This is a genomic window from Kitasatospora sp. NBC_00315 (assembly GCF_041435095.1).
Taxonomy (GTDB): Bacteria; Actinomycetota; Actinomycetes; order Streptomycetales; family Streptomycetaceae; genus Kitasatospora.
On record NZ_CP108025.1, the window covers coordinates 400426 to 628483 of the forward strand.

General features: G+C 72.6%; 207 protein-coding genes and 8 pseudogenes (1 of these 215 cut by a window edge). 87 read left to right on the top strand and 128 right to left on the bottom strand.

Features of this window, described 5'->3' with window-relative positions; translation table 11 throughout:
- Positions 1-97: the 3' portion of a hypothetical protein gene (locus OG823_RS01590; RefSeq protein WP_371476763.1), read on the top strand. It extends 428 nt beyond the left edge of the window; only the last 97 of its 525 coding nucleotides appear in the window; its start codon lies beyond the left edge, outside the window; its stop codon occupies positions 95-97.
- A gap of 391 nt (positions 98-488) precedes the next feature.
- Here OG823_RS01590 and OG823_RS01595 read toward each other — a convergent pair whose 3' ends face one another.
- The 7 genes from OG823_RS01595 to OG823_RS01625 form a co-directional block, all read right to left on the bottom strand.
- Positions 489-1118 (bottom strand): methyltransferase domain-containing protein, encoded by a 630-nt coding sequence (locus tag OG823_RS01595; protein WP_371476765.1) that lies wholly within the window; start codon positions 1116-1118, stop codon positions 489-491.
- A gap of 172 nt (positions 1119-1290) precedes the next feature.
- A complete protein-coding gene (locus OG823_RS01600) occupies positions 1291-2556 on the bottom strand; it encodes a hypothetical protein (RefSeq protein ID WP_371476766.1) in 1266 nt (421 codons plus the stop codon).
- A gap of 315 nt (positions 2557-2871) precedes the next feature.
- Positions 2872-3837: an anti-sigma factor RsbA family regulatory protein gene (locus OG823_RS01605; protein ID WP_371476768.1), complete on the bottom strand. Its 966-nt coding sequence runs from the start codon at positions 3835-3837 to the stop codon at positions 2872-2874.
- Positions 3834-4634, bottom strand: a complete 801-nt coding sequence (locus tag OG823_RS01610) for an MEDS domain-containing protein (RefSeq protein WP_371476770.1) — start codon at positions 4632-4634, stop codon at positions 3834-3836. Before OG823_RS01610 ends, OG823_RS01605 begins: the two co-directional genes overlap by 4 nt.
- A 262-nt stretch (positions 4635-4896) precedes the next feature.
- Positions 4897-5106 carry a hypothetical protein gene (locus OG823_RS01615; RefSeq protein ID WP_371476771.1) on the bottom strand — a complete coding sequence of 70 codons (210 nt, stop codon included), beginning with the start codon at positions 5104-5106 and terminating at the stop codon, positions 4897-4899.
- Between the two features lie 195 nt (positions 5107-5301).
- Positions 5302-6195 (bottom strand): RNA polymerase sigma factor SigJ, encoded by an 894-nt coding sequence (gene sigJ / locus OG823_RS01620; RefSeq protein ID WP_371476772.1) that lies wholly within the window; start codon positions 6193-6195, stop codon positions 5302-5304.
- On the bottom strand, positions 6192-7394 hold the full coding sequence (locus OG823_RS01625; protein ID WP_371476773.1) for an NAD(P)/FAD-dependent oxidoreductase: 1203 nt from the start codon (positions 7392-7394) through the stop codon (positions 6192-6194). The genes sigJ and OG823_RS01625 overlap by 4 nt, the downstream gene beginning before the upstream one ends.
- Positions 7395-7639: 245 nt before the next feature.
- On the opposite strand from OG823_RS01625, the gene gcvH reads away from it, so the two are divergent.
- Entirely contained in the window at positions 7640-8035 is a 396-nt protein-coding gene (gene gcvH / locus OG823_RS01630; RefSeq protein ID WP_371476774.1) for a glycine cleavage system protein GcvH, read from the top strand.
- Between the two features lie 157 nt (positions 8036-8192).
- Here gcvH and OG823_RS01635 read toward each other — a convergent pair whose 3' ends face one another.
- The 3 genes from OG823_RS01635 to OG823_RS01645 form a co-directional block, all read right to left on the bottom strand.
- The gene (locus OG823_RS01635) at positions 8193-8627 is read right to left on the bottom strand and encodes a VOC family protein (RefSeq protein ID WP_371476776.1); all 435 of its coding nucleotides are present in this window, start codon (positions 8625-8627) and stop codon (positions 8193-8195) included.
- Between the two features lie 168 nt (positions 8628-8795).
- The gene (locus OG823_RS01640) at positions 8796-10343 is read right to left on the bottom strand and encodes a ricin-type beta-trefoil lectin domain protein (protein WP_371476778.1); all 1548 of its coding nucleotides are present in this window, start codon (positions 10341-10343) and stop codon (positions 8796-8798) included.
- Positions 10344-10778: 435 nt separating this feature from the next.
- Positions 10779-13178 (bottom strand): ricin-type beta-trefoil lectin domain protein, encoded by a 2400-nt coding sequence (locus OG823_RS01645; RefSeq protein ID WP_371476780.1) that lies wholly within the window; start codon positions 13176-13178, stop codon positions 10779-10781.
- Between the two features lie 743 nt (positions 13179-13921).
- On the opposite strand from OG823_RS01645, the gene OG823_RS01650 reads away from it, so the two are divergent.
- Positions 13922-16534 carry a lectin gene (locus OG823_RS01650; protein WP_371476781.1) on the top strand — a complete coding sequence of 871 codons (2613 nt, stop codon included), beginning with the start codon at positions 13922-13924 and terminating at the stop codon, positions 16532-16534.
- 106 nt (positions 16535-16640) lie between these two features.
- The gene (locus tag OG823_RS01655; protein WP_371476782.1) at positions 16641-18101 is read left to right on the top strand and encodes a glycoside hydrolase family 76 protein; all 1461 of its coding nucleotides are present in this window, start codon (positions 16641-16643) and stop codon (positions 18099-18101) included.
- A gap of 311 nt (positions 18102-18412) precedes the next feature.
- Here the strand turns inward: OG823_RS01655 and OG823_RS01660 are convergent.
- Positions 18413-18595 (bottom strand): annotated as a pseudogene (locus OG823_RS01660) (transposase domain-containing protein); the annotation flags it as partial.
- Between the two features lie 124 nt (positions 18596-18719).
- Entirely contained in the window at positions 18720-19244 is a 525-nt protein-coding gene (locus OG823_RS01665; protein WP_371476783.1) for a PadR family transcriptional regulator, read from the bottom strand.
- A 96-nt stretch (positions 19245-19340) separates the two neighbouring features.
- Between OG823_RS01665 and OG823_RS01670 the strand changes: the two genes are divergently transcribed.
- Positions 19341-19895 carry a hypothetical protein gene (locus OG823_RS01670; RefSeq protein WP_371476785.1) on the top strand — a complete coding sequence of 185 codons (555 nt, stop codon included), beginning with the start codon at positions 19341-19343 and terminating at the stop codon, positions 19893-19895.
- Between the two features lie 418 nt (positions 19896-20313).
- Here the strand turns inward: OG823_RS01670 and OG823_RS01675 are convergent, their stop codons facing one another.
- Together OG823_RS01675 and OG823_RS01680 are read right to left on the bottom strand one after the other, a co-directional pair.
- Positions 20314-21687 (bottom strand): helix-turn-helix domain-containing protein, encoded by a 1374-nt coding sequence (locus tag OG823_RS01675; protein ID WP_371476787.1) that lies wholly within the window; start codon positions 21685-21687, stop codon positions 20314-20316.
- Between the two features lie 404 nt (positions 21688-22091).
- Positions 22092-22463 carry a VOC family protein gene (locus OG823_RS01680; protein WP_371476789.1) on the bottom strand — a complete coding sequence of 124 codons (372 nt, stop codon included), beginning with the start codon at positions 22461-22463 and terminating at the stop codon, positions 22092-22094.
- 414 nt (positions 22464-22877) lie between these two features.
- On the opposite strand from OG823_RS01680, the gene OG823_RS01685 reads away from it, so the two are divergent.
- The gene (locus OG823_RS01685) at positions 22878-23486 is read left to right on the top strand and encodes a hypothetical protein (protein WP_371476790.1); all 609 of its coding nucleotides are present in this window, start codon (positions 22878-22880) and stop codon (positions 23484-23486) included.
- Positions 23487-23688: 202 nt separating this feature from the next.
- Positions 23689-23820 (top strand): hypothetical protein, encoded by a 132-nt coding sequence (locus OG823_RS01690; RefSeq protein ID WP_371476792.1) that lies wholly within the window; start codon positions 23689-23691, stop codon positions 23818-23820.
- Positions 23821-23965: 145 nt separating this feature from the next.
- Here the strand turns inward: OG823_RS01690 and OG823_RS01695 are convergent, their stop codons facing one another.
- The gene (locus tag OG823_RS01695; protein WP_371476793.1) at positions 23966-24328 is read right to left on the bottom strand and encodes a hypothetical protein; all 363 of its coding nucleotides are present in this window, start codon (positions 24326-24328) and stop codon (positions 23966-23968) included.
- A gap of 503 nt (positions 24329-24831) precedes the next feature.
- On the opposite strand from OG823_RS01695, the gene OG823_RS01700 reads away from it, so the two are divergent.
- Entirely contained in the window at positions 24832-25206 is a 375-nt protein-coding gene (locus tag OG823_RS01700) for a hypothetical protein (protein ID WP_371476794.1), read from the top strand.
- A gap of 276 nt (positions 25207-25482) precedes the next feature.
- Here OG823_RS01700 and OG823_RS01705 read toward each other — a convergent pair whose 3' ends face one another.
- On the bottom strand, positions 25483-25881 hold the full coding sequence (locus OG823_RS01705) for a VOC family protein (RefSeq protein ID WP_371476796.1): 399 nt from the start codon (positions 25879-25881) through the stop codon (positions 25483-25485).
- Positions 25882-26224: 343 nt separating this feature from the next.
- Positions 26225-26749: a DUF4328 domain-containing protein gene (locus tag OG823_RS01710; protein ID WP_371476798.1), complete on the bottom strand. Its 525-nt coding sequence runs from the start codon at positions 26747-26749 to the stop codon at positions 26225-26227.
- A gap of 541 nt (positions 26750-27290) precedes the next feature.
- Here OG823_RS01710 and OG823_RS01715 point away from each other — a divergent pair.
- From OG823_RS01715 to OG823_RS01730, 4 genes are all read left to right on the top strand, one after another.
- Complete coding sequence (locus OG823_RS01715; RefSeq protein ID WP_371476799.1) at positions 27291-28505, top strand: IS110 family transposase; 1215 nt, start codon at positions 27291-27293, stop codon at positions 28503-28505.
- A gap of 407 nt (positions 28506-28912) precedes the next feature.
- Entirely contained in the window at positions 28913-30112 is a 1200-nt protein-coding gene (locus OG823_RS01720; protein ID WP_371476801.1) for a 4-hydroxybenzoate 3-monooxygenase, read from the top strand.
- 69 nt (positions 30113-30181) lie between these two features.
- On the top strand, positions 30182-31867 hold the full coding sequence (locus OG823_RS01725) for a methyltransferase (protein WP_371476802.1): 1686 nt from the start codon (positions 30182-30184) through the stop codon (positions 31865-31867).
- Positions 31868-32087: 220 nt separating this feature from the next.
- Positions 32088-32411, top strand: a complete 324-nt coding sequence (locus tag OG823_RS01730; protein WP_371476803.1) for a hypothetical protein — start codon at positions 32088-32090, stop codon at positions 32409-32411.
- 187 nt (positions 32412-32598) lie between these two features.
- On the opposite strand, the gene OG823_RS01735 is transcribed toward OG823_RS01730, so the two are convergent.
- From OG823_RS01735 to OG823_RS01745, 3 genes and pseudogenes are all read right to left on the bottom strand, one after another.
- Entirely contained in the window at positions 32599-33111 is a 513-nt protein-coding gene (locus OG823_RS01735; RefSeq protein WP_371476804.1) for a DinB family protein, read from the bottom strand.
- A gap of 186 nt (positions 33112-33297) precedes the next feature.
- On the bottom strand, positions 33298-34032 hold the full coding sequence (locus OG823_RS01740; RefSeq protein ID WP_371476806.1) for a hypothetical protein: 735 nt from the start codon (positions 34030-34032) through the stop codon (positions 33298-33300).
- A 507-nt stretch (positions 34033-34539) separates the two neighbouring features.
- A pseudogene (locus OG823_RS01745) lies at positions 34540-35096 on the bottom strand (transposase); the annotation flags it as partial.
- Between the two features lie 98 nt (positions 35097-35194).
- Between OG823_RS01745 and OG823_RS01750 the strand changes: the two are divergent.
- The 3 genes from OG823_RS01750 (at position 35195) to OG823_RS01760 (ending at position 36758) form a co-directional block, all read left to right on the top strand.
- Positions 35195-35734, top strand: a complete 540-nt coding sequence (locus OG823_RS01750; RefSeq protein ID WP_371476807.1) for a DUF6368 family protein — start codon at positions 35195-35197, stop codon at positions 35732-35734.
- Positions 35735-35946: 212 nt separating this feature from the next.
- The gene (locus OG823_RS01755; RefSeq protein WP_371476809.1) at positions 35947-36417 is read left to right on the top strand and encodes a hypothetical protein; all 471 of its coding nucleotides are present in this window, start codon (positions 35947-35949) and stop codon (positions 36415-36417) included.
- A 14-nt stretch (positions 36418-36431) separates the two neighbouring features.
- A complete protein-coding gene (locus OG823_RS01760) occupies positions 36432-36758 on the top strand; it encodes a hypothetical protein (protein ID WP_371476811.1) in 327 nt (108 codons plus the stop codon).
- A gap of 8 nt (positions 36759-36766) precedes the next feature.
- On the opposite strand, the gene OG823_RS01765 is transcribed toward OG823_RS01760, so the two are convergent.
- Together OG823_RS01765 and OG823_RS01770 are read right to left on the bottom strand one after the other, a co-directional pair.
- Positions 36767-37192: a DUF6188 family protein gene (locus OG823_RS01765; RefSeq protein WP_371476812.1), complete on the bottom strand. Its 426-nt coding sequence runs from the start codon at positions 37190-37192 to the stop codon at positions 36767-36769.
- A 305-nt stretch (positions 37193-37497) separates the two neighbouring features.
- A pseudogene (locus OG823_RS01770) lies at positions 37498-38018 on the bottom strand (GNAT family N-acetyltransferase).
- Positions 38019-38133: 115 nt separating this feature from the next.
- Between OG823_RS01770 and OG823_RS01775 the strand changes: the two are divergent.
- From OG823_RS01775 to OG823_RS01790, 4 genes are all read left to right on the top strand, one after another.
- Positions 38134-38829, top strand: a complete 696-nt coding sequence (locus tag OG823_RS01775; RefSeq protein ID WP_371476813.1) for an alpha/beta hydrolase — start codon at positions 38134-38136, stop codon at positions 38827-38829.
- A 269-nt stretch (positions 38830-39098) separates the two neighbouring features.
- Positions 39099-39695 (top strand): TetR/AcrR family transcriptional regulator, encoded by a 597-nt coding sequence (locus tag OG823_RS01780; protein WP_371476815.1) that lies wholly within the window; start codon positions 39099-39101, stop codon positions 39693-39695.
- Positions 39692-40039, top strand: a complete 348-nt coding sequence (locus OG823_RS01785; protein WP_371476817.1) for a nuclear transport factor 2 family protein — start codon at positions 39692-39694, stop codon at positions 40037-40039. Before OG823_RS01780 ends, OG823_RS01785 begins: the two co-directional genes overlap by 4 nt.
- Positions 40036-40347 (top strand): TfoX/Sxy family protein, encoded by a 312-nt coding sequence (locus OG823_RS01790; RefSeq protein ID WP_371476818.1) that lies wholly within the window; start codon positions 40036-40038, stop codon positions 40345-40347. The genes OG823_RS01785 and OG823_RS01790 overlap by 4 nt, the downstream gene beginning before the upstream one ends.
- A 223-nt stretch (positions 40348-40570) precedes the next feature.
- Here OG823_RS01790 and OG823_RS01795 read toward each other — a convergent pair.
- A pseudogene (locus OG823_RS01795) lies at positions 40571-41208 on the bottom strand (IS701 family transposase); the annotation flags it as partial.
- A 15-nt stretch (positions 41209-41223) separates the two neighbouring features.
- Positions 41224-41784 carry a TetR/AcrR family transcriptional regulator gene (locus tag OG823_RS01800; protein ID WP_371476819.1) on the bottom strand — a complete coding sequence of 187 codons (561 nt, stop codon included), beginning with the start codon at positions 41782-41784 and terminating at the stop codon, positions 41224-41226.
- 83 nt (positions 41785-41867) lie between these two features.
- On the opposite strand from OG823_RS01800, the gene OG823_RS01805 reads away from it, so the two are divergent.
- Entirely contained in the window at positions 41868-42722 is an 855-nt protein-coding gene (locus OG823_RS01805) for a patatin-like phospholipase family protein (RefSeq protein ID WP_371476822.1), read from the top strand.
- A 125-nt stretch (positions 42723-42847) separates the two neighbouring features.
- Positions 42848-43168, top strand: coding sequence for a hypothetical protein (locus OG823_RS01810; RefSeq protein ID WP_371476824.1), 321 nt, complete (start codon positions 42848-42850; stop codon positions 43166-43168).
- Between the two features lie 23 nt (positions 43169-43191).
- Here the strand turns inward: OG823_RS01810 and OG823_RS01815 are convergent, their stop codons facing one another.
- Complete coding sequence (locus tag OG823_RS01815; protein ID WP_371476826.1) at positions 43192-43548, bottom strand: hypothetical protein; 357 nt, start codon at positions 43546-43548, stop codon at positions 43192-43194.
- Between the two features lie 415 nt (positions 43549-43963).
- Here OG823_RS01815 and OG823_RS01820 point away from each other — a divergent pair, with 415 nt between their 5' ends.
- Positions 43964-44167, top strand: a complete 204-nt coding sequence (locus OG823_RS01820) for a cold-shock protein (protein WP_371476827.1) — start codon at positions 43964-43966, stop codon at positions 44165-44167.
- Positions 44168-44262: 95 nt separating this feature from the next.
- Here the strand turns inward: OG823_RS01820 and OG823_RS01825 are convergent, their stop codons facing one another.
- The 3 genes and pseudogenes from OG823_RS01825 to OG823_RS01835 form a co-directional block, all read right to left on the bottom strand.
- Positions 44263-45378 (bottom strand): WD40/YVTN/BNR-like repeat-containing protein, encoded by a 1116-nt coding sequence (locus tag OG823_RS01825; protein WP_371476829.1) that lies wholly within the window; start codon positions 45376-45378, stop codon positions 44263-44265.
- A gap of 322 nt (positions 45379-45700) precedes the next feature.
- On the bottom strand, positions 45701-46090 hold the full coding sequence (locus tag OG823_RS01830; RefSeq protein WP_371476830.1) for an STAS domain-containing protein: 390 nt from the start codon (positions 46088-46090) through the stop codon (positions 45701-45703).
- Positions 46091-46233: 143 nt separating this feature from the next.
- Positions 46234-46532: pseudogene (locus tag OG823_RS01835) on the bottom strand (MerR family transcriptional regulator).
- A 924-nt stretch (positions 46533-47456) separates the two neighbouring features.
- Here OG823_RS01835 and OG823_RS01840 point away from each other — a divergent pair.
- The gene (locus OG823_RS01840) at positions 47457-47696 is read left to right on the top strand and encodes a hypothetical protein (protein ID WP_371476831.1); all 240 of its coding nucleotides are present in this window, start codon (positions 47457-47459) and stop codon (positions 47694-47696) included.
- A gap of 97 nt (positions 47697-47793) precedes the next feature.
- On the opposite strand, the gene OG823_RS01845 is transcribed toward OG823_RS01840, so the two are convergent.
- From OG823_RS01845 to OG823_RS01865, 5 genes are all read right to left on the bottom strand, one after another.
- A complete protein-coding gene (locus OG823_RS01845) occupies positions 47794-48144 on the bottom strand; it encodes a VOC family protein (RefSeq protein ID WP_371476832.1) in 351 nt (116 codons plus the stop codon).
- A 300-nt stretch (positions 48145-48444) separates the two neighbouring features.
- A complete protein-coding gene (locus OG823_RS01850) occupies positions 48445-48990 on the bottom strand; it encodes a DinB family protein (RefSeq protein WP_371476833.1) in 546 nt (181 codons plus the stop codon).
- Between the two features lie 226 nt (positions 48991-49216).
- Complete coding sequence (locus OG823_RS01855; RefSeq protein ID WP_371476835.1) at positions 49217-49588, bottom strand: ClpX C4-type zinc finger protein; 372 nt, start codon at positions 49586-49588, stop codon at positions 49217-49219.
- A gap of 179 nt (positions 49589-49767) precedes the next feature.
- Positions 49768-50001: a hypothetical protein gene (locus OG823_RS01860; RefSeq protein ID WP_371476836.1), complete on the bottom strand. Its 234-nt coding sequence runs from the start codon at positions 49999-50001 to the stop codon at positions 49768-49770.
- A gap of 13 nt (positions 50002-50014) precedes the next feature.
- The gene (locus OG823_RS01865; RefSeq protein ID WP_371476838.1) at positions 50015-51160 is read right to left on the bottom strand and encodes an anion permease; all 1146 of its coding nucleotides are present in this window, start codon (positions 51158-51160) and stop codon (positions 50015-50017) included.
- Positions 51161-51450: 290 nt separating this feature from the next.
- Here OG823_RS01865 and OG823_RS01870 point away from each other — a divergent pair, with 290 nt between their 5' ends.
- The 4 genes from OG823_RS01870 (at position 51451) to OG823_RS01885 (ending at position 58608) form a co-directional block, all read left to right on the top strand.
- A complete protein-coding gene (locus OG823_RS01870; RefSeq protein ID WP_371476839.1) occupies positions 51451-53184 on the top strand; it encodes a SulP family inorganic anion transporter in 1734 nt (577 codons plus the stop codon).
- 166 nt (positions 53185-53350) lie between these two features.
- A complete protein-coding gene (locus OG823_RS01875; protein WP_371476840.1) occupies positions 53351-54295 on the top strand; it encodes a polyphosphate kinase 2 family protein in 945 nt (314 codons plus the stop codon).
- Positions 54296-54447: 152 nt separating this feature from the next.
- Positions 54448-57171, top strand: coding sequence for a cation-translocating P-type ATPase (locus OG823_RS01880; protein WP_371476841.1), 2724 nt, complete (start codon positions 54448-54450; stop codon positions 57169-57171).
- A gap of 210 nt (positions 57172-57381) precedes the next feature.
- Positions 57382-58608: a serine/threonine-protein kinase gene (locus tag OG823_RS01885; RefSeq protein ID WP_371476844.1), complete on the top strand. Its 1227-nt coding sequence runs from the start codon at positions 57382-57384 to the stop codon at positions 58606-58608.
- A gap of 225 nt (positions 58609-58833) precedes the next feature.
- Here the strand turns inward: OG823_RS01885 and OG823_RS01890 are convergent, their stop codons facing one another.
- Positions 58834-59274 carry an RICIN domain-containing protein gene (locus OG823_RS01890; RefSeq protein ID WP_371484267.1) on the bottom strand — a complete coding sequence of 147 codons (441 nt, stop codon included), beginning with the start codon at positions 59272-59274 and terminating at the stop codon, positions 58834-58836.
- 27 nt (positions 59275-59301) lie between these two features.
- A pseudogene (locus tag OG823_RS01895) lies at positions 59302-60486 on the bottom strand (glycoside hydrolase family 64 protein); the annotation flags it as partial.
- A gap of 1212 nt (positions 60487-61698) precedes the next feature.
- Between OG823_RS01895 and OG823_RS01900 the strand changes: the two are divergent.
- The 5 genes from OG823_RS01900 to OG823_RS01920 all read left to right on the top strand — a co-directional run bounded on the left by OG823_RS01900 (position 61699) and on the right by OG823_RS01920 (position 69153).
- Positions 61699-63267 carry a ricin-type beta-trefoil lectin domain protein gene (locus OG823_RS01900; RefSeq protein ID WP_371476846.1) on the top strand — a complete coding sequence of 523 codons (1569 nt, stop codon included), beginning with the start codon at positions 61699-61701 and terminating at the stop codon, positions 63265-63267.
- Positions 63268-63438: 171 nt separating this feature from the next.
- The gene (locus tag OG823_RS01905) at positions 63439-64836 is read left to right on the top strand and encodes a ricin-type beta-trefoil lectin domain protein (protein WP_371476848.1); all 1398 of its coding nucleotides are present in this window, start codon (positions 63439-63441) and stop codon (positions 64834-64836) included.
- A gap of 295 nt (positions 64837-65131) precedes the next feature.
- Entirely contained in the window at positions 65132-67075 is a 1944-nt protein-coding gene (locus OG823_RS01910; RefSeq protein WP_371476850.1) for an RICIN domain-containing protein, read from the top strand.
- 486 nt (positions 67076-67561) lie between these two features.
- Entirely contained in the window at positions 67562-68122 is a 561-nt protein-coding gene (locus OG823_RS01915) for an RICIN domain-containing protein (protein ID WP_371476852.1), read from the top strand.
- 410 nt (positions 68123-68532) lie between these two features.
- Entirely contained in the window at positions 68533-69153 is a 621-nt protein-coding gene (locus tag OG823_RS01920) for an L-threonylcarbamoyladenylate synthase (RefSeq protein WP_371476853.1), read from the top strand.
- A 160-nt stretch (positions 69154-69313) separates the two neighbouring features.
- Here the strand turns inward: OG823_RS01920 and OG823_RS01925 are convergent, their stop codons facing one another.
- Together OG823_RS01925 and OG823_RS01930 are read right to left on the bottom strand one after the other, a co-directional pair.
- Positions 69314-70336 (bottom strand): YihY/virulence factor BrkB family protein, encoded by a 1023-nt coding sequence (locus tag OG823_RS01925; protein WP_371476855.1) that lies wholly within the window; start codon positions 70334-70336, stop codon positions 69314-69316.
- A gap of 71 nt (positions 70337-70407) precedes the next feature.
- Positions 70408-70848: an SsgA family sporulation/cell division regulator gene (locus tag OG823_RS01930; protein WP_371476857.1), complete on the bottom strand. Its 441-nt coding sequence runs from the start codon at positions 70846-70848 to the stop codon at positions 70408-70410.
- Between the two features lie 249 nt (positions 70849-71097).
- Between OG823_RS01930 and OG823_RS01935 the strand changes: the two genes are divergently transcribed.
- A complete protein-coding gene (locus OG823_RS01935; RefSeq protein WP_371476859.1) occupies positions 71098-71463 on the top strand; it encodes a PRC-barrel domain containing protein in 366 nt (121 codons plus the stop codon).
- 139 nt (positions 71464-71602) lie between these two features.
- Here OG823_RS01935 and OG823_RS01940 read toward each other — a convergent pair whose 3' ends face one another.
- Both OG823_RS01940 and OG823_RS01945 read right to left on the bottom strand, forming a co-directional pair.
- Positions 71603-71869 (bottom strand): DUF4235 domain-containing protein, encoded by a 267-nt coding sequence (locus OG823_RS01940; RefSeq protein WP_371476860.1) that lies wholly within the window; start codon positions 71867-71869, stop codon positions 71603-71605.
- On the bottom strand, positions 71866-72183 hold the full coding sequence (locus OG823_RS01945; protein ID WP_371476861.1) for a hypothetical protein: 318 nt from the start codon (positions 72181-72183) through the stop codon (positions 71866-71868). The genes OG823_RS01940 and OG823_RS01945 overlap by 4 nt, the downstream gene beginning before the upstream one ends.
- Positions 72184-72428: 245 nt before the next feature.
- Between OG823_RS01945 and OG823_RS01950 the strand changes: the two genes are divergently transcribed.
- A complete protein-coding gene (locus OG823_RS01950; protein ID WP_371476863.1) occupies positions 72429-73628 on the top strand; it encodes an aromatic acid exporter family protein in 1200 nt (399 codons plus the stop codon).
- Between the two features lie 52 nt (positions 73629-73680).
- Here the strand turns inward: OG823_RS01950 and OG823_RS01955 are convergent, their stop codons facing one another.
- The 3 genes from OG823_RS01955 to OG823_RS01965 all read right to left on the bottom strand — a co-directional run bounded on the left by OG823_RS01955 (position 73681) and on the right by OG823_RS01965 (position 75755).
- Positions 73681-73941 (bottom strand): DUF4235 domain-containing protein, encoded by a 261-nt coding sequence (locus OG823_RS01955; RefSeq protein WP_371484269.1) that lies wholly within the window; start codon positions 73939-73941, stop codon positions 73681-73683.
- Between the two features lie 194 nt (positions 73942-74135).
- Positions 74136-74612 (bottom strand): ferritin-like domain-containing protein, encoded by a 477-nt coding sequence (locus tag OG823_RS01960; protein WP_371484271.1) that lies wholly within the window; start codon positions 74610-74612, stop codon positions 74136-74138.
- Between the two features lie 288 nt (positions 74613-74900).
- Positions 74901-75755, bottom strand: coding sequence for an AraC family transcriptional regulator (locus OG823_RS01965; protein WP_371476864.1), 855 nt, complete (start codon positions 75753-75755; stop codon positions 74901-74903).
- Here OG823_RS01965 and OG823_RS01970 point away from each other — a divergent pair.
- Together OG823_RS01970 and OG823_RS01975 are read left to right on the top strand one after the other, a co-directional pair.
- Positions 75754-76239 (top strand): DUF2000 family protein, encoded by a 486-nt coding sequence (locus OG823_RS01970; protein ID WP_371476867.1) that lies wholly within the window; start codon positions 75754-75756, stop codon positions 76237-76239. The two genes, OG823_RS01965 and OG823_RS01970, sit on opposite strands and share 2 nt — an antisense overlap.
- Before the next feature lie 412 nt (positions 76240-76651).
- The gene (locus OG823_RS01975; RefSeq protein ID WP_371476869.1) at positions 76652-77197 is read left to right on the top strand and encodes a cysteine hydrolase family protein; all 546 of its coding nucleotides are present in this window, start codon (positions 76652-76654) and stop codon (positions 77195-77197) included.
- Positions 77198-77413: 216 nt separating this feature from the next.
- Here OG823_RS01975 and OG823_RS01980 read toward each other — a convergent pair whose 3' ends face one another.
- Positions 77414-78169, bottom strand: coding sequence for a helix-turn-helix domain-containing protein (locus OG823_RS01980; protein WP_371476871.1), 756 nt, complete (start codon positions 78167-78169; stop codon positions 77414-77416).
- Between the two features lie 265 nt (positions 78170-78434).
- Here OG823_RS01980 and OG823_RS01985 point away from each other — a divergent pair, with 265 nt between their 5' ends.
- Positions 78435-79106: a DUF4097 family beta strand repeat-containing protein gene (locus tag OG823_RS01985; RefSeq protein WP_371476873.1), complete on the top strand. Its 672-nt coding sequence runs from the start codon at positions 78435-78437 to the stop codon at positions 79104-79106.
- A 50-nt stretch (positions 79107-79156) separates the two neighbouring features.
- On the top strand, positions 79157-79990 hold the full coding sequence (locus tag OG823_RS01990) for an alpha/beta fold hydrolase (RefSeq protein ID WP_371476874.1): 834 nt from the start codon (positions 79157-79159) through the stop codon (positions 79988-79990).
- 354 nt (positions 79991-80344) lie between these two features.
- Here the strand turns inward: OG823_RS01990 and OG823_RS01995 are convergent, their stop codons facing one another.
- Complete coding sequence (locus tag OG823_RS01995) at positions 80345-81715, bottom strand: hypothetical protein (protein WP_371476876.1); 1371 nt, start codon at positions 81713-81715, stop codon at positions 80345-80347.
- Positions 81716-82050: 335 nt separating this feature from the next.
- Positions 82051-83103, bottom strand: a complete 1053-nt coding sequence (locus tag OG823_RS02000) for an Lrp/AsnC family transcriptional regulator (protein ID WP_371476878.1) — start codon at positions 83101-83103, stop codon at positions 82051-82053.
- Between the two features lie 227 nt (positions 83104-83330).
- On the opposite strand from OG823_RS02000, the gene OG823_RS02005 reads away from it, so the two are divergent.
- Both OG823_RS02005 and OG823_RS02010 read left to right on the top strand, forming a co-directional pair.
- Positions 83331-84182: an alpha/beta hydrolase gene (locus OG823_RS02005; RefSeq protein ID WP_371476880.1), complete on the top strand. Its 852-nt coding sequence runs from the start codon at positions 83331-83333 to the stop codon at positions 84180-84182.
- A 145-nt stretch (positions 84183-84327) separates the two neighbouring features.
- Positions 84328-84747, top strand: a complete 420-nt coding sequence (locus tag OG823_RS02010; RefSeq protein WP_371476882.1) for a PPOX class F420-dependent oxidoreductase — start codon at positions 84328-84330, stop codon at positions 84745-84747.
- Positions 84748-84887: 140 nt separating this feature from the next.
- Here OG823_RS02010 and cpt read toward each other — a convergent pair whose 3' ends face one another.
- The 3 genes from cpt to OG823_RS02025 all read right to left on the bottom strand — a co-directional run bounded on the left by cpt (position 84888) and on the right by OG823_RS02025 (position 88262).
- Positions 84888-85421: a chloramphenicol phosphotransferase CPT gene (gene cpt, locus OG823_RS02015; RefSeq protein WP_371476884.1), complete on the bottom strand. Its 534-nt coding sequence runs from the start codon at positions 85419-85421 to the stop codon at positions 84888-84890.
- A 730-nt stretch (positions 85422-86151) separates the two neighbouring features.
- The gene (locus OG823_RS02020; RefSeq protein WP_371476886.1) at positions 86152-87693 is read right to left on the bottom strand and encodes a DEAD/DEAH box helicase; all 1542 of its coding nucleotides are present in this window, start codon (positions 87691-87693) and stop codon (positions 86152-86154) included.
- Between the two features lie 365 nt (positions 87694-88058).
- Positions 88059-88262: a cold-shock protein gene (locus tag OG823_RS02025; RefSeq protein WP_030918248.1), complete on the bottom strand. Its 204-nt coding sequence runs from the start codon at positions 88260-88262 to the stop codon at positions 88059-88061.
- A 531-nt stretch (positions 88263-88793) separates the two neighbouring features.
- Here OG823_RS02025 and OG823_RS02030 point away from each other — a divergent pair.
- On the top strand, positions 88794-89021 hold the full coding sequence (locus OG823_RS02030; RefSeq protein WP_371476889.1) for a hypothetical protein: 228 nt from the start codon (positions 88794-88796) through the stop codon (positions 89019-89021).
- A gap of 237 nt (positions 89022-89258) precedes the next feature.
- Here OG823_RS02030 and OG823_RS02035 read toward each other — a convergent pair whose 3' ends face one another.
- From OG823_RS02035 to bla, 5 genes are all read right to left on the bottom strand, one after another.
- Positions 89259-89567 (bottom strand): SHOCT domain-containing protein, encoded by a 309-nt coding sequence (locus OG823_RS02035; protein ID WP_371476890.1) that lies wholly within the window; start codon positions 89565-89567, stop codon positions 89259-89261.
- Positions 89568-89615: 48 nt separating this feature from the next.
- Positions 89616-90041, bottom strand: a complete 426-nt coding sequence (locus OG823_RS02040; RefSeq protein ID WP_371484273.1) for a DUF6325 family protein — start codon at positions 90039-90041, stop codon at positions 89616-89618.
- Positions 90042-90619: 578 nt separating this feature from the next.
- A complete protein-coding gene (locus OG823_RS02045) occupies positions 90620-92323 on the bottom strand; it encodes a beta-1,3-glucanase family protein (protein WP_371476892.1) in 1704 nt (567 codons plus the stop codon).
- Between the two features lie 151 nt (positions 92324-92474).
- Positions 92475-93734 carry a family 16 glycosylhydrolase gene (locus OG823_RS02050; RefSeq protein ID WP_371476894.1) on the bottom strand — a complete coding sequence of 420 codons (1260 nt, stop codon included), beginning with the start codon at positions 93732-93734 and terminating at the stop codon, positions 92475-92477.
- 510 nt (positions 93735-94244) lie between these two features.
- Positions 94245-95153, bottom strand: a complete 909-nt coding sequence (bla, locus tag OG823_RS02055; RefSeq protein ID WP_371476896.1) for a class A beta-lactamase — start codon at positions 95151-95153, stop codon at positions 94245-94247.
- 334 nt (positions 95154-95487) lie between these two features.
- On the opposite strand from bla, the gene OG823_RS02060 reads away from it, so the two are divergent.
- Both OG823_RS02060 and OG823_RS02065 read left to right on the top strand, forming a co-directional pair.
- Positions 95488-95838 carry a PadR family transcriptional regulator gene (locus OG823_RS02060; RefSeq protein WP_371476898.1) on the top strand — a complete coding sequence of 117 codons (351 nt, stop codon included), beginning with the start codon at positions 95488-95490 and terminating at the stop codon, positions 95836-95838.
- Positions 95835-96773, top strand: a complete 939-nt coding sequence (locus tag OG823_RS02065; protein WP_371476900.1) for a hypothetical protein — start codon at positions 95835-95837, stop codon at positions 96771-96773. The genes OG823_RS02060 and OG823_RS02065 overlap by 4 nt, the downstream gene beginning before the upstream one ends.
- A 162-nt stretch (positions 96774-96935) precedes the next feature.
- On the opposite strand, the gene OG823_RS02070 is transcribed toward OG823_RS02065, so the two are convergent.
- The 5 genes from OG823_RS02070 to OG823_RS02090 all read right to left on the bottom strand — a co-directional run bounded on the left by OG823_RS02070 (position 96936) and on the right by OG823_RS02090 (position 99774).
- Positions 96936-97238: a hypothetical protein gene (locus OG823_RS02070; RefSeq protein WP_371476902.1), complete on the bottom strand. Its 303-nt coding sequence runs from the start codon at positions 97236-97238 to the stop codon at positions 96936-96938.
- Complete coding sequence (locus tag OG823_RS02075; RefSeq protein ID WP_371476904.1) at positions 97235-97402, bottom strand: hypothetical protein; 168 nt, start codon at positions 97400-97402, stop codon at positions 97235-97237. Before OG823_RS02075 ends, OG823_RS02070 begins: the two co-directional genes overlap by 4 nt.
- A gap of 138 nt (positions 97403-97540) precedes the next feature.
- Positions 97541-98062 (bottom strand): GNAT family N-acetyltransferase, encoded by a 522-nt coding sequence (locus tag OG823_RS02080; RefSeq protein WP_371476906.1) that lies wholly within the window; start codon positions 98060-98062, stop codon positions 97541-97543.
- Between the two features lie 179 nt (positions 98063-98241).
- A complete protein-coding gene (locus OG823_RS02085; RefSeq protein ID WP_371476908.1) occupies positions 98242-98781 on the bottom strand; it encodes a hypothetical protein in 540 nt (179 codons plus the stop codon).
- A gap of 63 nt (positions 98782-98844) precedes the next feature.
- Positions 98845-99774, bottom strand: coding sequence for a LysR family transcriptional regulator (locus OG823_RS02090; RefSeq protein WP_371476910.1), 930 nt, complete (start codon positions 99772-99774; stop codon positions 98845-98847).
- A 142-nt stretch (positions 99775-99916) separates the two neighbouring features.
- Between OG823_RS02090 and OG823_RS02095 the strand changes: the two genes are divergently transcribed.
- The 3 genes from OG823_RS02095 to OG823_RS02105 all read left to right on the top strand — a co-directional run bounded on the left by OG823_RS02095 (position 99917) and on the right by OG823_RS02105 (position 103551).
- Complete coding sequence (locus OG823_RS02095; protein ID WP_371476912.1) at positions 99917-100966, top strand: YncE family protein; 1050 nt, start codon at positions 99917-99919, stop codon at positions 100964-100966.
- 53 nt (positions 100967-101019) lie between these two features.
- Positions 101020-101904 (top strand): NAD(P)H-binding protein, encoded by an 885-nt coding sequence (locus tag OG823_RS02100; RefSeq protein ID WP_371476914.1) that lies wholly within the window; start codon positions 101020-101022, stop codon positions 101902-101904.
- A gap of 426 nt (positions 101905-102330) precedes the next feature.
- Positions 102331-103551: a glycosyltransferase gene (locus OG823_RS02105; RefSeq protein WP_371476916.1), complete on the top strand. Its 1221-nt coding sequence runs from the start codon at positions 102331-102333 to the stop codon at positions 103549-103551.
- Positions 103552-103860: 309 nt separating this feature from the next.
- On the opposite strand, the gene OG823_RS02110 is transcribed toward OG823_RS02105, so the two are convergent.
- Positions 103861-105213: an MFS transporter gene (locus OG823_RS02110; RefSeq protein ID WP_371476918.1), complete on the bottom strand. Its 1353-nt coding sequence runs from the start codon at positions 105211-105213 to the stop codon at positions 103861-103863.
- 134 nt (positions 105214-105347) lie between these two features.
- On the opposite strand from OG823_RS02110, the gene OG823_RS02115 reads away from it, so the two are divergent.
- A complete protein-coding gene (locus OG823_RS02115) occupies positions 105348-106283 on the top strand; it encodes a LysR family transcriptional regulator (protein WP_371476920.1) in 936 nt (311 codons plus the stop codon).
- An 18-nt stretch (positions 106284-106301) separates the two neighbouring features.
- On the opposite strand, the gene OG823_RS02120 is transcribed toward OG823_RS02115, so the two are convergent.
- Positions 106302-106451: a hypothetical protein gene (locus OG823_RS02120; protein ID WP_371476922.1), complete on the bottom strand. Its 150-nt coding sequence runs from the start codon at positions 106449-106451 to the stop codon at positions 106302-106304.
- Between the two features lie 160 nt (positions 106452-106611).
- Between OG823_RS02120 and OG823_RS02125 the strand changes: the two genes are divergently transcribed.
- Positions 106612-108897 (top strand): ATP-dependent RecD-like DNA helicase, encoded by a 2286-nt coding sequence (locus OG823_RS02125; RefSeq protein WP_371476924.1) that lies wholly within the window; start codon positions 106612-106614, stop codon positions 108895-108897.
- Positions 108898-109299: 402 nt separating this feature from the next.
- Here the strand turns inward: OG823_RS02125 and OG823_RS02130 are convergent, their stop codons facing one another.
- Positions 109300-110115: a hypothetical protein gene (locus tag OG823_RS02130; RefSeq protein WP_371476926.1), complete on the bottom strand. Its 816-nt coding sequence runs from the start codon at positions 110113-110115 to the stop codon at positions 109300-109302.
- A gap of 846 nt (positions 110116-110961) precedes the next feature.
- On the opposite strand from OG823_RS02130, the gene OG823_RS02135 reads away from it, so the two are divergent.
- Positions 110962-111333, top strand: coding sequence for a hypothetical protein (locus OG823_RS02135; RefSeq protein WP_371476928.1), 372 nt, complete (start codon positions 110962-110964; stop codon positions 111331-111333).
- 188 nt (positions 111334-111521) lie between these two features.
- On the opposite strand, the pseudogene OG823_RS02140 reads toward OG823_RS02135, so the two are convergent.
- Positions 111522-111722 (bottom strand): annotated as a pseudogene (locus tag OG823_RS02140) (DUF1990 family protein); the annotation flags it as partial.
- Between the two features lie 204 nt (positions 111723-111926).
- Between OG823_RS02140 and OG823_RS02145 the strand changes: the two are divergent.
- The gene (locus OG823_RS02145; protein ID WP_371476930.1) at positions 111927-113636 is read left to right on the top strand and encodes a PKD domain-containing protein; all 1710 of its coding nucleotides are present in this window, start codon (positions 111927-111929) and stop codon (positions 113634-113636) included.
- Between the two features lie 217 nt (positions 113637-113853).
- Here the strand turns inward: OG823_RS02145 and OG823_RS02150 are convergent, their stop codons facing one another.
- The 4 genes from OG823_RS02150 to OG823_RS02165 form a co-directional block, all read right to left on the bottom strand.
- On the bottom strand, positions 113854-114642 hold the full coding sequence (locus OG823_RS02150; protein ID WP_371476932.1) for an ABC transporter permease: 789 nt from the start codon (positions 114640-114642) through the stop codon (positions 113854-113856).
- Positions 114639-115625, bottom strand: coding sequence for an ATP-binding cassette domain-containing protein (locus tag OG823_RS02155; RefSeq protein WP_371476934.1), 987 nt, complete (start codon positions 115623-115625; stop codon positions 114639-114641). Before OG823_RS02155 ends, OG823_RS02150 begins: the two co-directional genes overlap by 4 nt.
- A gap of 79 nt (positions 115626-115704) precedes the next feature.
- On the bottom strand, positions 115705-116550 hold the full coding sequence (locus tag OG823_RS02160; RefSeq protein WP_371476936.1) for a DUF4097 domain-containing protein: 846 nt from the start codon (positions 116548-116550) through the stop codon (positions 115705-115707).
- Between the two features lie 81 nt (positions 116551-116631).
- Entirely contained in the window at positions 116632-117150 is a 519-nt protein-coding gene (locus tag OG823_RS02165) for a hypothetical protein (RefSeq protein ID WP_371476938.1), read from the bottom strand.
- Positions 117151-117508: 358 nt separating this feature from the next.
- Here OG823_RS02165 and OG823_RS02170 point away from each other — a divergent pair, with 358 nt between their 5' ends.
- Positions 117509-118081, top strand: coding sequence for a hypothetical protein (locus OG823_RS02170; protein ID WP_371476940.1), 573 nt, complete (start codon positions 117509-117511; stop codon positions 118079-118081).
- Positions 118082-118255: 174 nt separating this feature from the next.
- Here the strand turns inward: OG823_RS02170 and OG823_RS02175 are convergent, their stop codons facing one another.
- Positions 118256-118498, bottom strand: coding sequence for a hypothetical protein (locus OG823_RS02175; protein ID WP_371476943.1), 243 nt, complete (start codon positions 118496-118498; stop codon positions 118256-118258).
- Between the two features lie 363 nt (positions 118499-118861).
- The gene (locus OG823_RS02180; RefSeq protein ID WP_371476945.1) at positions 118862-119455 is read right to left on the bottom strand and encodes a TetR/AcrR family transcriptional regulator; all 594 of its coding nucleotides are present in this window, start codon (positions 119453-119455) and stop codon (positions 118862-118864) included.
- Between the two features lie 266 nt (positions 119456-119721).
- On the opposite strand from OG823_RS02180, the gene OG823_RS02185 reads away from it, so the two are divergent.
- On the top strand, positions 119722-120861 hold the full coding sequence (locus tag OG823_RS02185; RefSeq protein WP_371476947.1) for an FAD-dependent oxidoreductase: 1140 nt from the start codon (positions 119722-119724) through the stop codon (positions 120859-120861).
- A 296-nt stretch (positions 120862-121157) separates the two neighbouring features.
- Here OG823_RS02185 and OG823_RS02190 read toward each other — a convergent pair whose 3' ends face one another.
- Entirely contained in the window at positions 121158-121331 is a 174-nt protein-coding gene (locus OG823_RS02190; protein ID WP_371476949.1) for a CsbD family protein, read from the bottom strand.
- Positions 121332-121464: 133 nt separating this feature from the next.
- Here OG823_RS02190 and OG823_RS02195 point away from each other — a divergent pair, with 133 nt between their 5' ends.
- Positions 121465-121635 (top strand): hydrophobic protein, encoded by a 171-nt coding sequence (locus OG823_RS02195; protein WP_371476951.1) that lies wholly within the window; start codon positions 121465-121467, stop codon positions 121633-121635.
- Between the two features lie 165 nt (positions 121636-121800).
- Positions 121801-122784, top strand: coding sequence for a hypothetical protein (locus OG823_RS02200; protein ID WP_371476953.1), 984 nt, complete (start codon positions 121801-121803; stop codon positions 122782-122784).
- A 52-nt stretch (positions 122785-122836) separates the two neighbouring features.
- Here OG823_RS02200 and OG823_RS02205 read toward each other — a convergent pair whose 3' ends face one another.
- On the bottom strand, positions 122837-123553 hold the full coding sequence (locus OG823_RS02205; RefSeq protein WP_371476955.1) for a tetratricopeptide repeat protein: 717 nt from the start codon (positions 123551-123553) through the stop codon (positions 122837-122839).
- 41 nt (positions 123554-123594) lie between these two features.
- On the opposite strand from OG823_RS02205, the pseudogene OG823_RS02210 reads away from it, so the two are divergent.
- Positions 123595-123807, top strand: a pseudogene (locus OG823_RS02210) (hypothetical protein); the annotation flags it as partial.
- Between the two features lie 95 nt (positions 123808-123902).
- On the opposite strand, the gene OG823_RS02215 reads toward OG823_RS02210, so the two are convergent.
- Complete coding sequence (locus tag OG823_RS02215) at positions 123903-124823, bottom strand: RNA polymerase sigma-70 factor (RefSeq protein WP_371476957.1); 921 nt, start codon at positions 124821-124823, stop codon at positions 123903-123905.
- Positions 124820-126022 (bottom strand): NAD(P)/FAD-dependent oxidoreductase, encoded by a 1203-nt coding sequence (locus OG823_RS02220; RefSeq protein WP_371476959.1) that lies wholly within the window; start codon positions 126020-126022, stop codon positions 124820-124822. Before OG823_RS02220 ends, OG823_RS02215 begins: the two co-directional genes overlap by 4 nt.
- A gap of 313 nt (positions 126023-126335) precedes the next feature.
- Between OG823_RS02220 and OG823_RS02225 the strand changes: the two genes are divergently transcribed.
- On the top strand, positions 126336-127409 hold the full coding sequence (locus OG823_RS02225) for a restriction endonuclease (protein ID WP_371476960.1): 1074 nt from the start codon (positions 126336-126338) through the stop codon (positions 127407-127409).
- Between the two features lie 249 nt (positions 127410-127658).
- Positions 127659-128447 carry an SOS response-associated peptidase gene (locus OG823_RS02230; protein ID WP_371476961.1) on the top strand — a complete coding sequence of 263 codons (789 nt, stop codon included), beginning with the start codon at positions 127659-127661 and terminating at the stop codon, positions 128445-128447.
- 53 nt (positions 128448-128500) lie between these two features.
- Here the strand turns inward: OG823_RS02230 and rox are convergent, their stop codons facing one another.
- The 23 genes from rox to OG823_RS02345 all read right to left on the bottom strand — a co-directional run bounded on the left by rox (position 128501) and on the right by OG823_RS02345 (position 151107).
- Positions 128501-129928, bottom strand: a complete 1428-nt coding sequence (gene rox, locus OG823_RS02235) for a rifampin monooxygenase (RefSeq protein ID WP_371476962.1) — start codon at positions 129926-129928, stop codon at positions 128501-128503.
- Positions 129929-130286: 358 nt separating this feature from the next.
- The gene (locus OG823_RS02240) at positions 130287-130730 is read right to left on the bottom strand and encodes a 3-oxoacyl-[acyl-carrier-protein] synthase III C-terminal domain-containing protein (RefSeq protein WP_371484275.1); all 444 of its coding nucleotides are present in this window, start codon (positions 130728-130730) and stop codon (positions 130287-130289) included.
- Complete coding sequence (locus tag OG823_RS02245) at positions 130619-130918, bottom strand: SDR family NAD(P)-dependent oxidoreductase (protein ID WP_371476964.1); 300 nt, start codon at positions 130916-130918, stop codon at positions 130619-130621. Before OG823_RS02245 ends, OG823_RS02240 begins: the two co-directional genes overlap by 112 nt.
- 499 nt (positions 130919-131417) lie before the next feature.
- Positions 131418-131891, bottom strand: a complete 474-nt coding sequence (locus OG823_RS02250; protein WP_371476966.1) for a carboxymuconolactone decarboxylase family protein — start codon at positions 131889-131891, stop codon at positions 131418-131420.
- A 454-nt stretch (positions 131892-132345) separates the two neighbouring features.
- Entirely contained in the window at positions 132346-133200 is an 855-nt protein-coding gene (locus OG823_RS02255; RefSeq protein ID WP_371476968.1) for a hypothetical protein, read from the bottom strand.
- Positions 133200-133721, bottom strand: coding sequence for a SigE family RNA polymerase sigma factor (locus OG823_RS02260; RefSeq protein ID WP_371476969.1), 522 nt, complete (start codon positions 133719-133721; stop codon positions 133200-133202). Before OG823_RS02260 ends, OG823_RS02255 begins: the two co-directional genes overlap by 1 nt.
- 176 nt (positions 133722-133897) lie before the next feature.
- Positions 133898-135055 carry a hypothetical protein gene (locus OG823_RS02265; RefSeq protein WP_371476971.1) on the bottom strand — a complete coding sequence of 386 codons (1158 nt, stop codon included), beginning with the start codon at positions 135053-135055 and terminating at the stop codon, positions 133898-133900.
- Positions 135056-135345: 290 nt separating this feature from the next.
- Positions 135346-136416 (bottom strand): SDR family oxidoreductase, encoded by a 1071-nt coding sequence (locus OG823_RS02270; RefSeq protein WP_371476972.1) that lies wholly within the window; start codon positions 136414-136416, stop codon positions 135346-135348.
- A gap of 1 nt (position 136417) precedes the next feature.
- Complete coding sequence (locus tag OG823_RS02275) at positions 136418-138502, bottom strand: amino acid adenylation domain-containing protein (protein WP_371476973.1); 2085 nt, start codon at positions 138500-138502, stop codon at positions 136418-136420.
- 11 nt (positions 138503-138513) lie between these two features.
- Entirely contained in the window at positions 138514-139197 is a 684-nt protein-coding gene (locus OG823_RS02280; RefSeq protein WP_371476974.1) for a GNAT family N-acetyltransferase, read from the bottom strand.
- Positions 139181-140080 (bottom strand): VOC family protein, encoded by a 900-nt coding sequence (locus OG823_RS02285; RefSeq protein ID WP_371476976.1) that lies wholly within the window; start codon positions 140078-140080, stop codon positions 139181-139183. The genes OG823_RS02280 and OG823_RS02285 overlap by 17 nt, the downstream gene beginning before the upstream one ends.
- Positions 140081-140216: 136 nt before the next feature.
- Positions 140217-141722, bottom strand: coding sequence for a class I adenylate-forming enzyme family protein (locus OG823_RS02290; RefSeq protein ID WP_371476978.1), 1506 nt, complete (start codon positions 141720-141722; stop codon positions 140217-140219).
- Positions 141719-142156 (bottom strand): GNAT family N-acetyltransferase, encoded by a 438-nt coding sequence (locus tag OG823_RS02295; protein ID WP_371476979.1) that lies wholly within the window; start codon positions 142154-142156, stop codon positions 141719-141721. Before OG823_RS02295 ends, OG823_RS02290 begins: the two co-directional genes overlap by 4 nt.
- 103 nt (positions 142157-142259) lie before the next feature.
- On the bottom strand, positions 142260-143192 hold the full coding sequence (locus OG823_RS02300; protein ID WP_371476981.1) for an NAD(P)-dependent oxidoreductase: 933 nt from the start codon (positions 143190-143192) through the stop codon (positions 142260-142262).
- The gene (locus tag OG823_RS02305; protein WP_371476983.1) at positions 143183-144445 is read right to left on the bottom strand and encodes a cytochrome P450; all 1263 of its coding nucleotides are present in this window, start codon (positions 144443-144445) and stop codon (positions 143183-143185) included. The genes OG823_RS02300 and OG823_RS02305 overlap by 10 nt, the downstream gene beginning before the upstream one ends.
- A complete protein-coding gene (locus OG823_RS02310; RefSeq protein ID WP_371476985.1) occupies positions 144442-145536 on the bottom strand; it encodes a glycine cleavage T C-terminal barrel domain-containing protein in 1095 nt (364 codons plus the stop codon). Before OG823_RS02310 ends, OG823_RS02305 begins: the two co-directional genes overlap by 4 nt.
- 132 nt (positions 145537-145668) lie before the next feature.
- Complete coding sequence (locus OG823_RS02315; RefSeq protein ID WP_371476986.1) at positions 145669-145917, bottom strand: phosphopantetheine-binding protein; 249 nt, start codon at positions 145915-145917, stop codon at positions 145669-145671.
- Positions 145918-145976: 59 nt separating this feature from the next.
- Positions 145977-146951 (bottom strand): alpha/beta hydrolase, encoded by a 975-nt coding sequence (locus tag OG823_RS02320; protein WP_371476988.1) that lies wholly within the window; start codon positions 146949-146951, stop codon positions 145977-145979.
- Entirely contained in the window at positions 146944-147732 is a 789-nt protein-coding gene (locus OG823_RS02325; RefSeq protein WP_371476989.1) for a hypothetical protein, read from the bottom strand. Before OG823_RS02325 ends, OG823_RS02320 begins: the two co-directional genes overlap by 8 nt.
- A gap of 70 nt (positions 147733-147802) precedes the next feature.
- Complete coding sequence (locus OG823_RS02330; RefSeq protein ID WP_371476992.1) at positions 147803-148594, bottom strand: HpcH/HpaI aldolase/citrate lyase family protein; 792 nt, start codon at positions 148592-148594, stop codon at positions 147803-147805.
- 121 nt (positions 148595-148715) lie between these two features.
- Positions 148716-149474, bottom strand: coding sequence for an iron-containing redox enzyme family protein (locus OG823_RS02335; protein ID WP_371476993.1), 759 nt, complete (start codon positions 149472-149474; stop codon positions 148716-148718).
- A 63-nt stretch (positions 149475-149537) separates the two neighbouring features.
- Positions 149538-149771, bottom strand: a complete 234-nt coding sequence (locus OG823_RS02340; protein ID WP_371476995.1) for a ferredoxin — start codon at positions 149769-149771, stop codon at positions 149538-149540.
- 55 nt (positions 149772-149826) lie between these two features.
- On the bottom strand, positions 149827-151107 hold the full coding sequence (locus OG823_RS02345; protein WP_371476996.1) for a hypothetical protein: 1281 nt from the start codon (positions 151105-151107) through the stop codon (positions 149827-149829).
- Between the two features lie 784 nt (positions 151108-151891).
- On the opposite strand from OG823_RS02345, the gene OG823_RS02350 reads away from it, so the two are divergent.
- From OG823_RS02350 to OG823_RS02365, 4 genes are all read left to right on the top strand, one after another.
- A complete protein-coding gene (locus tag OG823_RS02350; RefSeq protein ID WP_371476997.1) occupies positions 151892-153385 on the top strand; it encodes a condensation domain-containing protein in 1494 nt (497 codons plus the stop codon).
- Between the two features lie 2 nt (positions 153386-153387).
- Positions 153388-154323, top strand: coding sequence for an ABC transporter ATP-binding protein (locus tag OG823_RS02355; RefSeq protein ID WP_371476998.1), 936 nt, complete (start codon positions 153388-153390; stop codon positions 154321-154323).
- Between the two features lie 105 nt (positions 154324-154428).
- The gene (locus tag OG823_RS02360) at positions 154429-155223 is read left to right on the top strand and encodes an ABC transporter permease (RefSeq protein WP_371477000.1); all 795 of its coding nucleotides are present in this window, start codon (positions 154429-154431) and stop codon (positions 155221-155223) included.
- A gap of 64 nt (positions 155224-155287) precedes the next feature.
- Positions 155288-156094, top strand: coding sequence for an ABC transporter permease (locus OG823_RS02365; RefSeq protein ID WP_371477001.1), 807 nt, complete (start codon positions 155288-155290; stop codon positions 156092-156094).
- A 206-nt stretch (positions 156095-156300) separates the two neighbouring features.
- On the opposite strand, the gene OG823_RS02370 is transcribed toward OG823_RS02365, so the two are convergent.
- The 10 genes from OG823_RS02370 to OG823_RS02415 all read right to left on the bottom strand — a co-directional run bounded on the left by OG823_RS02370 (position 156301) and on the right by OG823_RS02415 (position 166718).
- Positions 156301-157788, bottom strand: coding sequence for a condensation domain-containing protein (locus OG823_RS02370; protein ID WP_371477004.1), 1488 nt, complete (start codon positions 157786-157788; stop codon positions 156301-156303).
- Positions 157785-158978, bottom strand: a complete 1194-nt coding sequence (locus tag OG823_RS02375) for a hypothetical protein (RefSeq protein WP_371477005.1) — start codon at positions 158976-158978, stop codon at positions 157785-157787. Before OG823_RS02375 ends, OG823_RS02370 begins: the two co-directional genes overlap by 4 nt.
- Positions 158975-160192 (bottom strand): cytochrome P450, encoded by a 1218-nt coding sequence (locus OG823_RS02380; RefSeq protein ID WP_371477006.1) that lies wholly within the window; start codon positions 160190-160192, stop codon positions 158975-158977. The genes OG823_RS02375 and OG823_RS02380 overlap by 4 nt, the downstream gene beginning before the upstream one ends.
- 6 nt (positions 160193-160198) lie before the next feature.
- Positions 160199-160891 (bottom strand): RraA family protein, encoded by a 693-nt coding sequence (locus tag OG823_RS02385; protein ID WP_371477008.1) that lies wholly within the window; start codon positions 160889-160891, stop codon positions 160199-160201.
- On the bottom strand, positions 160888-161160 hold the full coding sequence (locus tag OG823_RS02390; RefSeq protein WP_371477009.1) for an acyl carrier protein: 273 nt from the start codon (positions 161158-161160) through the stop codon (positions 160888-160890). The genes OG823_RS02385 and OG823_RS02390 overlap by 4 nt, the downstream gene beginning before the upstream one ends.
- On the bottom strand, positions 161150-162400 hold the full coding sequence (locus OG823_RS02395; protein ID WP_371477010.1) for an aminotransferase class III-fold pyridoxal phosphate-dependent enzyme: 1251 nt from the start codon (positions 162398-162400) through the stop codon (positions 161150-161152). The genes OG823_RS02390 and OG823_RS02395 overlap by 11 nt, the downstream gene beginning before the upstream one ends.
- Positions 162397-163629: a pyridoxal phosphate-dependent aminotransferase gene (locus OG823_RS02400; protein ID WP_371477012.1), complete on the bottom strand. Its 1233-nt coding sequence runs from the start codon at positions 163627-163629 to the stop codon at positions 162397-162399. Before OG823_RS02400 ends, OG823_RS02395 begins: the two co-directional genes overlap by 4 nt.
- Entirely contained in the window at positions 163626-164579 is a 954-nt protein-coding gene (locus tag OG823_RS02405) for an alpha-ketoacid dehydrogenase subunit beta (protein WP_371477015.1), read from the bottom strand. Before OG823_RS02405 ends, OG823_RS02400 begins: the two co-directional genes overlap by 4 nt.
- Positions 164576-165592 (bottom strand): thiamine pyrophosphate-dependent dehydrogenase E1 component subunit alpha, encoded by a 1017-nt coding sequence (locus OG823_RS02410; protein WP_371477016.1) that lies wholly within the window; start codon positions 165590-165592, stop codon positions 164576-164578. The genes OG823_RS02405 and OG823_RS02410 overlap by 4 nt, the downstream gene beginning before the upstream one ends.
- A 220-nt stretch (positions 165593-165812) precedes the next feature.
- The gene (locus OG823_RS02415; RefSeq protein ID WP_371477018.1) at positions 165813-166718 is read right to left on the bottom strand and encodes an LLM class flavin-dependent oxidoreductase; all 906 of its coding nucleotides are present in this window, start codon (positions 166716-166718) and stop codon (positions 165813-165815) included.
- A 150-nt stretch (positions 166719-166868) separates the two neighbouring features.
- Between OG823_RS02415 and OG823_RS02420 the strand changes: the two genes are divergently transcribed.
- The 3 genes from OG823_RS02420 (at position 166869) to OG823_RS02430 (ending at position 169568) form a co-directional block, all read left to right on the top strand.
- Complete coding sequence (locus OG823_RS02420; RefSeq protein ID WP_371477021.1) at positions 166869-167447, top strand: O-methyltransferase; 579 nt, start codon at positions 166869-166871, stop codon at positions 167445-167447.
- The gene (locus OG823_RS02425; protein ID WP_371477024.1) at positions 167444-168682 is read left to right on the top strand and encodes a DUF1116 domain-containing protein; all 1239 of its coding nucleotides are present in this window, start codon (positions 167444-167446) and stop codon (positions 168680-168682) included. Before OG823_RS02420 ends, OG823_RS02425 begins: the two co-directional genes overlap by 4 nt.
- A 187-nt stretch (positions 168683-168869) precedes the next feature.
- Entirely contained in the window at positions 168870-169568 is a 699-nt protein-coding gene (locus OG823_RS02430; protein ID WP_371477025.1) for a phytanoyl-CoA dioxygenase family protein, read from the top strand.
- Positions 169569-169828: 260 nt separating this feature from the next.
- Here the strand turns inward: OG823_RS02430 and OG823_RS02435 are convergent, their stop codons facing one another.
- The 4 genes from OG823_RS02435 to OG823_RS02450 all read right to left on the bottom strand — a co-directional run bounded on the left by OG823_RS02435 (position 169829) and on the right by OG823_RS02450 (position 176101).
- Positions 169829-171598 (bottom strand): ABC transporter ATP-binding protein, encoded by a 1770-nt coding sequence (locus OG823_RS02435; protein WP_371477027.1) that lies wholly within the window; start codon positions 171596-171598, stop codon positions 169829-169831.
- Between the two features lie 201 nt (positions 171599-171799).
- The gene (locus tag OG823_RS02440) at positions 171800-171937 is read right to left on the bottom strand and encodes a SapB/AmfS family lanthipeptide (RefSeq protein ID WP_176189324.1); all 138 of its coding nucleotides are present in this window, start codon (positions 171935-171937) and stop codon (positions 171800-171802) included.
- Between the two features lie 140 nt (positions 171938-172077).
- Positions 172078-174687 carry a class III lanthionine synthetase LanKC gene (lanKC, locus tag OG823_RS02445; RefSeq protein WP_371477031.1) on the bottom strand — a complete coding sequence of 870 codons (2610 nt, stop codon included), beginning with the start codon at positions 174685-174687 and terminating at the stop codon, positions 172078-172080.
- Between the two features lie 901 nt (positions 174688-175588).
- Entirely contained in the window at positions 175589-176101 is a 513-nt protein-coding gene (locus OG823_RS02450) for a DinB family protein (RefSeq protein ID WP_371477033.1), read from the bottom strand.
- 227 nt (positions 176102-176328) lie between these two features.
- Here OG823_RS02450 and OG823_RS02455 point away from each other — a divergent pair, with 227 nt between their 5' ends.
- Positions 176329-177576, top strand: coding sequence for a cation:proton antiporter (locus OG823_RS02455; RefSeq protein ID WP_371477035.1), 1248 nt, complete (start codon positions 176329-176331; stop codon positions 177574-177576).
- Positions 177577-178070: 494 nt separating this feature from the next.
- Positions 178071-178466: a transglycosylase SLT domain-containing protein gene (locus OG823_RS02460; protein ID WP_371477037.1), complete on the top strand. Its 396-nt coding sequence runs from the start codon at positions 178071-178073 to the stop codon at positions 178464-178466.
- Between the two features lie 355 nt (positions 178467-178821).
- On the opposite strand, the gene OG823_RS02465 is transcribed toward OG823_RS02460, so the two are convergent.
- Positions 178822-179361, bottom strand: coding sequence for a hypothetical protein (locus tag OG823_RS02465; protein ID WP_371477040.1), 540 nt, complete (start codon positions 179359-179361; stop codon positions 178822-178824).
- A 937-nt stretch (positions 179362-180298) separates the two neighbouring features.
- Here OG823_RS02465 and OG823_RS02470 point away from each other — a divergent pair.
- The 5 genes from OG823_RS02470 to OG823_RS02490 all read left to right on the top strand — a co-directional run bounded on the left by OG823_RS02470 (position 180299) and on the right by OG823_RS02490 (position 185711).
- Complete coding sequence (locus OG823_RS02470; protein WP_371477042.1) at positions 180299-181279, top strand: ABC transporter substrate-binding protein; 981 nt, start codon at positions 180299-180301, stop codon at positions 181277-181279.
- An 87-nt stretch (positions 181280-181366) separates the two neighbouring features.
- On the top strand, positions 181367-182890 hold the full coding sequence (locus OG823_RS02475; RefSeq protein ID WP_371477044.1) for a sugar ABC transporter ATP-binding protein: 1524 nt from the start codon (positions 181367-181369) through the stop codon (positions 182888-182890).
- Complete coding sequence (locus tag OG823_RS02480; RefSeq protein ID WP_371477045.1) at positions 182887-183936, top strand: ABC transporter permease; 1050 nt, start codon at positions 182887-182889, stop codon at positions 183934-183936. The genes OG823_RS02475 and OG823_RS02480 overlap by 4 nt, the downstream gene beginning before the upstream one ends.
- Entirely contained in the window at positions 183933-184907 is a 975-nt protein-coding gene (yjfF, locus tag OG823_RS02485; protein ID WP_371477047.1) for a galactofuranose ABC transporter, permease protein YjfF, read from the top strand. Before OG823_RS02480 ends, yjfF begins: the two co-directional genes overlap by 4 nt.
- Before the next feature lie 264 nt (positions 184908-185171).
- Complete coding sequence (locus OG823_RS02490) at positions 185172-185711, top strand: GNAT family N-acetyltransferase (protein WP_371477050.1); 540 nt, start codon at positions 185172-185174, stop codon at positions 185709-185711.
- Positions 185712-185920: 209 nt separating this feature from the next.
- On the opposite strand, the gene OG823_RS02495 is transcribed toward OG823_RS02490, so the two are convergent.
- Positions 185921-187348 (bottom strand): arabinofuranosidase catalytic domain-containing protein, encoded by a 1428-nt coding sequence (locus tag OG823_RS02495; RefSeq protein ID WP_371484276.1) that lies wholly within the window; start codon positions 187346-187348, stop codon positions 185921-185923.
- A 450-nt stretch (positions 187349-187798) separates the two neighbouring features.
- Here OG823_RS02495 and OG823_RS02500 point away from each other — a divergent pair, with 450 nt between their 5' ends.
- On the top strand, positions 187799-188233 hold the full coding sequence (locus OG823_RS02500) for an SRPBCC family protein (RefSeq protein ID WP_371477052.1): 435 nt from the start codon (positions 187799-187801) through the stop codon (positions 188231-188233).
- On the opposite strand, the gene OG823_RS02505 is transcribed toward OG823_RS02500, so the two are convergent.
- Complete coding sequence (locus tag OG823_RS02505) at positions 188202-188906, bottom strand: S8 family serine peptidase (protein WP_371477054.1); 705 nt, start codon at positions 188904-188906, stop codon at positions 188202-188204. The genes OG823_RS02500 and OG823_RS02505 overlap by 32 nt on opposite strands.
- Positions 188907-189164: 258 nt before the next feature.
- Here OG823_RS02505 and OG823_RS02510 point away from each other — a divergent pair, with 258 nt between their 5' ends.
- Complete coding sequence (locus OG823_RS02510) at positions 189165-189569, top strand: cupin domain-containing protein (RefSeq protein ID WP_371477055.1); 405 nt, start codon at positions 189165-189167, stop codon at positions 189567-189569.
- Between the two features lie 544 nt (positions 189570-190113).
- Here the strand turns inward: OG823_RS02510 and OG823_RS02515 are convergent.
- Positions 190114-190986 carry a LysR family transcriptional regulator gene (locus tag OG823_RS02515; protein WP_371477057.1) on the bottom strand — a complete coding sequence of 291 codons (873 nt, stop codon included), beginning with the start codon at positions 190984-190986 and terminating at the stop codon, positions 190114-190116.
- A gap of 57 nt (positions 190987-191043) precedes the next feature.
- Here OG823_RS02515 and OG823_RS02520 point away from each other — a divergent pair, with 57 nt between their 5' ends.
- Positions 191044-192021 carry a DMT family transporter gene (locus OG823_RS02520; protein WP_371477059.1) on the top strand — a complete coding sequence of 326 codons (978 nt, stop codon included), beginning with the start codon at positions 191044-191046 and terminating at the stop codon, positions 192019-192021.
- Positions 192022-192122: 101 nt separating this feature from the next.
- Here the strand turns inward: OG823_RS02520 and OG823_RS02525 are convergent, their stop codons facing one another.
- Complete coding sequence (locus tag OG823_RS02525) at positions 192123-192863, bottom strand: helix-turn-helix domain-containing protein (protein WP_371477061.1); 741 nt, start codon at positions 192861-192863, stop codon at positions 192123-192125.
- A 389-nt stretch (positions 192864-193252) separates the two neighbouring features.
- Between OG823_RS02525 and OG823_RS02530 the strand changes: the two genes are divergently transcribed.
- Positions 193253-194050 (top strand): hypothetical protein, encoded by a 798-nt coding sequence (locus tag OG823_RS02530; protein ID WP_371477062.1) that lies wholly within the window; start codon positions 193253-193255, stop codon positions 194048-194050.
- Between the two features lie 125 nt (positions 194051-194175).
- Positions 194176-196086, top strand: coding sequence for an OmpL47-type beta-barrel domain-containing protein (locus OG823_RS02535; protein ID WP_371477064.1), 1911 nt, complete (start codon positions 194176-194178; stop codon positions 196084-196086).
- Positions 196087-196153: 67 nt separating this feature from the next.
- On the opposite strand, the gene OG823_RS02540 is transcribed toward OG823_RS02535, so the two are convergent.
- A complete protein-coding gene (locus tag OG823_RS02540) occupies positions 196154-196375 on the bottom strand; it encodes a hypothetical protein (RefSeq protein WP_371477066.1) in 222 nt (73 codons plus the stop codon).
- Positions 196376-196587: 212 nt separating this feature from the next.
- On the bottom strand, positions 196588-197310 hold the full coding sequence (locus OG823_RS02545; protein ID WP_371477067.1) for a TetR/AcrR family transcriptional regulator: 723 nt from the start codon (positions 197308-197310) through the stop codon (positions 196588-196590).
- 185 nt (positions 197311-197495) lie between these two features.
- On the opposite strand from OG823_RS02545, the gene OG823_RS02550 reads away from it, so the two are divergent.
- Entirely contained in the window at positions 197496-197954 is a 459-nt protein-coding gene (locus tag OG823_RS02550) for an anthrone oxygenase family protein (protein WP_371477069.1), read from the top strand.
- A 176-nt stretch (positions 197955-198130) separates the two neighbouring features.
- Here OG823_RS02550 and OG823_RS02555 read toward each other — a convergent pair whose 3' ends face one another.
- The 5 genes from OG823_RS02555 to OG823_RS02575 form a co-directional block, all read right to left on the bottom strand.
- Positions 198131-198559 (bottom strand): hypothetical protein, encoded by a 429-nt coding sequence (locus tag OG823_RS02555; RefSeq protein ID WP_371477071.1) that lies wholly within the window; start codon positions 198557-198559, stop codon positions 198131-198133.
- Positions 198560-198910: 351 nt separating this feature from the next.
- Positions 198911-199357 carry a nitroreductase family deazaflavin-dependent oxidoreductase gene (locus tag OG823_RS02560; RefSeq protein ID WP_371477073.1) on the bottom strand — a complete coding sequence of 149 codons (447 nt, stop codon included), beginning with the start codon at positions 199355-199357 and terminating at the stop codon, positions 198911-198913.
- 369 nt (positions 199358-199726) lie between these two features.
- Complete coding sequence (locus OG823_RS02565; RefSeq protein ID WP_371477075.1) at positions 199727-199939, bottom strand: hypothetical protein; 213 nt, start codon at positions 199937-199939, stop codon at positions 199727-199729.
- Between the two features lie 360 nt (positions 199940-200299).
- Positions 200300-200599, bottom strand: a complete 300-nt coding sequence (locus tag OG823_RS02570; protein WP_371477076.1) for a hypothetical protein — start codon at positions 200597-200599, stop codon at positions 200300-200302.
- A 338-nt stretch (positions 200600-200937) separates the two neighbouring features.
- The gene (locus OG823_RS02575; RefSeq protein WP_371477078.1) at positions 200938-202704 is read right to left on the bottom strand and encodes a putative Ig domain-containing protein; all 1767 of its coding nucleotides are present in this window, start codon (positions 202702-202704) and stop codon (positions 200938-200940) included.
- 598 nt (positions 202705-203302) lie between these two features.
- On the opposite strand from OG823_RS02575, the gene OG823_RS02580 reads away from it, so the two are divergent.
- Both OG823_RS02580 and OG823_RS02585 read left to right on the top strand, forming a co-directional pair.
- Positions 203303-204529 carry a SpoIIE family protein phosphatase gene (locus tag OG823_RS02580; RefSeq protein ID WP_371477079.1) on the top strand — a complete coding sequence of 409 codons (1227 nt, stop codon included), beginning with the start codon at positions 203303-203305 and terminating at the stop codon, positions 204527-204529.
- A gap of 226 nt (positions 204530-204755) precedes the next feature.
- Positions 204756-206567: an alkyl/aryl-sulfatase gene (locus OG823_RS02585; RefSeq protein ID WP_371477080.1), complete on the top strand. Its 1812-nt coding sequence runs from the start codon at positions 204756-204758 to the stop codon at positions 206565-206567.
- 145 nt (positions 206568-206712) lie between these two features.
- Here OG823_RS02585 and OG823_RS02590 read toward each other — a convergent pair whose 3' ends face one another.
- The 3 genes from OG823_RS02590 to pip form a co-directional block, all read right to left on the bottom strand.
- A complete protein-coding gene (locus OG823_RS02590) occupies positions 206713-206943 on the bottom strand; it encodes a transposase (RefSeq protein WP_371477082.1) in 231 nt (76 codons plus the stop codon).
- A gap of 18 nt (positions 206944-206961) precedes the next feature.
- Positions 206962-207297, bottom strand: a complete 336-nt coding sequence (locus tag OG823_RS02595; protein ID WP_371477083.1) for a transposase — start codon at positions 207295-207297, stop codon at positions 206962-206964.
- Positions 207298-208388: 1091 nt separating this feature from the next.
- On the bottom strand, positions 208389-209348 hold the full coding sequence (gene pip, locus OG823_RS02600; RefSeq protein ID WP_371477084.1) for a prolyl aminopeptidase: 960 nt from the start codon (positions 209346-209348) through the stop codon (positions 208389-208391).
- Positions 209349-209515: 167 nt separating this feature from the next.
- Here pip and OG823_RS02605 point away from each other — a divergent pair, with 167 nt between their 5' ends.
- Positions 209516-210475, top strand: coding sequence for a D-2-hydroxyacid dehydrogenase family protein (locus tag OG823_RS02605; protein ID WP_371477085.1), 960 nt, complete (start codon positions 209516-209518; stop codon positions 210473-210475).
- A gap of 190 nt (positions 210476-210665) precedes the next feature.
- Here OG823_RS02605 and OG823_RS02610 read toward each other — a convergent pair whose 3' ends face one another.
- Positions 210666-211670 (bottom strand): aldo/keto reductase family protein, encoded by a 1005-nt coding sequence (locus tag OG823_RS02610; protein WP_371477087.1) that lies wholly within the window; start codon positions 211668-211670, stop codon positions 210666-210668.
- A 404-nt stretch (positions 211671-212074) separates the two neighbouring features.
- Between OG823_RS02610 and OG823_RS02615 the strand changes: the two genes are divergently transcribed.
- The 7 genes from OG823_RS02615 to OG823_RS02645 all read left to right on the top strand — a co-directional run bounded on the left by OG823_RS02615 (position 212075) and on the right by OG823_RS02645 (position 225853).
- Positions 212075-214879: a PKD domain-containing protein gene (locus OG823_RS02615; protein ID WP_371477089.1), complete on the top strand. Its 2805-nt coding sequence runs from the start codon at positions 212075-212077 to the stop codon at positions 214877-214879.
- A gap of 480 nt (positions 214880-215359) precedes the next feature.
- Entirely contained in the window at positions 215360-215716 is a 357-nt protein-coding gene (locus OG823_RS02620) for a YciI family protein (protein ID WP_371477090.1), read from the top strand.
- A gap of 479 nt (positions 215717-216195) precedes the next feature.
- Complete coding sequence (locus tag OG823_RS02625) at positions 216196-217470, top strand: glycoside hydrolase family 3 N-terminal domain-containing protein (protein ID WP_371477093.1); 1275 nt, start codon at positions 216196-216198, stop codon at positions 217468-217470.
- Positions 217471-218080: 610 nt separating this feature from the next.
- Positions 218081-220879, top strand: coding sequence for a PKD domain-containing protein (locus tag OG823_RS02630; RefSeq protein WP_371477095.1), 2799 nt, complete (start codon positions 218081-218083; stop codon positions 220877-220879).
- 487 nt (positions 220880-221366) lie between these two features.
- A complete protein-coding gene (locus tag OG823_RS02635; RefSeq protein WP_371477098.1) occupies positions 221367-222776 on the top strand; it encodes a sulfatase in 1410 nt (469 codons plus the stop codon).
- Positions 222777-222878: 102 nt separating this feature from the next.
- Positions 222879-223880 carry a formylglycine-generating enzyme family protein gene (locus OG823_RS02640; RefSeq protein ID WP_371477099.1) on the top strand — a complete coding sequence of 334 codons (1002 nt, stop codon included), beginning with the start codon at positions 222879-222881 and terminating at the stop codon, positions 223878-223880.
- Between the two features lie 89 nt (positions 223881-223969).
- Positions 223970-225853, top strand: a complete 1884-nt coding sequence (locus tag OG823_RS02645) for a protein kinase (RefSeq protein WP_371477101.1) — start codon at positions 223970-223972, stop codon at positions 225851-225853.
- Positions 225854-226065: 212 nt separating this feature from the next.
- Here OG823_RS02645 and OG823_RS02650 read toward each other — a convergent pair whose 3' ends face one another.
- From OG823_RS02650 to OG823_RS02660, 3 genes are all read right to left on the bottom strand, one after another.
- The gene (locus tag OG823_RS02650) at positions 226066-226332 is read right to left on the bottom strand and encodes a hypothetical protein (RefSeq protein ID WP_371477103.1); all 267 of its coding nucleotides are present in this window, start codon (positions 226330-226332) and stop codon (positions 226066-226068) included.
- On the bottom strand, positions 226329-226907 hold the full coding sequence (locus OG823_RS02655) for a VanZ family protein (protein ID WP_371477106.1): 579 nt from the start codon (positions 226905-226907) through the stop codon (positions 226329-226331). The genes OG823_RS02650 and OG823_RS02655 overlap by 4 nt, the downstream gene beginning before the upstream one ends.
- A 319-nt stretch (positions 226908-227226) precedes the next feature.
- Positions 227227-227925 carry a DUF4232 domain-containing protein gene (locus tag OG823_RS02660; RefSeq protein WP_371477108.1) on the bottom strand — a complete coding sequence of 233 codons (699 nt, stop codon included), beginning with the start codon at positions 227923-227925 and terminating at the stop codon, positions 227227-227229.
- Positions 227926-228058: the final 133 nt, after the last annotated feature.

The following is a 228058-nucleotide window of genomic DNA, read 5'->3' on the forward strand; positions in this document are numbered from 1 at the left end:
CTACGGCAGCGGGGAGACGACGCAGAAGAGCAAGCTCTTCGTGCTGGTGGAGCGGTACAACCACATCGTCGACATCGGCACGACGAGCAACCGCTGACGGCGTGGCAACCCCACCCGGTCCGTCCCCGCGAAGATCCGGGCAGCCGCCCGCCGCCCGCACGAAGTACCTCCCGCGTGTGCGGACCGCACCGTGACGTGACCGGCATCCGGAGTACGGGGCCGGTACGGCATCGACACGGGACCGCACGGCACGGCACGGCACGGTCAACGGTGGCGCGAACGTGCGGGGCGCGGTCGGCGGACGCGACCCTGTGGTGAGGACGTGTCAGCCGGACGAGCGTGAGGGGGCCGACCGAAGCGCGGTCGGCCCCCTCACGGGGAGGCCAATCCGATCGAGGTACATCCGGACCCTTGCGGCAGGTCACCCCGGCGAACTCGAACCACCCGGACCACCGGGACCGGACCCGCGCGATGCCCGCCGACCGGCACTATCGGAGCCGGGCCAGCAAGTGGGCGTCGAGGAAGCCCCGCTCGGAGGCCGGGTCGTGGAGCAGTCGGGCGAAGGTGGCGAACCCGGCCCCGGCGAGCAGCTCGGCGAACCGGTCCGCCGGCCAGCTGTAGGCGGGCGTCACCTTGTGGGCGAAGCGGACCGGATCGGGCGCGTCCGTCGCGAAGAACGAGACCAGGAGCAGACCCCCCGGCGCCAGGACCCGCGCCTGCTCGGCGAGCAGCGCGGGTAGTTCCCCGGGAGGAGTGTGGATCATCGAGTAGTGGGCCAGCACTCCGCCGAGCGAGCCGTCCTCAACCGGGAGGGCCTCCATCCGCGCCTCGTCGAACCGCAGTGCGGGATGGGCCCGCCGGGCGTGGTCGACCATCGCCGGGGAGAGGTCGAGCCCGAAGGCGTCCAGTCCCAGGTCGTGCAGCATGGCGGTCAGATGTCCGGGCCCGCAGCCGACGTCGGCCGCCCGCGGATTCCCCGTCCCACGCACCAGCTCGGCGAAGGTGCCGATCATGTTCCGCGTGAACGGCTGCGTCTCCAGCCGATTGGCGAACATCGACGCGTACAGCTCGACGATCCCGCCGTAGGCCGCCTTGGTTTCTTCCTGGTGCTCCGCCACGGGAGAGAAGTTAACACCCCGGTTCGCAACTACTCACCGCCTCCGTACCGAATCCCGCGCCGTCGGGGAGCTGACAGCACCGGGAAGCCGGGCGGGGGACGTCGCCGCCCGGCCCCGGCCCCGGCCCCGGCGGATCGTCCCGTGGCCGGTCCGGGCAGGAGGTACGGCCGGGCTACGGCAGAGCGCCGAGGGCGTGGCCGATGGTGTCGAGTTCCTGCCGCAGGAAGCCCGGGCCGCTGTGGCCGGCGGGCGCGAAGGTCTTCAGAAAGACCTTCACTCGCAGGCTGCCGTCGGCCTCCTCCTTGACCTTGTCCACAGCGGCCCGGAAGTAGACGGTGTGCGGCCCGGCCGACTGGATGTCGAGTTCGATGTCCTGGCCGAACCAGTCCTCGGGATCCGAGTTGACCTGACGGGTCAGTTCGGCGAGGCAGCTCTCCGCGATTCCGGGCAGGACCTCCACGGCCAGTGCCGACACGGCGGCGAAGGTGGTGACGCCCGGCCAGATGGTGTTGATCGGGCGCGCGGTGGCACGGAAGTCGAAGAAGGCGAAGGTGTGCCGGGTGCAGACGTGGTGAGTGCTCGCCTCGTCGACGGAGACGGTCAGGACCACCGGGCAGGCGTTGAACGTGCCCCGCGCCTGCCCGCTCCCCACCACGGTGGCGGAGGCGTGGAACTGGGCGATGGCCTGCGCGTTGTGCCGGGCCGCGGCGAAGAGCTGCTGCCCGGCCTGCGCACCGGGATAGTTGGTCAGGCCCTTGCGGAGGTTCTCGTGGGTGACCGTGTCGTGGAGCCACTGCTCACGCAACGGCGGGTAGAGCAGCAGGTCGCCGCGGACACTGCCGTACGCCGTCTGGGCGGCCTCGTGCGCCTGACCGAGCAGCCGGGTCAGCTCCTTCCACAGGTCCGCGTCGAAGTCGCCCAGTCCGTTGTTGGCGCCGTCCGCGGTGGTCCAGGCGTCTTCCAGCTCCTTGAGGAGGGTGGAGACGGCGTCCATCCGCCGTCGGCCGTTCCCGGCCGGCTCCGCCTCGGTGTCCGCGTCGAACTCCTGGCCCGGATCGGTCGACGGGCTCATCGGTCCCAGTGACACCATGATCGGCAGGTTCCAGAGCAGTCGGTGCGGGCTGGTTTTGGGCCTCGCGTCCATCACGGCCCGGACCACCGGTTCGCCCGCCAGCCGCCAGCAAAGCCCCCAGAACGCCCGAACAGCGGCCTTCAGCTCCGGGTCGGGAGCGTTGTAGAGGATGGCGATCTGCTCCGCGATCGAACTGAGCTTCTCCTTGGAGATCTTGTGGTGGAGGGCGCCGGCACCCCACTCGGCCGGGAACGCGTACCGTGCCTTTCCTTTGGTGATCGGGACGACCGCCCAGTCGGCCTTGCCGGGGACCTGCTTGCCGGTGTTGGGCGCGTCGACGGGGGTGATCGGGACGGCAGTCGTCATGTAGTCCTCTTTCGCAGGGGGCCGTACCGCCGGACCGCGGCTCGACGGCCCGTCAGGTGGCCAGGTTCCCGTGCCTGGATGCACAACGACTAAACGCCCGGCCCGAGGGGGTGTCCGGGCTCCGGCGGCCGGCAGACCGCCCTGTTCGTCGCTGCTTCTCGGCGCTCGCCTCCGCGCTGCGCCGATCTCCCGCCCGGCCGCACCCCGCCGTCGTCGTCCTGGAGCGCGGTCGGATCCCCTGGACCGGAGTGGTGGACGCGGTCCGGCTCGGACCCGAGGACGTCGGCCTGCCCGAGAGCGGGATCCGGCGGGGCCCTACTGCTGCCGGGCGGCGTCCATGTGCAGGCGGATGGTGGTTCCCGTGTCGCAGGTGGAGCGTATCTCGACGAGGTCGCAGAGCTGGTGGGCGAGCCAGAGGCCGCGGCCGCCGATCTGATCCGCGGCGGGGCGGCTGCGGCCGGCCATCACGTCGGAGATGTAGCCGGAGTCGTGGAACTCGCAGAGGAACGTCGCGTCCTGGGCCCAGGTGCGCAGGGTGCCGTGGCCTCCGCCGTGGCGGATGCTGTTCGTCGCGATCTCCGTGACGGCGACGGCCAGTTTCGGCAGTCGGTTCGGCGGGACACCCGCGTCGGACGCGCACTGCGAGACCTTCGAGCGGATCGCGGCCAGGTCACCGTCCGTGTAGCTCAGCTCCTGGAACGGATCGCACGGGCCGGCCAGCTCGTCGAAGGGGTACACCTCGGCGGTCAGGTACTCCTCGTTGGCCACGTGCCGGTCGTGCCGGCGGATCAGCGGGTGACAGCGCGAGAGCGATCGCAGGGCGTCCTGGTCGTCGTCGGCGGCGTCGTAGGGGCACAGCATCGACCAGGTGGAGCTGCGCGCGAAGGCCCGGTTCAGGAGCCACTCGTGGTAGCGCAGCTCCGAGAGGTGCGCCGCGCTGCGCGCGTGGCGCCAGGCGGTCTCTCCGATGGCGCGTACGGGCCTGCCGCCCTCGCCGTGCTCGTTCATCCAGGCCGACCAGGCGGCGATGTGCCGGCCGGGGTTGGGGCCGGCCGTCGTGGTGTCGACGAAGGTGACGGCGGGTTCGTCCACGAGTTCGCCGCGCAGGAGCGAGGTCTTGTCCGAGGGCACGGCGACGACCACCGCCTCGTCGGCCTCCAGGGCCTCGTGGATGAAGCCCAAGGTCCCGGACAGGAACTGCGCGTCCCCGCGGTAGGGGTACAGCTCGTGGCGGAACGGGGTCTCGCTCCGGCCGGACGCCGGGGGCACGGTCGCGGTCATGTCGCCATCACCACCGGCAGGTCGGCGGCCGCGTAACCCGCCAGTTCCCAGCACAGGCGCACGGTGTCGTTGGCGCCCTCCACGACGATCCGGCGGCCGGGCAGGTGACGGGCCGCGTCGATCAGGGCGTGCATGCCGGCGGCGTCGATGATCTCGACGGCGTCGAACCGCAGCTTCACCGTGGGGGTACACCGGACGGCGGCGCGGACCGCGGCGTTGAACGTCGCCGCGCACTCCGAGTCGACCACTCCGTCCACACTCCACCGGTCGACGCCCGTGCTGAACATCCGAAAGGCCGGACGCGCAGCACGTGTGCCCACCTCGTGGGGATGCATACATGCCACGCCCTCCAGCGTAGACCGGTCCCACTGCGACGGCCGGAAGGCGCACACCACGATGGCACCGCTCTCCGAGGCGAACTCGTCGAGCTTGAGCTCCCGGGCCAGCAGCTCCTCGGCCCCGCCGGCCGCCGTCGGGGGCACCGGTTCGGTGAGGACCCGCACCGACCGGAAGCCCTCCCGGACTGCGGTTCGGACCTCCCTGCGCACCGCGGCCAGCATCACATCCGTGTCCGCCGCGTCCGGCAGACCGAGGATCCCCGGGGCCGAGGGGACTTTGTCGCGCTCCGACCCAACGGTGTCGAGAGCACCGATGACCACGACCTTGTCCCCGTACAGGGCTCCGTCGGCCACGTAGGCGCGAGCATCGGCCAGCGTGGCAGCCGGTTCCATCCGCCAGCAGACGTGGTCACCGAGGTCGACCTCGTCCAACGTCGCCAAAGCCCGCGCCGCTCTCACCCCGTCCCCTTCCGATGTCAACCCGACCCGCGGATACAGCAGAATACTGGGCCCGGGCAGGGGGCCGCGAAGCCGAGCCGTCGGCCGGCCCGCGAGCAGGCGCCCCGCGTACGCCTGCCCGCCGCGGGAACCGCCAATCGCCGACCGGAGCCGGACCGACGAGTCGGCGCGCGGGTGGAACGCCCCCGGCGTCACCCCCAGGACGGGCGTCGTCTCGTGGGCGTCGTCGGCATCGGCGGGTCGACCGCGGTGCGGGGGGCGGTCAGTGCGGCCGGTCGAGCTGGATCCGGATGGACGGGGAGAGTGCGGCGGCGATGTCGTCCAGGGGCACGGTCGCCAGGGGGCCGATCGCGAGCACGTAGCGTGCGACGGCCGCGCCGAGGAGTCGGCCGGCGGCGAGGTCACCGCGACCGCGAGCCCGCGCAGCGCCGAGCGTGTGCGCGCCCACGGCGCAGACCACGTCGTCGACCACACCGCCACCCCGGTCGACAAGGCCGCCGTGGGCGCGTTCGACGTCGTGGTCAAGCTCGTACCGACCTCCCCAAGGCACCGACACGCTGGCCGCCCTCACCGCCGACGGCGGCGTGTTCGTGACCGCCACCACCGCGCCCGCCACCGAGCCGGGCCGCGACACATGTCGCCGACGATCCCGTACTCACCGGGCTCCTCACCGGCTGATCCGACGCGGCACCGCCAGCGCGACGAGCTTGTCCGGGTTGCGGACGGCGTAGATGCTGGTGATCTTCCCGTCGAGGATCTCGGCCAGGAAGACGCCTTCCGGGCGGTCGCCACCGTGGACCACCATCGCGGGCATGTTGTTGCAGTTGACCACCTCGATCCGCGGGTTCACCAGCCGCCCCCTGCGGAAGATGCTCATGAGGACGGCGGCCACCTTCTCCGCCCCCACCACCGGCCGACGCGCCGCGGTGGTCCTTCCGCCGCTGTCCGCGGTCCAGCAGGCGTCCGGTGCGAGCAGCGAGAGCAGCCCTTCCAGGTCACCGGTTGCCGCCGCGGTCATGAACTGCCGGGTGATGCGCGCGGTCCTCGCCGCGTCGACGGGCTCGAAGCGCCTACGCCGCGCCCGCACGTGCTCGCGGGCGCGGTGCGCCACCTGGCGCACCGTCACCACGGACTTGCCCACCGCCAGGGCGACGTCGTCGTAGTCGAAGCCGAACACCTCGCGCAGCACGAACACCGCACGCTCGTCGGGGGTGAGTGTTTCGAGCAGCACGAGCATCGCCATCGACACGGACTCGGCGAGCACCATGTCGGCCGACGCGTCGTTGTCGTCGAGCAGCAGCGGTTCGGGCAGCCACGGGCCGACGTAGTCCTCGCGACGGCGCGCACTCGCCCGCAGTGCGTTGAGCGCCTGCCGGGTCACCAGCTGGGCCAGGTACGACTTGGTGTCCCGCACCGTCGCGAGGTCGACGTCGGCCCACCGTAGGTAGCTGTCCTGCAGCACGTCGTCGGATTCGGTCGCCGAGCCGAGCATCTCGTAGACGATCGTGAACAGCAGCGGCCGCAGCAGGGTGAACCGCTCGGCGTGCTCGTCGGTGCTCACGGGGAGGTGACCTCCTGCGAAGCGGGGGTCGGCCCCTCGGGACGCGGTCCGCCCTGGGGCCAGCTCATGGAACCCGGCTTGCGGGCCTCCCCGCGGATCCTCTTCGACACGACGAACCTACAGGTCAGCTCCTTGATCGCCGCACCCGTGCGGCCGCCGATGTAGACGCCCACCGCGGTGTCGTCCTTGCGGGCCGGCTGTCGGACGGCGGCGCGTCGGCCGAGGCTGACGCACGCCCCCGCGAAGGCCAGGTCGATCACCGCCGGTTCGGTTCCCGCGATGCGGCTCAGCACGGTGTCGGCCGCCAGGGCCCCGAGCGGCCCGGCTGCGTAGCTGCTCATCCGCAGCGGTCGGCCCGACGGTGCGGCGGCGTCGCCGGCTGCGAGGATGCGGTCGTCGTCGACGCTGGTCAGCGTCTCGTCGGTGAGCAGCCGGCCGAGCGTGTCGGTGCGCAGCCCGCTCGCCGCCGCCAGCTCCGGCACGCCGAAGCCCGCCGCCCAGACCGTCAGTGCGCTCGGAAGCACCGCACCCTCGGCGGAACCGTCGGCGAGGACGACCGAATCCGGCCGGACCTCGGTCACCACGCCGGCATCGAGCACGGCGACCCCGTGCCGGGCCAGCCACTTGGCGACATATCGGCGCCCCGGAGCGCTCAGGGAGGGTGCCAGCGTCCGGCCGCACAGCAGCGTGACGGAGCGTCCCTGCTCGGCCAGCTCGGCGGCCGTCTCGATGCCGGTCAAGCCGCCGCCGACCACGACGACCGGAGCACCGGCGGGCAACTCCTCCAGCCTGGCGCGCAGCCGCAGCGCGGACTCGAATTCAGCGATGGGAAGGGCGAACTCGACCGCGCCGGGCACCGAGGACGGTGTCGCCGCGGTGCTGCCGACCGCGTAGATGACGTAGTCGTAGTCCAGGGTGCGGCCAGACGCCAGCCGCACGGTGCGGGAGGCGGCGTCGATGCGCGTGGCGCTGTCGACGACCAGCCGGACGCCCTCGCCGAGCAGCGTGTCGTAGTCGATCGTGGCGTCGCCGGTACCGGCCACGAACTGGTGCAGCCGGATGCGTTCGACGAACTTCGAACGGGGATTGACCAGAGTGATGTCGACGTCGGCGTTCATCCGCAGACGGTTGGTCGCGAGCGTTCCGGCGTAGCCACCGCCGATGACCACGACCTTGCTGGGGTTGCTGTGTTGAGTCATGCCCTCAAGACACCGCCGGCCATGAAGACGTGACACCAGGTGACGTGACGCACGTCACTCCGGCCGGCCGGGCTAGGACGGCAGCACGGACGGCAGCACGATGGCGAGCAGCCGCACCCTGCCCGACACCGACCCGCCCCGTTCGAGTGAGCATCCACGCCGGGCCGCCCGGTTCGTAGCAGGCTTCTCGCCGGCGCCCTGTCTGTTGTCGGGCGCCGCAACGGCGATTCCCGTGGAGGGCCGGTATGACGAACATCCCGAGTGACCGCAGGTACAGCAAGGACCACGAGTGGGTTCTTTCCCTGGGCAGGAACGAGGCGCGGATCGGCATCACCGACCACGCACAGCGACAGCTCGGGGACATCGTGTTCGTCGAGCAGCCGAGGGTAGGGGATCGATTCGATGCCGCCGAGCCCTTCGGCAGCGTGGAGTCGGTCAAGGCGGTCTCCGAGATCTTCATGCCGGTCGGCGGCACCGTCTCGACGATCAACGACACCCTCGGCGACGATCCGGAGACCCTCAACACCGATCCCTACGGGGACGGCTGGATCGTGCAGGTCGGCCTCACCGACTCGAAGGAGCTCGACGAACTGCTGAGCGCGGAACAGTACGAGGACTACATCGGCGAGAAGGCCCGGTAGCACAGGCGCCCCTCGCCCCCCACAGACCGTCCGTACGGCGCCTGATCAGCGGACCGTCGGCCTCCGGCCCGACGAGCCGCGCCGCGCCGTCCTGACGCAAAGGGGCGCGTCCTCGCCCTCGCCCCCGGGGACGGGGCGAGGACGCCTTCGCCGGCCCTCAGTCGACACAGAACTCGTTGCCCTCGATGTCCTGCATCGGGATGCACGACTCGTTGACGTCATCGGCAAACAGCGTTCGCACGTGCACCGCGCCGAGCGAGACCAGTCGTGCGCACTCGGCCTCGAGTGTGGCGAGGCGCTCCTCGCCCACGAGTCCGGTGCCGACCCGCACGTCAAGATGCAGCCGGTTCTTGGCGGCCTTTCCTTCGGGGACGCGCTGGAAATACAGGCGCGGGCCCACACCTGACGGGTCGCCGCAGGCGAACCATGCGTCCTGCTGCTCCGGTGGCAGCGAGTGCTTGAAGTCGTCCCAGGTGGCAAACCCCTCCGGTGGCGGCGGCACGACGTACCCCAACACCTCGCACCAGAAACGGGCGAGGCGCTCAGGTTCTGCGCAGTCGAAGGTGACTTGGAACTTCTTGACAGACATCATCGGGCCACCCTATTGACGTGTGCTGCTCAGCGACAGCCCGGGGTGCCGTCGCCGCGCGGCCCGTGCCCACGCGTGCCATGAGTGGCCGCCTCACGCTCGCCGCACCACAACCGACGGGACGGGCCAGGCCCAGCCAACGGCACTGTGGCTGGGCCTGCGGGGCACCGCTCACGCGCCGGGCACCGTCCACCGCTGGTTGGTGCCGGCGTGGCAGTCCCAGATCTCCAACTGGATGCCGTTGGAGGCGCTGCTGTTGGGTACATCGAGGCAGCGCCCCGAGGCCGGGTTCACCAGGCTGTTGTCCGGGCCCACCTGCCAGACCTGGTTGGCGCCGCCGGTGCAGTCCCAGACCTCGACAGGAGTGCCGTTGGCGGTGCCGGCACCGGTGACGTCCAGGCACATGCCGACGCCCTGGACGACACCGTCACGGGTGACCCACTGCTGGGCCACCGAGCCGTTGCAGTCCCACAGCTGGGCCTTGGTGCCGTTGACGTTCGTGCCGCCGCTGACGTCCAGGCACTTGCCTGCCGCACCCGCGTTCACCGGGCCGACCCCGGGGTGTCCCCACTGCTGGGCCGCCGTGGCGTTGCAGGTCCACAACTGCGCCGGGGTGCCGTCCGTGGTGGAGCCGTTCGGGTCGTCCAGGCACTTGCCGGAGACCAGGTTGCGGTAGGAGCCCTGGTACGCCTGCCACACCTGCGCGCCCGTGCCGTTGCAGGTGGCGAGCTGCGCCTTGGTGCCGTCGGCCGTACCGCCGCCGGCCGCGTTCAGGCACTTGCCCAGCGCGCGCAATGAGCCGTCGGAGTACGCCGTCCACGTCTGCGCCGAGCCGTGGTTGCAGCCCCACAACTGCACGGCCGTGCCGTCGGTGGAACTGCTCCCGTTCACATCGAGGCACTTGCCGGCCGCACCGGCCAGCACCTCGCCGCTCGCGCCGGGCGTGGCCGCTCCCAGCGACGCGGCCGGGGTGATCCACCCTGCCGCGTCCGCCGCCTGGATGCCCTTGTTCCAGGCGGTGGCCATCTTCTGGTAGCCGACGTCGCCGGGGTGGATACCGTCGGGGCCGATGTCCGCGGCGGTGACGGCACTCATGTCGACGAACTCGACGTGCTTGCCCTGGGCCTGCTTGCTCTGGACCATGTCGGGAATCGCCGCGTTGTACGCGGGTGTCAGTGACACCAGCGAGGGGAGCGTGGCGCCCGGGAGGTTGGCGACCATCACCGACACGCCGGGGTCGGCGGTCAGGATCTGGTCGACCAGAGCGCTGAGCCGGGCCGGTGCGTTGGACACGTCGTGGTTCTGTATCAGGTCGCTCGTGCCGACGATCAACGTCACCACGTTCGGCCTGTACCTGGTGAGCGACGCGTTCGCCAGGCCGGCCACCGCGTCGATGCGGTATCCGGGATGGCCCTCGTTGTCCGGGTCGGCCATGGTGCCCTCCCGGACCGAGCCGACGAAGTCCAGTTGGTGGCCCTCTCCGGTCAACTCGTCCCACAGTGGACCCCGGTAGCCGTTCCCGGTGCTGCTGTGGGAGCCGTAGGTGAAGGAGGCGCCGACCGGCAGCAGCCGCACGGCGGCGGCGGACGCGGCCGAGGCCGCCGTGGCCCGGACGGTCGCCGGCCCGGCGGTGGCACCGGCAGCCTGCGACGCACTCGTCCAGGCGCCGCCGACCGCCGTCACCAGGGCCAGGACGGCAACCGCAACTGACTTCTTCATGAACGGACCTCACCTCTCGGGATCGGATCTGACATCAACTCGGCGCCCGATAGTGATCGGTGTCGCCGTACGGTGGCGCTTCCGGTGGGCCTGTCGCCTGTCGGTCAGGAGACACGCCGGACCTGGTTCGGTCCTCCGTTGCTGCTCACTGGTCCGCTGGCCGGCGCCGCCGTTCGCGGGCCACTGCACGATCTCGGGATCCGGACACACCGCCCGGCCCGGTTCCGCGAGCGCGTTGCGCCGCCCATCCGTTGCCGGTGGAGCTCCGTCGGCCCTCGGTGACGGAGGCGCCCGGAGGGATGAGGCGCACCTGGGTGTTGCTGCCGGCGGCCCGGCGGTCCACCCGCCCCCCCGGGGGGGGCGGGTGGACCGGCGGCCGGTACCGGCCGGCTGCCCGGCGACCGGCGACCGGCGACCCGCGACCCGCGGAGAGCGTCACGTGGTGGGCAGCGTCCACCTCTGGTTGTTGCCGGTGTTGCAGTCCCAGATCTCCAGCTGGGTGCCGTCGGTGGTGCTGGCGTTGGGGATGTCGAGGCAGCGGCCGGACTGCGGGTTGACCAGGGCTCCGGTCGACGCGGTGTAGGTCCACCTCTGGTTGTTGCCGCCGTTGCAGTACCACAGCTCGACGAGGGTGCCGTTGGCGGCGCCGCCGTTGCCGGTGACCTCCACGCACTTGCCGAGGAGCTGGAGGGTGCCGTCGGACGCGACGGTGACCTGCTGGGCGCTGGAGTTGTTGCAGGTCCAGATCTGGATCTTGTTGCCGTTGGTGGTGGAGCCGGTGTTGTCGTCCAGGCACTTGCCGCCGTTGGCCGACACGACCGGCCCGGTGCCGCCCGGGGTGCCGCCGGTGCCGCCACCGGTGCCGGGGGTGATGTTGAGGTTGTCGAACTGGTCGGTGCGGTAGCCCTGGATGCCCAGGCCGGCCTGCCCGCTGGAGAAGGAGCCGTCGGTGACGGAGCCGAACTGGTTGCCGTCGAGCTTAGCGCTGATCGTGGCGCCCTGGAAGGTGAAGGACAGGTTGTGCCAGCTGCCGGTGCCGAGCGCGGTGGTGGTGCCGGTGGCCAGGGTGTGGTTGGAGCCGTCGGTGTACATCTTCTCGATCCACCACTGGCCGGTGTCACGGATGCGCAGGTAGTACGCGTTCATGTGCGACTGCGGGCGCTGCTGGGCGTTGGCCCGGCCGATCAGCTCGGTGGTGCCCGCGCTCTGCAGGAGCACGTCCGCGCTGACGGTGTAGTTCGACCAGGTGGTGTCGCCGATCAGCGAGTAGCTGTCGGAGTCGTCCTGCCACTCGATCGGCTTGACCGGCGCCATCTGCTGCACGCACTGACCGGAGCGGCCGGTGCAGGGCTGGACCTCGAAGGATCCCTGCATGTCGGACAGGTACTTCGCCTCCGTGCCGTTGCCGTAGCTGTCGAAGGTGTCGGAGTACGGCAGCGCGAGAGCGTGCGCGGCCGGCGGTGTCGCGGTGCCCTTGCCGCCGCCGGCGACCGTGGTGACGGTGTAGACGTATCCGGGCTGCAGGGTCAGCGAGTACGCGCCGTTGCTCGGCGTGACGTCCTGGGTGTGGACGAAGGACGTCGACGCGCTCGGCGAGTTCACGTTGGTGGCCCAGACGTGCACGGTGCCGGTCGACAGGCCGCCCTTGACGGCGAAGTTCACCGTCTGCGACGAGCCGGACGTGGTGGTCTCCAGGATCGTCGAGTAGTCCGAGGACGTGTTCGACCTGACGGTGACGTACGTGCCGTTGGACTCGGCGCCGCCGAGGTAGCCGGAGGACGAGTCGATGAACTTCCATCCCGGCTTGGTGAACTGGGTGACCTGCGCGGTGGCCCAGGTGCTCGCGCCGATCGAGTAGTTGCCCGACCAGGGTGAGCCGGCGGTCGCCAGACCGACGGTGTTGTAGGGAAGGTTGGGGTAGATCGCGGCAATCAGCGGCCAGTTGAAGTAGCTGGTCATCTTCGCGTCGACGTAGCCCCGGGTGATGGCCCGGATCAGCGCCGGGGCGCCGGTGTTCATGTCCTGCGAACCGTTCTCGCTGTCCCAGAGCGGCTTGCCGTTGTTCTTCGCGGCGGTGCTGCTGGAGCAGGAGTTGGCGTTCCCGCCGTCACCGCCCTCGCAGGAGTAGTGCGCGCCGATGATCGCGACCGCGTCGTTGAACGCCTGGTTCTTCGCCATGTCGTCGGCGACGCCCCAGCCGCTGTCGTCGGCCACCAGCTTGACGCCGGAGTAGCCGGCGCTGTTCAGCGCCGAGCGCAGTTGCACGAACCAGTTGGCGTCGTGGCCGCGCTCGTTCCAGCCGCCGAGGTAGCTGATCGTCAGGCCGTGCTGCTTGGCACAGCCCAGCCAGGAGATGAGGTAGTTGATCGTGTCGGTGGACCAGAAGCCACCGTTGATCCAGCCGGGCGCGGCCCACGCCAGCCCGTACAGGCCGATGTCGGGGTTACGGGCCTTGGCCTGCTCGGCGAGCCAGAACTCGTAACCCGCGTTGCAGTTGACCACGCCGCGGGAGTGCTCGACGGAGGGCTCGGAGCCGTCGGTGGAGTTGGCGTCGCCACCGATCTCCAGCTTCAGCAGTTGCAGGTTCGCGCCGTACCCGGGCTTGAACAGGTAGTCCAGGATCTGCGTCTGCTGGGCCGCCGGATAGTCGGTCAGCAAGCGGGAGTTGCCGCCACCGCCGCTGATCGCGCCGATCCCGTCGAACGTCCGCCCGCCCTGCGTGCCGTCCACGGTGACGGACGTGGTGGCCGCCTGCGCGGGAACAGTGCTGACCGCGAGCACAGCCGCCAGGAGCGTGAGCACCCACAGTGGTGCGAGTCTCCATAGTCGTGACATGAGTGACATCCTTTACCGGAGGACTGCCGCACAGCGTTCAATCGTGTGCGACTACTGACCAAAAGCCACAGCAACAGGACGTGAACAAACACCCCGTGCTGATCCGCCTGCAGGGGACGGAAGGTGAGCCACGCCGCCGGGCCCCGGGGTGACTGCCCCAGGTGGAGCGGATCAGACAACGTTGTCATATCGGAGCGGCATGCGGGCAGCAGACACGGAACTCCCTCACTACCCGATCCATGCGTGAGGTGCACCGTCAACCGAGGAAAGCGCTCTCCGAAGCTAGCCCGCGATGACGGTCGCGTCAATGGCCTGTCCGGGGGAGAGTGGCCCCTGACGCTAGCCAGCAATCATGGTCGCGTCAATGGTCTGGACAACTGACCGGACCGCTCGTCGTTCCGCGCCGACCGCGGCTGCGCGCCCCCAGGGTCGGCAGGGGGGCGCGCCGGCGTCCTCCACCCCCGGCCCCCAGTGCCTCCAGCGTCCGTCAGAGCCTGCCTGACCTGCAGTCAAGAGGCTGACGGTCGGCGCACTGCGCGCGCCGCCCCGACGCCCGGAACTGAGAGGGTCACACCCCTCGCATGCACCACCACGTTCAAACACCCATCCTCCGAGGCCCGTTGGATTTTGTGCACTATTTCGGCCCAGAGTGTTGACAGGACTTCCGGAGCTGCCCTTTGCTGTGCGGGACTCACCCCCCACCGGCGCCGCAACAGCCGTGCCGTCCACATCGGGAGCCACATATGAAGCGATGGCATATCCCACTGGCGAGCTGCCTCCTCCTTCTCGGACTCGCCGCCCCCACCGCCGCCGCGCACGCCGCCGCGCCGGCCGTGGTGTCCGACCCCGCCTCCCTGGTCAATCCGCTGCTGGGAACGTCCAACGGCGGCAACACCTTCCCCGGCGCCGACGCCCCGTTCGGCATGGTGTCCTGGAGCCCTGACACATCGTCCCGTCCGCCCGGCGGTGACTATGCCTATTCTGACAACGTTGTCACCGGGTTCAGCCTCAACCACGTCTCCGGACCGGGCTGCGGGGCGATGGGTGACATCCCCGTCCTGCCGACGCTCGGGGGCGTCGACGGCGGCGCCACCCAGACGTTCAGCCACGGCAACGAGTCGGCGAGCGCGGGCTCGTACTCGGTGACCCTGGGCAACGGCGTGAAGACCGAACTCACCGCCACGGCCCGCTCCGGCATGGCGCGCTTCACCTTCCCCGCCAGCACACAGGCCAACCTGCTGTTCAAGCTGAGCGCGGACAAGGCCACCAACCTGCACTTCAACCGGGTCAGCAGCACCGAGGTCAGCGGGTCGGTCGACGCCGGCCTGTTCTGCGCCTCGGCGCCCTCCTACACCGCCTACTTCGACATGGTCTTCGACCAGCCGATGACCGGGAACGGGACCTTCAACGGCGGTGACTCGATCACCTTCAACACCACCGGCAACCAGGTGGTGCAGGCCAAGGTCGGCCTGTCCTACGTCTCGATCGCCGGCGCCGCCGCCAACCGCGCCGCCGAGAACGGCGGTTGGGACTTCAACGGCACCCGCACCGCCGCGCACAACGCGTGGAACTCCGTACTCGGCCGCATCGCGGTAGCCGGTGGCACGTCGGACCAGCAGAAGGTGTTCTACACCTCGCTCTACCACTCACTGCTGCACCCGAACCTGCTCAGTGACTCCGACGGCCGATACTGGGGCTTCGACCGCCAGGTGCACACCGTCTCGGGCGGCCAGAAGGCCCAGTACGGCACGTACTCCGGCTGGGACATCTACCGCACCCAGGCGCAGCTGGAAGCACTGGTCGCACCTCAACAGGCCAGTGACAGCGCGCAGTCGCTGGTCAACGACTACGCCCAGGCCGGCTTCTTCCCCAAGTGGTCGCTCAACTCGGCCGAGACGCAGGTGATGAACGGCGACCCGGGGCCGGCGATCGTCGCGGACTACTACGCCTTCGGTGCCCGGAACTTCGACACCGCCGCGGCCAAGGCCGACATGGTCCAGCAGGGCACCACGTCCAACCCGATCCGGATGGGCCTGGATCTGCAGACCAAGTACGGCTACCTGCCCTCCGACGGGTCCTACCCCAAGGATTTCTACGGTTCGGCCGCCACCCTGCTGGAATACAGCGCCCAGGACTTCGCCACCTCCGCGTTCGCCAAGTCGCTCGGTGACACCACGACTTCCTCGCAGTTCGCCAACCGGGCGCAGGACTGGAAGAACATCTTCAACCCCAGTAGCGGCTTCATCCAGCCCAAGCAGGCGAACGGCTCCTGGAAGGGCGGCTTCAACCCGACCAGCAGTGACCAGTTCGTGGAGGGCACGTCCTGGCAGTACACCGGCGCGGTGCCGCACAACATCCGCGGCCTGGCCGACGCCATGGGCGGCAACAGCAAGTACGTGGCCTACCTCGACAGTGTGCTGTCGGACTTCCACGGTTCCGGCGGCTCGCACGCCGACCTCGGCAACGAGCCCTCCATCGAGCTGCCCTGGGAGTACGACTACGTCGGGCAGCCCTGGAAGACCCAGAAGCTGGTCCGCCAGGTCCAGGACCAGCTGTGGCCGAACAACCCGGCCAACTGGGGTGTCGGCAACGACGACCTGGGCACGATGAGCGCCTGGTACGTCTTCTCGGCCATGGGCTTCTACCCCGAGACCCCCGGCACCGCCGACCTCGCCCTGGGGAGCCCGCTGTTCACCTCCGTCGACGTGACCCTCGGCGGCGGCGGTCACATCGTCGTCAACGCCCCGGCCGCCGCCGACAACGCCCCCTACGTCCAGAGCGCCACGCTCAACGGTGCCACCTGGAACAACGCCTACCTGCCGGCGTCCTTTGCCACCGGTGGCGGCACCCTCGACCTGGTCCTCGGCACCAGCGCCAACACCGGCTGGGCCACCGCCGCGTCGGCCGCCCCGCCGTCCTACAACGGCGACGGGGGCAGCAAGCCGCCGGGCCCGCCGGTGGGCTCCACCGGTCCTGTCACCTCCGACAACGGGGGGAAGTGCCTGGACGACAACACGGGTTCGACCACCAACGGCAACAAGGTCCAGATCTGGACGTGCAACAACTCCACCGCCCAGCAGGTCACCAAGGGCGCCGACAGCACGCTCCAGATGGTGGGCAAGTGCGTGGAGGTCACCGGCAACGGCGGCGCCGCCAACGGCACCCTCGTCGAGCTGTGGGACTGCAACGGCGGCAACAACCAGAAGTGGACCTACAACTCCGGCACCAAGGCCCTGGTCAACCCGCAGTCCGGCCGCTGCCTCGACATCCCCAACGCCAGCACCACCGACGGCACCCAACTGGAGATCTGGGACTGCAACGGCGGCAACAACCAGCGCTGGAACCTCCCCTCCTGACCGCTGCGTCACCCCGCCTGACCGCGGCTCCTCCCCGCCTCCGTACGGGGGCCTCCCCGACTCGGGAGGCCCCCGCGCGGACCCCCCACGAGAGGTGGAACCAACGATGAACACATCCACGCCGAAGAGCTGGGCGGCACGGGCGGTGGTCGCCCTGCTCGGCCTGTTACTGCTGGTCCCGAACACCGTCGGCGCGCAGGCCGCGTCGTCCCCGGCCGCCGACAGCGTCGCGGTCCTGATGAAGTCGTACGACGCGAACAACGGCCGGATCGACTCCAACGGCTGGTGGACCGCCGCGGTGTCGCTGAGCGCGGTGATGACGTACGAGCAGACCACCGGCGACCGGAGTTACGACTACGCGATCTCCGGCGCGTTCGCCAAGAACGGCAACTTCACCAACGAGTACATCGACGACACCGGCTGGTGGGCCCTGGTGTGGCTCCAGGCCTACGACATCACCGGCAACACCGACTACCTGAACATGGCCAAGACCACCACCAACTACATGCACAACTACTGGGACGGCACGTGCGGAGGCGGCGTCTACTGGAGCACCGCCAAGCAGTACAAGGCCTCCATCGCCAACGAACTCTTCCTCGCCGCCACGGCCGGGCTGCACAACCGCATCGCGGGCGACACCACCTACGGCGGCTGGGCCACCTCCGAGTGGAACTGGTTCAGGAACTCGGGCCTCATCAAGGGGAACCTGGTCCAGGACGGGCTCAACGTGCCCAACTGCACCTTCAGCACGGCGAACTACTCCTACAACCAGGGCGTGATCCTGCAGGGGCTCGCCGAGCAGTCCCGCGCCACCGGCGACACCTCGCTGCTCACCACGGCGAAGACCATCGCCACCGCGGCCGTCGCGCGCTTCAACCGCAACGGCGTGCTCTACGACGGCTGCGAGCCCAACTGCAGCGGCGACGGTTCGGCGTTCAAGGGCATCTTCGCCCGTTACCTCCGGGCCCTGGCCACCGCCACCGGGAGCACCGAGTACGACTCGTTCCTCACCACCACGGCCAACTCGATCGTGGCCAACGACACCAACAGCTCCGGCCAGCAGGGCAACTCGTTCGTCGGCCCGTTCGCCCTGTGGACCCCCACCACCCAGGCAAGCGCCGCCGAGGCCCTGGTCGCCGGACTCGGCGGGTCCGGCAGCACGCCGCCCCCGCCCAGCACCACGGGCGTCCTGCGAGGGCAGGAGTCCTCGCGGTGCGTGGACGTCCCCAATGCCACCCGGACCAACGGCACACAGGTCGCGCTGTGGGACTGCAACGGCGGCGGCAACCAGTCCTGGACGTCGGACGCCTCCGGGCGCCTGGCCGTCTACGGCGGCGGCAAGTGCCTGGACGTCCGCTCGGCCGGAACGGCCGACGGCACCCCGGTGCAGATCTACGACTGCAACGGCACCGGCGCCCAGCAGTGGAGCCTGCGCACGGACGGCACCGTCGTCAACACCGGTTCCGGGAAGTGCCTGGACGTCACCGGCCACGGCACCGCCGACAACACCCTCCTGGAGATCTGGACCTGCAACGGCGGCACCAACCAGAAGTGGAGCAGGACGTAAAAAAGGCGCCGCTGGGCCTCTGCGCCCAGCGCTGCGACCGAGGACACCCTCCGGCGAGCACTGCCCCGCTCGCCGGGGGGCCACACTGCTCCGACCAGCGCGGCACGGACCGCCGAGTCGACGACGGTACCTTCACTCCGCGTTCGCCGCCGTGTCGGGCAGGTCGAAGGTGGTGCCGTCGACGGTGACCAGCCGCAGGCCCGGTACCAGGCGCCGGCGGCCTCCTTGGTGGCCACCGGCCGCCGGACCCGGGCGAACACCGCCCTCAGCGGCTCCGGCCCCAGCCGTCGTCGGACCCGGCCGATCGCCGCCGTCGGCGCAACCCGCCGCGTCCCCCGGCCGCCGGCACCCCGGTCCAGGCCGTGCGCGAGCAACCGCACGAACTCCTCGTAGCCCCGCCCGCGGAACAGGAACATCGCCGGGGCGAAGTACACGACGCCCCTCGCCGGCAACAGCCTCTGACGCTTCTCGGCCCGACCGCGCTCCGCCACCACCTCATCGACCAACTCCGCGGGTCAGCACCCCGGGCGCGATCCGATCCGAGAACCGCTCACCCACCGACGACTTCACCTGTCCTGCTCTCGGCACGATCAACCCGACGACCGAAACTCACCGAAGTCACCGGTCTTGGTCCTCGATCTGCCCTGCCGCCCACTCGGCCCAGTCGCGGCGCATGGCGTTGAAGCGCAGTCCGTATTCCAGGGCGATCCGGCCGTACACGGACAGATCGTCCTCGTCCCAGCCGACGGACTCCTCGACGGTGCGCAGCCGGTCGTGGCCCTCGGCGGAGATGTCGGCCAGCCACTGCAGGTACTCCCGGGCCTGTTCCGGGGTGAGGACCCCGAGGAAGAAGACCCGTAGCAGGAGGTCGCTGCGGGTCTGCCGGACCGGTGTGGTCCCGGTGAGCCAGTGCCGCAGGTCGGCCAGCCCCGCGTCGGTGATCGTGTACTCCTTGCGGCCGCGCGGGCCTTGGGCCGCGACCGTGATCAGCCCGGCGTCGGCCAGCTTGGCCAGCTCGGTGTAGACCTGGCTCTGGGTCGCCGGCCAGGCGTTGGCGAGTGAGGTCTCGAACAGCTTCAGCAGGTCGTATCCGCTGGCGGGGCGGTCCGAGAGGAGTCCCAGCAGTGCGTGTCGAAGGCTCATGCCCCCACTCTACCTTCCTATATTGACATGTCATGTATGACCTTCTAGTTTTGACATGTCAGATCAGCGGAACCAGCACCATCGGGGGAACACCACATGACCTACGTCCTCACCTTCCTACCCTGGATCGTCTACGCCGTCCTGCCGTCGGCGCACTGGCAGTGGGCCGCGCTCGCGGGCCTGGTCGTGGCGGTCGGAGTGATCGTCAGGCAGCGAGCCGCCGGCTACCGCCCGGACGCGCTGATCATCGAGTGCGGCTCGGCCGTCTTCTTCGCCGCTCTGGCGGCCTTGGCCTTCGCCGACCCCGACTCCTCCCTGCACCCCTACTCCGGGGCGCTGTCCTCCGGTGTGCTCGCCCTGATCGCGGGAGTCTCACTGGCGATCAGGCGGCCGTTCACTCTCGGCATCGCCAAGCAGTCCACGCCGCCACAGATCTGGGACCATCCGGTGTTCGTCCGCACCAACACCGTCGTCACCGCGCTCTGGACGCTCGCCTTCGCCGTGACCGCCGCCGTCCTGGCCGTCCTGGCGCACGCCGGACAGGGCCACTCCACCGCTGCCACCCTCGTCCAGATCGCCGGCTTCGTCGCGCCGATGCTGTTCACCAAGCGCTACGTCGCCGCGGTCCAGGCACGAAGCGTCCCCCAGTAGCCGTCCGAACTCCCCGAGCATCCCACCGGGCCGGCACGGCCGGGGACGGTCGGCGCCGGGCGGAGCCGCAGCGGTGCGCAGCCGGGAGACGGGCGACGCCACCGGGAGGACGTGCGGGCCCTCACCCTCTCGGGCGGGCCCCGCACACGTGGCGCAGCACCTTCACGAAGTGCCCCGTCCGGGAGCCGTCCCGGACGGGGCACAGCGCTGTCCGGGGTGTCCGGTGGCAGGCTGGACCGGCTGTCTGACCGGCTGGTCCGGCTGGTCCGGCTGTCTGACCGCCTGGAGCTGGCGGTGGCCTCGGCCGGGCTCACGATGGTGACCTGATGGATCTCCAGCTCCACGTCGACCACGCGGGTGCTCCGCCGACCGGGCGGCCTCACCGGTTCACCATTCCGTCCAGCCCTCATCTCGGCTGCTACCGGCTCGGACTGCTGGTGAGAGGGGTCCAGCCGTGCTCCCCGTACCAGTAGTGCGGCAGACCCCCGATGCCGCTGGTGCGGAAGGGGAGGCCGTGGTCGTCGATGCGCTCGGTGCCGGTACGGCCCACCGAGGACCAGTCGAGTTCCAGATACCAGCGGCAGTCGCAGCCGGTGGTCCGGGCGTCGACCGTCAGCACCTCGGGATCCTGCGAGGACACCCGGTAGGGTATGTTCACCGCCGGGACACTCGTACCGTTCTCACTGCCCTGGACCGGGCGGGCGATCGGTCGGTCCATGTCCAGATCTACCGCGAACGAGCGAGGAGCCTCGTCACCACCGCAGCCCTGGCCCGTGGAATAGACGATGCCCGTCATCGGGGCGGCCCGTCCCACGACGCGGACCCGCAGCGCCTCCAGGACGACGGCCGCCTCCGTCCGCCCCTGCACGGAGATGCCCACGAGTGTCTGGCCGCCGTGCACCGCGCCCTGGGTGCGCGCCCACGGAGCGGCGATCAGCGGGACCGGGGGCGGCGGCACCTGCTGAGGCGACTTGTCGACGACGTAGTCGTGAAGGCACTGGAGCTCCCAGAGCTGGGAGTTCGCGGTCCAGGCTAGGGGTGGGAGGGCGGGGACGGCCTCGGCGGAGGAGCTCATGGACGGGCTCGACGGCCGGTCGCCCGCCGCGGGTGCGGAGGGTTCCGGCGAGCCCGTCCGTGAGCCCGCCGTCCTCGCGGCCGTCGTACCGGACGCGTGGTCGTCGCCGGTGTCCGAGGAGCGCCCGAACGGAATGGCGGACAGGCTGCCCAGGGCGGCGATCAGCGCGGTCACGACAGTCGCGGTGACCGCGACGCGGGGCCTGTAGCAGGGCTTTCGCGAGGCGGGGCGCGGGGCTGCGTCGCGGTCGCGCGACGAGCCGGAGAGACTTTCCGCAGCGACCCCCCGGGGAGCGGGCAAAGGAGCGGGGGCAGCCGCAGGCACGGAGTCGGCGGCCGTCGTGCGAACGGAGTCGGCGGACACCACGGAACCGAGCTCGGCCGCGCCGTCGGCGAGGGGAGCCTCGCTGCCGGCGGAGCGGGCTCCGGCGCCTTCCGGCACGGACTCGGTCGCCGCCCGGGAGCGTTGACGTACCGCCACCGCCAGGACCCACCGCCGGTGCAGCTCGATCCGTTCGGCCGGACCGGCCCCGCACATCGCGGCGAACCGTTCCACGGGTGCGAAGCCGAGCGGTACGGCGTCCCCTGCACAGTACCGGTGCAACGTCGAGGCGTTCATGTCCAGGCGGCGCGCGAGCGCCGCGTAACTACGGTCCGTGCGGCCCTTCAGACGCCGCAGCAGCGCCGCGAACTCCTCCACCTCGTCCTGGGACGACACCCATTCCCCCTGCCTCGCGTCCCAGGACGGCGTCCCGGGCACTCCCCCAATGCTGTTCCAGGCGGCGCCGCCTGGCCGGCTGGTGGTCCATCACCTCGATCAGCTCGGCCACGCTGACCCGGACGTGCAGCGGGGCAGAGTGCGACTCCAGGACGACCAGCCATGCGCCCCCGCCGAGCCGGTACACCCGCCTGCGGTACGGTGCGCGGCTCGACAGCAGGCTCGGCACGTGCGACCCCGCCAGGTTCTCCGCCAGTTCGCCCCCACCCCTACCCGGCGACCCGCGGTTCCAGGCGGGGAGGTCCGCGGGCGTCGCCCGCCGGGTGAGATCGCCGCGACCAGGTACCGAACCGCGCCCTGTTCGATCTCTGACCTGGGCCGGCGCCGTCAGGAGGCTCGAAACCTCAGCCTCGGCAGATGCAGAAGGGGTGACCAGCCGGATCGGTGAGAACCCGTGCCTTGGCAGCCTCATGAGGCTGGTGGCCCGGCTTGCCCGCTCCCAGCTCCAACAGCCGCGCCTCGGCCTCGTCCAGATCCACCACGTCGAAGCACAGGTGCAGCTGCTGGGGAACGGTCTGGTCGGGCCAGCGCGGAGCCCGGTAGTCATCGACCCGCTGGAACCCGATGAAGAGTCCGTCCTCACGGTTGAGGCCCGCGAAGTCGGCGTCCGACTTCGGGTGGGGCTCCAAGCCGGTGGCTTGCTGATAGAACGCAGCCAGCGCCGGCGGATCAGGGCAGTCGAGTGTTATCGCAACCAACTTCATCTGCAGGGACATCGCGCCTCCGGGACGGCCAGGGGACTTCCGCAATGAACACCCTAACCTCAAGGGCCGGCGCCTACTTCGTCCTTGTGATGGGCCCGTTCTGGGTCGGGGCCACGAAGAAGTCGCGCGGTTGCTCACCCGGCCCCGCCCGGGTTCCCGACGGGCGAGAACGCGGCGGGCGAAGACGTGAAGGGGAGGCCGTGAAGGGGAGGCCGTCCGCCGTGGGCGGTGCGCCGCCCACGCACGCCGGCCCCGGGGCTCGCCGGCCGGTGGCGGCCCCCACTCTCCCCGGCCGCCGCTGTCCCAGGGCAACCAAATTCCTGTTCGGCGCCGGGAGGGCCGTGTGATGCTGAGCCCGGAGGTGGAGCGATGGGCGACGGGGGAGAACGGGTTCGGCCGGTCGGCCGACTTCCGGCGTGGGGCGCCATGATGCTGGTACCGGCCGTGCTCATCTGCGAGGTCGGGTTCCAGCTCTGGCCGTGGGGCGGTGCCGGGGCGGGCTGGGGATGGTCGCTGGCGGATCTCGGAACTGCCGCTGCCGGAGCCGCTCTGGCCTGGGGCCTGGACCGTGGACCGCTTCGCGGCAGGACCGGCACCGAGGCACGCCGGGCGGCCGCCGCGACCGCCGCGACCGTCCTGTGTCTGACGGTCGCGCTGTCGGCCACGGGCGACGCGGTCCACGAGTGGCAGGCGGTACACATCCCGACGGTGCCGGTCACCGCGACCCTGGACGGGTGCTACGAGTTCACCCGGGGCGACACGGGAAACACCACCGTGGATCGCTGCCGGTACCACTGGTCGTACCAGGGCCTCCCCCGGCAGGAGGAACGTGACGCCGCGAAACCCTACCCGGACGGCCACGCCGTGACAGCCCGGATGGACCCGACCTCCGGAAACCTGGTCGCGACCGGCCTGGGAACCTTGGTCTTCCGCCTGGTGATCTCGGGCTTCCTGTCGTTGGCCTTCCTGGGCTCGGCGACCATGATGATCGTTTGTCTGCCGGAATGGCTGCGCCGCATACGATCCGGGCCGTGAGCAGCCTCGGGCCGCCTGGCCCGCTGGGCCCTGCCCGCACCCGGCTGCGGCCCCGCCACCCTCGATCGAGGGCGGCGCGCGCACAGCGGATGCCGGCGCCCGACGTGTTGCCGGAGAGTCGTGGACGCTCAGCGACCGCAGGTCACGGGCCCGCTGAGTCGTCGTCGGCTTCTACCGGCGGACGCCGGTCCCCGTCGTCCAGTTGGTCCGGCCCGACCGGGACCACCGCTGGCCCTCGGACGAGCAGGCCGGTCCGGGCTTCCGCGCCCAGCCCGACCTGCGGCTTCCGGTCGACGAGCACCCGAAGGGTGTCTGGACCGAGGAAGCCGCCTGACAGCGAAGCCGTGGCGCCGATGCCCTCCCGGGGTACCTCCTGGTCCGGGGTAGCTCCACGTTCCGGCGGTCACGGCCGTCCAGCTGTGTGTCGTAGGGGCAGGACACCCGGATCACCGGGCGCCGAGCCCAGACCGTCGACCCGGTCAGCGGTGCCGTCCGGCGAGCAGTTCGTCCAGCGGTACCAGGGCGCCGCCGTCGGTACGCCGCCACAGTTGGACGCCGTCGGACGGGCGCAGCTGGTTGGTGTTCTCCCAGCCGGTGATGATCAGTTCCGCGAGGCGCAGGGCGTTGACGCGGTTACGGCCGAGGGTGGCGCTGGCTGGGTCGGGGTGGGGCCGGCCGTGGCCGTCGTCGGCGTGGAGGTACCAGCGCTCGTAGGGGCTGTAGCGGCCCTTGTCGTCCGGCGGGCTGAGGTGTTTGGACAGGTGCCAGGTGCGGCCTTCATGGACGGTGGTGGCGTTCCCGGTGGTGTGGCCGGTCCAGGTGAGGCAGGACTTCCAGGGCACTGCAGGTCTCCTTCGGAGAGGCTGTCCCGCTGCCGGCCGGGACGGCACGCGAGCAGTGCACCGGGTGGGGAGCGGGGTGGAACGGGTAATGGTGTCAGATGCACGGGTGGCAGGTGCACCGGCGGACCGGCCCTGGCCGGCAGGGCGTCTTCGCCGTGGTGGGGTGGGCCGAAGGCCGGGCCGTGTCGGTCTTCGCGACCGGCGAGGCGGCGGCCGGGATCCAGGCTCGTGACGGCCGCGCGAACGCACCTGCCCGGCGCTCTCCCCGCACTTCGTACCCGCACCGGCCTGCCCACCGATGGCGACGGCCCGGACGCCCGTCTCCGCGAGCCGCTCCGGCACCCCGGAAGACGAAGCCCGGCGTCCCAGCGACCGACGCGACCGACGCGACCGACGCGACCGACGCGACCGACGCGACCGACGCGACCGACGCACCAGCGGATAATGGCCGGTGCCGCTGTCGGTTGCGCTGCGGCACCGATCGACGGAGAGGCTAGGAACGGATGCCCCTGAAGGAAGGCCAGCGCGTCAGTCTGGCGGAGGACCTGGGGATCGGCGAGGCGGTCGCCGGGGAGCCCGGGGCCGCCGTCGGGTTCCTGTCCCTGTGCGCCGGGATCGAGGGCACGGTCGAGCGAGTGGACGGGGAACTTCCGGAGAGCGGGGAGGTCCGTGAGTACCAGCGGCTCAAAGCGCTGTTCGAGGACTACGGGCACACCATGCCGGCGGAGAGCCGGAAGCGGCTGGAGGCGGAGATCGCCGTGCTGGAGCCGCAGTGGGCCGCGCATCGGGAGCGGGGGAACCGGCTGACGGTGCGGGTGCGATGGGACAACGGCTTCGTCCTCGACGGGGCGCACGAGGACGTCCTCATCCTCCTGTGAAGCGAGGGCGTCCTCCTGCGACAGCGGCGGATCTGCCCGCCGAGCGCCCGGCCGAGCGCTCGACATCGTGCGGCAGGTGAGCGAGCCGCTCACCTGACCGCGCCACCCAAGCGGCGAAGCACGGTGGAGATGTCGACCCGAAGGCACCACCGCGGGCACCCCTCGGCGGTCAGCGGGGCCTTGTGGTGTGCCCGTCTTCGAGCCCTCATGCTGCTCGGACGCCCTCCGCAGGAGCCGTGGGATCCACGGGCTCCCGCGCGGGCGACGGTGCCCGGGTCAACGGGCGAACTTCTCGATGGCGGCCGGGGTGACCGGGGTGAAGAAGTTGACGAGGTTGCCGTCAGGGTCACGGAGGAGCATCGACCGGTTGCCCCAGGGCATCGTGGTCGGCTCGGTGACGAAGTCGCCGACGAAGCCGGCGAGGTTCGCGTGGACGAGGTCGACGTCGTCGACGAGGAACTCGATGATCACGCTGTGGTTGTCCGCCGGGCGGCTGGAACCCGGGGCGAACAGAGCGACGGTGCGGGTGCTCGCGACGGCGAGGGTGGCGCTGGGGGTCCTGAGTTCGGCGAAGTCCTCGGTGGCCCGGATCGCCGAGACCCCGGTGGCCTTCTCGTAGAACTCGACGAGGCGCGCGACGTCGTCGGTGATGATGCGGATCGAAACGAAGTCCATGGTGTTCTCCCAGGTCGGTGGAGCCGTTGCACTCCGCAGACTAGGAGGGATAGAGGACAGAATCGGTCCGGTATTCGGGTGCGGTTCCGAACCTGCCCCGCCCCACCGCGCGCGTGCCGACCCTCCCGGCGCTGCCGCAGTCGGGCGGCATCACCGCGGGCACCGGCCGGGCGCCCGGGTACCGGCGCCGGCCCTCCGCCCGGGTACCGGCGCCGGCCCTCCGCCCGGGTACCGCCGGCAGCCTCCGCTCGCGCTCGGCGCCGACGGCGGCGCAGCGAGGAGAAGAACATCCCCTGCGGGCCCCTCGCGGGCCGCCCGATCACGCCCGGCCCGGAGTGGTGCGCTACGAGGGCCTCCAGGTCCTCGTAGCGCTCTCGCCGGTGGTCGCGTCGGCCGTGGCGTCCTGGGTGGCGGTGACCTGTCGGATCATCAGGATCGCCAGAGCCGATGCCACGATGTCGACCAGGACGATGGGGGGCGCGTTGATGTCGCCGCTCAGGTCGACCACCATGTAGGCCGTCACCCCGACGGATTTGGCGAGCCATGCGGCCCACCAGGCGTTGATCACCCAGTCACCGCCGGTCGCGCCGCCGGCGCGCCGGATGTCCAGCGCGATCCGCCGTGGCGCCCACCACATCACCACCGGTACGAACCACATGCCGACCGTGCTGTTCACCGCGTACCGGTGTTTGCCGGGCGCGAGCACCTCGGCGTTGAGCCGGCACCGACGGAACCAGCAGAGGAACATCACGACGATGCTCAGGAACAGCGGAATCGTGATCCGGGCGGTCGCGGCAAAGACCGCCGGACTGATCCCGTCAGCCGTTCCCAGGATCACGTGCACGATGATCAGCAGCTCCGTGGCCACGGCCAGTGGTCGGGGATCAGCGAGCCTTCCCCGGTGTGCGACGGGGAGTGGACTCGAACGTGTCGCCCCGCCGAGGGGTGCTGATGTCACGGGCGGACTCCCGCTTCGGTCATGCCTGCGGTGCTGGTCACCGCAGAGATCGCCTGGAGAATAGGGGGATCATGAAGGGCGTGTCCAAACACTGCCTATCCCCTGCTCCCGGCTCTCCGGCAGCGGGCCCGGCTCGTGACCGGCTCGTGACCGGATTCCGCGGAAGCCGATCCGTCCGACCACATTCCCCCCGTTATGTTTTTCGCGGTCCTGCAAGAGGGCCACTGGCCTCCGGGCCCGGCATGACTGTGTCCCCCTGTCGAACAGATGACCTGGGGGGTGGTGTCACCGGGCCCGGGAGGTGCCGTCGGAGACGCTGATGAGAGGTCCGGCCACCGTCCGGTCCGGCGCAACGCCGGACAGTCCGCGGGCGGCAGGTCTGCATAACGTGGATGCGCGCGCACGACACCCACGCCGAGGCCAGCTGGTTCAACTCGCCTGGAGGGGCGCGATGTTCGATACGGAAGACGTGGGCGTGTTCCTCGGCCTGGACGTCGGCAAGAGTACTCATCACGGTCATGGGCTCACCCCGGCCGGGAAGAAGGTCTTCGACAAGCAGCTGCCCAACAGCGAGCCGAAGCTGCGAGCCGTTTTCGACAAGCTGACCGCGAAGTTCGGCACCGTCCTGGTGATCGTGGACCAGCCCGCCTCGATCGGCGCCCTGCCACTGACCGTCGCGCGAGACGCGGGATGCAAAGTCGCCTACCTGCCCGGCCTCGCCATGCGCCGGATCGCCGACCTCTACCCCGGCGAGGCCAAGACCGACGCCAAGGACGCCGCCGTGATCGCGGACGCCGGCCGCACCCTGCCGCACACCCTGCGTTCGCTGGAACTCACCGACGAGATCACCGCCGAACTCACCGTCCTGACCGGCTTCGACCAGGACCTCGCCGCCGAGGCCACCCGCACCTCCAACCGGATACGCGGCCTGCTCACCCAGTTCCACCCCAGCCTGGAGCGCGTCCTTGGCCCCCGCCTCGACCACCAGGCCGTCACCTGGCTTCTTGAACGCCACGGCTCCCCGGCCGCCCTGCGCAGAGCCGGCCGCCGCAGACTCATCGAACTCATCCGGCCCAAGGCCCCGCGCATGGCCCAGCGGCTGATCAACGACGTCTTCGACGCGTTGGACGAGCAGACCGTCGTCGTCCCGGGCACCGGCACCCTCGACACCGTCGTGCCCTCCCTGGCCCGCTCACTCGCGGCCGTCCAGGAACAGCGCCGGGCCCTGGAAGCCCAGATCAACACCCTACTGGAGGCCCACCCTCTTCACCCGGTCCTGACCTCGATGCCCGGCGTCGGCGTCAGGACCGCCGCCGTCCTGCTGGTCACCGTCGGCGACGGCACCAGCTTCCCCACCGCCGCCCACCTCGCCTCCTACGCCGGCCTCGCCCCCACCACGAAGTCGTCAGGCACCTCGATCCACGGAGAACACGCACCCCGAGGAGGAAACCGGCAGCTCAAACGCGCCATGTTCCTCTCAGCCTTCGCCTGCATGAATGCCGACCCCGCCTCCCGCACCTACTACGACAAGCAACGAGCCCGCGGCAAAACCCACACCCAGGCCCTCCTCCGCCTCGCCCGCCAACGCATCAGCGTCCTGTTCGCCATGCTCCGCGACGGCACCCTCTACGAGTCCCGAACCCCAGCCGTCGCCCTCGCCGCATGACCACCCCAAACAACACCAAATCCGGCACCACGTCCTTGACGAAGGACATAGAGGCACCCCCCGGGCGGAGATCTCGACCGACCGGTCCGGACGCCGATCTCAACGGCGGACCGGGTTGGGCCGGCCCGGCCGCGAGACACGGCAGCAGAACGCCGGGTTCCCGCTTGTCTTCCACCGCTTCCCCGATGTCCTGACCCTCCCTCAACCCGACGGCCTGGCCTCGGCGCAGCAGCCCGATCCCGCACGCCCGCGGCGCACCGCGGGCCGGGACTCGGGCCCCGGCCGACACGCCGTGCCGCGCGACGACCGCTCCGGTTACTCTCCGGACGCATACACCTGATAGGAAGTCGGAGAAGAAGTCCGTACGGGGGTGCGGCTCGGTGACACCGGGCCGTGAGGGGGGGAACATGACGGACCGTCTGTCCGAGGAGACCAGGGGCGTTCTGATCGTCGGCGCGGGGCCGGCCGGCCTGGTGCTGGGCAACCTGCTGCTCGCCGCAGGCGTCGACTGCGTGATCGTGGAGCGGCAGAGCCGCGCCCACGTCGAGCAGCGTGCCCGCGCGGGCTTCCTGGCCGCCAACACCGTCCGGATCCTCACCGACGCCGGCCTGGCCGACGGCCTGCTCAAGGACGGTCGGCAGCACGACACCTGCGCCTTCCGCACCGAATCCGGTGAGTTCGAGCTGGCGTACGGCGACCGGGGTCGGGGCGAGGCGCACACCGTGTACCCGCAGCAGCACCTCGTCCGGGACCTGGTCGCCGAGTTCCTCGCACGCGGTGGAGACCTGCGCTTCGGGACGGCCGCCGTCGAGATCGCCGGCCTCGCCTCGGACCGGGCATCCGTCACGGTCCGCACGCCGGACGGCGGGTCGCACCGGCTGCACGGCGCTTTCGTCGCCGGCTGCGACGGCCGGCACGGCACCGCCCGGGCCACCGTCCCGGCCACGGCCGCCCGGCGCCACGTACGCGACCACGGCGTCTCCTGGCTCGCCCTGTTGGCCGCCGCGCCGCAGAGCATGGCCGCCGTCGCGTACGCCGTCCACCGGGACGGCTTCGCCGGGCACATGGCGCGCACGCCCGACGTCACCCGGTACTACCTCCAGGTCGATCCCGGTGACGACCCGGACGCGTGGACCGACCGGCGCGTCTGGGAGGCCCTGGACCGGCGGATGCGCACCGACGTGCACGGACCGCTGCACCGGGGCGAGATCCTGGAGCGGCGGGTCCTCGCCATGCGCTCGGACGTGCTGGACCCGATCCAGTACGGCCGGCTGTTCCTGGTCGGCGACGCCGCCAGCCTGATCAGCCCCTCCGCCGCCAAGGGCGCCAACCTGGCCGTCATGGAGGCCGAGACGCTCGCCCGGGCCCTCGCCGCCCGGCTGCACGGCGACGACGAGAGACTCCTCGCCCGCTACTCCGCCGACTGCCTGCCCCGGATCTGGCGCGCCCAGGAGTTCTCGCACTGGATGATCGGCCTGCTGCACGGGCCGACCGGGGACGGCGACGAGGCGGCCTTCCTGCGGGCGCTGCAGCACGCGCGGCTGGAGAGTCTGCGGACCTCCCGCCGCCACCAGGACCACTTCGCCGACAACTACGTCGGCATCTGATCGGGCCCGCCCCCGGCGACCGGTGCCGGGCGGCCCGCACACCGTACGACCACATCACGGGGGTTCGACATGACCGCACCGCAGCCCGCGCACCCGCACACCGACCCGGCCGACCTCGACCGGATCGACCGTGCCGTCCGGTTCATCGGCGCCAACGACTCGGCGGACGTCCTCGCCGGAATGCTGCCGGCCCTCACCGGCACCGAACGGGACGCCCTGGCCGCGCACGTCTCCTTCGCACACGCAGCCGTGCTGGTCTTCCCACCGGGACTGGACGAACTCCGCGCGGACCTGCACGACCGGGGCCTGGCCGTCGGGGCGTCCGTCCCGAGCGTCGTCGTCCGCGAGCGCCTGGCCGCCCGGCACGGACGCACCGCCGCATCGCTGGAGGTCGGCATCCTGCGAGCCCCCGTCCGGGGCGCCGACGGCGGACCGCGCGAGATCGAGATCTTCGCGCTGGCCGTGCCACCCGGATCGGGTCTCGAACCGGTCGCCACCGCGGAGCGCGTACACCAGCACGAGGCACACCTCGCCTTCGAGGTCACCACGCCGGACCCGGTGGTGCTCGCGGGCCTGCGCGGCATCCTGCTGGGCGCCGGCCGGGCCAGGAGCGACGGCGGCGGCCACAACGCCCGGGAGAACTCCACCGTGCTGTACTTCCGCACGGACGCGGCGACCGGCGGCGCCTACCACCGGCTGGAGTTGAACATCAGGGGGCACCACCCGGCGCTGCTCGCCGAGCACTGCCTCCCGACCGACGGGCCCGCGGAGCAGTTACTCCGTCTGATGACCGGCGCCTGGGCGACCCAGGCCATCGCGGTCGCCGCCGAACTGCGCCTCGCCGACCACCTGGAGCAGGTGCCCGCCCCGGACACCGCCCAGCTCGCCGAGCTCACCGGCACCCACCCCGACAGTCTCCGCCGGCTGCTGCGCTACCTGGCCTCCCTCGGTGTGCTGCGGCCGGACGGCGGGGAGTACCGGACCACCTCGCTCGGCCGGCTGCTGCGCACCGGAGCCGAACACTCGATGCACCCTCTCGCGCTGCTGTACGGCGGCCCGTTCTACCACTCGTTCGGCGAGCTGGGACGGGCCGTCCGCACCGGGCGGGAGGCCTTCGAGCACGTTTTCGGTGCCCACCACTTCCCGTACTTCGCCGGGCACCCGGAGCTGGCCGATCTGTTCGACCGCGCGATGGCGGCGAGCGCGCCGATGTTCCACCCGGTGGCCGACCTGGTGGACTTCTCGACCGCCAAGGTGGTGGTCGACGTGGCGGGTGGCAACGGCGAGTTGCTCAGCCACATTCTGCGGGCCGAACCCCACCTGGAGGGAGTGCTGCTGGAACGGCCCCACGCGCTGGAGGCCGCCCGCGGCGTCCTCACGGCAGCGGGCTGCGCCGACCGCTGCCGGCTGGAGGCGGGCGACTTCACCGAGGCCGTCCCGTCGGGCGGCGACGTCTACCTGCTCTCCCGGGTACTGCACGACTGGGACGACACCCAGTGCCTGGCCATCCTGCGGCGGCTGGCCGAGGCGATGCCCCGGCACGCCGAACTGCTCATCGTCGAGCGTCTGTTGCCAACGGACGGGGCACCCTCGCTGGCCGTGCCGTGGGACGTCCACATGCTCTGCAACGTGGGCGGCCGCGAGCGCACGGCCGCCCACTACGGCCGGCTGCTCGCCGACGCCGGGTTCGAACTGACCGGCCGGACGGGCCTGCCGCTGGACGGCGCGCTGCTCACGGCACGCCGTAGCCGCTGAGTCGTCGCCGAGGGCGGCCGTTGGACGCGGCCGGTGTGGGCGCGCGATCCCGGCGGCGCGGGCCGGGGCGGCGCGGTAGCGGGTTCACCGCCGTGCCCGACACCGGTCGGCACGCCCGAACCGGCGCACCCACGACCCAGCAGACCGTCACGGGGCTTCGAGGCCAATTGCTTTGCGGCACGGCGGGCAGCGGTGGCATCGGGACCCTGCGCACATCGAGATGTCGCTGAAGGACACGATCGGGCTGGGCCGGATGCAGCATCGCGACGACCAGGAGCGGATCCTCGAAGCGCTGCGGACGGCCGGCGGAGACGAGCTCCTCGCTTCGCTCCCCGAGGGCCTGGAGACACGGCTCGGGCGAAAATCATGGGACGGCAGGGGGCTGTCGGGCGGCCAGTGGCAGACGGTCGCCAACGCCCGGACGGCGATGCGGCAGGCGCCGCTGCTGCGCGTCCTGGAGGACCCTCCGCCGGCCTCGATGCACGGACCGAGGAATGGCTGTTCCAGCAGTACGCCGACCGGAGCCGCCTGGAGGGCGGCGTGACGGTCCTGTTCACATCGCTTGACGACCGCTCGGGCAGCCGATCTCATCGTGGTTCTGGACGGCGGCCGGGTCGTCGAGGTCGGCACCCACGACACGCTGAGTCAGGCCGACGGTCTCTATGCCGACCTGTTCCGCCTGCAGGCCCGGTACTTCGTCTGAAGGGGCGCCGTCGTCGACGTGGCCGCCGCTACACGCCGGTGACGCCGTCGATGCGTTCCCGGAGCAGGTCGGCGTGACCGTTGTGACGGGCGTACTCCTCGATCATGTGGACGTAGATCCAGCGGAGATTGACGTCCTGCTCCATGAAGCGACCGGTATCGGCCAGAGCGCGGTCCGCGCAGTGCGCGCGGGCATGGGCGATCTCCGTGTTCCAGGTGGCGAGGGCGGCGCTCAGGGTGGCGCCCGCAGCCAGTTCGAAGCCACCGTCGGGGCCGCGCGGATCGGCCTGCGGGTCATGGATGGGGGGCGCCTGTTCTCCGGCAAGCACTCGGCGGAACCAGTTCCGCTCCACCTCCGCCATGTGCTGGACGAGACCGGTCATAGTGAAGCCGGACGGAGGCACGGACGCGACGGCCGCCTGCTCGTCGTCCAAGCCCTCGCACTTCATGGCGAGTGTGGCGCGGTGGAAGTCGAGCCAGCTTTCGAGCGTGGTGCGCTCGTCGGCGTTCAGAGGCGGCACAGGGCGTTCGACGGTGCTCATCCGTCGATTATCGCCGTGCCGTCCGAGCCGTCGACCGGCACGGCGCCACCAACGGACGTGTCGGCGCTCGCCCGACTGCCTCCCGCCGAGCTCAGCGGCGATGTCCTCCAGGCTGCTCGACGCCGAACGCGATCACGACCACACCTGTCCCGGGAGACCGGCAAGCGCTCCGACCCGGCCGGACGGTCATGGGGCGACGTCTGTTGATGCCGGGCCCAGGATGTGCCCGGGGTTGAGGAGGACAGCCCACCAGGTGCTCATGTCGTCCTCAGCTTCATCGGGTGTCGGGTTCCTCCAACTCACGGCGGCATGCAGGACGCAGTGCTCGCCCTGTTCCATCGGCGGCAGGGCCCATCGCAGTCCCCGGTCGTCATCGAGGTAGTCCACACCCCATTTCATCCGCGGTGAGCGTTCGTAGACCTCGCCGAGAAGGGCGGCCCACCGCCGGGGGAGGTCGGCGTCATATTCCGCGCGGGAGCAGATGTCCTCCTCGTCGGGCCCGCCCAGCGTCAGCAGCGTCTCGGTGTTCCAGAGCGAGACGGCGGCAAGGGCCTGCGCCCCGTCGTAGCCACTCTGCACGCCCTCGGGTACGGCGTGGAAGGAAGCGGACAGTTCCACCCGGCTCAGCGGCCGGAGAGCCGTCACCCTCCAGACGGCACCCCAGCAATCGGCGAGCGGAAGCATTCCCTCGAACGAAGGCGGTTCGAGGCGGCGCAGCAGAAGTTCCAGTACGGCGATCTCGTGTTCCCAACGGAAGAGCAGGTCCCCGCCCGGCAGCCGACGGACCGTCCGGGGCAGCGTCGGCAGCCTCCAGTAGTCGACCGTCCCGTCGAAGCGCAGAACACCCAGCGGCGTGACCACGGACGGGTCAAACGCGACGGACTCAGCCGTCCCGGGGACGGCAGGCAGCAGACCGGACATCCCCGGAGGGTATCCGGCCCCGACGAAGGAACGACCTGGAATTTCTCGCTCCGAGACAACCCCGCCCCTCTTGGTCACCTTCCCCTGCCGTCCGGCTTCGCATTCATCATCTACTGCTCTGACCGCATACGTTCACCGGCTCTGGAACCGGTGCCGCGATTCGGCCTGAGTACCCTCGGCCTGTGGACGACCGCGAGCAGTACGTGAGGTATCAGCAGGACCGGGCGGTACTGGCCGCGGTCGGGGGCTCATCTCGATCGCCAGACAGGTCGGGTCAGTGTGCGGTTGCCTCGGTCCGTGGCTGAGCCAGCGGTCGCTGCCTGGGACCGCGAGGAGCTGGGCAGGGTCGGCGAGGAGAGCTGCGAAGAGTACGACTGCGTGATGCTGCCGCCGAGCTGTACTTCATCGGACTGGCGGTCACCTCGCGGGGCGTGTGGGACACCGAGGAGGTCGTCGTCGACTTGGCTGTTGTCCAGATCGCGGCAGCGTTGCGGGTTGCGCGCTAGGTCAGGCCGCAGCAACGAGAGGCCGCCCGCCCCAGCGGAGGCCTTTCTCACTGCGGAAGCGAACGCGTTCGCGGCGCTGTGCGGCCAGGCCGTCCGGGTGGCGGGCGTTGGCGTTGCGCCACCGGGGGTAGGCGTTCAGGGCCCGGGTCTGGACGGTGTGGTTGGGGGTGCTGGGAGTTGGCGCTGGTGAACTGCCGCAGCGGGCGAGAAGGCGGCGTAAGGTCTCGCGGCCGATCCGGATCACCCGGCCGTGGACTTCCGCAGGTAGGCGAGCAGTTCTCGGATGGACCAGCGGGTGAAGGGCTGGCCGAGCTTGGTCGGTCGGGTTGTGGCCGTCTGGATGACGAAGTCCTCGTCGTCAGGAGTGAGCAGGCGAGGACGGCCTCCCGCCCAGCGAGGGTCCAAGCAGGCCAGGCCGACCTCGTTGAAGCGGTGGATCACGTCGCGGACGGTGCCTCGTCGGCCTGCACCGGTTGGGCGATCACCGGGGACGCGGTTCCCGCCGGCCGAGGCCGGCAGCATCATCACGAGTCCTGGTGTCAGTTGTTCACGGCTTCCGGAGTCACCCCGAGCGTGGACCGGCGATGTTCACGAGCTTCGGTAACCGTCTGAGGGGAGACACTGCACTGGTTGGGCTCCGACCTATGGGTGGTCCGGTGTTGGTGATTGAGTTGGCAGAGACGGTTCCCGTTGCCGTGATCGAGCGGCTACGGGAGTTGTTGGGAACCTTGTCGGCGCGGTTCGAAGAGAAGCGCGTCGGTGAGTACGACCTCCTGATCCGGACCGAGAGCTTCGGCATTGCGGACGTCGATGAAGTCGATGGTCATCGGCCATTCTTGGTCTCGCTCATGGGGCCTGGGATCGGTGACGAGTCGATCTTCCGAGCCGAGCACCCCGACGAGGACGATCAGAAAGCTCTCATCGGCTTCGCGCCAACGCATGCGGTCGATGTCATCGCTCTCGCCAACGAGCCGATCGACCACATCACGACCGCCTTGTTGACCGTGGCAATCATGGAGGTGACCGGCGGTATCGCCAACGCCGAGTTGGCCCAGGGGCAGCGAGCCATCGTGGACGGCCTTCCAGGACTGATCGCCACGAAGAGAACTGACTGGCCGACGCTGCCGGCCGCGTACGGCTCCGCAGAATTCATCAAGGCATGGTCAAGACAATCCGGCTTCCGGCTCCTGACGTAATCCGCAGATGCACCGGCGCAGACGAACCGCCGGACGTACAGTCGCAACAGCATTCGCTGGCCTCCGCTAGGCACGTTTGCGGGAGAGCGCAGGTAGGAGCCGTGCACCCTTCTCGACCCCACTCCACCGCCGGGGCACGATGCTCCGACCGCGGCGTCGTGGGGCGAGTCAACTCGCACGACGGGTCGGGATGGGGCCGATAGCCTGCCTGCGTGGCTGAGATAGAGGACGAGCAACTACTGCTGGACGCTGGGTTCGAGCGCGTCTACATCGAGTTGGACAGGTATGACGGCCCCCGTGAGGGCCTCGCCGAGGTCTATGGTGCGGCACATTACTTCCGGGCCGCGTACGACTTCGCCCATCCTGATGCTTCCGACGACGAGTACTTCGTCTGGCCTGCGAGTGCGTCCCTCCTCGCGCAGGAGCAAGAGCAGTGGGCGATCTTCGTCGAGTGGAACACGCGCTTCGAAGCGGGAGCTGCCTTGCCGGACAGCCACCCAGGGCACGGGGCGATCAACTCGCGGTACGACGAGCTGACTGAACAGCTCGTGCCCCACAGGGAGGTACCGGCTCACGCGCGCCGCGTGACAGCGGAGTGGCGGCTCATTGCCGGGGCCCGCTACCGCCTCGACGGGACCGACTACCTGGTCAAGTGGCAGTCGGACGGAGACGGCCACCGTTGATCATCGGGTGTTGTGTGGACAGCGATGCCCGCCGACGGGCCGCTCGTCGCGGCTACTCGCGCGATGCCGCCGCCACCGACCACGGTGCGATTCGTGCTGCGATGTCGTTCACGCGGCGGCTCGACGACCAGCAGACGGATCTTGCCCGCCTCTCACAGCGCCAGCTCGACGTCTGGCTCACCGAGGCCAAGCCGACCCACCGGCGCTCGGCCCAGCCCTCATCAAGTGGACGAACAAGCGCCGCCCGACCCGGGACCTGGAACACCCCGGTCGTCACCGCCCTCTGCCCACCGTCTTCCTCGACGACGAGCAGCATCAAAAGCAACTGCGACGCTGTCTGACAGACGCCTCACTGCCTCCGGCGGTCCGCATCGCCGGCGCCCTGATCCGGCTCTACGGCTTGCACCTCAACCGCCGACCAGACCGCGAGCTTTCCGCCCGGCATCGAGATGATCCGCCAGCCTCCCGGTCCGTGCACTTCCCATGCCTCGAACGACGAGTCCGCCCGGCCGGTGAGATGACAGCCGTTGTCGAAGAGCAGCCGCAGCGAACCCGTCTTGAAGGCCACTGCAGACAAGACCTTCGCTCCGAACAGCCCGAGTGCCGCCGCCTCATCCTGTCGCCCGGGGTCGATGAAGACATCCTGACGGCCGTCGCCGACACCCTGGGTGAGCGTGAAGGGGCATCCAAGATCCACGCGGGCATCCGATTCGAGGTGCAGCAACACCTGGTAGCCAACGCTGATCTTGGTGACGGCCAGACCACGAAGATTCATGATCCAACGGTCTTCGTGCTCAGCCAACGATGTTTCACTCACCCCCGAAAGATGCACCCCGGAGCACCGACTGCGCCACCGAAAAACCCCACGGCCTCACAGCCCGTCTCACGGTGAGGTCGGCCGGCTCGGGAATAACTGATGCTGCCCCGGCACACGATCTGCTGCAGTTTGTGCCCTTCCTGGTCGGTCAGTCTGCACACACGAACAGGCTCGGCCACCGCGCCTCCAGCGGTCGGATCGGAAGGTCTCGGCACATCCAACCGCCCCAACCAGCAACCCGGCGAACCAATGTGGGCAGAGCACTATTCACCGAGGATGCGTTCCCACAGCAGTCCGTCCCGCCAGCGCCCGTCCAGAAGGATCGAGGAGTGCGCGACGCCGTACGGGCTGAACCCGTTGCGGCGCAGCACCGCTGCGACGGCAGATTCTCCAGGTTGGTGGACGCCTCGGCGCGGTGAAGACCGAGTTCGTCCGTCGTCACCCGGAGTACGAGCGCGACAGCGCGGCCGGCGTGCCCTTGATTCTGGGCGACACCAGCGATCCGGTATCCGAGGGAGGCGCGGCGCAGCTGCGGCAGGATGCCTCCGACGGTGACCTGCCCGATCACCTGGTCGTCAGCGAGTACCACGCCCGGCCAGACCGCGCCGGCCCGGTGTCCGGCCAGCAGTCCCTCGATCCGCTCCGCCTGGCCCTCCGGGGTGAAGAAGTCGGCCGGCTGGGCCGGTTCCCACGGCTGAAAGGCCTCGACGTCCCGCTCCCGGTGCGCGGCGATCGAGGCGGCGTCGGCGGGCGGGATCAGGCGGATCCCGGTGCTGCTGCTCATGCGCTGGTCCTCGTCGCGGTGCGTCGGACGAGACGGCCGTCCTGTGCAACGGCCCTCGCGCCGCCGCGCCCTAAGCTGGTCTCGGTAGCTGACGGTTCAGGACCAGGAGGCCGCGATGAGGGTTGTCTTCGTGCACGGGGCATGCGTCAGGGACGGATCGTGGTGGTGGCACCGCACCGCTGACCTGCTGGCCGAGCGGGGCGTCGCCAGCGCGGCGCCGGCCCTGCCGAGTTGCGGCGAGACGGGTGAGCCGACTAACGCGCGGGGCCCGGGACTGGCGGAGGACGTCGACGCGGTCCGGCAGGTGCTGACGGCGAGCGACGAGCCGACCGTCGTGGTCGCCCACAGCTACGGCGGCATCGTCACCGCGGAGGCGGCGACGGGCGTCGAAGCCGTACGCCATCTGTTGCTCGTGTCCAGTTACCTGCCCGAGGTCGGGCAGAGTCTCTCCTCGTTCGGCGGCCCCGAGCCCGCCCCGTTCCTCGACATCGATCCCGAGGGTGGCACGTTCACCGTCCGGTCGGACGCCCTGGCCGAGACGTTCCTCCAGGACTGCGGTCCGGAGATCCAGCGACAGGCGATGGACAAGAGGGCCCGGCAGAGCCTGGCGGTCCTCGAACAGCCGGTACGGTCCGCCGCCTGGCAGCACGCGGCCACGACCTACCTCGTCTGCACGCAGGACCGGGGCACCCCCGCCGAGCTGCAACGCGAGTTCGCCGCCAAGGCAGGCAGCGTCGTGGAGCTGGACGCCGGCCACCACCCGTTCCTGTCCCGGCCGGCCGACGTCCGCGACCTCGTGCTGAGTCTGTGACGACGACCGGGGGCATCACCGTGGAGGCACGCCGGGATCTCCTGCCGCAGGCCACGACCGGGCGGCCGGGCCGCCCCGCGTCGTGAGCGGCCTCGCACCACTGCTCCCCGGGGCGCGCAGAGCCCAACGGGCGCGACGACGTGACGGCGTGACGGCGTAACGGCGTAACGGCGTAACGGCGCGGCAGCGTGACGGCGCGGCAGCGACGGTAGGAGGAGGACTGTCGGCGTGCTATTTTTGTGAGCAATCGTTCAACTACGGGGGTTTCGATGGGCCGCAAGCAGCTCTGGGATCAGGCGGAAGTACTGGCCTCGGCCATGCGGCTGTTCCGTCGCCGCGGCTACCTCGGCTCCTCCCTGCGGGACATCGAGGAGGCGACCGGGCTGCATCCGGGCAGCCTGTACCGGGTCTTCCAGAGCAAGGACGGCCTGTTCTGCGCGGCACTGGACGCCTACAACGACCAGGTGGTGCAGGGCCGCGTCCGGGCCCATCTCCTGGAGCCGGCGGACCCCGTGGCGGGCATCCGGTCGTTCTTCACCTCGACGTTCGAGACCGGCCTCGATCCCGATCCGGGGTGTCTGCTCACCAACAGCGCCGTGGAGTCCTTCGCCGTTCCGCAGGCCGCCGAGGGGGTCCGCCGGGGGCTGGAGACGATCGAGTCCGGCTTCGCCGAAGCCCTGACGCGTGCCCGCGCCCTGGGCCTGCTGTCCGCGGATCTGGACGTCGAGGGCTCGGCGGCCCACCTGCTGGCGCTCTATCAGGGCCTGCTGGTGCTGGTCCGGGCCGGCACCCCCCTCACCAAACTGCACACGATCACCGATGGCGCGATGGCGTCGATCGGCCCCGAGAAAGAGGGACAGCGATGAATGACTCACAGCAGCTCTGGGAGAACTACGCGGCGTGCTGGTCGGCCGACCCGGAGGAGCGACTCGCCGCACTCGGCACGGTCGCGGTCGACGAGGTCGCCTACCGGGATCCAGGGACGGAGGTCAGCGGCGCGGCCGCGCTGGCCGCCTACATGGCCGGGTTCGCCGGGGCCTTCCCCGGTCACCGGTTCCGCATAGACGAGGTACTCGACCACCACGACCGGTCGCTGGCGCGGTGGACCCAACTCGGCGAACACGGCGAGCCCGCCATGACGGGCGTGAGCACCGCACTCCACCGCGATGGCCGGCTCGCCGACATCACGGGGTTCTTCCTCTCCGCGTGAGCGGTTCCCGCAGCCTCGCCGAGCACCCGGCCGCCCAGCCGGCGCCGCTCGGCGAGGTCACCGCCCACCGCTGCTCCGGCAGCCGGGCAGTGCGCAGCCACGGCAGCCGGTTCGCGACGGTGATGGACACCCTCCACCTCCGCGTCGACGGCGTGACCCGCTCCTCCTACGAGGAGGCCGGGTCCACACCGTTCACCTACCGTGCAGGCGGCCGCGAGGTGGTGGTGCACGCGTACTACGGCGCCGAGGCGGAAGTGATCGACGACCGGGCCGAGTTGTGCGCCCTGGCCCGCCCGGCAGTGGCCTGACGGGCCGGACCTCGACCGCCGGGTAGGGGCCACGCCACCGCTCGAACCCCGGAAGGGCGCGCCCCGGCCCGGAACACCCGGAGGTCGGGCTGGGTTGTCGGTTGACGGCAGTCGGCTCGGAGTACTCGCCGCCGCCGGCACACCGGCCGACCGGCAGTACACGCAGAAGTTCAGCGCCCGGGTCCTCGTCGAGACGGCCTATTACTCCAGCGGTAGATCGTGATCACGCCGGGGCTGCGCCTTGGCGGTGGTAGTGGCTCGCTTGGGACCGGGCCTGGTGGCGGCGTCTCCAGTGGGACCAGCGGAGCCAGTGGGCCGTGTCGTGGACGTGTTGGGCAACGAGGACGATGAACAAACGGGCGATCTCATTGCAGGTGAGCGGGATCAGCTTCTCCCGGGCGGGCCGGCGGGTGTGTTCGTCGGTGCGGATGAGGCGAGGAAGGCGTGGGCGAGCATGGCGAGGGTGACCCAGCGGGACCAGGGCGCGTAGCGGCGGACCTGGTGCTCGTCCAGTCCGGCCAGGCCCTTTCCGGACTGGAACGTCTCCTCCACTCGCCACCTTGATCCAGCGGCCCGAACCAGGGGCGCCAGTGGCACCGGCCGGGGCGTGTAGCAGTGGTAGTAGGCGAGTTCACCGGTGGTGCGGTTTCGGCGGATCAGCAGGTGGCGGTGGCCGGGGGCGGTGCTGGGTAGGTCGATGTGGGCCCAGTCGCAGAAGCGTTGCCCCTTTGCTCCGGCTCCGGCGGACAGCTTCTGCCAGGCCCGCTTGGGGAGCTTCTTCGCCAGGGCTTCCGCACGGGACTTGCCTGCTGCATCCTGCCAGCGGGCAGGGTCTGCGCTGCTGCCTGAGGTCACCGCGTGATCGTTTGTCCTCATTCAATGCCGGAGGAGTTCGCAGAAGCGGTCCAGGGCGCGGTCGGTGCGGTGGCGGTCGCCGGTGGTCGTGAGATCGAACAGTAGGCCCCGGATGACGGCCATGACCAGCGTGGGAGTGACGGTGTCGTCAGGGTCGGTGGTGATGTCGCGGATCGTGGCGCCGAGGGTGTCGAACCAGCCCGTGATCGCCTCGGCCTGGTCCGGGTAGTTCTCGGGATGAGCGAGGCCGTCGGCGTGCACCTCGAAGATCAGCCGGACGTACGGGGCGCGCTCGGGTGCGCTGATCCAGGCCCAGATGCCGCGCAGGTGTTCCTCCGCAGAGGCTGCCTGCGCCGGGAGGTTCTCGGCCAGCCGTGTCGCACCACGGCGGCGGGCCTCGGCAAGGACGGCAGATACCAACTCCTGCTTGCTGCCGAAGTCGTAGAGCAGCATCCGCGGGCTGGTATCGAGAGCTGTGGCCAGCGGCCTCAGGCTCAACCCGGCCAGGCCGTATGCCAGTACGTAGTCGGTCGCCCGCGCCAGCGTGGCCTCCCGTCGGGCGGGATCTGGGGGTCGCCCCACGGTGGATCATCCTCTCGGTACTGCGGATCTGAGCGTACGTCAGTATATGGTACGACTGTTTCAATAACGGGAAGGAGACAGTCATGCACACATTTGACCGGGCACTCGCACTGGGCGCCGGAGGCCCCGTTGGTGCGGCCTGGATGGCCGGACTGGCCTGCGGACTGGGCCGCGGCGGAGTGGATCTCAGCGAGGCCGATCTGATCATCGGCACGTCGACTGGCGCGATCATCGGCGCAGTACTGGCCACCGGTCAGGACCTCGACCGGCTCGCCACCCCAGTACGCCCCGCCGACACCAACAGCACCCCGCCCCAGGTGGACGGGCGCCGGCTGGGCGAGGCGTTCGCTGTGCTGGGCAGTGCCGCCTCGAACCCAGCCGAGGCCTGGCGCCGAGTGGGCCAGATCGCGCTCGCCGCCGAAACCGGCCCCGAGCAGGCACATGTCACCCGGATGCGCGCCATGGCCGGCGCAGACCAATGGCCGGACCGGAAGCTGCTCATCACCGCGATGGACGCCGAGACCGGCGAGCAGGAGGTCTTCGACCGCGCGAGTGGCGCACCGCTGCCCTGCGTCGTGGCGGCAAGCACGGCCTTCCCGGGCATCTACCCACCGATCACCATCAACGGCCGCCGATACATGGACGGCTCTCTGCGGTCGGCAACCAACGCCGCACTTGCGGCCGGAGCCCGCACGCTCGTCGTGATCGACCCGCAGGCGCATTTGTTTCCCCGGGAGTTGCTCCAGCAGGAGCTGGCGGTCGCCGCGGCGCACACAGTGGTGACCGTCGAGCCCGATTCGGCATCAATACGCGCATTCGGCTCGGACCTCAACGACCGCACGGCCTGGGAACCGGCCTACCAGGCGGGCCTTCGCCAGGCCACCGACGCCGCAGAGCAGCTCCGACTCGCGTGGCAGACCGGATCCGACACGGACTGAGCGTCCGCCCGATCTCCGGAGTGGCGCTGCCCCGCCCTCGGCCCTGGCCCTATCGACGGCTGATCCGCGACCACCCACCAACCGTCAGCAGGCCGTCCGGTCACGATCTACCGCTGGAGTACTGAGTGGCCAAGTGGTGCGCGGAGGCGATCGAGCTGCTCCGGAGGAACTCCGGCTCAACCGCGATCATGGAGAGCGAGCCCATCCAGCGGGGCTGGCGCGACGCGCGTGTCATCACCCTGCACGGCGCGCTCAATCTCGAAGCCCTCTCCGAGAACTACGGCAGGCTGATGGCCGGAGCCCAGCCGCACGAGTTCGAGGGGATCACGACCCTGAACCGCTTAGCCCCGGCCCCGCCGACCAGGAGCACCCGAGCACGTTCGGGGCGCGCAGGGCGGCCGGGCGGACTGCCCGACGAGCAGCCGCGGACCCGCCCCCGCGGGTAGGCGGCGTCCGCTCCGGCCGCGACTCAGGCGTGAGCGGCGGGGCGTCGGTCGGGAGTGCGGAGGTAGGCGATCGCCATGTCGCCGAGGTCCTCCGCGTACCGGCGCAGGGCGGCCTCGCCGGCGGGGGGATCGGGGTGTACGGAGGTGTGGAAGCAGGCGCCGAGGACGGCGCGGGCCACGGTGTCGAGCGCCGCCTGCGGATCGGAGCGCAGGATCTGGCCGGCGTAGGGGGCCGCGGCTTCGAACAGGAGGCGCTGGATCTCGGTGATGGTGCGGGCCCCCCGCTCCAGGGCACTCGTGCCCCGCGCCCGCAGCAGCTCCGGAAAGAGGTTGCTGCTGTCGGCGAAGGACTGCAGCAGCGCCCGCGCATAGGCGTCCACGCCCACACCTTCGAGGTCGGCGAGACCGTGATCGGTATGTCCGACTGGCCGGACGGGGCGTCGGACGGATCGCTCAGCCGGCCGGGCGACACCTCGCGCCACCGGTACCTCTCGCCACCGCACCGGCACCGGCCGCCTCACCATGGCGAGTGGTACGTGACCTGGACACCTGGCAGGTGCCGCGCGCCCTGCACATCCGACCCACCGGATATTTCCCGGGGCCGCCGCACGGCGTACCCGGCAGGAGCATCAGGCACACTGGCAACTGCTGTAACGTGAACATCACGCAGCGTGGTTTCGAAGCTCGTCCACGGTGATGGCGCCGTGGACGTTTTTGCTGTCCAGCATCCTCCGGACCAGGCGGTCGTCTCCAGGTTCCGCGCCGCGTGAACCTGTCCCCCAGAAGGAGAAAAGCATGGCTACCGGCACCGTGAAGTGGTTCAACGCCGAAAAGGGCTTCGGCTTCATCGAGCAGGACGGCGGCGGTCCGGACGTGTTCGCCCACTACTCGAACATCGCCAGCCAGGGATTCCGTGAGCTTCAGGAGGGCCAGAAGGTGTCCTTCGACATCACGCAGGGACCGAAGGGCCCCCAGGCCGAGAACATCGTCACGGCGTAGGCCGCTTTCGAGGGCCCGGCGGCACACCGCGTGCCGCCGGGCCCTCACCGCTCCGCGCCCCGCCGCTGTGCCCCACCCGCACGGACTGCGGTGGGTCACGGACATGAGGAGGTGACCGTGTTGCTCCAGAAGCGGTCGGTGAGGTCGTGCGGATCGCGACGGCCGTCATTGGCCGAGAAGCTGATGCTGATACCGGAAAGACACGGCACGGGAAGGTCGATGGCTATCGAGCCCTGCGGGAGCGCCCGAGTCGTCCAGTAGACGTTGAAGACCCCGTCCGCACCGACCCGAGTTCCGCGGATCGTGACCTCCGCACCGGCGATGAAGCCGGAGCCCGTCAGGTGGAAGACAGTGCTCTCCCCGGAACCGCTCGTCGACACGTCAACTCGGGGTCGGACCGCGCTCGGAGGCGGTTGCGCGGGCTGCGTGACCGGCGGCGGGGGTGTCGGGGGCGCCGGGGGCTGCGGGGTCGGGGGCTTCGGCAACCAGGCCCACAACGTGCCGTCCGTCTTGACTGCCCAAGGCAGGTCGAACCGAGCAGCCGAGATCCTGCTGAACCCGTCGCCCGAGACCTTGAGAAACCCTGTTCCATCCGTCGTGGTCCACACCGTCCCGTCCGTGGCGACCAGCCAGACCTTCCCTTCGACGCTCACGGAGATGTCGGCCCACGACTTGTCCTGGCCGCCTTCGGCGGGCCGCCAGACCCCGTCGGACGTCTGGCGGAACAGATTCGCACTGGGATGAAAGCTGATCCCCCACAGGTCGCCCGTGTTCCGGCCCGCAAGACGCTTGAACGGAATCAGCGAACTCATCTCCTGGAACGTCCGGCCGTCGGCCGTCCGCCAAATCGCCCCGTCGTCGCGCACGATCCATACGGCCGCCTTGTGTACCGTGACGTCCACCAGCGGTTCGATTCCGTTCGGTACCGGTATGTTGCTCCACATCCCCTCCGGCCCACGCCGCCAGAGCACCCTCTGGGCCGTCACCACCCACAATCCGTCGTCGAGCGCCACGGCCAGGCCGGTGACACCACCAGGGCTCGGTTCCTGGCCCGCAACCTGCGGGGGGAAGGGACCGCCGCCGTGACGCCAGAGCGTCCCGTCCTTGGCCGCCGACCAGACCTCGGGGAACGACGCGTCCTCCCGGATCGCCAGATCGAGAAACTGCGGGAACACCACCGGGGACCCGGCGGCTCCGGCGATGTCGACCACGTATCTCGGCGTCCATATTTTTTCCATGGCACCCACTCGTCAAGTGCTTCACCATCGCGCGACGGACCACTACGCGGAGAACCAGCCGTGCGAACGACCGGTCAGTTCGATGTCACGGACCACAGGGCGACCCCATCGGGCAAGAGCCGCCCGCCGGCGCAGAGGGAATCGGCCCTGTCGTCGTGACGGGCTGCACGAGGCCCTCTCCGACCGTACGCCGAAGCCACCCCCCACACATCCCGACTCGATCCCGGCCGCGCCGAGGCGTCCCTCCCGGTAGGTGCCGTTGGCGTCGGTGTTGCAGGTGCCCTGGAGCCCGTGGTCAACCGCGCCGATGCGCGGGCCCCTCCGCTACCGGCGTGCCGGCGTCCGGGCTCACCCGTAGCACCTGGTCCACCCCGGTGCGCCGGAACAGGGCCGCCACCCGCGCGGCCGGGGAGAGCACGTGCAGCACCGCTCCGGCATCCCGGGATCGCAGGTGGGCGCGGATGACGGCGTTGAGGCCGCCGGAGTCGCAGAACCTCACGCCGGACAGGTCCAGCACCAGCTCGCCCGCCGCGATGACCGCATCCATCACGTCGGCCACCGCCGCGTCCAGCACACTGCCCGTACGCTGCTCCAGCTCACCGACCACGGCCAGCACCGGGGCCCCGGCTCCCGGCCGCAACCGGACGCTGAACGAAGGCGGATCGACCTGCCTGGTCGCGGGCATCGCACTCCCCCGCCGCCCGGTGTCCGCCGCCGCCGGTGCGCCCGCGAATCGGGCGCACTCGCCGGCCGGCGTGTTCGGGGCGGAGCCCCCACCGTAGCGCGCCGCCGCACGCCGTGCTCCGCCGTGCGGGCGAGGACGCGGTGTCAGGTGTCGTCGGTCGGTTTGGTGTCGTGGCTGGGTTTGGTGTCTTCGGTGGGGCGGCGGAGTTCCTCGTCGAGGTGTAGGGCTTCTTCGAGTTGGTCGTCGAGGATGATGATGCGGCAGGCGGCGTCGACGGGGTGCCCTGGTCGACGAGGTCGCCCGCCCGCATCGCGATCCGCGGTCGGTAGCGGGAGAATCGGCGGTGGCCGCCCTCCGAGCGCAGGGGCGTGATCAAGCCCTGCTCGCCCTGAGCGCGCAGGAAGCCGGCGGTGGTACCGGTCATCGCGGCGGCCCGGCCCATGGTGTAGGCGGGATGGTCGTCGTCGAACGAGTCCGCACCGGAGGTGGAACCGGAGCCGGGATGCGGGGTCGGATGGTGGCCGTGGCCATTGCCTCTTCTCGAACGGTTCGGGCACGCGGCGAGGGGCCCCGGCACCGTGGCGGCTCCGGGGCCCCGAAGGGATACCTCACCATCTACCGGCCTGAGCCGGGTTCCTTATGTCCGCACCACCCCGGGGGAAGGGGCATGCGGGGATCGCGAATGCGTGACCGGAAACCACCGTCCTTCGTATCCGGGGGCTCTGCGGTGTCCGCCCGGACGAGAAACCTCACCGGCCGGGCGATCCTGATGGCGCTCCGTCCCCTCCGTTCGTCCTCCACGAGCACTGACCTGACAATGCGAGTACCGCTGGATCCTCCCAACACGGTTACCGCACAGCACTTCTGAACTGCCGAAACCTGGAACCGCAAGGCGACCCCATAGGTCACCCGGTCCGCCGGCCGGCTCCGTCGCCCGTCCTGTACCAACCCTGGCTTGGAACCACACCGGCCGAACCCACCGGCACGCGCGCCCGCAGCCCGACGCCTTCACCGGAACACCACGTCCTACCACTGCTGACAGCACCCGGCGGCCCCTGAAACCCGCGAGCCACCCGACCCGGCCACCGATCCCGTCACCGAACGACACCAACCCTGGCTCCGAAACCCCGCAACCGTGCCGACCTGCGAACTCACACACAAATCCCGCCAGTTCACGCCTGCCGGGCACCTCTCGAATGCATTCCTACGAGAGAAACACTAACCACGACACCACGCCATGTCTACTACCGCCAGCACAGATTTCTCCGCGCCCAGTGAGAAGGTAGTCTTCGCCCCCGTGAGGACGGGCCACAGCCCCGACCGCGGCTCCGAAGCGGTGGGCCGCACCCCAACGAGGAGGCGATCGGTGCACGAGCGAGGAACCCCGCCGGCGGTGCGCGCCCCCGCTCCCCATCCCCCGCGCACGAGGACGTCGCTGCTGAGCGCCCTCGCCGAAGCCGTCCGCGATCGCGACGAACACGTCCTGCGCCGACTGCTCGCGCGCTTCGCCGAACAGGCCGCCCTCACCGACCTGCCCGCCCTACGCCACGCTCTCGACCCTCAGCACCAGCACCCGGCATGGGAACAGCCACCGGAGCCCCCGTGAGCGGGAGGACGACCGGTCGCGCAGCGCGGTGGGGAGGCCGGACTCGGCGTACCGGACGGTCTGCACGGTGCCGGGACGGCTTGCGAACCGAGCGGTGTCACAGGTCGGTGGCCCGTTCGTGCCGAGGCTCGTACATGCCCACATCGCCGCCGCCGGGCAGACGGAGCCTGGTCAGTCGTCCCCAGCGCTCCTCTGTGACCGGTTGCGTGAACTCCACGCCCTTCGCGGTCAGAGCCTGCATCGTGGCTTTGACGTCGTCGCACATCAGAAAGAGCTCCTGGGTCTCCGGCCCGGTGGTGGGGTGCACCGCGACCTCGGCCGGCGGGAGCCTGAAGATCGGCCAACCGCCTCCCGCGTCGACATGGGGATACTCCAGTACGTCCCTGAAGAAGTCGCGGTCCGCCGCTGCGTCACGGCTGTGGATGACGATGTGAGCACCGTTGATCATGGGGCCAGAGTAGAAGCCGCCGCCCACGCCGGCCCGGGACACACGGGACGGCAGCAATGGCCGTGCTCCAGTCGGCGGGCGCCCGACCCGCTGCCGCCGGTGAGTACGAGGCGATGTCGGACGCCGACCCGCGGCGGGGCCCGTCCGCCGCGGCGGACCTGCCCACCTTTCACGCCCGGCTCCGGGACACCCCGGCGATCCTCGTCCTCCGGTGGCTGTGCCGGACATCAAGCCGGGCGCCCTCCTCCACCCTCCGTCAACCCGGGGAAGGCGCCACGTCAGGCGCTCACACGGGGAGTGTCAGCCCATGCTCTTGGCGCCGTCCAGGGCCTCGCGGATGATGTCGGCGTGGCCGGCGTGTTGGGCGGTCTCGGCGATGACGTGGAGCAGGACGCGACGGGCGGACCACTGGACGTCGCCGTCGAACCAGGGCGCCTTCGGCAGCGGGTGGGAGACGTCCAGGTCGGGCAGGGTGGCGACCAGATCGTCCGTACGGCGGGCGGCCTCGGCGTAGTCGGCGAGCACACCCGCCAGTGTCTCCCCGGGCAGCAGCCTGAAGCCGTCCTGGCGGTGGGCCCAGTCCTCCTCGGTCATGGCGGTGAAGTCCGGCATCGCGGACGGGCCTTCGAGGATGAACCCGATCCAGCTCTTCTCGACCGCGGTGACGTGCTTGACCAGGCCGCCCACGCAGAGCTCGCTCACGGTGGAGCACTCGGCGGCCTGAGCGTCGGTCAGTTCGTTGGCGGTGAGGCGCAGAAAGTGCCGCGCCTTGCCGAGTTGCTCCAGCAGATCCGCGCGCTCGCCGGTGAGCGCCGGGGCCAGGGGGTGGGTGGTGGGCTCGGTCATGATCTTCTCCGCCTTCGTGAGGTGTCGTCCCGTCGACGAGAGAAACGATAGGACGGATCTAGGCCAGGAAACGACCTAGATCGACAGCTGCCCGGGCCGGTCGTTGCGCGTCGGCCCGGGCCGAAGCGGATCGATGCCGGGCCGAAGCGGATCGGTGCCGGCCCGAAAGGCGACGGCGGCGGCCCGGGCACGAGGGTGGCGACGGCGGCGGCCCGGACGGCGAGCGTCACTCCTCCCCGGAGAACCGTCCCCAGGCGGACTGGCGGGTGATGCCGAGGGCCTCCCCGATCCGCGCCCAGGTCACCTCCCGTCGCCGCAGCTCCCGGACCCACGTGCGCAGGTTGGACTCGACCTGGTCGGCCACCGCCGCAACGCGGGGCAGGTGGTCGAGCATCTTCTCGTCGGCCATCGAGTCCCACAGCGGCATCTGCAGGTCGACCGGCCCGCCGCGGTGCTGCGCGACGATGGACGCCGCCAGATCCACGCACTCGTTGCAGATCTGGACCCCCGGCCCGGCCACCAGCTTGTCCACCTCGATGTCGCTCTTGCCGCAGAAGGAGCAGCGCGGGTTCTCGTGATCGGCCGTGTCCGTGGGCATGTCGTGCCATCCTCTCGTCAGGGTGATCCTGACAGCAGAGCAGACGAATGTCAGGCGCCGCCTGAGAAGCTCGGACCACCCCGCCCGTCCCGAATCCGGCCGCGAACAGTCCCGACCGGCACCCCGGAGCCTTCCGGGGCGCGGCCCCGGGCCGGGCCGAGGGCCTCGCCGAGGGCTTCTCAGTCGTGGAACTGCGGGATGATCAGATACAGCCCGTAGAGCACCACCGCGGCGCATGCCAGGAAGCACAGTGCGGCCCCGGTCAGGGCGGCGGCCGAGCTCCGGCCGGCGCTTCTGGCCTCCTGGTGGTTCAGCACCGCCCGCACACCCAGGGTGAAGACCACGGCGACCGCGACCGTCGTGCCGATGCTGACCACGGTCACCTCGGCGAGCGCGCTCCAGTGCAGTGCCACGGCGTTCTCCCTCTCAGCTGCCCGCGGCGGCGGGCTGCGGGTTGACCGTCACGGTGGGGGCGTCGTTGACGTTGTCCGCGGTGACCGGGCTGCGCCGGGACAGCACGTAGATCACGGCCGCGGCGGCCACGGCGGCCGCGGCCACCGCCACGGTCCCGGCCGTCCCGCCGTGGACCACGACGGCGGAGGCACCGCCGCCGATCAGCCCGGCCGCCGGGAGGGTGATCAGCCAGGCGACTGCCATCCGGCCGGCCGTGTTCCAGCGCACCTTCGCCCGGCGGCGCCCGAGCCCGGCGCCGATGATGCTGCCGCTGCAGACCTGGGTGGTGGAGAGCGCGAACCCGAGGTGGGCGGAGGTGAGGATCACCGTGGCGGAGGCGGTCTCGGCGGCGAAGCCCTGTGGCGAGCGGATGTCGGTCAGGCCCCGGCCGAGCGTCCTGATGATGCGCCAGCCGCCGAGGTAGGTCCCCAGGCCGATGGCCAGGCCCGCGGTGAGGACCACCCAGACCGGCGGCCCGGCACCGCTCGGCAGCGCGTCCACGGAGATCAGGCTGAGGGTGATCACGCCCATCGTCTTCTGCGCGTCGTTGGTGCCGTGGGCGAGTGAGACCAGCGAGGCCGACCCGATCTGCCCGAACCGGAAACCCCGGGTCACGGACTCCTCCGCGGCCCGCCCGCTGAGGCGGTAGACCAGCAGGGTGGCGAGCAGTGCGGCGGTCCCGGCCACCACCGGTGCGGCGAACCCCGGGATGACGATCCTTTCGAGCACCTCCTCGAAGTTCACGGCCTTCAGCCCCGCGCCGACGCAGACCGCGCCGACCAGTCCGCCGATCAGCGCGTGCGACGAGCTCGACGGGAGTCCGAGCAACCAGGTCAGCAGGTTCCACAGGATCGCGCCGACCAGCCCCGCGAAGATCATGCCCAGGGTGATCAGTCCGTCGTTCACGATGCCGCCGGAGATCGTTTTGGCCACTGCCGTGGACAGGAACGCGCCGACCACGTTGAGCACGGCGCTCAGCAGCACCGCCACTCTCGGGGGGAGCGCGCCGGTCGCGATCGAGGTCGCCATCGCGTTCGCGGTGTCGTGGAAACCGTTGGTGAAGTCGAACACCAGCGCCGTGACGATCACTACCACCAGGAGGAACGTGACGTGGGACATGCGGCCCAGTAGAACAGCGCCCGGCGCCAGGGGGACGGTACGACACTCGCCGCGGACGGTCGGTTCGCTCCTCGGCCGGGGCAGCGCGGGCGCAGCCGACCGCAGCTCCGGCCCCGCGGCCGGCGCTCGCCGCGGTCCACTCTTTCGGCCCTGTCCTCTGGCGGTGACCCGGGCGGGGCTCCGACGATGGGAGCCGATGCCCCCGCACCGCCCCAGGTCCCGCCGCCGGCCCGGTCCCGCCGCGGCGGGGTGCCGGCTGCGGCTGCCGTCGGCCCTGCGGAAGGAGACCGTTGACACCCTCCACCGACCCGGTCGGCGGATTGCGGCACCGCCTCGCCGCATTCGTCCCGGGCCTCGGTGTGCTCGGGTCGTACCGGCGCACGTGGTTGCGCGGGGACCTGCTGGCCGGCGTGACCGTCGCGGCCTATCTGGTGCCCCAGGTCATGGCGTACGCGAGCGTGGCGGGGCTGCAACCGGTCGCCGGGCTCTGGGCCATCCTGCCCGCGCTCGCCGTCTACGCCTTCCTCGGCTCGTCCCGTCTGCTGTCGGTCGGCCCGGAGTCGACGACCGCGCTGATGACGGCCGGTGTGGTGGGGCCGCTGGCGGCGGGGGACCCGGACCGCTACGCCGTCCTCACGGCGGCGCTCGCCGTCGTGGTCGGGATGATGTTCCTGCTGGCCCGGATCGCCCGGCTGGGGTTCGTCGCAGATCTGCTCTCCCAGCCCGTCCTGATCGGCTACCTCGCCGGGGTCGCGCTGATCATGGGGGTGGACCAGCTGACGAAGATCACCGGTGTCGAGACGGAGGGTTCGGGCTTCTTCCCGCAGCTGGTCTCCTTCTTCCGGAATCTCTCCGAGGCCCATGCCGCGACCGTGATCCTCAGCGCGGCGACGCTGGTCTTCCTCTTCGTGGCGGCCGCGTTCCTGCCGCGCGCGGTGCCGGTCACCCTGCTCGCACTGGTCCTGGGCACCGTGGTGGTCGCGGTGTTCGATCTGGAGTCGCTCGGCATCGCGGTGATCGGGCAGATCCCGACCGGGCTCCCGCGCCCCGCGATCCCGTCCCTCGGCGACTTCCGGGACTTGCTTCTGCCGGCCGTCGGCGTGCTCCTGGTGGGGTACACCGACGTGATCCTGACGGCCCGCGCCTTCGAGTCCCGGGGCAGCGGCGAGCGCCTGGACGCCAACCAGGAACTCCTGGCGCTGGGGGTGGTCAACCTCGGTGCCGGTGTACTGCACGGCTTCCCGGTGAGCAGCAGCGCCAGCCGGACCACGCTGGCGAAGTCGGCCGGCGGGCACACCCAGCTGTACGGGCTCACGGCGGACGTCCTGGTCGTCGCCGTGCTGCTGTTCCTCGGCCCGGCGCTCGCCCTGACGCCGTCAGCCGTCCTGGGGTGCCTGGTCGTCTTCGCCGCCGTCCGGATGATCGACGTCGCGGGGTTCCGTCGGCTCTCGTCGTTCCGGCGCCGGGAGCTGCTGCTGGCTGTCGGATGCCTGATCGGCGTCCTGGCGCTGGACATCCTGTACGGGGTGCTGGTGGCCGTGGGGCTGTCGGTGGCGGAGCTGCTCAGCCGGGTGGCCCGGCCGCACGACGCGGTGCTGGGTCTGGTGCCGGGGGTGGCGGGCATGCACGACGTCGACGACTACCCCGAGGCGCGGACCGTCCCCGGCCTGTTGATCTACCGCTACGACTCGCCGCTGTTCTTCGCCAACGCCGAGGACTTCCGCCGGCGGGCGCTGGCCGTGGCGGCCGAACAGTCGGAGCCGGTGCGCTGGTTCGTCCTCAACACCGAGGCCAACGTCGAGGTGGACATCACCGCGTTGGACTCCCTGGAGGCGCTGCGGGAGGAACTGGTCGGCAGCGGCTGCGTGTTCGCACTGGCCCGGGTGAAGCAGGACCTGCGGTCGGAGCTGGACGCGTACGGGCTGACCGGAGCCGTCGGCGAGGACCGGATCTTCCCCACCCTGCCCGCGGCCGTGGCCGCGTACCGCTCCTGGAGCCGGGCGGGCGACGATGCGCAGGGGTAGCGGCCCGCGGGCCGAGTTGCGGCCCCGCGCCCTGACCCCCAGGCTCGGATCCAGACCCGGGCACGCAGGCTCCGCCGGACGACGGGGCGGGCCGCGCAGGCCCTCGACCGCCCGACCGCGACGGCTGCGCCGGCTCGCCCGCGCGCGCCAGGAAGGCTGGTCCCGGATGGCACGCAAGCAGGCCCGGCGCATCGCGAAGTTCATCGAGCCGCTGCGGGTGGAGCCCGGCTCCCGGGTGGACCTGAGCGACTTCGACCCCCGTTACAAGGCGGGGATGAGGAAACGCGAGGGCGTCCGACTGCTGGAGAGCGGCGTCGCTCTGCTGGCCGAGTACCAGGCCCGGCTGGCCGCCCAGGACACCTACGGCGTCCTGTTCTGCCTGCAGGCGATGGACGCCGGCGGCAAGGACGGCACCATCCGGCACGTCATGAGCGGGGTGAACCCGCAGGGGGTGCACGTCAGCAGCTTCAAGGTGCCCTCCACCGAGGAGCTCGACCACGACTACCTCTGGCGGTACGCGCGCAGGCTCCCGGCCCGCGGGGACATCGCGATCTTCAACCGGTCCCACTACGAGGAGGTCCTCGTGGTGCGGGTGCACCCGGAGGTGCTGGAACACCAGCGGATCCCGGACGCCGCCCACGGGTCCGCCCTCTGGGACCGCCGCTACCGGGAGATCAACGACTGGGAGCGCCACCTCACCGACAACGGCTTCAAGGTGGTGAAGGTCTTCCTGAACCTCTCCAAGGAGGAGCAGCGCACCCGGTTCCTGAAGCGGATCGACCTCCCGGAGAAGAACTGGAAGTTCTCCGCCGCCGACGTCCGTGAGCGCAAGTACTGGGACGACTACCAGGAGGCCTTCGCCGAGATGCTCTCGGCCACCAGCACCCCGTGGGCGCCCTGGTACGTGGTGCCGGCGGACCGTAAGTGGTTCGCGCGCATCTGCGCCGCCGCCGTACTCGCCCACACGTTGATCGAGATCGACCCCCGGTACCCGGTCGTCGACGAGGAGGCCCACCAGGATCTGCTCGCCGCCAAGCGCCGGCTCAGGAAGGAAGCCCCGAAGGGCGCCCCCGCCGACCCGTACGCGGCCCGCCACGAGCCGCCCGGCTAGACCCGGGCCCGCCGTTCGCCGCCCCACCTCCTCGGGCGCGCAGGCAGCGGGCGCGGGCAGCGGGCACGGGCACGGACAGCGAACGGCCGCCGGCCGGTCGGGTCGGGCCGGGCCGGGGCGGGGACACACCGGGAACGGAGACAGCGAAGAAGATGACAGTCGAAGCAGGCCTGACGGGGCCGCAGCCGGCCGAGCGGCCGGAGTGGTACGCGTGCTCCCCCGAGGACGTCGCGCACCTGTTGGAGGTCGACCCGGAGGTCGGCCTCACGGACGCGCGGGTGGCCGAACAGCGGGCGGCCCACGGCCCCAACGCCCTGCCCGAGGAGCAGACCCGGCCGGCGCTGCTGCGCTTCCTGGACCAGTACCGCAGCTACATGCAGATCATCCTGGTGGCGGCGGCCGTGGTCTCGTTCGCGATCGCGCAGTGGAGCACCGCGATCCTGCTGGTCGCCCTCACCCTGCTCAACGCGGTGGTCGGCCTGCGGCAGGAGGGCAAGGCCGCCAGCGCGATGAACGCGCTGAGGTCGATGATGAAGAACACCGCCCGGGTCCGCCGCGCCGGTGCGGAGTCGGAGATCCCGGCCGAGGATCTCGTACCGGGCGACGTCGTGCTGGTCACAGCCGGGGACCAGGTACCGGCCGACGGGCGGATCGTCCGGGCCAGCGCGCTCCAGATCGACGAGTCCGCGCTCACCGGCGAGAGCACCCCCGCCGGGAAGGACACCGTCGTGCCGCCCGGTGAGAAGCTCGGGCCCGGGGACCAGACGGACATGGCGTTCATGAACACCCCGGTGACCCACGGCAGCGGGGTGCTGATCGTCACCGGCACCGGCTCGGAGACCGAGCTCGGCAGGATCTCCACCATGCTGTCCGCCACCGCGAAGGAGGAGTCGCCGCTCACCCGGGAGCTGAACAACCTCACCCTGTGGATCGCGGGCGCGGCCGGCCTGACGATGATCGTGATGTTCGCGCTGGGCCGCAGCCGCGGCCAGGCCTGGGACACGCTGTTCATCGCCGCGGTCTCGCTGGCCATCGCGGCCATCCCGGAGGCGCTGCCCACGGTGACCCAGGTGATCCTCTCCGTGGGAAGCCTCAACCTGGCCGGGCGCAACGCGATCGTCAAGGAACTGCCCTCGGTGGAGACCCTCGGTTTCACCTCGGCGATCAACTCCGACAAGACCGGCACCCTGACGATGAACCAGGTGACGGTCGTCGAGGTGATCAGCCCGACGGACCGGTACACGGTCTCGGGCACGGGGTACGGCCTCGACGGGCGGATCCACCACGCGGCGGGGTCCTCCGCGGGCGTCGAGGACGCGATCCTGCCCTTCCTGGTCGCCGGGGACGCCACCCTGGTCGACGGCACGGTGGTCGGCGATCCGACCGAGGGCGCGCTGCTCGTGCTGGGCCACAAGGCCGGGCTGGACGTGGAGGGCACCCGTGGGCGGATGCCCAGACTCGCCACCCTGCCGTTCGACCCGGGCTACAAGCTGATGGCCACCTTCCACGCCGCGAAGGACGGCTCCGGGCGGCCGGTCGTGCGCTGTTTCGTCAAGGGCGCGGCGCCCGCCGTCATGTCCCGCGCCGTCAGTGCGCTGGCGGCCGGCGAGACCGTCCCCTGGGAAGGCGAGCTGAGCCGTCGCGCCCAGGAGCAGGTCGAGCGGATGGGCGGCGAGGGCCGTCGGGTGATGGCGGCGGCCGCCCGGGATCTGGATCCCGCCGACTTCGACCCGGACGGCGACCTGCTCGCCCTCGTCACCGGGCTTCGGATGACCGGCCTGGTGGGCATGGTCGACCCGCCCCGGGCCGAGTCCAAGGCCGCCGTGGCGAGTGCCCAGGCGGCCCACATCAGGGTCCGCATGGTCACCGGTGACGACGTCACCACCGGCGCCGCCATCGCCCGGCAGCTGGGCATCCCCGGCGAGGCCGTGCTCGGCGCCGACTTCGCCGCCTGGACGGAGCAGGAGCAGCGGGCGCGGATCGAGCGCATCGGTGTGGTGGGGCGGGTCGCGCCGGAGCACAAGGTCCTGCTCGCCGACACGCTGAAGCGCAACGGCGAGGTCGTGGCGATGACCGGGGACGGCGTCAACGACGCGCCGGCCATCAAGGCCGCCGACATCGGCATCGCGATGGGCAGCGGTACCGACGTGGCGAAGAACGCCGCCCGGATGATCCTCTCGGACGACAACTTCGCGACGATCGTGTTCGCGGTGAAGGAGGGCCGCAAGCTCTACGACAACCTCACCAAGTACGTCCGGTTCGTCCTGCTGCTGCTCGTCACCTTCGTGCTGACCTTCCTCGGCGCGACGCTCTTCAACATCGCCGCCGGGGAGCCCTTCCCGCCGCCGCAGGTGCTGTGGATCCACTTCGTGGTGAACGCCCCGTTCGGCTTCGCGCTCGGCTTCGACCAGGAGAGCCCGGGGCTGATGCGCCGTACCCCGCGCCCGCGGGGCGAGTCGGTCCTGACCCGGCCGCTGCTGACCACGGTCGGCCTCGCCGGTCTGGCGCTGACCGTCATGCTGCTGGCGCTGATCAAGCTCGGCGAGAACCACTTCGGCAGCGTGCACGTGGGCAGTTCGATGGCCTTCACCGCCTTCTCGCTCTGCCTGATCGTGGCCGCGTTCGAATGCCGCAGCGAGACGGCGTCCGCGCTGCGGACGACCACGTTCGACAGCAGGCAGATGAACCTGGCGGCGCTGTCCGAGTTCGTCCTCGCCGTGCTGGTGACCCAGCTGGACGGGTTCCGGCGCATCCTCGGCACGGCGGAGATCGACCTCCGCCAGTTCGGGTGGGCCCTGCTGGCCGCCGTGGTCTTCCTCGCGCTGTGGGAGCTCGGGAAGGCGATGGCCCGCCGGGCCCGGACAGGCACGGGGTGAGCCGGCCCGCACCGGCAGGCGGCCTGCCCGGAGTCGGGCGGTCGTCCGGCGCGTACTGCGGCTGCCAGGGTCCCTGTTGGACGGCATCGTCCGTCCCGCGCGCGGCCACCGTCCTGGTGTGCGGATGGGCCGCCCGGAGCGGGGTAGGCGACGCGGAGCCACCGCTCCTCCGGCCGGAGCAGCGGTGGAACGTCCAGGAGCGGAGACACGATGGCCACCGCGCACGCCCTTCCCCTCCATGCCGGCCTGTTCGCAGGTCGGTACCGCGTCCAGGAGCACCTGGGCCGCGGTGGGGCGGCCGAGGTCGTACGCGCGGTCGACGAGCGGTTGCAGCGGTCGGTGGCGCTCAAGGTGTTCCGGCCCGAGGCCGGCGGGGACGCCGCCGAGCGCTTCGCGCAGGAGGGTCGAGCGCTGGCGCGACTGCGGCACCCGGGCCTGGTGGAGGTGTACGACTACGGCACGTGGGGCGAGCGCCCTTTCCTCGTGCTGGAGCTCATCGAGGGCCCCACGTTGCGGGAGGTGCTGGCTCGTGAGCCGCTGTCGCCGGTCGCGGCGGCACGGCTGGGGTCGCAGCTGGCGAGGGTGCTGTCCTTCGTTCACGGGCATGGTGTGGTCCATCGGGATGTGAAGCCTTCCAACATCCTGATCGGTGAGGGTGGGGCTCCGCGGCTCGCGGACTTCGGTGTCGCGCGGCTTCCCGGTGATGCCGCGATGACCCGGACGGGGTGTGTCGTCGGCACGCCGGCCTATCTCGCGCCGGAGCAGATCCGTGGTCGGTCGGCCCGGCCGGCCGCGGACGTGTACGCGTTGGGTCTCGTGCTCGTCGAATGTCTCACGGGGCGCCGCGAGTACGGCGGCGCGCCTCTCGAAGCCGCTGCGGCGCGCCTGCACCGCTCTCCTGCCGTACCCGGGCACCTGCCGAGGGGTCTCTCCCGGATCCTGCGACAGATGACGCTCTCCGACCCGCTGCAGCGACCGTCGGCGATCGAGTGCGCCGACGCGCTCGGGGAGGTCACGTCGCTCGCCGCGCCGGCGCTGACGCAGCCGCTGGCCCTGCGGGTGTCACGGATGCCGGTCCACCGAAGGCGCGGCGCGTCCCTGGCAGCTGCGGCCGTCCTCGCGCTGGCCGGCCTGGCGGCCGGCACCGCCTTCGACACGGACCCGCGCCCGGCGGCTCCGGCGCTGCCCGGGCCGAGCGGCCGGCCGACCTCGTCCGAGACCTCCTCGGCCTCCGGCCCGAGGGAAAGCGCCACGGCGTCCCCGGACGGCGCCGAGGCGACCGCGCCGACCGCAGGGGCTGCCCCCGCCGCCGCGGGGTCCGCGCCCGCACCGGCCTCGCCTCCTGTCACGGCTCCCGCTCCCGGCCGGGCATCGCCGGCGCCGTCCAGGGGCCCCGGCAACCCGGGCCGAGCGGGGAAGGTCAAGAAGCAGCACTGAGCCGCTGTTCGACCGGACCGGGCACGAGTCGGATCAGGTCCCCGGTTCCGGCGCTCCGGATCGGTGTTGATCCGGGCGGCGTTCCGCGGTTGACGACCGCACAGCTCCGCACGCGGTCCAGTGCGCGGTCCGGGCTGCCGACCGGGCTGCCGACCGGACCGGACCCACCGCGCCACGACGGCCGCTCGGTGGGTCCGGCCCGGTGACCCGGGCCGGGCCGGATGCTCAGCTGCTCGCGAGCTGGAAGGACTGGTTGGATCCCCCGTTGCAGGTCCACTGTTCGACGAGCGTGCCGTCAGCCGTGGCAGCCCCGGTGATGTCCAGGCACTTGCCGCTGGCGCGGGAGACGAAGTGGTAGCTGCCGTCGGACTGGCCAACCGGCAGCCACTGCTGGTTCGCGCCGCCGTCCTGGGTCCAGGTGTCGAGGGCGGTACCGTCCGCGCCCGAGGCGGCCGGGTCGTCGATGACCTGGCGGTTGGCGGCCGAGTTGCGGTTGGTGATCATGTAGTAGCCGCTGTCGGTGGCGCCGAACTGCCACTGCTGGTTGCTCTGACCGCCGCAGGACCACTGGAGCAGCGCGGTCCCGTTGGCGGTCCCGGCGCCGGAGGCGTCCACGCACTTGCCCGAGTTGGAGTTCACCAGCTTGTACCAGGCCGAGGTGTTCACCGGCCCGGAGGGGCCGCTGCCGCCGCCGCTGAACGAGTCGAGCGTGATGGACGCCGACGTCGGGTTGTCGTCGTGCACCAGCGACTCGTGGTTGCCGACGTCGTCGAACGCGAAGGCGTAGGCGTTGCCGTCGGCCATCTGTGCGTGCAGGAACCGGGCGTAGTGGTTGGTGTCCGCGTCCTGGTAGAAGTTCGCGGCGCTGGAGTCGGGCTGGTTGGGGTTGGTGAGCAGCGTGGTGCGGTTGAAGCCCGCGCACAGGGTCCGCGAGATCGGGCCGCGGACCAGGTCGTTGGGGGCGTCCAGCAGCTTGTAGCAGCCGAAGATGCTGTCGGCGTCGGGCTTCTGGAAGCTGGTGACCACCGCACCCGAGGCGTTGGTGAAGTTCAGGGTGTTGCCCGAGACCCGCCCGTAGTACTTGGTGTCGGGCTGGTCGGTGAAGGGCGTGACCGTCAGCGTCGAGCTGCTGTACTTCGACCACACGCGGTTGACGTAGTCGTCCATCTGACTGGCCGGCAGGGCGCCGGACTCGATGCCGTGGCCCGGGTTCAGGGCGCGGAGCACCGTGCCGTCCGAGCGGGTCTGGATGAGGTTGCCCCAGCCGCCGGACTGGGCCCGAAGGGAGTTGAAGAAGGCGCTGTAGCCGCCCGGCTTCAGCGTGCCGGTCGTCTTGGTGCCGCTCGAGCCCGAGACGCCGACGGTGTACGGGACGGAGAACATGTCGACCTGGGTGCTGTTGATCCACAGCCCGGCGTCGTTGAGGGTGTACTCGGTCCAGTCGAACAGGATGTTGTGGTTCGGGTCGGACGGGTTCTGCACCGCGGGCTGCACCAGGCCGCCGGTGGTCAGCTTGAAGTCCAGCTTCTGGCCGAAGGAGAAGTAGATCCGGCCGGAGAACTTCGGGATCCGGATCGTGGTCGACTGCCCGTTCGCCGGGCCGGTGATCGACGCGTCGGGGGCCGGGGTCGCCGGGTTTCCGCCGGCGGGCCAGGCGTGGAAGGTGCCGTTGCCGTCGGCCCAGCCCTGCTGGCCGGTGGAGAGCCGGGTTCCCAGGTCGTAGATGTAGATCTGCTCGCTGCGACCGGAGTTGTTCTTGAACGTCAGCGGGATCGTGTCGGGTACCGCGGCGTGGGCGGCGGGTGCGGCGGCAAGTGTCGTCAGCCCTGCTGCGGCGACTGCTGTGGCGAGGAACGACGCCAGTGGCTTCCGTGCCATGAGCACGTGCCTCCTCGTGGTGGGGGGGTGGGTTCCAGGTACGGGACATGCGGAGCCGACCGACTCGGGGCAGTGCCGGCCGTCGTCGGCGGAAAGCCCGTGCGCTTCCGGCACTGTGGGGGACCGGAAGATCTGGATGTCGGTGAGAGCGCTCTCAGAATCGCTGCGCATGTTCGGATCTGTCAACGCCTTCAGCGTGATCGACTTCCTCGGCCCTTCACGAGTCGTCAGGCGCGGACACCGTGCCATGGCGGGCCTTCGAGGCCGCCCGAGCTGTGATCAAGAGCGTGGAGAGCGCCGCCGCACCGGAGTTACGAGACCCCTCCGTGGACCTGGGGCGTCCGGGAGACGCGAATCCCGTTGCGAAGACCCGCAGTTGGCCCCCCTCGCGGATCGGCGTCGAGGCCGCTCGTCGAAAGACGGTCTCGCAGGGCTGCGCCGTACCGGTGGTCGAGCCCGCGTTCGACGGATCACCGTCGAGCCAGAAGTCCGCCCGGGAGAGCGGGAGTTGACCGGCGAAGGCACCCCGGACCGCCCCGGACCGGCTCGCCGCGAGGCGCCGCGAACGGGAGGCACGGCCGTCCCGCCGCCGATGCGTCCGCACTCCACAGAAGCCCGACGGGGGGCGGTCGACGCGAACCGCCGCGGAGACCTCCGGCGCCCTCGTCGAAGCCCCACGAGTGCGCGGTGGCACCGGAGTCCGGCCCTCGGCCATCCGCCCGACCGGCCACCGAACGGGTCGCGGGCAGGTAAAAGTTGCGGAAAGAACCGGCCGATCGAGCGCCGGGCAACGCCTCTGGTCTGGGCCTTTGAGAGCGCTCTCTCATTTGCAGTTATGTGTGAATTTGTTTCGTGCGTTTGACGCTTGACGCTTATTCGAACAGGACACCACACTGTCCGTCAGCTTCCCCGGATGGCACGTGCTGCCCGTTCGCCATGAGCGGGCACCCCTCGTGCCGCCCACCCCAGACGAAGGAGGCAGTGTCAACCTGCTTGCGCCCAGGCACCCTTGCCCGGGATTCACAGCAGCGACCTGTCGATCCACCCCGGGGCGCGACGCGTCCGAAGGCCCTGTCGGCCGGCGGACCACCCGCGGTCGCAAGGACTGCAGACAGCTGCCGTTGTCCCCACTCCCGGGCTCTTGTCATGCCCCTGCCATCCCCCACATGCAGAGGACGAACCATGAGAACACTTCATCGAAGGTGGCTGGCCGTGACTGCCGCGGCCGGCCTGATGCTCACCTTCCAGGCGGCGGCGCAGGCGGCGTCCGGCCCCCAGGGCGCCGCCCCGGCCCTGGAGACGACGAGCACACCGGCTTCCTGTGCCCAGCCGCTGCACCCGGGCAGCCCCGTCTGCTTCACGCTGATCCGCACGGACGTGCACGCCGTGCACGAGAACGCGCTCACCCCCATGGCGACCCCCTCCGGGTACGGCCCCTCGGACCTGCGCAGCGCGTACAACATCGCGTCCGCCGCCGCGTCGAACGGCGGCGGGGCGACGGTGGCCGTCACGGAGCTGGCCGACGACCCCAACCTCGAGGCGGATCTGGCCACCTACCGGTCGCAGTACGGCCTGCCCGCCTGCACGACCGCCAACGGCTGCTTCCGCAAGGTCAACGGCAGCGGCCAGCAGGGCAACTACCCCGGAGCGGACTCCGGTTGGGGGACCGAGGCGTCGCTGGACATCGACATGATCTCGGCGGTCTGCCCGCTGTGCCACATCCTGGTCGTGGAGTCCGGGGACCTGGACGCGGCACAGAACACCGCGGTCTCGCTCGGCGCGCACTTCATCTCCAACAGCTGGGGCACCGGCGACCGAGCGAGCAACGCGGACGCCTACTACAACCACGCGGGCGTGGTGGAGGTCGCCAGCTCCGGTGACGGCGGCTACGGGGTGAGCTTCCCGGCCACCTCCCGATACGTGATCGCGGCCGGCGGAACCTCGCTGAGGAAGAACTCCGGTACCGGGCGAGGCTGGTCGGAGACGGCATGGTCCGGCGCCGGCGCCGGCTGCTCGTCGTACGAACCCAAGCCTTCCTGGCAGAAGGACACCGGCTGCGGCGGACGCAGCGTCTCCGACGTCTCCGCGGTCGCCGACCCCGGCACCGGGGTCGCGGTCTACGACACCTACGGCGCGGGCGGCTGGTTCGTGGTCGGCGGCACCAGCGCCTCCTCCCCGATCATCGCCTCGATCTACGCCCTGGCCGGCGCACCCGCCGACCCGGCGGCCTCGGTCCTGTACGCCCACGCCGGAAGCCTCAACGACATCACGTCAGGCTCGGACGGCTCGTGCAGCCCGTCCTACCTCTGCACCTCTGGCCCGGGCTACGACGGCCCGACCGGTCTGGGAACGCCCAACGGCCTGGGCGGCTTCACCGGAGCCGGCAGCGGTTCGTCCGGCGGGACCGGTCCGGTGACGTCGGGCGTCGCGGGCAAGTGCCTGGACGACTTCGCCGGAGCGAGTGCGAACGGCACCAAGGCCGACCTGTGGGACTGCAACGGCACCCCGGCCCAGCAGTGGGCCCACAGCGGCAACACCCTGCGGACCAACGGCAAGTGCCTGGACATCACCAACAACGCCACCACGAACGGCTCCCTGGCCGAACTGTGGGACTGCAACGGCGGCGCCAACCAGACCTGGCAGACCGGCGCCAACGGCAGCCTCGTCAACCCCGCCTCCGGCCGCTGCCTCGACGACCCCGGCTTCGCCACCGCCAACGGCACCCAGCTCGACATCTGGGACTGCAACGGCGGCGCCAACCAACGCTGGAACCTGCCCTAACAGCTCCCACCGGCCGGGGAGCGCAGACCTCATCCCGCTCCCCGGCACCGCACCGCCTCACGACCCGCGGTGCCTCCGCGCGCCGCGACCTCCTGCCCGGGAGTGACGGCCGGCCGTTCGGCCTGGCCACCCCACCCCACCCCACCCCCGTTCCTCCCGAGGAGAACCCCCTTGTTCAACCGGTTGAAGTCTCTCTCCGGGCTGTCGGCGATCGCGACGCTCGCCGCCACCGGCGCTGTCGGCCTGATGGCAGCCACCCCCGCGTCCGCCTCCTCCCCCAACCCCTGGCCCGCGCACGTCTTCGCACCCTTCGCGGACACCTGGTCGGGAAACATCACGCTCAGCGGCGTGGCGAACGCCTACGGCACGAAGTTCTTCACGATCGCGTTCGCCGACGGCGCGAACTGCCGGTGGTCGATCGGACAGCAGGCGAGCCTCCAGTCGCAGATCGACAGCCTGCGCGCCCAGGGCGGCGACGTCTCGCTCTCCTTCGGCGGCTACGGCTCCGACAACGCGCTCACCGAACTGGGCGACTCCTGCTCGTCCCCGCAGGCCGCGGCGGCGCAGATCGAGTCGGCTGTCACCACGTTCAACCTCTCCCACATCGACTTCGACATCGAGGCCAACTCGCTGACCAACCAGGCCGGCATCGACCGCCGCAACAAGGCGCTGGCCCAGGTCCGCTCCTGGGCCGCCGGGGCGGGCCGGCAGCTCGCGGTCTCCGTCACGCTCCCGGCCACACCGGGCGGTCTCGGCAGCCCCGAGATGAACGTGCTGAACAACGGCCGGTCCAACGGCTTCACCCCGGACGTCGTCAACCTCATGACGATGGACTACGCCACAGCCGGCACCGAGATGGGCGACGCGTCGAACCGGGCCCTGGACGCGAGCGCCTCCCAGGTGGCACAGGCGTTCGGAATCTCCACGGCGGCCGCCTACGCCAGGCTCGGCAACACCCCGATGATCGGCCAGAACGACAGCGCCGGTGAGGTCTTCACCCTCGCCGACGCCGCGAAGGTCGAGTCCTACGCCGCGTCCAAGGGCATCGCCCTGCTGTCGTACTGGTCGCAGAACCGCGACAACGGTGGCTGCGCCGGCTCGACCGCGGCGTCGGGTACGTGCAGCGGAGTGAGCCAGAACACCGGAGACTTCGCCCGGACCTTCCAGCCCTTCACCTCGGGGACCGGCGGGACCGGTCCGGTGACCTCGGGCGTCGCGGGCAAGTGCCTGGACGACTTCGCCGGAGCGAGTGCGAACGGCACCAAGGCCGACCTGTGGGACTGCAACGGCACCCCGGCCCAGCAGTGGACCATCAGTGGCAACACCCTGCGGACCAACGGCAAGTGCCTGGACATCACCAACAACGCCACCACGAACGGCTCCCTGGCCGAACTGTGGGACTGCAACGGCGGCGCCAACCAGACCTGGCAGACCGGCGCCAACGGCAGCCTCGTCAACCCCGCCTCCGGCCGCTGCCTCGACGACCCCGGCTTCGCCACCGCCAACGGCACCCAGCTCGACATCTGGGACTGCAACGGCGGCGCCAACCAACGCTGGACGCACAGCTGACCGCGGACCGCGACGGGAGAGGGCAAGGTCGACCATGAGGACGACCTGATCGTCTCCACGAACACGGCGGCCGATCCGGCCTCCGGCAGGTGCCTCGACGCCCCCGGCTTCGGCTCCGCCGACGGCACCCGGCTCGACACCCGGGCTCGACATCCGGGCTCGACAGCCGGGATTGCGAGGCGGCGGCAACCAACAGTGGACGCCCTCGCCGGTCCAGGCGGGGCAGGCGCGCCTCCCGTGAGCGCCTACCCCGCACTGTCCACCTCCAACGGCACACCACCAGATCGGCTCCCCCATGAAACGACTGAGATCCCTCGCCGCGGGGTGCGCGACGCTCGCACTCGGCGCCACGGGCCTGCTCGGCGCCCCTGCCGCGCACGCCGCGACCCTGCCCGGTCCCGACGCCGTCTACCAGGCGTGGAACGACAACTTCCTGGTGCAGGCGAACGGTGACACCTACTACACCAACCAACTGAAGAGCAAGGGCACCACCCGGGCCGGCATGTGGATCGCCGCGCTGGACATCCAGGTCGCGCAGGACGTGTACGAGCGCACCCATGCCGCTGCGGACCGGCAGCGTGTCATCGACCTGGTCAACACCTACATCAAGTACGAGGGGACCACCTGGGAGTCCTGGGACGGCTGGAACGACGACATCGCCTGGGACATCACCACCGTCCTGCGCGGATACCAGCAGACCGGCAACACCACCTGGCTGAACGTGGCCATCGACCAGTTCGACAAGACCTACGACAAAGGCTGGACCGGCGACGGAGGCGGCGGGATCTGGGAGAACGACACCTACTACAGCAAGTGCTCACTCAGCAACAACCCGATGGTCAGCATCGCGGCGAACCTCTACCGGATCACCGGTGACGGCGCCTATCTGACGAAGGCCGAGCAGATCTACGACTGGGCTCGAAGCCACCTGGTCGACAGCTCCAGCGGCGTCGTCAACGAGTGCGTGGCGTTCCCCAACGGGAAGGGCGGTGCCACCGTCCTGCAGGCCTCGGACAATGCCTACAACGCCGGATCGTGGATCGAGGCCGCCGACAACCTCTACCGGGTCACCGGAAACACCTCCTACCGCGACGACGCGCAGCGCACCGCCGATCACTTCCTCAACACGGTGCCGATCGTGGCCAACAACCAGACGGCCGGCAGCTCCTACCAGTACTGGCTGTTCAAGGGCATCAGCGACTTCTGCACCGACGCCAACCTGTGCGGTCGTTACGACTCCTGGATGCGGAGCAACGCCGCGCAGGCGTGGAGCGTGCGCAACAGCGCCGATCTCACCTGGAACGACTGGTCCAGGCCCACCAACGACCCCAACCCGGACGCCTTCGAGATGAACGGCATGGTCGGCCTGTTCCAGGTGCTGCCGAACACCGCCGGCTCCCCCTTCTCCGGCGACTACCAGATCAAGAACGCCTCCAGTGGTCTGTCACTCGCCGTCCAGGGTGCCTCCACGGCCAACTCCGCGCCCGTCGTGCAGAACAACGACACCACCGACGGCAGCGCCTCCTGGTCGTTCGTCCCGCAGAGCAACGGCTACTACGAGATCAGGAACACCCACAGCGGCCAGTTGCTCAACGTCACCGCGGCCTCCGGCAAACCCGGCGCCCTGGTCGTGCAGTGGCCGGCCGGCGGCATCGCGAGCGGCAACGACCAGTGGAAGCCGGTCCACAACCCCGACGGCACCTGGTCCTTCTACAACCGCAGCAGCAAGCTCGCCCTCGACAACCCCGGCGCCGGAGCCGCCCGGGGAACCCAGTACGAGCAGTGGGCGCCCAACGACACCGGCGGGCAGCGCTTCACCCTCCTCTCGCGGACCGGGGGCGGTACCCCGTCGAGCGGTTCCGGCCCGGTGAGGTCCGGCCTCGCCGGCAAGTGCCTCGACCTCAACGCCGGCAACCCGGCCAACGGCACCAAGGTGGAGATCTGGTCCTGCAACGGCGGCGCGGCGCAGTCCTGGACCGCTCCGTCCAGCACGCTGCAGATCTCCGGCAAGTGCCTGGACGCCACCGGAACCGGCACCGCCAACGGCACCCTGGTCGGAATCTGGGAGTGCAACGGCGGCGGCAACCAGGTCTGGCAGCCCTACAACGGCGGCTACCGCAACCCCGCCTCCGGCCGCTGCCTGGACGACCCGGCCGCCTCGGGCACCGACGGCACGCAACTGGAGCTGTGGGACTGCAACGGAACCGCCGCACAGATCTGGTCGCTCCCCGGCGCCTGACAGCACCGGAGAGGCGCACGAGGGCGGCGTGCCGCCGGCCCGACCCGAGGGGGCGGGCCGGCGGCACGCCCCTGTACGAGGCTCCGGCGGCGGATCCGGGTGACCGGACGTCCTGCCGCATCACCGTCGGGCCGGTCCGGGCATCGGCGTACCCGACCCCGGCGGCGCCCCGACCGGGTCGCCCGTCGCCCGTCGCCGCATCGACTCATTCCCGTCAGAAGCTGCCAAATACCGCATGATTGCGCTGCCATATGCCGGACAGTGCAACACGACGCCTGAGATGGCGTCAATATCCGTGCAGTCATGTTGAAAACTGTTCAATTTCCGCCTCGCGCCGGCGCTCGCGACACAGCTCCATGGGGGGGTGGCGCCGCGTCGCCCGTGGCGGACGGCCACCACGCCCACGAAGACCCGCATGATGGCCCGAGGCCGGATCTGCGTCGCGCCCGGCCCTGGCCGGCCCCGTGGGTGCCGAAGGGAAACTCCATGGGCGGCACGGTGAACGACTCCCAGTACGTGTGGTCGTCCCTCACGTTCCCGACCACCACGACCATGACCATGGACTACTCCCCGCAGGTGGCGATCGACACCGCCGCCGGCACGGTCGCGCGCGTGGGCGGGCCGTGGGAGAGCCTCACCGCCCGCAACAGCGGCAGGTGCGCCGACGTCGCGAACTACGACTTCTCCCAGGCGTCGCCGCTCATCCAGTGGTCCTGCGGCGCGGGGGCCAACCAGAACTTCTGGTTCAAGGACCTCGGCACCGGCTACGTCCAGATCATGGCGCGGCACAGCGGCAAGTGCCTCGACGTGGCCGACGCGTCGACCGCCGACGGCGCGGCGGTCGTCCAGAACACCTGCACCACCGCGACCTCCCAGCAGTGGAAGGTCCAGAAGATCACCGGCACCACCACGTACATCGGTCTCGTCGCACGGCACAGCGGGAAGTGCCTCGACGTCACCAACCGGTCGACCGCCGACGGTACGACGCTGGAGCAGTGGACCTGCAACAACGGCACCAACCAGCAGTGGCAGCACACCACCGTCTGACGCCCCACCGGCCGGCACGCCCCTCTCCTCCAGCGAGGGCACGGGCGTGCCGGGCTCCGGCCGGTGGTGCCGTCCCCTTCCCCGCGCCCTCGCGGCACGTCCGGGACTCAGCGGATCCGGGCGCGGCGGAACAGCGGGCCGACGAGAGGGGCGGGTTCCCTCGGCGGGCAGCCCACTTCGGACCCGGCTCCGGCCGGTGGTGCCGTCCCCTTCCCCGCGCCCTCGCGGCACGTCCGGGACTCAGCGGATCCGGGCGCGGCGGAACAGCGGGCCGACGAGAGCGGCGGGTTCCCTCGGCGGGCAGCCCACTTCGGACGACGAACGGAGGGCAGCCCACTTCGGACGACGAAGACCGAGGCACGAGCCCGGGATGGTCCGAGAACGCGGGCTTCACCCCGTAAGGTCGACCAATGGCGAAGTACTTCGACGTGCACCCGCAGACCCCCCAGGCCCGCACCATCGGCACCGTGGTCGACAGCATCCGCTCCGGCGCCCTCATCGCGTATCCGACCGACTCCTGTTTCGCCCTGGGCTGCCGCATGGGCAACCACGAGGGCCTCGAACGGATCCGGTCGATCCGGCGTCTCGACGACCGCCACCACTTCACCCTGATGTGCGAGAACTTCGCCCAGCTGGGGCAGTTCGTCCGCATCGACAACGACGTCTTCCGCGCCGTCAAGGCGGCGACGCCGGGCAGCTACACCTTCATCCTCCCCGCCACCAAGGAGGTCCCCCGCCGTCTGATGCACCCGAAGAAGAAGACGGTGGGGGTCAGGATCCCCGACCACGCCGTCACCCGGGCCCTGCTCGCCGAACTCGGCGAGCCGCTGCTCTCCAGCACCCTGCTCCTCCCCGGCGAGGACGCGCCGATGACCCAGGGGTGGGAGATCAAGGAGCGGCTCGACCACGTGCTGGACGCCGTGGTGGACTCCGGCGACTGCGGCACGGAGCCGACGACGGTCGTCGATTTCTCCGACGGCGTGGCGGAGATCGTCCGGCGCGGAGCCGGCGACCCCGCGCGCTTCGAGTGACGGGCTCGTGGCCGGCCGGGTCGGCGCCGGTCGGCTGATCTCCCGGTAGGTCGGCCCGCGCGGGCCCGGCCCGGGCCAGGCCCGCCCGGGCCGCCGTGCGCCGCGCCCGCGCGCCGTCCGGGGCCGGGTGCCGGGGCCGGGTACCGGGTACCGGGTGGGCTCACGGCCGCTGCTCGTCGGGCCACGCTCGGGTGTCCCGCGGCCGGACGTACGGCTCCTCCCCCTCGGGCAGGCCGCCCTCGATGGCGCGCTCACGGGAGAGTTCGGCGTCGAACTCCAGGCCCAGCAGGATGGCGAGGTTGGAGATCCAGAGCCAGACGAGGAAGACGATGACACCGGCCAGGGTGCCGTAGGTCCTGTTGTAGGAGGAGAAGTTCGCGACGTACAGTCCGAACCCGGCGGAGGCCGCCACCCAGAGCGCGACCGCCAGCAGGCTGCCCGGCGAGATCCAGCGGAATCCGCGGCCGCGCACATTGGGTGCGGCCCAGTAGAGCACCGCGATCATCAGCACCACGAGCAGCAGCAGGACCGGCCACTTGGCGATCGACCACACCGTGAGCGCGGTCCGGCCCATCCCCAGGGCGCGGCCGGCCCGGTCCGCGATCGGTCCGGTGAACACCACGATCACCGCGCTCGCCGCCAGCAGCACCATCAGGAGCAGCGTCAGCCCCAGGCGCAGCGGCGTGGTCTTCCACACCGGGCGGCCCTCGCGGATGTCGTAGACCGCGTTGGAGGACCGGATGAAGGCGGCCACGTACCCGGAGGCCGACCAGAGCGCCCCCGCCAGTCCCGCGATCATGAGAACGGTGCCGGTGCCGCCGCTGTGCTGGAGTCGGCCGACGGCGTCGCGCAGGATGTCCCGGGCGGCGCCCGGAGCGAGGTCCCGCAGGTTGTCCAGGAGGGCGTCGGTCGCCGAGTGCCCGATGACGCCGAGCACCGAGACGAGGACGAGCAGCGCGGGGAAGATCGCCAGGACGCTGTAGTAGGTGAGGGCGGCGGCCCGGTCGGGCAGCTCGTCCTCCAGGAACTCCTTCCCGGTGCGGCGCAGCACCGCCCGCCAGGAACTCCGGGGCAGGTCGGTGGGCTCGTCCGGGGCCGCCTCCTCGACGCGTCGGCCCGGGCCGACGCCGTGGGCGCCCGGCCGGTCTCCGGTGGTGTTCCCGCGACTGAACTCTGATGCCATGCCGTCCGTCTGTCCGCGACTCCCGCGGTCAACCGCCCGCCGGAGGGCGAGGACGGCGGCGGGCCGCGCCGTCACCCGGGGTGCTGCTCCTCCGACGATTCGAAGAGGGCCGAGAGGTCGTCGGGGACGGTGAGCCGGGCCGTCTCCGATCCGGCGGCCACCAGCGTGTAGGTCGCCCGCAGGAACGTCCGCAACGCCTCTGTGCTCACCAGGAGCACCGCCACGCCGGGCACGCCCGAGAAGGCCAGCTCCGTCAGAGCGGCGGTCCCCGGGCGGACGAACACATCGCCGGTTCCGCAGGGCCGGTCCAGGCCCACCGTCAGCAGTTCCCGGCCGACGGCCCAGGTGACGCAGCCGTCCTGCGAGGTGCGGTCTTCGGGGGTGGCCGCGTCGAGGAAGTCGAGGCGTACGGCGTAGGGATCGTCGCTGTCGTAGCGCATGAGCATCGTCATGCCGCCGGCCGCCGGGCCGGTGAGGTGAACGGTCGACTCGTGCTCGACGACGGTGCGCATGGAACTCCTCTGTTCGGGCATGTCGGCGCGCGTCTGCCCGCTTCTCGTCACCTCATGCGGGATCTCGCCCGGAGGTGACCCACGAGACCGACCGGGTGGTGCTGCGAGGCGGTTGCGAGTAGGCGTCGGCCGGATGCGCTCCGGTTCCACGCCGCCCGCGCGTGCCCCGGCGAAAGGCGGGCAGCCGGGGGGCGGAGAGCGGGTCGCGCCGGGAGCGGCCCGCGCTCACCTCATCACACGGGAGGCACCATGAGCGGCATCGAGATCTGGGAGTTCCGCAGCACGTCCGGCCACGTCACCGGTACCGACCTGGTCGGCTACCACGTCGAGGCCGCCGACGGCCACATCGGGAGGGTCGACCGACTGTCCAAGGTGACCGGCTCGAAGTACCTGGTGGTGAACACCGGGCCGTGGATCTTCGGCAAGCACGTCCTGCTCCCTGCCGGCACCATCGTGAGGGTCGATCAGGACGGCAGGAAGGTCCACGTGGACCGGACCAAGGACGAGATCAAGGACAGCCCCGAGTACGACATCGACAAGCACGACCCTGCCGACAGCGTCTACCGGAACGCGTACGTCAGCTACTACGGCCCGTACTACGGCGGCCCCGTCTGACCGGACTTCCGCGCGATCGAGCGGGCCGCCACCCACGGGGTGGCGGCCCGTGGGCGCGTGGAGACCGGTGCCGTGGGGCAGGCCCGGGCGGTCGGGAGAGTGCGCGACTTCAGGCGGGCCGAGGTCAGGCGGGCTGAGGTCAGGCGGGCCAGGTGCCGGTGAGGCGGCGGGTGGTGACCGCGCCGCCCCGGGCCACGGCGGCCTTCACGGTGCCGAAGATCGCGCCCTGCAGCGCGGCCGCCACGAGGATCTCCACCCACGTCCGGTACTCGTCGGTGGCGTCCGGCGCGTCGTCGTCGTGGCCGAGCACCTTCCACGCCTGTTTGAAGAGCGCGCCCGCCAGGAACCCGGCGGACGCGCCCAGCACCAGCCCGACCGGCTTGTAGACGATCTTCGCGACCTTCACCGGCGCCCGCCGAGCAGCCCCCGGAGCAGCACCGCGGTGAGGACGGCCGCCACGGCGGCCACCAGCATCGGCGTGCGGTTGACGCGGGCGGCCCGTACGGCCCGGCCTGCCTGTGAGTGCAGCTGCGGCGGGGTGTGCTCGGCAGCGAGGTGCCCGAGGTGCGCCGCCGTCCCGCGGGCCTGCGCGCTCACCTGCCCGGCGCGTTCACGGACGTCCGTCGGGGTGTGGTCCCGGACGGTGTGGACGGCGTGGGCGACCGTGTCGCGCACCGCCTCGGCGGCGTGCACGGCCGCCTCCTGTGCCTCGTTCTTCACGGGTGTCACCTTTCGCTGTGCGGGGGCCGGAGCACAACTGCTCCCCCGGGTCGGGCTGTGACGCATCGCCTCCCCCCGGATCCCGTCGCTCATGCACCCTTCGTGCCCGGGGCACCGACCGGGGCACCGGCCGGGGCACCGGCCGCGCCGGCCCGGTCGATGGTGTTCTCGGCGCGCGTCGGACCGCGATCCGGGTGCTCGCCCCCGGGGACGTGTTCCTGGAGGGCCGGGGTAGGCGTGGGCCCATGGCCACCACCGACCAGCACCGGGACCGACCGCGCTCCTTGTCCGGATGCGTGGGCGAACTGCGGGAGCTCGGGTTGCGCCGGTTCGGCGTGGAGGTGTGGCGCCTCCTCGGCCAGGTGGTGCGGCCGGCGGCCGCCTGCGCGCTGGCCTGGCAGGCGGCGGTGGTACTGCTCCGCGACGGGCAGCAGCCGGTACTGGCGGCGCTCGCCGCCCTGTTGACGGTGCAGTTGACGGTCTACCGCACGCTGCGGCAGGCGGCTGAGCAGATCCTGGGAGTCGTGGCCGGGGTGGGCGTGGCGATGCTGTTCTTCCGCCAGTTCGGCACGCACTGGCTGACGCTGGGGCCCGCGGTGGGGGTCAGCCTGCTGCTGGGGCGGGGCCTACGGCTGGGGAGCCGGGCGGTCGAGGTGCCGACCACGCTGCTCCTGGTGGTCGGTTCGGGATCCTCCTACGGCGCCTCCCGGTTCCTCGACACGCTGATCGGTACCGGCGCGGGCGCCCTGGTGTGTCTGCTGGCCCCGCCCAGCCATCTGGACCGGGCCGCGCGCAGGATCCGGGCTGCGGGGGACGTCCTGGCCTCGGCCGCCGCCGACATCGCGCACGGCACCTCGCAGCAGTGGGACGCCGAGCAGGCCGGTGCCTGGCGCACGGCGACCCACCGGGCCGCCGCCGCGATCGCCCACGCGCGCGAGGCGGTGACGGACGCCAGGGAGGGCACCCGCCTCCACCCGCAGCGGGCCCGGCGCGCCGCACGGGCCCGGCGCCTGGAGGAGTCCCTGCTCTGCCTGGACCACGTGTGCGACCAGATGCAGGCCGTCGCCCGCGGCCTGGTCGACCGCTCCACCGCCGGCCGAGGACTGCCCGACCCCGACGATCTCGAAGACCGCCTCGACCTGAGCGCGTTCTCGGCGCTGACCGAGCACACGGCGGTCTGCCTGCGCCTGTTCGTCACGGTCTCGTGCGAGCGACGCGTCGACCCGGAGCGGACTGCGGAGCTGCGGCAACGGCTGGAGGACGCCGGCGCGCTCGCCGCGGAGGCGTCCCGGACGCTCGTCGGAGCAACACGCACGTCGGCACCGCTGTGGGCGCTGCACGGCTCGCTGTTGGACGAGACCTGCCGGATCCTCACCGAACTCGACCCGGACGGCGGGCCGCACGCCGATGCCTTCGGCGTGCCCGTCAAGGGCACCTCCACCTGACCGTGCCCGGCGGGCCGGCCGGCCGGGCACCGACTCGTGCGGGCGGTGCCCGTCAGTCGGGCCAGGTGCCGGTCAGGCGGCGGGCACCCGCGGCGCCACCGCGGTCGACCGCCGCCTTGACGAGGGCGAAGACCGCTCCTTGCAGGGCGGCGGCGGTGAGCACCTCTTTCCAGGTGCGGTCCCGGTCGGTGGGCTGCGGAGCCGCTTCCTCGTGTCCGAGAAGGGCCCACAGGCGCTTGAAGACGGCGCTCGCGACCAGACCGCCCAGCACGCCGAACAGCAGCCCGAGCGGCTTGTAGAGGATCTTGACCATCATGAGCTCCTCAGTGAACCGGGCCGGCCGCCGCGAATGGGACTTCGGTGTGCGCCTGCCCGCACCGTGCACGAACAACCATTCCCGGGCCGCCCTCTTGCCGGGACAGCCTCGTGCCGGACCGGCCGACCCCGGGCCGTCCCAGCCCGGTACGACCGAGCCCGGGCCGGCTCTGGGGCGGCCGCCGGAATCGGTCAGGCGGCGAGGAGGTCGGCGAGGTCGTCGGCGTGCTCCTCCTCCTCTTCGAGGATGGACTCGATGAGGCGGCGGGTGGTGGGGTCGTGCTCCCCGAGCCAGCGGGCGATCTCCTGGTAGGTCGAGATGACGATGCGCTCGGCCAGCAGGTTGTGCTCCAGCATGGCCTTGAGGTCCTTCTCGTCCGGCGTGGTGTAGTCGGTGTGAGCACGCTGGGCGAGAGTGGCGGGGTCGAAGTCGGGCTCGCCACCCAGCTGCGCGATGCGCTCCGCCGCACGCAGGCAGTGCTGCATCTCCTCGGCCGCATGCTCGGTGAACTCCGCCGCCACCTGGGCACGGTCGATGCCGGCGGCCGAGATCGCGTGCCGCGTGTACCGCAGCCAGCAGACCACCTCGGTCGCCACCACGTCGTTCAGGACCGCGATCACCTTCCGGACGTCGAGCCCGTAGGTACTCGTCACCGCACCCTCGGCCATCTTCTGCCGGGCCTCGTCCCGGATCCGGCTCACGTCGATGACGAAGTCGTCGCCTGTCACGCTGTACTCCCAGGGCTGGAAATGGACCGTCCGAGCACGTCTTCCCGAGGACGGCCACGACCTACCGCGAAGACCCCGGACTCCACCGGTTCGCAGTACCCCGACACCAGCGCGGCCGGCCGGGCTCGACCGGCGGCGGGCAGTGCGGCAGGCAGCCACGCCCGCAGGTTGCCGTCCGCCCCGTCCCGACCGGTGCCCCACTCGTGTGCCGGGCAGCAGTCGGCCGGTCTACGCGGGTGCGGCGGCCCTGCCGTAGCGGCCCGGCGTGGTGCCCACGATCCGCTTGAAATGCCGGGTGAGGTGGGACTGGTCGTAGAAGCCCGCGGCGGGCGCGGCCTCACGCGGGGGCTGTCCGTCGAGAAGCAGCCGACGGGCCAGGTCGATGCGACGGGACACCAGGTACTGGTGCGGAGCGATGCCGAAGACGGCGCTGAAAGCACGCACCAGGTGCGCCGGATGGACGTGGATCATCGACGCGGCCTCTTCCAGGGCGATGCCTTCGACCAGTCGTGCGTCGAGGAGGTCACGCAGGCTCTGGGCGATGCTGCGGTCGGGCACCGCACTGCCGAAGCCCGGCCCGGGCCGCAGCCGCTCGCGCAGGCGCTCGGCGATGAGGGCCAGACGCCCTTGCGCCTCGAACTCGTCGCCCCGGGTGGCGAGGGCGGTGTGCAGCTGCGCCACACGTCTGCGGAGAACGGGGTCGATGATGTCCGGCCCGTCCACCGCCGGACCGATGAAGCGCGCGTCGAGCTGCGTCATGTCGAGGTAGACCACACGCTTGCGGAAGCCGTTGGGGGTGGCGGGTGAGCCGTTGTGCGGGACGTGTGGCGGGAGCAGGCTCACGGTGTCGTTCGGCGTACCGCGCTCGTGACGGTCCAGGTCGTAGCGGACCGCGCCGTCGTCGACGATCAGGAGGGTCCAGGCGTCGTGCACGTGCATGGGGTACGCGTGCCGGGTGAAGTGGGCGTGGAACACCTCCACCACGCCCGCGACGGGCGGGCGCCAAGCGGAGATCTCCTGCCGGGGCTGCACGCAAAGAACGTACAAGACGGAGCGGGGACGCACCCGGCAGTCTCGAGGCATGAGAACCGAGAACGAAGCCGAGGCCGGACCCGCCGAGTGGATCGAGACCGGACCGGAGGATGCGACCGCCCCCGTCCGTTTCGACACCAAGATCGCCGTTCTGCTGCGCGACGACCTTGAGCCCTGGCAGCGGCTGAACGTCACCGCCTTCCTGGTCAGCGGGATCAGCACGGCGTCACCCGAGGTGATCGGCGAGCCGTACGAGGACGCTGACGGCACCGGGTATCTGCCGATGTTCCGCCAGCCCGTGCTGGTCTTCCAGGGGACGAAGGAGACCCTCACCGCCGCGCACGGTCGTGCGCAGGCCCGTTCGCTGCTGACCTCCGTGTTCACGTCGGATCTGTTCGGTACGGGCAATGACCGGGACAACCGGGCGGCGGTACGAGCCGTGGGCAAGGACCAGCTCGATCTGGTGGGGATCGCCCTCTACGGGACGCGCAACGCGGTGGACAAGGTCCTCAAGGGCGCACGGATGCACCCCTGAGAAACACCGCCGTGCTGGGGGCCCGCCCCCGGAGACGCCCGGACACGGCCGGGCGGTGGACGCCGCCCGAGCCGCGGCCGGCCGCCCGGGCCTGGGCGGCCGGGCCTGGGCGGCCGGGCCTGGGCGGCCGGCGCAGCCACCGCCCCCACCGACGAGCACGCCCGTGCCCGAGCACGCCGGGCGGCCGGGGTCGAACCGACGGCGACCGCCCGGCCGGACGGCCCGGCCGCGGGAGGTGTGCTGGACGCGGCCCGCAGGACACGGTGCTGGATCACTCCGGACGTTCCTTGATCGATTCTGAACTAGACTTCCGTCACCGGATGTTCAGAGGAATCGTCGTACGGCATGTCGCCTGCCGGGCCACCGCGGCCGTGGGCAGGAGGCAACCGTGCGTGGGGCTGGGAGAGACTTCATGACCACTCGCCGTACTGCTCTTGTCGTCGTCGACCTCCAGCAGTGGATCACCGCGATGCCCTGGGAACCGCGTGACGGTGCCGCGGTGATCGCAGCCTCGGCCCGGCTGCGGGCCGCTCTCACCGGAGCGGACGCCCCGCAGCCGAGGGCGCTCTACGTGGCCGTCCGACACCTGCGGGCCGACGGCGGCGACGGCGGATCGCACGCGCCCGCCAACGCGCTGCACCCGCAGGCCGCCCCCGGCCCCGACGACCTGCTGGTCACCAAGAACGAGCTCGACGCGTTCGAGGGCACCGCACTGCGCGAGAGCCTCGACCGCCTCGGCGTCACCGACCTGGTTCTGGCCGGTCTCTCCACCGCCCACGGAGTCGCCGCCACCGCGCGGACCGCGGTGGCGGCGGGCTACCGGGTCACCGTCGTCTCCGACGCCACCGCCAGTACTTCGCACACGGAGCATGACCGAACGCTGGCGGCGCTGGACACCCTCGGCGTGCGGATTCGCACGGTCGAGAGCGTACTGACCGACAAGACCACCGAACGCTGACGACCGCGGGTCGCCGTGCTCCGCCGTGCGGGCGAGGACGCGGTGTCAGGTGTCTTCGGTGGGTTTGGCGTCGTGGGTGGGTCACCGTCTACCGGCCTGAGCCGGGTTCCCTGTGTCCGCACCCCCCGGGGGAAGGGGCGTGCGGGGATCGCGAATGCGTGACCGGAAACCGAGGGGCCGGCGTGGGCAACCGGCTGTGGCCGTCAGGACGGCCGGCTATCCGTGATCAGCACCTGGTGCGGCGCCGCCACCCGGGTTCGCTTCGGGTTTCGTGTGGAGGATTTCGCGGACCTGCTCCGCGGCGCGGAGGATGCTCTCGCTGATGAAGTCGCTGAAGCGGGCGATGTTCTCCAGGCGGGTGGCCGCCGGACTGTCGCGGCCGAGGACGCTGACGCCTCGCCTCGCGGTCTCGGCCACCAGTGCGGTGCCGCGGGCGCTGGCGACCGTCGACTGGTACCAGACGTCGTCGTCGACGAAGTAGCGCTCGCGGCGGCGGTCGTCGCGCTCCCGGCGGATGAGGCCCTGCTCCTCGAGAAACGCGATCGCCTTGGAGACGGAAGCCGGGCTGACCTGTAGGTGCTGGACGAGTTCGGACGCGGTGACGCTGCCCGCGTCGGCGATCAGCAGGCAGGTCAGCACCCGGGCCGTCATCTTGGACAGGCCCTGGTGCATCAGGAGCGTGGTGAACGTCTCCTCGTACTCACGCACGGCTTCGTCGTCGGGCCCCTGGCCCTGCGCCGGCGCCCCCTGCTCTCGGGGCGCAGTGTGTTTGCGCCGGTGTGCGCGACGTTCAGTGGCCCGATGGGCAAGGTCGGCCCGGTAGGCGGTCGGACCCCCGTTGCGCATCACCTCGCGCGTGATCGTCGAGGTGGGGCGGTCAAGACGCCGGGCGACCTCCGCATAGGCGAGGCCGTCGGCCAGCCCCAGCGCGATCTGCTGACGTTCGTGCTCGGTGAGCCTGCCTCCCGGCATCGCGATCTCCTTCGTGGTGCTTCGTGGCCCCCAGTGTGGCCACCGACGCGACGAGCATAGCGTTCACTCTCAATTCATTGCAACACGCAATGCGGGAACTGTTGCATTAGCATCAGAACCATTGCAACGTTTTCCCGGCTTTTACCTGCGCTGATAGGGATTTTGCGCAACGACCCAGTTGCCACATCTATGAATGCAACGTAGCGTTTCCATCATCAGAAACAGCGGGCCGAAGGGGCACGCACCGCAGCACAAGGAGAGCATGATGCAGAAGTTCGACACCACCGCCGCGACCTCCGCCGTCCTGGACATCCCCGCCGGGCGCGTCCAGGTCATCGCCGCCGACCGGGCCGACACCACCGTCGAGGTCCTGCCTGCCGACGCCTCCAAGGGCCGCGACGTCAGGGCCGCCGCGCGGACCACGGTCGAATTCGGCGACGGCGTCCTGCGGATCACGGCCCCGGCCGAGAAGAACCAGCTGCTCGGCGCGTCCGGATCCATCGAGGTGACCGTCCAGCTGCCGACCGGCTCGAGCATCGAAATGAAGGCGGCCGGCGCCGAGTTCCGGGGCGTCGGACGGCTCGGCGACGTCACCGTCGAGGGCGCCCACGGCGCGGTCAAGATCGACGAGGCCGCGAGCGTGCGTGTGACCGCGCACGCCGGCGACATCACGGTCGGCCGTCTCACCGGCCCCGCGGAGATCAGCACCCAGAAGGGCGACATCCACATCGCCGAGGCCACCTCCGGCACGGTCGTGCTGCGCACCCGGACGGGCGATGTGACGGTCGGCTCCGCTCACGGGGTTTCCGCCTCCCTCGACGCCGGCACCGGATACGGCCGAATCGACAACGCGCTCAAGAACACCGACGGCGCCGCCGCCGGCCTGAGCATCCACGCGACCACCGACCACGGTGACATCACCGCCCGCAGCCTCTGACCCGCCGGCAGCCTCCGCCCCGCCCGCACCCCTCCGAAGGAGCACTCCCCATGGCCGACTCGAACGCGACCAACCCGACCAACCCGACGCACTCGGCCGCCTGGAGCGGCATGGTGCCGGTGGACGACACGGCCCTGGCCGTCACCGACACCGGCGGTCCCGGTGTTCCGGTGGTCTACCTCAACGGCCAGTTCGCCACTCAGGGCTACTGGCGGCGAGTCATCACCGAACTGGGGACGGGGTGGCGGCACATCACCTACGACGAGCGGGCTCGTGGCAGGAAGTCGAAGCGTTCCGCGGACTACTCCTTCGAGGCCGCCGTCCGGGATGTCGATGCCGTTCTCGCGGCCAGGGGTGTGGACCGGGCACTGGTGGTCGGCTGGTCCTACGGGGCGGTCGTCGCGGCACACTGGGCCGCCCGGAACCCGGAGCGCACCGTGGGCACGGTCCTCGTCGACGGCGCGTTCCCGCACGACTGGCTCGACGAGGCCATGGAACAGCGAATCCGGACGATGTTCCGACGGATGGGCTGGTTCACGCCGCTGCTGCGCCCGACGGGTCTGACCCCGCGGATGACCGCCGCACAGCAGGCCGACAGCAACATCGAACTCGGCAAGCTCTCCCGCGAGCGCGAACTGGGCCCCGTGCTGGACGACATCACCGTCCCGGTGCGGTACGTGGTCGCTTCGGGGACGTCCCTCGGAAGCCGTGGCGACGAGCAGGAACGGATACGCGCCGCCCTCGACGCGGTGATCGCCCGCAACGCGACCGTCGAGATCAGCGCGAAGGTGGCCAGCAACCACGGGGCCATCCTGCGCAAGGACTTCCACGCCGTCGCCGAGGCCGTACGCGAGGTCGCCGCCCTCGACGACGGCCCGCGCTGAGGATCCTGCCGTCGGATACTCCTGGAGCGGGATTCCTGCCCGCGAGTACCAGCAGGCCGTGCGCTGGAGCCCCGACGGGACCACCATCGTGCTGCCATCGGCCGGGGGGCGAGCCGTACGGCGCCCCGCTGTTCGTCGACAACGCCGGCCTCGTCGCCGGAGTCCAACTGCCCCACAGCGGCGGCGTGTACGCGACCCACCAGGTCGTGGCCCGGCAGCCGTAGCCGGCATCGCCTTGGCCCAGCCCTCCCCTCGCAGCGGGTGGGCCGGGCCGGTGCACGTCCGCCGGTACACGTCCGCCGGCACCACGTCGGCCGGAGCCGGGGCGCCGCCGACCGGTTGATCCCCGGCCGGTCAGCGCAGTGGGAGCCTGCGGAGGAACACGTCGGGGTGGCCGTCGGTGTCCTGGGGGACGAGGGTGCCGTCGTCGGAGTCGAAGAGGACGGACGTGCCCAGCGCGTCGATCGCCGGCGCGTAGGAGGATCCGCTGGACTGGGTGCCGTCCGCCGCGACGCTGACCCGCTCGACCGTGCCCGTCCAGAGGTCGCGGCGGAAGACGTCCTCGGCCTGATTGCTGTCTCCGGCGACCAGGTTGTCGGCGGCGGAGGAGAAGTACACCCGTCGGCCGTCGGCCGAGATGACCGCGTCGTAGGAGGGCCCGTTCGCCCCGCTGCCGTCGGCCGCCGCGCTGGCGGACCTGGTCCGGCCGGTCACCAGGTCGTGGACGAAGACGTCGATCTCGTCGTTGGTGTCGCCGGGCACCACGTCGGGCGAGTTGGAGGTGAAGACCGCGTACCGGCCGTCCGCGCTGAGCGACCCGGAGTTGGCCCAGGTCAGCGCGCCGTCCGTGCCGACACTGCCGCCCGTGGTGCGGCCGGCCCGCAGGTCGCGCACGTAGAAGGGGTAGACGCGGGGCTTGGCGATCTGCGGGTCGGCCGCCCCGGCGCGGGCCGCGGACCGCTGCTCGGGCGGTGTGGCCGCCGCCGCGACGCCCTCCGCGGGGTCCCCCTCCCCGGGGAGGGGGTTGCCCGCGCGGGAGATGAAGCCCACTCGGCTGCCGTCCGCCGAGATGACCGGCTGGGTGGAGGCGCGGTCGGCCTCGGTCCCGTCGGCGCCGACCGTGGCCCTGGTGGTGGTACCGGTCCACCGGTCGGCGACGAAGATGTCCGCCACGCCGTTGTCGTCCCCCGGCACCAGGTCGCTGCGGCCGGAGGCGAAGGCCACGTAGCGGCCGTTCCAGCTGATCGAGGGCGAGTCCGAGCCGCCGGGCTGCTGCTGGGCCGGGTCACCGGTGGTGAGCCGCTCGGTGCGACCGGTCAGGCGGTCCCGGACGAAGACGTCCGAGGTGCCGTTGGCGTCCCCGGGCACGAGGTTGTCGGAGTCCGAGCTGAAGGCGACATACCGGCCGTCCGCGCTGACGGAACCGCCGGAGGAGAACGCGTCGCCCTGGACACCGCCCGTTCCCACGCTGACCCGCTCGGTGTGCCCGTTGCGGACGTCCCGGACGAACACGTCGTAGAAGCCGTTGGTGTCCCCGGGCACCAGGTTGTCGGCCTCTGAGCTGAACACCGCGAAGTGCCCGTCCGCGCTGAGTGCTTCGCCGAACGCCTGGGCGTTCGCCCGGACCCCGCCCGCGCCGACGCTGACCTGCTCGGTGCGCGCGGCCCCGGCCGCCGCCTGTGCCCCCGGCACCACCGTCGCCGCCATGGCGACCGCCGCCAGCACGACCGCGTAGCGGGCGGCCGGCCGCCCGGCCCCCGTCCCGATCCGTTCATCGAGTCCTCCCCTGGTGGGGCTCCCCCGGTGGGCACCGGCCGGTGAGACGGTCGGTCCCCATCGATGACGAGCCGTCCCCTCGGCCGCCCGATCGGCCTCGACTCCCGCCCAGCTTCGCGGTAACTCCGGTGTTCTGTAAGGGTTTTCGATGGAGTAGCCGAAAGAGCGGCGGGATGACGCCAGGGCGGCCCGGCAGCCCCGGACGGCAGAGCGGGGCCCCCGGGATCGGCCGGGGCCCCGGCCCGAGCCTCCCGGCCCGGGCCGTCCTGCGCACGGCGGTGGCGTCATCTCGACGGAACCGACGGGACCGACGGGACCGACGGGACCGGCTGGACCGGCTGGACCGGCGCGGGAGTGCGCTTGGCGGCGTGACTGACGATGGCCGTCTCGACGTGGGTGATGCCCAGGCCGACCAGGTCGCGGGAGAGGAAGCCGTAGAGGGCCGTCAGGTCCGGGAAGTACGCGGCCGCGTGCAGGTTCGAGGGTCCCGATGTCGCGAACGCGCCGTGCACCGAGGGGTGGTCGGCCAGCGCCTGCCCGGCGGCGGCCAGATGGTCGGGGGCCACGTGCAGCAGGAGTTTGGCCTCGATGGGCAGCCCGAGGCGGCGTGGCTCGACCAGGACCTGGGTGATCAGGCGGCCCTGGGCGACAAGTTGGGCAAGACGTCGGCGCACCGTGCTCTCCGCGTGGCCGGTCCGCGCGGCCAGGGCCGCCGCGCTCAGCCGCGCGTCGACGGTGAGAGCGTCGATGAGGTCCTGTTCCAGGGCATCGGTCTCGACGCCGTACGGTCCGGGGGAACCGGACGCGGTCGCTTCGGGCACCGGTTCGGCCGGGCGCAGCGCCGCCCGTTCGGGAGCGGTCAGCACCTGGTGCCGCCACTCGGAGGTGAGCCGGAAGACGTGCAGGATCGTGGCGCTCTCCACGGACGTCACCGCCTGGGTGGAGGGCAGCTGCCGGAAGACCAGGGGGTCGCGTGAGCCCGGCTCGGTGCGGGCGACCGCGAAGATCTCGTCGCCCGAGGTCGTGACGTCGATGAACGGGATGTCCTCGCGCGCCGCGAGCGCGGCCACGATCGTGTCGAGCTTGCCTCGCAGGACCCGGATGCGCAGGAACAGGGCCCCGGCGGAGCCGCCGTTGCGCGGTCGGGCGACCGGTGAGACCACCACGCGCACGGTACCGTCGGCGCCGAGTGCCTGCAGGCGGCGGCGCACGGTGGCCGGGCCGAGCGCCAGCACGTCGGCCGCCCGCTCAGCGGTGAGGCGGCCGTCCCACTGCAGTGCGGCGACCAGCCGCTGGTCGAGGAGGCTCAGTACGGAATCCGCCGAGGTGCGCGCCATACAGGCAAGTTTCGCTCATTTCGCCGCACCGCGGAGCCCCTCCCGGGGGACACGGCCCAACCATGGATCTCATCCACCCCGAAACGACGGATCCACCCACGGAGGTCCAGGTGCCCACGTTCGAGCAACGGGAAAAAGTGCACTTCGCCAGCGGCGACACCTCATGCGCCGCTTGGTACTACCCCGGGTCCGGCGGCGGCTGCGTGATCATGGCCGGCGGAACCTCGGTGACGAAGGAACCGGCCTCGGACCGGTTCGCCGCACGGTTCAACGACGCCGGTTTCGCCGTCCTCGCCTTCGACCACCGAAGGTTCGGAGAGAGCGGGGGCGCACCGCGCCAGATCGTCGACTTCGACGAGCAGGTCGCCGACTGGCACTCCGCGATCGAGTACGCGTCCGGCCGACCCGACGTCGACCCGGAGAGGATCGCGGTCTGGGGCTTCTCGCTCGCGGGCGGCCACGTCTTCCGCGTCGCGGCCGACCACCCCCGACTGGCCTGCGCGATCGCACAGACCCCGCTGGTCGACGGCCGTGCGATCGCGCCCCACGCGCTGCGCTCCATGACGCCCGTCGCCCTGCTGCGCCTTCTCGGCCGGGGCGTCGCGGACGCGCTCGGTGGTCTCGTCGGGCGACCGCCCCTGCTGGTCCCCACCGCCGGACCGCGCGGCGCCGTCGCCTCGCTCACCACACCCGACGCGATGGACGGTGACCGGGCCCTGGACCCCGAGCGTCGGCACACGAACTGGGAGCAGACGGTCGCCGCGCGGATCGCCCTGCGGATCGGCTGGTACCGGCCCGGTCGACGTGCCTCCCAGGTCCGGTGCCCCCTGCTGGTGGTCGTCTGCGACCAGGACCAGAGCGTGCTCCCCGGCCCCGCCGTCCGGGCGGCCGGGAACGCGCCGGCGTCCGAGGTGGTTCACCTGTCCGGGCGCCACTACGCCCCCTTTCTCGAATCGCACGAACAGGCCGTCGAGGCGGAGATCGCCTTCCTGCACAGGCATCTCGATCCCCGCGATCCCGGCCACCTCCCGCCGGCGACCATGGCGGAGGTGCGACGGCCCGAACGCCTGGGACGATGACCTGACGGCCGGGACGGCGGGCCGGGGATCGGGCGCGGGACCGGGCTCGGGATCGGGCTCGGGACCGGCCTTGACTTCAAGTGCGCTTCACGTTCTACGGTCCAGGGACACGGCGGACGACACCCGAGAGCGGAGCAACGCAACCATGGTCTTCACCCCCGAGGAGCACGCCTACCTCGCCACCCAACAGCTGGGCCGACTGGGCACCACCGGCCCGGACGGAGCGCCGCAGGTGCGCCCGGTGGGCTTCCGGCTCAACGAGGACGGCACCATCGACGTCGGCGGCCCGAACATGGCCGCCAGCCAGAAGTACCGCAACGCCCGCCGCAATCCACAGGTCTCGTTCCTGGTCGACGACATGACGCCGGCCGACGACCCCGATGCCGTGGCACCCGGCTGGGGACGCGGTGTGGAGATCCGCGGCCGGGCCGAGCTGCTCACCGTCGACGTGCCGCCGGTCGCGCCGAGCTTCTTCGCCCACGAGATCATCAGGATTCACGCCGAACGGGTCGTCACCTGGAACCTGGCCGAGAAGGGCAGCTCCGCCCGCGACATCTCCCGGTGACCAGCACCCGGCACACCGCGCACGCAGCGGCCCGGTGAGCCTCCGCGCGCCGTAACGCGGCGGGCGGCGGCGCAGCGGCCGGCGGGACGGGGAGAGGTGAGACGGGGAGGGGCGCCACGACGGAGCGGGCGGGCCGTCGGTCACGTGACATGGACGGCGATGATCCGTGCACACTCCATCGACTCGGCGTTCGCGGTGTCCACCTCCAGGTCGTAGGCCACGCCTCGGTGGACCACCTCCGCCTGGGACACGGCCATCCCGATGGTCCGATCGCCTCGTGCGACCTCACGGCCCGCGGCGACCGCGCCGTCACACCTGACGCCGACCCACAGCACCCGCAGGTCACCCAGTGCCTCCTGCCATCGCTGCTGCGAGGCGGCGCCGCCGAGGAAGACCTCGTCGATGATCACACGGGCACCCGCACCGGCCATCGCCGCGATCCCCTTGATCCATGCCGCCTCCAGCGTTCGGAACTCCGGACCGACAGTCACCTCTCCGTCCGGAGCGAACTCGATCCCGCCGTCCGACGCCTGCATGGACGCCGGCATCGCCTCGACCAGCGTGTCCGTCCCGAGGGCCAGCCAGGGATCCGGCAGAACCGCCTGCAGACAGCGGATGATTCCCGACTTCCCCGAGCTGGAACCACCATTGAGAACGATCACCTGAGTCGTCATCGCGCCACTCTAGAGGTGCCGGGACGGCGCTCGAAACGGATTTCCGCGACCCTTGTCGACCGGGCGCTCGCAGGCGCTCCTCTCCCCCCGGGAGGTCTGCGTCGGGGCTGACGTCAGACGGACGTCCACGGTGGAGGAGATCACCGGCGCGCCGGCGCGCACGTTCCGCTCATGGGCGCAGGAGCACGCGGACGGTAGGTGACCGCGTTCGACCCGGGTCGCGTTTCAGCGCCGGCCAACAGGGCCTCGGCGAGAGCGGGTGACCTGCCGTCGGCGAGCATCTGCTGACGTGCGACCTCCGTCGGGACCTTCTCGAAGCGCGTCGGGCGGCCGCTGAGGCTGTTCCGAGACCACCCGGGACGCTCCACGACAGCGAGTGCCGAGGGGTGTCGTCCGGTCCTCCCCCGGCCCCTGGCCCCTGGCGCCGGTCCGACCCGGCCGCCTGTTCCGCTGCCGGTTCCGGAGGCGGCGGCGGTGGCGGTGGCGGTGGCGGTGGCGGTGGCGGAGCGTCCTGAAGCGGCTCGCGTGATCGGGGCCGCCGGGGCAACCGGGTCCGCCCAACGGGCCGGTGGCGCCGGACGGGGTGTCGGCGAGAGCCACGGCGTCGGCTCCGGTGTCCCTCGTGCGGTCGCCGTCGGAGCGCCGGGTTCACCCGTGGGAGCGCCGGGTTCACCCGTCGGTGAACGAAGCGTGCCCGGCCCGCACGGCGGACCGGGCACGCTTCGTGTGCTTACGCCGCGAGGGCGATGCGCCTCGGCGCGCTGCCACGGGAGCCGGCGGAGCCCTGCGCGGTGCGGCCGGCGTGGGACGGGCGGCTGCGGCGGTTGCGGCCGGCGGAGGCGCTGCGGCGGGGGCGCTCGACCACGGGGTCGGCCACCACGACGGGCACGCCGGTGGGGACGCGGGCGCCGGTGATGCGGGCCAGCTCCTCGTCGCTGGAGTGCACGTGGGTGGAGGTGGGGGTGATGCCGGCGGTGGCCATCATCCGGGCCATCTCGCGGCGCTGGTTGGGCAGGACCAGCGTGACGACCGTGCCGGACTCGCCGGCCCGGGCGGTGCGTCCGCCGCGGTGCAGGTAGTCCTTGTGGTCGGCCGGCGGGTCCAGGTTGACGACCAGGTCGAGTCCGTCGATGTGGATACCACGGGCGGCGACGTTGGTCGCGATCAGCGCGGTCACCTGGCCGGTGCGGAACTGCTCCAGCGTGCGGGTGCGCTGCGGCTGGGACTTGCCTCCGTGCAGTGCCGCCGCCTTGACGCCGTTCGCGAGCAGGTCGAGCACGAGGCGGTCGGCGCCGTGCTTGGTGTCGATGAACATGATCACGCCGCCGTCGCGGGAGGCGATGTGCGCGATCGTGGCGTCCTTGTCGCGGTTCTGCACGTTCAGGACGTGGTGCTCCATGGTGCTGACGGTCGCGGCGGACGGGTCCACGGAGTGGGTGACCGGGTCCTTCAGGAAGCGGCGGACCAGCCGGTCGACGTTGCGGTCCAGGGTGGCGGAGAACAGCATGGTCTGGCAGCCTTCGGCGACCTGGTCGAGGAGCTCGGTGACCTGCGGCAGAAAGCCCATGTCGGCCATCTGGTCGGCCTCGTCCAGCACCGTGATGCCCACCCCGTCGAGCTGGCAGTCGCCGCGCTGGATCAGGTCCTTGAGTCGACCGGGGGTGGCCACGACGACCTCCGCACCCCGGTTCAGCTGCTGGGCCTGACGCCCGATGGACATCCCGCCGACCACCGTCGCCAGGCGCAGCCGGACCGAGTGGGCGTAGGGGGTGAGGGCCTCGGTGACCTGCTGGGCCAGCTCGCGCGTCGGGACCAGCACCAGGGCCAGCGGACGGCGGGGCTCGGCCCGCTGTCCGGCGGTACGGGCCAGCACGGCGAGACCGAACGCGATGGTCTTCCCGGAGCCCGTGCGGCCACGCCCGAGGACGTCGCGGCCGGCCAGCGAGTTCGGCAGCGTGGCGGCCTGGATCGGGAACGGGGAGGTGACGCCCTGTCGGGTCAGCGTCGTCAGCAGCGCGTTCGGCATGTCCAGCTGGTCGAAGGACTCGACGGCCGGCAGCGCCGGGGTGGTGCTGACCGGCATCGCGAACTCGCCCTGGACGGAGGAGCCCTGACGACGCGTCGAGCCGGCGGAGCGCGACGTTCCGCCGAAGCGGGACCCGGACCCGGTGCCGCCTGCCGAGCGAGCGCCGTAGGAGCCGGCGCCGGAGCGGGAGCCTGCGGCGGAGCGGGAGTTGGAGCCCTGGTACGAGGAGCGACTGGAACGGTTCATGCGAAAACCTTCCTCATGATTGGCGCGTCGCGAGGAAGACTCCGCGGCGCGGGGCACCGGCGGAGATCGCAAGGAACGGGCCTGAAAGCGTGAAGTGCGGGGCGTGGACGGTAGAACCGTGCGGCACGTCACCTACGGTCGGCGCTCACCGAAGTGCGGGAGCGAAGAACCTCGAGCCGTGAGATGTCACGGCCGGGCGCCGATCCGGACGCGGCGCCGTGCGCCTCGCGTGGGGATGGTCGCCGGTGGCGGAGCCGGAGGGCCGCCTGAGCGGCCCGGGAAGGCGGTCTGCGCATGCGCGGGGGCCCGCACCGTGCGTGTACGCGGTGCGGGCCCCTGCTGCCAGGCGGGTGCCCTGGCGAAAACTACAGCGGACGAATGTTCTCGGCCTGCGGGCCCTTCTGGCCCTGCGTGACGTCGAACTCGACCTTCTGGCCCTCGAGCAGCTCGCGGAAGCCGTTGGCGTTGATGTTCGAGTAGTGGGCGAACACGTCCGGGCCGCCACCCTCCTGCTCGATGAAGCCGAAGCCCTTTTCCGCGTTGAACCACTTCACAGTGCCATTAGCCATAAAAAAATCTCCTTCAAGGGGCTGTCCGGGAACCGCACCGTGCGGATCCCGAGTGCCGCGATGATGACCCACCCGCGAAAGTACCGGGAAACAAAAATACGCCTGCGATACATCAGCAGGCGCACACAAAGTTCATGGGAACCACTACTGCAACTGGATCGACTCTAGCAGGTCCGGGCCCACCGCGGTGCCGTGTTCTCACCGCGGTACTGCCGGAGCACCCCGGGCGGGGAGCTCCGCCGCGACCACGCGGTCGGTGAGCAAGCACTCTGCTCCGGCAAGGTTGCCGGTACAGCGGCGGCTCCGGCCGAGCCGGGGCTCCGGCACAAAGCTCCGGCACAGGGTGGCCACCGGGGCGTGGGACCGTGGCGGTGGGCATCCGTCCCGGCGCTCCCGGGCGCCGCGGGTGCACCCGCGGCGCCCCCTTTCCATCGCCGGGAGCGGTGAACCGAACCCTCGGATTCCGGCCCCGGCGAATTCCGCTCCTCCGGAACGGCTCAATTTCGTGCTGTTCGGCGCATACTTGTCTGGATGACAGACTCAGCAGCATTCCGGCGCCCCCTGCCCACCAGCCCCTTCAAAGCGCGGGTCGAAGCACCCGTCAGGCGGTTCGCCGTCGGGGACAGGGTCTCCCATGACCGGTACGGCCTCGGCCGGGCCATCGGAGTCGAGGGCGACAGCGACATCGCGGTACTCGTCGACTTCGGCTCACGGCAGGAGCGGATCACCCAGCCGTACGCCATGATGTACAAACTCTGAGCCCAGGGGCTCGCACCCACCCGCCGACGGCGTCCGCCTCACTCACCGGGGGCGGGTCCGTCGAGCCAGGGGTGCGAGCGCGCCGAAGCCGGGCCCGGGTGCGCACGCCCCGGACCCGGCTTCGGCGTGTCCGCCGACACCCCCGACGTTCGGCGTGCCCGCCGACACTCCGACGGGCCTGCGGTTCGTCCCCGCCAGGGAGACGTCGGACACCGGTCGCGGCGCTCGGTTCGACCGTCAGCTGTTGAGGATGCGCTCCTTCTGCACCTGGAACTCGGCGTCGGTGAGGATGCCCTGTTCCTTGAGCCCCGCGAGTTCCTTGAGCTGGTCGATCTTGCTGCCCATACCGACCGGTGCGGGCGCCGGTGCCGCCGGCGGGGGCGGAGGCGGGGGCTCCTGGTAGTACTGCTGCTGCGCCGGCGGGGCCTGTTGGGGTTCCTGCTGGGCCCAACGGCCGGCCTGGCGCCGGGACACGCGGTTGGAAACGGCGGTCGCGGTGCCTGCGACCACTGCGGTACGGGCGACTCCTCGGAGCAGTCCGGGCATCGTCTTCTCCTTGTGCGGGATGTCTGCCGACCGGGCCGGACGGTACGGCTACTCCACCGCGGACTCGGTTGCGTCCAGGGCCGCGATGACGTCCTGGAGCGGGATCCGGCCGCCGGCGACCAGCTGGGCGCCGGCGCGGCGCAGGGCCGCGACGAACGGCGCGGCCCACAGGTTCTCGTACACGATGAGACCGGCGGAGTTGCCGGGTTCGAGGGCGGCGGCGGCCTCGACGAGGTCGTCCCCGCCGATCAGGCCGGAGGCCGCGCCCTCGAAGACCGCGAGGTCGAGTTCGCCGTCGCCGGTGATGTCGGCGATCTCCAGTCCCACGACGGAGCCGTCGAGCTCCTTCTTCATGAAGGTCAGATCGATGATCCGGATGATGCCGCGGTCGACCAGGTCGACGAGAAGCGGGAGTCCTTCGCCGGTCATCCGGCTGCCGGGGAACTCGATCACCGCGTAGTCGATCGGGCCCATCTCGTGGTGTTGGTCGGTCACAGTGGCTCCTTGGTGTGGTGCACAGCGGGAGGCGAGTACGGCAGGTCGGCCGGTCGGCGCCGGCCGCCTCCCACTCCTCCCGGCTGACGGAGTCGGAACGTCGGAGCCCGGCGAAGTCGAGCGGTACGTCGGCCTCGCCGGCGGGACCTGGTCCGGTCCGCCCCCGCCCGGAGCAGGCAGGTGCGAACGGGGCCCCGCGAGCGCCAGGTGGCACAGACCGCCTGTCGCCCCGGCATCCACTCTTGCCGAGGAAGCGAGCGGCCGCACCTTCGCAGGCGGGTCGCCCACCCGGTCGGCGCACGCGCGCCGCGCATCACCACGAGCCACGGAGCCACGGCGTCGATGATCATCTGGTGCCGCCGCCGCAGCCTGGACCGCTGCGCCGGGCCCTCCGGGGGCGCACACGCTGCGGGGGGCGGATGGGCAGCGGCCGCCGGGCGCTGTCCCGTCCCCGCCCATGGCGGAAGACGGGACAGCACCCCTCCGCTTCGGAGGGCTCACGACGACGGATCACGCACGCGTGATCGTCCACCGGCACATCCGGTTGTCCGCTTGCCTCATGCGAACGTGAACCAGTTGAGGTTGACGAAGTCGCCCGGCTGGCCGCTGGTGAAGGTCAGGTAGACGTCCTGGGTACCGGTGACCTTGGCGATGTCGGCGGGGACGGTACGCCAGGTCTGCCAACCGCCCGTGGAGGCGAGGGCGAAACTGCCGACAGGCGTGGCCGTGCGGCTTCCGATGCGCACCTCCACCAGGCCGCTGATCCCCGCTGCGGCGCCGGAGGCGACCCGTGCGCTGAAGCGCGTCGCCCCGCCGCTGCCGAAGTTGACGGCGCTGTACTTCAACCAGTCGCCGTTGGCCAGCCATCCGACGTCCTGACCGCCGCCGGTGTCGGAGCAGGATTCGACCGTCGTCCCCGACTGGGCGCCGAACGACTCGGCCTGGATGGTGCTGAAGGCGCTGACGCCGCCCGGCTGCGTCGCCGTCGGGGTCGGGCTGGGGCTGGGGGTGGTCGTGCCGCCTCCACCGCCCGCCGAGCCGCCGACGGTGATCGTGAAACGGCTGGGGGTGCCGGACTGCACCTTGCCCTCGAAGTCGACGCCTGCCGGGTGGACGTCGTCGTAGGGGAAGGCGTAGCCGAGGCCGTCCGGAGTGGTGCCGTGCAGGATGCGGGCGTAGTGGTTGGTCCGGGCAGCGGTGTAGAAGGCGGCGGGGTTCTCACCCGTGGGCTGGTTCGGGTTGTCCAGCAGGGTGGTGCGGTTGAGCGCGGCGGCGAGCCGGGCGCTGACGTTGCCCATCTGGTCGTTGCCGGTGGTGAACGGCGCGTCGCTGCAGGAGAAGATCGAGAGGGTGGACGGCTTGCTGAAACCGCCCACGCCGGGGAAGTCCAGCCGGTCGCCGGAGACCCGGCCGACCACGGTCCCCCAGGTGTACTGGGTGTCGATCCGAAGGTCGGTGGTGCGGTAACGGTCCCAGACCTTGTTGACGTAGTCGTCGAAGTAGCCCGCGAAGAGCGAGGTGTTGCCACGGATGGCGAGGTTGGGACTGAGTACCCGCAGGTCGGAGCCGCCGCTGTTGACGACCAGCCGGCTCCAGTCGCTGCCGTCCGCCGCCGACTGGGCGCGAAGGGCCGACGCGACCCGGCTCAGGCCGTCGGCGGGCAGACCGCGGACGGTCTGGGTGCCCTCGGCCGTATCCAGGCGGAAGGCGATCGGCAGGCACACCATGTCGACGAACGTGATGTTGGCGTAGAGCTGGTCACTGTTGTACGTGAACTCGCAGAAGTCGTGCCGCACACCGATGTTGGGGTCGGCGGGGTTGCTCACCGAGGGCAGGGCCAGGCCGCCGCCGCGGTTGAGCAGGAAGGTGAGCTTCGAGCCCACCGAGAAGTAGATGCGGCCGCTGTCCAGGTGCGGCATGGTGACCGAACGGGCGCCGGCGCCGGAGGCGTTGAGCGGGATGGCGCAGTCCACACCCAGCGGGGTCTGGTCGTTGGCGGGGGACGGCGGGTGGTAGAGGGACGTGCCGTCGGCCTGGATGAAGGCCCAGTTGCCGCCGGCGGCGGGGTCCCGGCCCAGCACGTAGGCGTAGACGGTGTTGTTGCCGGTGGTGTTGAGCAGGTCCAGCGGGAGGGTCGCCGCGGTGGAGGCGTCGGCGCTGGACTGCAGCCACCAGGCCGCCGCAGGGACTGCCAGGGCCATACCCGCGGCGGCGGTGAGGAGTTTGCGGCGACTGATGGGGCGCTGATGACGTGCCGTCATGAGGGGGCACCTTCTTCCGTGTGGTGGGCCCGCGTCACGACGTCCGCGTCACGGTTCTCACTCGTGAGCGCGGGCGTCGGACGTGGGTGTGGGGGTGTGGGGGTGTGGGGGTGTGGGGGTGTGGGGGTGTGGGGGTGTGGGCCGGGTCGGCTCAGCCGATGGTCCACTTCTGGTTGGCGCCGCCGCCGCAGGTCCAGGTCTGCAGCCGGGTGCCGTCGGCGGAGGAGTTCCCGGTGGCGTCCAGGCACTTGTTCGCGCCGACGTTGGTCAGGTCGTGGGCCGCGGTGTACGTCCACTGCTGAGCCTTGGTGCCGTTGCAGGTGTAGAGCTGCACCTGTGCGCCGTCGGCGGTCGAACCGCCAGCCACGTCGAGGCACTTGCCCAGGGCCCGCACCGAGCCGTCGGCGCCGACCGTCCACTGCTGGGCCGGGCCGCCGGTGCAGTTGTGCAACTGGATCGGGGTGCGGTCGGCGCTGGAGGCGCCCGCCACGTCCACGCACATGCCGCCGATTCCCTTGATCGCGCCGCTACCGGGGGAGTTGTTCCACGCCGAGGCCCGCACGTAGTCCACCGTCATGGCCTGGGGGAAGGACGTGGAGGCGTCCGGGTTGCCCGGCCAGTCACCGCCGACCGCCAGGTTGAGGATGACGAAGAAGGGGTGGTCGAAGACCCACTTGTTGGCACCGGCGTCCGCCGGGGTGCGGGTCTCGTACGTGGCGCCGTCCACCGACCAGGTGATCGCGCTCGGGCTCCAGTCGACGGCGAAGACGTGGAAGGCGTCCGCGAACGCCGCACCACCGGGCAGGGAGTACCCGGCGCCCGGTCCGGCGGCGCCGGAGTACCCGGGGCCGTGGATCGTGCCGTGGACGGTACCCGGCTCCTTCCCGATGTTCTCCATGACGTCGATCTCGCCGCTGGTCGGCCAGCCGACCGTGCCGATGTCCGAACCGAGCATCCAGAAGGCCGGCCACGTGCCCTGGCCGCGCGGGATCTTGATCCGGGCCTCGAAGTGGCCGTAGGCCTGGGTGAAGCTCTGGGCGGTGTTCAGTCGCGCCGAGGTGTACTGGCACGAGCCGTACCAACAGCTCAGACCCGGGTCGGTGTTCTTGCGGGCGGTGATGACCAGGTTGCCCTGGCCGTCGAGCGCGGCGTTGTTCGCACTGTTGGTGTAGTACTCCAACTCGTGGTTCCCGAAGCCGGATCCGCCGGTCTCCAGGGTCCACTTCGCGCGGTCCGGTCCTTGCCCGGCCGCGCCGTTGAAGTCGTCCGACCACGTCTGGGCGGCGATGGCGGCGCTGGCGCGCGATGTGCCGGATCCGCTCACCGACACCAGGATCGCGGCCACCAGCGCCGCCGAGAGAACGAGGACGAATCCACCTAGGGACCATCGGCGGGCACGATGAGCAGCCATGAGCACACACCTTGTTGCAGAGGGACGGACGTTGCACAGGACGCGTTCGGTTCGGCGCCGAGAGCGCTCTCACGCCCGGCGGGGTCGTGATCCTACGGAAGGCGCGGTGGCTCGGGCAATGACGGTACGAATCCGAAAACCCGCCCTGACCTGCGATGACGCCGTGGACGCTCACGAGCTAAGGTGCTCTTAAGGCTGAGCTAAGGAGAAAGTGTCGAGTACATGGCCTACCCGGCCCCGAAGTGGTCTGCGAACAGCCTCGACTGACGGACCCTCGGCGGAGCCGATCGCGCCGCGCTCCCGCCCTGTACCGCGCGGCGGTGTCCCTGACGGGTCGCCACAGGAGAACCGATCGCCGCCACCCGCTCGCCGAGCCGACGGGCGAGTTCGGAGGGAGCCCGGAGCGGTCCGCGCCAGGATCCCCCGTGCGCCACTCCCGCAGGGTCCCGCACTTCCTCCGACGCCCGGTCGAGCAGGCGTCGCACAGCGGCTCGACCGGGCGGCCGGCGTTCAGACCAGTGCTGCCGCCAGCAGAGCGGCGGCCTCGGCGACCAGGGGTTCATCCGCCGGTGCGGCGGCCTCGTGCCCGGTGGACAGGACCGCCAGCACGATCGGCCCCCGGCCGGGCGGCCGGGTGATGCCCACGTCGTTGGTGGTGCCCCAGTCACCGGTACCGGTCTTGTCGGCCACGCTCCAGTCCCCCGGCAGTCCCGCTCGCAGGCGGTTGCCGCCGGTCGTGTTGGCCAGCAGCCAGCCGGTCAGCCGTTCGCGGTCCCGGGCTCCGAGAGCGTCCCCGAGAACAAGGCGGCCGTAGGTCCGGCCGATCGCCCGGGGGCTCGTGGTGTCGGTCACCCGCCCCGGCTCCGCCGAGTTCAGCTCGGGCTCCCGGCGGTCGAGCCGGGTCACCCCGTCGCCGATGCTGCGGCAGAACCGGGTGACCGCGTCCGGACCGCCGAGCTCCCGCAGCAGGAGGTTCGCCGCGGTGTTGTCGCTGTACTCGATGGCGGCCGCGCACAGGTCCGCGACGGTCATGCCGTGGGCGAGGTTCTCGGGCAGGCCCGTGACCGGCGCGTAGCCCGACCCCGTGACGTCCTGCTCCGTGTACCGGATGCGCCCGGCGAGGAACTCGCCGTCCCGGTCGAGGTCCCTCAGCACCGCGGCCACGGCGATCGTCTTGAACGTCGAGCACATCGGGAACAGCTCGTCCGCGCGGTACAGCACGGTGCCACCCGTGACCGTGTCGTACGCGAAGGCCCCCAGCCGCGCGGAATGCGCCTGTTCGAGAGCGCGCAACCGCCCGACGATCCCCTCGGCGTCCGTGCCCTGCGCGAACGCCCTTCCCCTGGCGGGCAGCACGACGGTGAGGGCTGTCGCGGCGGCCCCGGCCAGTACCCCACGCCGACTCGGACGAAGTTCCATGAGCGTCTTCCCCTGCTCGCGTGGCCACCGACCTTGGTGGCCGGCCGACCGATTCGAACCATTCAAACCCAGTCATCCGCACTGTGGACGCGGCTCCACCGGCCCGACGGCGGGCCACCACCGCCGATCAGCGGCGATGGCCGCAGCTCCGGCCGCACGGCCCACGGCGCGTCGGGGGCGGCCGGCGCCGCACGCCAACTCCGCCGGACCGCCGGACCGCCGGGCCCGCCCCGGCAGTTGGAAGGCCGAAAGCGGGCCGGTCGCAAGGTCGTTCAGACGGATCCCGGGCGCCGCAGCTTGTCCATAGGCCGATGATCTACCTATACTCCGGGTCATGACGCAGCGCGCACTGCAGGAACCGACCCTGCTCATGCTGACGGTCCTGGCCGACCAGCCGCGACACGGCTACGCCATCGTCCAGGAGATTCTGACGATCTCTCACGGACGGGTGCGGCTACGGACCGGCACCTTGTACAGCGCCCTGGAACGCCTCGTCCAGGAAGATCTCATCGAGGTGCACAGCGAGGAGACGGTGGCGGGCAGGCTCCGCCGCAGCTACCGACTGACCGCGCAGGGGCGAGTGGTGCTCGCCGCCGAGGCGGAGCGCATGCGCTCCGCCGCCGCGGAGGCCGAACGTCGCCTCGCCGACCCCGTGACGTCCCGTTGGAAGGAATCCTTCGCGTGAACCCGCCCCGCCCCACCGCGCCCCGGGAACAGCCCGACGACACGGCGACCGCGCCGGGCGAACCGGCGCCGCCGGCCGCCGGCCTTCTGCTGCGCATCTACCCCACCGAGTACCGCCGGCGCCATGGTGAGGAGATCGCGGCCCTCCACTGGGAGGCCCGCCAAGCGGCCGACGGGCGCGTCGCCCGCGCACGGGAGGATCTCGACCTGTTCGGACACGCGAGCCGGATCCGGCTGGGCATCTCGTCCACCACCGTGGCGGGTAGGGCGCTCGCCGCCGCTGCACCGTACGTGCTCGTCGGCGCCGGCGCCTCGGCGGTGATCGGTTTGGTCCCGACCATCTACACCCCCGAGTCCGCGACACTGCGGCCCCTCAGCACCGTGTTCGACGGGCTGCTGGCGCTCGCCGTGCTGTGTGCCGTCGCCGGGCGCTGGACCTGGGCGAGGCCGTTGGCACTCCTCGGCAGCACGGCGTACCTCCTGGCCGCCCTCGTCGTGGCGCCGCACATCGCGCCCGCACTGATCCCGTTCCTCGCACTGGTCATCGCGCTGCTGCTGAGCGCACCGCCCGACCTGCAGCCGATCTCGCTCCGCAGTCGGTGGACCATGCTGGGCACCGCGGCCGCGATCGTGCTGCCGCCGGTGGCGTGGAGTCTGGGCGTGCCGGGCCTCGTACCGTCCGGTCGCACGCCGTGGCCCCTCGTCGTGATGGCCGTGGTGATCCTCGCCGCCCTCGCGCGGTCCCGGTCGAACCCCGGTGCCGTGGCCGGTGCCTTCCTGGCCACGCTGCCCTGGTTCTGCAACGTCCTCGCCTACCACCCGACGCCGATGCTGGAGATCGAGATCGCTGCCTACGGGGCTCTGCTCCTGGTCGCGAACGGCGTGTACCTGGCGGGACGCGTCCGACGGTCCAGGGCCCGACAGCCGGTCGGTTAGCCGCCGGCAGGCAGCCCCTGCCGATCCGGCGTCCGGGCTCCCACCCGCCGCCCCCTTTGCCCGTGGGCGGGCCGGCGGGTGAGGCGTGGGCACCCCCGCCGGGCGTCCGGGCGCGCGCCCGCGACCGCCGGGCGGGCCCGTGGCGCGACGGAGCGCCGGTGGTCAGCCCAACCTGCTGCGCGAGCTGCCCGGACCGGAGCGGGCCCGGCGGGTGCGGGCCGGTCGGGACGGGCGGACGTCCGGCCGGGCCGGCTCCTCGTCCCCCGGCGCCCGGGCGGCGAGGCGGGCCTTCGCCGCGGCGAGCGCCACGGCCGCGGCCACGACCGGCTCCGGTACCCCGCGCTCGCGCATCACGCCCTGGCACAGGGAGCACCAGACCGGGCTCGCCGGGCCGTCCGAGTAGGCCATCCCCTCGGGCGGCAGGTAGTGGGCGTCGCACTCCAGGCACTCGAAGACGTACCTCATCCCACGATCACCGTGCCCAGGCCGCCGCAGGCGGAGCACGGCGACCAGAACCGGTCGACGCGGTGGACCTGGTTGCCGTTCACGTCCAGGTCGACCGTGTGCTGTTCCTTCTCCGTGCCCCGCGCCCCGGCGCACGAGGCGCAGGTGCGGATCTCCGTCCCCATAACTCCACCCTCCGTAGCCACCTGATGACGGTACCGCTCCACGGCGGGTCCTGGGGGCGCCCTGCCGGGATCGGGGCCCAGCCACCGCGACGGCTCGCACGGGCCCGGCGAAGTCCGCCGCCGTCCGGCGGCCGGGGCTCACGAGGAGAGGTCGTCACGGAGCACGCTGTAGCGCACGACGTCCCGCCACCGCCCGTCCCGGAACACGGTGCTGCGCAGGACGCCCTCACGGATGAAACCGGACTTCTCCAGCGCGCGTTGCTCGGCGATGTTCCCGGTCTCGGTGTCCGCCTCAAGCCTGACCACGGGGGTGTGCGCGAACAGATGACGCACCAGCAACCGCTGGGCCTGCGTCCCGACTCCACGGCCCCGGCCGCTCGGCAGCAGCTGGGCCCCGATGTTCCAGCAGTACGAGGTCCGCGAGGTCACCACCTTCCTCCACGCCACGAAGCCGTGCCGGTCGGCGCCGGTCACCACCATCAGCTGACCGCCGTCCTCGTTCAGCAAGCCGTCCTGAACCCAGCGGCGGCGCCAGCGCCCCGGATCCGACCAACCCAGCCACTGGAACGGCCCGGCCGCCTCCGGATCCGTCAGAAACCGCTCAAGCAGGGGCAGGTCGTCCTCGACCACTGGACGCAGCATCACGCGATCGTCGCTCACCCCGCCACCGTAGGCACTGCCGCCCGTCCGCGTGACGCCTTCGGGTGCCCCGGCACGACCTCGCCGGCAGCGTTGGTCGTCCTCCCGCTGTGAGCCCTGACCCACTCGGCGCCGGCGTGGCGCTCCCTGACGTGCCGTACCGCGCCGAGTCGTGCCGTGCCGTGCCGTGCCGCGTCGCGTCAGGGGAGGAACTCCACCTCCGGGAAGGCCGCGCTCGGGCCGTCGAGCAGGTGTCCGTTGCGATTCCGGAGGTGCAGGTCGAAGAAGGCGAGCGGGTAGGCCTGCTGGATCCGCACCGCCCGGGCCGGGTCGAGGGTGCCGGTCCACTCCCGGAGCTCCTCCTCGCTCATGCCCACCGCGCCCGCCGGCTGCGGAATCAGTACCTGGTAGTCGCCGTACGACCCGTGGACCGCGCCCTCGGCCCGGAGGTTGAGCCGCCAACCCCGCAGGTGTGACCAGAACTCGGCGACGCTCGGCTCCTCGGCCCTGCCGAACTCGGCGGTCACCAGCAGGAACGGCCGATCCAGCTCGGTGGTGACCGTCGGTTGCATCGGGGCGTCCAGGCTCAACCCGGCCCGGACCCGCCGGTCCTCGCTCATGACGAGGGCCGTCGCCGTCCCACCCTTCGAACAGCCGAACATGCCGATCCGATGCACGTCGAGCGCGCCGCCGAGAGGGCTGGTGCAACGGCCGCTGTGACGGCTCCCTGGATCTTCCATCAGCCTGCTCCCGCGACGTCCGGACACCGGACACACCCGTCACCGGGTGATCCCGCCCTCCCCTCACCTACCGGTCGGGCCCCGTGAGTCGTCGCCCTCTGTGCCCGGCGGCGCCAGGACAGCGCTCGCCAGGCGGTCACGGAACCAGCGGTGCCCCGGGTCGGCCGAGTTGCGGGGATGCCACGCCATCGCGAGCTCCAGGGGCGCGAGGTCGAGCGGGATCGGGAAGGTCCGCAGTCCCATGGCGGAGACCGTGCCGGGGAGCCAGTCGGCCAGGGTGAGCGCGACGAGGTCGGTGTCGCGGGCGATCATCATCGCGCTCGTGTGGCTGGGCACGATGACCGCCAGCCGGCGCCGCAGGCCGAGTTCCGCGAGCGCGCTGTCGATGGGCCCGAGACGCTTGCCGAGCCGGGAGATGCCGATGTGGTCGGCCGCGGCGAACCGGCGGGCGTCGATCCGGCCGCCGAAGAGGGGATGACCTGCGCGGGCGACGCCCACCAGCGTCGCCCGGGTGAGCCGTCGGGTGTGGATCTCCGGGTCCAGGTGTCCGAGGACGCCCAGTTCGACGTCCACCGTGCCCTGCCGCAGCGCGGGACCGCCCTCGACCGCCTCCGGCAGGAAGACCACGTCCACCTGCGGAGCCTCCCGGTGAATCCGGTCGGTCAAGGTCCCCGCCAGGCCCGCCAGGAGCAGTTCGGTGGTCTGCACGGTGAACGTGCGCTGGAGATGCACCGCCTCGAAACCGGCGCCCGGTCGTAGGACGTCGTCGCAGCCGCGCAGCAACGCGCCGACCTCGTCGCGGAGTTCCAGCGCCCTCGGGGTCGGGACCATCCCCTGACCGGCACGGACCAGCAGCGGGTCACCGACGGCACGGCGCAGGCGCGCCAGGGTACGGCTGGCCGCCGCCGGTGACGTACCGAGCCGCTCCGCGGCGCGGGTGACGCTGTTCTCCTGAAGCAGGGCGTCCAGGGCTCGCAGCAGATTGAGGTCCATTCAAGCTCCTGAACTGCATTTTTACGCTGGCGTCAATGATTCGGTGCTCATCCTTGCATTGTCGCGGGGCTCTACTCGCGCCGAGAGTGGAGGTGCCGGCGAGAACGCCCGGCAACCCGTCCGACGCACTTGAGGAACCCCCATGCAGCAGTCCCCGCGCGCCGGCCGAGAAGGCGACGTTCTGGCCGTGGTCGGCCAGGGCGGACCATCGGTCTCGTTCTTCGACGCCGTCTCCGACCGGCACCTGGGTTCGGTCGAAACCCTCGCCCAACCGCACGAACTCTGCTTCGACCCGTCCCAGCGCCTGCTGTGGTGCACGATGACCTACCACTCGGGCTACTACCACGCGAACGGCGGGCCGCGCACCGAGCTGACCGTCATCGACCCCGACACCCGCCGCATCGTCGAGGTCGTCGACCTCGCCCCGGAACACGCACCGCACGGGCTGGCGCTGGACCAGGCACGCGGCCGCCTCTACGTCAGCGTGGAGGGTTCGGCGGACCGGCCCGGCGGTGTCGTCGTGATCGACACCCGGACCGGTCGGCCGGTGGGCCGGATCGACACGGACGCACCCGGCTCGCACTGGGTCGCCATCGACGCGGCAGGGCGGACCGCCTACGTGGCCAACAAGGAGGCGCCGTTCGTGTCCGTCCTCGACCTCGACCGGGCGGCCCTGGTCGCGAAGGTCGAGGTGCCGGGCAGCGAGGGGCTGGCCGTCCGCGCCGACGGTACGCGCGCCTACGTCGCCGCGCCCTACGGCGGCGCCTTCGCCGCCGGGGACGGGCCGGCCCCCGGCATCGCGGTCATCGACACCCGGACCGCGACCGTCGTCGAGACCCTGGCCACGCGCAACCGCGTCCTGCCGCTGCACCTGACCTCCACCGGCAGGCTGCTCGCGGGCGAGGTACGGGTGGAACACGACGCGGCGGGACGGGTCGCCCGGATGGCACCGGGCCGGCTCACCGTGTTCTCCACCGACACCCACGAGCAGCTGGGCGCGGTGGAGGTGGGCCTGTGCCCACTGACCGTCAGCTCCTCCCCCGACGGCCGGATCGCCTACGTGGCCTGCTACGCCTCGTCCACCGTCGACGTCGTCGACCTGGAGACGCTCCGGCGCCTGGCCCGGCTGGACCTCACCGGGCTCGGCGGGTCCGGGGCCCACGGACTGGCCTACCTCCCGCGCCCGGCGTGACCTCGCCGGCAACCCCTCACCCACCCGACACCAAGGACAGGAAGACCACCCGAATGATCGTCATCACCGCACCCACCAGCGCCATCGGCCGACTGCTCGTCGCGGACCTGCTCGACCGGGGAGCCGAGCTGCGGCTGGTCACCCGCGACCCCTCGCGGCTGGCACCCGAGGTCCCTGCGCGGGCCGAGGTCGTCGAGGGCTCGCACGGCGACGCCGCCGTCATCGACCGCGCGTGTCACGGCGCCGAGGCCGTCTTCTGGCTCGCGCCCGACGACGGGAACGCCCCGAGCACCGAAGCCGCGTACGTCGACTTCACGCGCCCCGCGGCCGAGGCGTTCGCCCGCAACGCCGTCCGTCGCGTCGTCGCCATCACCGCGCTCGGCCGCGGCACTCCGTTGGCCGAGCACGCCGGGCCGGCCACCGCGTCCCTGGCGATGTGCGACCTGATCGCCGCCTCGGGCGTCGCCTTCCGGGCCGTGGCCTGCCCGTCCTTCATGCACAACCTGCTCCGCCAGGTCGGCGCGATCAAGGAACAGGGCACCTTCTCCATGATGATCGACCCGGATCTGAAGAGCCCCACCGTCGCCACCCGCGACATCGCCGCCACCGCCGCGCGGCTGCTCCTCGACGACTCGTGGGAGGGGTCCGGCCAGGTGGCCTGCCTCGGCCCCGAGGACCTGTCGCCCGACGAGATGGCACGGATCGTCTCCGAGGTCCTCGGAAAGGAGATCGGCTACCGCCGGATCCCCGGCGCGGCGCTCAAGGAGCGCTTCACCGGCTTCGGCATGACCGACGCGATGGCGCAGGGCATGATCGACATGTTCGACGCCAAGAACAGGGGCCTCGACAACGCGGAGCCCCGTACCGCGGAGTCGACGACTCCGACGACGTTCCGGCAGTGGTGCGAGGACGTCCTCAAGCCGGCCGTGACGGCCTGACCGCGCCGGGAGCACGCCCCCGAGGGGCCGGGGCACGGCCGCCCGGCCGCCGCCGGCCGCCACCGCCGATCCCGGGCCAGGCCGCGGTCGTCGACCTGAGCCCCTGTGGGGCCGGGCGGACCACACCGCTCTCGTTCCGCCGTGATCGAAGCGGTGCAGGACGGCGTACCGGCGTTCGTGGTCGACCCGGTCGGGACCGTGCCTGTAGCCGGGCGGGAAGCCGCCCGTGGTCCGGGCGAAGAACAGGCCACCGTCGAAGCGACCGACCGTGTCGGTGCGGTAGGCCGGCTCGTACCGGACCGGTGTGAGGTCCGGGATCGCCGCGGCCGGACGGTGGCCGATCACCGGAGGGCCAGTCGGCCCGAGGTCGAGGATCAGGTTCGGACCGCGTTCGAGCACTCTGTCTCCGTCCGGGAGAATCACCCCATGCGGATCCTGATCATCACCGCCGGTTCCCGCGGGGACGTCGCGCCGTTCACCGGCCTGGGACGACGCCTGCTGGACGCCGGGCACGAGGTCACCGTGGCTGCTCATCCGTCCTTCGCCACCCTCGTCGGCGGATGCGGCCTCGGCCACCATCCCGTGCCGGGAGACCCGCGGGAACTGATCAGATCCTGGTCCCGGGCGGCGTCCAGGGACGAGGCCCGGGCGCTGACGAGGGCGTACGTGGACGGGCTCGCCGACGGTGTGGCGACAGCCGTCGCGGACGGCACCGACCTGGTGCTCACGGCCCACGCTCCGGCCCTGCTCAGCCGTACGGGCGGCGAAGCCCTCGGCGTCCCGGTCATCGAGACCCACCTCGTACCGGCGTTCGCCACCGGGGAGTTCCCGCTGCCCGGCGCGCCGGGCGGCGAGGACCTGGGGCCGCAGGGCAACCTGGCCGCGGGCCGGGCGGTGCTGAGCCGCCGGGACCAGCTCTTCGCGGACGCCGTGATCCGACTGCGGGCCCGCCTCGGCCTGCCCGCGGGCGCACCGGCGACACCGGTGGGGGACGACCGGCCGGTCTTCGCCGGTTTCAGCCCGCTGGTGCTGCCGCGCCCGACGGACTGGCCGTCCCGGGTCGAGGTGACGGGCTACTGGTGGCCCCCTCGGCCGGACGGCTGGCGTCCCCCGGCCGAGTTGGTCGACTTCCTCCAGGCCGGCCCGCCGCCGGTGTTCATCGGCTTCGGCAGCATGGCACCGGGTCAGGGGGAACGACTCGGCGAGCTGGTGAGCGCGGCGGTGAAGCGGGCGGGGGTGCGCGCGGTGGTGCAGGCGGGATGGGCCGAGCTGAGCGGTGGCGGCGACGACGACGTCCTGACCATCGGGGACGTTCCGCACGACTGGCTCTTCCCCCGCACGGCCGCCGTCGTGCACCACGCAGGAGCGGGTACCACCGGGGCCGGGCTGCGGGCCGGGGTGCCCGCCGTACCGGTGCCCGTCCTGGCCGACCAGCCGTTCTGGGCGGCCCGGCTCCACCGGTTGGGAGTCGCGCCGCGGATCCTGCCGTTCCAGGACCTCGGCGCCGAAGCCCTCGGCGCCGCGATCACGATGTGCGTGACCGAGCCGGCCCACCGCCGCCGCGCGGCGGAACTCGCCCGCCGGATCGCGTCGGAGGACGGCGCGGCCGCAGTGCTCGCCCACGTCGCCTCGGAGGCCGACCGGTGAGACCGAGGCGCGGATCGGCACCGCGCGACAACCCTCGACGTAGCGTCAGGCCGTCGGGGCGGGCTGCCCCACCTGCCCCACCGGCCCGGCCGGGTCTGCGAACGGCGTCTCCACCGTCGGGCCGCTCCGAAGCCGTGACGACTCCCGCAGCAGCGGCCGGGCCGGACGGCCCCTTCCTCGCCACCGAATTCGTCCACACGCCGGATGGCGAGGCCATGTACGAGGACTTCTCCACCGACCGGTCCTCACGCTCTGACGCTCGGCGGCGTGCGACGGGTACACCGAGCGGACGGCAGCCGTCCCGGCCGGTCAGACGCGGCTCGGTGCCGAACCCGGCTCCGGCACCTGCTCCGGCCCCGGCTCGGGGACAGGCACCGCCGTGCGGCGGGGGAGCAGCAGCGGGGTCGCCAGCAGGAGGACGCCGGCCAGGGCGATGGCCGTACGCGGGCCGAGCACGGCGCCCAGCACGCCCCACGTGGCCGTCAGGAGCGCGGTCGACGCCTTGGTCGTCACGGCCCAGGCGGACAGCGTGCGGGCGACCCGGTCGGTCGGGGTGCGCTCCAGACGGTAGGTGGCGTGGACGGGGTTGAAGATGCCGCAGCAGAGGATGAGGCCCAGCTCGACGCCCATCACCAGGACCAGCCCTCCGGCCCCGGGGCCCAGGAAGGCCAGGCCGACGGGCCAGATCGCGCGCAGTGCCCCGACCGCGACCAACACCTGGTGCTGCCCGAACCGCGTGACGAGCGGTCGGGCCAGCCGTGAACCGATCAGCCCGCCGATCGAGGGCACGGCGAAGGCGAGGCCGTACTGCCATGGCGCGAAACCGAGCCGGCCGAGCATGAGGACCGCCAGCAGCGGTTCCGCGGCCATCACCAGGCCGTTGAACACGGCGGTGTTGAGGAGCAGCGCACGCAGCGTCGGGTCGGCGAGGATGAACCGCCAGCCGTCGAGCAGGTCGCCGGCGCGCATCCGCGCGGCTTCCCGGTGCCCGGGCGGCGGCTCGCGGTCGCCCCTCTCGTGGGCGCCCCTCGTGCGGTCATCCCTCTCGTGGTCGTCCCTCTCGTGCCCGCCCGTCGCGCGGATGCCCAGGGCCGAGAGCAGGTAGCTGACCGCGTCGGCCACCAGCGTCGCCACCGGACCGAGGAGACCGAACGCGGCGCCGCCCAGCGGCGGTCCGATGATCGTGGTCGTCCAGGCCGTGGACTCGAACCGGGCGTTGGCGGCGAGCAGGTCCTCGGCCGGCAGCAGCGTCTTCAGGTAGGCGCCGGAGGCGGCGCGGAAGGTGATGTCGGCCGCCGCGACCACGACCGAGACCAGCAGGAGCTGGAGGAGGGAGAGGACGCCGAGCGCGAACGCGACGGGGATCGTCAGCAGCGCCGCGAACCGCACCAGGTCCATCGCGACCAGCACCGGCCGCTTGCGGCGGAACTCCACCCACGGGCCGAGCGGTACCGCCACGACCGCGCCCACCGCAGCCCCCACGGAGGAAAGCGCGGCGACCTCGGCCGGGCCGGCGTGCAGCACCCGGATGGCGATCAGCGGGAACGCGCCGAAGGCGAGCCACGTGCCGAGCGCGCTGGTCGCGTACGCTCCCCAGAGCCAGCCGAACCGCCGCCCCAGCCCCGGTCCGAGCAGGTGCCCCAGCCGGTGCCCGTTCCTCATGCCCGACTCTCCTCGCCACTCACCCGCACAACCGATCCGCGATCGGAATCATCAAATCGAGGCCCATGGCCGGGGGTCAAACAACCATGGGGGCGCTCACCCACAACCAATGGTTGTACTCGTAGGGTGTCGACATGGACCTCGACACCGTCCGGACGTTCGTCGCCGCCGCCGACGCGGGGCAGTTCCAGCAGGCCGCCGCCGAGCTCGCGGTGACCCAGCAGGCCGTCTCCAAACGCGTCGCCGCGCTGGAGCGCGACCTCGGGGTGCGGCTGTTCACCCGCTCCGCTCGCGGCGCCGAGCTCACCATCGACGGGCAGGCGTTCCTGCCCCACGCGCGCGAGCTGCTGCGCGTCGCCGAGCGCGCGGCCGACTCCGTGCGCACCGGCCGCCGCCCGCTGCGCGTGGACGTGATCGCCTCGCGCGGAGCGGCCTCGGGCCTGATGCGCGGTTTCCATCAGGTGCACCCCGAGATCGACCTCGACGTGGTGATGCTGTTCGACATCGAGACGGCCGTCGCCGCCATCCGGTCCGGCGCGATCGACGCGTCCTTCCGCGCCGTCGCCGTGCCCGGCCGGCCCCTACCCGAGGACATCGAGTCCGTCCGGGTGCTCGACGAGCCGCTTCAGCTCCTCACCGGCCCCGCCCACGCGCTGGCGGGCGCCCGATCGGTCACCGTCGCGCAGCTCGCCGGGCACCGGATCTGGATGCCCGGCATCGTCCCCGGTACCGAGTGGGCCGCCTACTACGACGACCTCGTCGCCGAGTTCGGCCTCACCATCGAGGCGACCGGCCCGAACTTCGGCTCCGACGCGCTCCTCGACACCGTCGCCGACACCCCGGCCCTGGCCACCTTCATGGGCGGGCAGACCCGGCTCATCTGGCCCGCAGGCCACGGCCTGCGCCGCATCCCGGTGACCGACCCGACGCCCGTCTACCCGCACTCGCTCCTCTGGCACCGCGACAACCCCCACCCGGCGCTGGCCACCCTGCGCGCCCACCTCGCCGCCACGGCGACCGGCCACGACGCCGCCGGGACCTGGACGCCGAGCTGGGTGATCCCGCTGTGAACGCCCCCGCGCACGCGATCATCGCGGCGAGATCGACGGGCCGCGGCGACCGGCACCGGCTACCGGTACCGACACCGGCTCCAGGTGCAGGTACAGGTACAGGTGCAGGTACAGGTGCAGGTGCAGGTGCAGGTGCAGGTGCAGGTGCTGAGCGTCCCGGGGAAGCACGGTTCGGGTGAAGCCGGCCGGTCCTGGCCCGGCGCGGACAGGGTCGGCGCCCGCGGACACCGGGGCGGGAGTTGACGGTCCGGCGGACACGTGCCCGGCAGGAGCGGTAGCGTCCAAGATCAGGCCCGGGCCGCCCGGGCCGCACACCGGGAGCGTGCACGTGGCCGAGGAAGAGCAGACGGTCGAGGGGATCGTCGAGCGGATCGTGTTCGTCGGCCGGGCCGGCTTCACCGTGATCCGCCTCGGGCTGGAGGACGGGCGGAGCATCGCGGCGAAGGGCCCCGTCCTGCTGGGGGTGCGGCCCGGCGAGACCCTGCGGCTCACCGGCCGGCACGGCCTCGACGCCGTCCACGGTGCGGAGTTCACCGCCGACGCCTGCGCGTACGTCGAGCCGGCGACCCGTCACGCGATCCGCAGCTACCTCGCCTCCGGCCTGGTCCGGGGTATCGGCCCACGCCTCGCCGAGGCCATCGTGGACGAGTTCAAGGAGGACACCCTCACCGTCGTGGACACCACCCCCGAGCGGCTCCTCGAGGTGCACCTGATCGGGCCGGCGCGGTGCGCGGAGATCATCGCCTCCTGGCAGCAGCACCAGGAGATCCGGCAACTGATGGTCATGCTGCAGAGCGCCGGGGTCTCCCCCACCCACGCCCCGCGCATCGCGCACTACTTCCGCGTCGAGCGCGGCGAGGCGGAGGGGGTGACGGACGTCCTGGAGATCGTCCAGGACAACCCGTACCGCCTCACCGAGGTCTACCGGATCGGCTTCAAGCTCGCCGACAAGGTCGCGCTGTGGCTCGGCTGGCCCGAGCGCAGTCCCGAGCGGCTCCAGGCCGCCCTGCTGCACACCCTGGACGCCGCCGCCCTGGACGGCCACTGCTTCCTGTTCGAACGCCAACTCGTCAGGCAGACGATCAGCAGGGCGCTCGGTGACCCTGAGCTCGAAGTGCTCCTGTGGGATCAGCTCGACGCCCTGCGCGCAGCGCGCCAGGTCGTCGTCCAGCCCGTGCCGTACCAGGACGTTGACCACCCGGCCGTGTTCAGCCCGCGCCTGCACGCGGCCGAGACGTCCGTCGCCGCCCGCGTCGCCCGGCTGAACCAGGCCGGCAGCAGGCTGGCGCGGCTGGGCCGCTGGACGGACGCGCCGCTGCCGCTCACCGACAGCGCCCTCGAACTCGCCCCGGCCCAGGAGCAGGCCGTCCGGATGGCGCTCAGTCGGCCGCTGTCGGTGCTGACCGGAGGACCGGGCTGCGGGAAGTCCTTCACGGTCAGCGCGATCGTCGACATCGCGGAGGCCGCCGGAGGCCGCGTGAGCCTGGCCGCTCCCACCGGCCGCGCCGCCAAGCGGCTCGCCGAGCTCACCGGGCGCACCGCCACCACGGTCCACCGGCTCATCCGCAGACCCCGCGAGGACGACCACTCCCCCGCCACCCTCTTCGACCACCAGGACCCGCTGGACGCCGACCTCATCGTCATCGACGAGGCGTCCATGCTCGACCTCCCGCTCTTCGACCGCCTGCTGGAGAAGATCCGTCCCGGCACCCACCTTCTGCTGGTCGGCGACGTCCACCAACTGCCCAGCGTCGGACCGGGGAAGGTCCTCTACGACCTACTGCGCGTCCGGGCCGTCCCCCGGGTGTCCCTCACCGAGATCTTCCGCCGGGGCAGGGACAGCGCCATCACCGTCAACGCCCACCTCATCAACGCCGGCCGGCAACCCGGCAACGGCCGGGACTTCTGGTTCATCCCCGTCAGCAGGCCGCAGGACATCGCCGACCAGGTCGTCGACATCGTCACCCGCCGCCTCCCCGCCGGCTGCAACGCCCGGCCGGGCGACATCCAGGTGCTCGCCCCCGGCCGCACCGGCCCCACCGGAACCCACGAGCTCTCCCTCGCCCTACAGGCCGTCATCAACCCGGCGACCGAAACGACCGGCCAGCACTGGGGCGACGGCCGCCCCTTCCGCCCCGGTGACCGCGTCATCGCGGTGCGCAACGACCCCCGCAAGGGCCCGCGCGGCGTCCTCAACGGCTCCACCGCCACCGTCACCGCCCTCGACGACAAGGACCGCGAACTCCGTGTCCGCCTCGACGACGGCGACACCGCCGTCTACGGCTACGACGAACTCGACGTCCTCCTCCACGCCTACGCCATCACCGTCCACCGCGCCCAGGGCAGCGAATACCCCTACGTCGTCGTCCCCCTCACCACCACCGGCAGCGCCTACAAACTGCTGCGCCGCAACCTGCTCTACACCGCCGTCACCCGCGCCAAACAGATGCTGGTGCTCGTCGGCGACCCCGCCGCCCTCGAACTCGCCGTCCGGCGACCCGAACCGGCCCGCAACACCACCCTCGCCGCACGGCTCCACGCCGCGCTCGAAGGCACTCCCCCGCTCTCGAAGCCGCTGAGAGCGGCCGACGGCCAGACCGTACTGCCCTGCTGAAGCGCCGGAGTCGCCCTGCTCACGTGGCTCGGCCCCATCCCGGCGCACGGCACGGGCCGCACCCCGGCGCCCCGGGTGGGGCGACCGGGGCCGGGGTGACGATCTCGACGTGGCCCGCCCGGCCGGCGGCGGGTCGGGGGTCGGTGCCCCGGGCCTCGACGGGCTGGGCCTCGGCGGTGCTCGCTCGTGACGAGCAGCGGCGGTCCGGGCGGACCGCGGTCGCGGGCAGCTGCTGCGGACCTGCGTCACCGGACGGTCCCGCGGGTCCGCGACGATACGGGGGTCAGCCCCGGATCATGTTGTCGGCGATGGCCGCGTTGCCGTCCGTGGCCGGCGCCGAGACGGCGGTGGTCCGGTCCGCGGCGGTCGACCGAGTGGGCGCGTCGTTCCCCGGGCCGGCGGTCACATCCCCGGGAGCGGCGGCCAGTACGCCATCGCGTACGACTGGTAGGCGCGGTCGGTGGTGCACGGGGCCTCGAAGGGGGCGGCCCAGACGTTGACGGCGTGGGTGTCCACGGCGGCCAGGACGCAGTGATGGGCCGTACCCAGCGCGAGCAGGGCGACCCCGGAGTGTGTGGTGAGGGCGCGGGGCACGGCGGGGTCGATCTGCGCGGTGGTCAGCAGTCCGGTCAGCAGTGCTGTGTCGGGCTGGAGCAGGGCGGGGGCGGGCCGGGTGGCCTTCCGGATCCGATCGGCGAGATCTTCCGTGTGCCGCTGGGCCGACAGGACACCGTCCGGCACGGCGGTGGCAGCCGGGGAGGCGTCGCCGCCTGCCGCCCGCGCGCCGGGCTGCGGGGGCGGCGGCAGGTCCTTCGGGCAGCTGATCAGCCGGTGGCGCAGGGTGTACAGCATGTTGGTGAACGTGTAGCGGTAGCAGGACTGGACGCCCTTGCCCGGGCCCCAGTCGAGTACCGAACGGGGAACCGCCCCGCCGAAGAGGTAGTCCACCTCGACCGTACGGTCGGTGGCACTGTGCTGCTGGCGTACGTCGAGCAGCGCGACGCCCCCTGTCCCCGCACCGGCGAGCTCGAAGCGCCGGTCGTCGCCCGTGTTGTTGAACCGGTAGAGGTTCTGCTGCAGCACGTCGTCGAGGTGGTCCGCGTCGGCTCTCATCTGCGCGGTGGGCACCTGCGGGTCGCTGAGCGGGCTGAGCTCGTACCCCCCGAGGAGCACCCCCGCGATCACCGTGGTCACCGCCGCCTTCTGCAGTACGCCCATTTCCCCGCCCCGATCCGCGTTCCGATGGTCCGTCAGTACTGCCGCCTGTACGGTCCCGGGTGAGGCCCGCCGCGCAGGCGCCGTTCGAGACCGACACCGCACTCGGCCGGGCGGCCGCCGGGACGGACGCGGGCCCGGCACGGGCCCGGTACGGACCCGGCAGGCGCGCGTTCGGCCGGGAAGACCGGGAGGGCCAAGCCGTCCGCGAGCGCGCCGTCCGTGGAGCAGGTCGGTGCCGCGGCCGGCACCCGGGTGGATCGCGGGCAACCTGCCGTGGCGGCGTGGACCGACGCGTCGTACGGCTTCGCGCCGGGGGCACCGATGCATCGTGCGTTCCCCCCACACGCCCCGTCCACCGGCCGGTCGGCCGTTCTCCGGAGCCTACCCCGCGCCATCGACGGGCTCCTGAGATTTGTCTGCCCCGGTGACTCGGCGGCCGGCGCAGGCTGCGGGACGGGCCGAGGGGCCGCCCGGCCACCGACGCTCGGACGGTCGAGGTGGCCCGGTCATCGGTGCGCGCCACCGCTTCCCCTGACTTCCGCCTTCTCCACCGGCCGCTGCCGGCCCGCGCTCGGAGGGTGGGGTCGACGGAAGGACCGGATCGCCGGGCGGGCCGGGCGCCGGGCCGAACCCTGGCTCGTACAGCTGGCGGTGGAGTGGCGGACCGTCAGAGCCGTGGCCGCAACCGGCCTCGGCGGGCACGTCGGCGGATACGTCGGCACGTCGGCACGTCGGCACGTCGGCACGTCGGCACGTCGGCACGTCGGCACGTCGGCACGTCGGGCCGATCGTCGGCCGGACCGGGCTCGACGAAGCGAACTCGCCGCCGTCGCGGAAGCCACCCGTATGGACCCCACGGATCTGCCCGGCTACGCGGGCCGCATCCACGACTACTTCGCGGCCCAGCCCGAACACTTCCGACTGATGACCTGGGGCCAGCTGGAGCTGGCCGCCCCCGGGGTGCGCCCCGACGACGCCATCCAGCGGGCCGCCGCCCACAGGATCGAACAACTGCGCACCGCGCAGGAGACCGGCCACCTGGACCCGGCCTGGGACCCTCTCGACGTTCTCGTCTTCGTCAACCAGATCGCGATGTCCTGGGCCAACCGTCCCGATCTCGCCCGGACACTCTCCCCCGAGGACCACGCCCTGCACCTGGCGGCCCGCCGAGCGGCCATCGTCGCCGCCGTCCAGCGCCTGTTCCCCGCAACTCCGTAAGGGCCGGCGGCAGGGCCGAACAGGGACCTGGCCGCTCCCCGAAGTCCGGAACGGCGGAACGGGCGTAACAGGCGAGACGGACAGGGCGGACAGGACGACGTCGAATCGACTGGGCGGGGGTGGCCTGCAGGGCCCCGACGTTCGAAAAGCAGCGCCCGCGCCACCGAGCCCGCCCACCCGGAGCCGCGCGCGCTCAGCCTCCGCAGAACTCGCCCGCAGCGCCGGGCGTAGAGCCTCTGGAACACCGGGGCGAATGGGTACCCGACGCGGGTGTACCAACGGGCCGGAAGGCTGAGGGCCGTGACGGTGAGCCAGACACTCCCGTCCGGGGCCGACTCCACCACGAACGCCTCCTCTCCGCACTCCGGGTGGCCGGGAAGGGTTCCATGCTGAACTCGTCCGTCCCGGGCCTCCCTCCGTCCGGCAGCCCCCACCAGCGTCCCGCGCCGCAGGCCCGCAGGTTGCTCCGGGTGTGCCGGGCCTCGGATCTGTACCATGATCAGGTATTCGAAGGGTGCCGAACACCTTCTGACGCTTGAGGAAAAATGGGGGGATCGGTGCGCAATCGCCGACTCGTGGTTTCTGCTGCCTTCGTGGCAGCGGGTGTTGGTCTCACTCCGGGAATCGCCCGGGCGGCGGATCCCGTCGCTCCTGCGGCGCCCGCCACTCAGGGGGTCGCCGCGACCGGGATCGGCCCGGACGCGGTACGGGGACTCGACGGCAGGACGTTCAGCAGCCCGGCCGACCGTACGGTGGTCGCGCCGAGGTCCGCTGACCGGACCGGCGACGCCGCGCGGGCCCAGGGCACCCAGGGCACACAGGGCACCCAGGGCACCCAGGGCAGCTCGTATCTCGCGATAGCCCTGGACGCCACGGCGCCCAGCGCGCATTCGATCGATCTGCGGAGCATCGTCACCACCCTGGACGACGCCGCGTTCGACATCAGCATCTCCTGGGGCGACGGGACCACCGACAAGGTCACCGGCGGCGCCACCGCCGACAATCTGCACTCCGACCTCCGCCACACCACGCACACGTACGCCGCGGTCGGGTCGTACGACGTCAAGGTCACGGCGAAGGACACCACGCACGACGTCGAGGCCGTGAACGAGCTCAGGTTCGTCACCTCGGGAGCCGAGTTCACCTCGCACACGCCGACCCGGCTGCTGGACACCCGGGCGGGCATCGGCGCCGCGCAGGCGAAGGTGGCGGGGCGGAGCTCGGTGGCCCTGAAGGTCGGGGGGTCCGCCCAAGTCCCCGTCGGGGTCTCCGCGGTGGTCCTCAACGTCACCGTCACCGACACCACGGCGGCGGGTCACATCTCGGTGCAGCCGGCGAAGGACCTGGCCGAGGGCGCCGAGACGTCGAACCTGAACTTCGTCGCGGGCCAGAGCGTCTCGAACCTGGTGGTCGCGGCGGTCGGCGAGGACGGGTACGTACACCTGTTCAACGGGGGCTGGGAGTCGGTCGACCTGCTCGCGGACGTCACCGGCTACTTCACGCCGTCGCCCGCCAGCGGCTACACCACGCTCACCCCGGTCCGGGCCGTCGACACCCGTGAGGGCCTGGGGACGGCCAAGGGCCAGATCGCCGGGCAGGCGAGCTTCGGGGTCGACATCGCCGGGCGCAGGGGCGTACCGACGGGTGTCACCGCCGTCGCGATCAACCTGACGGTCACCAACCCGCAGGAGGCCGGTCACCTGACCGTCTATCCCAGCGGGCAGACGGCGCCCGCCACCTCCAGCGTGAACTTCGCGGCCGGCGGGACGGTCGCGAACTCGGTGATCGTGCCGGTCGGACCCGACGGTAGGATCACCGTCCGCAACGGCAGTTGGGCACCGGCGGACGTGGTGGTCGACGTCGTCGGCTACTACAGCCCCGACAGCCGGTCCGCCCTCGTGTCGGCCCGGGTGCCGTTGCGGATCATGGACAGCCGCACGGACAGCTGGGGCCGGAAGGCCGGCCCGCTGCCGGCCCGTTCGTACCTCGCCCTGCGACTCGAAGGCGACACGACCTCCCCCGACGTCGACGGCTGGGTGCTGAACACCACGGTCACCAACACGACCGGCGCCGGCTTCCTGTCGGTCGCCCCGGACCCGAACTTCTGGTCCGCATACCAGAACGGCACCGCGGTCACGCCGGAGCGGCCCGTCGCCTCGACCCTGAACTGGACGGCAGGCGCGAGCGTCCCGAACGTGGCGCAGACGCCCGGGGGCAAGGGGGGCATCGTCGACCTCTGGAACCAGGGCTGGGAGAACATCGACCTGGTCGTCGACCTGCTCGGGTTCTACCAGACGAACTGATCCACCGGTGGTTCCACGGGGCGGTGCACCCTACGACGCACCGCCCCGGTTCGGCCCCACGGCCGACGGCCGTCCCGCAGGGCGGGCACGGCTGAGCCGAGGGCGGCGGCCACCGACGCCGTGTCGATGCCCGCCGCCCTCGGCCGGAAGGTCGTGCGAGAGGTGGTAGGGGGCGGAGCGCCGGGCGGGTGCCGGCCGGTCCGCGACGTCGCGGTGGTTACCTGGGGTCGCGGTTGAACGTCGAGGTCGTCCAGAAGTAGCCGATCGTCGCGAGGGCGACGCACCAGGCGACCGTGAGCCAGCCGTTGATGCCGATCCCGCTGCCGAGTAGCAGCCCGCGCAGGGTCTCGATGGCGGGTGTGAACGGCTGGTACCGGGCGATCGGCTGGAACCAGCCGGGCATCGTGTGGACCGGGACGAAGGCGCTGGACAGCAGCGGCAGCAGGATCAGCGGCATCGCGTTGTTGCCGGCGGCCTCGGCGTTCGGACTGACCAGGCCCATGCCGACCGCGATCCAGGTGAGCGCCAGGGCGAACAGCGCGAGCACCCCGAACGCCGCCAGCCACTCCAGCACGGTGGCGTCCGTGGAGCGGAAACCGATGGCCACGGCGACGGCGCCTACCAGGACCACGCTCGCGACCGACTGGAGCACTCCGCTGACGACGTGCCCGACGAGCACGGAGGGACGGTGGATCGACATCGTACGGAAGCGGGCGATGATGCCCTCGGTCATGTCGTTGGAGACGGAGATCGCGCTCCCGACCACGGTGCTGCCGACGGTCATCAGCAGCAGGCCCGGGACGATGTAGGCGATGTAGGCGGAGCGGTCCGCACCGCCGCCGAGGCCCGCGCTCATCGTGTCGCCGAAGATGTAGACGAACAGCAGGAGCAGCATGATCGGGGTGAGCAGCAGGTTCAGGGTGAGGGAGGGGTAGCGGCGGGCGTGCAGGAGGTTGCGGCGCAGCATGGTGGAGCAGTCGCGCAGGGCCAGGGCGGGGGTGCTCATCGGGTGTTCTCCTTGGACTGGTGGGGCACTTCGGTGCCGCCGGTGAGGGCGAAGAACACGTCGTCGAGGTCGGGCGTGTGGACGGTGAGCCGGTCGGCCTCGATGCCGGCGGTGTCGAGGCGGTCGAGGGTGTCGCGCAGGTGGCGTTGGCTGCCGTCGCCGGCGATCCGCAGGGTGAGGGATTCGTCGTGGCGGGTGGCGTCGGTCAGGACGGTACCGGCGTTGCGGTAGGTGCCCGGGTCGCTGAAGTGCAGTCGGAGGTGACCGCCGGGGACCAGTTGCTTGAGCTCCTCGGCGGTGCCCTCGGCGACGATCCTGCTGTCGTGCAGGACGGCGATGCGGTCGGCGAGTTCGTCGGCCTCCTCCAGGTACTGGGTGGTGAGGAGGACGGTGGCACCGTCGGTGACCAGCTCGCGGATGATCTGCCACATGTTGTGGCGCGAGCGCGGGTCGAGGCCGGTGGTGGGTTCGTCGAGGAAGATGACCCTCGGGTTGCCGACCAGGGTCATGGCGAGGTCGAGTCGGCGCTTCATGCCGCCGGAGTAGGTGGAGGCGGGCTTCCCGGCGGCGTCGGTGAGGTCGAAGCGCTCCAGCAGTTCGGCGGCCACCCGCCGCCCCTCCCTGCGGGGGAGATGGTGCAGGTCCGTCATGAGGAGCATGTTCTCCTGACCCGTGATCAGAGCGTCGACCGCGGAGAACTGGCCGGTGACACCGATCGCGGCACGCACGCCGTCCGGGGAGGTGGCGACGTTGTGGCCCGCGACCTGGGCCTGTCCGCCGTCGGCGGGGACGAGGGTGGAGAGGATCTTGACGACGGTGGTCTTGCCGGCGCCGTTCGGGCCGAGCAGCGCGAACACCGACCCGGCCGGGATGTGCAGGTCGACGCCGTCGAGCACGACCTTGTCGCCGTAGGACTTGCGCAGCCCGGCGGTCGAGACGGCGGCGGGCGCCTGCGGGCCCTCGCCGCTTCTGGGCATGGGCATGGGCATGACAGGTGAAGGCATGGGACCCTCCCGTTTCGAAGGCTGATGTGGGTGAGGTGAGGCCGGCTCTACGCGCGGGTCAGGACCTGGCGCGCAGTACGTCGATGTTGCCGTGCCGGGTGCGGGCGCGGACCTTGACCGCGTCCTCGGTCTGCTCCGGGGCCTCGGAGGCGGAGAGCGTGTTGCGCACCTGCCCGGAGCCCGAGGTTACGTCGAGCCAGGCGGCCGTTCCCTCACGGATGCCGACCTCGATGGCACCGTAGGAGGTCTCCAGCTGGATCGTGCCGCGGGCGACCTCGGCGACACGCAGGGTGCCGTGCGCGGTGGTGGCCACGACCGAGCCCTCGGCGCGCGCGATGTCGATGTCGCCGTTGGCGCCGCTCACCCGAAGGTCACCGGTCGCGACGCCGACGGTCGTGGTGCCGTGCGAGTTCTTCAGTACGGCGGGCCCGTCGATCGTGCCGACCCGCAGGCTGCCGGAGCTGGTGGTGATCTCGGCCATGCCCTCGATCCGGTCGACGGTGATCGAGCCGTGGGAGGCGGTCAGCTGGAGCGGCCCGGTCGCGTCGAGGCGGACGTCGCCGGAGGAGGTCTTGACCCGGACCTCGCCGAGCCGGCCCTCGCCGAGCACCTGCGCCCAGGCGCCGGTCATGTCGATGCGCGAGCCCGTGGGCAGCTCGACCACGACATCGACGGTACCCGGGCGGCGGAGCGAGTTGCGCTGCTTGGGCGTCCTGACCGTCAGGGCGCCGCTCGCGTACGTGACCTCGGCCTGCTCGGCGGCCCGCACGTCCTGGTCCCGCTTCGGGTCGCGGGGCCGCACCTCGACGACGGTGTCGATGCGGTCCACCGCGGCGAAGTGGATGGATCCGGCCTCCACGTGGGCGGTGACGGAGATCGGTTCGGGAGTGTCGAAAGAAGGCATGGCTGTACCGTCCTCTTGGGTCTCGATGGCGTCCCTGCTGGTGGGACGTGATCCGAATGACGTGCGGCCGGCAGGGCGCGACTAGCGCACCCAGCCCGTGATGCTCTGTCCGATGGTCTGGGTCTTCCCCGTCGCCCGCGGCCGCGTTCCGCCGTCGACCGCGGCCGACACGGCCCGGACCAGCCACGCGTTGACCGACAGGCCCTCGCGGCTCGCCGCCTCCTCGGCGCGCACCTTGAGGTGGGCCGGCAGCCGCAGATTGACGCGCGCGGTGCCGCCCTCGTCGCCGTCGGCGGGCGCCTGCGCCCTGAACGGCTCGACGGGCGCGACGGGCGACTCACCGTGACCGCCGGCGGCGGGCGCCAACGTCACCACGAAGTCGGGATCCAGCCCGCGCAGCCGTACGTCCACCGAGCCCGGGGCGAGCTCGCGGGTGATCTCGTCCATCGCGGCGGAGAGGACGTTGAGCATGATCAGACGGGTCGCCGACTCCAGCGGAGCGGTGAGCCGGTCGGCCAGCTCCCGAGCTTCTTCCCCGCCTGCTTCGGCGGCCACCGCGAGTTCGCGACGCAGGTTTTCCACATACGGGGTGAGGTCCATGACGCCATCATGGCACCACTGTGGCGCCACGTGCAACCCCGAAGTGCACATCCCACCGGACCGAGCGCACGGCAGCTGCTCCGAACTGCGGGTATACAACCGGGCCACGGTGCGTCGGCATGGCACCACGGGCGCCCCCGATCCCCCGTGGACCACTCGATGGCACCGCATGGCGCCACGTGGTGCCACCCTGCGCCATGCGGATGCCACCGGGCGGACGGCGGGTGGGAGCGACGAGCCCGCCGACAAACGGACGGGGCCGAGCTGCGGCCGATGCTCCGCCAGGGCGCCCGCGGGCGTGGGGCCCCGCGCCGTCGGCTACGATCCTGCGGATCTTGTTCACCTCGGAAGGACGTCCATGAGCAGCAGTCCCCCACTGATGGGAGCCGTCGCAGCCATGCGCACCCAGGCCGCGCTGCTCCTCCTCGCGAGCCTGGTGAGCTGTGCGCCCGCCTACCTGGGGAAGCCCGCCGGAGCCGACCCGACCACGGCGATCACGGTAGGGGTGCTGCTGTTCGTGGTGTCCTTCGGGGCACTGTCGAAGGCTCGACCGCGTTCCTGGTACGAGGAGCGGCTGGCGGGCATGGCCGCGCCACCGCTCACCGCGACCGTGATACCCCGGGAGCAGACCTTCGAGATCATCTCCCGGACGCTGACCAAGCCACTGCTCCTGATCCTGGTCGTCGGGCTGGTCCTCTCCTACGCGACCGGCATGCCGGCGGGAATGCTGCTCGCGGGCATCGCCTGCTCCATGCTCCGGCAGTCGCGCTGGCCGGCGGGCCGGGAGAAGGAGCTGAACGGCCGGATCGTCTGCCCGCACGCACCGGCGCGCACCTCCGACGACGATCCCCACCTCGCCGCGTACCGCCAGGTCCCCTACTACATCGTCCACACGGAACCCGCTCCGGACGCCGGCACACCGCGGCCCTGACGCCAGGGGCGGCGGGGCGGCGGGGCACCACCGACGGCGAGCCACCGCTCACCCTCGCTCTCGGGACGGGCTTCGGCTCCGGCCGACCACGCGCGGCACCCTGGTGTCGCCGCCCCGCCCCGGCGGTGGCGACACCAGGGTGGCGACACCAGGGGTCGGCGTCGGGCGCCTCAGTCAGGCCGTGTACCCGTACCGCAGCGTCAGTTCGGTGGCCGAGTCGATCCGGGTGACCGGCCAGTCATGCCCGCCGACCTGCGCCGGGGTCAGGTCCAGTCCGGCACAGGCCGGGTTGTTCGCCGAGGCGATGACCGGGTCGAGGCGGGCGAAGAACTTCCGGTACGCGCAGCACCCGGCCGACCGGCCGGCTGACGCTGCCGTGCGCGGGGGTGACCTCCTCGGCGCGGGCGGCCGCGCCACTCTCGGAGTACGGGTTCACGTAGGCCACGGCGCCCTGCGGATCGACGGCGACCGGGTTCGTCCACGGGCTCCAGCCGTCCGCCGGCTTCGCCCGGACCTTCACCTGGTACCGCCCGTCCGGTTCGACCCCCAGGCTCACCCAGTGGGTACGCACCAGGTTCCCGTACGAACCCCACCCCGGGAGTGCCCCCAGACCGATGACGACCGTCTGCCTCAACGTGCCGTCGTTCAGGTCGACTTCGTACCGCGTCGGATAGCCGCCCGCCAGGCCGCTGTCCCAGTCCCCCGGCCTGCCGCCGCCGTCCTTCTCGCCGATCGTCCAGCCGGACCACGGCCGCGGCCGTGCCGACGGCGGCCCGGGCGCTACGGCGCGGGCGAGCCGCCGGGCGGCTGCCAGCCGTGCGTGAGAATGTCGAAGATCGCCTCGACGGCGGCCCCCGGATCCCGGCGGCCCCGGGCGAGGATCGGGATGTCGAGGACGAATCGAGCAAGGGCCACACAGGCGAGGTCCTCGTGGTCCACGCCGAACTCGTCGGCGATGGCCGCACCGAGGACGCCGGCGTGCCGGGTCCACATACGTTCGGCGTACGCGCTCAGCGCCGGCGTGGAGGCCACCAGGTCGGCGAACCCGGCCACCTGCGGGTGCGCCGCGATCGCCCGCCAGCTGTCGAGGGCGTGCTGGCGCAGGGCGTCGAGGACGCTCTGGCCGCGGGCGCGCTGCCGCACCGCGGCGATCAGCTCCGCCTCCCGGTCCTCGTCCCGGTCGAACACCAGCGCCTCCTTGCCGCTGAAGTGCTTGAACACCGTGGCGGTCGACACGTCGGCCGCGTCGGCAATGTCACGGATGCCCACCTGGTCGTAGCCGCGCTCCAGAAAGAGCTCCAGTGCGGCGTCGGCGATCGCCTGCCGGGTGGCCGCCTTCTTGCGTTCGCGACGGCCGATGGGGGGAACGGTCATGGCTTGAGCATATCCGACAGTCGAACTCGTGGAAAAGTTGACTCGTTGCACTTTTCGATCGGCTCTGCTCTTATGGACGTCGGGGGCACCGGGCGGCACGTCGTCCCCAGCATGGTGACCGTCTGCGTCGCGCCGTGCATCGCACGGCCGGCCGCCGCCCTGGTCATCGGGCGAGCCCCTCCGCTCGGCCGGCCCGCGACCGGGCTCGGCGCCGGAGCGGACCTGTGCTCCCGATGCCCCTCCTCGTCCTCGGAAAGGAAACACCCATGAGCTCCCCTGCACCCGCCCGCGCCGGCATCAGCATCATCGGCGCCGGACCCGGCGGCCTGACCTGCGCCCGCATCCTCCAGCAGCGCGGCATCGCGGTCACCGTCCACGACCGCGACGAAGGCCCCGACGCGCGCGACCAGGGCGGGACCCTCGACCTGCACGCGGACAACGGCCAGGTCGCCCTGCGCGAAGCCGGCCTGCTCGACGAGTTCCTCGAACTGGCGCGCGCCGAAGGGCAGGAGATGCGCCTCATGGAGCCGACCGGCAGGATCGCGTTCCACAAGGTGCCGCAGGACGGCGAACTCCTCAAGCCGGAGATCGACCGCGGCCGGCTGCGCAGCCTGCTGCTCGACTCCCTGCAGCCGGGAACCGTGCGCTGGGGCAGGGCCCTCGACACCATCAGCGGGCCCGCCGACGGTCCGCGCCGGCTGCACTTCGCCGACGGCACGACCGTCGAGACCGATCTGGTCATCGGCGCCGACGGCGCCTTCTCCCGGGTGCGCCCGGCGGTGTCCCCCGCCGTCCCCGCGTACACCGGGGTGAGCTTCCTGGAGGCGTGGTTCTCCGACGTCGAGAACCGGCACCCCGAAATCGCCGAGCTGGTCGGCCAGGGCTCCGCCGCCGCGGCCGACGGCGATCGCGGCCTGTTCGCCCAGCGCAACAGCGGGGACCACATCCGCGTCTACATCATCCGACGCGTCCCGGTCGACTGGATCAGCGCAAGCGCTCTGACCCCCGACGACACGGACGGTATCCGCGCCGCACTGCTCCACGAGTACGCCCACTGGTCGCCCCGGATGCGCCGGATGATCGCCGACAACGAGGGCCGCTACGTCGACCGCCCGCTGTTCGCCCTCCCGGTCCCGCACACCTGGGAGCACAACCCGACGGTGACCCTGCTCGGCGACGCGGCCCACCTCATGCCCCCGCTCGGCGTCGGCGTCAACCTCGCGATGCTCGACGCCTGCGAACTCGCCCTCGCGCTCGCGAACGCGGCCACCGTCGACGACGCCGTCCGCACCTACGAGAAGACCATGCTCCCCCGCTCCGTCGAGACGGCCACGATCCTCGAACACGGCGCCGAGCACCTGCTCTCCGCCGACCTGCCCGACTTCGACGACGACTCCCGGCCCTGAGAACCGGCCCCGGAGTGGGGTCACCGGCGGACGTCGGCAGCTGACGGCGCGGCCCGGGGCGACCGACGCCCGGGGGACGACGTCGCGGATCTCCCGGCGAACGCGCGACCACCGGACCCAGGACGGCCCGGTGAGCAGGACCGCCACGCGCCGGCCGCGCCGTGAACCCGGTGCTCGCCGTACGCCCGCCGTGGCGGTCCGCCGGGCCGGCGGGCGCCGACCGCCCGCATGGGGCCCGGCGGAACAGAGTTGTGGGTCCCGACCGCCTCGGTCGGGACCCACAGGTCGAACCCGCCTCAGTGCTCGAAGGCGTCCTTGACGTGCTCGCCGGCCTGCTTGAGGTCTCCCTTGGTCCGCTCGGCCCTGCCCTCGGCCTCCAGACGCTCGTTGCCGACCGCCCTGCCCACGTGCTCCTTCACCGCGCCCTTGAGCTTGTCGGCCGCGTTGTCGATCTTGTCGCCCGCACCCATCGCGTTTCTCCTCGCCGTCGCCGCGCCACTGTCCTGACGGCCGGCGCCTGCCCTCCCCCATCAGGAAGATTCCTACGAATATCTGGTCCGGCCCGGGGCAGCCGCCTTTCCGACACTGACTGTGGAGGTCACGATGGTTCCCCTTCTTCTCGTCCTGCTGCTGGCCCTGCTCCTCTTCGGAGCGGGCTTCGCACTGAAGATCCTCTGGTGGGTCGCCGTCATCGTCCTGGTGGTCTGGGTGGTCGGCTTCCTCGCCCGCGGCACCCACTCCTCCGGCCGCCGCCACCGCTGGTACCGCTGGTAGAAACCCACACCACACCGAACCCCGGGCGGGGTGCACGCGAGGGCGCGCACCCCGCCCGACCCATGCGGTGCGCCGCCCGGGCAGTCCCCGCCCCGGCCGCGCCCGGGGCCGGGGCCGGGGCCGGGGCCGGGGCCGGGGCGGGCTGCGCCCGGTACGGTTCGTCTCGTGGACGTGGACGGGTGGGAGTCGGGGCACTGGGGCGCGTACGGCTGCGGGGCGTGGGAGCGGGCCTGCCGTCAGGCGGGCCCACTGGTCGCCTGGCACCGGGAGCAGGGCCTCGGCCCGGGCGCCGGGGTCCCCGGGCGGCTCTCCACGGATCCCGCTCCGCGCGTCAAGTGGCCCTGGGGAAGCGGCCCGCACACCGTGGCCCTGGTGCTCTGGCGGGCTGCCCGCGATGCCGGGATCCTGGTCGACGAGGTCCTGCTGGCCGACACCCTGCGCTACTGCGACCCCGGGGCCGACCCGCTGGCGGACGGCCCCCTGCCCGAAGCCGCCCGCAACGGTGGGATCGCGGTCGGGAGCGCCGAAGCGGTGGCCCGGATCGGGCACGTCCTGCGGATCCACGCCGCGGCCGATCTCCCGCGGCCCCGCCCGGCCGGGGTGCGGCTGACGCTCGGCCACCGCGTCCGGGAGCTGAGGGCGACGTCCGACTGGACGCAGGGCGACTGGCCGGCGGCCGTCGCGCTGGCCCGTGAGGCCATGCGGCAGGCGGACGATCTCCGGGAGCGGGGGGCGTGGCTGCCCACCGCCGGGGAGCGGTCCGCCGGACGGCTGACGGGCCTGGACCGGGCGCTGGCCGGTGAGCCCGGTGCCTCGGGGGGCCGGACGCCGGTCTGGCCGGCGCGGGCGTCCCGCCTGGTCGGCCTCGCCGCCGCCCTGTCCGCCGCGGCCGACTCGCTGCCGCGCGACGACCACGGGGGTCCGGGCCCGCTGGCCAGGGTTCTCGACGGCACGGCCCTGGCGTGCGCCGGGCTGCGGACCAGCGCCGAGGAGCTCACGCGCCTGTGGGAGGCGGAGCCGCGCGAGCCCGCGGATCCGGCCGCCTGGGAGGAGTCCCACGTCCCCGGACCGCTGCGGACCCAGACCGAGGAGACGGAGGACCTGGTGCGGGCGGCCGACGTCTTCCTGTGGCTGCTCGCGTGCGGTTGACGGACGGTCCACCCGGGCCGGGCGGTCGAGCGACGCGCCCGGGTCGGGGATCTCAGTAGAAGTCGCCCCGGCCGTGCGCGGGGTTGACGGCGTCGCGTCGCTGCTGCCGCAGCCGGGTCGTCGTGTTCGCCGACATCTCCCGCAGGTGCGCCTGACTCTGCAGCATCATCATCGACCCCAGCGCGTGGCGCCCGGTCCTCGGGTTGTCCACGCAGGACCGGTACAGCGCGGCGGCCCGCCCGGCGTCCTGGTACAGCGTGCGGTAGAGCTCGGCGGCTCGGTACTGGGCGTACGGGTGGTCGCGCGCGGCGGCCGCCAGGAAGTGCTCCAGAGCGTGCTCGACGGGGGCGCGGTTCAGGGGCAGCAGCCCCTCCAGGTACAGGTCTCCCAGGGCCAGCATCGCTTCGGGCTCGCCGAGTTCGGCCGCGGCACGGTACCAACGGGCAGCCTCGTCGAACGACTGCCCGATGCCCGCCTGCGGGCAGCCCTGGTGGTGCAGCGAGCCGAGGTAGTAGGCCGCTCGGGGCGAGCCGGTGCTCCGCCGCAGCCACGGCGCCGCGCTCGCGTATCGCCCCTGGGTGTACTCGACGTGCCCCAGGAGCTCGACGGCGGCGCCGTGACCGGCGGCGGCCGCCGCCTCCAGGAAGAAGGCGGCAGCGCCACGGTGCTGACCGCCGTTCCAGCAGTTCAGGCCGATCCGGTAGTACTCCTCGGCGTTGGTCGGCTCGCGTCCGTCCACGGTGAAGTCGAACCCCTGCCACTGCACCACGTGACTGCCTCCCTCGTCCCCGCCCGCCCCGGCGGGCGCTCATGGGTCATTGTGCGGCACCCCCCGGGGCGGCGGGCGGCGAGGGCCGCGCGGTCGTGGGCGGTCCCGGGGTGCGGCACGTGGGCGGCTTCGGCTCGAGCATCCAGGGCTCCCTACGTATCCGCGTCTTCGGCGGCAATCCCGACACCGAGCTGCTGACCGAGATCACCCGCTGCGCGGAACGCGGCGACATCGTCCCCGTCGTCGACACCGTCCATCCGCTCGACCGCGTCGCCGACGCGCACCGCGCCCTGGAAGCAGGCGGCGTCCCGGGGCAAGCACATCGTCCGGATCGACTGAACGGGCGCTCCTACCGGGTCACCACGTGGTGGGTGGTGCCTTCGGCGACGGCCCGGAGCTTGTCGGGGTTGGCCACGTTGTGGATGGCGGTGATGCGGCCCTCGGCGTCGAAGTCGAAGGTGACGGTGGCGATCACACGGCCCGGTCCGCTGAACAGCATGCCGGGCCCGCCGTTGATCTCGACGAGTTCGGCGCGCATGTCGGCCGGCTCGACGCCCTGGTAGGAGACGGTGCCGACGGCCGCGAACCAGCCGGCCACCGTGGTCGCGCCCACGACCGGGCGCAGCGCCTGGCGGACCTTGCCGCCGCCGTCGGTCCACAGCGTGACGTCCGGGGACAGCAGCTCCATCAGGGCGTTGACGTCGCCACCGCTGGAGGCGGCGAAGAACCGCTCGGTGACCTCGCGCTGCCGTGCACGGTCCGCGGGGAAGCGCGGCCGGCGGGCCCGTACGTGCTCGCGGGCGCGGTGCGCGGCCTGCCGCACCGCGGCCTCGGAGCGCTCCACCGCCTCGCCGATCTCGGCATGGCTGAAGCCGAAGACCTCCTTGAGCACGAAGACCGCGCGTTCGAGCGGGCTCAGGGTCTCCAGCACCACCAGCATCGCCATCGACACCGACTCGGCGTCGGTGACGGCCTCGGCCGCGTCCCCGCCGGTGAGAATGGGCTCCGGAAGCCACGGCCCCACGTACGTCTCGCGCTTGTAGCGGGTCGAGCGCAGTCGTTCCAGCGCCAGGTTCGACACGATCCGCGCCAGGTACGCCTTGGGGTCGGCCACCTGCGAGCGGTCGGCGGCCGACCACTTGATCCAGGCGTCCTGCACCGCGTCCTCGGCGTCGGCCGCGGTGCCGAGTACGCGGTAGGCCACCGAGAACAACAGAGCCCGGTACTGGTGGAACAGCTGCTGGTCGAGATCCGAGGACGGCCCGGTCATCGTGGCACCGTCACCCGGGTGAAGCGGCCGCCTCGCGGCCAGAACGCGCCCGAGGCGGGCATCCTCTTCATCCGGCCGTAGGTCGGCCAGGGCGAGGCGGTCACCGTCTCCTTGTACCGCGCCGCCGTACGGCCGGTCAGGTACAACCGTCGGGGGCTGTCGTCCGGGTGGGTGAACTGCACGACCGCATCGTAGCGTCCGAGACTGACCGGCGTGTGGTAGTAGCCGAAGCGAAAGGGCTTGGGGCGGCGGCCCTTCAGCACCCGCAGGATCGACAGTGCGGCGTGCACCCCGGTCGGCATGCCGCCCTGGCAGGTGCCGTGCAGGACGCCGTAACCCTGGTGGACGGCGGCCGCGTCGCCCACGGCGTACACCTCCGGATGCGACACCGACCGCAGCGCGGCGTCCGTGGCGACGCGGCCGCGCTCGTCGACGCTCAGCCCGGCGGCGGCCGCCACCGGTGACACCCGGGTACCGCTCGTCCACAGGACCACGTCGGCGGGGACGACCTCCCCGCCCGCCAGCTCGACCGCCTCGGGCAGGACCCTCACCACCTCGGCCCCGCCGCGCGCCCGGACGCCCAGGCGGGCGAGCGCGGAGCGCAGGTACGTCCTGGCTCCAGGGTGCATGGCCGCACCGGGCTCGCCCCGGCCCAGCAGCACGACGTTCAGCTCCGGGTACTGCTCGGCGATCTCGGCGGCCGACTCGATGCCGGTGAGCCCGTTGCCCGCGACCACCACCGTGCCGCTGTCGAGCCGCGCCAGCCGGTCTGCCAGCAGCTCGGCGTCCTGCGCGCTGTTCAGGGTGTACGCGTGGTCCTCCACCCCCGGAGCGGCGGTGTCGGCCACGCCGCCCAGCCCGTACACGAGCGTGTCGTAGGGCAGGACGAGGTCGTCGTCGACCCGTACGACCCTCGCGCCCGTGTCCACGCCCGTCACCCAGCCGCGCACGAAGCGCGCACCCGTGCCGGCCAGCAGCTCCGGGATGCTCAGCTCGGCGAGCCGCTGCCCGCTCCCGGTCATGTGCAGCCGCATCCGCTCGGTGAACCGCTCCTGCGCGTTCACCAGGGTCACCTGCACGTCCTCGCGTCCCTTGACCCGGGCCGCGAGCTGGATCGCCGCGGCCGTGCCCGCGTACCCCGCCCCCAGGACCAGAACACGGTGCGGGGTCTCCGTACCTGCTTCGTGCCGCTCGTTCATCGCCGTTCCTTCCTCCGTCTGCTGCCGACAACCACCAGACGGAAGCTGCGTGCTCGTTCGTGACACGGACCCGATGTGACGCGCGACACGGCGGGGGCGGGGGCCGTGCGGGGGCCCGCGCGTCCTCGTCGACGGCCTCCCGGTGCGCACGGTGGACAGCCTCCGGGGCGCACGGGGAGCGGGGCCCGCCGTCCGCCCGCGGGGGCGGACCACGTTCGGAAACGATCAATTGTCGGACCCGACTGACACGGGCTCGGCGAACGCCCTACCCTGGCGCGTGCCACCAGACAGTCAACTCCCAAGGGGGCACCGTATGTCCCGGAGCCGTAAGCTCCACCGCCTCGGCAACCCCGACGCCGACGAGCGTCGCGAGCAGCGAATGCTGTTCCGTCACCTGCGTGACGACACCAACGCGAATCGCGGGCGGATGACCAGGCGGGTCCGCGAGCTGCAGCTGCTCCTGTCGATGGACCCGGTCGACTTCGAACGGCTCGTGGCCCGGCTGATGGAGGCCATGGGCATGAAGGTCGAGCTCACAGCCCGTTCGCGGGACGGCGGGGTGGACGTACGCGGGATCGACACGGACCCCTTCCGTGGTGGGAACGTGATCGTGCAGGTGAAGCGGTACCGGGACACCGTGACACCCTCGGCCGTGCGGGACCTCTACGGCACGCTGCAGCACGATCCGGCCGCGACCAAAGCCGTCCTCGTCGCCACCAGCAGGTTCGGCCCGAGCTCCCACCAGTTCGTCGCGGGCAAGCCGATCACGCTGATCAACGGTTCCGAGCTGGTCGGTCTCCTCAAGCACCACGGCCTCCACGAGGTGTTCGACGCGGCGCAGCACGATGCATCCGGCTTCGACGGCGGGGACGCGCTGCCCGAGGTCGAGGTCGCCTCCGAGCCGGCCCGGCTTCTGCTGCACTGGACCGGCGAGGAGGAGTACGACATCGCCGCCCTGGTGTGCCAGGGCAACAGGGCGCTGTCGGACGAGCACCTGGTGTTCTACAACAACGGCTCGACACCGGACGGTTCGGTCCGCATGGTCACCGGCTACGGTGACGCGAACGCCTGCCTGATGGTCGACTTCGACGCGCTGCCCGGCGGCGCCGACCGGCTCGTCATCGTCGCCGCCGCCGACACCGAGAACCACCCGGAGGCGACCATGGCCGGGTTCGCGGGACCGGCGCTGATCCTCGAACCCGGTGCCGACCGGACCCCGCTCGTGGTGCACCTCGCCGACGGGGCCGCGGCCAACACCGCGATGCGCCTGGGGCGGTTCGACCGTGACACCGCCGGGGACTGGTACTTCACTCCTGCCCTGGCCGGATACCCGGGCGGACTGCGCCAGGCGGTCGTGGCCTACGGCCTTGAGGTGGAGGAGGCGTAGCCGCGCGCGGACCGGCGCACCGGCCCGACGGCGTCAGCGCTCCTCGGCCCGGACCGTGCCACGGGCCCATGACGGCGATACCGGTGGCACGGCCGGGCGTTCGGAGCCGCACCTGTGCCACCGTCAGGACGGCACGCGGCGCAGCAACGGCCTCGGCCGGTTCGTCGCACCGCGGCCGATCCGGTGCGCGGGCCGGCGTCCGGGCGGCCGCGTGGACACCACCGCCCCGCGGATGGCACGGTGGGAGTCATGTGCGGCAGATTCGTCTCCACGTCCTCCGTCCAGGAACTCACCGAGTTCTTCGGCGCCACCCACTGGCCCACCACGGAGGCTCTCGCGCCGAACTGGAACACCGCCCCCACCGACGGGATCTGGGCGGCGCTGCAGCGCGTGGACCGGGAAACGGGCGAGCTGACCAGGCAGTTGCGGGCGGTGCGCTGGGGCCTGGTGCCGTCCTGGGCGAAGGACCCGGGCATCGGCGCACGGATGATCAACGCCCGGGCGGAGACCGTCCACGAGAAGCCCGCCTTCCGCAAGGCGTTCGCGACCCGCCGCTGCCTGATCCCCGCCGACGGCTACTACGAGTGGCGGCCCGTCCCGGCGGCCGAGGGTAGGAAGGCCCACAAGCAGCCCTACTACCTGAGCCCGGCGTCCGGGTCACCGATGGCGATGGCCGGACTGTACGAGTTCTGGCGCAACGGCGGCGTGCCCGAGGACGACCCCGCGGCCTGGCTCACCACGGCGACGATCATCACCACCGACGCCACCGACACCGCCGGGCTGGTCCACGACCGCATGCCGCTCACCATCGCCGGCAGCGACTTCGACGCCTGGCTCGACCCCGAGCACACCGACACCGACGAACTGCGGCACCTCCTGCACACCCCGGCCGGCGAACTCACCGTCCGGGCGGTCTCCACCGCGGTCAACAACGTCCGCAACGACGGCTCCCAGCTGCTCGACCCGGCGCCGGACCCGCTCGGCGTCACCGGCCCGGCCGCGCGGTCCGGACCGGCACCCACCGGCCCCGGGGCCTGACGGATCGCGGCCGACCGCCGCCGACGGTCCCGCCCCCGGGGCGCACCGCTCGGTCAGCCGACCGGGGCTCCGAACCACTCGGCCAGCGGGCCGAGCAGGTCCTGCTGGTCCTCGCCGACCCACGCCACGTGGCCGTCCGGCCGCAGCAGCACCGCGGGCACGTCCAGCTCCTCGCTGACGTCGACGACGTGGTCGACCCGATCCGACCAGCCCTCCACCGACAGCCGGCCGCTCCGGTCGAGCAGCAGTCCACGGCCGCCGCGCATCTGCTCGTAGAGGCGGCCGCGCTTCAGCTCCACGTCCCGCATCCGTCGGCCGAGCAGCTCGTGCCCCTCGCCGAGGTCGTACCGGACGGCGATCGCGGTGATCTTCTCGATCAGGTACCTGTTCACCTCCTCGAATTCCACCAGTTCCGCCATCAGCCGGCGCACGGCCCGGGCGCCCGGCTCGGCGGACATCAGTTCGGTCTGCGCGCGGGTGTTGTCCAGCACGCTGGCGGCGACCGGGTGCCGCTCGGCGTGGTAGGTGTCCAGCAGCCCCGCCGGTGCCCAGCCGTTGACCTCGGCGGCCAGCTTCCAGCCGAGGTTGAAGGCGTCCTGGACGCCGAGGTTGAGCCCCTGCCCGCCGGTCGGCGGGTGGATGTGCGCCGAGTCGCCGGCCAGCAGCACCCGGCCGACCCGGTAGCGCTCGGCCAGGCGGGTGGCGTCGCCGAAGCGCGAGAGCCAGCGCGGTGAGTGCACACCGAGGTCGGTGCCGGCGAACGCCGTCAGCTGCTGCTTGAAGTCCTCGAGGGTCGGCGCGGACGCCCGGTCCTCGGCCACCCCGGCCGCCGGCACGATGACGCGGTACAGACCCTCCCCCATGGGCATGGCGCCGAAGCGCAGCTGGGTCTTGCGGACCTCGGCCACCACGGCGGCCAGCGTCTGCGGCTCGACACCCAACTCCATCGCGCCCAGCAGTGTCTCGGCCCTGGTGGGCTCACCGGGGAACCCGACACCGAGCAGCTTGCGCACCGCGCTGCGGCCGCCGTCGCAGCCGACCAGGTAGCGCGAGCGCAGCTGCGTGCCGTCGGCCAGCTCGACGCTCACCCCGTGCTCGTCCTGATCCAGCCCGACCACTTCGCAGCCGCGCCGGATCTCGGCGCCGAGCGCGGTGGCGTGCTCGGTCAGCAGCCGCTCGGTGATCTCCTGCGGGACGCCGAGGACGTACGAGTGCGCGGTGTCCAGCCGGTCGGGCCAGGAGGTCGCGAGGCCGGCGAAGAACCCGCCGACCCTGAACTGCTTGCCGAGTGCGAGGAACCGCTCCAGCAGACCGCGCTGGTCCATCACCTCGATGCTGCGCACGTGCAGCCCCTGCGCACGGGACTGATTGGTCGGCTGCTCCTCCTTCTCCAGCACGAGCACGTCCACCCCGTGCAACCGCAACTCGCCGGCCAGCATCAAGCCGGTCGGTCCGCCGCCGGCAACGATCACGTCGATCATGAAAAACGCCCCATCCGACAGGAGTGCATGACGGCCGGTCGCTCCGGGCCCTCCAGCGGCGAGCGATCACCCCTTCGCGCGCCGGGAGCCCGTGAGCGCCCCGCGGGCCCGCCTGCGCTTCGGCGTCCGCTGGGCCCGTATCCCGCCATAAGCACATGTACTTCGTGAATCACTTATTTCGGCAGGTTCTGCCTTCGAGCGGAGATTCTGCCGCATGACCCGGGCCTTGCCGCAAGGCCCCCCGTGCGCTATATCTTGAGAGTGGCGAGGGGTGCAAGAACTCCTTGCCTTCGCCTTTTGCCCCCTCTGCGGGCGGCCGGGTTCCTCCCCGAGCGGCGAGCGCCGCGTACGGCGGGCGCTACCAGCGCAGCAGCATCACGGCGGCGCCGGCGCCGCCGGCCAGCCCGAACAGTGCCACGCTGCCTCCGGGACGCAGCATCCCCTGTTCGACGGCGCCTACGAGTTGCAGGGGGATGGTGGCCGCGGCCACGTCGCCGCTGTGGGCGAAGGTGGGGATCACCTGGTCGGGGCGGATCCCGACCCGGCGGCAGATGGTGTCGACGAAGGGGATCGAGGCTTGCTGGACGCAGGCGAGGTCGAGCCGGTCGGTGTCGGTCCGCTGCTCGTTCAGCCACTGCTTCGCCTGCTCGTCGAGTCCGAGGAACGTGGGCGTTCGCGGGTTCCCGGACGTCAGCGCTGACCGCGGCGAACAGCGGCAGGTCGAGGTCGCCGGGCGCCGGACCGGCCTGGGCGAGGACCCGCCCGGCCGCGCCGGCGCATCGCCGGCAGGGCGAGCCTGCAGATCCGCGCCGCGCCCAGCAGGTTGGTCTCCAGGAGACGGCGGGCCTGCTCGTCGCTCACGTCCTCGACGGAACCCGCCTGCGGGATACCGGCGTTGTTAACCACCGCCCACGCGCCGCCGCCGGCCAGCTCCCCGACCCGGGCCATCGCCTCCTCGCCGGAGCGCGGATCGGCGACGTCCAGCAACACCGTACTGACTGTCGATCACATCGGAAGGCTACCGGGCCCGCCGCGCCCGGCAGGCGGGTGCCGCACCGGGCTGCACCGCCGCGGCCCGGGGCCCGGGTGCCTCCCCGGGCGGACGGCGCCGGTGGCGGTCATCGGGCCACCTGGTCGGGGCACGTCGGGTGGTGCCAGGCGGTACGGACGACGCGCCCGCCGAGCAGGCGGTGCTCGCTGGTCCAGGTCCGGCAGCACCTGGCCGTCCGGGGCGGCGCGGCTGCGGCCGGAGTCCGCGTCACGGACGTGGTCCCGGGCTGCGTCGGGCCCGTGGTGGTGGGTACGGCCGGCGTGGCCGTCCGGCGGCGCCGACTGTGGGCGCGGCGGTGGGTGGTCGAGGAGATCGTCACACCCCTTCACCTGCCCAGCCACCGGGGGCGGCCAACCCGCCCATCACCCGAACGGCGTACCCGGGCCGCTGCTCGCCACCGCCGGACGGCACGGACGAGCAGGCCCTCGCCGAGGCCGCTCAGTCGAACTGGCCGGGCTGGTAACCGCCCGCCGGCTGCCGGGTGATGACGTTCAGCCGGTTCACCATGTTCATGAGCGACACCAGGATCACCAGTGCGCTGAGCTGCGCCTCGTCGTAGTGCTCGACGGCGAGCACCCACGCCTCGTCACTCACCCCTCCGGCCGCGTCCGCGATCCGGGTGGCCTCCTCCGCCAGCCGCAGTGCGGCCCGCTCGGCCTCGGTGAAGACGGTGGCCTCCCGCCACGCCGCCACCAGGTTCAGCCGCAGCGCCTCCTCACCGGCGGCGGTGGCCTCCTTGGTGTGGATGTCGACGCAGACGGCGCAGCCGTTGATCTGGCTGACGCGAAGGGCCACCAGCTCCTGCGTCGCGGCCGGCAGCGACGATTCCTTGAGCGCCTTGCCCACCGTCCTGACGTACGTGAGCGTCCTGCCGACCGTCGGGTCGGCGTAGTAGTTCAGCCTCGCGTCCATGATGTGCTCCTTCGTGCTCGTCGTCCGGACCCTCACCACCCGAGACGGATCGGTCGCCCGCCCAGTGACACGGGGCGCCTGTGAGCCACGTCACCGGCCGGCGGGACGGCACCGGGATCGCACCGGAATCACACCGGGATCGGGAGAACGCCGAGGGCCGGTCGTGGTCGTACGCAGCCGTTGCGCGTGGCCCGGACCTCGCACGGCGGAGCGGGGGCACCCGGGCGGGTGGCCGACGGGCGGCCACCGTCCTCCGGGAACCGGCGGCCCCCGACGGCACTCGACCGCTCCTCCCCCGCCACGAGGGTGCGGAACATGCGGCACTGTGCCGGTTCCACCTCGGCGATCCGTACACCTCCGGCAGGGCATATCGTCCCCGACCCGCGCCCCGGGCGCGCGGCCCGGGCGCGCGGCCCGAGGCGGAGCGAGTGCCGGAGCACCCGCCGAGCGCGGCTCACCCGGTCGGTGCGAAGTCCCCCCACACCGAGGCGGCGGAGCCGGCCGCCGTCGCGTCGGCCCGGTAGCCGTCGTCCTTCGCGTCCCGGCCGCCGGCGGCGTGGTCGTACTGTCCGGCGAACAGGTACTGGCCCGCCGGCGCGGACCGGCCCGGCTTGAGGCTCCAGCGGTAGACGATGACGCCGTCGGCCTCGTGGACGGTGACGACGAAGTCGTCGGCGGGCAGGCTCTGCTCGGTCCCGGCGCTCCTCACCCCGGCGGTCACGGCGATGCGCAGCTCCACGACGAGCGCGGTGAGGGGGGTCGCGGATTTGAGCGTGACGTTGCTCCGGGCCCAGGCGGTGGTGCTGTGCGGGTCGACGGAGCCGTCCGCCCACAGCGGGCCGTCGGTGGTGTGCGAGCCGCCCGGCGGACGGGTCGTGGCGTGCGCGGTGGTCGGCGGGCCGGAGGGACGGGAGGAGCCCGCCCCGGAGGGTGTTCCGCTCGGCTCCGGCGTCGGCGGGGACGAGGTGGCCGGCCCCGACCTGCCGGGTGTCGGGGACTCCGGGGGCACGGCCGTGGCGGGGTCGGGCGACGCGGACGTGGTCACGGCGGGGCCGGTGGCCACGGTTCGCGGCCCCGGCGGGCCGGCGACCACGGAGGCCACGGCGAAGCCGCCGACAGTCAGGGCCCCGGCGGTGGCGACGGTGGCGAGGACGATGCGGGTCCACGACACCGGGGCGGTCCGCTCGCGGTGGCGGACGCCGGCGCCCGACGGTCGGGCCATACCGCGCTCGACGCGCGCGAGCATCCGTGCCCGGTCGGGCCGGTGGGCGGCCGCGGCCTCGCGCAGCTGCCTGCCCGGATCGCTCATCAGGTCCTCCTTCCCGTCAGTTCCCCGGCCCGGCTGCCCAGCAGCCGTTCCAGCTCGGCCATGCCCTTGGAGGTCTGGCTCTTCACCGTACCGACCGAGACTCCCAGGGCGAGCGCGGTGTCCTTCTCCGACAGGTCGAAGGCGTGCCGTAGCACCACGCAGGCGCGCTTGCGGAACGGCAGGCGCCCCAGTGCCGCCCGCACGTCCAGGACGGCGGCCACGTCCGTGGCCTCCACCCGATCGGAGCGGTGGGACCAGAACAGGTGGACGCGACGCCGCTCGCGGACGGCACTGCGGATGCGGCTGCGCGCCATGTTGGCGACCACGCCGCGCGCGTAGGCGAGCGGGTGCTCGGCCCGGCGCAGCCGGTCCCAGCGGTGCCACAGTGCCAGCAGCGCGTCCGCGGCGAGGTCGTCGGCGGCGTCCGCCTCGCCCGTCAGCAGGTGTGCCAGACGGGCCAGTTCGGCGTGGTGACGCTCGAAGAATCGGTGGAACTCGGTGGCCGCATCGTCGACGGGCATGTCCGTGGCGCGGCCTCTCCGTGCATTGTGAGCGTTCTCATTGACTCGGGAGGCCGCAGCGTACCAACAGGGGCGGACGCGTGTTCACCAGGGCCCGAACGGACGGTCGGGCCCTGACCGGCTCCGGCCCCAGCGCCGAGGAGGAACGAGCCCGGCGCCGGAGGGCCGGGCACGCCTCACAGCCAGGCGATCAGACGCGGTGTGAGGGGATTCACCACGCCCGCGGGCGGGAGGTCGACGGGAGCGATCTCGACCGGACGCGCGCCCGGCGTGAGGTCCAGCCGGTAGAGACCGGTCTCGCCGTCCTCGTCGACGAGGTAGGCCAGCGAGCGGCCGTCGGGTGAGACCGCGACACTCTCGACCACACGCGAGGTTGCGACCGGAAGGAGCGTGGTCATGGTGTCGAGCCGCCCGCGATCGGCGCTGAAGGTGAGCAGGAGGAGGTTGTCCCCGCCGTTGCAGAGCAGGGTGACGTCACTCGTCCACCGGCTCGGTTCGCACCGCGGGACCTGTTCCGAACCGGGCAGCGACGCACGGCCGTTGCCGGACCTTCCCAGCGCCATCGGCTCGACGTACCAAAGCGCGTACGGTGCGGGCGGGTCGGTACGCCGCCACACCGTGGAGCTCGCGCCGGCCGCCACCGCGCCGTCGGGGGAGATCGCGACCTGGTCCGGCTTGCTCTCCAACGGCCGTGTCAGCCAGGGCTGGTCGCCGGACAGGACGAAGTCGGGACCCGGCGCGGCGCCGTGCTGCTTCGGGGCGGCGGCGGGGTCGCCCAGGTCACGGCTGGTCACCTGCTGCTCGCCCGTCTCGTACCAGAGGACCGAGGTGCCGCTCTGGAACGCCGGTGCGCTGTCACCGCCCGCGGTGGCGGCTGTGCCGCCCCTCGGCGCGCCGTCGGTGAGTGCGAAGGCCATCGCGCTGAGGGCGCCACCGGGGCCGGGCGCGGTGCCGGCGATCAGCGTGAAGTCGGCGTTGAAGAGCGCCCGGTCGGCGGCCTCCGTGGTGCTTCTCGGCTCTCCGCACAGGGCGTCGACCGAGCCGCGCTCCGGCAGGGTGACCGTCCGGCGCGCGATCGGGGATCCGTCCGTCGGCGACAGTGCGGCGACCGTGATCCGGTGGACCTTGCCGTCGGCCGAGGTCGGCGACGGCGCGCCGAACCGCTCGCACCAGGCGACGATCATCCGGTCCTTCCCCGCGATCCCCTCGCCGTTCGACGCGGCCGAGGGCGGCGCCGCCACCCGCGGCCCGGACGTCGTGCTGCCCCCGCAGGCGGTCAGGGTCAGCGCCGCGACCACGCCGAGGAGCAGGTGAGTTCGGGCGCTGCGAGACATCAGGATCCCCCGGTCGGCTGTTCGGTGATGCCCCCGGAATCTAGCAGGAAACGATCACTGCCCCGTCCGGGAGGGCACGGGGTGGGACGACTCCGACCGAACCGGACGTGCACGGCGGACGGGCGACAGCGGACGGCGAACGGCGAACGGCGACGGGCGACGGGCGACGGCGGACGGCGGACGGCACGAACCGCCCCGGCCGAACCGCGCCGACCCGGGCGACGGCCGCAACCGGCGGCGGTCCCGCCCGCCGCCCTAGCGATCGTACCGCGGGTCGGCCGGCTCCCCGCTCACGTCCCGACCGGCAGCTCCCCCGTCCGCTGCCAGGCCGCGACGGTGTCGGCGAGCAGGGTCTCGGCGGGCGGCGGCTCCGGGTACTCACCGGCCAGCGCTGCGGCGGCGTTCCGGGGCTCGCTGCCGATCCGGTCGTCGAAGGAGAGCCGCTCCGGGGGGAGCGCCTGGGAGAGCCTGGCCACCGCCGGATCGTCCCGGCCCGCGTCGACGACGGCCGCCCGCCAGTGCGGGTACGCCAGCTCCTGCGGCCGGTACCCCGCCCGGCGCAGGGCGGCCGGCACGGCCGCCCACGGGAGGGTCACCGGCGCGATCAGGTGGTGCGCCCGGCCGTGGGCCCGCTCCGTGCCGCAGAGCGCGACGACCAGCCGGCTGACCCAGTCGACGGGGCTGAGCCGGATCCGGGTGTCCAGGAGCGGCACCGCGCCCAGCCGCGCCGAGACGCGCAGGACCCGCTCCAGCAGGTCGTCGGGGTTCGAGCGCGCCGTGCGGGAGTGGGCCGTGATCCGGCCCGGCCGCAGGATCACGGCTCTCAGCCGTCCCTCCTGGTGCGCGACGCTGACCAGCCGGTCGGCCGACCACTTCGACTGTCCGTACCCGCCGGAGACCGGGTCGGTCAGCTCGAACGGCTCGCCCGTGACGTCGCGGGCGACGGCCGCGAGGCTGCTCACGTAGCCGAAGGACGCCGCCCGGGCCTGCGCCAGCGCGAGCAGCTCCTCCGTCGCCCGGACGTTGGTCCCGTACAGCGGCCCGTACGGCAGTGTCATGTTGACCCGCGCCCCGCAGTGGACGACCTGGGAGACGTTCTCACCGAGCGCCTCGAAACCGGCGGCCGGCAGACCGAGCCGCTCCTGCGCGAGGTCGCCCGCCACGACCTCGACCAGGTGCCGGTCCTCCTCGGCGACCCGTCCGTCGAAGGCGCCCCACAGCCGTGCGGCCCGTTCGGCCGCGGTCGCGCCCCGGACCACGCAGCGCACGGCCTCCCGCTGTTCGACCAGGCGCACCGCCAGGGCCGAGCCGAGGAACCCGGTCGCCCCGGTGACGAGCGTGACCGATCCGTCGCCCGGCACGTCAGATCGCCGCCTTCGGCCCGGCGGCGGGTACCGGGAGCGCCGGGGCCGTCCCCGGGACGAGCCCGACGGCCCCGATCCGGCGCGCGTACCCGCGCACCGTGGCGGCGTCGGCCGACGGCGCGGGGACGTCCCGGCCGAGGGCCCGCCCGGCCCGGGCGGCCACCTCCACCGAGCTCAGCGAGTCGCCGCCGAGCTCGTAGAAGCTGTCCAGCAGCCCGATCAGGTCGATCTCCAGCACGTCGCAGAAGATGCCGGCGACCATCCGGTCCAGCCCGCTCCAGCGCTCACCGCCCGCGCCGGGGGCCGTGACGGGAGCCGGCGGCCGGGGAACGGGCAGGGCGCCGGTGTCCACCTTGCCGTTGGCGTTCACCGGGAACTCGTCCAGCACCGCCATCCGGGCCGGGATCCACTGGGGCGGGAAGGCGGCCTCCAGGGCCTCGCGCAGCACGAGGGGGTCGGGGCCGTCGCCGGCCCCGGCCTCACGGAGCACGAAGGCGTCCAGGGCCGTGGTGCCGTCGGCGGTCCGGGGCAGGACCAGGGCCTCCCTGACGTCCGGCAGGCCGCGCAGCGCCTCCTCGACGGCGGCCGGCTCGACCCGGTGCCCGCGGATCTTCACCTGCCGGTCCGCCCGGCCCAGGACGGTCACCGCACCGTCGGGGCCCAGCCGCGCCAGGTCGCCGGTCCGCAGCAGCCGCGCGCCGTCGGCGCCCCAGGGGTGCGGGATCCAGCGCTCGGCGGTGAGCGCGGGCCGGTTGCGGTAGCCGCGGCCGAGCGACGGGCCGCCGACCAGCAGTTCGCCGACCTCGCCGACGCCGACCAGCTCGCCGTCCCGGTCCACCACGTAGGCCTCGACGTTGTCGATCGGCGTGCCGACCGGGATCCGGGCGCCCGGCTCCTCGTCGCCCGTCAGCCAGTGGCAGAAGCACCCGTGCGTCTCCGTCAGGCCGTAGTGGTTGACCACCACCCGGCTCGCGTCGCCCGCCATCCACTCCCGCAGTTCCCGGCCGAAGGTCAGGGGCTCGCTCCCCACCATCAGCTGACGGGCCAGGCCCTCCCGTGGGACGCCCCGGGCCGTCATCATCCGGATGTGCGTCGGGGTGAGCTTCAGCAGGCCGCCCTCGGTGCCCCTGGAGAGGTCCAGCAGCTCGTCCGTCGTCACCCCGTCCGGCGCGACCTCGATCGGCCAGCCCTCCAGCAGCGGGGTGAAGATCGTGGTGAGCGAGCCGAGGAAGAACAGCGAGGCGCTGAGGAAGGTCGCCTCCCCCGGCCGGTGGGCGAACGCCTTCGCGCACCACAGCGCGTAGTTGACCAGCTGCCGGTGGGTGCCCTCGACGCCCTTGGGCCGTCCGGTGGTGCCCGAGGTGTAGAAGACGTACGCGAGGTCGTCACCGGCGGCGGGGCGCGGCCGCGCCGTGCAGTGCTCGGCCCGCGCCCGCAGGTCCGACAGGGACAGCACCACGCCGGCGTGCGGCCGGAGCGTGTCCGCCAGCTCGTCCGTCGTGACCACGATCCGCGCCCCGCAGTCCGCCAGGACCGCCCGGATCCGCTCGGCGGGGTCGTCGCAGGACACCGGGACGTACGCCCCGCCGGCCTCCAGCACGGCGAGGATCGCGGTCAGCGCGTCCAGGCCGCGCGGCAGCAGCAGCGCGACCGGCACCTCCCGGCCGCAGCCCTCCTCGGTGAGCACCCGTGCCCACCCGGCCGCAGCCCCGAACAGTTCACCCCTGCTCAGCCGCTGCTCGCCGCAGCGCGCGGCGGTCAGCTCCGCCGGGAGGCCGCGTGCCCGGATCAGCTCGGTGATCGAGCCGTCCGGCAGGGCGCGACGCGGACCCCGCAGGGCGGAGCGGTCCGCCTCCGGCGCCGGCCCGCCGCCGTGCTCCCCGGGCAGCGGCCGGGGCTCCGGGCCGGGGCCGCCCCGCCAGGTCTCGTCGATCTCCTCCAGGCACGCGTGCCACGGCCCGCCGCGACCCGCGGCGGCCCAGCCGGGCGGCAGCGGCCGGCCTCCCGGCCAGAGCGAGTACTGCCCGGCGCGGTTCGCCACCACCTGGAAGTCCAGGCCCTCGTAGTTGTCCCACAGTGCCATCCGACTCCACCTCACGCTGTCCGGTCGTGCGCCGACGACACGTCTGCCGGGCGGGCGCCCGGTGCCGGTACCCGCCGCCCACGGGCGGCCAGCCGCTGTTCGAGCCCGGCACGGCAGCGCGGCCACTCCGCGGCGACCACCGAGAACATCGCCGAATCGCGCAGCAGGCCGTCCTCGCCCGGCGCCCAGGACTTGGACCAGTTGCGCAGCACCCCCTCGAAGCGGGCGCCCGCCTTCTCGATGGCGGCCCGCGAGCGGGCGTTGCGCGCGTCCGTCTTCAGATCCACCCGGGCCACGTCCCACACCTCGAAGGCGTGCCGGAACAGCAGCAGCTTGGCCTCCAGGTTCAGTCCGGTGCCCTGCGCCGAGGGCGCGAGCCAGGTGAAGCCGATCTCGACGGCGCAGAGCCGGTCCTCGCCCGGCCAGGGGCGGGGATCCCAGAAGGCCGTGGCGCCCACCGCCCGGCCGCTCGATCGCTCGATCTGGGCGTACGGGGCGAGCCGGCCCGCCGAGGCCCGGCCGTGCTGCTCGTCGATGTAGCGGCCGACCTGGTCCGCCGTGGGCACCCAGGTGAAGCCGTACGAGCTGCGGTCCTCCTCCGCCGCGACCGCCAGGTCCGGCAGATGGCGGTGCTCCAGCGGCTCCAGGCGCACGATCGCGCCTTCGAGCACCGGTCCGTCAAGCGTGAATGTCATCGGGCCCTGCTCCTGCGGTGGTCGTCGGATGGGGGTGCGCCCCGGACGCTGCCGGGGCGACGGGCGCCCGGCGGGCGGCCGGGCGCCCCCGGCTGCCGTCGCGGTGCACGGACAACAGTTCCACGGGCGCGCCGCCCGGGGTCTCGATCAGGGCCATCCGCAGCGGGCGGCCGCCGACCGTGGTGACGATCGGTTCGGCGCGCAGCGTCGCCCCGGCGGCCAGGGCCCTCGCACAGTCGGCGTCGATCGCGGTGGCGGCGACGCCGATGGAGGGGAATCCGCAGTCGTTCATGGCGTGCCGCGGGCGGTCGCCCTCGGCGGGGAGGATCACCAGCCGGCACGGCGCCGGGAGCAGCGGGGAGGACACTGAGCCCCAGGCCCCTTCGTCGCCGACCGTGCTCCAGCGGGCCCTGGCGAACGCCGACCAGAAGGCGGCCTCGACCCGGACGTCCTCGGCGTGGCAGAGCAGTCCGGCCAGGCCGCCGGGAGCGCCCGAGGAGTCGAACCACGCGTCGCCCCCGGGCCCGGCCACGGCGCGGCAGGCGGGATCGGCCAGCGCCCCGGCCCGCAGCAGGGCCGCCCGGATCCCCGGCCGGTCGACCGTCGGCCGGCCCGGGTGCGGGGGCGGCCCCTCGAACAGCGGTGTGTAGGCGCCGCGCCGGCCGGTCGAGCGCCGGTGCTGCACGACCTCCAGCCGGATCCCGCGCGGGCCCGCCAGCAGGGCGAGGGGCAGCGTGTGGTCGCTCGTCCCGATCCCCTCGAAGGCGGCCGGCAGCTCGACCCGGTCGACGAAGTCGAGCGTGAAGCCCAGGTCGGTGCCGAGCGTGACGCCGTGCTCCAGTTCGGCGGCCTCCATCGTCACGTGCGTGATGCCCCCGATCACCGGCCACCGCCGCGGCGGGCGGGCCGGCGCACCGGGTGCTCCGGTCCGGACCGGCCCGGGCGGCGCCGCCCGGTGGCGCGGCGGGCGGGGGTCCTGCCGGGCGGCGGCTTCGGCGCCCGGTCCGGGCGCGGCCGGGTCATCGCTCCGCTCCGGCGCTCTGCCACGAACCGTGCAGCGCCCGCGGCACGTTGGGCAGTTCGTCCCAGCGGGCCGTGACGGCGGGCCGGACCAGCTTGTCCTGGCCGCCGCGTGGCAGCGGCTCCGTCGTCAGGACGACCCTGCAGGGTGCGCGCCGCGCGCCCAGGGCCTCGCGGAGCCAGCCGAGGATCTCCTCCGCCGCGGCGCCGCTCCCGTCGACGAGGCGTACCAGGCACCCGATGTCCTCGGTGCTGTCGGCCAGCCTCAGCGGCACCGCGGCCACCTCCAGGACGTCCGGATGGGCGGCCGCCGCCTCCTCCACCTCGGTCAGGTAGATCGCGTAACTCCCCTTCATCACGGCGTCCTTGCTGCGGCCGACCAGCCGGTAGACACCGTCCTCGTCGCGCCGCGCGATGTCGCCGGTGCGCAGCCAGCCGTCCACCAGGGTCTGCTCGGTGGCGGTGCCGTTGCGGTGGTAGCCGCCGAACACCTGGGCGCCCGACAGCTCGATCTCGCCCTCACCGGGGCCGTCCACGACGTGCCCGGCCGTGTCGCGCAGTCGGGCGGCGACCCGCTCGGGGACACCGATGCGGTTGGTCGCCAGACCGTCCGCGCCGAGATCCCCGAAGAAGGCGGCCGAGGAGGTCTCGGAGAGCCCGTAGGCGTTCATCAGGGGGAGCCCGAAGCGGCGCTGGAAGCGCTCCTGGGTGCGCGGGGAGAGCGGTGCGCTTCCGGTGAAGCACAGCGGTCCGGGCCCGGTGGTCTCCCGATCCTGCGCGAACCGGTTGACCAGCTCGACCAGTTGGGGGACGAGGAAGGTCTGGTCGATGTGGTGCTCCGCCAGCCGGGCCCAGTACCCGCGGGCGCTGGCCACGGTCAGTTCCGGCAGCACCACGACGGTCGCGCCGAGCACCGCGCCCCAGGTGTGGTGCAGGTTGATCACGCCGGATCCCGACATCCGCATGGAGCGGGCGAGCCGGGCCGGGCGCGCGCCGCGCAGCCGCACCGACGCCGAGACGTTGCCCAGCGTCCCGTCGTACAGGCGCTCGTGGGTGAAGACGATCGCCTTCGGGTCGCCCGTACTGCCGGAGGTGTAGCCGATGAAGACGGCGTCGCCGGGCACGTCGTCGAGGGGGCCCCCGGCGAGCGGGGTCACCGTGACGGAGGGTACGAGGTCGACCCGGAAGGACGGCGTGCTGTGCGCCAGCACGGACGCGGTCAGCCGCTCGCCCCACTGCGGGTCGAGCAGCACCGGAGGGCTGTCGAGCTGCCACAGGGCCAGCAGGGTGGGGATCAGGTCCGGGTGGTCGTTCAGCACCAGCGCCGAGACCCGGTGGCCTCGCGCGCCTCCGGCCAGCAGCGTCGCGCGGATCTGCTCCGCGCGCTCGCACAGGCCGGCCCAGGTCAGCGTGACGCCGGCGTGCGGCTCGCAGGCGTAGACGACGGCGGGGTCGTCGGGGCGGGTGGCCGCGAGCTCCTCGTGCCGCTTGAGCAGTTCCCTCATGCCCCGGTGACCTTCCACTCCAGGTGGTGGCTGTTGAACTCGAACCCGTTGCGCAGGTACGCCTTGTGCGCGCGGTGCCGGTGGTAGCCGGTGTCCAGGTGCACGGCCTCGCAGCCGGCGCGGCGGGCCTGGTCCTGGACGTACCGCAGGACGGCGGTGCCGAGCCCGCCGCCGTGCCGCTCGCTGAGCGCCGCGAGATCGTCCAGGTAGAGGATCCGGCCCCAGGCCATCGAGTTGAGGATGCGGTAGCCCCCCACCGCCTGCACCTCGCCGTCCCGCTCCAGCAGGACGATCCGGTAGCCCTCCTCCCGCTGGGTCCTCCAGCGGCCGACGAAGATCTCCTCGGTGGCGATGTTCAGCCGCAGCTCCCGGAACACCGGCCAGCACCTGCGCACGTCGCCCTCGTCCAGGGCTTCGCGGATCTCCCAGTTCATGCGTTCCTCTTTCTCGGTTTCCGGTACGGCGGTGGTCGGCCGCTCCCGGCGGGTGGCCGGCGGCGGTGGCCCGGACCGGTGGCGGTGGTCCGGACCGGCTGGGTCACCAGCCGTGCAGGCGGGCCACCGACCCGAAGTCGACGTCGGGGCCGAACCGCTTCCCGGCCTCGGCCATCCGAGCACCGGCGGCCCCGCCCACCGGGGCCGGCACGTCCGTCTCGGCGGCCAGGTCGAAGGCGTGCCGGAGGTCCTTCAGCATGTGGCCGAGCTTGAAGCCGGCCTTGAAGTCCCCGGCGAGCACCCGGTTCGGGTAGAGGTTGGCCAGCTGCGCGTTCGTCCCGCCGCCACCGGAGGTGATCGCCTCGATCGCCGCCCTCGGGTCCACCCCGGCCTCGCGGACCATCGCGAGCGCCTCGCCGGAGGCGACCGCGTTGACGGCCACCAGGTAGTTGTTGGCCAGCTTGACCACCAGAGCGGTGCCGACCGGGCCGAGGTGCCGCAGTTTCGCCTCGTCGCCGATGGCCGCCAGCACCGGGCGGGCCCGCTCCAGTGCCTCGGCGGCGCCGCCGACCCAGAGGGCGAGGGTGCCCTCGCGCACCGCGGCGACGCCGCCGCCGGCCGGACAGTCCAGGTACGCCACACCTCTGGCCTCGGCCGCGCGGGCGAGTTCCCGGGCGACGGCCGGGGCGTGCGTGCTCATCTCCACGATCACCGCACCGGGCCGGGCGGCGTCCAGCACCGCCGTGACGACCGCCCGGACCTCGGCGGAGTCCGGCAGGATCGAGCAGATCACGTCGGCGCCCTCGGCCGCCTCCGCGGGGCTCCCCACCGTGGTCCAGGCCGCCGGCAGCAGCTCCGGGGCCCGGGAGGAGACCACGACCTCGTGGCCCGCCCGCAGGAGGCGCTCCACCATGGGCGCCCCCATGAGCCCGGCACCGATGAAACCAACGCGCATCGCGAAGCACTCCCGTCGTGTGTGGCCGACCGGTCCGGTGGGACACGGCCGTGCTGAGGACGCCGGTGGGGTCAGCGCCATTCGACGCTCACCGGCAGATGGTCGTAACCGGCCTTCAGGATGTTGGCGCCGACCCTGGCCCCCTCGATCGAGGAGATGCTCCGGGTGCGGGCCGCCAACGCGCCGACGATGTGGCGCAGTTCGAGTTGTGCGAGCATCCGGCCCAGGCACCGGTGCGGGCCCGCGCCGAACGCCAGATGGGTGGTGGGCCGCCCGGGCCGCGGCCGGTCCGGATCCTCGAAGACGCGTTCGTCGCGGTTGGCCGAACCGAGCAGCACCATCACCATCGCGCCGTCCGGCAGCGGTACCCCGCCGACCGTCCTGGGCCCGACCGCCGTACGGAAGGTGGCCCGGACCGGCGAGGCGAGCCGGACGGCCTCGTCGACCAGGTCGGGCGCGGGAACCGGGCCGTCGGGGAAGCCCGGCGTCCTCGGGCCGTCGATCACGAAGGCGGCCATCAGGTGACAGACCGCCGACACGATGGTCTCGTAACCCGCCTGGAAGAGCTGGAGGATGGCCAGGATGACCTCCTCCCGCGCGGCCGGGCCGGCCGCCTCCTGCCAGGAGTGCGCCAGCACGTTCGGCGGGCCCCCCGGGACGCCGCGGGCGGAGTTCAGGAACGCCGTCACGGCGCGGAAGGACGCCAGGTTGCTGCGCATCACCCGGGGGCCGGCCGCCGCCGTGGAGAGCTCGTCCCCCGGGTCCAGCGCCCGGGCGGTCAGATCGGCCCAGCGGGCGAGCACCCGTGTCACGTCCTCGTCCAGACCCATCAGGACTCCGATCGCCCGGGCCGCCACCGGCTTGGCCAGGCCCTCGACCACGTCGAAGCGCTCTCCCCCGCCCGCGAGTTCGGCCAGCACGCGGTCCACCCGGTCCGCGATCGCGGCCTCGGCCGCGTCGAGCCGGGGCTTGCTCAGCAGCCCGGCGACCGTCCGGCGCAGCCGGGTGTGGGTCTCGCCGTCGGTGGAGGAGACGACCCCGCCCGCGTCCCCGGCGAACCTCAGATTCAACCGGCGCGGCTCGGCGCCCCGGGTGTCGGTGATCGAGGAGTCCTTGCCGAAGGCGAGAGCCGCCGAGAAGGCGTCGGGCGCGCCCAGCACGTCGCGCGCGTGCTCGTAGCGGCTGACCACCCAGAGGCCGAGCGGCTCCAGCAGGGCGACCGGGTGGTGGTCCCGAAGCTCCCGGTAGGCCGCGTACGGGTCCTTCAGGACGGCCGGGCACATCGGGTCGAAGATCTCGATGGCCGGTACCCGGTCCGGCGCCGCGGCGGTCACGACCGCGCCCCGGCGGCCGGCTCCGGCGGGAGCGGGGTGGTGACCACGGTGGCGTCGGCACTGCCCCGCGCCCCGCGCACGCTCACCCGGCTGCCCGGCGCCACCTCGGGCGCCACGAAGGCGAACGCCAGTCCCCGGCGAAGCCGCAGCGAGAAGGTGCCGCTGGTGACGCGGCCCACCGCGGCACCGTCCAGGAGCACCTCCTCCCCCGGTTGCGGGATCCGACGGTCCGTCATGGCGAGCGTCCGCAGGATCCTCCGCACACCGCTCCGGCGCCGCTCCAGCAGTGCCTCCCGGCCGCTGAAGTCGGTGTCGAAGCCGACCGCCCGCTCGTACCCGACCTCCAGCGGGGTGGTCCCCGGTCCCAGTTCGAAGCCGTGTCGCAGGATGCCCGCCTCCAGGCGGTGCGTCTCGCGCATCGCCAGTCCGGCGGGCGCGACGCCCCGGGCCAGCAGGCTCCGGTGCACGGCCAGGGCAGCCGCCGGCGGCAGCTGGAGTTCGAAGCCGCTCCGGCCTCCGAAGCGGGTGGCCGCCACCAGCGCGGGGGCCCCGTGGAGCTCCAGCCTCCGCACCCCGCTTCCGGACAACGATGCTGCGGCCGGCGCGAGTTCGGCCATCCGTTCGGCGGCCTGGGGGCCCTGCAGGGCCAGCAGCACCCGGTCGGCCGAGACGTCCTCGATCACGCAGTCCGCCCCCGGAGCGGCCGCCCGGGCGGCCCGCAGCGCGGCGAGCAGGACGCCCGGCAGGCTCGGGGTCAGCAGGAACAGATCGCTCTCCACCCACCAGAGCATCAGGTCGTCGACGATGCTGCCGTCCGCCTCGCGGAGCAGGAAGGTGTACTGGCTGCGCCCGGGGCCGCAGCGGTCCAGGTCGTTGCTGAGCGTACGTCGCAGGAGGTCCCCGGCGCCGGGGCCCGAGACCCGGACGGAGCCGAGGTCCGAGGCGTCCCAGACCACCGAGGCCCTGCGGTGGGCCTGGTACTCCTGGAACAGGCCGGCGTACTCCACCGGCATGCTCCGGCCCTCGGACTCGGCCATCCGGGCACCGAGGCGGAGGTGTTCGTCGTGCAGCGGTGAGCGGTGCAGGCTCACGGTCTGACCCCCGTTCGTGGATGCGGGCCTCCCGCGCGGGAGGCCGGGGCGGCCGGCGCCGTCCGACGGTTCGCGTCGCACCGGCGCGCGGCGTCGGCACGGCCCTGGTCGTGTCCGACGGTTCGCGTCGGATCAGCGCTTCTGGCCCTGGACGAACCCGTGGGCGCCGCGCAGGGTCGCGATCGAGTCGATGTCCAGCCCCTCGATCTCGATCTCCTCGCCCATCTGCTGCTCCAGGAAGTCGAGGAACGCGAGGGTGCCCAGCGAGTCCAGCACCCCGCTCTCGAAGAGGTTCGTCCCCGGGTCGACCCCCGCGGTGTCGGCGCCGATCTCCTCCAGGAACCGCAGGGCGTCGCTGACGAATTCGGTTTCCGTTGACATGGGTGTGCCTCTCTCGGTCCGGCCGGTTGATGTGCGCCGCGCTGTCCGTCCGACGGACGTCAGCGCAGGGCCCCGCGCAGTACGGCGTACTGCTCGGCGAGGGCCCGTCGTGACACCGTCGCGGTGGCGAGGGTGTCGAAGCCGTGGAACGTGCCCGCGAACTGGTGCAGTTCGGTGGGGACTCCGGCGTCGGCGAGCCGCCGGGCGTACGCGGCGCCCTCGTCCCGCAGGGGGTCGAACTCCGCCGTCATGACGTACGCCGCCGGCAGCCCCGAGAGGTCGCCCACCCGGGCCGGCACCGCGTACGGCGGCGCCTCGCCGCGCCGCCCGGGGCCGAGGTAGTGCTCCCACATGTGCGCGCAGTTGCGGGAGTCCCAGGCGGGGGTGTCGGTGAACGCCAGCGCCGAGGGGGTCTCCAGGCGGTCGTCGAGGACGGGGTACAGCAGCATCTGCAGCCTCGGCGACGGCGCGCCCTGCTCGCGGGCCCGCAGGCAGAGCCCGGTGGCGAGGGTCCCGCCGGCGCTCGTGCCGGCCACCGCGACGCGCTCCGGGTCCACCGACAGCGCCCGGGCGCCGGCGCCGAGCAGCCACCGGTACGCGAGGTCGCAGTCGTCCAGCCCGGCGGGTGCGGGGTGCTCCGGGGCGAGCCGGTAGTCGACGGCGACCACGACGGCTCCCGTCTCCCGGCACATCTCCAGGCACCGGGGGTGCTCGAAGTCGAGATCGCCCGAGATGAACGCGCCGCCGTGCAGGTAGAGCACCGCCGCGTGCGGCGCCGTGCCGCTCTCCGGCCGGTAGACGCGCACCGGCACCGTGCGGCCCGCGCCGTCCGGGGCGACGGTGTCCTCGACCCGCACGCCCTCGGCCTCGGCGACCCACAGCCCGGCCATCCTGGCCACCCGGATCCGGCGCGCGGCCTCCTTGCGCACCGCGTGCGGGTCGCCGTGGTCGACGCGCCGGAAGAGCCGTACGGTCCGGGCGAGTTCCGGATCGATCCGGGTCTCGTACGGCGCGGCCGCGAAGCCGTCAGGCATCGGTCCCGTCCTTCCTCACAGGTGCCGGCCGCCGTTCGGCGCCGGGGTCGGACGACGCCGGGCGGGGGCCGGGCCCGGACGGCCGGGGGTGGCGCAGGACGAGCAGCCGGGCGCCGGCACTCCCGGCGGTGCCCGTCCACCCGCCGCTGCCCGGCGGCCGCCAGCCGACCGTCTCGGGCGGATTCGCGCCGCCCTCCGAGAGCACACTGCCCGCCACCACGAACAGGAACTGCCCGCCGGGGCCGGCCGGCGGCACGACGAGCGGGGCGCCGGGGCCGGCGACCGTGCAGCCGACCAGCAGGCCGTCGCGCTCGTCCTCCAGCAGTACCGACGCCTCCGCTCCCGCCCGGCCGGCCTCGCCCCCGGCGGTGTCGACCTCCCGGTGCAGGCTGCGCCCGGCGCGCCTGGGGAGCAGCTCCCGGGACTCCGGCATGAAGGAGGTGGCCTGGGTGCCGCGCGCCCGCAGGGTGAAGTAGCGCAGCGGTGGATCGCCGCCGGTCAGCGGGCCGTAGACGGTGTCGGCGTCGGCGTAGTGCGCGACCAGGGCGCCGACCGGCCGGCGGCCGAACAGCGCGCCCGGGGCGCCGTAGAGGATCTGGAACTGGTCGACGGGGTGGAAGTGCGGGCGCAGGACCTGGTTGCGCTGCTCCACCAGATACGCCTGCGGGCCCTCGGAGGGCGCGGCGCCGCCGAAGTAGTCCAGGACCTTGCCGATCCTTCCCTCGAAGACCACCCGGCGTGCCACCGCCTGTGCGGGCGTCACCCACTGGGGCTGGTCCACGGCCGCACCTCCTTTCGATCGTCCGCCGGCCGCCGGTCGTCCGGCGTCCGGTCCCACCGCTGCGGGCGGCTCACCGCTTGCGGAGCATGGTCACCGCGAGTGCGGCCGACTGGACGAAGAACTTGACCTCGTTGCCGACCGCCACCAGGCGGAAACCCTCCTTGGCGTACTGCCGGGCGAGCCCGGTGCTGGGGGCGAAGATCCCGGCGGGCTTGCCCGCCGCCGCGCAGGCCGCCAGGACGGCCTGCCGGGCCTCGTCGAAGGCCGGCCCGCCCGGCCGCCCGGGCTGCCCGAGATCCATGGCGAGGTCACCCGTCCCGATGAAGAGCAGGTCGACCCCCTCCGTCCGGGCGATCGCCCCGGCGTTGCGCACGGCCTCGCGGCTCTCGATCTGGACGATGCAGAGCACCTCGTGGTTAGCCGTCTCGAAGTACCGCTCGGAGTCGCTGTAGTAGGCGCTCGCCCGGATCGGGTTGACGCCCCGCGCGCCCTGCGGCGGGTAGCGGGTGAACCGCGCGGCCCGCTCCGCGTCCTCGGCCCGGTCGACCTTCGGGACCATCACCCCGGCCACCCCGAGGTCGAGGGCGAACTCGATGTCGTGGCGGTCCAGGCGCGGCACCCGGACGATCGGGGTCACCGGCGTCCCCGACAGCGCCTGCACCTGGTGCAGCGCGTCGGCCTTGGTCATCGCGGCGCCCTCCATGTCGACGACCGCCCAGTCGATCCGGGTGTACGCGGCCGCCTCGGCGAGCATCGCGCTGCCGCTCACCAGGAACAGCCCGTACGCGGGGCCGTCGGCCATGGTCCGGCGCAGTCCGCTCCCGGACCGCCGAAGACGGCGGTCCTCGTCCGCACTCGTCACTGCTGCTCCTCCTCGGTCGTTCGGACCGCCGGCCCACCGCCCGGTCCCGGCGGGCCGCGCCTGCGGCCCGGGAGCGGGGACGGGCCGGCGCGGGGTGCACCGCCGTGCCGCGCGGAGCGGATCAGCTCGGCCGGATGGTCCGGTGGATCTCGTTCCAGTTCTCGGCGAGCAGGTCGAGGTAGGTGGTGAAGCCGCGCTCGATGTGCGCGACGTCCTCGGCGGTGCGGCAGGCCTTGGCCGCGGTCGAGAGGGAGTGGATCTTGTGCTCCTTCTCGGTGGCGCCGATGTGCAGGTAGAAGTACTCGCAGTTCTCGTGGAACTCCTCCAGCTCGTAGTGGCCGCGGTAGTTGCGGACACCCTCGTAGAGGTGGACGAGCTGGGGGTAGGCGTGCCACTCCTGGGCGAGCAGCGCGCCGCAGACCTCCTGCGGGTACGGGCTGCTGAAGACCTTCTCGCCCTCCTCGATCAGCCGGACGGTGGAGGGCAGCAGCGGGGCGGCCACGGTGTCCAGGTCGACCGCGTGTCCGCGCAGCCGGCCGAGCAGCGTCTCGAAGAAGTCCTTCAGGATGACCGAGTGGACCTTTCTCGGGTTGCCGAGGCCCATCTCGTCGTAGAGGTTCTCGACCGTCTCCGCGCGCGCCGCGATGTCCGTCATGTTGAGGAACGCGAGGGCGATGCGCACGGGGGTGCGGCGCACCCGCTCGTAGAAGTTCTTGGCGACCAGCTCGACCTCGTCGGCGGTCAGCTCCTGCGCCATCCACAGCTCGTAGAACGGGTTGCGCAGCGCCGGGTGCTCGGAGCAGCCGCGGGCGAGCGAGTGGATCCGGTCGTGCGCCTCCTCGGGCGAGAGCGGGACGGAGTGGTCGAGTGTGGCGGTCATGTCGTGTCCCCGGTGGTGTGGGTGGGTGTGGGAGTGGTCGGCCGGACGGTCGGTGGCGACCGGTCAGTCGACCAGGTGGATGCAGGAGGCGGGGCAGGCCCGCGCGCAGATCTCGGCGAGTTCCTCCAGGTGCTCGGGCACCTCGGCCTGGCTGTCCTCGCCGCCGGGCTGCTCCAGCAGGCGGCCCTCCTCGCGCACGTAGGCGAGGAAGTCGTTGCCGATGCCGAAGAGTTCCGGTGCCTCCTCCTCGCACAGGCCGCTGTTCTGGCACTCGGCCTGGTCGATCCAGATCCGCATGGGTGGTCCTTTCCGGGCGAGGCGGGGCCTCACCCGAGCGGGGGTGGGGGTGGGTTCACACCGCCGGCGCGGGAGCGTCCGCCCGGACGACCGCGCCCAGCCGGTAGGTCTCCTCGACGACCACGCGCAGCCACTCGCCGTAGCGGATGACCTGCGGCAGCTCGTCGGCGGTGAACGTCAGGGCCTCGTCGTGGCTCATCCGCACGACGCGGAAGTCGCCGATCATCGGGGTCATCGTCCGCTCGGCGCCGTCGGCGGTGTGGCGCAGGGCGAACGAGGCGCGCCCGCCGCTGGAGCAGCCGATGCTGCGGTGCCCCCGGTAGTGGGCGTCCTCGTTGCGGAACAGCATGTGGCCGCCGTGCTTCTCGACGAACTGGCCCTGCAGGCAGCCCGGTCCGTAGAGGCTGCGGATCGCGCCGCGCTTGAGCTTCAACATGCGGGCCCGGATGGTGCGGTGGAGCTGCTCGGCGGATTCGTGGCCCAGCTGTTCGGCGTGGTCGGCGAGTTCGATGCCGTCCCGCAGCTGGGTCTCGGTGAAGAAGGCGCCGCTGGTGGTCATCTCCTCGGGGCGGTCGAGCAGGTCGCCCATCGGGCAGGTCAGGGTCACGTGGTCGGCGCGCAGCACCGGGTCGGCCAGTGCGGCCCGCATGACGGCGCGGACGACCGAGCAGCTGTCGCCGTCCGTCTCGACGGCGGTCCTGGTCGCGGCGCGGAGCCGGTCGTGCGCCGTGCGGGCGGCCGGCGCTCCGAAGACCTCGGCCAGCACCTCCTCGACGTCGGGTGTGAGGTGCTCGGTGTCGATGTCCTCGCGTGCCATCGCGCCCTCGGTGCGGAACCAGGCGCGCCCGTCGATCACCGAGAAGAGCTCGTGCGTCTCCTGGACGAGGGGGCGCAGCCGCTCCACCCGGCGGGCCAGCGCTAGGAGGGTGGCCGGGGGCTGCTCGCCGGGGGCGACGAGGCCCGCGTACAGCGCGTGGCGGGCGTGCAGCACGTCGCGGACCGCGGCCGAGTCCACCCGCTCGACCAGGTCGTCGAGGCCGGTCGAGGCGGTGTCCAGGGCGAACAGACAGAGCATCAGGTCCGCCTCCTCGTCGTCCCAGGCGAGCGGGTCGCGCAGCCGCAGCGCCTCGAAGGACGCCCGGAGGTCGGCGCGCACGCGGTACTCGCCCTTGTGGAGCAGCCAGTGGTGGCGGCTGTACACGAGGGGGCGCAGGCAGGCCTCGAACACTCCGGCCAGGCAGTGCTCGTCGGGGGCCGCCGCCACGGCGGCGCGGAACTCCTCGGCGGTGTCCGCCGCCTCCAGGGGCGAGGCCGGTCCGGACGAGAGCGAAGTCATGGTTTCTCCTGGGGTGCTGGGTGGGGTCAGCTGTCCTGGGGCGGAGAGGTGGCGGCCGGAACGTCAGCGCGGCGCCTCGGCAGCCTGACACATCCGATCGAGGTCTTGCAATCATTCGGATTCTTTATGCAGATTCCTGCAAGTAATTGACAGATGGTCATCTCGATGATCTCCGCCGTCGGCGCCCGGCCACCGGGGTCGCGAAGCGGCGGGCCCGTCCGGACGATGCCGACCGGACCTCGGCGGCGCTCGCCGCCCTCGCCCCGGGCCTCGATCCGGCCCTTCGTCCGCCGGGGGCACCGACCGGGGGAACGTCGCACGACGCGACGGGCACCCCGGAGCGGCGTCGCACCGCGGACCGGACCCGGCACCGCCCACGCTAAACGAACCCGCAATCTACTTGCAATAGAGTGAAAATATGAGACACCATTGAGTCGGCTGCGCGGGGCACGTCCTCGCGGAGCGGGAAGCGGCAGCGGGGGCCGGACCGGACCCCCACCGCACCACCGCGGCACCCCGTACGGGCGAGTCCCCGACGCGGGCGGACGCAGCGGTCCCGCCCCGGCCGACTCCCCCGTACGGGGCCGGCCACACCGGCGCCGGCCGGTCGCGACCCGCTGCCACAAGCAGATCGGACCGCTCGCGGGGCGACCGGCCCACCCCCGGCCGCCCGCCGGAGGCCACGCAGGCCGCCGCAGGTCCGCACGGACTCCCCGTCACGGACCGTCCGCCGACGCCGAACCGCGCACAGCCGTGGGCGGGCGCACCCCACAGGAGGCCACCGATGACTTCGCCAGCGCTCCACCCGGTGCACTTTCGCGCCGACGGCCGGCCGCCCGCACCGCTGGCCTGGGGGCAACTGGCCTTCTGGGACGTCCTGCGCTGGCTGCCCGAGGGCGACGACTCGCCCAATCTGTACCGATGGCTCCCCGTCCCGGCCGGCGCCGGGCTCGACCGGGTGACCACCGCGCTCGGACTGCTCCTCGAACGCCATGAGTCCCTGCGCACGCGCTACTTCGAACAGGGCGGCGCCCCGACCCAGCAGGTCCTGGCCGAGGGCGTGCTGCCCGTGCACCTGTACGAGGCCGCCGGTCCGGACCTCGCGGCGCAGGCCGAGGCGCTCGGCGCCCGGCTGCGCCGCGGCGCCACCGACCACGCGCGCGACCTGCCCGTCCGCGCCGCCGTCCTGACCCGGGGCGGAGCACCCGTCGCCGTGGTGCTGATGATCAGTCATCTAGCGGTGGACGCCTGGAGCTTCCGGATCGCGCTGCGGGATCTGCGCACCCTGCTGGCGGAGCCCGCGCCGGACGCGTCGGCGCTGCCGGCCAGATCCCGGCAGCCCGCCGAACGGGCCCACTACGAGGCCTCCGAGGCCGGCCGGCGCCGGGAGGCGGCCACCCTCGCGCACTGGGAGCGCCGGCTGCGGAGCGCCTCACCGACCATGCTGGAGAAGTCCGCGCTGACCCGGGCCACAGGTCGGGACTGGGCCACCATCGACTCCCCCGCGATGGCCCTCGCCCTGCGCGCACTCGGCAGCCGCACGGGCACCGGCCCGGGCACCGCCCTGCCCGCCCTGCTGGGCCTGCTGCTGTCCTTCCGGGTCGGCGAGCCCGAGGCCGCGCTGCGTCTGATCGTCGCCACCCGGTTCGCCCCCCGGGACCGCGACTACGTCGGCGCGTTCAACCAGAACGGCCTGCTCCACCTGAAAGTGGCCGACGAACCGCTGGAGCGCTACCTGCGCGGCGCCGTCACCACCGTGATCGAGGCCCAGCGGCGCTGCGAGGCGAACCCGCGCACGGTGGAGGAGCTCGTCGCCACCGTCGCGGCCGAACGCGGCTTCACCCCCGACAGCTACTGCTTCTTCAACGACGTCAGCTTCCACGGCGACCGGGCGCCGGCGGCCCCGCGCGCTCCGGACGCGGACGGGCCCGGGGCTCTCGCCGCCGTCGCCGCCTCGCTGCCGCTCACCCGCGTCGAGCACCTGCCGCGCGACGACGCGCAGAAGGGCTCCAAGCTCTTCCTCTCGCTGCACCGGCTGGACGAGACCTGCCGGATCACGCTCTGCCTGGACCCGGCGTTCCTGGGCCGTTACCGGGCCACCGACCTGCTGGGCGACCTCGAACGGCTGCTGGTCCGGGCCGTCACGGATCCGGCGGCGGAGATCGGCGGGCTGCGGTGCGCGTTCGCCCCGGCCGGCCCCGCCCCGCAAGCGTCCACCGCCGCGCTCGCGGCACCGCTCACGCACCACCGCACACAACAGTCAAAGGGTACGAAGTGACAGTGACCTCCAACGAACTCCTGGTCCGGGCCTCGGGCCTGCGCAAGGTGTACGACTCGGGATTCGTCGCAGTGGAAGGAATCGACTTCCAGCTCCACCGCGGTGAGGCGTTCGGATTCCTCGGCCCCAACGGCGCGGGCAAGTCCTCGACCATGCGCATGCTGGGCTGCGTGTCCCCGCTCAGCGGCGGCAGCCTGCGGATGCTCGGCATGGACACCTCGGAGCAGGGCTCCGAGATCCGCGCCCGGATCGGCGTGGTGCCGCAGGACGACACCCTCGACAGCGAACTCACCGTCCGCGAGAACCTGCTGATCTACGGCCGCTACTTCGGGCTGGGCAAGCAGGTGGTCCGGGAGCGGGCCGAGCGGCTGCTGGAGTTCGCCCGGCTGACCGAGAAGGCCGACGAGCAGGTGGAGTCCCTCTCGGGCGGCATGCGGCGCCGGCTCACCATCGCCCGGGCCCTGGTCAACGAGCCGGAGATCCTGCTGCTGGACGAGCCCACCACCGGGCTCGACCCGCAGGCGCGGCACCTGCTGTGGGAGCGCCTCTACCAGCTCAAGGCCGACGGGGTGACGCTCATCCTGACCACGCACTACATGGACGAGGCCGAGCAGTTGTGCGACCGCCTCGTGGTGATGGACGCCGGCCGCATCGTCGCGGAGGGCTCTCCCCGGGAGCTGATCAGCACCCACGCCACCCGCGAGGTGCTGGAACTGCGATTCCCGCCGCGCGAGCAGCAGGCGACGGCCGAACGGCTGCGGTCGCTGGCCGAACGGGTCGAGGTCCTCCCGGACCGGGTGCTCCTCTACTGCGAGGACGGCGAGGCGGCGCTGGCCTCCGTGCACGCCGAGAAGATCACGCCGCTCACCGCCCTCGTCCGCCGGGCGGGCCTGGAGGACGTCTTCCTGACCCTCACCGGGCGCACCCTCGTCGACTGACGACCCGTCGAGCGGCCCGCCCCCGGCGGACGGCCCGGACCGCCGGACCGCCGGCGCCGAGCGGCGCCGCCGCCGGCCGACCGATCACCTTCGAAAGGCGCCCCCATGGCCCTGTCCCTCGACCCCGCGCGGGCCCCCGCCCTGCGGGAGTTCGCGTACTGGATGTACCGCTACCGCAGGACCTGGCGCGGCACGGTAGTCGTCAACGTCGCCAACCCGCTGCTCTTCCTGGCCGCCATGGGTGTGGGCCTGGGCCGGCTGGTGGACCGCGGCGGCAGCGACTACCTGCACGGAGCCCCCTACCTGACCTTCTTCGCCCCCGGCCTGCTGGCCGCCGCGGCGATGCAGAACGCCTTCCTGGACTCGGCCGGCCCGGTCTTCCAGTCCGCCCGCAAGCGGGGGAACTTCCGCGCGGCGGCGGCCACCCCGATGCGCCCGGCGGACATCTTCACCGGGCACCTGCTCTTCACCGGCTTCCGGATCCTCACCAGCGCGCTGGCCTTCGTCGCGGTAGTCGTCGTCACCGGGGCGGTGCCCTGGCGGCACTGCGTCCTGCTGCTGCCGGCCGCGCTGCTGACCGGTCTGGCGTTCGCGGCGCCGGTGAGCGCCTGGGCGATCACCGTCACGCAGTTCACCCGGATCAACGGCGTCTTCCGCTTCGTCCTGCTCCCGCTCTACATGTTCTCCGGCACCTTCTACTCCACCTCCCAGCTCCCCGACTGGCTCCATGCCGTGGTGTCAGTCACTCCCCTCTACCAGGGCATCCAGCTGTGCCGGGAGATCGCCCTCGGCACCGCCGACCTCCCGGACACCGGTGTGCACGTCCTCTACCTGGCCGTGATGGCGGCGGCGGGCCTGGTCCTGGGGCGCCGCACCTACGCCCGCCACCTGTACGGCTGACCCTCGGCCCGGCCCCGCGCCGCGCCGCGCCCCCCTGCGATCCGGAAGGCAGGCTCCTCCGCCCGTGACCGTCCTCACCGCCCCCCACACCGCCGTGCACCACGGACGCCTGCGCGGCGCCGGGAACATGGTGGCGCGCAACCTCCTGATCTACCGCCACACCTGGTACCTGCTGCTGGCCGAGGTCTTCGAGCCGGTCCTGTACCTGCTCTCGATCGGCGTCGGCATCGGCGAGCTGGTCGGCCACGTGCCCGGGCTCGCCGACACGTCGGTGGCGTACTCGGCCTTCGTCGCCCCCGCCCTGCTCGCCACCGCGGCGATGAACGGCGCGATGAACGAGACCACCTTCAACATGTTCGCCAAGCTCCGGCTCAACCGGACGTACGAGTCCATCCGGGCCACCCCGATGACCGCCCAGCACATCGCCCTCGGCGAGGCGCTCTGGGCCGTGCTGCGCGGCACCCTGATCACCACCGGGTTCCTGGTCGTGGTGTCGGTCCTGGGCCTGGCGCACTCGGCCGGGATCCTGCTGGTCGTCCCGGGCGCCGCGCTGATCGGCTTCGCCTTCGCGTCCGTCGGTCTGGTGGTGGTCACCTACCTGCGCAGCTGGCAGGACTTCCAGTTCATCCAGCTGGCGATGCTGCCGATGTTCCTCTTCGCCACCACCTTCTACCCGCTCGGGGTGTACCCGCGCTGGCTCCAGATCGTGGTCGAGTGCCTCCCGCTGTACCAGAGCATCGAGCTGGTGCGGCAGCCCTCGCTCGGACACCTCGGGGCCGGGCTGCTCGTCCCGGTGATCTACCTGACCGTGCTCGGGTTCGTCAGCCTGCGCTGGGCGATGCGGCGGATCGACCGGACGCTGACCCGGTAGCCGGCACGCCGTGGCGACAGGCCGTGGCGACAGGCCGTGGCGACAGGCCGTGGCGACAGGCCGTGGCGACAGGCCGTGGCGACAGGCCGTGGCGACAGGCCGTCGAGGGCGGGCCCGACCGGGCCCGCCCTCGACGGCCTGCGTGATCCCGCCCCGGCACCGGGCGCGGAGGGCGCCCTGCGGTGCTCAGCCCGGTACGGCGGTGCTCAGCCCGGTACGGGGGCGCGCCCGCACAGGGCCGCCGCGAGCTCGCCGGTGGTGGTGTCCGTGTACGCCGTCCGCGCCAGCAGCCACTCCAGGTCCTCCAGGAAGACCGAGCTCCCGCGCCCTGCCAAGAACCTGCGGTCCGCGCAGAGGGTGACCACCGCCCGCGCGCCGGCAGGCTCCGGGGCGGCGTCGAGCTCCTGGAGGAACAGGAAGAACTTCGAGCCCTTCTGGTCGAAGTCCCACTGCGGGTCCGAGAGTTCGGTGCGGGCGAGCGCGGCCGTGAGCGCTTCGGCGGAGCCCGGAGCGGCGGATCCGAGCGGCTGGTGACCGGTACCGAAGCGGACGTCGTTGAAGAAGCAGAATCCCCCGGTGCGCAGCCCCCGCTCGGTGCCGACCCGCTCGATCAGCCGCTCCAGGGCCCTGGGTTCGTACTCGGTGTGCCGGTAGCCGTTGGCCGCCGCCGAACCGACCCGTCGGAGGAATGCCTCGAACGGCTCCTCCCGCAACTCCGCCCGGACCAGAGCGTTCTGGTTGAACGCTCCGACCAGCGCCTGGTTCTCCGGGCGGAAGCGGGTCGCCACGATGGTGCGCAGGGCCGCGGACGGCTCGCCGGTGTGGAGGGCCAGCAGCAGCAGGGTGGCGGCCTGCAGCACCACGGAGGAGCTCAGCCGGGTGCGCCGGGCGTGCTCGGCCGCGGCCAGGGCGAGGGCGGGCGAACTGATCCGCGACCACTGCCGGTCCGAGCCGCCGCCCTCGCGCAGATCCTCCACCATCGCGGGCGGCAGCTCGCGCAGTGCGTCCTCCCAGAACCGCAGCGCCCGGGCCTGGCCTCGCCGGGCCGGCTCCGAGGCCTCGTACCGGGCGCGTTCCAGCGGCTGCTGGGCCCGGGGCGGCAGCTGCGGCGGGTCGGCCAGCAGCTGCGCGAGATCCGCCCGGACGATGGACAGGCTCCAGCCGTCGATGGCGAGGTGGCTCAGGCACAGCACCACCAGCGCGGCGTGCGGGCCCTCGGTGACCACCGCCGCGCGTACCGGCAGTTCGTCCGCCGCGAACGGGGTGGCGCGCAGCCGGGCGCCGGCCTCGGCGGCCGCGTGCTCCGCCCCGGCCGCGTCCGCCGGACACCGCCACCCCTGCAGGGTGCCGCCGGGCAGCACCTGCTGGCAGGGCCCCTCGGGGGCCTCCGAGAACAGCGTGCGCAGCGAGTCGTGCCGCTCGACGAGCAGCCGGACCGCCCGCACCGCCCGCTCCACGCCGGTGCCCGGCGGCGCCGGGACGCTCAGCAGCAGGTTGGTCGAGGTGTCCTCCGGCGGCAGCCAGCGCAGGACGTCCCAGATCGCCACCTGGCCCCAGGTCATGACGGCCGTGACGGGCTCGCCGTCCTGGCCGAAGGTGATCGGCAGGACGGAGTCGGGCGGGGCGGTGTTCGGCAGGACGGTGTTCGAGGGGGCGGTGTCGGACGGGGCGGTGTCGGACGAAGGCCGGTTCATGACGTCCCTCTCCCTGGGGCGGCGGCCCCGCGCAGCGGCGCGGGCCAGTCGGCGGGGTCGTCGCCGAGGTGGGCGCGGATCCAGTGCGCCCAGCGTTCCAGGCCGAACCCGATGCAGGCCGAGTAGACGGCGTCACCGTCCGGCCGGTCGATCCCGAAGCCGGTGCCGAAGTGCTGCTGGTGCAGGTTGACCGAGGCCACCGCGACGTCCGGAGCGCCGTCGGGCATCCGGGCGCGCAGCTCGTGCTTGACCTCGTACGCCGCCTGGAAGGCCAGGAAGTCGACCCGGTCGGGGGTGAAGAAGGGGTCGCTGGCGGTCTCCAGCCGGCAGGGCAGGCCGAGGGCGCGGGCCAGCGACTCCAGCCGCTCCAGCATGTCGTCGCGGAAGGCGCGGGCGCCGGCCGCGTCGCCGACGTAGACGATCTCGCGCATCGAGAACGCGGTCAGCCGGGTGGCGGAGACCGCCGAGGGCAGTTCCCGGCGGGCGCAGCCGGCCCGGGCGGTGGCCACCACCGGGGCGTCGAGCACCCGGTCGGCCAGCGCCGCGAACAGGTGCAGGCAGACGGCCGGTGCCAGTACCGCGCCGCCGGGGACGAGTTCGGCCCGGCGGGCGGCGCGGTCGGTCGCGGCGGCGAAGCGGTCCAGCGCGGCGAGATCCGGTCCGACCTCGGCGGCCGCCAGCAGGTTCTGCGGGAAGGACTTGGCGTAGCCGGCGCGCTCGATGGTCGACCAGTCCACCAGGTGCGGGGCGGTGTACTCCTCGGCGCCGCTGTCCAGGGCCAGTTCCAGCAGCACGGTGTCCAGGGCGCGCTGCAGCCGGGCGGACGCCGTGGCGCCCACCTCCAGACCGGTCCCCACGATCCGGTGCCGGGCCGGCGCGGGGCCGGCCGGCGACCGGGCGCCGTCCTGTTCGAATCTGGCGCGGGGCGCGCCCTGGCGCCGCGCGGTGCGGGCGTGGGCGGCGGCCAGCAGTTCGGCGGCGCGCTCCGCAGGCCAGTCCGCGGTGGGCCGGTAGTGGACGACGGTGGCGCGGTCGGTGTGCTCGCACCGGTGGCCGCCGGGCGGCACGCAGTACGGCAGCAGTTCGTCGAAGGCGCGCCGCTGGCTCTCGGGCACCGGCCCCGGCGCGGTCCAGCCGACCTCGGCCGGGGCGTCGGCCGGCGGCGCGGCCGGCGGTCGGACGGCGCTCATCGCGCACCCCCGGCGGCCGGGCGGACGGAGCAGCGCACCGGGGTGGCCGCCCGGAAGGTACGGCCGGCGGGCCGGGGCGCGGGCTCCTGGACGTCGAGGGCCTCGACGCGGTCGAGCACGGCGTTCACGACGGTCTCCAGCTCCGCGACCGCGAGCCCCGAGCCCAGGCAGACGTGCCGGCCGGCGCCGAAGGTGAGCGGGGCGCGCCGGGGGCGGCGCAGCGGATCCCAGCGGTCGGGCTCGGGGAAGACCGAAGGGTCCCGGTTGGCCGCGGCCAGGAACGCGTTGACCGGCGCGCCGGCGGGGACGTCCACCCCGCCCAGGGTGACGTCCTCGGCCGCGAAACGCAGCGTGACGTGCAGCGGCGGCTCGTGCCGCAGGGTTTCGGCGACCACGCCGGGTACGCCCTCCCGCTCGGTCCGCAGGCGCCGGTACAGCTCCGGACGGGTCCCGAGGGCCACCAGGACGTTGGCGATGCCGGCCGCCGTGGTCTCGGTGCCGGCCGCCAGCAGGAGGACCGCGGTGTTGACCACCTCGGCGGGGCTGAGCCGCTCGTCGGAGGCGAGATCGGCCAGCAGGCCGTCGCGCGCCCCGCCCGCCCGGGCTCGTTGGAGCCGCTCCCGCAGCTCCTCGCGCCGCCGGGTGACCTCGGCCAGCGTGGTCGGCCCGTGGTCCACGTAGTCGACCAGCGGGGCGAGGGTCGCGGCGAGCCAGGGCGCCTCCTCCACCGGCAGGCCGAGCACCTGGCACATGACGCGGAACGGCAGCGTGCGGGCCAGCACGTCCACCAGGTCGGGGGCCCGCGCGGCCACCAGTTCGTCCAGCAGTTCACCCGCGAGCGGGGCGACGATCCGCTCCGCGTACCCGGCCACCGCGCGGGGGCGGAACGGGCCGGCCGCGGCGGAGCGCAGCCGCTGGTGCTGGTCGCCGTCGCGGTCGAGCATCGAGGGCCCGAAGGCGCGGCGGCTGGTACGGAAGGGGTGGTAGGCGGAGAACCGGGGCGAGACCAGCACCTCCCGGACGTGCTCGTAGCCGAAGACGGCGTAGCCGCCGAGGGCGTCGGAGCGGTGCACGGGGTCGTGTGCGCGGTGGTGCTCGTACAGCGCCCAGGGGTCGGCCTGGAAGCCGGGGTCGTCGAAGTCGAGCGTGGCGGGGGGCGGGGCGGTGCCCGGGTGGGGTGCCCCCGGGCCCGCGGTGGGGGGTGTCGTCGTCACGGGGTGTCAGACCTCGAATCTCAGCTCGCCGGTACCCGCCAGGAAGTCGGCGAGGCCGGTGAGCTCGGCGAGGCTGCCGGCTCCGTCGCGGATGGACTGCTTGAGCCGGTCCTCGCGGGCCCGCAGCAGCCGGCCGGCGCTGAGCACCGCGGTGACCCGCTCCGCCGGCAGCACGATGAATCCGTCGGCGTCTCCGATCAGCCAGTCGCCGGGGTGCACCTGGACGCCGCCGGTGCGTACCGTCTGCGGCACGTGCGGGGCGCGCTCGCGGGTGGTCCGGGCGGAGACCAGGGTCACCTCGGTGGAGAACACCGGGATCGGCAGGTCGAGGAGGTCGTCGAGGTCGCGGACCGCGCCGTCCACGACCAGGCCGCCGAGGCGCTGGGCCAGGGCCGAGGCGGTGAGGATGTCGCCGGCGAGGGCCTCGGAGGGCTGCCGCTCGTTGACCAGGAGCAGGATCCAGCCGGGCGGGGTCGCGGCGAGGGCCTGAAGGCAGGGCAGCATGTCGTCGTCGGTGGCGACCGGGAAGGCCGGGCCGGCGATTCTCGGCAGGCCGTTCCTGGCCTGCAGCGGGAGCCGCAGGGGTGTCACCAGATCACCTGCGGCGTCGGCGAGTTGGGAGGTGCTGACCTGGCCGAACTCCCCTCGGAGCCGGGCGATGGCGGCCTCGTCGAACCGGTGCTCGACCGGGGCGCTCACGCGCTCTCCTCCTGGCGCTGGGCCGTGACGAGCGTGTGGATGCCCGCGAGCGTGTAGAAGCTCTGCGGCTCGTGGTCGGCGAGGTCGATGGCACAGCCGGTGACGTCCTCGACGAAGAGGATCATCCGGATGACGGAGAAGGAGGTGACCAGGCCGAGGTCGAAGAGGTTGTCGTCGGGGTCGAGCCGGGCGGGGAACTCCCGTCCGGATTCGGCGGCCAGCCCGGCGAGGAACTCGCGGAGCTGCGCGAAGAGGTCGTCACGATCCATGGTGGTCTCCCAGCGGTCGGGTGGGGCGGTCTTCGGTGAGGGCTGCGGTCACCGCGTCCAGGGCGGCTTCCAGTTCTGCCCCGGGGATGGTCAGCGGGGGTGCGATCCGGATTCGGCGTCCGTCCTCGCCACCGGCGAAGACCAGGACCCCGCGCCGGAAGGCGCCCCGGACCACGTCGGCGGCGCCCGGCCCGGCGGGCTCGAACGACAGGGTGGGGCCGGTGAGCCGGACGGCCGTGATCAGGCCCGCGTCGGCCCAGCGCCGCGCGGCCCGGCCGAGCGCGGCGGCGACCCGCTCGCACCAGTCGTCCACCGGCGAGCGGTCGAGGTAGCGAGCCACCTCCCAGCCGGCGGCGAAGCCGAGGGTGGCGGTCTGGAAGGTGTGCGCCAGGTGCACGGTGGCGCCGGCGTCGGCCTCCAGCCGGCTGCGGTACACCACGGCGGAGAGCGGGAAGAGGCCGTTGGTCAGCGACTTGCCGAACAGCAGGATGTCCGGGTCCAGTCCGGCGGCCACCGCCGGGCTGAGGTGGCCGTGGCGGTAGTAGCCGCCCTGGATCTCGTCGGCGATGGTGAGGGCGCCGGCGCGCCGGGCCGCCGCCTGGAGTTCGGCGAGCCACTCGACGTCCAGCGGCAGGTACCCGTTGGCGCCCTGGACGGTCTCGTACAGGACGCACGAGACGTCGTCCCAGTCCTCGGGCACCTCGCCGGGCTCCAGGTGGGTGACCTGGTCGGCGATCCGGTCGGCGAAGCCGGTGTCCTGCAAGGCGCTGGAGCGCTGGACGGTGGTCACCGCCAGGGCGTCGACACCGAGGCCGTGGAAGGCGCCGCGGATCGCCAGGACCCTCCCGGGCCGGGCCCGACGGGCCAGCGCCAGCGCCGAGGAGACCGCGAAGCTGCCGCCGACCTGGAACAGCACCCGGCCGTCCGCGCCGAGGCCGAGCCGGTCGCAGAGCCAGCCGGCGAGCAGCTCGGCCTGCGGCGGGTAGAAGAGGGCCGCCAGGTCGGAGCCGCCGGCCAGGACCGGTTCGAGCTCCGGATTGCGGTGGCCGAAGTTGACGGACGCGTAGGCCGACATCAGATCCGTGCAGGACAGCACGGTGCCGTCCTCGCCCCGCAGGTGCAGCGTGGCGTTCTCCGAGCCCTCCAGGGTGTAACGGACGTCGAGCGCGGCGCCCTCGTCCAGGGCGCTGAGACTGCGGGTGGCCGGGCGGGGCGAGGGCGCGAGTGGAGTGGTGGTCACAGATCCTCCAGGAAGGTGCGCAGCCGGCTCACGCCCTCGGCGAGGCGCGGCGCGGGCTGCGTGAGCGACAGACGGAGGTGGCCCGCGCCGTGGCCGCCGAAGAGGCTGCCCGGGGCGGTGGCCACCAGTGCTTCGTCGAGCAGGGTCTCCGCCAGCCGGCGGTCGTCGGTGCCGGCTCCGGTGCCCCGGACGTCCGCGAGGACGTACAGGCCACCGAGCGGGCGGCGGACCAGCACCCCGGGGAGGGCGCCGAGTTCGCGCACGAGCAGCGCCCGTCGGTCGGCGTACTCGGCGCGGGCGGCGCGCACGTGGCCGGTGTCCGCGAGCGCCGCCGGCACCGCGCGCTGGACGAACTGCGGCATGCAGCAGTTGGTGTTGACGAGCAGGTCGGTGAAGCGGCGCAGGAGCGGCGGCGGGACGATCGCGATGCCGATCCGCCAGCCGCACATCGAGTGGCTCTTGGAGAGGCTGTCCATCACGACGGTCCGCTCGTCGGCCGGGTAGAGCGGGGTGTCCAGGCCGGGCTCCGAGAGCTCCCGGTAGGCCTCGTCCGTGACGGTGTGCAGGCGGTGGCGGCGGGCCAGGGCGGCCAGCGCGGCCAGGCACTGCGCGGGCCACACCGAACCGGTCGGATTGTGCGGGCTGTTCACCACCAGCACCCGGGTCCGGGCGGTGACCAGCCCCGCCACCTCGCCGGGGTCGGGGACGTGGTCCCGCTCGGGGCGCAGCGGGTAGCCGACCGGCCGCCCGCCGGCCAGCCGGACGAGTTCGGCGTACGGCGGGAAGCCCGGATCCGGCAGCAGCACCTCGTCCCCCGGTGACAGGACGGTCAGCAGGGTGAACCAGAGAGCGAGGTTGCTGCCCGGCAGCAGCACCACCTGGTCCGCCGTCACCGGGCGCCCCAGCCGGGCGGCGTAGTGCGCGGCGACCTGCTCGCGCACCTGCGGGTCGCCGGCCGCGTCGGTGTACCCGGCGTGGCCGCGCGCGAGTTCGCGGGTGGCCGCCTCGATCGCGGCGGGCGGCCCGCAGAGGTCCGGCTGCCCCACCTCCAGGCGGACGACGTCGTGCCCGCGGGCCTCCAGCCGCCCCGCCCGCGCGGAGAGCGCGAACGCGGACCCGCCGAGCAACCGGGCCGCGGCGGCGGTGTCCGGCGGGCGGCCGATCGGGACGGGCGGGCGGCCGGTCGGGACGGGCGGGCGGCCGGTCGGGGCAGGCGGGCGGGCGGTCATGAAGGGGTGGTGAGCCGCCGGACCGCCGCCACCACCCGCTCCGGGGTGGCCCAGAACTGCGCCTCCAGCACCGGCGAGGAGGGTATCGGCACCTCGGGCGCGCTGACGTGGGCGATCCGGCCCCCCAGTGCCTCGGCGAGACCCGGCACGTCGAGCAGGCCGGAGAGGATCTGGGCGGGCGCCCCGGAGCGCGGTCCGTCGTCGACCAGCACCAGCCGGCCGGTCCGCAGGACCGACTCGGCGACCGCGGCGGTGTCGAAGGGCACCAGGGTGCGCGGGTCCAGCAGGTCGACCAGGACGCCCTCGGCCGCCAGGTCCGCTGCGGCCTGCTCGGCGGCGCGCACCGCGGAGCCGATCGCCAGCACCGTCGCCGCGTCGCCGCCCCGGATCCGCCGGGCGACGCCGAAGGGCTGGGGCTCGGCCGCCAGGGCAGCCCGCAGGTCGCAGTGGTCGGCGAGGCCGGGGGCGATGAAGAGCAGCACCGGCCCCTGCTCGTCGCGAAGCGCCGTGCGCAGCAGCGCGCAGGCGTCGGTGGCGGAGCCGGGGACGGCCACCCGCACGCCGGGGGTCTGCATGAAGACGCCGTACGGGCACTGCTCGTTCTGCGGCCCCAGCTGCTGCGGGCCCCGGGTCGCCGAGGTCAGCACCATCGGCGCGCGGTAGGCGCCGTCGCTGAGGTAGTGGATCCGGGCCGCGTGGTTGACCAGTTGGTCCATCACCAGGAAGGCGAACGAGGCCCGGTTGAGGTCGACCACCGGCCGGAGCCCGGTCATCGCCGCGCCCAGTGCCGCACCGACCATGGCCGGCTCGGAGATCGGGCAGGTGCGTACCCGGCCGGCTCCGAAGCGGGCGCGCCAGCTCGGCGGCGTGCTGGTGGCGAGGAACACCACGTCCGGGTTGCGGTCGAGTTCCTGCTCCAGGATGAGGTCCAGGACTGCCAGTTCGTTCACGGGGTCGCCGCCCAGAGGTTGGTCAGGGCGGCCTCGGGGGCCGGCCAGGGTGAGGTGCGGGCGAAGGTGATCGCCGCGTCGACGCGCTGTTCGGCGTCGGTGTCGAGCGCGTCCAGCACCGCCGGCGCGGTGCCCGCTGCCAGCAGATGCTGGCGCAGCCGCCCGAGCGGGTCCCGGGCGAGCCAGTCGGCCCGCTCCTCAGCCGGCCGGTGCTCGCCGGAGGGCCGGTCGAACTGCAGGTGGAAGCGGGTGAGGTAGGTGCTCGCCTCGATGAAGGAGGGGCCCTGGCCGGCCCGGGCGGCCGCCACCGCGGCCGTGGCGGCGGCGTGCACCGCGAGGGTGTCGTTGCCGTCGACGCGGTGTACCGGCATCCGGTGGGCCTCGGCGATCCGCGCCACGGAGGTCTCGGGGTACACCTCCTCGGTGCGGGTGGCGCCCTGGTAGCCGTTGTTCTCGCAGACCAGGATCAGCGGCAGCCGCTGGACGACCGCCAGCGTGAGCGTCTCGTGCACCACACCGGCGCCGAGGGCGCCCTCGCCGAAGAAGACCACCGCGACCGCGCCGTCCCCCTTGACCTGGGAGGTCATGGCCGCACCCGCGGCCACCGGGATCCCGGCGCCGACGATGCCCGAGGACAGCAGCAGGTGCGTCGCCGGATCGCTGACCAGGGCGGCCGCCTTGCCGCCGCACAGGCCGTCGGCCCGGCCGAACAGCTCGGCGGTCAGGGCGTCGGGGTCGACGCCGCGGGCCAGCGCGTGGCCGTGGCCGCGGTAGTGACTGACCAGGTGGTCGCGGGGTTCGAGGGCCGCGCACACACCGACCGCGACCGCCTCCTGACCGATGTACGGGTGGACCGGGCCGATCACTTCGCGCTCGGTCCGGGCTTGGAGGATGCGCTCCTCGTAGGTGCGGATGAGGACCATCGTCCGGTAGGCCGCGACCGGGTCGAATCCGTCGACGGGCCGGGCGTCCACCGGTGGCAGGGCCGGGTCGGCGGGGAGGGCTGAGGCCATCACGGCTCCATCAGTCGCTGGGGCAGGGGTCTGCTGCGGGAGGCAGGCGTCCGTGCCCGGGCAGGGGTCGGCTCGGGCACAGGGACAGGTGGGCCCGAGGCAGGGTCCGCTCGGGGGACAGGCTTCTGCTCCCGGGGCGGGGTGGTGCTCCCGGGGCAAGCGTCTGTTCGTGGGGCAGACGTGACGGTAGTCAGGCGGGTCAGACAATTTCAAGGTCTGATCATCTATCAGTCCCCTTTATGACTGTTTTTTGCGTTTGTATGTCGAACGAAAAACGCTGAACCACCTCGCGCTGCAGCCGCTCCAGGGCGTCCACCGGCCAGGGCGCGGGCAGTTCGAGGACCAGGTGGCCCGCGCCCGCCGCCACGAACCGCTCGGCGGTCGCCCGGGTGGCGGCCGGCGCCGCGAGGTCGACCGGGATCTGGGCCGAGATCCCCAGAGTGTCCGGGTCACGCCCCTGCGCCTCGCAGTGCGCCCGCAGCGTCGCCAGCCGCGCCGCGAAGCCGGGCAGCCCGGCGGCCGTGTTCCAGAGGTCCGCGTGCCGGGCCACCACCTCCAGCGCGCGTGGCCCGCCCGCCCCCAGGACGAAGGGCGGGCACGGGCGTTGGACCGGCGCCGGATCGAGCCGGGCGCCCTCCAGGGCGTAGTGGCGGCCCGCGAAGTCCACCCGCTCGCCGGAGCAGAGCCGACGGATCAGCCCGCACGCCTCGGACCAGCGCTCCAGCCGCTCGCCGGGTGGCGGCATCCGCAGGCCGCGCGCCCGGTGCTCGTCGGCGTGCCAGCCCGCACCGAAGCCGAAGTCGAGCCTTCCCGAAGCGATGTGATCGACCGTCGAGACCATGGCGGCCAGCACCGCCGGCTCGCGCAGCGTGTTCGCGGTGACCAGCACGCCCAACCGCAACCGCGAGGTGGACGCCGCCAGCGCGGCCAGCAGCGTCCACGCCTCCAGGCAGCCGCCCGAAGGGGCCTCGCCGACCGGGACGTCGCCGACCGGCTCCAGATGGTCGAACAGCCAGGAGTGGACGAACTCCGGCATCTCCTCGGCCTCCTGCCACAGCCTCAGCACCCGCGCGAAGGGCACGTGCTGCTGAGGTGCCTTGAACCCGACGGCCACTGCGTTCCGCATGGCGTCCACCTCTCCCGAGGGCGACAATCAGCCACATCCATGACTGGCGACTGCTGATGATCGCCGAACTGTTGTTAATTACTTGCGGTTTCGCGCAAATATATGCTCCACTCCTCTCGCTCCCGTCACTCCACCAAGGAGGTCGTCCCGATGGACGTGCCACCCCTCGTCGAACAGGCCCGGCAGCGGGCCGCGGACCACGGCTTCGGCTACTCGTGCGCGCCGCTGACCGGAGAGCTCCTCGCGGTGCTCAGCGCCGCCGTCCGGCCCGGCGGCCGAATCCTCGAACTCGGCACCGGTATGGGCGTCGGCCTCGCCTGGGCCCTGCACGGACTGCGCGGGCGTGCGGACGTCACCCTCGTCACCGTGGAGCAGGACCCGAGGACCGCCGAACTGGCCGCCACGGCCGACTGGCCCGCCTGGGTCGAGCCGCACACCGGCGACGCCGTGCGGCTGCTGCCCGGACTCGGCACCTTCGACCTGGTCTTCGCCGACGCCGAGGGCGGCAAGTGGCACGGTCTGGACCGCACGCTCGCCGCGCTGGGCGAGGGCGGCGTCCTGCTGCTCGACGACATGGACCCGGAGCGCTACACCCTCGCCGAGCACCACGTCGCGATCGCCGGCGTCCGCGCCGCCCTCCGGGCCGACACCCGCCTGGTGATCGTCGACCTCCCGGTGGGAACGGGCCACATCATCGCCACCGTGCGCCGCGGCGCCGCATCCGCGTGAGCACGGCCGCGACCGAGCCTCTCGCGGCGCCCGACACGGCGGTCCTGGACGAACTCCAGGTGTTCCTGCACTCCTTCGAGCCGGCCGGCCGAGTCTGCCCGCAGCTCGACGAACGGACCTTTCTGCACGCGGGGCCTCCGCTCGGCCCGGACGCCCCGCCCGCACCCATGCGCTCCGCCCTCGTCGGCGCACTCCTGCTGGAGGGCACCGCCGCCACCCCCGGCGAGGCCGGACGGCTGATCGACGACGGCCGGCTGACCCTGCTGCCCTGCGCCGACCACGGCGCGCTGGGCGCACTGACCGGGATCATCTCCCGTTCCATGCCGGTGGCCGTCGTACGGGACGCCAGGGGCGGTACGGCCTTCGGCACCCTCGGCGAGGGCGCGGGCCCCTGTCTGCGGGCCGGGCACCACGACCCGCGCACCCTGGACCGCCTGCGCTGGGTCGCCGGCGTCGTCGCTCCGGTGCTCCGACGGGCCTGCGAGGACGCGCAGCTCAACCTCACCCGGATCCTGCGCACCGCCCTGACCCAGGGCGACGACGGCCACAGCCGCACCACGGCGGGCACCGCCCACCTGCTCGTCCAGCTCACCGGGCTGCTGCTCAAACGGGGGATCAGCTCCCCCGAGCTCGCCAGGATCCTGCGGTGGATGACCGCCGACCCCCAGTTCTTCGGCGCCTTCGCGGTCCTGACCGCCCGACTGCTGGCCCGGGCGATCCCCGAGCGGCCCGGCAGCCCCCTCGTCCGGACCCTCGTCTCCAACGGCCACCGGTTCGGCATCCAGGTGGCGGGACTGGGCGGGCGGTGGTTCACCGCACCCGCGCCGGTCGGGAGCGCCGTGCTCTTCGGCGGCCACTCCCCCGCCGACGTCCACCCGGTCATCGGGGACTCCTTCGCCGCCGAGGCGGCCGGCTTCGGCGCGATGGCCCTGTCGGCCGCGCCGGCCGCGACCGACCACCTGGGCCTGAGCGCGGCCGAGGTGCGCGCGCACGCGCTCCGGATGCGCTCCATCACCAGCGCCACGAGCACGCGCTACCGGATCCCCGGCGACGGCTCCACGGGGATCCCGCAGGGCATCGACGTCCACCGGGTGGTCGCCCGCGGCGTCACCCCGCTGGTCACCACCGGCCTGCTCCACCGCACCCCGGGCACCGGGCGGATCGGCACCGGACTGGCCGAACTCCCCATCGCCCCGTTCCTCGCCGCCTCACGGGCACTGACCAGCGCCTGCTGAGCAGCACCAGCCGGTCCGCCCCGACCCGCGCCCCGACCCACTGCTCCGATCCTTTGCCCGGCTACGCCGCCCCGCCCCGTCGCTCCCGCACCCCCCACGGCGCCCCACCCGCCACCCCGCATTCCGGCCGGCTCCGGTCCCCGACCGAGGCCGCCGCCCCCACCACCCGCTCCGGAACGAGGGACCCATGCTCGAAGCAGCAACCGCCGCACCGTCCGCGGCGCACTTCCACCGCAACGGCCATCACGTCTGGCGCGGCTTCCTCGACCCGGACCGGGTCGCCGGACTGCGCACGCTCGCCGACGACCTGCTCGCGTCAGACCTGGCCCTGCACACCCCCGAGTCGCTGCGGGTCTTCCAGTTGTTCCGCCACGGCGCCCCGTTCGTCGACCTGATGAACGACCCGCGGCTCACCGAACTCACCGACACCCTGCTCGGCCCGCACGCCCTGATGAACGATCTGAGCCTCAACCGCGTCGAGCCCGGTGCCAAGCCGGACCGCTGGCACATCGACTACCCCTACAACGACATGCCGCAGATCGTCGAGGGCAGCCTGCTCGCCCTCCAGTGCGTCCTGCCACTCACGCCCTTCAGCGCGGAGAGCGGGGCCACCGAGTTCATCCCCGGCAGCCACCAGCGCTTCAAGCAGCCGCCGCTGAGCCCCGGCGGGACGCCGCTCCCGGCCGCCGCCGAGCCCGGCGATCTGATCGTCCTCGCGGCCTCCACCTGGCACCGGGCCGGCGTCAACCGCACCGGCCTCCCGCGCACGGCGATCCTGCTCAGCTTCACCGAGGCGTGGGTGCGGCCGATGGCCGAGGCGCCGGAACCCGGCCCGTGGTCCCTGACCCGGGCGGCCCGCGTCAGGTTGGGCATGGAGCGCGCCTGAGCGTACGGCGCCTGCCGGGCACGGAAGTTGAACCGCCCCGTGCGGCCGGCGCTCCCTCGCGCCGGTCGGACGGGCGCCGGTCGGACGCGCGGCGCCCGGCCTGACGCTGCGCCCGCGGTGACCACCGCCGTGGCGACGGGCTACCACCGGGTGGCCGGGTTCCCGGCCGGGCCGGCGCCCCGCCGGGGCGAGCGGCGCGACGGCCGGTCGCACGGAGCACTGCGCCGGGGCGATCGGGTCGCGGCCGTCCCGGCTCCCCGTCAGCGCTCCGGTACCTCCTGACTGGCGACCAGCTCGCGGTAGGAGGTGCAACGCTCCAGCAGTGTGGGATGGTCGCCTGCGTCGACGACGGCCCCCGCGCTCATCATGATCACATGATGGGCGTTCTGGACCGTGGAGAGGCGGTGCGCGACCACGATCACTGCACGGGTCGCCGCGAGGTCCTCCACGATGGCGCGGAACCGCTGCTCGTTCAGGCCGTCGAGCTGACTGGTGGGTTCGTCCAGGAGGACGATCTCGGCGTCGGAGAGCAGGGCGCGCGCGAGGGCCATCCGCTGGCGCTGCCCGCCGGAGAGATCCGACTCCCGGCCGAGCAGGGTGTCGAGGCCCTGCGGGAGGCGGGCGATGTCCTCGGTCAGCCCGACGGCGTCCAGCGCGGCGGCGAGCTCGGCCTCGCTGGCACCGCCGGTGCGGCCGAGCTCCAGATTGTCCCGAGCGGTGGCCTCCAGCAGGGTGAACGCCTGGTCCACGTAGGCGATGCGGGCCCGCAGGGCGTCCAGCGGCCAGTGCCGGGTGTCGTGCCCGAGGACGGTGATCGAGCCGGCGGACGGCCGGATGAAGCGGTCGATGAGCGACAGCGTGGTGCTCTTGCCGGCGCCCGAGGGACCCACCACCGCGGTGAGCCCGGTGCGGGCGGTGGCGAAGGAGATGCCGCGCAGGGCGGCGTCCTCGGATCCGGCGTGGGTGTAGGACACGGACTCGAAGACCACCGAGGGTGCGTCCGGCACCGGTGTGGGCGCCGTCCGGCCGATCTCCTGGGCATCGGTCTCCGGCGCCAACCGCAGCAGGTCGTTGCAGCGGTCGCGGGCGGCCAGACCGGCCTGCAGCCTGCCGAAGCCACCCGCGAGGGTGTTGATCGAGGGAACCGTCTGCAGCAGGTAGAGCAGGAACGCGGCGAAGGCGGCCAGTTGGATGCTGCCGGTGGCGATCCGGGCTCCCCCGGCGACGATCACGGCGATCATCGCGAACTGGTTGCCCAGTGTCAGGACGGCCGGTACCAGGGTGGCGAGCCGGGCGCCAGCCAGCGAGACGGCGCGCAGGCGTTCCGCGTCGGCCGCCAGCGCACGGACCGCCACCGGCTCCGCCCGGTAGGCCTTGATCGTGCTCAGCGCCTCCAGGTTGGCCGTGAAGCGCTGCGCGATCAGCCCGATGGCGACCTGCTGGCCGCTGACGTTGGCCCGCATCCGGCGCAGGACCAGCGTCACCAGGACCGCCAGTACGACGAGCGACGCCACCGTGACCGCGGTCAGCACCCAGTCGATCCAGACCATGATCGCCAGTGTCGCCGTGACGGTCAGCGCCGCCAGCGGCAGTTGGGTGGCCACGTCGATGACCTGACGCAGCAGGAGCGCGTCCGAGGTGATCCGGGCGGCGAGCTCCCCGGTGCCCTGGGCCCGCACGGTGGCGAGCGGCAACCGCAGCGCGTGCTCCATGATGCGGATCCGCAGCCGGTAGGTCATCCGCTCCCCGACCCGGGCCAGCAGGAATCCGGAGAGCGCCTGGGTGACGGCGCCACCGACGGCCGCCGCGCACATCATCAGCACGTCCGGGCCGAGCGGGCGGTGTGCGGAGAAGTCGGCGACGATCCGGCGGACGATCAGGGGCAGCACGATCGCCGCGCCGGTGGCGAGCAGGGCGAGCAGCAGGGCGAGGACGAGCCGCCCCGGCTCGGCGACGAGTTCACGGCGCAGCCGGACGGGGCCGGGCGCCCGGCGGGCCGGGCGGGCCGGGCGGGTGAGCGGGTCGGCCACGGGGAGCCCCTTCCGGTGGTACGGCGGTGTCGCCGGTCGGCCGCGGCGGGCCGGCCGCGAGCGGTGGATCGTCCGGGTGAACGGCGCCCGGGCCGGAGCAGCTGGGTGCCGCTCCGGCCGGTCACCGGCCGGGCCCCGGTGCCTGGGCCCGGCCGGCTCCACCGAGTGGTGCGTTCCGCCCCTACCGGACGGTGGTGCCGGTCAGAGGCAGAGGAGCGTGCTGACCGTGCTGGTGCCGCAGTTGAGCACGCTCAGGGAGCTCGTGCTGGCGAGGGTGTCGTCGATCGGGGCCGCCTCGGTCTCGGGCAGCTCCATGGTCTGGAGGTCGAGGATCGCCATGACTGTTCTCCTTCACTACTGACGGGGTGGATCACCCGGCCGGTGGCCGGGAACCTGTGGGGCGCGGGACGCGCCGAGAGGGCGTGCGGGCGGTGCGGGCCCGGTCGGCCGGGGGCCGTCGCGGGGCTCGTCGGGCCCGGTCAGCCGGGGAGGGGGGCGGCCGGGCGACCCGTCCAGGGGAGGAAGGGTGTGCCGGCCAGCGCCGTTCCCAGGGCCAGCAGCACGCCTGCGCTTCCGGTGGCGAGGTCTGCCGAGAGGCGCAGCAACTGGTCTCCGGGGAAGGCGAGATGGCCCTGGTAGGAGATCTGGTGGAGGGCCAGCTGTGCCCGCTGCCGGTCGAGCACGGCCCGGTGCCTCCCGACCTCGCCCGCCCCGTCCGCCCCGTTTGCCCCGTCCGCCCGGGGTCCGGTGAGCGCCAGGTAGCCGAGCAGCCCCGCCCGCCCGTTGAACAGGCCGGACTGGATGATGAACTCCGGCTCGGCCGCTCGGCGGATCGGGTGCTCGTGGGCCGCCGTCGGGCTGTCGGGGCGGTGCGCGAGCAGGGCGTCGAGGGCCAGGCCGATGCCGGCGCTGCCGGTCTCGACGTACGGCAGGACCCGGCGTCCGTCGATCACCTGGAGGGTGCCGTCCGGCATCGTGACGCAGCGGTCGAGATCGCGCTTGACCAGGGTCTCGGCCTGGTCGAGCAGGCTCTTCTCGCCGGTGTGCTCGAAGAACCGGACCAGCGCGAGCGCCGCGCCGCAGGCTCCGCCCAGCAGTCCGGCCGCGCGGCGGCCGTCGCCCGGATCGGCCTTCTCCATCTCGTCGCCCGCGGCCCGGGCGAGCGTGAGGGCGGTGTCCAGCAGCCGGCCGTCGTCGGTCGCGGTGGCGAAGTGCAGCAGGGCCAGGGCGACCCCGGCGCTCCCCGATCCCAGGGTCGGCCCGGCCTCGCCGTCCGCCGACCGGGAGAGCCGGGCCAGCAGGTCGAGTGCGCTCTCCCGCTCCCCGAGCAGGTCGAGCGTGTAGGCGACACCGTGCCCACCGGAGTACAGACCGGGCGCGGTGGCACGGGTGCGCGCGGCCCGCACGAGCCACTGGACGTGGTCGGGGTCGATCGCGGCGCCCGTGCCGTGCAGCGCGTACAGCACCCCGGCGGCGCCGTGGGCCAGGCCCAAGCCTCCCTGGGTGAACTGGGCGACGTCCCCGGGAAAGAGGCGGTCGGCCCGGCCGGGGGTGGCCATCGCGCTGATGCCGGCTGCGAGCGAGTCCCGGATGACCGGCCAGTCGGCCCGGGGCGCGGCCAGCAGGGCGTTCGTCTCGGCCCGGCGCAGGCCCAGTTCGGGACGAGGGGTCCTGCCGTCCGCGGGTGCGGGGGCCAGCAGGCGGCGGATCTCGTCGGTGTAGCCGGGCGGCACCGGGAAGCGGCGCTCGATGGCCTCGGCGAGCTCGACGGCCTTGCCGGCGTCCAGTGCGGGCAACTGGGCCAGCGGGAGGAACAGCCAGAGCCGGATCGCGGCCAGACCGTACCGGTCCACCTGGGCTCCGGTGTATCCCGAAGGTGCGGTGAAACCGGCCGCCCCGAGCGCGGGACGGACGAAGTCGGCTGCCGTGCTGGCGAGTTCGAAGTCGATGAAGCAGATGTCGCCGTTAGGCCGGATGATCAGGTTGCGCGGGTGGAGGTCGCCGAACACGACGCCGCGGGCGTGGATCGAGTCCAGGGCCGCTTCGATCCGGGCCACGATGCCGAGCGCCTCACGGGTGTACGCGGCGACCGCGGCCTCGTCCGCGTCCGGGTGGATCAGCGGGTAGTGCGCGGTCAGCCACTGACTGAGGGACTCCCCCTCGATGAACTCCTGTACCAGGAACCGGTGTTCCCAGGCGGTCAGCAATCCGTGCACGGCCGGGACTCCCGGCAGCCCGGCCAGCAGCGCGAGCGTGTCGTGCTCCTGCTGCAGCCGGGCGACGGCGTCGACCCCCCGCTGGTCCAGGCCCGCGTACGGCCGGGCCTCCTTGAGCACCAGCTGCGGTCCGTCGGCCCCGTCCCGCGCCAGGTAGACGCCGCCGGCGTTGGAGAAGTGCAGGACCCGCTCGACGGTGTACGGCAGGCCGGTGTCCTGTGGGGCGGCTCGTGCGGCCAGCGCCGGTACGAGGACGGCCGGCACCGGCGCCCACGCCGGGACGGAGAAGCCGGCGCCGCGCACGTCGGGCACCAGTCGCCCGTCCGAGTCCTCCAGGGCGAGCACCCGCTCGCCCGCCTCGTTGCGGCAGTGCCGCTCGGCGAAGCCGCCGTAGCGCAGGTAGAGCGGTCCCTCGCCCCAGCGCAGATCGCTGAGGATGTACGGTCCCCGGCGGCCGGTCAGCAGGGTGCCGAGCCCGTCGAGACATCGCTCCAACTCGGCGTCGTCCACCGGGTAGAGCGTGCAGAACTTCCCGCTCGAACCGCGCGGGGCGTACTTGGAGTTCTGCACCTGGAGGATCGGCAGGCCGCGCAGGAACTTGAAGGTGACGCGCTCCCGGAGGCAGTACTCCCAGACCTCCGCGAGCACCTCCTCGGCATCCTGCGCACAGGACGACACATGGATCTTCCAGCCCTGGGAGGGCAGTTGTGCGTTCACGGGCCGCACGACGGACCAGATCTCGAGGTCACCGCGCTCCCAGCCGGCGGGCAACGGCCGGCTGACGGCTGCGAACTCCTCCTGCGCGCCCCAGCGTCGGGGCGAGTCGTAGAAGAGCGGATCGGCATAGGCGTAGGCCTCGTACCGGTTGTCCAACGGAACCCTCCTCGGGACGGGACGTGCACAGGAGAGGCGGCGAAGAATGGGCGGTCCACAACGCCGTCCGGGACGGCGGAAGTCGAAGAGGCATCATCGGCGGGGGCCAGAAAGCCCTTCATACGATGCGACTGATCGAAGTATTAGGAAAGGAAGAGTTCGTCCACAACGGCGCAGGGACGGTTATTCCGAATGAATATTCACTCCCGGCGCAACGGCGCGAAGCGAAGTGAGCCGGAGCGCGGAGGCTCGTACCCGGCCTGCGGCGCCGGCGGGTCGATCGGTCCGCCGGAGGAGCCCTCCACGCCTCGCCGAGGCGCGCGACGGCGCCCAATCATGGCTCCTACCTGCGATAACACTGACCAGGGAGCTCGGCGGCGACCCCTTCGGCCGACCCGGCCGCCCCGGCGGATCCACCGGGGCAGGGCGGCCCGGGACCGCCGGCGTTCACGGAGTCGTCGACCGTCGCGCATCCCCCGAGAGGTCAGCATTCATCTGATATATGTGAACGAAATATCTATGCCCGGTCAGATGTTCGCATACTGGACGTTCGCAGACGCTCCGGCCCGGCGGGATATTCGGAGCGGCGAGGTCCGGATGGACGGGCGCCGGGGCCTGAGCCGGACGGAATTCTCCCGAGGCCCGGAGAACGACCGCACAACCTGACGGACGGACGGGAGGAGGGCGGACGGGCGGAGGGGCGGACGGGCCCGGCAGGACCCCGGAGCCGGCGCGCCGCAGCCCGGCCCTGCCGGTGGGATCGGCAGCGGGCCGGGCCGTAGGCATCCGATGGCCGGGCGCGCGATACGGCCAGGCCGTGGCAGGCCAGGCCGTGGCAGTCCGGCCGGTGGCAGGCCAGGCCGTGGCAGTCCGGGGCGGCGGTAGTCCGCGCCGGCGACGATCAGTAGTAGCCGGTCTCGCCGTCGAGGAGTTCCCGGATCGTGTCCAGATGGCCGGCATGGCGCGCCGTTTCCTCGATCATGTGGAGCAGGATCCAGCGCAGCGAGGCCGCGCCTGACCGGTAGTCACGGTTCAGGCCGACCCGGTCGAGCTCGTGCGCCGCGGTGATCTCGTTGGAGGTCGCACACTGGCCCTCGTACTCCAGGAGGAGCCGGGCCAGCGGGACGCCCTCGGCCTTGAAGTCGGCGTCGTCCTCGTCGGAGAACTGCGGGTTGGCCGACGCCGGATGGTTCTGGAACAGCACCTGGAACCAGCCGTGCTCGGTCCACCGCAGATGGGCGATGATCCCGGAGACGGTCATCAGGGGGGAGCCCGGGAGGAGCGGCCGACGGGCGTCCTCCTCGGAGATCCCCTCGCACTTCCATCGGACGATCGAGCGCTGGAGATCGAGCCACCCCACGAGTTGGCTGCGTTCGTCCGCGGTGAAGTCAGGGCGCGTGCGAGGAATGGACATGGTCGCCGAGGCTAGCCCGCACCGGGCACCGGGCGCACCAGGTTTTCCTCCGGTCCCACGCGCCACGGGGCACCGCCCCGGGCGCGGGGCACCGGGCGGTCGGGCCGCCCCGCGCACCGGCGCCGGGACACGCAGGCGGGGCATCGCCGCACTCCCGCGCGCGACCGGGCCTACGATCATGAACGCTGTGCCACCGCACGGTCACGTTCCGGGAGGGCGGTGCACGAGTGGTCGCGCTGGCCGTCAGTATGGGGGCGCTGTTCGCCTGGGCGCTGGTGGCCGGACGGCTGGCGCGCTGGAGCGTCACGGCTCCGGTCGCGATGACGGCCGCGGGCGTGGTGCTGACCGTCGGGCCGCATCCGCTGGTCCGCGTCAGCCTGACCACGTCCGACGCCGAGCGCGCCGTCGAGATCATTCTCGCCGTCCTCCTCTTCACCGACGCGACGACGGTGCCGGCGGGGGCCGTCCGGGGGGAGCGACCGCTGTTGACGCGGCTGCTCCTCCTCGCGCTGCCGATGACCCTGGCCGCCGGGGTGCTGGTGGGCGGCCTGCTGTTCCCGTCCGGCGGCTGGTGGGCGGCGGCGCTGTTCGCGGCCGTGACCGTGCCCGTCGATCTGGCACCGACCGCCGAGCTGATCCTCGACCAACGGCTGCCGTCCTGGCTGCGCGGCGTCCTCACGGTGGAGAGCGGACTCAACGACGGCTTCCTCGCCCCGGTCTTCCTGCTGTGCCTGGCGGGCGCCGAGGCCAGGGGCGGCGGCCCGGGGTCGGCCGCCGACGCGGTGGGCGGCGCACTGGAGGCCCTGCTCCGGGCCGTCCTGGCCGGTGTGCTGGTCGGCAAACCCGGTGGGATCCTCCTGCGGCGCGCCTGGCTGGCCGGCTGGACCGGGCCGGCCGCGATCCGGCTCGGGATCCTCGCTCTCCCCTTGATGGCGTACGCGCTGGCGGTCGCCCTGGACGGCAACGGCTTCATCGCCGCGTTCGTGGCCGGCCTGTGCTTCACGCCGGACTCCCGCCTGCTGCCCGCCAAGTCACTGCACCTGGTCGAGGACGCCGGGACGCTGCTCTCCCTGGCGCTCTGGTTCGTCTTCGGGGAGCTCGTCACCCAGGCGTTCACCGGCGACTTCGACGGCCGGGTGGTGGCCTACGCGGCGCTGTCACTGACGGTGGTGCGGATCGGCCCGGTCCTGCTCAGCCTGGCCGGGAGCGGACTGGGACGGGCCGACCGGCTGATGCTCGCGTGGCTCGGTCCCCGGGGCCTGGCGTCCATCGTCTTCGGCCTGCTCGCCTTCATCAGCCTCGCCCCCACGGATCCGCGCGCCGCCGACCTGGTCGGTCAGGTGATGACGATGACCGTACTGATGAGCCTGCTGCTGCACGGACTGACCTACGGACCGCTGGCCACCCGGTACGCCTCGGCCCGCCGGCCGCAGGGGGCGGGCCGTCGGCCGGAGCCGCCCGACGACCCTCGGTAGCCGTCACCACACGGAAGGGATCGGCTCGGGGACGTCACGACGCCTCGTGGGGCGGGCCGATCCGTCACCGTCGGCTCACTCCGGGGCAACCGACTGCGACCTCGCGGCCCGCGGGCCGGTGAGGGTCCTCACAGGCCGAAGGGCACTACGACGGTTAGTAGGAGTCGCCGGCGCCCGCTCCGCGCGCCGACCCACCGCCTCCCCCGATGGGCATCGGGCCAGGTCACGGCCCTCCACCCCGACCCGGCGCAGCGCTCACGACGCTCGGAACGCACGGCGGGGCGACGGCTGCTCCACGACGGCGGGTCGTAGCACGGGGGTCTTGGCCGGGGCGTCGCGTCGCGTTAACAATTGCGGAGTCGATGGCCGCGCCGGCCCTGTCCGCCAGGCGCAGGCTTACCGCCGCATCCCGCCCGTGACCCTTCGAGCCCCTGTCCGGCTCACGGTCACCAACGGACGGGACGCGGCCCAACCCGATTGAGGTCTTCTTCTTCATGCCCGCTTTCAAGCTTCGTATGCGCACCTCCGCCGCCGTTCTCGCCGGAGCCGCCGGCCTCACCGCACTCGGCGCCGGCCTGCTCCCCGCCACCGCCAACGCCGCCACCGCCTCCCCCCAGACCCTCGCCGCCCAGATCGTCCCCGCCGGCCAACTCGCCTCCTTCAACCAGATCATCTCCCACGAATCCGGCTGGAACGTCCACGCCACCAACGCCTCCTCCGGCGCCTACGGCCTCGCCCAGGCCCTGCCCGGCTCCAAGATGGCCTCCGCCGGCGCCGACTGGAAGACCAACCCCAGCACCCAGATCAAATGGGCCCTCGGCTACATGGACTCCCGCTACGGCAGCCCCAACGCCGCCTGGACCTTCTGGCAGACCCACCACTGGTACTAAGAACCACCGGCTACCGGGACCCACCGGCGCCCGGATCGCCCCCGCTCGGGGCGACCCGCGCCGCACGGCGGCGGCGCCCCGGCGCGCCCACGCGCAGCGCCCGGAGCGGGAACCGCCCGCACCCCTGTCCGACCGGACCGCCTCCGTGACGCCCCCCGGGCGCCGGACAGGGACCGCCCGGAGCACCCGAGGGACCCGGCACACCACCAGGTGTGCCGGGTCCCTCGTCGCATGTGGGAGATGCCCCGCCTAACAACTCGCGCCGGCCCCCGGCCTGCCCGGCGCACCCCCGACGAACGACTCACCGACCCCCCGGCCTGCCCGGCGCACCCCCGACGGCCGGCGGCGGCGGGCCCTACGCCGTACCGAGCGGCGCCGGAACGGCGGACGCGGGGGCGCCCGTGCGCCGGTACCGTACGCCGGGCAGCCCCGCCAGGAAGGCACTGAACCCGGCACGCTCCTCGGGCGAGAACGCTGCCTTCAGAATCGTCGCCGCCACGGGCGCACCGCCTCCGGCGCGCTTCGCCATGATCGTCCAGGCCACGGGGTTGTCGGCGATCCTGGTGACCATGGCCCAGGAGAGTTCACGCAGGCCGGCGTCGGTCCGGACGCTCAGGCCCAGGTCGGTGATCCGGACGGCCGTGGGGCCGACGTACCACCGGCCCACCTTCGCACCGATCTGCCGGGGTCCGACGGTGAGGTTCCACAGCTGGAAGCCCGCGAGCAGCAAGGCCGGAAGCGTGAGCAGCACACTCCCCGCCACGATGCCCAGCACCGCCAGGAGGCAGCAGAGACCGAAGCCCGCCCACCGCAGCGCGGGGCGGGCGGTGGAGTTGGCCACCACCGAGGCCGTGATGTCCTCGCCGGTGGCTTCGTACTCAACCTGAATGTCCATGTCCGCCTTCTGAATTCGTCGGGTCTGATCATCCCGAAAGATCATCAGAATAGGGCCGTCCGCCGCGGTGGACCCGGGCGCCCTGCCGTGACCGCCGTCCGCCCCTGGAAGGCGCCGCACCACGGGGCCCCGGCCGCACGGGCGGGCGCCGGGACCGCGAACCGCCACGACCGGCGCTCGCGGCTCCGCGCACGCCGTTAGCGCTCACAAAAGGTCCCCGAGTGCCCGTGTTGCATGGCCGGCTCCGCGCGCGCCGTGCATCCGACCGACCCTTGGAACACCCGAACGGGCCGACCGAACGCCCAGGCAGGACACACCGGAGCCCCCGCCGCAGTCGGGCAGGGTCGCCGAAGATCGACAATCGTCCTACGGGGAAGGGATGCTGGGGCCGACGCGCCAGAATGGCCGGCGACCGGGCCCTGGCAGGCCGGAGCGGGGCCCCGCCTGCCGGTGCCCGGACCGGCCCCACCGTCGTCAAGATTGGATAACGCCGCGCACGCCCCTTGCGCCCAACAATTGTGAGCGTTAACAATCTCACTCGAACGAAACAACGCCGCCACACCACGGTGGAGGGACGAGCTCTCGCGCGCCGCGCCGACGTGCCCGGCACAACACCACCCGAGCCCTGCCGCATCCGCACAGTCCCGCAAGTCAGCTCCGCCCCATGCTGTTTCACCTCTGCCGTCCGGTCACCGTGCCGACACCGCGACACGCCGTCACACCCCGACGTCGCCCCGCCTCGTCCCGCCTGCTCCACCCCGGCGTACACGGATCCACCCCCACCCGGCCCCACCTCGCGCCGGCCCCGGCCCGAACCGCTTCTCCCCGTACCGCTTCTCCCGCGCCGACCGTGCCCCACGCGGCAGGCGCGCCCACCCCTGCGCCGACCGCGTGCCCGCAGTCGCGGGCGCAGGCGCCCCCGAAAGGAAGAACCCACATGTCCAAGAGAGCAGTTACGGCCCTGGTCGCCGGCGCGATGATCGTCACCCTGTCCGCCTGCTCGTCGGGTGCCGCCTCGTCCGACAGCAAGGCAGCCGGTCACAAGCTGACCATCGGGTTCTCGCAGGTGGGTGCGGAGAGCGGGTGGCGGACGGCGAACACGACGTCGATCCAGGATGCGGCGAAGAAGGCCGGCGTGGAGCTGAAGTTCTCCGATGCGCAGCAGAAGCAGGAGAACCAGATCAAGGCGATTCGCTCGTTCATTCAGCAGAAGGTGGATGTGATCGCGTTCTCGCCGGTGGTGGAGTCGGGTTGGGACACCGTGCTGAAGGAGGCGAAGGCGGCGAAGATCCCGGTGATCCTGACCGATCGTGCGGTCGATTCGAAGGACGAGTCGTTGTATGTGTCGTTCCTGGGGTCGGACTTCGTGGAGGAGGGCAAGAAGGCCGGCGACTGGTTGGTGAAGGAGTACGACGGCAGGACCGATGACGTGAACGTCGTCCAGCTGGAGGGCACGACGGGCTCCGCGCCCGCCAACGACCGCAAGTCGGGGTTCGCGGAGGAGATCAAGGGCGAACCGAAGTTCAAGATCGTGGCGTCGCAGACCGGTGACTTCACCCGGGCCAAGGGCAAGGAGGTGATGCAGGCCTTCCTGAAGTCGCAGCCGAAGATCGATGTGCTGTACGCGCACAACGACGACATGGCGATCGGTGCGATCCAGGCGATCGAGGAGGCCGGTAAGAAGCCGGGTGTCGACATCAAGATCGTGTCGGTGGACGGGGTGAAGGACGCGTTCACGGCGATGTCGCAGGGCAAGATCAACTATGACGTGGAGTGCAACCCGCTGCTCGGTGACCAGCTGATGGACCTGGCGAAGAAGGTCAAGGCGGGCGAGAGCGTGGAGCGTCGGATCAAGACCACCGAGGGCACCTTCACGCCGGAGCAGGCCACGGCCGCGCTGCCGACCCGCCAGTACTGACCCGGCGCCCGGACCCGGGGCCGCCCGCCCGTCCTGACCGCGGGCAGGGCGGCCCCGGCTCCCCGGCCGACCACGAGAGGAGGACCGATGGGACAGCAACCGGTTCTGGAAGTACGCGGGATCCGTAAGGAGTTCCCGGGCGTGCTGGCGCTGGACGGAGTCGACTTCCGGCTCTTTCCCGGCGAGGTGCACGCGTTGATGGGTGAGAACGGCGCCGGCAAGTCGACCCTGATCAAGGTCCTCACCGGTGTCTACGAGTCGGACGGCGGCGAAGTGCTGCTGTCCGGGCGGCGGGTGCGGATCGCCGGTCCGCTGCAGGCGCAGCAGGCCGGCGTGTCGACGGTGTATCAGGAGGTGAATCTGTGCCCGAATCTGTCGGTGGCGGAGAACATCCTGATCGGTCGTGAGCCGCGTCGGCGGGGTTTGATCCACTGGGCCGGCGTACGTCGGCGGGCCGCCGAGGCGGTGGCGGCGTTGGATCTGGACCTGGACGTGTCCCGGCCGCTGGCGGACTGTTCGATCGCGGTGCAGCAGTTGGTGGCGATCGCGCGGGCGGTGGACATCGACGCGAAGGTGTTGATCCTGGACGAGCCGACGTCGAGCCTGGATCGCGACGAGGTCGCGCAACTGTTCACGGTGATGCGGCGGTTGCGGGAGCGGGGGGTGGCGATCCTGTTCGTCTCGCACTTCCTCGACCAGATCTACGAGATCTGCGACCGGATGACGATCCTGCGCAACGGTCGCCTGGAGGGGGAGTACCTCACCAGCGGGTTGAGCCAGATGCAGCTCGTGTCGCGGATGATCGGCTCCGAGCTCGAGGGCCTGGCGAACCTGTCGGACAGTGCCCGCAAGCAGCCCGCCGCCCTCCCGGGCGGCACGCCGTTCCTGCACACGGCCGGGCTGGCCCGGCGGGGCGCGGTGGAGCCCTTCGACCTCACCATCGGGCCGGGTGAGGTCGTCGGTCTGGCGGGCCTGCTCGGCTCGGGGCGTACCGAGGTGGCCCGGCTGCTGTTCGGCGCCGACGCCGCCGACGGCGGGACCGTCCGGATCAACGGGCAGGAGGCCGCGCTGCGCACTCCGCGTGCCGCGATCGGCCACGGCATCGCGTTCTGTTCGGAGAACCGCAGGACCGAGGGCCTGGTCGGGGAACTGACGGTGCGCGAGAACATCGTCCTCGCGTTGCAGGCCTCCCGCGGGTGGACCCGCCCGCTCAGCCGCACCGCCCAGGACGAGTACGCGATCCGGTGGATCCGCGCCCTGGACATCCGCCCGAACAACCCCGAAGCACTGGTGCGCAACCTCTCCGGCGGCAACCAGCAGAAGGTGCTGCTGGCCCGCTGGCTCATCACCGACCCCAAGCTGCTCATCCTCGACGAGCCGACCCGCGGCATCGACATCGGCGCCAAGGCCGAGATCCAGAAGCTCGTCGCCAGGCTCGCCGAGGAGGGCATGGCGGTGCTGTTCGTCTCCGCCGAACTGGAGGAGGTCCTGCGCCTCAGTCACAAGGTCGCCGTCCTGCGCGACCACCGGATGGTCGCCCAACTGCGCAACGACGGCACCCTCACCCCGGAGCACATCATGGAGACCATCGCGAGCGGAGCACAGCAATGACCCGGCACCGCCTCTTCTGGCCCGCCACGATGCTGCTGGTCCTGCTGCTGGCCAACGTGGCTTTCACCCCGGACTTCTTCGCGATCCGGCTCAAGGACGGCCACCTCTACGGCAGCCTGATCGACATCCTGCACTTCGGCGCGCCGCTGATCCTCGTGGCGCTGGGTATGACGCTGGTCATCGCCACCGGCGGCATCGACCTGTCCGTCGGCTCCACCGTCGCCATCGCCGGCGCCCTCGCCTGCCTGCACATCAGCCAGGCCGCCGACCCGGCGAGCGCGGGCGCCGTCGCCGGCGCCGTCGTGCTCGCCCTGGCGGTCGCGCTCGTCCTCGGCCTGGTCAACGGCCTGCTGGTGTCCAGGGTGGGTGTCCAGCCGATCATCGCGACGCTGATCCTGATGGTGGCCGGGCGCGGCGTCGCGCAGCTGATCACCGACGGGCAGATCATCACCGTCACCAGCGGCCCCTACCGGCTGATCGGCGGCGGGTACTGGCTCACCGCGCCGTTCGCCGTCCTGCTGGCCGGCGCCATGGTCCTCGTCACGGCGGTGCTGACCCGCTCCACCGCGCTCGGGATGCTGCTGGAGTCCGTCGGCGGAAACCCGCTCGCCAGCCGCCTGGTCGGCATCCGCGCCCAGCGCCTCATCGCGCTGGTCTACGTCTTCAGCGCGCTCTGCGCGGCCGTCGCCGGCCTGATGATCAGCTCCAACGTCTCCGCCGCCGACGGCAACAACGCCGGCCTGTGGATCGAACTGGACGCCATCCTCGCCGTCGTCATCGGCGGCACCTCACTCAACGGCGGCCGCTTCTCACTCGGCGGCACCGTCCTGGGCGCCCTGGTCATCCAGACCCTCTCCACCACCGTCTACACCATCGGCGTGCCCCCGGAGACCACCCTGGTCTTCAAAGCCGTCGTCGTGATCACCGTCTGCCTGATGCAGTCACCGAAGTTCCGCGCCAAGTCGGCCCGGAAGCGTCGATCCCGGTCCTCGAACGACTCCCGGCCCGAATCCGCGGCACCGGCCAACCTGGAGGTGGGCGCATGAACGCCACCCTGACACGCCGACTGCGCGGGCAGATCCCGCTGCTGGTCACCGCCCTGCTGCTGGTCACCATGTTCGGTGCCGGCTCGGTGAGCTACGAGGGCTTCTTCTCCGGACAGGTGCTGCTCAACCTGCTCATCGACAACGCCTTCCTGCTGGTCGTCGCCGTCGGCATGACCTTCGTGATCCTCACCGGCGGCATCGACCTCTCGGTGGGCGCGGTGCTCGCCCTGTCCACCATGGTCTCCGCCTCGCTCGTCGAACACCACCACTGGCCGATGTTCGCGGTGATCCCGCTGGTACTGGTGATCGGCACGGCAGGGGGATGGCTGATGGGCTGGATCATCCACACCTTCGAGATCCAGCCGTTCATCGTCACCCTCGCGGGCATGTTCCTGGCCCGGGGCCTCTGCTACACGATCAGCGTGGAGTCGATCTCGATCACCGACCCCACCTACACGTCGATGGCGCAGACCCGGATCCCGCTGCCCGGCGGCACGTTCGTCTCGCCCAGCGCCGTGATCGTGGTGCTGGTGGTGGCCGCGGCCTTCGTGGTGCTCCACTTCACCCGACTGGGCCGCAACGTCTACGCCCTCGGCGGCAACGAGCAGTCCGCCCTCCTGATGGGCCTCCCGGTGGCCCGCACCAAGATCGGCGTCTATGCGATCAGCGGCCTCTGCTCGGCGCTCGGCGGTGTCCTGCTCACCTTCTACACGCTCTCCGGCAACAGCCTGCACGCGGTCGGACTGGAACTGGACGCGATCGCCGCCGTCGTCATCGGCGGCACCCTGCTCACCGGCGGCACCGGCTACGTCCTGGGCACCGTCCTGGGCGTCCTGGTGCTCGGCCTGATCCAGACCGTCATCAGCTTCCAGGGCACGCTGAGCTCCTGGTGGACCCGCATCGTCATCGGCGCGCTGCTCTTCGTCTTCATCGTGCTCCAGCGCCTGATCACCACGCGTCGGCGCGCCTAGCGCGAGCCCCACGGCCCCACGGCCACCTTGATGCCCGCTCCGGACGGTCCTTCCGGAGCGGGCATCAAGCGCTGCCGCGACGCGCATCGGAGTGGCGCCACGAGGCGGCACGGGGCCGCCGGCGCGACGCCGGCGCGTGCCCGCGCAGGACGGCGGATGCGGACACCGGCGGCTTCCGGTCGCCTCGGATCCGCCCGGTCGCCATCGCGCCGCGGGCGGTGGGGGTCTTGCCCTTCACGATCGGAACGGGCGAGCATCGGACGCATGGAACATCCTGCGGACGTTGTCGACCTCGACCCGGTCCGGTTGCGCCGCTGGCGTGCGGACGACGCCGCGACCCTGGACCGGATCGTCGCCGAGTCCCTTGCCCACCTGCGGCCGTGGAGCCTGTGGGCCGTCGATCACGACCTCGACGCGGCCGTCGCGTTCCTGGCCGACTGCGAGGACCGTTGGCGGGCCGGCACCGCCTACCACTACGCGATCACCACGGGCGGCGCGGTGGTCGGCGGCTGCGGCCTGATGCGGCGGATCGGCCCCGGCGGCCTGGAGATCGGTTACTGGCTGCACGCCGGCCGAACCGGGCGGGGATTCGCCACGGCGGCCGCCGCCGCGTTAGTCCGGGAGGGGTTCCGGCTGGACGGGACCGACCGGATGGAGATTCACCACGACGTGGCGAACGAAGCCAGCGCGGCCGTCCCCCGTCGACTGGGCTTCGCCGAGGTAGAGCGCCGGAGCGTCCCGCCGGGCAGCTCCGCTCCCGCCGAGCTCGGCACCGACGTGATCTGGCGCATCCTGCCCGGGTGAACGGTCCGCATCCGGCCCCGGTGAACGGTCGGGGTGCCGCCCCGGCGCCGCTCGACACGACACGCCGGGGCCCGCTCCGCGGCGCGCCCACAGCGCCGGCGGGCGGGAGCGTCGGCCCCGCGACCGAAGCGTGAGTGGCGCCCGCCCGCGCATCTGCGCGGACGGGCGCCACTCACGTGTGGGCGGTCCCCCCGGTGACTCACCCTCTGTCAGGGGGCGATGTTCCACTGCTGGCAGGCGTTGTCGAGCTGGGCCCACTGCCGGACCACGGTCCCGTTGGCGGTGCCGCAGTTCGTCGCGTCCAGCACCATGCCGTTGCCGACGTTGCTGATGGTGTAGTGGCTGCCGACCGGCGTGACGTCCCATGCCTGGCAGCGGTTGCCCAGCGGGGCCCACAGCTGGACGGCGGTGCCGTTCCCGGAGCCGCAGTTCTTGGAGTCGAGGACGGTGCCGCTGTTGACGTTGGTGATGGTGTAGTGGCCGCTGCCCGCGCTGCTGAACTTCCACTGCTGGCAGGTGTTGCCGAGCGAGGACCACAGGTCGATCGCGGTGCCGTTGGCGGTCCCGCAGTTCACCGCGTCGAGGACCTTGCCGCTGTTGACGTTGGTCAGCCGGTAGGCGGTTCCGGCGGCCGGGACGCTGCGGCTCGGGGTGGTGTAGCCGACCGACACGATGTTGCTCTGGACGGCGTTGTCGGCCGCGTCCGTCGGGTAACCGGCCGTCATCACACCCTCGAAGAAGGAGCCGTCGGAGCCGTTGCTGTCGTCCCCCCCGGTGCCCAGGACGATGGCGCCCTCCTTCTGCATCGGGGTGTAGCCGCCGAGGTTGGGAAGCGCGCCGTTGTACTCCGTGGTGAGGCCGCCGGACTGCGCGTTGCCGTCCTTGATGGCGTAGGTCGTGGTGCCGTTGTTCTTCAGCAGCGCCGTGACGAACGGACCGGCGTTGCCCTTGTTGGCGGTCCAGGAGCCGTTCCCGCCGGCGAAGAGCCCGTTCTCCAGGTCCGCCTGGACCCAGGGGCCGGATCCGGTGCACGGGGAGAACCAGCACTCCGTACCGAAGTTGATGGCGTCCATGTGGCCGTTGCCGGTGTCGTTGCCGGAGGTCTCGGCGTTGCCGTAGTCGAAGCAGCAGCGGTCGTTGACGTGCGTGCCGCTGGTCACCATGTAGGCGCCCTGCGGCGCGCTGCCGGTGGGAACGCCCGCGGTGCTGTTGTTCCGGTAGCCGACGCCCGCCGACACCCAGACCCCGTAGGCGGCGTGGCCGCCGACCGTCACCGGCAGCGCGTTGGCGATCGCGCCGACGTCCTGGCCGCCGTTGCCGCCGGGGCCCTCGATGGTGAGGTGGTTGTGCTTGGCGCTCTGGTCGTAGATCTCCGTGATGGTGCACACCGTGCCGGAGCAGAACGAGTCCTGCGCCGCCGCGTTGGCGTAGCCGCCCGCGGCGAGCGTGCCGATGTCGGTGCTCGCCCCGTCCGACGCGCGGCCGACCCGGTACAGCGCTCCGCCGTAGGAGGAGTAGAGCGCTCGCGTCGTGCTGTGCGCGGCGACGCAGGGTGTGCCGGCGGACGCGTAGACGTCGCACGGCAACGAGGACGCGGCCTGCGCGGTGCCCGCCGCTCCGACGGTGCCGACCAGCATCCCCAGCAGGACCGCGGCCGTGGCGCCCAGGGAGAGCAGGGCTTTTCTCGGGCTTCGAAGGCGTATCCGGACGATCAAGGCGAATCACATTCCGTTCGGGTGGGTGGGGTGGGTGGCCGCGTCACCGCCCGGTCCGTCCGGAGCCATAATTGTTAGCGCTAACAATTCAGAGCAACCCAGAATCGCCGCTGGAGCATCGGGGAATACCGTTGCACTAGACGGTTGGCGTGGTGGCGCGGTGCGCATCACTATGGGTCAGCCACTGGGTGAGGTCAAGGTTTTGGACGCTGGATTGTTAACGCTCACAGGATGTCCTCGTCGAGAACGCGGATCCTTGCCGGAAGTTGACGGACCCACGGTTCGACTCCCGCGCGGCGAGCGGGGAGGGCGCCGTGATCACCGTGGCCGCCGCACCACGATGAGCGCCCGGCGACTGCCTACGATCACCGTATGGCCACCTTTCGGATCACCCGTCGCTCGTCACTCTCCACCGCCGAGGCCTGGCGTCGCATGACCGACTGGGAGCGGCACGCCGGGCCGGTACCCTTCACCGCGATCCGGGTGACCGGCGCCCCCGGGACGGGAAGCGGTTTCACCGCGCGTACGGCCGTCGGGCCGGTCGGGTTCGACGACCCGATGGAGGTGACGTGCTGGCAGCCGCCGCAGGGGGAACGCCCCGGCCTGTGCCGGCTGGAGAAGCGCGGGACGGTGGTGCGGGGCTGGGCGGAGATCGAGGTCCGCCCCTACCGCCGGGGATCGGTCGTCCAGTGGCGGGAGGACCTACGGGTGAGGGCCCTGCCGCGCGCCCTCGGCGCACCCGTCGCCTGGTGCGGACGGGTGCTGTTCGGGCGTGTCATGCGGCAGCTGCTCGACCCCGGGAAGTGACGCTCCGGGGCCCGAGCACCCGCGCGAACCACGACAGCGGGGCAGGACGGCCGGGTGCGGTGACGGTGTTGAAACCGTCGGAGGCGCGGCCGCCGAACTCCTGGTGGCCGATCAGCACCCCGGTGTCGAGGACGTACGCGGTCACACCCCGCCCGGCCGTGTCCGGGTAGCCGTACGAGTCGTCCGTCCGCAGTCTGCGCCGGTCGATCCGGTCCGGCCCCCAGGACTCGGGCTCCTGCTGGACAGCGTCGACCGCGACCCTGCGGTTCTGCACCACCTCGGCCACCGCCGGATCCGCCGCCAGCCGCCTGGCCTGGCGCTCGGAGAGCTCGACCGAGTAACCGTTCAGCGCCGCGTCGAAGGTCCGGCGGATCCTGCCCCCGAACCGCTCGGCCAACGCCCGGCCCTGCGGCGAGACGGACTTCACCGCCGACGGGTCGAGGACGACGAGGTAGCTGCCCGGAATCGTCCCCGGCGCGCCGGCGTCGGGGATCACGCCCTCCGGCGGACCTGCGGCCCACGCCGGAGCCGCGCTCGACCCCAGGAGTGTCACCGTGACGGCGGCGGCCACCAGCCACGGACGGACGGAGAACACGCGTACGGCGACCATCGGAACAGCCCCCGGCAACCGATCGGCGCCGCGCTCGGCCACCGGACCTGCCGGCAGGGTCACGACGCACCTGAACAGCGGGACCCGATGCCCCTCCGCAGGAACAACGCTGACGAATCGTCAGCAGGCTCGCACGGGAACGAGGGTACGAATTCACCTACGCACCGCCGTCTCCGCGCCCCCGCGCCGGCCCGGCGTTCCGGCGAGCACCCGACCGACTACGACCCGTCCTCTGGTGAAATGGGCACGCCCCCGCCGACCCGACATGTCGCACGGGACCCGACCTGACCCGCAGCACCCGACCCGAGGAGAAGACACGGCGTGGAGATCCTGCCGAAGCACCCGTCCGCCAAGGGACCGTCCGAGATGTTCACCGGGGACGTCTGGTACGACGTCGTCCACGCCGGGCAGGAGCCGTCGCGGCTGCGGGCGACCGTGGTGCGCTTCGCGCCGTGCGCCCGGACGGCCTGGCACCGGCATGCCGTCGGACAGACCCTGCACGTCACCGAGGGTGTCGGCCTGATCCGGTCGCGTGGCGGCGAGATCCTGGTCATGCGCCCCGGTGACACCGTCCACACCCCGCCCGGGGAGTGGCACTGGCACGGCGCCGCACCCGACCGCTTCATGAGCCACCTCGCCCTCTGGGAGGCCCCCGGGAACGGCGGCGCCGAGACCGAGTGGGGCGAGCACGTCGGCGACGAGGAGTACCACTACCCCGGCACCTGAGCCGGCCCGGGCGGGCCCCGCTGCCGTGCCGGCCCCGCACCGCGCCGCCCTCACGGCGCACCGGCCCCGCGCCGAGCGCAACGGCGGGGCGGACGACGCGCCGTCGGAGCCACGGTGTGCGACCTTGGAAGAAGTCGGACGGACCCTTCCGGGAGAGGAGTGCCCATGTCGTCCAAACGGCGCCGCAAGAAGAAGGCACGCCGCAAGCACCAGGCGAATCACGGCCGACGTCCCCAGTGCTGAGTGCCGACCAGTCGGGACACTCCGCACCGGACGATCACCGCGACCGGTGACACCGCGAACCCGGCGGACCGCAGCGCGCACACGCCGCGTCCGCCGGGTTCGTCGCGCCCGGACGACGCGGGCGCGAGGGCGGACGACGCGGGCGCGCGAGCCCTCGGTGCACGGCGGCGGGGGGCGGACGACGCGGGCGCGCGAGCCTCGGTGCACGGCGGCGGGGGGCGGACGACGCGGGCGCGCGAGCCTCGGTGCACGGCGGCGGGGGGCGGACGACGGGCGCGCGAGCCCTCGGTGCACGGCGGCGTCAGCCCGCGGCCGGGCGGCCCGCCGTCGCGTACAGCTCCGCCGCGAGCGCGACGGCGGCCGCGGTGGCCGGGTGGGGGTCCTGCCGCGGCCAGATGACCTGCACCGGGACGGGCGCCGCGCCTCGCAGCGCCCGGAAGGTGATGCCCTCACGCCGGTACTGCGTCGCGGTGCTCTCCGGGGTGATGCCGACGGTGCGTCCGGACGCGATCGCGGCGAGCCAGTCGTCGATGTCCCTCGTGTACTCCACCGCGGGGCGGGCGCCACCGGGCCAGAGTTCGGGCGTGGTCGTCCCGGTCCGGCGGTCGATGACCACCGCGCGCCCGCGGATCTCGTCCAGCCCGATGCTGCGGCGCCTGGCCCAGGGGTCGTCCGCGGCGACGGCGACCGTACGCCGTTCCAGACCGACGACCGTCCCGGCGAAGCGGCGGACGTCGAAGGCACCGCGGACGACGGCCAGGTCGCAGACGCCCTCGGCCAGGCCCCCGGTCGAGGTGTTGGTACGGATCAACTGGAGTTCGACATCAGGGTGTTCACGTGCCCAACGACGCTGGAAGGCCGCGGTGTGACTGCCCAGCGCGGACCAGGCGTGGCCCATCCTGAGCCGGGTGTGCCCGGTGGCCGCCTCCCGGACCAGGTCGTCGACCTCGGCCAGCAGGTGGCGCGCGCGGGCCAGGACCTGCGTGCCGACCGTCGTCGGGGCGATGCTGCGGCTGGTGCGGTGCAGCACCCGAGCGCCCAGCACCGCCTCCAGCGCGGCCAGTGTGCGGGACACGGCGGCCTGTGAGACACCCAGTTCCAGGGCCGCGTCGGTGAAGCTGCCCGTGTCGACGATGGCGACCAGGCACCGCAGATGCCGTAGTTCCAGATCCATACGCCCAGCGTATCCATCGGCCCGGTCATGCATTGTACGTATGCACGGCGACAGGGCATGCTCCGTCGCATGACGACCTCCACCTCCGCCCGGCAGGCCGACCCCGGACGCCCGGCCCCGGACGACCGGACGGCCGGCTCCGGGCGGCTGACGGGCACGGCGATGATGCTCGGCAGCGCCCTGTCCAACCAACTGGGCGCGGCCACCGGCGCGCTGGCGTTCCCGTGGATCGGCCCGACGGGGGTGGTGGCGGTGCGCCAGTGGGTGGCCGCCGTCGTCCTGGTGGCGATCGGACGTCCGAGGCTCCGCACGTTCAGCTGGCAGCAGTGGTGGCCGGTGCTCGCGCTGGCACTGGTCTTCGCCACCATGAACCTCTCCCTCTACACGGCGATCGACCGGGTGGGCCTCGGCCTCGCCGTCACGCTGGAGTTCCTCGGACCGCTGGCGGTCGCGCTGGCCGCCTCCCGTCGCCCGGCCGACCTGGCGAGCGCGCTGGTCGCCGGCGCCGCCGTCCTGGCCCTGCTGCGTCCGACCCCCACCACGGACTACCTCGGCCTCGGCCTGGGACTGACGGCCGCGGCCTGCTGGGCGGCGTACATCCTGCTCAACCGCCTGATCGGTGCCCGGCTGCCCGGGGCCCAGGGGTCGGGCGCGGCCGCCGGGCTGTCCGGGCTGCTCTACGTGCCGGTCGGGATCGTGGTGTTCCTGCACCACCCGCCGTCCCTGCGGGCAGTGGCGTACGCGGCGGCGGCCGGACTGCTGTCGTCGGCGGTGCCGTTCCTGGTCGACATGCTCGCGCTGCGCAGGGTGCCCACGCAGTTCTTCGGCGTGTTCATGAGTGTCCACCCCGTGGCGGCCGCACTGGTGGGCCTGATCGTCCTCGGCCAGCATCTGCCGACCACCGACTGGCTCGCCATCGCCGCCATCGTCACCGCCAACACCGCCGGCGCTCTCAGGGCCGCTCCCCGTCCGGCCGACCAGGCGACCGGACGCGACCCCGAACCGGTGTCCGAGCCCGCATCGGCGGACATCTGACGGGCCGGCCCGTCCACCGCCCCGTCCGGGAATCCGCCCGCTCTCCGGTCGGCGCGTCCTGGCGGGCGCACCGGGCGCGCCGTGAGCCGCGATGCGGTGGCTCAGCGTCGACCACGCGCCCCCCGGGCCGTGAGCGCGTCGGAGGTCCGCCGGTCGGCGGGCAGGAACGCCTCCAGCTTCAGCTCGGAGAGGGTGACGTCGACGGCCGTGGCGAAGGTCGTCACCGTCGTCATCAGGTGCAGCTCGCCGAGGCTGCTGTCCAGGCGGAGGGGGACGGCGAAGCCCAGGTGGTCGGTGCCCGCCTCGCCGGTGACGTACGGCGCGAGCTCGGCGCGCAGTTCGGGGCCGACCCGCGCCAGGACGTGCCGGGCCCACTGGTCGAAGTTGCGGATGCGTCCGGCGATACCGTCCGGATGCAGTGCCAGTCGGTAGATGTTGGTTCCCGGGCCGACCAGCTCGGGCGCAGCTCCCTCGGTGACCACGTCCATCGCCTCGTTGGCGGCGATCAGGTCCCCGCGGCGGTCCACCACCAGGGCCGGATAGGGCAGATGCCCTTCGAGGATGTGCTCGATCGCCTCCCGGACCGGGGCCAGTGACGCTGCGTCCAGTCCGCTCTCCGGGTAGACGGGTACGTATCCAGCCGCCGCCAGCAGCAGGTTGCGGTCCCGCAGCGGCAGCCCCATGGACTCGGCGAGCCGCACGACCATGCCCCTTCCGGGCGCGGAACGTCCCGACTCCAGGAAACTCAGATACCGCTGCGTGGTGCCGGCCCGGGTCGCCAGCTCCAGCTGGCTCATCCGGCTGTGCCCTCGCCAGTGCCGAAGCGTGCTGGGGAACTCCATGATCCTCATCATCGCGAACAGCCGCGCTGCGCACCATTCCCTGCCGGGAATCGAAGGGTCGAAGGGGCGCACGCCCACTCCCGAGCGACGTGCCCTCGGCAACGGCGAAACCTCACGCCCGTCGGAGCGAGGACCCGCCGACGCCACCACGGTCCACGACCGCTGCGGAATCGGCCGTGTGCCGGGGGCCCTGTGCCGGAGGCCGTGCGCACGGAGGCCCTCCATCGGAGGCCGTGTGCCGGGGGCCTGCGCCGGAGGTCGTGCGCCGGTAAACGCGCCCGGCGTCACCCGCCTACCGGACCGGCCGCCCCGGCCGGGCGGAGAATGGACCGGCCGGCCGTCGCTCCGCAGGCCACCGTCCCTCTCCCCGGCCGGCCTCGGAGGAAGCCTTGCGCATCACCGACGCCCGCACCGGCCGCAGCACCGAGCTCCGCCCCCGCCGGGCCGGACTGCTGCGGGTCCGCACCGTGGTCGGCCGGCCCGGCCACCCGTTCGACCTCTCCGACCTGCGGGCCCTCCTGGTCACCGACCTGCTGCTTCGCACGGTCGAAATCCGCCACCTCCAGGTCACCACCTCCCTCGGCCACCCGGCCGCCGCGCCGCACGAGGTCAAGCTGCTCCAGCGGGACGCGGGCCTCCTGGGCATCCACCCGCCGGCCGACGACGGCGACGGCCCCGCCGACCTGGAGGTGCGGGCCCACGGAGCGCGGGTGGCCGAGCCGGCGCCCTCCTCGGACGCGGCCGGGCAGCCGCCCCGCATCGAGGTCGGACAGGTGACGGCGCCCTTCCTGCCGGCCGAGGACGGACTGCCGAGCCCCCTGGCCGCCCTCTCCCCGGCCGGGCCCGAACCCCTCGCCGCTCGACTCGCCCTGTTCGCCGCGCCCCACCACGCGCCCGTCGAACTCACCGTCGGAGCACTCGGCGAGGCCCAGGCCACCCTGCACCGGTGGCGCCGGGTGGTCGCCGAATCGGCCCGGACCACGTCCGAACCGCTGTTCGCCGACACCGTCCAGCGCGCTTTCGACGGCTTCGCGGACGACCTGGACCCGGCTCCGGCCCTGCGGCTGCTGGACGGGCTGAGCACCCGCGCCGAACTCCCGACCGGCGCCCTGTTCGAGACCTTCGTCCGACTGGACCAGGTCCTCGCCCTGGAGCTGAGTCGCGAGGTCGGCTGGTCACCCCGGTAGCGGTACGGAGCGCGGCCCGGCCGGCCCGGAGACCGTCCGGCCGTCCCGGTCTCCGGGGAGCCGTCGGAGTGACAGCACGCCACGTCCTGACGGAATGCCGTCAATCATGCACATAGCGTGACGGCATGAATGTACACCGTTCGCTCGGCGCCGCAGGCGGGCCGGGAATCTCCGAGGTGCCACGGCGCGGCCGGTTCGCGGCGCTCCTCGTGGTGGCGCTGGCCCTGCTGACGTTCATCGCGGTCATCACACCCGCGGCGGCGGCACGCCGGGCGGGCGGATCCGTGATCGTCCAGTTCGTCAACAACAGCGACCGCGACGTGACGGCCGCCGGTGCGAACCAGCCCGAGGGCTGCGTGATCCCCTTCGTGCCGTCCGTCATCCCGGCGGGCGCCACCGCGAGCTGGACCGTGGCACCCTGCGGCTCCGCCTACGGCGCCAAGGCGACGGTCAGCCTCTTCGTCCAGGGCGAGGGCAACTCGACCCTCCAACTGGGCTGGGACGTCCCGTTCACCGGCCCCAACGTCTACACGGCGTCGGCCCCCACCGGCTATGTGATCAGCCACATCGGCGGTGCGGAGCCCAACTCCACGGTCCGGTTCGCCTTCGACTGCAACTCCACGACCTGTGACGGCATCCCCGACGCGTGGAAGACCGACGGCGTCACCCTGGACCCGGGTGACGGGAGCCCCGCGAAGTTCATCGACCTGAAGAAGATGGGCGCCGACGTCAACCGGCCCGACGTCTTCATCCAACTGGACTGGATGGCCAACACCGCCCACAGCCACGCCATCGCGCCCGCGGCGATCAAGCAGGTCGTGGACGCGTTCAAGAACTCGCCCTACAGCAAGCGCCAGACGGGTACCGGCATCAACCTGCACATCGACGCCGGGCCCGACAGCATCATGGACTTCTCGACGAACACCACCTGGGGCACCCTGAGCCGGGCGAAGGCGCTCACCGAGACGACCAACCTGGGCACCAAGGTCGACGGCCTGTACCAGTGGAACGCCTTCACCACGCTGAAGAACGCCACCGGGGGCTTCCGCAGCACCGCGCGGACGCCGATCTTCCACTACGCGATCTCGGCTCACAACCTGGAGGCGGGATCCGGCTCCAGCGGGATCTCGGCCGGCACTCCCGGCAGCGACTTCATCGTCAGCATGGGCAGCTTCACCAACCAGGTCGGCACGGTGAGCGAGCAGGCCGGCACGCTGATGCACGAGTTGGGCCACAACCTCGGCCTGCGCCACAGCGGCAACTCCGACCTGCCCAACCACGAGCCGCAGTACTTCAGCGTGATGAACTACAGCTACCAGTTCGGCCTGGCCACCGGGACCACCACCGGACTGGTCGACTACTCCCGCCAGAACCTCTCGCTGAACGAGACCACCCTGTTCGAAAACGCGTACCCGCCGACCACACCGCTCTACGACGTCAGCCACTACTGCCCCGGTGTCGACGGGACGGTCGGCAAGTTCGTGACGGTCCCGTCGAGCAAGGGCGCGGTCGACTGGGACTGCAACGGCAAGATCGCCACGACCTCGGTCAGCGTCGACGTCAACGGCGACACCCAGAAGACTTCGCTGGCCGGGCACGACGACTGGAGCGAGCTCCAGCTGCGCGGCGGCTCGGTCGGCCACCAGGGCGCGAACTCCGGTGTCTCGGCGCCGACCCTGGACAACGAGGCCGGCCCGGAGGACGAGGCCATGGACCTCCCGGTGGACACCACTCCCCCGGTGACCACGGCCGGCACCCGCCCGCACCTCCACAGGGACGGCGGCGACGACCAGGACGAGGTCGTCGTCACCCTCAGCGCGACGGACGACATCTCCGGCGTGGCGCTCACCGAGTACAACCTCGACGGCACCGGCTGGACGACGTACACCGGCCCGATCACGGTCCGCGGTCAGGGCCGCCACGAGCTGCTCTACCGCTCGGTCGACCGCGCGCAGAACCAGGAGGCGGACCAGCGCCTGGTCCTGCCGATCGACTGCGCCCCCGAGTGGCAGCACCAGCCGGCCACCGGGAGCTGACCCCCCACCACCCCGTCCACCCGCCCCCGGGCCGACCGCCGACCCGGGGGCCCGCTCGTCGCGGGCGCTACACCGGCTGCAGTGCGAACAACTCCAGATGCCCGCACGCGGTGCAGCGGTACGCCTCGATCCTCCAGCGCTGCCTGCCCAGGCGCCTGGCCCCGCCGAACAGGCCCAACTCCAGGGCGCCGGCTATCCATCGCGCGTAACCGCGGGCCCCTTCACCCGCGTCCTCGATGAACCCCGGCTCCAAACTCTCGGACTCGCAGTGGGTACACCTCAACGTCACCCGGGCAGCCTAGTGTTCCGCCGGTGACGCCGTCCACGGCGCCGTCCGGATCCCTCCGGCGTCGGACGTCCCACCGGGGCGAGCCGGTCCCGCGTCGGACGTACCACCGGGACGAGCCGGTCCCGCGTCGGACGTACCACCGGGACGAGCCGGTCCCGCGTCGAATCCCCGGGCGGAGCGGAGTCGCGTGGCAGGGCCGCCCCGGCGGACGCTCACCGCCGATCGGCGGCCCCGCCGGACGGGGGGAAGCCGGCGAGCCCGGAGTCCAGCAGGCGGGCCGCGCGGCGGACGTCGGCGGTCACCGCCTCCTGGAGCTGCCCGGGCGTGCGCGAGCCGTCCAGGTAGGTCCCCAGGGCACGGAACTGGATCGGCCAGAGCCCGAGCAGGGCCGTGGCGGCGATCTGCGGTTCGGGGTCCGCCGGACCCAACTCCGCACGCCGGGACAGAACTTCGGCGGCCACCGCGATCAGCCGCTCCGTCATCTCGCGCTGGTGGGCGCGCAGCGACGGCGTGGACCGGAGCAGCGCGCCGAACCGCCGGAACATGGCGGCGGCCCGGATCTGGTCCTCCTGTGCCCGGAGCCAGGCCACGACCGCCTCCAGTTCGCCGGCCAGGATCCCCAGCACGGCCTCCACCGGCGTGGCGCCCGGCGCGGCCAGGCCGCTCCGCAGCGCGGCCGTCACCGACTCCGGGAGATCCAGGAGCAGTGACTCCTTGGTGGGGAAGTAGTTGAACACCGTCTTCTCGGAGACCCCGCAGGTCGCGGCGATCTCGGCGACGGTGACGGCGTCGAAGCCGCGATCCAGGAACATCTCCGTCGCGGTGTCGGTCAGTTGCTGCCGCGTGGCGCGCTTCTTGCGCTCGCGCAGCCCTTCGGCCTCGGGGGCCTCGCCTCCGGAGGCGCGCAGCGCGGACCAGTCCACCGTTCGACTCATCCCCCGATGATAGTCCTGCCCCCGAATATTTACTGCTACAGTAAAGTTTCCGTCAGAGCATTTTTAGCATCCTGCTCCGCGCCGCGACCACCGGCCGCCGACCACCGCCGGGGCCACCCCACCGGCACCGGGCGAAGGAGCGACCGACCGACCCCGACCCCGGCCCCGGCCCCGAAAGGCATCCCGTGCACATACTTGAGGTCCTCAACCTGTTGTCGGCAGGACTGCTGGCCGGAGCGGAATTCGTGGTCCGCTTCGGCGTGCGCTCCTCGATCGGCGCTCTCGATCCGGAGCCGTCGATCCTGCTCCGCCAGGCCCTGATCCGCAGGCTGCGGCGCGTGGTTCCGGCGCTCTACCTGCCGACCCTGCTGACCGGCCTGGCCGTCACGATCCGGTACGGCGGCGGCACCGGCCTCGCGGTCCGGTGCGCGGCCATGGCGGCCGTCCTCGTCTGGACCGTCACGACCTTCGCCGGCACGGTACCGATCAACGCGACCATCCTCGACGAGTGGCGGGCCGACGCTCCGCCCGCCGGCTGGCGGGCGACCGTCCGCCGCTGGGAGCGGCTGGACACGATCCGCACGGTGGCCGCGATGGTGGCCTTCGTCCTGTTCCTGATCGCCGCCGACCTGCGTCTGCCCTGACGCGGCGGCCGCGGTGGGCCGGCGCGACGGACGACCGCTCGATGCGGGAGGCGAGGTGCCCCGAGCAGCCGGCCCAGAGCAGCCGGCCGAGGCCGAGCACGGTGCGCCCGGCCGGGACGGGTCCGGACCGGCCGGGCGCGCCCCGGTGCGCGCCGCAGCACGCCGGTCTGCTCAGCTCACACGTGCGGCTCCGGCTGTGTGCCGACCGCCCGGCCGGAGCCCAGCGGGGCCAGCACGGCGGCCGCCGCCGCCACGGACTCGGCCAGCAGTGCGGCGGTGCGGCCCGCCTCGTAGAGCTGCTCGCGCGCGTCACGGGCCGCACGGAGGGCGTCGTAGCCCGTCCCGGCGCCGGGGTCCTCACCCGGGCCCGGCCCGATCCGACCGGCGGCCTGCTCGCTGCTGAGGAACGAGGCCACCAGGTCGAGGAGTTCGGGCAGCCGGGCGGTGAGCCCGGCCAGCGCGGCCGTGGTCTCGGCGGCGTCCGCCGGGTGCACCAACCCGGGATTGCTGCCCCGGGCCGGGGCCAAGGCGGCGCTGCGCATCAGTTCGGCGGCCTCCGCGGTCAGTTCGGCGATCGACAGGGACGCGGGTACGGGGTTGCTCACAGTGCTCTCCCTCGGTGGCCGGCTGCCCGCCCCGCAGTGGGCGGGGCGACCGTCCCCCGTCTGCCCCGCCCCGACGGCGGCAGGCCGCGCGGGCCGGAATTGGCCGAGATCCGACCCCCGCGGCGACCGGTCGGACGTCCCGCGCGGCGCCGTCCACCCGGCCGAGGTCCGCCGCACGGCCCGACGCCCCGCCGGGACGAGGTCGGAGCTCGTCCCGGCGGGGCGCGGTTTCGCCGGGTGCCCGCCCGGCCTCGGTCCCGCCGCGCCTGTCACGGCCCGGCAGGTCCGCAGGCGCGGCGCAGGGCGGCAGGGCGGCGGGCGGGGCAGGTCCGCAGGCGGGGCGGGGCGGCGTCAGTGGCCGTCCGGCGCCGCCTCCAGGACGAAGACCGGGATCACCCGGTCCGTCTTCTCCTGGTAGCCGGCGTAGTCGGGGAACGCCCGGACCGCGCGCTCCCACCACAGCGCCTTCTCGTCGCCGGTGGCCTCACGCGCCGTCATGTCCTGACGTGACGTACCGTCCCGGAGCTCGACCCGGGGGTCCGCCACGAGGTTGTGGTACCAGACCGGATGCTTGGGCGCTCCGCCCTGCGAGGCGACCACGGCGTAGACGCCGTCGTGCTCCACCCGCATCAGCGGGCTCTTGCGGAGCTTCCCGCTCTTCGCGCCACGGGTGGTGAGGAGGACCACGGGCAGGCCCCGCATCGTCGTCCCGTCGGTACCACCGGAGCCCTCGTACAGCTCCACCTGGTCACGTACCCACTTCGTCGGACTCGGCTCGTACTCGCCGTCAAGAGGCATGTCATCGCGTCCCATCGTCGGAGCCCGCCTACACGTCGATGGCAGCCCGGCGCCGGGCCCGCGCTCCGGGCAGCCACAACGAATGGTCTATCACCCGATCCCCCGCAGCCGGGGCCGTACGGCCCGCGTGTTCCCTACTCCGGCCATGAACAGGGGGCGCCGCTTCGTCGGGACGCAGGGCTCCGGCGCGTCCCCCTCCACGCGCGGAACGGCTCCGGCGGAACGGCTCCGGCGGAACGGCTCCGGGCGAACGGCTCCGGGCGAACGGCTCCGGCGGAACGGCTCCGGCGGAACGGCTCCGGGCGCGTGACCGCTCCGCGGCCCCGGCCCGGCCCCACCCGCGGGCGGTCCCGCCCCACCGACCCGGGTTCAGCCCTGCCGCTCGGGTGAGGAGAAGGTCATACCGCCGGGGGCCGGCCTGCGGAGCACGTCCACCGGGTCGGGCTGCTGCGCCTCGACGGCAGGCGGCTCCTGGAACGGCGCCCGCTCGGCGACCGGCAGTCGCCGCCCCGGCTGCTGGACGGGAACGTCGACGGGCGACTCGGAGAACGGACGGTACGGCGGAAGGAGATCAGCACTCATGATCGTCAGTGTGACAGCTCCGGGGGCCGTCCCGGGCTCAACCGGTGTTCGCGGGCTGCGGCGGCCCGCCGCCGGGGCGTCCGGCGCCCGGCACGGCAGCGGTGTGCGGCCCCGGGAGAGCTCCCGCCGCCGGCGTCCCGACAACTCCTGTCACCGCGCGCGGCCTGGTAGGGCCCGCCGGCGGCGCCGAGCGGCGGCCGACGCCCCGGAGCACAGCGGGCCGGTCGACGGCGGCGCCGTGCCGACGGATCGCGCCCCGAGGATGCGACAGGTCCGCGGGGACGATTCCTCCGGACGCCCGGGGACGCCGGGACCGTCCCCGGCGGGGACGACCGCCCGGGTGAGCGCCTTCTCGGCGGATCACGCGTGGTCGGCGGCGGCCCGGCCCTCGGCCGCGCGAAGCTGAAGGGCCAGACCACTCAGGTCCTTGCTGACCCGGTGGAAGGTGGTCCGGCCGGTGGGAGTGGTCATCCGGTCCGGAAAGATACCGGTGAGGCCCTGGAGGGTCTCCAGCACGGAGGCGACCGCTCCCAGGATCTGCTCCTCGCGCACGGCGGGGACGAGACCGCGCGCGGTCAGGGCGGGGCCGACGGCGGTCTCGCGCAGCTGTTTCTCGACTGCGCGCACCGCATCGACGATCTTCTGAAGTTCGGCGTCCATCCGGGTTCTCCTCCGCCGGCACAGCCATCCGGGCAGACCTCGCGGTCCACCCGCACCACGGGCACCTCCCGACCGCCCCGGTCACCTGCTCCGGTCAGCGGCCCGTCGGGCGTCCGTGGGTCGTCCGTCGGGCCCACGATAGAGCCCCGGGGGGAGGCGGCCCCGGACGCGCTCGCGTTCAGCGCGTCCGGGGCCTGGGCGAGGGGGCGTCCCGGGGCCGTCGCAACGGGTGCGGGGCGTCGGGACGGGTGCGGGGCGTCGGGACGACGACGGCCCTTCGTCCGGTCGGCGTCGGGCGATGCCCTCCGGCCGGCGTCGGGAGCGGCCCCCGACCGGTGTCAGGAGACGTTGACGGCCACGTCGTCCAGGACGAAGGAGGTCTGCTTCGTGTAGTCCTCGGCCCCGGTGAACTTCAGCGTCACCGTCTGCCCGGCGTAGGCGGCCAGGCTGAAGCTGCGCTGCTGGTAGCCGGCGGCCGCGTTGGTGTTGGAGTACGTCGCCAGAGTGGAGAGCACGGTGCCGGAGCTGTTGAGCACCTGGACCTTGAGGGTGTCGAAGACCGTGGTGCCCGAACCCGCGGTGTCGACGTGCAGCCAGAAGGAGAGGTTGTAGGCGGCGCAGCCGGTCGGCAGCGTGACGGCCTGGGCGAGGGTGTCGGTGTTGGTCGTGCCGTAGCCGTCCAGCCAGGCGTCGTAGCCGCCGGAGTGCGCCGGCTCACTGGAGCTGCTGTTGACGGTGCTGCTGCCGCCGGAGTTGGTCTCCGTCCAGGAGGCGCTCGAACCGGCCTCGAAGCCCGGGTTGGCGAGCAGCTGGGCGGCGGTGCAGCCACCCGATCCCGCGCCGGCGACGGTCCAGGTGAAGCCGGCGGAGGCGGCCGGGCCGGTGGAGTCGGTCGCGGTGGCGGAGACCGTGTACGTCCCGGCGGTGGTCGGCGTGCCGCTGATCAGACCGGTGGCCGGGTTGACCGAGAGGCCGGCGGGCAGGCCGCTCGCGCCGTAGGTCAGCGTGCCGCCGGCGGTGTCGGTGGCGGACAGCTGCAGGCTGGTCGCGGTGCCGACGGTGGCGGTGCGGCTGCCGGGGTTGGTGAGGGCGACGCTGCCACCCGTCCCGGAGCCGGTGCCGGTGGCCAGCCACGCGGTGGCGTTGAGGGCGAGGGCGGCGTCGGTGCCGGCCGGGTCGTCCCAGCCGTTGTAGAGGGTGTTGCCGGACTGGCCGGTGCCGTCGTCGATGGTGGAGCTGTCGCCCCAGATGGCCACCCGGCCGCTGCCGAAGGTGCTGGTGACGAAGAAGGCGCCGGTGTTGCCGCTGTAGCCGGTGCGGTAGACCAGGCCCTTGACCGCGGGGTTGTCGGCCGGCTTCAGGGTGAAGGTGGTGCCGTTGCGCAGGATCGAGCCGGTGACGGCGCCGAAGGCCCCGTGCAGCACCGGGTTGCTCGCGTCGGTGATCGCCCGCGGGTTGTCGGTGGTGATGTTCAGCAGGTCGACCGAGAAGCCGAACGGGTCGGTGTCGTCGACCCCGTTGCTGGTCAGCAGGTCGTTAATGACGGCCGGGGAGTCCCAGCCGTCGTTGTTGCGGTCGCTGACGGTGTGGTCCGAGATCAGGAAGAGGCCGCCGCCGTTCTGCACGAAGGTCATCACCGCGGTCTTCTCCGCGGTGCTCAACCGGATGTTCGGCTCGGGCAGCACGAAGGTGTCGAAGTTGGCGAGGTCGAGCGCGCCACCGGTGCCGTAGGTGATGGTGGAGCCCGAGGGCAGCGTCTTCAGGCTGTACTGGCCGGTCTTCTGCAGCGCCACGCCCCAGGCGGAGAGCGCGCCCGTCCAGCTCGCCTCGGTGGTCGGGTTGGCGTTCTGGGTGAGCGGGTCGGGCTGGCCGGTGCCGATGATCCAGTCGGCGTTGCCGGCCGTCTCGGCCTTGGTGTTGTCGAACAGCACCCGGTGCGGGGTCGCTGCCGCGGCCGTGGCGACGTTCTGTGCGGAGAGCGCCTCGACCGGCGCGGAGTCGGCCACCGCGGCCTGCGGAGCGGCGGCGAGACCGGTGAGCACCATCAGGGCGGTCGCGGCCAGCGCGAGCGGGCCCCGGCGGGCGGACATGGAGGTTCCGGGCATCCTTCGAACTCCTCGTGCCGTGGGGACGGAGGGCAGGATAGCTACGCGCGTAGGCGCACTGCCGAGAGCAGCATGGGGGTTGCCGACGTCGTGTCACCCCATCATCGGGCAACGGGCGTTTGAACGGAACACGTCCAACCGAAGCCGAATCCGAGAGGCGGTCCGCCGGATCCCCTCCGCCGCGACGCGACCCCGTCGCCGCCGCGCTCGCCGACCTGCGGCGCCGCCGGCACGCTCCCGCCCGACGGCCGACCGCAGCGGCACCCACCCGACGGTCGACGGCGGCGGCACCCGGTCTGACCGGCGGCCGCCCGCGGCCTCCCCCGACGCAGCCGTCCCCGCCCCCGCTCCGCGCGCGCCTGCCCGCCCGCCCGTCCCCGCCCGGGCGGGCAGGCAGGCAGGGCAGGCAGGGCAGGCAGGGCAGGCAGGGCAGGCGAGTGGGCGTCCCCGGGGGAGCACCCGGCACGCACTCCCCCGGGGACGCCACGGGGACGGCGAGGCGACGGCCGACGCTGCGCACACGGCCAATCAGCGCCGTCGGGGCGATCGGCTCCTATCGTGGAACAACGGGATGGCGACGCCGAGGCGGGCAGTGCTCATGACAATTGCGTTGATCGACTACGCCGAGGTGTTCCGGGCCCTGCCCGGCATGGTGGCCCTGCTCACCCCTCAGCTGGTCTACGCGGACGCCAACGAGGAGTTCCTGCGCCTGGCCGGGCGCAGCCGTGAGCAGGTGGTGGGCCGCCACCTGCTCGACGTCTTTCCGGACAATCCCCACGATCCCGCCGCCACCGGCACGCGCAACCTGCTGGCCTCCTTCCGACGGGTGCTGGACAGCGGCGAGCGGGACGTGATGGCCATGCAGCGCTACGACGTCGAGTCGATGCAGCGGCCCGGCGAGTGGGAGAAGCGGTACTGGAGTCCGGTCAACGCCCCCGTGCTCGGGCCGGACGGCAGCGTGATCCTCCTCGTGCACCGGGTTGAGGAGGTCACCGAACTCATCCGGGCCCGCAGCGGCCCGGGCGGGAGCAGGGAATCCGGCCTGGAGGCCGAGCTGTACACCCGCGCCCGGGAACTGCAGGAGATCAACGAACGCCTGCGCAGGGCGCATGCCCGCGACCGCGAGGTGGCCCTCGCCCTGCAGGCGGCGCTGCTCCCGGCGCCCCGGCCGCTCCGGGACCACCACGTGGCCGTGCGCTACCGGCCCGCCACCACCACGCTGAACGTCTGCGGCGACTGGTACGACCTGGTCGACCTGCCCGGCAACCAGGTCGGCGTGGCGGTCGGCGATGTGGTCGGGCACGGCCTGGCGGCCGCCTGCGTGATGGGCCAGCTCCGCAGCGCGCTGAGTGCCGCCTCCCGCGTCGCCAGGGGCCCCGCCCAGGCGCTGGAGGTGCTCGGCCTGTACGCCCGCTCGGTCGCGGGCGCCGAGTCGACCACGGCGGTGAGCACACTCATCGACTGGGACAGCCACACCGTCAGCTACAGCAGTGCCGGCCACCCCCCGCCGGCCCTCCTGCGGCTGGACGGCACCGTCGACTTCCTCGACCAGGCCACCGATCCCCCGCTCGGCGCCCGCCCCGAACACGTCCCCAGGCCCCAGGCCATCGCCTCCTTCACCCCCGGCGACACCCTCGTCCTCTACACCGACGGTCTGATCGAACGCCGCCTGGAGGACATCGACGTCGGCCTGGCCCGGCTCGCCGCCTCCCTCGACCGACACCGGGGAGCCGAACCCGAACACATGGCCGACGCCGTCCTCGCCGAGTTGCTGCCGCCGGACAGCGCCACCGACGACACCGCGCTCGTCGTCGTCCGCCTCTGAACGCCGCGGCACCGGGAGACGACGTACGCCGAGAACTTCGCCCGGTCCGGGCCCCGACGTGTCGTCGGCGGAGACGCGAGCCGTTCGTAGGAGCTTGTAACACGATCTTGGTCTGCAGGGCGGCTGAAGCGGCTCCTGCCCTCAAACGTCTCGCCATGCGCCTTCGGCACATGTGGCACAGACTGCTCGGAGGTGCATCCCTGAGTGATGTGGATCGGAGCAACGTATGAGCCAGCTGCCCTCGTTCGAGGACACCACCGACTTCGAGAACGCGGATCGGGGGTTCATGGGGGCGCTGGTACCGGCGGTGGTCAGGGCCGCGGACGGGCGGGTGGTGTGGGACAACGACGCCTACGACTATCTGAAGGCCGAGTGCCCGGACACCGTGAACCCGAGCCTGTGGCGGCAGGCGCAGTTGTGCGCCAAGCAGGGGCTGTACGAGGTGACCGAGGGGATCTACCAGGTCCGGGGCCTCGACCTGTCCAACATGACGCTGGTGGAGGGCGATCGCGGGGTGATCGTCATCGACCCGCTGATCTCCACCGAGTGCGCGGCCGCCGCGCTGGCGCTCTACCGCGAGCACCGCGGCGAGCGGCCGGTCACCGGTCTGGTCTACACGCACTCGCACGGCGACCACTTCGGCGGCGCGTGCGGCGTACTGCCCGAGGGGACCGAGCAGGGGGTGCCGGTGATCGCGCCGGCCGGGTTCCTGGAGCACGCGGTCAGCGAGAACGTCTACGCCGGGAACGCGATGACCCGCCGGGCCATGTTCATGTACGGCGACCGGCTGCCCAAGTCGCCGCATGGCCAGGTCAGCGCCGGGCTGGGGATGACCACCTCCACCGGCACCGTCTCGCTGATCCCGCCGACCGTCGACGTCACCCGCACCGGCCAGGAGGAGACGGTGGACGGTGTGCGCATCGTCTTCCAACTCACCCCGGGCACGGAGGCCCCCGCGGAGATGAACTTCTCCTTCCCGCAGCGCCGCGCGCTGTGCCTGGCGGAGAACGCCACCCACAACATGCACAACATCCTGACCCTGCGCGGCGCGGTGGTGCGCGACTCCCGCATCTGGTCGCGCTACCTGGACGAGGCCGTCGACTTCTTCGGCGACTCCTACGACGTGGCCTTTGCCTCGCACCACTGGCCCACCTGGGGCCGCGAGAACGTGGTCGAGATGCTCACCCAGCAGCGCGACCTGTACGCCTTCATGCACGACCAGACGCTGCGACTGCTCAACTCCGGCCTCACCGGTCCCGAACTCGCCGAGGAGATGCAGCTGCCGCCCGCGCTGGAGCAGGCCTGGCACGCGCGTGGCTACTACGGCTCGCTCAGCCACAACACCAAGGCCATCTACCAGCGCTACCTCGGCTGGTTCGACGGCAACCCCGCCCATCTGTGGGAGCACCCCCCGGTGGAGCTGGCCAAGCGCTATGTCGACCTGGCCGGCGGCCCCGAGGCGGCCGTGGCCAAGGCCCGGACCTACGCCGCCGACGGCGACCTGCGGTTCGCGGCCACGCTGCTCAACCACGTGGTCTTCGGCGCCCCGCAGTACCAGCAGGCCCGCGAGGAGCTGGCCGGGGTCTACGAGCGGCTGGGCCACGGCTGCGAGAACGGCCCCTGGCGCAACTTCTACCTGATGGCAGCGGTGGAACTGCGCGAGGGGCCGGGCACCATCGAACTGGACACCAGCGGCGGCATGGCCATGGCCCTGACCGTCGACATGCTGCTGGACTCCCTCGCCGTGCGCATCGACGGCCCGAAGGCGTGGGACGACTCCCTGACCGTCGACCTCGACCTTACCGACGAGGGCGACCGCCACCGGCTGACCCTGCGCAACGGCGCACTGACCCACCGCGTCACCTCCGTCGAGGCGCCGGTGGACCTGACCCTGACGCTCACCAAGCCGCTGCTGCTCGGGCTGCTGGCCGGCAAGGGCATGGACGGCATCGGGCACGAGGGCGACCCGGCCGTCCTGCGCCGGTTGCTGTCCTACATCACCACGGCCGACAAGTCCTTCGCCATCGTCACCCCCTGACGGGGAGGCAGCTGACCGGCGGCCTGGCAGGGCGGCTGCGCCGGGCCGTACCCCTGCCCCTGCCCCTGCCCCTGCCCCTGCCCCTGCCATCGTCGTCGGCGCGGTGCTGTCGCTCCTGCTCTACTGCGTCCAGGCCGCCCGCCGGTCACGGCTTGCGTGGGTGGCCGACCCGACCGGCGACCGGCGGGACGGCGGCGACCAGGGTGAGTGTCCGGGTGACGTCGTTGACGTTGCCCGCGGTGGTGACGACCTTCAGCGGGGTGCCGTTGCCGTCGCAGATCAGGTGGTGCTTGCTGCCGTTCTTGCGGCGGTCGACCGGCGACGGGCCCGTCGCGGCGCCCCCTTCTTCGCACGCACGTGGGAGCCGTCCACGCACGCGCGGCTCCAGTCCAGTTCACCGGCCGCGTTCAGCTCCGACAGGAGTATCCGGTGCAGCCGGTCGAAGACGCCCGCGTCCTGCCGGCGCCCCAGCCTGCGCCAGCAGGTCTGCCCGGACCGCGAAGCCCCGTTCCCATGGCAGCTGCTGCCCGGTGATCCCGGAGTAGAGCACGAACAGCACGCCCTGCAGACAGAGCCGGTCCGGCACCGGCCGAGGACCCGGCGACCTCTCCGGCCAGGGCGGCAGCACCGGCTCGACCATCGCCCACAGCTCGTCGTCCACGACCCACGGCTTGACACTCACACCCCCACGAACGACCCGATCGTCGTACCGGTTACGGCCGAACAGCACCGCATCTCAAGATCGTGTTACGACCTCTGAGGGCGTCCCCCGGGGTTTCGCAGCGGGGTTTCGCGGAGGGGTTTCGCAGCGGGGTTTTGCGGAGGGCGTCCGCCCCGGGGTTTCGCGGAGGGGTTTCGCAGCGGGGTTTTGCGGAGGGCGTCCGCCCCGGGGTTTCACGGCGGGGCTACGTGGCTGAGCGCCGACTCCGGCCGACCCCGACTCCGCGTTCGGAGTAATACCGGAGTACCGCGCCGGGCCGCCGGTTGCCGCCCCCGGTACCACGATCGGCGACCAGCCCGCACCTAGGGTGGAAAGTACGGCAGCCGGGAATCCGGACAGCGCCGATTTCGAGGCCGCCTTTTCCCGTTGCGCGGCTCCCGCACCCCGACCTCCACCGCAATTCCCCGATCGGCCGAGCGATTATCACGGCCGACCGCCCGCATCACTCAGGGGTGAACTCCAGAATCACCGTGGCCCACCACGGCGACACCCGGAATCCTTCGGAGGCAGGCATGAGCACCACCATCTGCGGCGCCCTTCCCGCGATCGCCCCGGCGCTGCCCGCACCTCCCGGCCCTCCTGCGGCCCGGCCCGCGACCCGGCCCGCAAGGCCCGCGCGGCCCGCGCGCATCGTTCGGACCCCGCGGGCCGACCGCGGGGCCGTACCCGCCGAGTGGACCACGCGCGTCCCGCGGTCCCCCTCCCTCGTCCTCCACCGGCCGGACCGGCCGGACCGGACGGCGCCCGGCGCACCGGTCGTCAGCCGGACCGCACTCGCACCGGCACCGCCGCCGAGCTGCCCCTGTCCCTGCGCCGCGTCCACGCTGCCCGTGCAGCCGGCCTCCTGGCCCTCCTGGCCGCGCTGAGAGGCGTGCCGGTCGGCGACGCGTGCCGGTCGGCGAGGCGTGCCGGTCGGCGAGGCGCGACAGCGTCGCGCGGTCCGTCGCGCGGTCCGTCGAGCGCCCGGAGGCACGCCGCCCGGCCGGGTGGAGCGGCGGCCCGGCGGCGGCCCCGTCCCCGCCCACTCGGGAGGACGCCGCCGGGACGAAGGCGGGGCTCGGGATCCTCGGCGGGACCGGGTCGACAGCGGGACCGGGTCGTCAGCGGTTCTTGAACTCCTCGATGGCCCCCCGGACCGCCTCCTGCATGGCCTCGCTCCCGGCGTGCCCGGAGTCCTCGATGATGTGGAGCCGGGAACCGGGCCAGGCCTTCGCCACCTCCCAGGCCGTCCCGACCGGGCTGCCCATGTCGTGCCGGCCGTGCACCAGCACCCCCGGGATCCCGGCCAGCCGGTGGGCGCCGCGCAGCAGCTGGTCCTCCTCCAGCCAGGCTCCGTTGCTGAAGAAGTGGGCGCAGATCCGTACGAACGCGATCTGCGCGTCGACCTCGCGGTCGCCGTACATGCCGGGCACACCGTTGGGCTCGTTCGAGACGACCGCGTCCTCCCAGGCCAGCCAGTCGGCGGCGGCCTTCTCGCGGACGGCCCGGTCGGGGTTCTCCATCAGCCGCGCGTACGCCGCGAGCAGGTCGCCGTCCCGCTCGTCCTCGGGGACGCCGTCGCGGAACCGGTCCCATGCCTCGGGGTGGAACCGACCGGCGCCCCGGTAGAGCCACTCGATCTCGGCGCGGCGGGTCGTCGTCACGGCCGGGACGACCATCTCGCTGACCCGCTCGGGATGCTGCTGGGCGTAGGCCAGGACGAGCGTCGCGCCCCAGGAACCGCCGTTCAGCAGCCACTTCTCGACACCGAGGTGCACGCGCAGCCGTTCCATGTCGTCGATCAGGTGCTGCGTGGTGTTCAGGCTCATGTCCGCCGCCGGATCGCTCGCGTGCGGGGTGCTGCGACCGCAGTTGCGCTGGTCGAAGCGGATGACCCGGTAGCGCTCGGGATCCCAGGCCCTCGTCGGCCGCTGCGGCGCGCCCGATCCCGGGCCGCCGTGGACGTTCAGGGCCGGCTTGCCCTCGGGGTTGCCGAGCTGCTCGTAGTAGATGCGGTTGCCGTCTCCGGTGTCGAGAAATCCATCGTCGTAGGGACTTGTCGGAGCATAGAAGTCAACCATGGCCGACGATCCTACGGCAGGCTCGCGACTTGGCAACCGCCACCGCCACCGATGCCGCCGGCGATGCCACGCCCGGGCGAAGCGGGCCCGTGATGGGATGGTCCCACCGGGCGTCGCCCGGCCGGGCGGGGCGACCCGGGTGGTCCACCGAGGATGAGGAGCCGGCGATGACGCTGCGCTGTGCGGTTCTTGACGACTTCCAGGGCGCGGCGACGGCCGCCGCCGACTGGTCACCCGTCACCGACCGGGTGGAGGTGGTCAGTTTCACCGAGCACATCGGCACCGAGGACGAACTCGCCGCCGCACTCGCCGGCTTCGAGATCGTCGTGACCCTGCGCGAGCGGGTCGCCTTCCCGGCCTCCCTGCTCGCCCGGCTGCCGGCCCTGAAGCTGCTGGTCGCCTCCGGGATGCGGAACTCGGTGATCGACCATGCGGCGGCACGGCGCCACGGCGTCACGGTCTGCGGTACCGCGAGCTCCTCCACCCCGCCGGTCGAACTGACCTGGGCCCTGATCCTCGGGCTGGCCCGCTCCCTGGTGCCCGAGAACACCGCGCTGCGTACCGGCGGCCCCTGGCAGAGCACCGTCGGCGCCGACCTGGAGGGCCGCCGCCTCGGGTTGCTGGGGCTCGGCCGGATCGGGAGTCGGGTCGCCCGGATCGGACAGGCCTTCGGCATGGAGGTGACGGCCTGGAGCCAGAACCTCACACCGGCGCGGGCCGAGGCGGCGGGCGCGAGCCTCGCCGCGTCCAAGGAGGACCTGCTGCGCGCGAGCGATGTGGTCTCCGTCCATCTAGCGCTGGGCGAACGGACCCGGGGCCTGCTCGGCGCCCCCGAACTGGCGCTGCTCAAGCCGACCACCTACCTGGTGAACACCTCGCGCTCCGCCATCGTGGACCAGGACGCCCTGCTGGCGGCTCTGCACCGCGGCGCCCTCGCCGGCGCCGGCCTGGACGTGTTCGACATCGAGCCGCTCCCGGTCGGCCACCCGCTGCGCTCCGCGCCCCGGCTGCTGGCGACGCCGCACCTCGGCTACGTCACGTGGGACAACTACCGGACGTACTACGGCGAGGCGGTCGAGGACATCCGGGCCTTCCTCGCCGGAGCACCCGTGCGGGTGCTGGGCTGACTCTCCGGCGACCCCGCGCGTCCCTCGGCGTCTTCCGGCGGTCCCGGCGGTCCCGGCCGTCGCAGCCGTCGCGGGTTCCCCGGGTGGCGAGCCCCGGCCGGGTCCGCGCCCCACGGGGTCCGGGCCGGAGGGTCGGGAGCCCGACCGGCCCGGGCCGTGCGAACGCGGTGTCCGCACGGCCCACCGTCCGTCAGGGGCGGCTCTTCGGGGCGTTCTCGGCCGTCCGGCCCGGGTCGGTCTCGGCGACGGGGGTGAGGATCTCCTCCATCGCCTTCAGCAGGCCGGCGTCGAGGGTCACTCCGGCCGCCTTGACGTTCTCGGTGACCTGCTCGGGGCGGGAGGCTCCGATGATCGCCGCGGAGACGTTCGAGTTCTGCAGCACCCATGCGACCGCCAGCTGGGCCAGGCTCAGCCCGGCCTGCTCGGCGATCGGCCGCAGCAGCTGGACACGCTCCAGCACCTCGGTCTGCATCCAGCGGGCGACGAAGTTCGCGCCGCCCTTGGTGTCGGTGGCCCGCGAACCGGCCGGGGGCTCGGCGCCGGGCAGGTACTTGCCCGTCAGCACACCCTGAGCGATCGGCGACCAGACGATCTGCCCGATCCCGAGCTCCTCGCAGGTCGGCACCACCTCGGCCTCGATGACCCGCCAGAGCGCGCTGTACTGCGGCTGGCTGGAGACGAACGGCACCCGCAGTTCGCGGGCCAGCGCGTGGCCGGCCCGGATCTGGTCCGCCGTCCACTCGGAGACGCCGATGTAGAGGGCCTTCCCGGAGTGGACCACGTCGGCGAACGCCTCCATGGTCTCCTCCAGCGGAGTGCTGGTGTCGTAGCGGTGGGCCTGGTAGACGTCGACGTAGTCGGTCTGCAGGCGGCGCAGCGAGCCCTCGATGGACTCCATGATGTGCTTGCGGCCCAGGCCCCGGTCGTTGCGGCCCGGCCCGGTCGGCCAGTAGACCTTGGTGAGGATCTCCAGGCCCTCGCGACGCTCGCCCTTCAGCGCCCGGCCGAGGACCGCCTCGGCCCGGGTCTCGGCGTAGACGTCGGCGGTGTCGAAGGTGGTGATTCCCGCGTCGAGGGCGGCGCGGATGCAGGCGGCGGCCGCGTCCTCCTCTACCTGGGAGCCGTGGGTGAGCCAGTTGCCGTAGGCGATCTCACTGATGATCAGGCCACTGCGGCCGAGGTGGCGGAACTCCATCGGAAGGATCCTTTCGGTGGTGGTGTCGGCTCCGATCATGCCTGCCGGGCGGCCCCGGGTGGGGCAGGTCCGGCCGGAAGGGCGGGCCCGTACCCTCCGGGGCGCCCCGTCACACCGTCGCCGGACGCCGTCCGGGCTTCCGGCGACGGTGTGACGGGCAGCGCCCTTCCGGCGACGGGCAGCGCCCTTCCGGCGAGGGCACGACCGGCGGTGGGCGAGGCGAGCTGCGGGACGCCCCGGCGGAACGGCCTGCACCCGGCGGCCGGGCCGCGAGGAACCGGGCTGACAAGCCGGAGCATGATCGGCCATGATGCTCTCACCTACTCGTCAGGTGATCGTCCGACGCCCGGCGGCATCACGTCGGTCCCGGCCCACGACCACCCTCACTGGGGGATCCTCACCTCGTGCGGTTCAACAGACTTGCCGGCCTGACCGGCGCCACCGTGCTCGCGCTGGGCCTCGGCCTGCCGATACCCGCGGCCACGGCCGCCACGGCCGACGTGTCCACCCTCTTCGTCGACAACTCGATCCCCTCGCGCTGCTCCGACAGCGGGAGCGGCACGCAGGCGGCGCCGTTCTGCTCGATCTCCGCCGCGGCGGCGGCCGCCCAGCCCGGTCAGACCGTCGAGGTGGCGTACGGCTGGGGAGGTGACTACGGGCCGGCGCAGATCACCCGCTCCGGCGAGCCCGGACGGCCGATCACCTTCACCACCGGCCCTGCCTACCCGCACACCGCCGAGGTGGCGAGCCACCCGAACGCGCCCGCCTTCACCTTCAGCGGGGTCCACGACATCGTCGTGCAGAACTTCGACGTCTTCGCCGACGGGCAGGCGTTCCTGGTGAAGGACTCCTCCCGGGTCCGGATCGAGCACACCGCGCTCGTCCAGACCATCACGCCGTCCTCCCTCGTGCAGCTGACCGGCGCCACCCAGGACGTCACGCTGACCCGCAACGACCTCGCCACCTCGGGGACGGGCGGCATCCGGATCGGCGCCGGCGTCCGCGGCACCACGCTGACGCGGAACCAGATCGGTGGTACCGACCCGCAGCAGTTCCTCGCGACCGACGCGCCCGGCACCGTCGTCACCGGCAACACGATCGTCCAGCAGTGCGGCACGCCCGTCCGGCTGACCGGCGCGTCCTCCGGCTCCGCCGTGCACAACAACATCGTGGTGAACAACGACCGGACCCCGACCTGTGCGGCGGGGGCGCCGCTGGTCTCGGTGTCGGCGGCCTCGGCCCCGGGCACCACCCTCGACCACAACCTGCTCGGCCCGGTGGACGCCAGCGCTCCGTACGACTGGGCGGGCACCGCGTACCCGACGCCGGGCGCGCTCGGCTCGGCGACCGGGCAGGGATCCCACGACCTCGTCGGCGACCCGAAGTTCGGCAGTGACGGGAGCAGTGCGCAGTACAGCCTCGGCGCCGCCTCCCCGGCCCTCGACTCCGCCGATCCGACCGCCCCCGGCGCCGCCGACACCGACGCCGACGGCAACCGCGCGGCCGACGATCCGCAGACGCCGAACACCGGCCCGGGCGGCACCTTCCTGGACCGCGGCGCGGTCGAGCGCCAGGGCGTGATCCTGCGCAACCTCGGGCTGGTCGGCGGCCCCGCACCGTACCCGGTGAAGGCCACGGCGACCACCCGCATCGTGACGAACTGGCCGCTCGCCGTCAGCTACTCCACCGACTTCGGCGACGGTTCGGCCCCGGTGGTCTCCGCCGGGACCGTCGCCGAGCACACCTACACCAAGGCCGGCCGGTTCACCGTGACCACCACCGCGACCGGCCCGGACGGCTATCGCGCCGCGGTGTCGAACGACAACCCGGTCGTGGTCAACGAGCCCGGCCCGCCGGTGCCGGTGTTCACCGTCAAGCCGTGCGCCGGCAACGCCCCCGGTTGCGGCGCCCCGCTCTCGTACGTCGTGGACACCACCGGCACCAGCAGCCCCTGGCCGATCACCGGTTACACGGTCGACTACGGCGACGGTTCGCCGGTGGGGACCGATCCGGCCTCCCCGCACGTGTACCCGACGCCGGGCGACTACAGCGTGACCGTCACGGTCACGGACCAGGGCGGCCAGCGCGCCTCGCTCACCCGGCCGGTCAAGGTCGGCTACCTGCCGAGCCGGTACGAGGACTGGACCCAGACCCGCATCCTGGACACCCGCTCGGGCAGCAGCCCGGTGAAGCTGCTCCCGGGCGGGCAGCTCAGCGTCGACCTGCAACTCGGTGACGGCCTCACGGCCGTGGTCCTGAACGTCACCGCGGTCAACCCCGGCGGCGCGGGCCATCTCTCGGTCGGGCCCAGCGGCTCGGCGCGACCGAGCAGCTCGAACGTCAACTACCTGGCAGGCAGGGCGATCCCCAACCTGGTGACGGTGCCCGTCGGCCCGGACGGCAAGGTGACCGTCTGGAACTCGCCGGGCGGAGCGGCCCTCGACGTCGTCGTCGACCGTCTCGGGGCGTACTTCACCGGTTTCGGCAACCTCTACAACCCGGTCTCCCCGACCCGGATCCTGGACACCCGCACCGGCGTCGGCCGACCTGCCGGGAGGGTCCACTCCACCTGCGTCTACAACTGGAACCCGCCGCCGGTGACGCTGAAGGTCCGCGGCGCCAACGGTGTACCGGCCAACGCGACCTCGGTCGTCCTCAACGTCACCGTCACCGATCCCGACCAGGACGGCAACCTCTCGGTCGGCGGGAACGGCTCGAACCTCAACTTCCTCAAGGGCGAGACGGTCTCCAACCAGGTGATCGCTCCGGTGGCCGCCGACGGCACGGTCACCCTCTGCAACAACGCCGGCACGTTGCACATGATCGCCGACCTTTCCGGCTACTACGCGCCCGACAGCGGCAGCGCCTTCACCCCGGTGCTCCCGTCCCGGGCACTGGACACCCGGCTGACGACGGCCGGCCCGCTGGGGGCCGACGCCACCCTGGCCGTCCCCTCCGGCGCTCCGGCCGGCGCCACCGCCGCCGTACTGAACGTCACCAGCACCGACTCCGACCAGGACAGTTTCCTGACCGTCTGGGCGGACGGCGCCGCACGGCCCGGCACCAGCAGCGTCAACTTCACCCGGGGCCGCACCGTCCCGAACCATGTCGTCACCCCGCTCGGGACCGACGGCAGGTTCGACGTCTACAACCACGTCGGCAGCACCCAGGTGATCGCCGACGTGTTCGGCTACTTCAGCAAGCCGTAGCAGACCGCGGACGGACGGCGCGCGCAGGGGACGGCACCGCGCACGGGCCGGCATCGCGCACGGCCGCACCGCGGCCCGGCGACGCGGTGACATACGCAGGGAAGGGTGGGCCGGTGCTCCGCGGAGCACCGGCCCACCGGCGTCGGCGCCGGCGCCGGCGTCCGCGTACGGCGGGGACGGCGGGGACGGCGGGGACGCCATCACCGCGTCCCTCAGCCCGGTTGTCCGCGTGGTTCCGGCGGTGCCGTCAACATTGACGTCCACGCCCACGCGCGCAGCAATGCCGGGGCCGGGCAGCCCTGCCACGGTTGGATCCAGGCGTGCGACGGGAGCGGGACGAGCGCCGGGCAGGGCGGTCGGCTCCGCGCCCGGGGAACTCGCCGAAAATTCTTCCGAGAGGCCTGTCGATCCGTCCGGCCCCCGTTCGACGTAGGTGTGACGGGCGGGGAAAGCCCCCGCCGTACCGACCGAGGAGTCACCATGCCGCGCTTTCTTTCGATGATCCGTATCGACGAGCAGAACGCCCCCGCCGGAGAGCCCGGCCCCGAGTTCGAGGCGCGGATGGGCGCACTCTTCGAGGAGATCACCAAGGCCGGGGTCATGCTGGAGACGGCGGGACTCACCCCGACCGCCCAGGGCACCCGGATCACCTGGTCCGACGGGAAGCTCAGCTACACCGACGGGCCCTTCACCGAGGCCAAGGAGGTCGTCGGCGGCTACGCGATCATCCAGACCGAGGACAAGGCCGAGGCCCTGGAGTGGACCAAGCGCTTCCTGGAGATCCACCCGGACAACTGGACCGTCACCGCCGAGCTCCGCGAGATCGCCTCGGCCTGACGTCCGAACTGCACGATCCGGCCGGCGAACCGCCCGCGGCCAGGGCGGCCGAAGCGGTGCGCTCCTGCGACCGCGGTGGGCGGACGACGAGCCCGCCGGGAAACCGAGCGGGGGCCCGGTCACCACTGGTGGCCGGGCCCCCGCTCGTCCCGGGCCCCTCGTCCCTCTGGCCCGGGCCCCCGGTCGTCCGGTCGTCCGGGTCGGCCCCGCAGGTCGGGCGCCGACGCGTGCACCGCACGCCGTGGCCGTGCGGTCCGGGGGCGTCCGAGCGCTGCGCGGACGCCGCGTCCGAGCAGGTGACGGTTGCCTCCGTGGCGCGCGGCGCCGGCCGCGCACGGACGGTGCGGGTTAGCCTGACACGGCCCTGAAGCAGCCCCCGAACGGCCCCGGGCCGCGGCGGAGCGGAACAGCACGGCCGGACGGCGGGCCCGAGCAGCGGCCCGGACGCCGACCGGAAACGACAGCGGAGGGAGACGAGCGTGTCGCTGCGCACCCTCGGAGTGTCCGTGAGCCTGGTCCTGCTGCTCGCGGCCTGTTCGACGGCCCCGGCACCGACCGCCGGGGCGTCCGCGACGACACCCCGGGAGCCCGCCGTCCGCTCGACCTCACCGCAGCCCCCGGGGACACCGACACCCTCGCCCCCGGCGCTGTCGCCGCTTCCCGGCCCGACCACCGGCCCGACGACCGGCCCGAGCACGGGTGCGAGCCCGCGCCCGGCCGCCGGTGCGAGCCCCGGCCGGAGCGCCGAGCCGACCGCGGAACAGCTGGCCGGGCAGCGCGTCGTCTACTCGTACCGGGGCCCCACCCCGCCCGAGGCGCTGTTCGAGGACATCCGCGCGGGCCGGGCGGCCGGCGTGATCTTCTTCGGCGAGAACATCCCCGACACGGCCCGGCTGAAGGCGGTCGTGGCGCAGCTGCGGGAGGCCCAGCGGCAGAGTCCGGTGCAGGCACCGCTTTTGCTGATGACCGACCAGGAGGGCGGCCAGATCCGCCGGCTGCCCGGCGAGCCCGTCCAGTCGGCGAAGGAGGTCGGGCTCGCCGCCGACCCGGACGCCGCCGCGACCCGGACGGGCCGGGCCGCCGGGGAGAACCTGGCCGGGGTGGGCCTGAACGTCAACCTCGCGCCCGTACTGGACGTCTACGACACCCCGGGCAACTTCATCGACCGGACGCAACGGTCCTACGGCAAGGACCCGGAGGCCGTCGCCTCGCTCGGGTCCGCCTTCGTCACCGCGCAGCAGCAGGCCGGGGTGGCGGCCACCGCCAAGCACTTCCCCGGTCTCGGCTCCGCCCCGGCCGGCAGCGACACCGACACCGGCCCGGTGACCCTGCCGGTCGCACTGACGGTGCTGCGCGACGTGGACGAGGCGCCGTACTCGGACGCCGTGGCCGCCGGGGTCGATCTCGTCATGCTGTCCTGGGCGGTGTACCCCGCGCTGGATCCGGACCGGCCCGCCGGCCTCTCGCGCACCGTCGTTCAGCAGGAGCTGCGCGAGCGGCTCGGCTTCCGGGGCGTCACGATCACCGACGCCCTGGAGGCCGGGTCACTGGCCGCGTTCGGCACCCCCGGCCAGCGCGCGGTCGCCGCCGCGGCCGCCGGGATGGACCTGGTGCTCTGCTCGGCCCGGGACACGGTCCAGGGCGAGCAGGCGACCACCGCGCTCGCCGACGCCCTGGACGCCGGCAGCCTGGATCGGGCCGAGTTCACGGCCGCCGCGGCCCGGGTCACCGCCCTGCGCGAGGCACTCGGCTGACTCCGGCCGCCCCGAGCCCCCGCCGTGTGCGGGGGCGCGCGACCGGTGGCGGCGGCTCGGCCGGGTACGCCTGCGGGCCGGCGGCCCGAGGGAGTGGGCGAGCTGACGCACCGGCCGAGGAGCGGCGCGTCGGCTCGCCCACCGCACCGGCCGCGGAGCGGCGCCGAGTCGGCGCCCACGGGCCGGACCGCTGGGGCGGGCCGCGGCGGCTGCCGGAGAAGGTAACGATTCCGTCATCATCTGAACACGTTCATGTTGACCTTGAGACTGAATAGCCCCAGCTCAGATGGCATCTGACGGACCAAAGCCCACAAAATTATGAGATGACAGGTGGTGGTTTCGCGCAGAGGATGTCTGCAGTCGCCTGTGGATCGCCTCCACCGGCACGCAGCCTTCACGTGTCCAGGGGGGACCAGGTGGATCGGCGTCATCGCGCGTGCGTCATGAGCGTCACCGTCGGCATGCCGGGGACCGCCCCGCCGACTCACTGACCGGACCGCCGCCGCCGTTCCTGCGGGACCGGACGAGCCGCGCCGGTCCGCGCGCCCGGACCACCGGCCGCACAGCGGACACATGGGGAACACACCACCAATCAGGGGAGAGCACCACCGTGCGCGCACGCCACACCGTCGGGCTGGCCACCGCCGGCCTGATCACCGCCCTCGGACTGCCGGCGCCCGTCGCAGCAGCCGAGGTGACGATCCTCCACGTCAACAACACCGTGGGGGGTACCTGCTCGGACTCCGGACCGGGCAGCGAAGCGACGCCGTTCTGCTCGATCGGCCGGGCGGCCGAGCTCGTCGAAGCCGGACAGACCGTCCAGGTCGAGGGGGACCGCGGCTACGACGAGAACGTGACGCTCACCCACTCCGGCACCCCGGACAAACCGATCACCTTCCGCGGCGCCATGGCTCCCGGCAACAGCGACACCGCCTGGCTCGCCGGTGACGACACGACGACCGGCCGGCCGACGGTCACCCTGACCGGCGTCCACGACGTCGCGATCCAGCGCCTCGGCGTCGTCAACGGCGTCGCCGTCACGAACTCCAGCCGGGTCACCCTGGAGGACGTCAAGTCCTTCGCCTCCAACGTGCCGTCCTTCGACGTGAACGGCGGCAGCGGGGTCACCATCCGGCGCAGCTGGATCTACCCGGGTTCCACGTCCGGCGTGCTGATCCACGGCGGCGCCGACGGAACCGTCGTCAGCCACAACCAGGTGAGCCCCGGCCGGACCGTGTCGATCGAGGCGGCCGACGCCACCCGTACCGCCGTCGTCAACAACACCGTGCAGCGCGGCTGCGGACCGGCCATCGCCCTCACCGGCGCCGCCACCGACAGCACGGTCGTCAACAACGTGCTCGCCGCGCAGACGGCGGACCGGCTCCCCGACTGGGCCTGCGCCGCCGGCTCGTCGGCCACCGAGATCTCGGTGGCGGCGGCGGCCCTGCCCGGCACCCGTACCGACTACAACGCGCTGATCCCGAACGCGGGCGCCACCGCGTACTCCTGGAACGGCGCGGCCTACCAGGATCTCGCCGCCTTCCGGGCCGCGACCGGTCAGGGCGCCCACGACCTGCTGCTGCCTCCGGCCACCACCTACATCATCGCGGAGGGGTCGCCTCTGATCGACTCCGCCGATGCCACCGCGCCGGGCGCGCTCGCCACGGACCAGGCCGGCCGCCCGGCCGCCGACGACCCGAACGTCCCCAACACCGGTACCGGCATCGGCTACCTGGACCGCGGGGCCACCGAGCTCCAGGACAAGCTCTCCGGCGTCACGCTGACGGTCGACCGGCCCTGGGCCCCGATCGGCACGACGGTCACGGCGACCGCCAAGGCGACCGACGACTGGCCGGCCGCGCTGACCTACCACTTCGACTTCGGCGACGGCACCGTGGTCGACACGGCGTCGCCCAGCGCCGGCCACGTCTACGCCACCGTCGGCGACCGCACCGTCAAGGTCACCGCGACCAACGGCGTCGGCACCGCGGTGAGCAGCCAGGACGTCGCGGTCAAGGCCACCCTGCCGGACCAGCTGGCGCCCGCCTTCACGGTCGCGGACGTCCTGCCCACCTCGACCGACCCGATCGGCCACACCCCGCCGCTCTCGGTCACGGTGGACACCGGCGCCACCGCCTCCTCCTGGCCGATCACCGCCTCGACGGTGGACTTCGGCGACGGCACCGGCGCCGTCACGGTGACCTACCCGGCCGGCACCGGCCACACCTACACCACGCCGGGCGACTACACGGTCAAGCTCACCGTGCGGGACGACCACGGCCACTCGGCCGTGAGCAGCAAGGTCTTCCGCGCCGCGTACGCCCCGTCGGGCTACCTGCCGACCGACGCGTACCGGGTGCTGGACACCCGGCAGGTCGGGAACGGCGGCGGCGCGGCGGGCGGCGTCGTCCAGACCGTGAAGATCCCGATCGGCCTGGCCCGCCCGGGAGCCGTGGTCTCCGGGTCCATCGCCTCGGTGGTGCTCAACCTGACCGCGACCGGGGCCACCGAGGACACCCACCTCACCGTCTGGCCCGCCGGCCAGCCGCGCCCGGCCACCTCCAACCTCAACATCGCCGCCGGGAGGACGACAGCCAACCTGGTCACCGTCCCGCTGGGCGCCGGTGAGTCCGTCAACGTCGTGGTCAACTCCGGCCGGGCGCAGGTCGTGCTCGACGTCGTCGGCTACTACCAGCCCAACGTCGGCGACCGGTTCACCACCGGCACGCCCACCCGCCTGCTCGACACCCGTACCGGCACCAGGCTCGGCGCCGACGAGACCCGCCGGGTGAAGGTCGCCGGGGTCAACGGCGTCCCGGCCAACGCCACCGCGGTCACGGTCAACCTGACCTCCACGGACGCGACGGCCGACACCTTCTTCACGCTCTGGTCGGGCGACCGGGCCCGCCCGGTCAGCACCAGTCTCAACCCGACGCCGCGCCAGGACCGTTCGAACCAGGTGATCGTGCCGATCGGAGCCGACGGCACCATCAGCCTGTACAACCACGAGGGTTCGGCGCAGGCCGTCGTGGACGTCTTCGGCTGGTACGCCCCGGACGGCCAGAGCCTCTACACCCCCGTCAGCCCGCTGCGCCTGGGTGACACCCGGACGGGATCGGGCGGCAAGCCCGGCGCGGACAGCACCACCGTGTTCGGCGGCGTCCCGGCCGGCGCGACGGCGGCCGTCCTCAACGTCACCGCGGTGGAGCCCACCGACAGCAGCTACCTCACGGTGTTCGCCCACGGCTCCGCGCGACCTGTGACCAGCAACCTCAACGTGCAGCCCGGCGTCACCGTGGCCAACCAGGTGACCACCCCGGTCGGCCCGGACGGAAGGTTCGACGTCTACAACCACGCGGGCAGTACGCACCTCGCGGCGGACCTGCTGGGCTACTTCAGCAAGCCCTGACCGTAACCCGCCCCACCGACGGGCCCGCTGGTTCATCCGAACCGGCGGGCCCGTCGCGTGTCCGCCGGCCGCGGGGCCCGGACACTCCGGGCGGGTCTGGGCGATTCTGAGCCGACTTGTTCATGTCACACCGCAACAGCCTTGTGAATTCGGCATGTTGAGTGACGGAAGCCGTTGTGCCGAGCCGCCGGCGGCCCCTACCTTCAGGGCCATGGCAGCAGGAGTGATCCTCTCCGCGCGGCTGCACGTCGACTTCGGACGGCTGCAGAGCGCGCTGTGTCCGGTCGGCCCGGCGTAACGCTCTCCCGTCCCCGGCGAGAGCCGCCACGGCCGTCCTCCGGCGATGCCCGTGGCCCTGACCGGCGTGCGCCGTCCACGCGCGCCCGGCCCGGCCGACGACCGCCGGCAGCACACCGCCCCACCCACGCGCCGTCTCGCCGACGGCGCGCTCCGCCCCATGCCCTCCGCCATGAAAGGGACTTCCCCGATGAGCCGGAACGATCAACCCCAGGTCGGACGCCGCGGTTTCCTGGCCGGCGCCGCCGCCGTGGCCGCCACCGCCGCCGTCCCCACCCTCACCGGCACGGCCGCCGCGGCCGCGCCCGCGACGGCGGCCGCCCGGCCGAACATCCTGGTCATCCTCACCGACGACCAGCCCAAGCAGACCGAGTGGGCCACCCCCAGGACGGTCGACTGGCTGGTCGGCCACGGGGTGCGGTTCACCAACGGCCACGTCGTCACGCCGCTCTGCGCTCCCTCCCGCTCCTCGATCTTCTCCGGCCGCCAAGCGCACAACCACGGTGTGCTGGACAACTCCAGCCCGTACAACCTGGACCAGAACACCACCGTGCAGCGGTACCTCAAGCAGGCGGGCTACCGTACCGGCCTGTTCGGCAAGTACCTCAACGCCTGGCACGCGGCGGACAACCCGCCGCACTTCGAGGAGTGGCTGCTGGAGGACCCGGTCGTCTACAACGACGGTGCCTACAACGACAACGGGACGGTCCGGACCATCCCCGGCTACAGCACCACGGTCATCAAGGACCGGGCCCTGTCCTTCCTCGACAAGGCCGCCACCGACCACCGGCCGTGGTTCGCGTTCATCGCGCCCAAGGCCTCGCACGAGCCCAACGTCCCGGACGCGAAGTACGCCGACACCGCCGTCCCGGCCTGGGACGGGCGGCCGTCCGTCACCGAGGCCGACCGGAGCGACAAGCCCCAGTACATCCAGGACGCCACCAGCACGCTCGCCGACGCGCGGGCCCTGCGCCGGCGGCAGCTGCGGACCCTCCTCTCGGTCGACGACGCCGTACAGGAGATCCACGACAAGCTGGTCTCACTCGGCCAGTTGGACAACACCCTGGTCATCTACCTCGGCGACAACGGCTACACCTGGGCCGACCACGGGTGGCTGAAGAAGTCGGTCCCCTACCGCCCCTCCATCGAGGTGCCGTTCTACCTCTCCTGGCCGGCCGGCGGCCTCGGGGCGGGCACCACCGACAACCGGGTCATCGCCAACATCGACATCGCGCCGACCATCCTGGACGCCGCCGGGATCACCCCGAACACCCCGCAGGACGGGCACTCGCTGCTGGGCGGCCAGAGCCGCGACCACCTGCTGGTCGAGTGGTGGAAGCACGGCACCGCCGCCGGGGGCCCGCACACCTGGTCCTCGTACGTCAGCACCACCGAGCAGTACACGGAGTACTACCAGATCCACACCGACGACGCCGGCAAGCCGGTCGGCACCGGTTCGGTGGTGTTCCGCGAGTACTACGACCTGGCCGAGGACCCGTACCAGCTCACCAACAAGCTCTACCAGGCGAGCGCCCAGGACGAGCGGGACCTGGGCATCCCGGCGCTGGCCGCCACCCTGGCGGCCGACCGCACCGCCTGACCCGCGTGTCCCGCCGGTCCCGGGCGCCACTCGCCCGGGACCGGCGGGGCCGCTGCGCCGCTCGCCCACCGCTGCGGCTCCACCTTCGACCGGGGGGCTCCGATGCCCGACTGCTGCGCACCCGACCACCAGACCTCCGGCGGCCACCGGGCCTCCGGCCCTCCGGGGCCGCCCCTGCTCACCCTCACCCGGCGGGCGGCCGCCCCGCCCGTGCCGCCGCCACCCGCTCCGGCCTCCGCCGCCGCGGAGCGGGCCGTCCGCCACCTGGTGGAGCTGCCGGGCGGCCCCTTCCTGATGGGCAGCGACGACCCGGCGGGCTTTCCCGCCGACGGGGAGGGTCCGGTCCGCGCGGTCGAGATCGGCCCCCTGCGCATCGCGCCCACCGCCGTCACCAACGCCGAGTTCGCCTCCTTCGTGAAGGAGACCGGCCACGTCACGGACGCCGAGCGGTACGGTTTCAGCTACGTCTTCGGCGGCTTCCTGCCGCCCGCGCTCCGCGCCGACTCCCCCACCGTGCCCGGCACCCCGTGGTGGCACGCCGTGGCCGGAGCCACCTGGCGCCACCCGCAGGGCCCCGGCTCCGACTTCACCGCCCGCCAGCAGCACCCGGTGGTCCACGTCTCCTGGAACGACGCCACGGCGTACTGCTCCTGGGCCGGCGCCCGCCTGCCCACCGAGGCCGAGTGGGAGTACGCCGCCCGTGGCGGGCCGACCGGGCTGCGCTACCCCTGGGGCGACGAACTCGCGCCCGGCGGAAAGGAGATGCTCAACATCTGGCAGGGCGACTTCCCCACCCGGCACACCGGGCGCCATCGCGGAACGGCGCCCGTGCGCTCGTACCGGCCGAACGGCTTCGGGCTCTACAACACGGTCGGCAACGTCTGGGAGTGGTGCGCGGACCGGTTCAGCGTCGACTTCCACCGCAGCGGCCCGCGTACCGACCCGACCGGGCCGCCCACCGGCGACGCCCGGGTGATGCGCGGCGGGTCCCACCTGTGCCACGACTCGTACTGCAACCGCTACCGGGTGGGCGCGCGCAGCTCGAACACACCGGACAGTTCGACCGGGAACATCGGCTTCCGGATCGCCGCGGACGCCGGCTGATCCGGCCACGGGCGGGCGGGCGCGGCCGGGACCGGCGCACGGGCGGACCGGCACGGCGAGCGTCGGTGGTCTCTTCTACGATGTCCGGCGTGAACACTGGAGCGCCGGACGCGCGGCTCGTCGACGGCCGATTCGAACTGCTGCAACGCCTGGGCGGCGGCGGGATGGGCCTGGTCTGGCGGGCGCGGGACAACGTCCTGCACCGCGAGGTCGCGCTCAAGGAGGTCCGGGCGCTCGACCCGGCGATGGCGGCGGCGGATCCGGACGCGGCGCGGGAGACCCGCGAGCGGGTGCTGCGCGAGGCCCGGGCGTGCGCCAGACTCCAGCACCCGAACGTCGCCGTCATCCACCACATCGTCGACAGTGCCGAACACCCGCACCCCTGGCTGGTCATGGAGTTGGTGACCGGCGGCAGCCTGGCCGACCGCCTGGCCCGGGGCCCGCTCACCGTGCCGGAGGCGGCCGGGATCGGCCGGGGCGTCCTCGCCGCGCTGCGGGCCGCCCACGGCGCCGGTATCCAGCACCGGGACGTCAAGCCCGCCAACGTCCTGCTGCGGCCCGACGGCACCCCGGTGCTCACCGACTTCGGTATCGCCGCCATGCACGACGCGACCGCCCTCACGGCCACCGGTGCGCTGATCGGCTCACCCGAGTACATCGCTCCCGAGCGGATCCGCGGCAACGAGGGCGACCCGGCCTCGGACCTGTGGTCGCTCGGAATGATGCTGTACGTCGCCCTCGAGGGCCACCACCCGCTGCGCCGGGGCACCTCGCTGGCGACGCTGGCCGCCGTACTGGACGAGCCGCTGCCACCGCCGGTGCGCTGCGGCGAGTTGGGGCCGCTGCTGTCCGCCCTGCTGACCCGCGACCCGTCGGCCCGGCCGGACGTCGACCGGATCGACCGCGCCCTGGCGGCCGCCGAGGCGACCGGTGGCCACATCGGCGGCCCACCGTCGGCACCGGCACCCTGGCCGCAGACGTTCCCCGACACCCCCCGGCCCGGACAGCTCCCCTCGGCGGAGCACACCCCCTGGCCCGGACAGAACGCCTGGCCCGGACAGCCCTCCTCGGCCGGGCAGAACTCATGGCCCGGACAGCCCTCCTCGGCGGAACACACCCCCTGGCCCGGACAGGCCGGCCCCGGCGGCGTCCCGGCCGGCCTGGTCACCTCGCCCGCCGACCGGACCACCCGGCTCGGCCGGCCCCTGCCCGCCGGGGCGTCCCCCTCGACGTGGCCGGCCACGCCCGGGCGGCCGGCCGCCATGGGCCGGGCCCCGCGCTCGACCATCCGGCGCATCACGCCCCCCGCGCTGTCGGCGGCCGCGCTCGCCGTCACCGGTGTGGTGATCTGGACGCTCGTCCCCTTCGGCAACGCGGGTGGCGGGGCCGCGGCGCAGAACGGTGCCACCGGCCCCGCGAGCAGTTCCCGGTCCTCCGGCCCGGCCGGCGCCCCGCCTGCCTCGCAGTCCGCCGCGCAGTCCGCCCCGGCGCCGACCGCCGCCGGGAGCAACACGCCGCCCGCCGCCGCCGCCGAGAACCTGCTCACCCCGGCCGGTCTGCGGACCGTGATCGAGGCGATGCGCCCGTCGCTCTCCGACGGCCGGGTCACGGAGCTCACCGTCTACCCGGAGTACGCCAGCGCGCAGGCCCCTACCCCGGCCGATCCCTCGCTCTTCGACGAACTCGACTACCGCGACGGGAAGGTGACCCGCACCCCCGGCGGCACGATGAGCTCCGACGACGAGACCTCGGATCTGCGCAGCTTCGACTGGGACGCCCTCCCGGCCCTGCTCAAGACCGCGCAGGCCACCCTGAACGTGCCCGATCCGACGAGCCGCTACCTGATCATCGGCCCGGACATGTTCGACGGGAAACCGACCATCCGGGTGTACCTCTCCAACGCCTACGGCAGCGGCTTCCTCTGGGCGGACGCCAAGGGCTCCGTGAAGCGGTCCCATCCACGCGGATCCTGACGGCCCGCCGGCGGGGGCCGCGCGCCGCCCGCCGATCCCACCTCCCCGCCGACCCCACCTCCCCGCAGACGTCTGCCGTCCGCCGTCCGCCCCCCGGACATGACGCCGCCCACCTCCCGGGAGGCTCCCGGGAGGTGGGGTCGGCGGTGCGACGGTCGCGTGCGGATCGCTGCCCGCGGATCTCCGCCCGCCGTGGCGGGCCACCGGGCCCGCTACTCGACGCTCCGTCGGGCGATGACGTTGCCGATCACCGCGTACACGACGGCCGGGATGCCGTAGTCCAGCACCACCTGGAGGGTGTGGCCGGAGACCGAGAACAGCCCCCGCGACCAGGCGGAGAGCCAGTCGGCCGCCGAGTGGATCCAGCTGACCAGGGTGTTCCCCTGATTGGCGTCGAACAGGTCGAGCAGGATCCAGACGATCAGAATGCCTGCGACGACGTGGGCCAGTGATCTGATGACGGTGTTCGTTGCTCTCATGGCTTCCGCTTTGCCGGGATCGGCTCCGGCAAACGCTCCATTCGATGCCAACTCCGCGTGCCCTCAGTTGATTTGGAGCCACCGACGGGCGCAGTCGAGCGGCGGGTGACCGTCCGCGCCAGTCGGCGCCCGAGGAGCAGGTAGCCGAGCAGCGCGCCGGTCGTGTTGAGGATCACGTCGTCGATGTCGAAGGCCCGCCCGGTGATGAGGGCGCCCTGGACCAGTTCGACCAGCAGCATCACCGCCGCCGTCCGGATCAGCACCCGGAACAGCCCCCGGGCCCTCGGCCAGAGGACCGGCAGCAGCACCCCGAACGGCACGCCGAGCAGGACGTTTCCACCCACCTGCCGCGCCGCGTCCAGCGTGGTGGCGTGCAGGAAGTAGTGGCGCAGCGAGTCTCCGGGGCGCAGGTTGCTGTGCACCTGCCCCACCGCGCCCGGCACCGGCACCAGGGTGATGCGCGCCAGCGCCACGGCGAACGCGACCATGCCCACGAAGGCCGCCAGCAGCACGAGGAGCTTGACCGCCGTCCTGCGCCAGGACCGCCGTACCGGGGCCGGCTCCGGTCCTTCCACGCCGCCCGGCGGCCCGCCTTCGAGTACCGGCCCCCCTCGTCGGCGGAACCCCCCGGTGAGGGCTTGCCGCCGTTCCGTCCAGGATCGTCTCCCGCTGTCCGCCCCGATGATCCGCTCCGCCATCGCGCCCCTCCGACGTCCGCACTCCGTGATCCGGCCGCCTACCCGCACTGCGGGCGTCCACGCCGCCGCCGGCCGCCCGATCCCCCGGCCGGGCACGGTGGCTGCACCGGGCCGCCGTCCGCCCGGCTCGGGGTCACCCGGGCCGCCGTCCGCCCGGCTCGGGGTCACCCTGCTCGGGGTCACCTCGGGCGGCGCCTCACCCCTGGACGGGGCCGACCGTCAGCGCGTGGACGGTCGGGCCCGCGCAGTGTTCGGTGTCCCAGGGCAGGAAGAGCGCGGCCTTCTCGCCGGGCGGGTAGACGCGCAGCCCCTTGGCCGGGGTGAGCATGCACTCCTCGGGCGGATACCCGCCGACGCCGTTGCTGTCGTGAAGTGCGGCCTTGGCGGTGCCCCGCGGCCCGAGCGTGACGGTGGGAGCCGGCGTACCGGTGGTGCGGACGGCGGCGTTACCGGACTGGACGCCGTCCGCGACCACGTACGACACGCCGGGATACCCGGTCAGGGTGCAGGCGGCGGCGGAGACGTTGGTGAAGACCAGCTCCGCGTAGTACTGCCCGGCGCCGACGCCCGGGTCGGCCTGGGCCACCGTGAGCTGGTCGCTGCGGCAGGACGCCACCGCGCCGCCCGCCGCGGGCGGCCGGGAGGAGGCGCCCGGGGCGGGCGTCCGGGCCGACTCCGAGGCCGACCCGGACGCCGTCGGTGCCGAGGACGGCCCGGGCGAGGACGGCTGCCCGGGCGACGGGGGTGAGGAGGCGGCCGACGGCGCGGCCACCGAGGCGGACGGTGCCCCGCCCGCCCCCGCCGGGGAGCCGCTCCCCGAGGAGCAGCCCGCTGCCAGCAGGGCGAGGGCCAGCAACGCGACGGAGGCGGCCGGGCGGGCGGACGGGACAGGCATGGCTGGCCTCCTCGACGGACGGACGGGCGGTGCCCCCGGGACCGGCACGGTGCGCCCGGACCACGGGCCCGCTCGGCGGTCCGGCAGGTGGCCCGGCGGCGGGTGCACACCTCGTCTACCCGGCCGCCGGGCG

Excerpts from the sequence above, each read along its gene's own strand:
- OG823_RS01720 (WP_371476801.1), top strand. The coding sequence starts at position 28,913 with ATGACGGACCGTCTGTCCGAGGAGACCAGGGGCGTTCTGATCGTCGGC.
- OG823_RS01955 (WP_371484269.1), bottom strand. The coding sequence starts at position 73,941 with ATGGTCAAGATCCTCTACAAGCCGCTCGGGCTGCTGTTCGGCGTGCTG.
- OG823_RS02335 (WP_371476993.1), bottom strand. The coding sequence starts at position 149,474 with ATGACCGCCACACTCGACCACTCCGTCCCGCTCTCGCCCGAGGAGGCG.
- OG823_RS02585 (WP_371477080.1), top strand. The coding sequence starts at position 204,756 with ATGAGCCAGCTGCCCTCGTTCGAGGACACCACCGACTTCGAGAACGCG.
- OG823_RS02195 (WP_371476951.1), top strand. The coding sequence starts at position 121,465 with ATGGTTCCCCTTCTTCTCGTCCTGCTGCTGGCCCTGCTCCTCTTCGGA.
- OG823_RS02155 (WP_371476934.1), bottom strand. The coding sequence starts at position 115,625 with ATGCCCATGCCCAGAAGCGGCGAGGGCCCGCAGGCGCCCGCCGCCGTC.
- OG823_RS02060 (WP_371476898.1), top strand. The coding sequence starts at position 95,488 with ATGACGCAGCGCGCACTGCAGGAACCGACCCTGCTCATGCTGACGGTC.
- OG823_RS01665 (WP_371476783.1), bottom strand. The coding sequence starts at position 19,244 with ATGAGCCTTCGACACGCACTGCTGGGACTCCTCTCGGACCGCCCCGCC.
- OG823_RS02020 (WP_371476886.1), bottom strand. The coding sequence starts at position 87,693 with ATGAACCGTTCCAGTCGCTCCTCGTACCAGGGCTCCAACTCCCGCTCC.
- OG823_RS02000 (WP_371476878.1), bottom strand. The coding sequence starts at position 83,103 with ATGGCGCGCACCTCGGCGGATTCCGTACTGAGCCTCCTCGACCAGCGG.
- OG823_RS02490 (WP_371477050.1), top strand. The coding sequence starts at position 185,172 with ATGGAACATCCTGCGGACGTTGTCGACCTCGACCCGGTCCGGTTGCGC.
- OG823_RS01855 (WP_371476835.1), bottom strand. The coding sequence starts at position 49,588 with ATGCCCACGGACACGGCCGATCACGAGAACCCGCGCTGCTCCTTCTGC.
- OG823_RS01705 (WP_371476796.1), bottom strand. The coding sequence starts at position 25,881 with ATGGACTTCGTTTCGATCCGCATCATCACCGACGACGTCGCGCGCCTC.
- OG823_RS02340 (WP_371476995.1), bottom strand. The coding sequence starts at position 149,771 with ATGCGGATCTGGATCGACCAGGCCGAGTGCCAGAACAGCGGCCTGTGC.
- OG823_RS02095 (WP_371476912.1), top strand. The coding sequence starts at position 99,917 with ATGCAGCAGTCCCCGCGCGCCGGCCGAGAAGGCGACGTTCTGGCCGTG.
- OG823_RS02565 (WP_371477075.1), bottom strand. The coding sequence starts at position 199,939 with ATGAGTGCTGATCTCCTTCCGCCGTACCGTCCGTTCTCCGAGTCGCCC.
- OG823_RS02225 (WP_371476960.1), top strand. The coding sequence starts at position 126,336 with ATGTCCCGGAGCCGTAAGCTCCACCGCCTCGGCAACCCCGACGCCGAC.
- OG823_RS02350 (WP_371476997.1), top strand. The coding sequence starts at position 151,892 with ATGACTTCGCCAGCGCTCCACCCGGTGCACTTTCGCGCCGACGGCCGG.
- OG823_RS02610 (WP_371477087.1), bottom strand. The coding sequence starts at position 211,670 with ATGGAGTTCCGCCACCTCGGCCGCAGTGGCCTGATCATCAGTGAGATC.
- OG823_RS02275 (WP_371476973.1), bottom strand. The coding sequence starts at position 138,502 with ATGGCACTGTGGGACAACTACGAGGGCCTGGACTTCCAGGTGGTGGCG.
- OG823_RS02160 (WP_371476936.1), bottom strand. The coding sequence starts at position 116,550 with ATGCCTTCTTTCGACACTCCCGAACCGATCTCCGTCACCGCCCACGTG.
- OG823_RS02250 (WP_371476966.1), bottom strand. The coding sequence starts at position 131,891 with ATGGACGCGAGGCTGAACTACTACGCCGACCCGACGGTCGGCAGGACG.
- OG823_RS02525 (WP_371477061.1), bottom strand. The coding sequence starts at position 192,863 with ATGGAGTTCCCCAGCACGCTTCGGCACTGGCGAGGGCACAGCCGGATG.
- OG823_RS02030 (WP_371476889.1), top strand. The coding sequence starts at position 88,794 with ATGACAGACTCAGCAGCATTCCGGCGCCCCCTGCCCACCAGCCCCTTC.
- OG823_RS02300 (WP_371476981.1), bottom strand. The coding sequence starts at position 143,192 with ATGGCGCTGACCCCACCGGCGTCCTCAGCACGGCCGTGTCCCACCGGA.
- OG823_RS01935 (WP_371476859.1), top strand. The coding sequence starts at position 71,098 with ATGAGCGGCATCGAGATCTGGGAGTTCCGCAGCACGTCCGGCCACGTC.
- OG823_RS02570 (WP_371477076.1), bottom strand. The coding sequence starts at position 200,599 with ATGGACGCCGAACTTCAGAAGATCGTCGATGCGGTGCGCGCAGTCGAG.
- OG823_RS02535 (WP_371477064.1), top strand. The coding sequence starts at position 194,176 with ATGAATGTACACCGTTCGCTCGGCGCCGCAGGCGGGCCGGGAATCTCC.
- OG823_RS02560 (WP_371477073.1), bottom strand. The coding sequence starts at position 199,357 with ATGCCTCTTGACGGCGAGTACGAGCCGAGTCCGACGAAGTGGGTACGT.
- OG823_RS02620 (WP_371477090.1), top strand. The coding sequence starts at position 215,360 with ATGCCGCGCTTTCTTTCGATGATCCGTATCGACGAGCAGAACGCCCCC.
- OG823_RS02495 (WP_371484276.1), bottom strand. The coding sequence starts at position 187,348 with ATGCTGGTCGGCACCGTCGGAGCGGCGGGCACCGCGCAGGCCGCGTCC.
- OG823_RS02320 (WP_371476988.1), bottom strand. The coding sequence starts at position 146,951 with ATGCCTGACGGCTTCGCGGCCGCGCCGTACGAGACCCGGATCGATCCG.
- OG823_RS02440 (WP_176189324.1), bottom strand. The coding sequence starts at position 171,937 with ATGGCGATCCTCGACCTCCAGACCATGGAGCTGCCCGAGACCGAGGCG.
- OG823_RS02085 (WP_371476908.1), bottom strand. The coding sequence starts at position 98,781 with ATGGAAGATCCAGGGAGCCGTCACAGCGGCCGTTGCACCAGCCCTCTC.
- OG823_RS01670 (WP_371476785.1), top strand. The coding sequence starts at position 19,341 with ATGACCTACGTCCTCACCTTCCTACCCTGGATCGTCTACGCCGTCCTG.
- OG823_RS01820 (WP_371476827.1), top strand. The coding sequence starts at position 43,964 with ATGGCTACCGGCACCGTGAAGTGGTTCAACGCCGAAAAGGGCTTCGGC.
- OG823_RS01980 (WP_371476871.1), bottom strand. The coding sequence starts at position 78,169 with ATGCCGGGAGGCAGGCTCACCGAGCACGAACGTCAGCAGATCGCGCTG.
- OG823_RS02500 (WP_371477052.1), top strand. The coding sequence starts at position 187,799 with ATGGCCACCTTTCGGATCACCCGTCGCTCGTCACTCTCCACCGCCGAG.
- OG823_RS02400 (WP_371477012.1), bottom strand. The coding sequence starts at position 163,629 with ATGACCGCCCGCCCGCCTGCCCCGACCGGCCGCCCGCCCGTCCCGACC.
- OG823_RS02410 (WP_371477016.1), bottom strand. The coding sequence starts at position 165,592 with ATGGCCTCAGCCCTCCCCGCCGACCCGGCCCTGCCACCGGTGGACGCC.
- OG823_RS02290 (WP_371476978.1), bottom strand. The coding sequence starts at position 141,722 with ATGAGGGAACTGCTCAAGCGGCACGAGGAGCTCGCGGCCACCCGCCCC.
- OG823_RS01880 (WP_371476841.1), top strand. The coding sequence starts at position 54,448 with ATGACAGTCGAAGCAGGCCTGACGGGGCCGCAGCCGGCCGAGCGGCCG.
- OG823_RS02010 (WP_371476882.1), top strand. The coding sequence starts at position 84,328 with ATGGTCTTCACCCCCGAGGAGCACGCCTACCTCGCCACCCAACAGCTG.
- OG823_RS02575 (WP_371477078.1), bottom strand. The coding sequence starts at position 202,704 with ATGCCCGGAACCTCCATGTCCGCCCGCCGGGGCCCGCTCGCGCTGGCC.
- OG823_RS02230 (WP_371476961.1), top strand. The coding sequence starts at position 127,659 with ATGTGCGGCAGATTCGTCTCCACGTCCTCCGTCCAGGAACTCACCGAG.
- pip (WP_371477084.1), bottom strand. The coding sequence starts at position 209,348 with ATGGTTGACTTCTATGCTCCGACAAGTCCCTACGACGATGGATTTCTC.
- OG823_RS02090 (WP_371476910.1), bottom strand. The coding sequence starts at position 99,774 with ATGGACCTCAATCTGCTGCGAGCCCTGGACGCCCTGCTTCAGGAGAAC.
- OG823_RS02075 (WP_371476904.1), bottom strand. The coding sequence starts at position 97,402 with ATGGGGACGGAGATCCGCACCTGCGCCTCGTGCGCCGGGGCGCGGGGC.
- OG823_RS02580 (WP_371477079.1), top strand. The coding sequence starts at position 203,303 with ATGACAATTGCGTTGATCGACTACGCCGAGGTGTTCCGGGCCCTGCCC.
- OG823_RS01965 (WP_371476864.1), bottom strand. The coding sequence starts at position 75,755 with ATGCCTCGAGACTGCCGGGTGCGTCCCCGCTCCGTCTTGTACGTTCTT.
- OG823_RS02660 (WP_371477108.1), bottom strand. The coding sequence starts at position 227,925 with ATGCCTGTCCCGTCCGCCCGCCCGGCCGCCTCCGTCGCGTTGCTGGCC.
- OG823_RS01850 (WP_371476833.1), bottom strand. The coding sequence starts at position 48,990 with ATGACCGAGCCCACCACCCACCCCCTGGCCCCGGCGCTCACCGGCGAG.
- OG823_RS01950 (WP_371476863.1), top strand. The coding sequence starts at position 72,429 with ATGGCCACCACCGACCAGCACCGGGACCGACCGCGCTCCTTGTCCGGA.
- OG823_RS01990 (WP_371476874.1), top strand. The coding sequence starts at position 79,157 with ATGGCCGACTCGAACGCGACCAACCCGACCAACCCGACGCACTCGGCC.
- OG823_RS01845 (WP_371476832.1), bottom strand. The coding sequence starts at position 48,144 with ATGATCAACGGTGCTCACATCGTCATCCACAGCCGTGACGCAGCGGCG.
- OG823_RS02280 (WP_371476974.1), bottom strand. The coding sequence starts at position 139,197 with ATGACATTCACGCTTGACGGACCGGTGCTCGAAGGCGCGATCGTGCGC.
- OG823_RS02415 (WP_371477018.1), bottom strand. The coding sequence starts at position 166,718 with ATGCGGAACGCAGTGGCCGTCGGGTTCAAGGCACCTCAGCAGCACGTG.
- OG823_RS02470 (WP_371477042.1), top strand. The coding sequence starts at position 180,299 with ATGTCCAAGAGAGCAGTTACGGCCCTGGTCGCCGGCGCGATGATCGTC.
- OG823_RS02100 (WP_371476914.1), top strand. The coding sequence starts at position 101,020 with ATGATCGTCATCACCGCACCCACCAGCGCCATCGGCCGACTGCTCGTC.
- OG823_RS02450 (WP_371477033.1), bottom strand. The coding sequence starts at position 176,101 with ATGTCCATTCCTCGCACGCGCCCTGACTTCACCGCGGACGAACGCAGC.
- OG823_RS02465 (WP_371477040.1), bottom strand. The coding sequence starts at position 179,361 with ATGGACATTCAGGTTGAGTACGAAGCCACCGGCGAGGACATCACGGCC.
- OG823_RS02640 (WP_371477099.1), top strand. The coding sequence starts at position 222,879 with ATGCCCGACTGCTGCGCACCCGACCACCAGACCTCCGGCGGCCACCGG.
- OG823_RS01730 (WP_371476803.1), top strand. The coding sequence starts at position 32,088 with ATGTCGCTGAAGGACACGATCGGGCTGGGCCGGATGCAGCATCGCGAC.
- OG823_RS02135 (WP_371476928.1), top strand. The coding sequence starts at position 110,962 with ATGGACCCCACGGATCTGCCCGGCTACGCGGGCCGCATCCACGACTAC.
- OG823_RS01930 (WP_371476857.1), bottom strand. The coding sequence starts at position 70,848 with ATGCGCACCGTCGTCGAGCACGAGTCGACCGTTCACCTCACCGGCCCG.
- OG823_RS01715 (WP_371476799.1), top strand. The coding sequence starts at position 27,291 with ATGTTCGATACGGAAGACGTGGGCGTGTTCCTCGGCCTGGACGTCGGC.
- OG823_RS01740 (WP_371476806.1), bottom strand. The coding sequence starts at position 34,032 with ATGTCCGGTCTGCTGCCTGCCGTCCCCGGGACGGCTGAGTCCGTCGCG.
- OG823_RS02460 (WP_371477037.1), top strand. The coding sequence starts at position 178,071 with ATGCCCGCTTTCAAGCTTCGTATGCGCACCTCCGCCGCCGTTCTCGCC.
- bla (WP_371476896.1), bottom strand. The coding sequence starts at position 95,153 with ATGGAACTTCGTCCGAGTCGGCGTGGGGTACTGGCCGGGGCCGCCGCG.
- OG823_RS01775 (WP_371476813.1), top strand. The coding sequence starts at position 38,134 with ATGAGGGTTGTCTTCGTGCACGGGGCATGCGTCAGGGACGGATCGTGG.
- OG823_RS01735 (WP_371476804.1), bottom strand. The coding sequence starts at position 33,111 with ATGAGCACCGTCGAACGCCCTGTGCCGCCTCTGAACGCCGACGAGCGC.
- OG823_RS01970 (WP_371476867.1), top strand. The coding sequence starts at position 75,754 with ATGAGAACCGAGAACGAAGCCGAGGCCGGACCCGCCGAGTGGATCGAG.
- OG823_RS01685 (WP_371476790.1), top strand. The coding sequence starts at position 22,878 with ATGATGCTGGTACCGGCCGTGCTCATCTGCGAGGTCGGGTTCCAGCTC.
- OG823_RS02130 (WP_371476926.1), bottom strand. The coding sequence starts at position 110,115 with ATGGGCGTACTGCAGAAGGCGGCGGTGACCACGGTGATCGCGGGGGTG.
- OG823_RS01875 (WP_371476840.1), top strand. The coding sequence starts at position 53,351 with ATGGCACGCAAGCAGGCCCGGCGCATCGCGAAGTTCATCGAGCCGCTG.
- OG823_RS02360 (WP_371477000.1), top strand. The coding sequence starts at position 154,429 with ATGGCCCTGTCCCTCGACCCCGCGCGGGCCCCCGCCCTGCGGGAGTTC.
- OG823_RS01865 (WP_371476838.1), bottom strand. The coding sequence starts at position 51,160 with ATGTCCCACGTCACGTTCCTCCTGGTGGTAGTGATCGTCACGGCGCTG.
- OG823_RS02515 (WP_371477057.1), bottom strand. The coding sequence starts at position 190,986 with ATGGATCTGGAACTACGGCATCTGCGGTGCCTGGTCGCCATCGTCGAC.
- OG823_RS01830 (WP_371476830.1), bottom strand. The coding sequence starts at position 46,090 with ATGCCCGCGACCAGGCAGGTCGATCCGCCTTCGTTCAGCGTCCGGTTG.
- OG823_RS02295 (WP_371476979.1), bottom strand. The coding sequence starts at position 142,156 with ATGAACTGGGAGATCCGCGAAGCCCTGGACGAGGGCGACGTGCGCAGG.
- OG823_RS01985 (WP_371476873.1), top strand. The coding sequence starts at position 78,435 with ATGCAGAAGTTCGACACCACCGCCGCGACCTCCGCCGTCCTGGACATC.
- OG823_RS01960 (WP_371484271.1), bottom strand. The coding sequence starts at position 74,612 with ATGGCCGAGGGTGCGGTGACGAGTACCTACGGGCTCGACGTCCGGAAG.
- OG823_RS02035 (WP_371476890.1), bottom strand. The coding sequence starts at position 89,567 with ATGCCCGGACTGCTCCGAGGAGTCGCCCGTACCGCAGTGGTCGCAGGC.
- OG823_RS02150 (WP_371476932.1), bottom strand. The coding sequence starts at position 114,642 with ATGAGCACCCCCGCCCTGGCCCTGCGCGACTGCTCCACCATGCTGCGC.
- OG823_RS02180 (WP_371476945.1), bottom strand. The coding sequence starts at position 119,455 with ATGACCGTTCCCCCCATCGGCCGTCGCGAACGCAAGAAGGCGGCCACC.
- OG823_RS02375 (WP_371477005.1), bottom strand. The coding sequence starts at position 158,978 with ATGAGCGCCGTCCGACCGCCGGCCGCGCCGCCGGCCGACGCCCCGGCC.
- OG823_RS02345 (WP_371476996.1), bottom strand. The coding sequence starts at position 151,107 with ATGACTTCGCTCTCGTCCGGACCGGCCTCGCCCCTGGAGGCGGCGGAC.
- OG823_RS01680 (WP_371476789.1), bottom strand. The coding sequence starts at position 22,463 with ATGTCCCTGCAGATGAAGTTGGTTGCGATAACACTCGACTGCCCTGAT.
- OG823_RS02480 (WP_371477045.1), top strand. The coding sequence starts at position 182,887 with ATGACCCGGCACCGCCTCTTCTGGCCCGCCACGATGCTGCTGGTCCTG.
- OG823_RS01920 (WP_371476853.1), top strand. The coding sequence starts at position 68,533 with ATGGCGAAGTACTTCGACGTGCACCCGCAGACCCCCCAGGCCCGCACC.
- OG823_RS01975 (WP_371476869.1), top strand. The coding sequence starts at position 76,652 with ATGACCACTCGCCGTACTGCTCTTGTCGTCGTCGACCTCCAGCAGTGG.
- OG823_RS02105 (WP_371476916.1), top strand. The coding sequence starts at position 102,331 with ATGCGGATCCTGATCATCACCGCCGGTTCCCGCGGGGACGTCGCGCCG.
- OG823_RS01700 (WP_371476794.1), top strand. The coding sequence starts at position 24,832 with ATGCCCCTGAAGGAAGGCCAGCGCGTCAGTCTGGCGGAGGACCTGGGG.
- OG823_RS01650 (WP_371476781.1), top strand. The coding sequence starts at position 13,922 with ATGAAGCGATGGCATATCCCACTGGCGAGCTGCCTCCTCCTTCTCGGA.
- OG823_RS01925 (WP_371476855.1), bottom strand. The coding sequence starts at position 70,336 with ATGGCATCAGAGTTCAGTCGCGGGAACACCACCGGAGACCGGCCGGGC.
- cpt (WP_371476884.1), bottom strand. The coding sequence starts at position 85,421 with ATGACGACTCAGGTGATCGTTCTCAATGGTGGTTCCAGCTCGGGGAAG.
- OG823_RS02185 (WP_371476947.1), top strand. The coding sequence starts at position 119,722 with ATGAGCTCCCCTGCACCCGCCCGCGCCGGCATCAGCATCATCGGCGCC.
- OG823_RS01885 (WP_371476844.1), top strand. The coding sequence starts at position 57,382 with ATGGCCACCGCGCACGCCCTTCCCCTCCATGCCGGCCTGTTCGCAGGT.
- OG823_RS02165 (WP_371476938.1), bottom strand. The coding sequence starts at position 117,150 with ATGGACCTCACCCCGTATGTGGAAAACCTGCGTCGCGAACTCGCGGTG.
- OG823_RS01785 (WP_371476817.1), top strand. The coding sequence starts at position 39,692 with ATGAATGACTCACAGCAGCTCTGGGAGAACTACGCGGCGTGCTGGTCG.
- OG823_RS02050 (WP_371476894.1), bottom strand. The coding sequence starts at position 93,734 with ATGGCTGCTCATCGTGCCCGCCGATGGTCCCTAGGTGGATTCGTCCTC.
- OG823_RS02520 (WP_371477059.1), top strand. The coding sequence starts at position 191,044 with ATGCTCCGTCGCATGACGACCTCCACCTCCGCCCGGCAGGCCGACCCC.
- OG823_RS01910 (WP_371476850.1), top strand. The coding sequence starts at position 65,132 with ATGAAACGACTGAGATCCCTCGCCGCGGGGTGCGCGACGCTCGCACTC.
- OG823_RS01915 (WP_371476852.1), top strand. The coding sequence starts at position 67,562 with ATGGGCGGCACGGTGAACGACTCCCAGTACGTGTGGTCGTCCCTCACG.
- yjfF (WP_371477047.1), top strand. The coding sequence starts at position 183,933 with ATGAACGCCACCCTGACACGCCGACTGCGCGGGCAGATCCCGCTGCTG.
- rox (WP_371476962.1), bottom strand. The coding sequence starts at position 129,928 with ATGATCGACGTGATCGTTGCCGGCGGCGGACCGACCGGCTTGATGCTG.
- OG823_RS01780 (WP_371476815.1), top strand. The coding sequence starts at position 39,099 with ATGGGCCGCAAGCAGCTCTGGGATCAGGCGGAAGTACTGGCCTCGGCC.
- OG823_RS02045 (WP_371476892.1), bottom strand. The coding sequence starts at position 92,323 with ATGACGGCACGTCATCAGCGCCCCATCAGTCGCCGCAAACTCCTCACC.
- OG823_RS02040 (WP_371484273.1), bottom strand. The coding sequence starts at position 90,041 with ATGGGCCCGATCGACTACGCGGTGATCGAGTTCCCCGGCAGCCGGATG.
- OG823_RS02215 (WP_371476957.1), bottom strand. The coding sequence starts at position 124,823 with ATGACCGGGCCGTCCTCGGATCTCGACCAGCAGCTGTTCCACCAGTAC.
- OG823_RS01645 (WP_371476780.1), bottom strand. The coding sequence starts at position 13,178 with ATGTCACGACTATGGAGACTCGCACCACTGTGGGTGCTCACGCTCCTG.
- OG823_RS02545 (WP_371477067.1), bottom strand. The coding sequence starts at position 197,310 with ATGAGTCGAACGGTGGACTGGTCCGCGCTGCGCGCCTCCGGAGGCGAG.
- OG823_RS02260 (WP_371476969.1), bottom strand. The coding sequence starts at position 133,721 with ATGCCCGTCGACGATGCGGCCACCGAGTTCCACCGATTCTTCGAGCGT.
- OG823_RS02315 (WP_371476986.1), bottom strand. The coding sequence starts at position 145,917 with ATGTCAACGGAAACCGAATTCGTCAGCGACGCCCTGCGGTTCCTGGAG.
- OG823_RS02190 (WP_371476949.1), bottom strand. The coding sequence starts at position 121,331 with ATGGGTGCGGGCGACAAGATCGACAACGCGGCCGACAAGCTCAAGGGC.
- OG823_RS02070 (WP_371476902.1), bottom strand. The coding sequence starts at position 97,238 with ATGAGGTACGTCTTCGAGTGCCTGGAGTGCGACGCCCACTACCTGCCG.
- OG823_RS02255 (WP_371476968.1), bottom strand. The coding sequence starts at position 133,200 with ATGAGCGATCCGGGCAGGCAGCTGCGCGAGGCCGCGGCCGCCCACCGG.
- OG823_RS02635 (WP_371477098.1), top strand. The coding sequence starts at position 221,367 with ATGAGCCGGAACGATCAACCCCAGGTCGGACGCCGCGGTTTCCTGGCC.
- OG823_RS02265 (WP_371476971.1), bottom strand. The coding sequence starts at position 135,055 with ATGTCTCGCAGCGCCCGAACTCACCTGCTCCTCGGCGTGGTCGCGGCG.
- OG823_RS01765 (WP_371476812.1), bottom strand. The coding sequence starts at position 37,192 with ATGAATCTTCGTGGTCTGGCCGTCACCAAGATCAGCGTTGGCTACCAG.
- OG823_RS01605 (WP_371476768.1), bottom strand. The coding sequence starts at position 3,837 with ATGACCGCGACCGTGCCCCCGGCGTCCGGCCGGAGCGAGACCCCGTTC.
- OG823_RS01635 (WP_371476776.1), bottom strand. The coding sequence starts at position 8,627 with ATGATGTCTGTCAAGAAGTTCCAAGTCACCTTCGACTGCGCAGAACCT.
- OG823_RS02420 (WP_371477021.1), top strand. The coding sequence starts at position 166,869 with ATGGACGTGCCACCCCTCGTCGAACAGGCCCGGCAGCGGGCCGCGGAC.
- OG823_RS02430 (WP_371477025.1), top strand. The coding sequence starts at position 168,870 with ATGCTCGAAGCAGCAACCGCCGCACCGTCCGCGGCGCACTTCCACCGC.
- OG823_RS02170 (WP_371476940.1), top strand. The coding sequence starts at position 117,509 with ATGAGCAGCAGTCCCCCACTGATGGGAGCCGTCGCAGCCATGCGCACC.
- OG823_RS01805 (WP_371476822.1), top strand. The coding sequence starts at position 41,868 with ATGCACACATTTGACCGGGCACTCGCACTGGGCGCCGGAGGCCCCGTT.
- OG823_RS02605 (WP_371477085.1), top strand. The coding sequence starts at position 209,516 with ATGACGCTGCGCTGTGCGGTTCTTGACGACTTCCAGGGCGCGGCGACG.
- OG823_RS02475 (WP_371477044.1), top strand. The coding sequence starts at position 181,367 with ATGGGACAGCAACCGGTTCTGGAAGTACGCGGGATCCGTAAGGAGTTC.
- OG823_RS02650 (WP_371477103.1), bottom strand. The coding sequence starts at position 226,332 with ATGAGAGCAACGAACACCGTCATCAGATCACTGGCCCACGTCGTCGCA.
- OG823_RS02115 (WP_371476920.1), top strand. The coding sequence starts at position 105,348 with ATGGACCTCGACACCGTCCGGACGTTCGTCGCCGCCGCCGACGCGGGG.
- OG823_RS02110 (WP_371476918.1), bottom strand. The coding sequence starts at position 105,213 with ATGAGGAACGGGCACCGGCTGGGGCACCTGCTCGGACCGGGGCTGGGG.
- OG823_RS02390 (WP_371477009.1), bottom strand. The coding sequence starts at position 161,160 with ATGGATCGTGACGACCTCTTCGCGCAGCTCCGCGAGTTCCTCGCCGGG.
- OG823_RS02370 (WP_371477004.1), bottom strand. The coding sequence starts at position 157,788 with ATGAACCGGCCTTCGTCCGACACCGCCCCGTCCGACACCGCCCCCTCG.
- OG823_RS01655 (WP_371476782.1), top strand. The coding sequence starts at position 16,641 with ATGAACACATCCACGCCGAAGAGCTGGGCGGCACGGGCGGTGGTCGCC.
- OG823_RS01625 (WP_371476773.1), bottom strand. The coding sequence starts at position 7,394 with ATGACTCAACACAGCAACCCCAGCAAGGTCGTGGTCATCGGCGGTGGC.
- OG823_RS02025 (WP_030918248.1), bottom strand. The coding sequence starts at position 88,262 with ATGGCTAATGGCACTGTGAAGTGGTTCAACGCGGAAAAGGGCTTCGGC.
- OG823_RS01725 (WP_371476802.1), top strand. The coding sequence starts at position 30,182 with ATGACCGCACCGCAGCCCGCGCACCCGCACACCGACCCGGCCGACCTC.
- OG823_RS01640 (WP_371476778.1), bottom strand. The coding sequence starts at position 10,343 with ATGAAGAAGTCAGTTGCGGTTGCCGTCCTGGCCCTGGTGACGGCGGTC.
- gcvH (WP_371476774.1), top strand. The coding sequence starts at position 7,640 with ATGACGAACATCCCGAGTGACCGCAGGTACAGCAAGGACCACGAGTGG.
- OG823_RS01600 (WP_371476766.1), bottom strand. The coding sequence starts at position 2,556 with ATGACGACTGCCGTCCCGATCACCCCCGTCGACGCGCCCAACACCGGC.
- OG823_RS02220 (WP_371476959.1), bottom strand. The coding sequence starts at position 126,022 with ATGAACGAGCGGCACGAAGCAGGTACGGAGACCCCGCACCGTGTTCTG.